The sequence below is a fragment of the Flavivirga eckloniae genome (genome assembly GCF_002886045.1).
In the GTDB taxonomy this organism is placed as follows: Bacteria; Bacteroidota; Bacteroidia; order Flavobacteriales; family Flavobacteriaceae; genus Flavivirga; species Flavivirga eckloniae.
The window spans coordinates 3,720,488-3,951,173 of record NZ_CP025791.1 but is presented as its reverse complement, the minus strand read 5'-3'; the positions used below and the strand labels follow the sequence as shown (position 1 = coordinate 3,951,173).

Here is a 230,686-nt window from a genome sequence, read left to right as displayed (position 1 = left end):
ACCCTTTAGACTTGTCTATATTATTTTTATATCCCGTTTGCAACGCTATCATCATTCCAAAAGTTGGAAATGCTTTGTTATCATAGTTTTCATATTGGTATTTGGCATCAACTCCCCAAAAATCGTTTTCGACTTCCATATTATCTCCAATAAACCGATCGTTAATAAAACGTCCTTCGGTTTCTTCAACTTCATAAGATTCGTACGATATTCCCACCTTAAAACTAGCTCCTAAACGACCTCGCCATATTAACGATGGTTCAAATTTTAATGTACTTAACTTAACACGGTTATAATCTAACCCTACATCAAAACCATCATTTTCATCGGCTTCCGGATTGGGGGTATTATTACCATATCCGAAGAAGTTAACAGCATAATTAGGGCTTGTAAATTGAGCTTGCAAACCTAAATTCATGGTGCCAACAACATTGGAAAATTCACCATTGTATCCTAAATCGAATCCATCTGTAGCGAAGTAATATGCTCCGGAAATAATATGTTTGTATGTAAAAGGGTTACGATCAAAACCAAAATTGGTTAAGGTATTGGAGAACCCTATTTTAAGACCATCGTCAGGATTAGAACCTATAATTGGAATTAATTGATTGCTACTGTTTTTTAGCTTTTTATAATCGTACACATTTGTTTCATAATCATCGGTAAGCTTCTTTCGTCCTTTGTTGGTAGTAAATGTACTTGCCTTCGATTTATAATCGTAAACAATTACCCGCTTACCATTTTTAATGGTATAGGTGTCATTATTTTGCCCACCTATTAATCTAATTTGTATGAGTTTATTTCCTTCGCCAGAAACCTCAAACACATCTTTATCGTCTAGTCCATAAATCCAGATTTCCTTAGTATTATCACAAGAGTATGTTCTTTCATGAAACACGTCGGACTTCTCATCATTTTTAATTCTATAAGCTGTAACTTTAGTATTCCCATTTGGCATTCGTTCTATTTGAAACCAATCGTCTTTATCTGTTCCTTTAACAACAGCAAACTTGTTTATATGGTTATAATACTTATCAGAAATTACCTGTAAATTAGTTCGCCTCCCGATAAGTTTACGTTTTATGTCTTTTATGGTTTCTTTACTAACTTCTGGCGGAAAATTTAAAAACGCGGCATCAATAACAGCATCTGTAAGGTTTTCTGTAATATACTTTACCTGTGCGTCCCAAACACTTTTACCAGATTGATTAATTAAAGTCATATCTAAAGGATAGGGCTCTAAATTGAACCATTTCGGACTTTTTAAATCTTCTTTATAACTCCTTAACAATCGTAAAGAAGGAATAATATTTGTTACAAAACTAAGCAAAGTACCATCTGCCATAATCGAAAACGCCTGATCACGGTCTCTTGGCATAGGGCGATATATATCCTTACCTTTTTCCTTAAATTTTGCCCAACGCCATTGGTCTTCGTGCCTGTCCCAATCGCCAATAAGCATATCGAACAAACGCGCTCTTATATAAGCTGGCTCATCTAGAATATGATCTTCGTCTTCCTTTAATTCTTTTAGCAAATCGTCTGTGCTAATAAGTTTGTTTGAAAATCCAAAACTTGCCTTATCACCATGACCCGAGCTTGCTCGTTCTTCAATCATATAAAGCTCATTTCCAAATTCGTCATTAAACTGTCCCAATCTATCCTGTTTAGGTACGTAATAAAGTACCGGATTGGTGTGATAAACATCTACTGCATCAGCTAGTGTTCCTATAGTAAATGGCGCGTAGGGGTGAGAACCGGTAAAAATATCCATCAACAATCCTTCAGTGTAAGAGTCATCGAATTGTCCTTCTATATATTGATCTTTAAATGCCACAGCTTGTATATATTGAATGGCATTTTTTCGAAGCGCCCGCATAACATATTCCCTTCCTTTAGCGTCTTCTAATCTTAAGGATTTTGATTGATGTCCACCTCCCTTTCTAACTGGTGTTAACCCTCCAAAAAGTGTATCGAGCCTTACCGTTGGCGCTTTAACTTTTGTTCTAAATGCATCACGATAACGCTTGCCCCATAACATTCTATATACACCGCCCTTGCTGGCTTCTTCTTCGGAATATATCGAAGCTATGGCTTCTTTTTCGGTAAATGCTTTATAACTATTATTTACTCTTGTTTTCTCACCTTCTAAAACCTGGGTTTGAAAGACAATGGTATTATCTTCGGCTGAATAAAAACGAACATACGATGATCCATCTTTAAACACATCAAGCCTAGCATAACCTTGTATTCCATAGGAAAACTGACCTTTCCCGGCATTGCGGGTTGCCGTTTCCTTAGAGCCCGATCCGCTGACAATTTGCGGTATGTTATCTTTTAAAATGTATTGCAGATTATGGTCGTGACCAGATACAAAAACGACTTTATCGTTCTCTTGAGATAGCGTGATAATACGCTTTCTAAACTCATTGTACGCTTTGTTTTGAGTATCTACAATCGTTACACCTCCTGTTTTGCGTATTACATTTTTTAGGGTTCCTAAAACCGGAATGGGTTTCATATGGCTACTAAAAGAATACTGACCACCATGAGGCCCATTGGTAAACATGGGATGATGTAAGGCCACAATAGTTGTTTTGCCCCGCGCTTTCTTTATTAGGCTTTCAAATTCATCAAAAAACTTAGTTCTAGTTTTTATTTCGCAATTATCATTTATGGTTGGGTGCTTGTCCCAATTGGTTAAATACCATTCCGAGTCAACAACAATCATAACAATATCGTCCGAAATATTTACCTTTTCAATAGGACAACCATTTTCCGGCAGAAAGGTATTCTTACCCAAAATGTTTTCAACGTATTTTTCTTGTCTTTTTAAGCCTTTTAGGCCATTACTATACCAATCGTGATTTCCCGGAATAAAAACGGCATTGCCCTTAAAGTCTTTTACGGCTTCTGTTTGAATGTTTAGCTGATGTTCTGCAAACGCTCTGCCTTCTTCATCCTTTTTAGGCAACCCTTTCGGATATATGTTATCCCCTAAAAAAAGTGCGGTACTGTTTTTTGATGCTTTATTTAATGTAGCTTTAAACGCCTGCAACGCTTTTGAAGAGGAATCTAATGGTGAATTACCGGCATCGCCTATTAAATAAAAGGAATGAGCTATCTCCTTTTCAGGAAAAGAGCTGCTTGTATTCGTGCTTTTATATTGTGGCTTGTAGGTAGCACAAGCACTAAATATAAGCATGTTAACTACAACAAAAATGGTTTTGTAATTTATATTCATACGAGGGTTTTACGAATGTTTAAAGATAGTGATTAATCATTTATAATGGTTGTATTAAAAACGACTTCACTTGCAATAGTCTTATGTACCGGGCATTTTGATGCTATTTCTTTTAAACGCTGTTTTTGTGTCTCATCTAAATTACCAACAAACTTCAATTTTTTGCTAATATGGTCTAAATAAGTTGGTTTTTCTATTTCCAAACCTAAATCGTCACTATGCTTTCTGGAATGCGTTACATATACAAACACTTCTTGCAAATCCCATTGTTTACGTTGTGCATACATTTTTAAGGTCATAGCAGTACAGGCTACCAATCCGGCATTAAGGTACTCGTAAGGTGAAGGCCCAAAATCGTCTCCCCCAATAGAAGCAGGCTCATCTGCAATCATAGTATGGTTTTTAGTTTGAATTGAGGTTGTAAAATTATCTTCAATCAAATTTAAATGCCCTACTAATTGCTCGCCTTTGGTTTCTAACATTTTATTCTCTTTGGGCTCAAAATAACGCTGAACCCAAGTTCCAATTACATTACCGGCATATTGACTATCTTTTGAATTGGACAATAAATGGTCTGCATTATCGAGCGTTACAAAACTTTTGGGGTGATGTGCATTATGATATAACTGCTCTGCATTTTTTATACCAACTACAGTATCTGTAGGTGCATGTAAAATTAATAATGGCTTACGTAATTGCTTTACAATGGTAGGTAAGTCTGTTTTATCGAAATCTTCAACAAAATCCTTATCAATTTTAAAAGGGCGACCTCCAATATTAACTTCTACCTCTCCTTTTTCTCTTACGTCTTCAATGCCATGAGAGAATAGATGTTTTACGTGGCTTACTGTAGCTGGTGCCCCAATAGTTGCAACGGCTTTGATATTTTCTAATTGGGATGCAGCCGAAAGCACTGCTGCCCCGCCAAGTGAATGACCGACTAATAGGGATGGTGCTTCGTAATTAGAATTCATATAATGACTCACCGCTATTAAATCGTCTACATTGGCAGAAAAATGACTCTCGGCAAACTCGCCCTCGCTTCTTCCTAAACCTGTAAAATCGAACCTAACAACGCCAAACCCATAATTGGTTAATGCCCTGCTAATATTTTTCACGGCACTTAGCGAACTTGTGCATGTAAAACAGTGCGCAAAAATGGCGTAATAATTTGGTTTTTGATTTGCTGGCAACTCCAAATACGCTTGAAGCTTCAAACCTTTATTATTTTGTATCTGTAATTTCGAACTTTTCATTTTTAAAATCTTTATACTGTAGTCGCTTCTACATGTCTTACTTTACTCGGATTAACCTGATGGGAAAACCTTTGTAACAGGAACCTTAGCTTAGGAGCTATAAATGTTTTGCAAAAAGGTTTATTAGGATCTTTTTGGTAATAATTTTGAATGGCTTCTCTTGAAGGTTTAAAGGATTGAAAAGGGTAAATCTTCGTGATTAATTTATTTTCAAAATCTTCCTGAAAGCCTTTAATGATATTTTCCGATTCCTCCATTTGTGATTCTGAAAATGTATAAACGGCAGACCTATATTTACTTCTCATAGAATGGTTGCTTGTACTTTTATGAGTATATAGGTGAACTTCTATAAGCGTTTTTAACGGCATGAGTTCTGAATTAAAATGGACTATAACCGCTTCGGAGAAATTGTTGTTTTCATTAATTGAAGCTACATAACCCTGCTCTACCTTATCAACACCTATTAATGATTGAAATACCGCTTCTGTACACCAATGACAACCACCTCCTAATACTATTTTATTAAGCTTATTGTTCATAATGATACTTATGACTATTTATTTTCGACAGATTTTCCTAGAAAATCAAGGGCTTACTTTAGTTTGTCCGCATGAAGCTTTCGTAGTTTTGCCAATTTTGGGGTAATTACAAAGTTGCAATAGCCTTGTTCCTTATTATTTCTGTAATAGTTTTGGTGATAGTCTTCTGCTTCGTAAAACTTATCTAAAGCAGTAATTTCGGTAACAATAGGGTTTTCATAATAAGGTGCCACTTCTTTTAAAACAACCTCTGCTATTTCTTTTTGTTTTTCGTTATGATAATAAATCACCGATCTGTATTGGGTGCCTTTATCTGCACCTTGTTGATTTAAAGTTGTGGGATCGTGAGTGGTCATGAAAATAATTAGGATATCTTCATAAGAAATGATATTGGCATCAAACGTAACCTGTACAACTTCTGCATGTCCTGTTAAACCAGAACAGATCTCTCTGTAGGTTGGATGCCCGGGAACATTTCCACCAGAATATCCTGAAACTACTTTTTCTACACCTTTTACCTCTAAGAATACTGCTTCTGTACACCAAAAACAACCGCCGCCAAATGTGGCTATTTGTATATTTTTATTTGTCATATTTTTTAATCCTTCTGTCTCCAATTCTTGGTGAAACGCTTCTGACTTTCAACTCTTTCCGAATTGAAAATTGCTTTCGTTTTGCTTTGCTTTGCTTCGACTACGCTCAGCAACCGTACTCTCAGCAACCGTACGCTTCATAACCGTACGCTTGGTAACCATACACTCAGCAATCATAGGCTCTGCAACCGTAGGCTATACAACCAAAAGACTTTTTTATTCTTTTTCTAATTGCATGGATTCCGAATTTATGCAATAACGCAATCCACTGGGTTCTGGTCCGTCGGGGAACACGTGCCCTAAATGCGCATCGCAAGTATTGCACATTACCTCAACGCGTACCATTCCATAAGAGGTATCTCTTTCGTACTTTATAGCGTTTTCTTTAATGGGCTGTGTAAAACTGGGCCAACCAGTTCCTGAACTAAATTTAATTGTAGAATCGAACAGAGGGGTATTACAGCACACGCAATTATATTTACCTGCATCGTGTGTAGTACAAAGTGCTCCACTATGGGCGCGTTCGGTGCCTTTCTTTCTGGTAATTCTAAATTGTTCCGGGGTTAATTGAGCGCTCCATTCTTTATCTGTTCTTTCAACTCGTCTATCTGGAGTAGGGTTTCCGTTTACAGAAAAATTGATGACTTCTTTCCAGGTTAGCATAATAATAGTTCCTTTCTTTTTTATCTCAATACTAGTCTTAATTGAATTCAATTCCTTACAGGTTATCACTCAACATCATTAAGTTAAGGATTAAGTCAATCTTAGCGTTTCAACTGCGCTTAGTATGACTGAACATAATAAATTATTTAACCTAATAACGTCGAGGTCTTATATTTAACAACACTGTAAAGCTGTATTGAAATATACGACAAATTATAGCGTTAACTGGACATTAATTAAAGTTTAGTATTTTTACTCAAAATCATTTCTTTTATGGAAAATCTAATTATTGATGCAGAGAAATATGTTATTCAATATTTAAACGAGAACCTTGATAACAAATTTGTTTACCATAATTTATCGCACACTCAAGATGTGGTAAAAAAGACCAATGAACTGATTGAGCATATTGACCTAAAAGAAACTGATAAGTTACATTTAATACTATGCGCCTGGTTTCATGATACAGGCTACGCCCAAAGTATTGAAAACCATGAAGCGGAAAGCGTAAAAATTGCAAGTGCTTTTTTAAAGGAACGTAACGTCCCAGAAGATGATATAAAACGTGTATGTGACTTGATTTTAGCAACCAAAATGGACTATGTGCCAAAAAATGAGTTGGAAAAAATAATCAGAGATGCCGATTGCGCCCACATTGGCGGTAAAAGATTTAGCGATCTTACGGAGCTACTTCGAAAGGAATGGGAACTTGTATGCGACAAGAAACTTAGTGAAGCAGAATGGTTGAACATGAACATTGACTTTTTGGCCAAGGAACACAGGTTTTATACGAATGAGGCTTCTGCTAAATGGGACAAAACTAAAAGCAAAAACCTCTCCCAATTATTAAAAGCTCAAAACAAATTAAAACAAGACACTACCAAACTGAAACATAAAAAAGAGGAATTAAGCTTTAAAAAGAATAAGGTAGCTCTACCAGAACGTGGTGTTGAAACTATGTTTAGGGTAACGCTTAAAAACCATATTACTTTAAGTAATATTGCCGATACGAAGGCTAATATTTTATTATCGGTTAATGCTATTATTGTGTCTTTAGTGCTTTCTAATTTGGTTTCTAAATTAGACAATGCTTCTAACCAATATTTAATTGTTCCCACCATTATTTTTGTATTGTTTACGGTTGTATCTATTATACTATCCATTTTAGCAACGCGCCCAAATGTAACTAGCGGTAAGTTTACTAAAGATGATGTAGCCAACAAAAAGGTGAACTTATTATTTTTTGGTAATTTCCATAAAATGAGCCTAAAAGATTTTGAATGGGCCATGGGTGAAATGATGCAGGATAAGGAATATCTTTATTCTTCTATGAAGAAAGACCTGTACTTTCTTGGATTGGTTTTAGATAAAAAATACAAAATACTTCGACTTACTTATAGTGTATTCATGCTAGGTATTATAGTGAGTGTTATTTCGTTTGCTATAGCTTTTCAATTTTACTCGGGAGCGACTTCTACGTTATAATAAAATTTAAAATACATTGATTGAAAATAAAGATTTTGAAAATCTAAACTATTCAGAAAGCCCTTTAGAGCGAGGAGAATATGAAGATTGCAGGTTTACAAATTGTGATTTTGTAAATGCCGATTTATCAAACATATCTTTTACAGACTGCCTGTTTACTGATTGTCATTTTAGTTTAACCAAAATAGATTATACGATACTTAACGATGTTTCTTTTTCTAATTGTAAATTATTAGGTGTTCATTTTAACAACTGTGACGATCTATTTTTATCTGTGTCTTTTGATAATTGTAACTTGGAGCTATCTGTATTTTATAATTTAACATTGAAAAAAACGCTTTTTAAGGATTGTAATTTAACAGGTGTAGATTTTAGCGAAACGAACTTAACAGGTTCGACATTTCAAAATTGTAATTTAAAAAATGCTCTTTTTCAAAATACGATACTGGAACGCGCTAACTTAAAGACAGCTTATAATATATCGTTAGATCCCGAAAACAATAGAATGAAACATGCTAAGTTTTCAAAAGAGAATGTTTCAGGGTTACTTGGCAAGTATCAGATTAATATATCGTGATTTAAGTGATTATATATCCCAATCGCAACTCATTTCGATTAATACTACAACAACTTACCAAGGCAGAAGGTTAGGCCCATAAATTAGTAGCAAAACTAACCCAATTATGGTAATAATAATTCGATAGACAATACTTAGAAGGTTAGATTTAATCCATTTATTAACCATAGCCTCGTTTTCATCTTGTGTTTCATGGCTTTCGTCCTTATACACTTTTCTTGAGGCTTTGATGCCTATTTTACTTGAGTAATTAAACATTAATTTAAAAATAGCTATTATGGTTGCCAACAACCCAAAATAAAACAAAAATGCTCCTAAAAATTCCATATTAATTATTTTTTATTCAAAAAAACTTGCTAATAAATCACGAAATGCGGTTGATATGATAAATCCAATACCTCCAGCTACCGCCCATATAATTTTAGCTTTAAGAGGTGCTTTTAAAAACACATCATTAGCCGCAATCCGTTTTGTTCTTAAATCTTTATTAGTGTATTCTGTACCAGGTACTATAACCATGGCTAAGCCAGCCAAAACGAAAACGGGACCTGATAATAAAAATCTTAAAGTTGCTCCTTGTGCATAACTTGAGTAACCAATAACAGTAAATGCCAAACCTATTGTAAAAAAAAATAGACCAAATGTTTTTGAGGCTTTCATAAGTAATTATTCTTTTCTATGATATATTAAAAAGCTTTGTAAAGAGCTCTTATTTTCTGTAAATGTATCATTAAAACAAAATAACGAGTTGTCAAAAAGTTACTATTTTTAATTAATTACGTGATTTCGATATATTGAAATTTGATAATCAAGAATTTAAAATTTTTAATAATGAAACTTTATCATTCCGAACGCTATGGAGTGTAAAATACATTTTACTTGAACGTATATAGCGTGGCTTATTGAGAAGGAGAAATCGCAAGCATAACGGGTAATTAGGTGATCTAAGTGATGAGATATCTCAATTGTGCCACATTTCGATATGACATTTAGGTATGATTTTGCACATCGGATTAAGATATTATATATCTTACAAATTGAAAATATATAGGAATCAAACAGACTTTTTAACATTCCAGTGGATTACTGCCTTACTGAAACAAGTTCAGTACAAGTCGCAGGAATGGCAAAGTTAAATAGGTCTAATCAAAATAAAACAGAAGAAAATTAAGCCTTGATCTCTTTCATTAAATCATCGTAGGTATAGAATGCTTTATCATCTTCATTTTTATGATATAGCACACTTACACGGATGGCTTTAAGTCCGGTAACAGCCTGTAAATCCTGAAGCTCTACTATTTCTATATCGGTATCTAAATAGTGTTTGGATTGTAAAAATCTAATATATCTTAAGTACTCCCGTTCGTCTTGTTTTTGAGAGTATACTATACTTATTTTTCCTTTTTGGGTAACACGCTCTGTTGTTCCCTTTATATAAGCTTTGTCTACTCGTTTTTTTACAATTTCGTAACGGGCATTGTACGTACCATCTACATCGAATTGCTTTTCATCCATTCTAAAGCTTATAGTTAATGGCTGATTAAACACCAATATCATTGAAGCCACATCCAGCGATACTGGAAACTTCGACTGCATTTGATAATAGGAGTTTTCCATTTCGCACATGACCTGTAATTGCCATAAACGTAAATTATACAAATAGATAAGATTAAAGCTATCTTCTTTTGTAATGGATTCTCCAACGTACATATTATGCTCGACACCATCTGTTTTATAACGTTCGAAATAATGCGGATACATGAGCTGAGCTTCTACTTGTTTTGTATCTAAAAGTGCCGCCATCTCCTTATTAATTAAGGCAATGGTATCATCATACTCCTTTCTATGTCGGTAAAGCATATTTACTTTATCATCAATACTTTCAAAATAAGCATCAATCTGCCCTTTTAACTCATCTACGGAATATAGATGTTTAAGAATAGGCTCTATGTCTTGCTTGAAAAACTCAGAGATTTGTTGCTCACTATCTACCTGAAAATTATTTTCTATGGCTTTTAAATAATTTCCCGTTTGATATATAAATTGCTCATAAATTGGCAACCCTTCAATCTCCAAAGCGTTTTTAAATATCTTTTTAATGGCTTTTAATTGAAGTGTTAAATCTTGTTGCGTTGCTAAGTTACGTGCCTCCGATGATCTTTTAATATCTATTTGCCCATAAAGCGGATACACATTCTCAAAAGCTACCTTTTTAAAAATAGCTTGTTCGCCATTCATTTCAGATTTGATATAATTCTTTGCTTCTTTTTCAAATCGCCAATGTACACTAGGATGAATTGAGGTACATTCTTTTTGAATAATCGCCTCTATTAAATTTTCCTCTTCACTTTTAGATCGCTCTACTGCCGATACTATAAACGGCATAACGTCTATAAGTTTATTGGCGTTTATACTATTAAGTACCTGTGGTTTATTAGATACTATTTCTAATATCCCCATTAATCCTTTTTCGTTTGCTATGGGCGCAAAAATGGCACTTTTTATACCTTGTTCGTGTAATGCTTTAATATGCGGTGCACATCCTTTAGATAGTTTATATGTTTTTTCTACATCGGACACCGAAAAGTATTTATTTTCATTTAACAACCTATCGTAAGACCAACCACATAAAGCACCTTTACAATCTGTACTCTCCTTATTATTTATTAAATAACTATCCATACCCACACCATAAACACGTTCGAATGTTTGCTCTTCTTCATTATAGATTGAAAAACCAACTTTTATATCATTTATCCCTAAAAGGGATCTGAAAACTTCATGAAACTCTTCCATAAAACTTTCATCATTCCGCTTATCTTCCCCAATGAGATTAGATTTTATATTGGAAATGGATTGATCGTCGGTAACATCAAAAATATTTGAGATAACGAATCCTTTGAATATATAACTATTTGGCGGAAACTTCTTCTTCCAAAGTTCTATGTTTTCAAAATTATCTAATAATTCGTCATAATCTTCCTTGGTGATTTTTTTGGCTTTTTTTGTTGGAACGATTTCACAAAAATCTGCATTGTACAGTATTTTGTAATATCGAAGAATTCCGTTAGCATCTGGTATTTCGTAATAAAACGGTCTTTTAAAATTTAAATTATAACCATAACAAAAGTTCAAAATAATGGTACATGCAATAATGTATGTATCATCCTTTGGCATGTTTTTTATTTGAATCTCAAAATCGTCGCCAGCTGTTTTTATAATACTTTTAAACCGCTCGGAGGAATTAAAAATTAAATTATGGAAAGGAACTGATGCTGTTTTTATTTCATTATTGGTTAAAACCGGGCTAAATGAATCTTCTAGAATAATAGCTATTTCTTTTTCCCTTTCTTTTAACATGGAAAAATCGCTAAATCCTTTTTCTAATTCAGGATATGCACGAGCAGTATCCAAGATACGTTTGGCTTTTGCTGCAACAAATTCATCATCACTTTTAGCCAAAGCTTCGTAATGCCTGAGCAGTATATTAAAACTCACGCTTAATTCTAAAGGCGATTCGATATTATCGTTAATATCCATATTATTAGTTCTATTAGAATACAAAGTTACGAATTATTGCTTTAGTCGATATAAACAAGACTTGATAACACTATAAATGTTACAAGTTTTTATGTTAAAATTTCACTGTTATTTTCGCCTGTTTAAATTGGTCTCAACTACTTCAATTTTTCATCTTTAGTTTTTATAAAAACACCTCTTTTTGTTTATTGAATTTTTAACTTATTAACATAATTAAACATGAATTGTTCGTAATTATTTAAGTAAAAAATTACAGACTTGGTAATTTTGTATATATTTAACTACAAGAAAACTGATAAAATTTAACATTATGTTTTCAAAAACGAATCTAATTTCAACAATTATCACCACCCTTTGGGGATTTCTTGGTGGCTGGTTACTTTGGGGAGTTATTGGCGACCCTTTATTAAAGAATCATGTGATTACTAATGGTCTTATGAAAGATATGCCAAACATGGCTGTATTAGCTATTGGCTGTTTAGTTTTAGGATTTGCATTTTCAGTTTTATATTCAAAATGGGCTCGAGGCACACATGGTGTTTCCCACGGTGCTCAGTTTGGTATCTGGGTTGGTATTTTAATAGGCTTAGGTAACGGACTTATAGACCAATCAACATCGAATCTTCTGGATTTATCCGGAACAATTATAAATGCCATCATTTACATTGTTCACTTTATAATTATGGGGATTTTGGCAAGTTTAACTTACAGAAAGTTTGCTTCGGAAGGATAAAAATTTTAATATGTGACTAATTCAAATGAAAGAGGCTACCTAAAAGTTTTTTTTTAGACAGCCTCTTTAACTTATTTAGATTTGAAAACCTTTTACTGATTTCCTTTCTTATAGTCTTCTAAAAATTTAGCTAAACCAATATCTGTTAATGGGTGTTTAAGCAACCCTTTAATTGATGATAATGGTCCCGTCATAACATCAGATCCAATTTTAGCACAATCTATTACGTGCATTGTATGACGAATCGATGCTGCTAGTATTTGAGTATCAAAACCGTAGTTATCGTAAATCTGTCTTATTTCGGCAATTAAATGTAAACCATCTGTAGAAATATCATCCAATCTTCCTAAAAATGGTGATACGTAAGTCGCTCCTGCTTTAGCTGCTAACAAAGCCTGTCCTGCAGAAAACACTAAGGTTACATTGGTTCTTATTCCCTTATCTGAAAAATATTTACAAGCCTTAATACCATCTGCAATTAGAGGTAATTTCACAACAATTTGTGGGTGCAAAGCGGCTAATTTTTCTCCTTCTTCTACCATACCTTCAAAATCGGTAGATATTACTTCAGCACTAACATCACCATCTACTAAATCACAGATTTTTTGATAATGTGCTAAAATATTTTCAGCACCAGTAATGCCTTCTTTTGCCATTAATGATGGGTTTGTTGTAACACCATCTAAAACTCCTAAAGCTTGTGCTTCTGCAATATCTTCTAGGTTAGCTGTATCTATAAAAAATTTCATTTGTTTTGTTTTTATTGTTTTCCGTTATACTTAAATCTTTGGCTTTCGTATTTTAATACTTAAACTTTAGCTACAGATGCTTCGTTTAAATATTCAATTACATTTTGGCATACTTTTTCTCCTGTAAAACCAAATTTATCATCTAAAACACCTGCTGGTGCTGAATAACCAAAATGATCTACGCCAAATACTTTACCATTTTCTCCTACAAGACCTTCTAAGTTTATTGGTAAACCGGCCGTTAAACCATATAACGGTTTGTTTTTTGGAATAACACTTTCTTGATATGATTTAGGTTGCAATCTAAATACACCTTCCGAAATTATTGAAGCTATATTTGCTTTAATATTTTCTTTTTCTTCAAGTAATTTTGCTGCCTCAATCAAGGTTGAAACTTCAGATCCGTTAGCTACTAAAACCACATCTGGATTCTCAACTTCTTTTACTAAATACCCGCCTTTTTCTGCTGCTAAGGCTTCTTGATATCTCGACGCTCCATTAGCTGGAACATCTTTAATACCTTGTCTAGACAGTATTAAACCAGATGGTGTATCTTTATTTTCTAAGGCCATTTTCCATGCTACAGCAGTTTCTGCTGAATCTGCCGGACGTAACGCCAAGAAACTATTCTTTCCTTTATGGTTTTTAAGCTTTTCTAATAATCTTATTTGTGCTTCTTGCTCGATTGGTTGGTGTGTAGGACCATCTTCTCCAACACGGAAAGCATCATGCGTCCAAACATATTTCACACCTAATTCTTGAATACCGCTTAAACGAATTGCTGGTTTCATATAATCTGAAAACACAAAGAATGTTGCTACTACAGGAATAATTCCTCCGTGTAGTGCGATACCATTTGCAATACATGCCATAGTTAACTCTGCAACACCGGCTTGTAAAAATGAACCACTAAAATCTCCTTTTTGTAAGGCTTGTGTTTTCTTTAAGAAACCATCTGTTTTATCACTATTAGATAAATCTGCAGACGATACGATCATGTTTTCTACATGCTCTGCTAAATACGCAAGTACATTAGAAGATGCAGCTCTGGTTGCTAATCCTGCTTTATGCTCGATAGATTCAAAATCTAATTCTGGCAATTCACCAGATAAGAAGTAGTCTAACTTGTCTGAAAGTTCTTTATTAGCTTGTTTCCAAGTTTCAATCTCTGCTTTCTTTTCAGCTGCTTTAGCTGTTTTTTCTTTTAATAACGTGTCGTAAAAAGCACTTACATCATCATACTTATCAAAAGGAGCCTCTGGATTTGCACCTAAGTTTATTAAGGTTTTTGTGTAATCTGCTCCGGTGTGTCCGATAGGTTGTCCGTGTAGTTCACAGTATCCTTCAAACATACTTCCGTCTGCTGCTACACAACCTTTACCCATAATAGTTTTACCTATTATTAGCGTTGGTTTTTCTGTTTCGTTATTAGCATCGGTTAATGCTTTTCTAATTTCATCGTGGTTATGGCCATCGATAGTAACAACTTTCCAACCCCATGCTTCATATTTCATGGCTGTATCTTCTGTAGTTACCTCATCTGTTGATGTGGATAACTGAATATCGTTAGAATCGAAGAACATTATAAAGTTACTTAATCCTAAATGACCTGCAATTCTACCTGCTCCTTGAGAGATTTCTTCTTGTATACCTCCATCTGAAATAAACCCATAGATTTTATGGTTCATCCAATCTCCAAATCTGGCTTCTAAAAATTTCGCCGCAATTGCTGCTCCTACTCCCATAGTGTGCCCTTGACCTAAAGGCCCTGAAGTATTTTCTATACCTCTGGCAACATCAACTTCTGGGTGCCCTGGCGTAATGGAACCCCATTGTCTGAAATTTTCAATATCTTTTTTCTCATAATTTCCTAAAAGGTAATACTGTGCATACATTAACGTAGATAAATGCCCAGCATCCATAAAAAAACGATCTCTAAACGGCCATGCCATATCTGACGGATCGTAATTGAAGAACTCAGAGTATAAAATATGCATAAAATCTGCGCCTCCCATAGGTCCTCCCGGATGGCCTGAATTTGCTTTTTCTACCATAGCTACAGCTAATGCTCTTATATTATCTGCCGCCTGCTGATCAATTTTCTTGTTCATTTTAAATTATGATTTATGTTTAATTCTATTTAGTAAATCTCCCGAATTAATTAAGAAAACATGTAGATTTTACATCTAAAAATTCCTTTTTAATACAGTAGAAAAATATATTTTGCAAATATATAATCTTTAACCTGTTAGGTCTTATTAAAATTGAATTATTTAATAACAACTATTAACATATTTGTTAAACGGATACTTTCTCTTAAATAATGACTATAAACTAACACATATAGGTAATAAAAAATGGCTTTATTGCTTTAGAAAATTTCACTTATTTCCTTTTTTATAAACCTCATCTGTTTACGTATATAAACTTTAAAAATTAGATATTAAAAGAAGTATACCACACACAAGACCTCATGTATTGCTTACTCTCCAAAATGATAGTGTTAATTCCGTTACTTGGAGTGTATTATCTAACTTAGTATTGGTAAGCAGCAACAATACTTCTGCTACAATAAGATTTGGATCTTCGCCAGGTTCAGGTTTTGTTCGGGCTTCATTCAATGGTATGGTTCTAACACAGAATGTTACATTCGGCCCTCCTCCTTTATCCATTACAGTTCAAGGTTCAGGACCATTTGGTCAACTCAATGTCAATGATAATGGGAGTACAGCTCCTTATAAATTTTATAAAAATGGACTTTACATTTTGAAGATAACCAGTGGAGAAATTAACGAAACACATCAAATTATAGTAAAATAAAAAACTATATCATTAAGACTATACTTGATTATTATTTAGGAGATTACTAAAGACATACTCAAAACAAAAAAGCTTCTTGTTTCCAAGAAGCTTTTCCTTTATTTAATACAAACAAGGAAAATCGAACTTATATCCTTATAGTACTAAAACATGAATTTGCTATTAATCTTATGCCTATAGTTTAATGATCTGCTCCAACATTCGAGCTATTGGGAACGACTATACCATCCCAGGTTTTTAAACCAGGATTAACTCCCGTTGCAACACCTAGTACAGGTGGTTTCCCTATAGCATTACTATTTGATGCTGATGTGTAACATTGTGAATCGTTTATGGTTACGTTAACTGTATTAAAACCAATTCCAATTGAAAAATGGTTATTTACATCATTGTATCGAGTAATTCGTTCAAATACACCATTTATTACTTGAGTCTCTTCTCCTGAATTGGTATTTGCTCCAACGATAATAACATCTCTCATATATACATCTTCACACCCTCGATGCATTCGTAGTCCATTTTTTGATGTATTATTGGAGTTAAAATAAGAATCAACTATTACAAGGTTTTTAATCGACTGAAACCGGTTGTTTTGAGCATCAGATTCTAAACGAACATTAGCAAGAATAAAGTTTTTACCTCTAAAGTCTGTTCCGTTTTTTCCTTGCACAAAAAGTGCCCAATCTCCATCATTGTTTCCGTTCTGCACTTCTAAAGTTGAATTGATAAGAGCCACTCGGTTCCATTCTGTAGCAGCCCCTGAGAAATTATTCAACTTCCCTCCATTTGTAATCGCATGTAGATTATCAATCAATATATCTCCGTGTTCACTATCCATAACAATTGGTCCAGTAGTTACTAAACCGCCTACCCAATGTATTCTAGTTCCTGTAAAACTCAAACGCCCTTTTATCTCTGCGGCATCTTCTAGAATAAATTCACAATCATTACAGGTAATATTAATATCATTATAAGTTCCAGCTAATACTTTAGCTGATATGCCATTAATGGATGCCGCGTTTTGAAACTCGGTATTATTAGTTACTTCTATTTGTTTCGTGATTTCGGGTTTGAGGGGCCATTCTATGTCGGCAACAATATCAGGAAGTGTCCCTAAATCATACGCTGAATTTCTCAAATTCTCTTGAGCTTCATTCTTATTTTTATCATTGTCATCATTACTACAGGCTGTCAAAATCAGACTAATTATTATAATTGCTATTAACCTTTTTTCATTCATAAATTTTTCTTTTAAATTTTATATACTAATCGTTTTTCAATTGTACTATAAAACCAAATATATTAAACTAATTTTATTTAGCAACTGGTTTCTATTTGAAACTAGATGAATTAACATAATTAGTATAAAAAAAATCGACAAATGGTAGTATGTTTATATTAAGATTGTTTCATACTATCTTAAAATAAAAATAAGAGGCTATCGAACACTTTAACAATAGCCTCTTTCTTTATATGAGTGACTAACTCAAGATCTATTTCCAAAAGGAAATAAAACTTTATTTTGTAGATATTATTATAGTAACAGGATCTCCCGAAAAACCATCAAAAAACTGAATGACCGTTAACGTTATAATACCAGTAGTTTCATCATAAGTACCTCCTCCTTCAACTTCCAATGTAGAAAAGCTCGAGCAATTCTCATAGGTTTGTCTTACAACGGTAACAGTACCGTTAGTGGCTCCATCAGAATCTGGTGTTAGCACAAGATCTAATGTTTGAACACCAGCTTCGCAGAAAAACAAAGAGACATCTAAATCAACATAATCAACCTCTACTGTACTGCTTATAGTTAACGCTCCACAACTCGTTACTGTTCCTGTAACATCAAAAGGATCCCCAGAAGGAAACTGATTGGTAGCTCCAGCATCATTTGAAAGGGTGCCATCCCAAACATAGGCATTTACACCACAAGCAAGATCTGTAGTATATCTAACTTCATTATCTGTAGAAGTACTTGCCTCATTAGCGGTTCCTACTGAATTAGCAACGGTGTTCGCAGCTAAAGTTGCTGTAACCTTATCTAACTCCGTCATACCTGTTACAGTAAAGCTCCATGCTATATTATCTGTAGATGTTGGACCGGTTGTAACGGTTCCTGTAGTACCACTTAATGTGATATCATCTGCGGTAAAAGTCGCAGCATCTATTGCCTCATTAAAAACCACTGTAAATTCTATTGAGTCTATATCTGTAGGATCTGCTTGGCTCGCTGCCTGATCTATTGTAACTTCAACTGTAAATATTAAGGTTGAATCGTATGTAATCATATTATCGGTAGAAGTACTTGCTTCGTTAATTGTACCATCTACAGTCGTAACTGTATCCTCATCTATAGTAGCGACTACAATATCATTATCTGTCATGCCGGTTACTATAAAGTTCCATGTGATGTTATCTGTTGACGTAGGCCCTGTAGTAATGGTTCCTGTAGTGCCACTTATGGTGATATCATCGACTGTGAAAGTTGCAGGATCAATAGCCTCACTAAAAACTACTGTAAATTCTGCTGAATCAATATTAGTAGGATCTCTTTGGTTAGTTGCCTGATCTATCGAAATGGCCACTTTTGAAAAAGTGACTGTTTTGTTAGTAAAAAAACTGGCTTTATTACTATCGCCTGCCATATTGGTAACGACACCTGCAGGTATAGATGCTGCTACAGCATCACCGTTTGTCATACCTGTAACGATAAAACTCCATGTGATGTTATCTGTTGATGATGGACCCGTGCTAACCGTTCCTGTAGTATTATTTAAGTTGATAACATCTGCTGTAAAAGTTGTAGGGTCGATAGCCTCACTAAAAACTACTGTGAATTCTGCTGAATCTACATCTGTTGGGTTTTCCTGGTTTGCTGCTGGACTTACAGAAACTGTTAAGACTTTTGGTGCGTTAGGAGCTCCGTCGTCATCATTTGTACAGGACCCCAGAAGCCCCAGCACAATGAGTATAATACATAAATATTTATTATTCATAATCATTTAAATTAGGTTAGATTTTTTTATAAGTGGTTTATTTATATCATTGACCTATGTGATCAAGTATTACTTCTTCGGCTTCAAAACTATTGCATAAGCATTAGCATTATTCAAAAGCTTTTTAGCAATTTTTTGTAGGTTTTTTATATTTGGATTTTCAGGGATGAGGCTATCAAAATTCAATTTTTAAGCAAAGTAACCTAAATGGCATACTGTAAAAGTTGTGGTTAATTGCTTATTACCATTCTATAGAAATTATTCCTACTTCTCTGTTTGTTTGATCAAGAGACTATTCTTAAGAATAGCCTCTTTCACTTCTGCTTATGTGACTAATTAAAATCCTTTTTAAAAAAAGGAAAACAAATTTTAATGTAAAGATGCCTTTCGAAACTAAAATCTAAAACGATTTTCTTTCTACATGGAAAGCACCTTAAAACTTATGATGGTATGTCGATTATTTAAAAGAAACTAAAGCGCTTCTTATTCAATAATAATTGTAAAAACATCTGGTACGATATCTGAGTAACCTTCGTTATCGACTTTAAGACTTATTAAATAACTACCTGGTGGAATGGTGTTATTTAAGGGTACTTGAATAACACCATTTCCTCTTACCGTTACTTCTTCCTTAAATTTCTCCAAATCGAAAGTAGTTTCTGATTTAACATCGTATATAGACATGAGGATTGGCGCTGTTCCCTGAATACCCTGAATTGGGAGCGTTACCCAAGGCACATCGTTATCAATTCTTTGTTGATCTGCATTTGCATAATTTATTACGATACCATTAGGGTCGTATAAAGCAAATTCTGTGGTTAAAAAACCTATTTTTTGATCTTCACATGCGGTTATTCCCAAAAAGAATAACGTTAATAATATGAATGTATATTTTTTCATTATTTATGATTTAAAGATGTTAGTTAAAACATGCAACGATAGAGCGGTTTTACTTCGATGCATGTTTCGTAATATTTTTTAAAGCCCTCCAAAAGTATAGGTATAGTTCAAGGAGTGGATCACACCGTTATCACATACAATATCTGGAGAAGCCACAGGTATTTTTTGATCTAAATCTCTTGAATGCAATCTCAGGTTTATAGCTCCAGATCTTGGAACACCACCAAAATCACCTTGTTCGGTGTATGCAAAAATGACATTTCCTCCTTCTGTAGTAAGCTCCACACCTCCATCCTGCTCTGGATCTAAAACCTGAATGGTTGGATTAATTCCGGGAATATCCTCTTTCATCAATCTTTCATTTATCACGTGCATTAAAATCATATCACGACAAACATCTACTGGAATTTCAGAAACATTGTTATAAAGAATTGGATTGAAAGATTCCCCACCCAACATCCACCTTCTAATGGAATGGCTAGTAGGACCAAAAAATGTGATATCTGCAAAGTTTGAATCACTTCCATTAAACATATTCTCTAAACCTCCTCTTATAATAATAGCTTGTGTTAACTCCCAGTTATATGGGTCTGAGGCGAAATACTCCATCATGTTACCATCAAAAGTACCATTAGAAATGCCCGTATCTATAAAATTATCTTCTGTTTCGCAAGAAACTATTGCAAAAACAAGACTTAGTATTATTAATATTTTTTTCATGTTTTATTTTTAAAGTAAGCCAGACCAAAATATATTTTGCGTCATTAATGGGTTATTATCGAAAGCCTTAAATGGTGTAAATAAGAATAGTGCGCCGTTCTCTACATCCTGCTGAGATAAAAGCGAAAAAGAGTCATCAATTAGCTCTGTTGCCCAATATCCGTTTCTAACCACATCTAAATACCTGTTGTTCTCCCATAGCAGTTCTTTTTCTCTTTCTTTAAACACCATATATTGTACGTTACCTTCAGAAGCAGTATATAAATCTGCTCCAGCTCTAGCTCTAATGGTATTTAAATCTTGTATAGCAGCACCATCGTTCCCCATTTTTGCATAACACTCAGCTCTTAATAGTATAATATCTGCGAGCCTGTAAAAAACAGCATCACTAACCAAGTAGTCGAAGGAAAGTCCAAAAGACTCCTCTGATATTTGTCCTTCTCTGAATTTATATGGATATGCATAACCTCCTGTTATACTTGGGTCTTTTGCTTTTTGTACTTCAAAATCATAAAAATAGGCAGCCTTTCTCTCATCTCCATTAGTGTACATAGCGTCAACAGTGCTATTATTTATTCTAAATTTATTGAATTTTATATCTCCTTCTCCTTCTATACCTACAGGAAAAGCTAAAAACCCATCAACAGTATGGTAGGTGTTAGAAAATCTGGTTTCATTGGGAATTAAGGCGGCTTCAAAAATACTTTCAGTTGTATTGCCTCCTTTTATTACAGATGTCACCACGTCTTCTGGACTTGCCGCAAGTGTAACATTTGGACTATCTATGATAGCTGTTGCACTTTGTATGGCCTTTTCGTAGAATTCTGGTTTATCTTCAAGGGACCCTTTCCATGCGTAGGCATGTGTTAAAACCGACAGAGCCGCTTCTTTACTTGGAAGATCTCTGGATTGTACTGAATCTCCGTTACCATCTTTTAAAGCATTTATGGTTGGTAATAATTGAACCGCTTTTTCTGCGTTTTCAATACAAAAATCAATCACTTCTTCAAAAGTTCCTTTTTTCTTGGGCCCTACATCTCCATCAAATTTAACAAGAGGTGCTTCTCCCCATAATTGTGATAATTTTAAATACCCATATGCCACATAAAAATTCCCTAATCCATTATAAAAGTCTTTCCGTTCCTCTGTAATATTAGCATCATCTGTATGCCTGAGTAGTACATGACCTCCTGCTATTATTCTATAAAGCTCTTCCCAGTGTGTAATAACCCTATAGTTTAATAAACTATTTGGTGAGATCCCTACTTCTTCCAACCCTAGAGATGAGGCATCATCAAAAAGAATTCCACGACTATACCATTTAGACTGGTTAGGGCTAAATGCATGAAATTTCATATCTAATCTAATACTATTCACGAACGTGTAAAGTTCTTCATCAGTATTAAAAAAATTCTCAAATGTTACTGAATTTTCGGGTGTTACATCAAGATAATCTGTACAAGATTGTGAGAAACACAAACATAAAATACTAACAATTATTAATTTTATATTTTTCATTTTTTATAGCTTTATTGTTAAACCTAAAGTGAGTTTTCTCGCTAATGGAAAAGTTTTTCCATTATCAATACCTGTAGTTATATTTACAGTTTCAGGATCTAAGCCAGAATAGTTGGTTATTGTAAATAAGTTTTCTCCACTAAAGAAAAACCGAACACTATCAAAAACCTTCTTTTTAAACAGCGTTTTTGGTAAGGTATATCCTAAGGTTAGTGTTTTTAATTTCACATAATGTACATGTTCAATAAGTCTATCCTGAATTGGTACAAAATTTGAATTGAAGGCCCCCGTACGATAGATCGGGTAATCTGGATTATCCCCTGGTTGTTGCCAAAAGGTATCATCTGCATTTATAAAAAGCGGGGCAGCTGTTTCGATTAATATGGATTCTGAAGCAGCAGTATTAACCATATCTCTACCAAAAGAAAATGAAAACAGCATATTTAGATCAAAATTCTTCCATCTTACTTCATTTATAAGACCTCCTGTTACATCCGGCAAAGTACTTCCTAAATATACTTGATCCCTATAGTCTATAATAAAGTCTCCATTTACATCTACAAACTTCACATCTCCTGGACGATGGTAACTATTCTGAGAAAAGTCATTACTTACCCTGTTTAATTCTCCATTGGAATTATAATATTCAACAACCTCATCATCAGTCTGTATAAATCCATCGGTTTTAAAGCCATAAATTGAATTAATCTCTCGCCCTAAAACAAAATACTTTTTTTCATTTAGATCAAGAATGTCCCTATCATTAAAACTATCGGCAAACCTATTATAATTTTTTGCCAGGTTTAAAGACACACGCCAAAAGTCCTGTTTATCCCTAAACACATCGTATTTAAATTCCAGTTCAAACCCATGATTAACTATGGCCGCTGCATTTATCCATTGCGACTGATAGGTAGAGTAATTCCCTGGGAGTTCCACTTTATATAATAGGTCTTTTGTATGTCTATTATAATAATCTGCAGTTACACTTAATCTATAGTTAAAGAAATTAAAGTCTACACCTATATCAAGTTGTCGGGTCTCTTCCCAAGACAAGTTCGGATTATAAAATCCTTCACCCCAGTTTGGGGCTATAGTTGCTTGCCCGTTATAAACTCCTCGGCTCTCTAAGACTCCATACGCCAAATAAGGACTACTAAATGTATTTCCTGATAGTCCGTAACTTGCTCTTAATTTTGCAAAATCTAAAGACTTAAATCCTTGCATGAATTTTTCTTCTGAAAAATTCCATCCTAATCCTACCGAAGGGAATGTGGCCCATCTTAAATTCCGTCCAAATACAGAACTACCATCCCTTCTCATTGTAGCAGTTAATAAATATTTTTTCTTATAATTATAATTTAATCTACCAAAAAGACTATGTAATTTACTCTCTAAAAAATCAGATCGATACGTTTTAAGTGGATCTATCCAAAATTCGCTTCTTTCAATTAAATTAGGCCACCCTTCTTTTCCTACATATTTTACTAAATCACTTGGTCCTCCTCTAGCTGATCCTCCAACATAATGCGATACATCTCTTTGAAAAGATACTCCTAATACAACACCAATATTATGATTATCATTAATACTTGTCTTATAATTTAACAGTGATTCATTTAAAAAAGTAATATTTCTTGAGATTTCACCTGCAGATTCCGATTCATTAAACAAACTCAAAGCTGCAGGTCGAAAGCTATTTCTATTATTCTGACTAAAATCTACAGATACTGTGTTGCTTATGTTTATATCCTTACTAAAGTCATATTGAAGTTGAAGGCTTGATCGTAACCTATAGGTAATATTCTTTTCTTCCTGAGATTTGAATCTCTGGACTGCATCTTCTGTTGCTTGATTATTAAAAGGTAAGAGTGTTGACAAATTATAGGGCTCATCTGGCACCAGTTCAATATCCCGTCCACTGGCTAATCCACCGCCTCTAACTCCTCTGCTCCTATCTGCTAATGATAAATAATTATTTAAATTAAGTGATAGTTTATCTACGGGTTGTACACGGAAATTACCTAACAGATTTGTTCGTTTAAATCCTGTTCCAACAACAATCCCTTCTTCGTCATAATACCCCAAACCTATACTATAACTCATATTTTCTCCACCGCCATAGGTTTGAATATTGGCATTTCTAATTTTTGCTTCTCTATATATTTTTTTGTAAAAGTTGGTAGAGTTATTATAAAACGCATTCAGACTGTCTTGTACTATAAACCCATCTTTTAATTCGTCGACAGAACCGTTGCCCCAAAAACCATCAAATGTACCCAATTCTCCCCAGGCTTCTTCATAAGACCCTGGGTATATCCAAGTTCCTAGTGCTGGATCAAAATAGGCGTTTCTTTGCGCTTTTCTTCCATTGATTTTAAAAATACGTTCTCCTCTTCCTCCATATACCGTTGGGTATTCTGGAAGTACTGAAAGGGTTTCTGAGTAGTTTACTGTAAAATTTCCTTTTTGATTTTTTCTTCCTTTTTTAGTTGTTACCAAAATAACACCATTAGCAGCCCTTGAGCCATAAAGGGACGTTGCTGATGCATCTTTTAATACGTCTATCGACTCAATAACTTCTGGGTTAAGGTCGGCAAGCCCATTGGTTCCTGTTACTGGAGATGTAAACGAACTCATTGGCACGCCATCAACAATCCATAATGGATTACTAAATCGTCTCCCTGCTTCTATACCTAATGAATTAAACCCTCTAATTACTATATTCGTTCCGCCGCCTCCTGGAGCTCCAGAAGAATTTGTAACACTCACCCCACTAAGCCTACCTTGCAATAAATTTGCAACACTTGAGCTTGGTATATCTTTTATATCTTCAGATTTTATGGTAGACACAGAGCCTGTCATCTCTCTTTTATTAGTTTCTCCATATGCCACTATAGTTACTTCATCTAGAGCACTAAGTTCTTCTTCCATTTTTACTGACAATGGTATGCCTTCTACATAATTAACTCTTTTAGTTTTATATCCTATGGATGAAAACACCAATATACCCGTCGCTTTTTCCGCTCTTATTTGGAACCTTCCATCGTAATTGGTTGTTGTTCCTCTGTTTGCTCCATCCAGTAAAACCGTTACTCCTGCTAGCGGGTCCCCTTTTGCGTCTGCTACAAAACCAGTAATAGTGATATTCTGATTGGCACTTTCTTCAATAAAAATAGTATTGGCATTTGTGAAACTAATTTTGAAATCTCCGTTAGAAAGACTTTGCTTAAGTAGTTTATTTACCTTAATGATTCCTTTTTTAAGTTCTACTTTTGGAAAGTCATTAAAAAGATCTGATTGGTAAATAAATTTATAATCGGTCTGATCACTAATTAGTTGAAATACCTCATCTACGGTAATAGTAATATCTGTATCTATATTTACTTTAGCATTTTGCGATACAATATTGTTTGGAGTCAAACCAAATACCGAAGTACATAACAAGAAAATAAAGGCCCTCATAATAATCCTTAGCAGCTTTCCCCGAAAGAAGAAAAGCGGGTTAGTTAATTTAATTTTCATAAATTTGTTTGTGTTAGTTAATTAGTTATTGTCTAGTTAATTAATCATTAAAAATGGAGGGGAGTGTTTACCTTGAGACGTTCATACTCCTGCTCCTTTTTTCTATTTAAGCGTAATTGTGTTTTTATCTATAACATAAGAATTTATAATTTTTGTGTTCTTAATTAGTATTAGTATCTCCTCTATATTTTGATTTTTTCCTAACTCACCCGTAAATTCAATATCTTGAAGTGATGAATTTGAAAAAACAACATTAACATCGTACCACCTTTCTAGCACTTTCATAATGTACTTTAAAGATTTTCTGCTGAAGACAAAATCTCCTTTTTTCCAGCTTATTTCATTTTTAACATTTATAGGATTGACCTGAATTCCTTTTGTATTAACATTAAGAACCAGCTGTTCGTTTGGGTTTAATTTTTGTTTTTTAACACCATTACTAAGTGCTATACTTCCTTCTATTAAGGTTGTATATATATGGTTTTCATCTTGATAAGCTTTTATATTAAATTCTGTACCTAAAACCTCCACTTCTTGATCTCCTGTAAAAACTTTAAATTTAGCCCCCTTATGATCGCTACTTGGAGATACTTCAAAATAGGCTTCACCGTAAACTAATTCTACTTCTCGCAGTTCGCCTTCTATAAAAAATTTAGGGTATTTTAGTTGGCTTTCAGAATTCAACCAAACCTTTGTTCCATCAGATAGTTTCACAAAAAACTGTCCACCCCTTGGAATTGTTAAATAGTTATAACTAATTTCTGGTTCAGTTTTGCTTATTGCGTTATACACTATTTCCTTATCATTACTACTTATATTATTCGTTTGATATTTTTGACCTTTCCCTAAAGGAACTTTAGATCCATCTTCTAACGTTAATACAGCTTTATCTGTTCCCACTTCAATATCATTATTAACAATAATCGGCTCATCAAATTGTTGTTGAATAGCCTTCTTATTTAGAAATATTGTTAACGTTGCCATCAATAAAACTGATGCAGCAACAGCATATTTCCAATAAAGCTTTATCGGCTTTTTCTCTTTTTGGGAAGCTTTTATAATAAGCGGACGTTCAAGTTGGGATACTACCTTATTCCAAGCATGGTTCTTATCTAAAGTTTCAACAAAACCAATTCGCCGAGTCTTTTTATAGAATTGCAAGAAATTTAAAAACTGCTGTTTGTTTTCAGGATCTTGGTCGATCCATTCCTTAAGTGTTTTAAACTGTTCTTCTGTAATTTCATTGGCCGTATAGGCAACGAAAAGTTTAAGTATACTAGTATTGATGGTGTCCATTTTTAACCTGGTTGTATACTACATATATCCCAAGATGATAAAAATGGGTGACAAAAATTTAATCTTTTTTTAAACTAGCAGTAATATTATAACAACATTCAAAGAATTACGAAGTTGTTTTAAGGCTCTGGAATAATGTGTTTTTACTGTATTTACAGAGATATTTAGTAGTTCTGCAACCTCTTTATATTTTAAATTTTCTAGCACAATGGCTTTAAATACTTCCTTGCTTTTTAAAGGCAATGTTTCAATTTCTCGATATAATTTCACCTTTTCTTGTTCGATCGAATCTATATCAATGGTATCTACTATCAATTCATTGATCTTATTTTCTAGGTCTTCGAATTTATATTGCGCATTTTTTTTTACCCTTTTAAGCGTATTGTTTTTTATTGCTTTAAATAAATATGGTCCTATGGTTCCATCTAATTTTTGATATAATTTTTCATCCCATAGTTTTACAAAAAAGTCCTGAACAATATCTTCTGCCAACTCAAAGGAATCACAATATTTTAGGGCATAGATACTTAATGGCATGTAATAGTGGTCAAACAATTGTTTATAACCAGTAGCCTCATTATGCTTAATTTTTTCAAGAATTTGCGAATCGCTTAACTTCATAACATATTCATACATCAAAGATCAATAGCATGTAATCTTTCATGTACTTAGAAAAAGTACCCCCATTTGCACTGAGTATCAATAATAATGACAATGTAAGCAATTTTTTATTATGCTTATTCTCGGCAAATTACAAAAAAATATGAGAACGTCTTATGGAATATCTTTCTGCATACAATTTCGATGTCATTTGCTAAAAAAGCCTCTCAATTTCTTGATAAGCTTCCAGTTTTTAGAGTGAAGTGATAAACTTATATTCCACACTTATTTTTATTTTTTTAATACTTTGAAACCTAGAACTCTAAACAATTTTGCAATTGTAAAAAATGTTTTCCGCAGTATTCCTAATTTGTTTCAATAAATTCCGGACAATCTAACTTTATTTCAGAATCTAAAAGTTCTTTCTCTAAAAGATTACAATAATGTTGTTCGCCATTGGCTTTATAAAATTTACAGCCAAAACACATTCTTTGCACCGTGAGAACCCCCGAACGATTTAATTGATAAATTAACCTGGTAATTGTTTTATAGAGAATGTTAAAATCTTCTTCGCTAATGTTGTTTAACTGTTCTTTGATGGGGTTTGCAAAGTTTTCGGTTTCATTTACAATTGCTCTTCCTTTAAGAGAGAGCATCAGTGTATAGCTTCGACTATCTTCAGAAGAAAAGTCTTTTATTAATAATTTTTTATTCACCAGTACCCTTATGGCATCACTAATGGTTGGCTTTGTTACATTAAACTCTTTTGCCAAATAACTAACATTGCATAATTCCTGTTTGTGATAAGTAATAAAATTAAGAATCTGTATTTGAATAGGGCTTAACTTTAGTTTTTTAGCTTGTTCCCATAGCAGTACTTTATAAACTTCTGAAAGTCTACTTAAACCAGCTGTTATTTTTGAACTTAAATCCTCCATCTAATTATCAATAATTTGGACAAAATTAGTGATCCTTACCAAACCTATCAACAAGATCTTTTAAATTGGTTTTTAAAACGTCGTATTTAACATGACCAAACTGATGAAACAGAATTTCGTAAGCATCATTAAAGACCAACATGGTTGGTGTACCTCTAAATTGATTTATGGTAAAGGTTAAAGCTATTTTTTCTAAAGCGTTTAAATAGCCCTTAACCCTTCTTAAAAGTGCGCTTTGCTCAAAATCCGGCCAAATGGCATAGTTTGGATTAAGTTGACAAATTTTTTCTGCGGTACTAGAAAGGTCAAACGATTCGCTAGCCATCTCATCCATGGCTAAGGGAAAATTTATTTTATTGGGGTACACATCAAAACCTTCTTTAGCCAATGCCTTTTTGGTTTCGCCAACCATTTGACCGCTACTAATCAATAGATTTGTATTTTCTTCGTTATTGTATTCAAAATCTTCAAAAGCTGTAGAAATTCCTAAAAACGACATATCCTGGTTAAATTCGCTGAATAGTTTATTTACTAATGGAATTCCATACAAAAAACAACCAGGGCAATTCACCTGAAAGACAAAGAGAAAGTTTAAAGCTCTTAAATTAAATTCTCCCTGAATCATACGATCAAAATGTAAGTGCAATTTTTTCAAAATATTATTTTTTATAAACCATTTAATCGAATTTCTGCTTATGTGGTATTGGTTTGGAATGATTAATTACAGTTTTCCATTTCTAAAATATAATATCCTTTATCACGAATTTCCTTCTCAATTTCTACAGAGACGGTTTCCATATGACAGAAATTACACTCGTTAGTTGTTAGTTCAAAATCTGGTATACCTTTTTGGTTTAAATAGGTTTTCCCATATTTATATACATTTTCTACAGATTCACCTTCTTCTACAAGAATATCAAAATGCATTCGGTTATTATCATCTTTAGGCACATAGGTATCGTAAACTGAGACTTTCATTATTATTTCTTTTTATAAATTACTTTACTTTTTTAAAACATGTAAGCAGCCTGAGAGAATGACTGCTTACATAAACTACACTTCTAACTATCCTTTTACATCTGCCATAGATGCACCAAAGTTGATGTGTAGCACATTTCCGTTTGGCGTTAAAAGTGCTGGAACAGATTCAACCCCTGCCTTTTCTGCCTCATTTATACGACCTCTTATTTCGCCAATGTTAACTATTTCTACATTGTCGTTACCAATTAAGTTTACTATATCGTGTTCTGCACTTACGCAAACCGGACATCCTGCGTGATAAAAAATTGATTTACTCATGGTTTTAACTAAATTTAAAGTTTAACATTTATTAATTTATTTTCATCTAACTAGAGATTTGATTACAAATATAGTTAGGATTCCTAACTAAATAAAATATTGTCCTATAATTTTTTTCTATATTTCTATAGTTTTTCTTAAAATTAGGATGAAAACTTGGGTGATATACTATTTACCCCAACCAGAAATATTGATTTTTAATACAATTAATGACTATTACCACTACTTACTTCAATATCAATTAAATTAAAAGCACCTTTTACTAATACTTGGTCAGATTTGGAAATATGATTACTCTTTATTTCGGTATATCCATTACTGGTTTTACCTACCTGTATTTCTACTTTTTCAAATACGTAACCCTCCTTCTGTTCTTTGAGCTTTAAAACAACGTATTTCCCGTTTACCTCAATAATACTTTCTTCTGGTAAGGCTATGGGCAAAGTTGCATTGGCATCTTCTGATCTTACCAGGATTTGAGCATTAACAAACATGCCCGTTAAGAAATGCCCCTTCGATTCATCTGCTAAATGGCCGTGTACTTTTATTGTTCTATTAGCATCAATAGACGTTCCTACTAAATAAACACTAGCATCAAAAACTTCGTTTGAAGATTCTGGAATACGAAATTGTATAGCTTGCCCCTTTCTAACTTTCATGATGTCCTTTTCAAAAACGACCAGATCTAAATGAATATGATCGTTGTTAACGATTTCGAGAATTTCGGTGGTTGGTGTAACATAAGTCCCTTTAACCACATTTACCTTAGTAATACTTCCTTTTATGGGAGCATACAAAGCAGCGGTTGTGGTAATATTTCCCTGGGCTACAAGCTTTGGAGATATATTGAGCATATGTAATTGCTTATCTAAAGCATGGTATACTGCTTTCGTTTTTTTATAATTGCTCTCTGCTTTTAAAAAGTTTTTTTTCGAAGTAATATTTTCGGCAACTAGGGTATTTTGCCGTTCATACTCTGCCTTGAGATATGTTAGTTCATTTTTTGCTTCAAGATACTTCTGTTGCAAAGTGACAAATTCCTGATTCTCTATGGTTAACAGAGCTTGTCCTTTACGCACCTTATCCCCTACAAGTAGCGAAACACTTTTAATGTATCCGCCCATTATAGCACTTACCACTGCACGGTTTTTGGGGGGTACATCTATTATCCCTGTAGTATTAATGACCTCTGGAAAGGCTTTTTTTACAGGTGAGCCCAGCTGCATTCCTGCTTGTATAAATTGGGCTTTGGCAATATGAACACCAATGTTTTTATGTTCCTCGCCATTAGGTTCTGTATTTTGTTTTTTGGTATTACTACAAGCATTTGCTAGTAATATGATGATTAAGAAATATATGTGTAATATGCGTTTCATAACGACTCTTTTTTAAAATGTTAGATAGTTAAGTTTAACAACCGTTTCATTATACTGCTGTAACTGGTTTAGGTATGCCACCTTGATTTCATAAGCATTTTCTAAACTTTGTATGTATTGAAAAAAATCTATTTCTCCATTTTTAAAACTATGGTCAGCTGTTTTAAGAATTTCTTCGGCAAGCAGATTACCTTCTGTTTCGTAATAATCTAGGGCGCCTTGCTGCTGTTTTAATTGCTCCATGAATTGAACATATCTAGTATGTAATATATGTTTTTGCTGATGAGTTTCTTCCGTAGCAACTTTACGAGCTATGTTCGCTGCTTTTATACGTGAAGCCTGCCCACTAAACAACAAAGGAATTTTAATACCTATTTGATATCCAAACAGATTACCATTGAGCTGGTTATTGGTTCCTTGAAAGTATTCTACATTTAAATCAGGAATTAATAGTTGTTTTTCGTATTGTGCTTCCCTTTGGCGCAAAACAACTCTATTTTCGAAATACCGGATACTGGGGTGCAATGTAATATCGAGTCTAGTAATGGGGATTTTATCTACAATGATTTTTGCAATAACCAAACTATCTTCTGCCTGTACCCAATGTTTCAATTCTGTATAAGTTACTTTAGATTTAGATATAGCTTGTTCATACTGTAAAGTAATTTGTCGCTTTTTTGATTGTGCCGTTATTTTTTCCAGATAATTGGTCTCCCCTAATTCAAACCTACGATTAGCGGCATAGGCAAACCGTTCATACAGACTATCTAAAGCTTGATACAATCTTTGTTTTTCTAAAGCAATTTGGTAATTATAAAATGCAATGGTTACGCCTTCCTTTACGACCGTCTCCTGAACTTGATATCTGCTTTGCGCCAGATTATATTTGGCCTGTTTTAGCTTTTTATTCGAAAAATAAACCGTCGGAAATTGAAAATCCTGACTTATTCCAAACACACGTAATGGTTCATTATTTAGTGCTAAATTATTTTGGTCGTAGTTGAAATATATCTGCGTTTTATCAAAACTAAATGCACTACCTATCAATGCATCCGATCGTTCTGCTTCTAACAAAATGACTTTCATACTCGCATTATTTTCAATAGCTAGCGATGTAAGCTCTTGCAGCGTTTTAGGACTTTGCTGCGCAAAAGCTCCCAAAGTCGTAAGCAACAATAATAGGGTCGTATTTCTTTTTCTGAATATTTTCCTTTTGCGAATTTTTCTCGTCCATTTATCATGAAACATCGCATACAATACAGGAAGTACAACCAAAGTAAGCAAGGTTGCTGTAATTAATCCGCCTATTACAACGGTAGCTAACGGTCTTTGCACCTCCGCTCCAGCATTGGTAGAAACTGCCATAGGTAAAAAACCTAGGGCCGCAGCCGATGCTGTTAATAATACTGCCCTAAGCCTGTCTTTCGCACCTTGCTCAATAAGAGATTCAATATTAGGATATCCTTTACTTTTTAATTCTTTAAAATGCTCTATAAGAACAATACCATTTAATACTGCTATTCCAAAAAGCGCTATAAAACCTACTCCTGCCGAAATGCTAAAAGGCATACCTCTTATTAACAAAAACAAGACGCCTCCCACGGCTGCTAATGGAATAGCTGAATAGACGAGTAATGCTTGCATTACCGATTTAAAGGCAAAATATAGTAACACAAAAATGAGGATAAGTACTATTGGCACTGCTATTTTTAATCGAGCTTTGGCACTCTGTAAGTTCTCAAACTGCCCACCGTAAGTAATTGAATATCCCACAGGAAGTTTTATATTATTCGTTATAACTTCCTCTACGTCATCTACCACCGATTGTAAATCTCGATTACGTACATTAATGCCTACCACAATGCGTCTTCGTGTATTGTCTCTGGATATTTTGGCCGCTCCTTTTTGATAGGTGATTTCTGCCACCTCACTTAAAGGCACTTTACCGCCATTAGGTAAATCGACATATAAATTCTTGAGGTTGGAAAGATCTTTTCGGTGTTCCTTGTTTAATCGTACCACCATATCAAACCGCTTTTCCCCTTCAAAAACACTTCCTACAGAACGACCTGAAAATCCCATGGACACCATCTCATTAAGCTCATGAATATTAAGACCGTAGCGGGCAACCTTAGCACGGTTATAGGTTACATTCATTTGCGGGAGACCTTCAACTTTTTCCACTGTAACATCGGCTGCTCCTTCAACGGGTCTTACAAGTTCTTTTATCTGCTCTCCCATTGCTGCCAATACCGATAAGTCTTCTCCAAAAACCTTGATAGCAATATCTGCTCTTACTCCCGTAATTAACTCGTTAAAACGCATTTCGATAGGCTGAGTAAATTCCACTTCCATTCCTGGAATAACCGCCAGTGCTTCTTTAAACTTATCGGCTAGTTCATCTTTTGTATCTGCCGACACCCATTCATTCTTTGGTTTTAATTGAATAATAACATCGCTTTCTTCCATCGACATAGGGTCTGTTGGAACCTCGGCTGCTCCTATTCGGGTAACTACCTGTTTCACTTCTGGAAAGTTTTTCAAAAGGATTTGTTCTATTTGTGTAGTTGTTTTTACAGTATTGCTTAAAGATGTCCCAGTTTTTAATACTGGTTGAATTACAAAATCTCCTTCATCTAGCGTGGGTACAAATTCGCCACCCATAGTTGTAAACAAGTATAGAGTAACAACTAGTAAACTAGCAGCGATTCCCAATACTAGTCGTTTACTCGATAACGCCCAATGGATAATGATGCTATATTTGCCGGTAAGCCATCTTATTAATTGTGCGGTTAAGTTATTTTTATTTTTTGAAGGTTTTAAAAACAATGCCGACACTACGGGAACATAAGTAAAACAAAACACCATAGCTCCAATTAATGCAAAACTAAATGTAAGTGCCATAGGCGTAAACATTTTACCTTCAACACCAGATAATGACAATACTGGTATAAATACAATAAGAATGATAAGTTGACCGAAAATAGCGGAATTCATCATCTTGGATGCGCCTTTAAAAGTAATGTCATCTTTCAAGTCTTGTCTTTCCGCTTTGGCAAAAGTCAATATTTCTTTTTGCTTAAGTGTTATCTGATATGCTATATACTCTACAATAATAACTGCTCCGTCTATGATGATACCAAAATCGATAGCTCCTAAACTCATTAAATTTGCATCAACCCCAAAAATGTACATCAGGGACAAAGCAAATAATAAACAAAGTGGGATAACCGATGCTACGACCAATCCTGAACGGACATTTCCCAATAAGAGAACAACAACAAAAATGACGATTAGACAACCTAAAACAAGGTTTTCTGTTACCGTAAATGTTGTTCTTCCAATAAGCTCGCTCCGATCTAAAAAGCCATTAATATAAACCCCTTCGGGTAAGGATTTTGAAATGGAGGCCACGCGCTCTTTTACTGCTTCGATAACTTCCTTGGAGTTGGCATCTTTAAGCATCATAACCTGTCCTAAAACCTTTTCTCCTTCACCATTTCCCGTAATAGCGCCAAAACGCATGGCACTGCCATAACCTACAGTTGCAATATCTTTAATATAAATAGGATTCCCGGCGACATTCTTTACTACTATGGTATTAATATCTTCAAGGGACTTCACCAGCCCCTCTCCTCTAATAAAATATGCTTGGTTAATTCTTTCTATATATCCGCCACCTGCTACACCATTGTTCAGTTCCAGAGCTTTAAAAACCTCTTGCGCTGTTATATTCATGGCATTCAGCTTTCCCGTATCAATAGCAATTTCGTATTCCTTTAAAAAACCGCCCCAGGTATTTACTTCAACTACGCCAGGAATCCCAGACAGTTGTCTTTTTACAATCCAATCTTGTATGGTACGTAAATCTGTAGCCGTATAGCGGTTTTTATATTCGGGCTTAACATCCAGCACATATTGGTAAATTTCTCCTAAACCTGTAGTAATTGGTCCCATTTCGGGAGTACCAAAACCTTCGGGGATTTTTTCTGAAGCCGATTTGATTTTTTCTGCAATGAGCTGCCTTGGTAAAAATGTTCCCATGTTATCTTCAAAAACAATGGTAACTACCGAAAGTCCGAATTTCGACACCGAACGTATCTCGACCACTCCAGGTAGGTTTGCCATTTCCAACTCTACGGGATAGGTAATAAACTGCTCCATATCTTGAGTAGAAAGATTTCTTGAAGTCGTAATTACCTGAACCTGATTATTAGTAACATCTGGCACGGCTCCAATAGATATTTGGGATAATGAATACAACCCAAAACCTATTATAATGGTTGTAAATAAAAGAACAATAAACTTATTCTTTAAACTGAAATTAATAATATTTGATAGCATAATTTAAATAACTAAATAGTTAAAATAACAGCAGATGCACTTATGCATTACTACAATTAGGCCATTAGCCTAACTTAAACTCAACTTTTAATAAATGAATTATGCTTGTTTGGGAGGTTGAAATACTCTAGAGTTATACAAAGATGTATAAGGCATTTGATAATAAAAATTATCAATCTTTACTTGATTTGCCTCTAAATGTAAATGTTCCAATTGGATGGGGTGTTGTTTGATAACAAATACCATCACAGAAGCTACATGCCCTTGATGCTGAAATGGAAGCTGCCTGTGATCTTCCTTTTCTTCTTGATTTTTTTTGCTATGCTCTTCTTTTTGATTTCCATAATGTTTCGATAAAAACACAAGAAAATTATCTCCATATTGTTTCTTATGAAAACATGCATGTTCCAATAGTTCATCTATCTGCACTATATCATTAAAATGCACATTAGAACTCTGAAAAACAAAGAGTAGCGAAACAACTATGGAAAACAGTTTATTCATAGTACTAAGTTACTAAAATTCGAATTACTAATAGTGGAATTTCAGTTGTTTTTCAGCATGTTACCTCACACCTAAACTTGACATATTACACACTAATAATCAGCATATTAACTATTTTAAATACTTCTACTACCTTTCGATCAATACCATTAAGCCATAGAGCCACATAGAACACAGATAAAATGCCTTTAAAATTAATATTTATAATGTCTTAGAACGAAATCTAATATTTACGTTTACCCTTTAATTTAATGACATCAATTAAAACGTATCGAAATAAAAAATGGGACCGCTATGCGATCCCAACACTTCCCCTTTAGTTTTTGTAATTAGATCAAACTGATTTTAAAATAAATACAATTTCACCTAAAGCGGCAAAATCATCTAAGAGGTGAGAGAAATCCTCAAGACGATTTCGGGTTTACTAAACAAAAAAACTATAATGAATATTGGGACAATTATTCTAACAACATTATTACTATTGACGGATTTCATCAATGTAATATTTGACAAATGGGCCCCTTTAGTTGCTAAAGGGAACCAATATATTGTTCCAAAAAACGGCGCAATATATTTTTTCGAACAGAAGCTGAAAATAATATTAGATGAATAACGAATGGTGGGCGACGAATATGTCTTTTTTATTGATTTATTATCAACAACTTAGATGTCTTTAAGTTTAATCTTTTAAACTGCTGATCTCTCCCAAGCATCATGAAACTTATAGAAACATCAAAAAAGTTTTATAGGAAAATTATGTGTAAACGTACTTAATTGGTGAGTGAATGATTTTAATGGGTAGAGCAACCTGCTATGCTACTACCATAATTGTTTTTTATATAACAAGAACATTATATTTAAATTATTTATTCTATAAAATCCTTCTTAGGTAATTCTTCATCCTTTAAATACAACTTTAGTTCCCGATTTTTATATCTAACCCATTGTTAATTAGTAATTAATTTAAATATCATGATATGAAAAAAACGCTACTATTTTTAACTCTAACACTCCTAATGACCTCGACCCAATTTAGCTATGGGCAAATCAAAACTGAATATTTCCCTGAAAAAAATGGCAAGAATAGGATTGCCAACATTCCTAAGAGATTTAAAGCTACCAAAAGCACTTTACTACCAAGTTTCAACCTAAAAAGAATGGTAGACGAGGATAGTGAAAGTGAGGGAGAAATAAAACCTTATCGCTTTGGTAAAGGTTTTGATGTAAATATCGATATAAAAGCACAGGATTGGGAAGAGGTTGATGATAAACGAATATGGGCAATGGCATTTGAATCGAAAGGTGCTAAATCCATAAATTTTGTATTCGACAAACTACATCTTATCGAAGGTGCTGAGCTATATATTTATAATGACACAGGAAGCGTCGTATATGGCCCTGTAACTCATTTGAATAACTTGACTCAAGGTGTTTTTTTAACCGACTTAATTCATGGAGAGCATGTTACTCTTTATATTCATGAACCCCAAAATAAAAAGGAAAGCTCTAATCTTAGAATAAAACGAGTTGTACATGGATACAGAGGGGTGGGAGAAATGCTAAACGGTAGTCCTGGTGCTTCTGAATCTTGTAACAATAATATTAATTGTTTTTCTGCTTGGGATTTACAATCAGATGCTGTTGGTTTGGTATTGTTGGCAAATGGCACTGAATGGTGCAGTGGTTCCTTAATAATGAGTGCTGATCAAAGTTTTCGCCCATACTTTTTAAGTGCATTTCATTGTATTGACACAAATTCTAATAGAGCTGTGAGTGCGGGTGAACGAAACGCTGCTGAAGATTGGATGTTTAAATTTCAATTTAAGTATACTACATGTAGTGGCACAACAGTTGCGAGTAGCTTTACTTATAACGATGCAACATTTAGGGCTGGGTGGTTTAACACCGACTTCTTATTAATGGAACTCGACCAATCTCCTATAGGGAATAACCAAATGTCTTTGGCAGGTTGGGACAGAGGTGCCGCTACACCAAATAGTGGAGCGGGAATTCATCATCCAGCTGGGGATGTAATGAAGATTTCAATTGAAAATAATGGTTTTCTAACATCCAGCTGGAACGGTGCTAATAATCATTGGCGTCTTAATTTTGATGATGGGGTTGTACAACATGGGTCATCTGGTTCTCCTATTTTTAATCAAGACCGAAGAATCGTTGGACAACTTCATGGAAACCAAAGTTACAATTCCGGACTAAGCTATTGCGCACAGTCCCGAGCTGAATATGGAAGGTTTAATGTTTCGTGGACTGGTGGTGGTACTAATGCAACCAGGTTAAGTAATTGGCTAGATCCTTGCGGAAGCGGAGCAACAACCACTAACACCTCTAGACCACCGAACATTACTGGCAGTTCAACTGTTTGCTCGAATACAAAATACACACTTAATAATTTACCCGCAGGCTCAACCATTTCATGGAGCTCTAGTAGTAAGATTAAACGAGTTTCATCCCAAGGATCCAACCCTTGTACATTCCGGAATACCGGTTCTGGCAGTGGTTGGATTACAGCAACAGTAACACCTCCCAATGGTTGCGGAAATACTTTTCAGGTAAGGCGAAATCTATCTGTAGGAGGAAAAGTAGATTTTACATGGAATGGAACTGGCCCTTATGGACAAGTAGATGTATCAATTACCAGTGGCAGCCCTCCATTTAAAATTTACAGGGCAAGCACATTATTATACTCAGGTTATCAAAGTTTTACTACAGTAAACTTTGGTTGTAATGGAGGTCCTATAAGAGTGGAAGCCAATACACCTTGTGGTGTTACTTCGTCAGGAACTGATATCGTTCCTCAGGGTTGTGCAAGTTTTAGAGGGCAACAGTTAATGATGGCCCACCCTAATCCATCAAACACCGCATTCAATATTTCCCCAAAAGATGTATTTAAGAAAGCAATATCTAATGAGCATATTGGGCCTGTAACTCTAGAACTTTATGATTTCAGTGGAAACTTATTATCTACCCAAAAGTTTGAGGAACTTAATGCGGATACTAAAATGAATGTTTCTAATTTGAAAAAAGGCTTGTATGTACTACGTATTAGGGCAAAGGAAATAGATGAAGTGCATCGAGTAATTGTGGAATAATAATTTAGTGGGCTTCTACCGAGGTATTAAATTCCAAAAATAAAATCCTGAATTTTACTACCTCGGAATATTAAGCTCTAAAAACATAATATACACCTTATGCGAAGCTAGAAACGAAAAAAGGTCTAAAAAGTAAGTTTGACTTTCTAGACCTTTTCTTTAAAATCTTTTAAACTGTTGATTTTTATTATTTCTGGAATTGTAAGCTTAACTTTTTCTCTCTTCCAAGTACCACGAAACTAATGGAAACAAAAAAGCCTCTCATTGCTGAGAAGCTTTTTCCTTGCTGTGCGGGCGGAGAGACTCGAACTCTCACACCTCGCGGCACTAGATCCTAAGTCTAGCGTGTCTACCAATTCCACCACGCCCGCAAAAGGACTGCAAATATAAATTAAGATTTTTAAATAGCAAACTCAATATAATTAAATTATAAAATAAATTATCACACTCCAATAATCGTATGGGTATTACCCCTCAAAAACATTCTTTTTTTCATATTTTTGAATGGAACTTTTACCATCAAAGTTCTAATGCTCTGAACGCAACTAAATGAATACCCTTACTAGTTATAGATTTAACAGAAGATACCGTGTTGAACGCTGTCTAAATATGTCAAATATGACCGTTTAAATAATTATTCCATTCATAAAACTATACAACTAATCTCATGAATAACATTCAATCATATATAAAGGAAAACAAGGATCGATTTTTAAATGAACTTATAGAACTACTTAAAGTTCCCTCTATAAGTGCCGATTCTGCTTACCGAAATGATGTTTTAAAAACAGCCGAAGCTATTAAAAACAGTTTAGAGAAAGCCGGTTGCGATGCTGTAGAAATCTGTAAAACAGATGGATACCCTATCGTATATGGCGAAAAAATTATAGATAAAAACCTTCCTACGGTATTGGTTTATGGTCATTACGATGTGCAACCACCAGACCCTATAAATCTTTGGGATTCACCACCTTTTGAGCCTGTAATTAAAAAAACTGCATTACACCCTGAGGGTGCTATTTTTGCTCGTGGTGCATGCGATGACAAGGGACAAATGTACATGCATGTAAAAGCTATGGAGTTTATGTCATCTACAAATCAACTACCATGCAATGTAAAGTTTATGATCGAAGGTGAAGAAGAAGTAGGTAGTGCTAACCTTGGTATATTTGTAAAAAACAATCGGGAAAAGCTAAAGAACGATGTTATTCTTATCTCAGATACCGGTATGATCGCTCAAGATGTACCGTCTATCACAACAGGATTACGTGGACTGAGTTATGTTGAAGTTGAAGTTACAGGACCTAATCGTGATTTACACTCTGGTTTATACGGAGGTGCTGTGGCTAATCCTATAAATGTTTTAACCAAAATGATCGCATCACTTCATGATGAAAACAATCATATTACCATACCTGGATTTTATGATAATGTTGAAGAATTGTCTGATGAAGAACGGGCAGAAATGGCTAAAGCGCCATTTAGTTTAGATCATTATAAAAAAGCATTAGACATAAACGACGTTTATGGCGAAACGGGATATACAACCAACGAACGTAATTCCATCCGCCCTACCCTTGATGTTAATGGTATTTGGGGAGGTTACACAGGTGAGGGTGCTAAAACAGTAATTGCAAGTAAAGCTTATGCAAAAATCTCTATGCGTTTGGTGCCACATCAGGACTGGGAAAACATAACGCAACTGTTTAAGGATCATTTTGAAAGCATAGCCCCTAAAGGTGTAACAGTAAAAGTAACCCCACACCATGGTGGACAAGGCTATGTAACTCCTATAAACAGTATAGGTTATAAGGCAGCCAGCAAAGCATATCAAGATACTTTTGGTAAAACACCTATTCCACAACGTAGTGGTGGTAGTATTCCTATTGTGGCCCTCTTTGAACAGGAACTAAAGAGTAAAACCATACTTATGGGCTTTGGTTTAGATAGTGATGCCATTCACTCACCAAACGAGCATTTTGGAATCTTTAATTATTTAAAGGGGATTGAAACGATTCCTTTGTTCTATAAATACTTTGTAGAATTATCTAAATAGTTTTTCGGGTTTCTTATTTTTGAAGCTTCAATATATAACACGCTTTAACCTGGCTCTTAAAAAAACAGACAAATTTAACGGGGTTAGGTTTGTTATATGACTTCCGAATACATCATGAAAAGCCAACATATAAAAAATGTTCTGGAACTTAGTTTTGCGACCCTGCTAATAAGTTCTTCTGCCGTTTTGGGAAAGTATATCGATATGCCTACCCCAGTTATAATTTGGTGGCGTTCTTCGCTCGCTTTGATTATATTATACCTATTCTGCAGAGTAAATAAAATCAGTTTAAAAATATACTCGACAAGAGATAAATCAACATTTTTTATAAGCGCTTTATTTCTAGCAGGTCATTGGGTGACTTATTTCTATTCAATAAAAATTTCAAATGTCTCAATTGGTGTCTTATCGTTATTTACGTTTCCTGCGTTAACATCTATACTCGAACCCTTGCTTACAAAAACAAAGTTCAATAAAGTCCATCTGCTTTTAGGCGCTTTGGTTTTAATTGGTATTTATATGCTGGTACCAGAGTTTAATATTGCAAAATCTGATGTAAAAGGTGTTATTTGGGGAGTCATATCCGCTTTATTATTTTCATTGCGAAACATTATTCTAAAAAGTAGTTCTCATAAATATAATGGCACCATGGTGATGGTATATCAGCTTTTTGTGGTTACCATTGTTTTATCTCCAGCTTTATATTTCTTAGGGGTTTCCGAAATCAAAACGCAATACCCGTATATTATAATGTTAGCTCTATTAGCAACAGCAATAGGCCATAGCTTATTTATAAAAAGTCTTAAACACTTTTCTGCTAGTACTGCAAGCATTATTCTTAGCACGCAACCACTTTATGCTATTATCCTAGCATTTATTTTCTTAAAAGAGATTCCAAATCGTAATGTTTTTATCGGGGGCACATTAATTATTTCTACGGTTATTATAGAAAGTATTCGGTCTAAAAAAACATAAACACCTCATCTTTTATATAGGATTATGTAACAAATAGGTGGGCTTTACGTTCTAATAGTCAATCAATCAAATCAGAACGAATTATGTTAAAGCAATTTTTTATTACCTGCTCGGGTTCCGATACCGACATTTTGGAACAATGTTCAAAAGGCGAGCAAAACAAATATGCAGGTATTGGCGCCACTGTTTTCTTTACTGCAGTTATGGCTTTTATAGCCGCTAGCTATGCCCTCTATACGGTTTTCGACAATGTATTTACAGCCATTGTTTTTGGCTTCATCTGGGGATTACTTATTTTTAATTTAGACAGATATATCGTCTCTACCATTAAAAAAACCGGGAATTTTACAGATGAACTTATACAGGCATCTCCCAGAATAATTCTAGCTATTATTATTGCGATTGTAATATCGAAGCCATTAGAATTAAAGATTTTTGAAAAAGAAATCAATCAGGTGTTACTCGAACAAAAGAATGCGCTAACGCTAGCTAATAAGAATCAAATTTCAGAGCAATTCACACCCTCTATTGAAGCGCTCCAAAATGAAATAGCTGGTTTACAAAACGATATAGATACCAAAGAAGCTGAAGTAAATGCTCTATACGACACTTATATTGCTGAGGCAGAAGGAACCGCTGGCACTAAATTATTAGGCAAAGGTCCTGTTTACAAAGAAAAACGAGACAAACATGATGCTTTACTCACTGAGTTACAACAATTAAAAATAGAAAACAAAGCTAAAATAACAGCTATAGAAACTCAAATTGCTTTACTTAAGGGTGATTATGAAACCCAAGTGGCAAGTTCGCAACCCATTATTAATAACTTTGATGGTTTAATGGCTCGCGTAAATGCATTAGGTGAATTGCCTTGGCTACCTTCCTTTTTTATTTTTCTATTGTTTTTAGCGATTGAAACCTCTCCTATAATCGCAAAACTACTAGCTCCAAAAAGTGCTTACGACTATAAATTAGAAGATCAGGAAACAGCCGTTAAAACCAATGTGCTTCAAAACAAAAATCAACGTGAAGCTTTGTTAAAAGCAGATCATGCTATTAACGACCGTATTTATAACGACATAGAGAGTGAAGACGAATTGTATACTTATAAGCGCAAAAAAACGAGAGAACTAATGCAGCTACAAGCTGATGCCTTTTTCAAGCATCAAAAAAACGCCTTCTAGATCTCTATGTTATGCGGCGTTTTCCGCCTTGAAATGATTATATAGGTCTTTACACCCTAAACCTATAATAGATAAATTTTTGTTCTTTTGGATGGCTTCATTATGAAGTGCTGCGAAAGCATTAACACCGTAACGGTCCATACTTTCTATATCTTGAATACTAATAGTTAGATTATTTACTCTTTCAAAAATGTTTTGAAACTCGTTTTGAAATACCTCTAAATTGTTTCTGTTTAAGATACCTTTAATCTTAAAAAAATTGTTGCAGCTAGAAATTTTTAAATCCATAGTTCTAATATTTTAAGTTACTCAATGATAGATATGAGGGATATTAATCGATTGATTTCGAAGTAAAAGTATAGAAACAAAAAGTTACTACCTTAATTATTCGATCAATCGATTTTAACTCTGGATAAAAAAAAATTCAATGTCAATTTCATCGACAAGTAACCATATTAATATCAATATTTCGTTATTTTTACCTTTCGTAACATACCTTAATGCATCAATAATGAAAAAGTTAATATTACTATTTTGCTTAGTTTCTATTTTTAACGGTTACTCTCAAACTTCTGAGGAAAGTGATAAAAAAGCTATTCTTAAAGTTTTAAAAAAACAACGCCTGGCTTGGTCCGATAATAATATTGACGAATTTATGGAGAGCTACTGGAAAAGTGATTCGCTTAAGTTTTATACCAGCAATGGCGTAACTCATGGTTGGGAAAACACATTAGAGCGGTACAAAAAAGCCTACCCTACAGAAGATCATACCGGAAAGCTAAATTTTAGAATAAATGCGGTTACCAAGATAGCTGAGGGTGCTTATTATGTTATGGGCGAATATCATTTAAAGCGTGAGGTTGGAAATGCTGATGGTATTTTTATGATTATCTTTAAAAAAATAGATGGCAAATGGAAGATTATTGCCGACACTTCGAGTTAATCCATGTCTATAATAGTTAGAAAAGCAACATTAAACGACTTACCTGTTTTACTGGAATTCGAACAGGGTGTTATTATTGCTGAACGTCCTTTTAATCCTACAATAAAAGACGGCGATATTAATTATTACAACATTGATGAGTTAATAACCCATGAAGATTCGGAAGTGTTTGTTGCAGAAATTAACGGTAACATTGTGGCTTCTGGATATGCAAAAATTAAAACAGACAGACATTATTTAAAACATACCCATCAAGGCTATCTGGGTTTTATGTATGTTTCTGAAGCACATAGAGGCAAACGCCTAAACAAAATGATTGTTGATGCTTTATTGAAATGGTGCAAAGCTCGACATGTTTTTGAAATAAGACTTGATGTTTACAACGACAATATCCCCGCTATTAAAGCTTACGAAAAAGCAGGGTTTAAAAAACACATGATTAATATGCGTTTGGATATTGAAAATATTGAACTGGAATAGTATAGGCTGTAAGACTTACAATTTCTTCACGTACTTAGTAATAATAACTATTTGTTGTGCGCCTACTTTACCTTCTATGTATTCGGCATTGTCACGATCTAAACGAATATTTCTAACAGCCGTACCTTGTTTAGCTACCATACTGGAGCCTTTTACTTTTAAATCTTTTACTAAAACTACGGCATCTCCGGTTTTTAAAACCACACCATTTACATCTCTATGAACAATCTTATTATCTGGATCTTCATGTTCTCCAGTGGCACGCGCCAGAGCTAAAGCATCATCATCTAAATACATCATGTCTAACAAATCTTTTGGCCAGCCTTCGTTTCGTAGTCTTTGTAGCATTCTCCAAGCCATAATTTGCACAGCTGCATGTTCACTCCACATACTATCGTTTAAACATCTCCAATGGTTTGCATCCATTTCTGCATGACCTTCTATTTGATCTGAACAGGTTTTACAAACCAACACATCGTTAGCTACATTTTCGTTTAACGACGGCGGGATGGTATACTGTTTTAATCCCTCTGTCGAGGTGCATAATTCGCAGGTATTGTTACTTCTTTCCTGTAATGTTTGTAATACGCTCATGCTTAACTTTAGTTTTTGCAATATTACGTTTTAATAAAAGGTTCTACAAGTTTAACATAGCAAACAAAAGAAGCTGCATGAATCGCATAGCAATTTACTTATCAGGTTGAAGTTTTCGAAATTTGTATTAATAAAGGGATTAATTATTTCGACAAAACTTAAAGTGATATCTATTTTACTTTTCAAGCAGCCTCTAAACTTTACTTATAAAACTGTATTATTCCGAACGCTATCAAAAACAAAATATATTTTGTCTGAAGATATGAAGCGTAGCTTTTGAAGCGGGAATCTCTCCTTTTTAGGGTGTCAAATTTTATTTGAGTACCTCGGCTACGGTTTATTTTAAGCGTAGTCGAAAAGCCAAAACAATCTTTATAAGCAATATATAAATCTATGAGATAATATAGCGTTTCACATTATTTAGAAAGATCGTGTATCCATGTATATAAATAATCTCCGTGAACACCAGTAAAATATTTACTCCATGCTTTACCTTTAGCTTTTTTAGCTTCTTCATCTGGAAATGCTTCTTTCAATAGTTCAGAATTTCTGTCGTACATTTTATCTAAATCTCCCATGGAATCAAGAAAAAATGCTTCCATGTATTCGGTTCTATCAGATCCCCATGCATGTACATGCGGATAATATGCTTTTATATGCTCATTTTTACTTATAACGGTATCAAACCATTCTTTTTTCAGAGCTTTAAACTCTTCTTTTGTACCATCCTCCGGAAATGAAAAATGATTTTTTCTAACGTAAGTTACCATATCCTTTGTAGGCTTTTCGGTCATTAACTTAACTCCAGGTACGGTTGCATAAATTTCGTCGGAGTGTTCGTTAGCATAATAGGCCATGCGCTTTTTCATAAAAGCCTTCCTTTCGGCTTCATCGGGCCATGCTTCTTTAATTAATTCGGTATTTCTATCCGCAAACTTACCCATGTCTTCCCATGAAGCAAATGTTTGCACATAAATCAATTCTGTATTGTCTGCTGTAAATAAATGCGTATAAACAGAAGCATTCATGATATATTCGTTTTTCATGATTACTTTTTCCAAGAACTCTTTCTCGATAGCCTTCCATGTTTTCATATCAAAATCTTCCATATCCATATTCCAATGCATGGTAGTTACGGCAATAAGTTCAGGACGCTTTGGAGCTTCTTCTTGGGCAAGGAGAGTAACAGGGCTTAGCAATAATAGCGCTGCTATAACAGTTGTAAAAATTTGGTTGGTTGTTTTCATAATCTGTTAAAATTTAAAGTTTATATAATTGAATTAGTCAATACAACTTTAAGATTATGGGACACTAAAAGATTTAGGACAACCTATTATGCGCTATTTATCAGTAAAAAAAAGAATGTAGTAAATATAAATGGAGATTGAGAGATTCTAAAGATACAATAAAAAAACGATGGTTTTACATTTTACCTTATTTTACATTGAGAGTAAACTGTCTCTCATTTTTTTAGTCATACCCTTTACAACCATATCGTACGAGTGGTCTATAAGATGACATATTAGTTTTGGTTGCAATTCACCTTCATGAACATATAAGGTATTCCAATGTTTTTTACTCATATGAAACCCTGGTCGAATGCTATTATATTCTGCTCTGAGCTCTTCGGAATATTCGGGATCTGCTTTTAAATTTACTGAGGCTTCTCCTGCTTCCCAACGCTTTAAGGAAGCTAGAGCAAACATTTTCCCAAGAACTTTGAAAACCAGTGTTTCTTCATCAAAAGGAAACTCTTCTGTGGTGCCTTTTTTGCTTAAACAATATTCTCTTAGTTGATCTATGTGCATGATTTTTATTTTTATATTCCAGTAGTCGAAGTACGAAAAAGGGGCCTATTGGCTGATGAATTGTAGTTACAATTAAAAAGATTCCTGCTTTATTTAAACATCCATCCTAAATTCAGTTCAGGAAGTTCAATACAAGTCGCAGGAATGACATATTATTTTATAATTCGTTCCATTACTATTTCCGGTTTGTTTAATTCCGTATATCCAAATTGCTTATATAGACCGTGCGCATCTGCTGTTTTAAGCATCCATGTTTTGCATGATAGTAATTGAGGTTCTTCATGTATCGCCTTAATTAGTTCTTTGGAATAGCCCTTACCTCTATATTCTGGTAAAATAAATACATCCATCAGGTAGGCAAACACCACATAATCGGTGGCTACTCTGGCAAAACCTATTTGCTTAGCTTCTTTATAAACGCCAAAACACAAGCAATTTTCTATAGAGGTTTTAACTGCTTGAATCGTTCTGCCTTTAGCCCAATATGTTTCGGTTAAAAACCTATGGATCGCTTCTATTTGAAGTTTGCTTTTATCGGTTGAAATCTCAATCATTATTGAATCTTTTTAATAGATTTTTCTTCTATTTTCAACGCCGAATAATCTAATTTCCAACCTATGGTTTCCACTATGGTTTCAATAAGTAAAATGGTTTCCAGAGCTTCTTTTTGGGCTATTTGAATAAGACCACTCTCCGGGATTTTGTCTTGAATGTGTTGTTTGGCTTCTTTATGTAGATCGGTTAAATCGGTTGCTTCAAATTTATTGAATAAGCCATCGGACTTATCGTAATAGTTTAAATTTGTTTCAATCGATAATACTTCTGGTTGCGGGAAATGTTGCAGTAAAATTTTCTTTTTATCGTTTTCGGCTACCAATTCAATCTTGGACAAATCGTACCCAACATGGGCTTTAGCATTTACAATAACCAAGGCTTTCTTTTTGCTTGATATTAGTTTTAAAAAACGCTCTTTAACATCCTCATAATGATAGATTTCGGCAAAATCGCCTTCTACCGTAATAAACTTACAAACTGTTTTAATTTTTTCTAAAAGTAAAGTTGACTGTGCCTTAACTAATTGTTTTTTCTTAAAAGACTTGAAGTAAGTTACTATACCCAAAGTAACCAAAACTCCAATTATAATTCCTAAAAATGCCTCCATATGTTATTTACCTATTTGTCCTAAATGTGTGTGCTTAAAACTATCGAAATATTTTAATCCGTAACCAAAAATTCTATCGAGGCTAGCATGAGAAAACAATACGATTCCTATTAGTTTTATAATATTGCTTTCGGTAATTACCCCAACAAAATAGATTCCAATGGCTATGGCTTTATGGTGAAAAAGGTTATACAAAAAGGCTCCTTTCTTGGGTCCCAACAAATAGCCTAACATACCAATATCTGGCATTAAAATGAGTACAATAAACCACCACCAACTATATTCTAATCCGGAGAAAAGATATATCCCGAAAATAAACATAAATAATTCTTCAACCTTTAGTGATGTTTTCATCGTTCTATTTTTTATCGTGTTAATTAGAGTACTTCCTTAACTAATTACTTTATACAAGATAGGCTTACTGGGCGATGCATCATTTTCGAAGGGTGCTATTTGAAGGTTTAAAAAGTACACCCCATCTTCAACCTTGTTTGGCACATAAATAAACTCTGTTATTGTTGCGTCCATACGTAACTTGCCCTTAGTATTCCAAAAGGCATTATGCGCCTTAAGTTCACATTCATCTCTTTCTTTATCTACACTAGGCAAATCAATTAATAAATGTTTTACGCCTTTTTCACGTAAATAAATTGCGGCATCTTCTAATAAGTATGTTGGATTTGTGTGCGAATACTGTGCTGTTAATTTTTCTCTGGTATTAGGAATGGTTCTTATAACTATGGCGTCTCTTTTTTTATTTCCAATAGCAGATTGTAATTGTTTTTTAGATATTACAAAATCACCATTAAGCATTTCGGGAGCTGCGGTTACTACTTCGGCCAAAAAGAAAAATTGCTTTAAATTCTGATTTATAGAGTGTACTTTTTCGGTAATGTGTCCCACGCATTCGGTGTGTGTACCATGGGCATGTGGGTTAAAAGCTATATTATTGAAGTTTACACATGCACCCTCTAAAACACTAATAACCTGACCATCGTCTTCTGCAGGTTTTATAACTGGCGCATCTACATACCACGCATTTACATTGTTTTTTGATCCCCTAAGCGGTATAGAAATATCTATTGGCTGGGATAAGTCTATTTGAAGTTTTTTTGATTTGTATTGAATTGTTGCTAACATGTATGCCGAATTTCTTTCAGCATCTTTTAATTAAGATACTTTTACCTCAAATATAAGTTTTTTAATTCTGGATTATACTATTTAATAATATCACATTTCCTTTTTTCCTTTAATGCTTTGGTAACTTTTCTCTTAGTTTTTGCACAACCTAGAACTAGTTAAGGATAAACAATTCTGATGCTATCCCATCTACTAAAAACTTGCCTTTTTGAGTGGTTTTTAGTGTCTCCATACGATCTTGATTCTCGTCAAAATCTTTCGAAAAGGTAAGCAAGCCTTCGTTTATAAATTTTTCTGTAGATGTTTTTAAATGGAGAAGATAATCGTTTCCAAAACTCTGTTCTATTTTATTTAAAGACACGCCCCAAATGGTTCGCAACCCCGTCATGATGTATTCGTTATACTGATCTTCCTTAGAAAGTGTTTCTAGTGTGCTAGGCAATTCGTTATTTTGAATTGCTTCTATATATTTTGAGTTGTTCGACACATTCCAGCTTCGTTGATTTCCGTTAAATGAATGTGCAGAAGGCCCTATGCCTAGATATGGTTTACCTTGCCAATAACTGGTATTGTGTTTAGAGAAATAATTAGGTTTTCCAAAATTTGAAATCTCATAATGCACATAGCCTTGTTCGTTAGTTTTATCTACTAAATGATTAAAATGCTCAAGAGCCAAAGCTTCATCAATTGGCGGATAATTTCCCTTTTTTATAAAAGCATCTAGTGCTGTTTTGGGTTCAACTGTAAGTGCATAGCTAGATATATGATTAACACCATAACCAAAAGCCATTTCAAGATTTTTATTCCATTTTTCCAAACTCATATTGGGAATCCCGTAAATGAGATCGATTGTAATGTTATCGAAATATTCCGTGGCTACTTTTAAGCATGTCTTGGCTTCTTCGGCATTATGTGCACGGTTCATGTTTTTTAAATCGTCTTCAAAAAAAGACTGAATGCCAATACTAAGTCGGTTTATTCCAGCAGCTCTGTATTTCTCAAAAATGTTATCGGTTAAATCGTCGGGATTCGCTTCTAAAGTGATTTCGGGATTATTAATTACCGAATAGTTTTTATAAACCGAATCTATTAATAACTGCAATTCGTTATCTGTTAATAAACTCGGGGTGCCTCCCCCAAAATAAATGGTTTCTATTTTATGATTTACCAATACTTCTTTTCTCAATTCCAATTCCTTTATTAAGGCGTGAACCAATGCATCCTTCTTCTTTAAAGACGTTGAGAAATGAAAGTCGCAATAAAAACATGCTTGTTTACAAAATGGTATGTGGATGTATATGCCTGACATTTTTTGGTATTCAGTGTTCAGTGTTCAGTGTTCAGTGTTCAGTGTTCAGTGTTCAGTGTTCAGTGTTCAGTGTTCAGTGTTCAGTAATAAAGGTATTTTTCTTGAGCTACGATTTAAATTTTATTATAAATCTTTATTAAAAACTTAGTAACCTCAAATGATTTATGTAAATACTGCAAACTGCCAATGCTTACTGGGAACTAAAACTAACCAAGCTTATCAGGATTCTGTTTTACAAAAGCACCCCACCCTGTGTAATTTTTGCCAACACTAACCTTGCCTGAGTTGTAAAAATGACAAACTGCTGCAGCTAAACCGTCTGTGGCATCCAAATTTTTAGGTAATGTTTTTAAACCTAAAAGACTTTGCAGCATTTTGGCTACCTGTTCTTTGCTTGCGCTTCCGTTGCCTGTTATGGCCATTTTAATCTTTTTAGGAAGATATTCCGTAATTGGTATCTCCCTACTTAAGCCCGCTGCCATAGCAACGCCCTGGGCTCTACCCAGTTTTAGCATACTTTGTACGTTTTTACCAAAAAAGGGAGCTTCAATAGCAATTTCGTCCGGATTATGTGTATCGATGAGTTCTATCGTGCGCTCGAAAATGAGTTTTAATTTTAAGTAATGATCGTTGTATTTTTTTAAATCAAGTTCATTTAGTTGTAAAAACTGCATGTTTTTACCAACGACTTTTATGAGTCCGAAACCCATAATGGTTGTACCGGGGTCAATACCTAAAATAATTCTTTCCTTAGTCATATTGATCGCAATAATAACAACCACTAAGTGATATTGAGGCTCCTATAGTTAGTGTTACAAGGTTTCCGTTAAAGGATCCGTACCCATCTGTTACGGGAGAAAAATCCTTTAAAAATCCATGAACATATGCAAGATCGGCATAGATGGACAGTTTATCGGAAATACCATGATGAAATTCTATTCCGGCCATCGCATTCATAAACGAGGTTTTATTTTGCGTAAAATTCCCCAAAGGGCTTACATTTGAATATCCTGGTCCTGCATGTACAAATACTCCCGTACGTTGCGATAGGTTAAACATTCTATTTGCATTATATACTAATTGCAAATTAACACGAGTGTAATTAAGCTTAAATTCTGATGCTTCACTTTTATTAGACATTCTATTAAACCCATAATCCAATTTTGCTCCTAGTGCCTGCCTGAACATATATTGAACTCCTACATTTACTGAGGGGAAATTAATTGTTTTTCCTTCAAAGCCTGTAACGAATCCATCCTCGGTCGGGCTGTTTAATCCTAAAGCAAATTGGGCTTTAAATGTACTGGTGTTTCCTTGAGAAGAGGAAACAAAACAAATAAATATTAAAGCAATTGCACAAAAAGCTTTTTTATATGTTTTTAAATTTGAGGTCATGATGTAAATAATTTAATTTGCACTCTTAACTTGGTATATGACTTATACGCTACCGTACAAAACTAAACAATTCTTTTTTGGGCTTATTAAATTAAGTATTGTAATCGGTGCTTTTTATTTTATTTACCGTAAGTTAATGCATAATCCAGAACTGGATTTTAATGCTTTTATTGGGTTTTTATCAAAAAAAGATGCTTTTTCGATTAAAAACATGCTTTTTCTACTTTTTTTGACATTTTTAAATTTGTTTTTTGAAATTATAAAATGGCAAAAGTTAGTCGATCCTATTAAAAAAATAAGTTTAAAAAATGCTTTCGAACAAAGTTTGGGTTCTTTAACCGCTTCGTTATTCACACCAAATAGAATTGGCGAATATGGCGCTAAAGCCATTTATTACACAGCTAATTACAGAAAACGTATCGTTCTGATTAATTTACTGGGAAATGTATCACAAATGTGTATCACAACTATTTTTGGATGTATTGGTTTTTGCTTCTTTATAGTGAAGCACCAAATTGATATTAATTATTATAAGCTGGCTCAATTTCTTTTAATCGCCCTACTTATTATTGGTTTAATAGGATTTGGTATGCAAAAAACAAAACTCACTGTTAAGGGATTTTCCATAAAAAAAATCAAACATTTTATTTTAGAATTTCCTAAAAAAAATATGGCACTGGCTTTACTTTTATCCTTGCTGCGCTATATGGTGTTTTCTTTTCAATTTTACTTTCTATTACAACTTTTCGGAATTGATATATCGTATCTTGAGGCCATGACTGTTATAACGTCCATGTACTTATTAGCATCAATAATACCGTCCATTTTCATATTCGATGTTGTTATTAAAGGTAGTGTTGCCATTTATTTATTTGGTATTGTAGGGATTAACGAGATTGCTGTTTTGAGTACCATCACTCTTATGTGGTTGTTGAATTTTGTTTTACCTAGCATTATTGGCAGCTACTTTGTAATTAATTTTAACTTGCCTAAAGCCGATAATTAATTATGGTTTTAATAAGCATAATCGTTACATTAAGTTACCTATTTTTAATTGGACGCTTTGCGTTTGGTTTTGATAACATTAAACCATTCGAATTAGAAGACCTGCCTCCAAAAACCAAATTTTCTGTTATTATTCCTTTTAGAAATGAAGCCGAAAATTTACCCCGTCTATTACAATCTATAGCTTTACTTGAGTATCCAAATCATTTATTCGAAATTATTTTTGTTGATGATGATTCTAATGACAATTCGGTTGATTTGATTTCGGGTTTTCTCACTAATGTTAAGCATGATATTCGGGTGATTAATAATAAAAGAACTTCTAATTCCCCTAAAAAAGAAGCTATAACTACTGCTGTTTCTCATTCGAAAAACAGCTGGGTCATAACTACGGATGCGGATTGTATTTTACCAAAATATTGGTTAGATAGTTTTGATGCATTTATCCAAAAAACGAATGTCAAATGCATTGCGGCTCCGGTTACCTATAATAATTCGGATGGTTTTTTAAATCGATTCCAGTCTCTGGATATTTTAAGCTTACAGGGCGCTACAGTTGGAGGTTTTAGCATAAAAAAACCGTTTCTCTGCAATGGAGCAAACTTTGGATATGAAAAAGCTTTGTTTCAAGAATTAAATGGTTTTGAAGGCAATACGGATGTTGCTAGCGGCGACGATATTTTTCTTCTCGAAAAGGTAGCAAAAGCCCACCCGGAAGAACTTCATTATTTAAAATGCGAAAAAGCTGTTGTAAAAACACAAGCACAATCGTCATGGAAAGGTTTAATATCTCAGCGTATTCGCTGGGCTGCCAAAACAAGCGCTTATAATAATTGGTTTGGAAAACTTACCGGACTTATTGTTTTACTTATGAATGCTTTGTTTATCTCTACAGTGTTGCTTTCCGTCTTAGACGTATTTAGTTTTAAAATCTTAGGTTACATCCTATTCATAAAGTTTAATATAGATTTCCTTTTAATCTATAAATCGGCTTCTTTTTTTAATGAGAAGTCTGTTTTAAAAAGTTTTCCTTTGGCATTTATTATGTATCCTTTTTTCAGTTGCTATGTAGCCTTTACTTCGCTTTTTAAAACCTATAAATGGAAAGACAGAACGTTTAAAAAGTAATTCCTAGTTTACACTAATAATTATTGGCAGCCTAAATTCTGTTATAACCTGCTGTCCACGTTTTATTGCAGGAAAGACTTTGGGTAGCGAGTCCAAACTTTCAGTTAACAAATCTTTAATATTAGGAATTTCTTTTATTATAAGATCATCTACCTTCGTCTCTAAAATGGTTACGGTACCTGTTTCTGATACTTGAAGTTTTAAATTTATGGTATCATTAATGTCTCGGGTTACAACAAGAACCTCGTTTTGTAGATATTTAAATATATGTCCCGTTAATGTGTTTGTAAAACATTGCTGTTTTTCTTGTTTGGTTGACAATGAGTCGCAGGCAGCAAATGTTGGATATTCATCAACATCGTTCCAATTAAAAGCTTTTAATTCTTCATTTAAAATAGCCTCAGAAGATGTTTTTTTCACATTAAAATACTCACAGGAAGTAAGTAATATTACTAATAGAAATACACAAATCTGTCTCATGGATTAAAACTGAAAACCGAAATGTACAATTTTTTTAGATTTTAATTGCCTTTTCCTCCTTCCTTCATGAATTTTTCTTGCTTTAACTCACTAATACGCTTATCTATATATTCTATATGAAAACCAGACGGGAATTTCTTTTTAAAGTTATTGTACATTACCAGTTTTGCATCTAAATCTGCGTAATATGCATCTTTAGTTATGAGCAAAAAGAAATGTGTCCCCACAATGTCGGGAGCTTCTTTTATTGCTTTTTTTAGCATTTTTATGGATTCTTCATATTTTTTTTGCCTGTTTAATATAGTCGCTAATTTTGAATATTCTGTATTTAACGGCAAGTCTGTTAATACCAGAAATTCCTTTATATACTTTTCCGCATTAATGAAATCGTTAAGTTCATCATAATACGTACCTATAACATACAAAGACGTTGCATCGTTGGGATTATATTTTAGAACCCGTTTTCGCTGTTCAATAGCCTTTCTTATTTCATAATTTTCATAATAGCACAGACTAAGCTTTTCGTGAATAAATTCGGAAGATTCACCAAGTTTAATCAATTCTTCGAACCAAACAGCAGCTTTTTTATAATCCTGTTGCCAATAATAGTTTTGTGCTTTTAAACTTATTAGTTTTATATTATTTGCGTAAGTCTTTAAGCCTTCATCAACATACTTACCTACTAATTGATACCTCCTCTTCTGCAGATAATATTTTGCTATTTTATAAATAGCTTTTTGGTGCATGGAGTCTAAATCGTATGCCGAATGAAAGCTTGTAATAGCGGTAGAATCCTTTAATCTTTCGAGAATCAATCCAAGTTCGTAATGGTAGTTGGGGTTTTTATGATCTATATAAATCAAATCATTAAAAACTTTAGAAGCCTTTTCTAGTTTTTTAGTTTTAGCCAATAACTTGGCATAATTATACTTTATTATGGCGTCGTTAGGTAATTCCAGCGTACCAGCGTCATAATGTTTTAAAGCCTCATCGTAATTCCCTATAGCAATATATGCTTTGGCTATTTTATTATAAACTTTGGATTGATTTTTATAAGCTTTGTAATGCTCTATTGCTTTAGAATAATTACCATTTGCGTACAAACTATCTGCCTTATCTAAAATCGAAGTTTGGGCTTCGGTTTTAAATAGTATCATTAGGATAACAATTAATTGAGAGAGATATTTTTGGGACATTTTAGTAGTATTTTAGACTATTCTCGAACTTGAAATATGATAGGTAATGAATAAAGCACTGTAGCTTTTTCTCCTTGATGCTCTCCTGGTATCATTTTTGGAAGCGTTTTAATTACACGAACAGATTCGTTTTCTAACACTGGATGTGGTGCTCGAACACGTACCACTCCTATATTTCCATCTTTATTGATTTTAAAAATAATGTTTATACGCTGTTTACCTATTAGGTTTAGACGACTTGCCAGTTTTGTGTTAAAATTTCTGTTTACATGTTTTGCTATACTATGAGTAAGACATTTCTTTTGTTCGCTCCTAGGTAAATTTTCGCAGCCCGGAAATACAGGTGCTTGACTTATAATTGCTAATGGGACGTCCGACTCATCTTTAAATGCTTCTTTACTATTTAACAAGTTCTTACTTTCTACAAAAATTTTATATGGCGACCCATTTCGTGTTTTCATTCTCCATGGAATATATTCTTCGGGTACTTTTTCGTTAATAGCATGAACACTATAAACTATTTCTTCTTTTTCAGAACCTAAACTTAACCAAATTACATAGTTAGGGTTTTCATCTATAAAGTTCTCTTGTTTTCTTTTGGCTTCAATAATTTCTTCTGTATCTAACTCATTTAACTTTACGCTATAGTTATACTGGCTTAAGTCTAAACTACTAGTTTGATCTGTTTCATTTTGGTATTCGCAAGAAGAATAAATTAACATCCCCAAGACTATTGGTATTAGAAATGCATACTTTATTAAATTGATTTGATTTGATTTTGATTTTTGTAACATGATGATTCGCTTCTTGATTAATGATTGTTTAAAAAATGGATTGATGAATGACATATTTTTTGTTTCGAAAACCTGCGATAATAAGTTCTCGTAGTATGCCTTTTTGTTATGGGTTTTTATTGCCTTTTTATCTGCTATAAACTCATGAAGTTGCATTATTCTATTTTGATACATATAAACTAATGGGTTAAACCAGAATAGAATTCGTTGTATTTCAAAAAACAATAAGTCTAGTGTGTGCTTTTGTTTTACATGAACCATTTCATGCTTTAAAATGGATTCTTTTTCTTCTTCATTTAGCTCTTCACCTAAAAAAATAAAATGAAAACACGAAAAAGCCATTTTACTATTTAGTATCTTAACAATAAGCAAATTACCCTGTTTCCATTTTGGGTTTTTAGAGACTATCCTTATCAATTTAAATATCTTGAACAGAAACAAAAGAATAGTTAATAACATACCTGTATATAAAACCAATTCCCAAGTCCATATGGATACTGTTTCTGACTGCAATGCATTTAATTGTAAAGCATCTGATCTTGTTGGTTGAATACCACCTATAATAACTTCTGGTAGGCTTATTATATATTCCTTAGGAAGGACCTCTTTAAAGTGTCTTATCTTAATAAAAGGAATAATTAATGACAATAGCGATGTAATCAGAAGATAAGCTCGATTCCAATCAAAGAATGTTTCTTTTTTTAAGAACCAATCATAAATGATTAAAAAGAATAACTGAAACACTATCGTATTTATAATATAATGTACCATAGCTATGCGCCTTTTTTGTTAATTTCCTTCAATACAGACTCCAAGTCTTTAATACTCATATCATTTTTCTTCATAAAAAAGGACACCATACTTTTAAAAGAACCTTGAAAATAATTATCAACTAATTTATTTATAGATTGATTGCTATAGTCTTGCTTTGCAACTAAAGGAAAATAAATATGTCCCTTACCTTCTTTTTCGTAACCTACAAAACCCTTACTTTCTAAAATCCTAACTATAGTAGATACCGTATTATATGCTGGTTTTGGTTCGGGAAACTGTTCCACTATAGCTTTAACATTAGCTTTTTTTAACTCCCAAAGTATTTGCATGATGTCTTCTTCTGCTTTTGTAAGTTGTTTCATTTTACAATATTTTATTAATAGGACTAAAACCTTGTTCAACTAAACATTTAGTTGAACAAATATAACTAAAAAATTAGTTTAAACTAATTTTTTAGTTTAATAATGTAACATTTACTTTCTTAATACGTCTTACAATCACAAAACTTAAGCACTTATATGGATATTGTTTTAATAATTATTGCTGGCTTATTTATGATTTTTGGGATTATTGGTAGTTTTTTACCAGTGTTACCTGGTCCACTTACCAGTTGGGTAGGACTGCTTATACTTTCTTATGCAGATCCGATATCGATGAACAGGTCATTTATAATTATTACGCTCGTGGTAGCTATACTCATTTGGGTTTTAGATTATATTGTCCCTGCCATTGGCACAAAACGATTTGGAGGCACCAAATATGGCATGATAGGTACCTCTTTAGGTCTAATTGTTGGACTTTTAAGTCCTATTCCTGGCGGTATTGTTATCGGTCCCTTTGTCGGAGCTTTAATAGGAGAACTTTTAAATAAAAGTGATTCTAAAACTGCTACAAAAGCTGCTTTTGGATCTTTTATTGGCTTTATTGCTTCTACATTTATAAAGTTTATTACTGCTATTATTTATCTTGGGTTTTTTATTGGATTTTTATTGGATATCTAAATACATCAAAATGAAAACAACTCTCTGTTCTTGGTATACTTGTTTTACTTTGGCTATGTTTCAACAAGATTTGACTTGAACTTTCTTATTCGTATGTCTTATAGATGGGCTGGAAAAAGAAAAGCAACATGACAAATAAATACAATTAGATGATTTAGATTCCTGCTTTCACAGGAATGTTAAAAGAAGAAACCCTATGGGTCTCTCACCTCCATAGGGTCTGTAAATTGCTATTATCAACAAAAAAAATTGAGGGATTAATTAATTTTTTTGAAGTGTTGACATTACAAATATAATTATTAGTCCTGTATTCGAACTGCGGGTTTCCCGCAGTTGACTTGTGGACAAAAGGTACTTTTCAAGTATATCAAGGGTTTTCGGAGTAAAAAAAATATTTTTTTTACAAAAAAATGACGGTTTTCATCAAACAAAGCCCTTTTTTCTGGCTTCATTTAGTAAAGTTTCGTCCTGTCCGTCGTTCACATCAAAGATATCTCTTAGGTGTTTTTTCCTTTTTTCAATGGCACTTAAAGAAATGTCTAAATGTGATGCTAGGTTTTTAGTTTTTACACCTTGAGATAACAGATGAAGTATTTTTCTGTTTTTATCATCGATAACAATATCGCTTGCAATTGTTTTTCTAATGTGACTATTTACCGTACCACTATAAAATGGCGGATTATTAAGTACAGCCTGGAATGCACTTGCAAGTTCGCTAGATGTTAAATCACTTTTAATTAAAAACCCTTCTGGGTTTATTGTTTTAATAATATTATGAATTCTAAAAGACTCATTAAACATGGTTAGCACAACTATTTTTGTCTTTGGTAAAATACGTCGTGCATATTCTGCCAAGTCTTCTCCTGAGCTCATAGAACCATCTGCAGATGGAGGTAAACTAATATCAACAAATAAAACATCGTAGGGTACTTCCCTTTGAATTGATTTATCCATATAGGAGATAGCTTCATCACAATTATTAGCTATATCAATTACTAGTTCTTGACTTTCCTTTTTGGTGAAAAGCAAAGTATTTTGATACCCCTCAATAATTATTGGGTGGTCATCAATCATTAATATTTTTATCTTCTCATTCATAAATTTTGTTTTAGGTAATTGGGGCCTCTATGGTTACTGTGGTTCCTACATCTTTTTCCGAGGTTATATTTATACTTCCATTTATTTCATTTATTCTGGATTTCATGTTTTTTAGTCCTATACCAGACTTTGCTTTATTAACATCAAACCCAGAACCGTTATCGTTCATTATCAGGCAAATTACATTATTTTTTAATTTAAAACTAATATTTACCAGCGTAGCTTGTGCATGCTTGTATATATTATGGAGCGATTCCTGAATGATTCTGTATATGTGGATTTTAGTTTTATTTGAAACTTCATCCCAATGAATTGTATCATCATGCCCTAATTTATATTCAAGTCCATAAGTTAAAGTTTGCGTTTCCAGAAATGTTTTTATGATATCGATAAACCCAGATCCCGAAACAAAATCGGTATTTAACTCATGCGATACTTTTCTAATATCCTGCTCAATTGTTTTAAGTTCGTCTATATATTGTCCTCTTGCTTTTATCGCATCAGAACTATTGCTTAAATTTAAACTATCAAGACTTAAACGTGTTCCGAACAATCTCCCTAAAACGCCATCGTGCAACTCTTCAGAAATGCGTTTTTTCTCCAACGTTCTTGCTTCTTCAATAATCTCATTTTGAGATAGCATCAGATTATAAATCTCTTCGTTTGCTTGCTGTTGTTTTTGAATAAATTTTAATTCTTTGTTTTTATTTCTTTGAGCAATTACCAAATACAATAGAAACGATGAAATAACTAATACTACCGAAACTATCAAAAGCCACATTCGTTCTCTGGCTATTTTTATATTTTCCTGTTCTATTTGCTTGGTTTCAAAACGAATTCTTGCAAATTTATTCCGTATAGCTCTTTCATTTTTTTGCAAACTGTCATTAAGCTTTATATATTCCTTTAAATATTTTGTAGCAACATCTCCTTCTTCAATCTCAGATATTAATAATAACGAACTTAGCAACTCGTCATTATGGTATTGACCAGCAATATCTTTTGCTTTATAGGCATAATATTTAGCAGAGTCTTTATTGTTTTTATCATTATAATACTCTGCTAAATGCTGGTTAATAATTATTGAATTATAGCCTCCAGGATTAACACTATCAGTTATCTTTAAAGCTTTAAAATACAAATCGGGAAGTTCCTCATAGTTTTTAGACAAATACAATGTATGCGCATAATTATTTAAAACTAAAGCATACATATCTGGACGCTCGTTTATTAAATTTTCATTTTCTAAAATTTGCGAATAATAATCCTGAGCTAATTTATATTCACCAGATTTCTTATAAGAAAGTGCTAAATTATTCTTTGAAATATCTATATTAATTCTATTATTCCCTTCTAATTTTCTCTTTAAAGATATGGCTAGCTTATAATAAGAAATTGATTCTTCATATTGTCCCAATTCACCAAAAACTAATCCTAAATTATTATATGTTGAAGATTTCAACCTCAAAACTCTATTAGTTTCAATTAAAGATTCTAAAAGCGTAATAACTTCAATAGAGCTAAGCTCACTTGCTGTTAAATCTTTTTCATTTTTTTGAATTACAGCAATACCATATAATGTTTCTGCTAACCTAAATTTATCATCAAGATTTCTATAAATTTTTTCTGCCTCTTGATAATGATAATAGGAACTATCTCCAATAAAACTTTTCCGATATAAACGCCCTATGTTATAATGGGCATTGGCATAAGCAATAGAATCTTTCACGTGTAAAGACGACATATCTTTCTTAATAGAATCTATCTTTTTAAGATAGACCTTTTTTTGTGAATAAGACGAAAATGTCAAAAATAAAATGAATATGTTTACAAAAATATATCTCAAAGAAAACCTATATAAATTAGCAGTTTCTTCAAATGTATTATATATTTTTTTGATTTATACAATAAAAAAGACCCTTTACATCTTTTTTCGTTAAGGGTCTTTAATATAATTAGGCATAAAGATAACTAATCATTATCTAGTCCACCTCCTGTAAATGGAACTGGAACACTAGTATTGTCTCCTGTATTTAATAAATCATCCTCGTTAAGGTCTTGCTCAGTACATGATACTAAAGTTGCGAAAAGTGCTGCTGCGAAAAGTGTAATTTTTAGGGCTTTCATAATATTTGATTTTAAGGTTATTAACTATTTTCTATTATTTTTTAAATAAAATTCTTGTTCAAGGCATTAAAAAAGAGCCTTAAATCGAGGGAAAAATGGATAATTAACTTAAAATCTATTGTGTGAAAAATAGCACAGCGATTTTTAATAAAATTTTGAGGGAAAAATAATATGGATTAATTTGTCTTCGAAGAACTTAGGGACTTTTGGGGCGCTCTTTAAGATGCAGTAAAGTTGGTTAAACTGCTATTCTTAGTGAAATATATTCGATGAAGTGTTTTGTTTCATCGTTGAAATGTAAAATTTTAGATTAAAAATGTTGATAAAATGTTTAAAACTATTTTAGCGTTGACTTAGATTTCACCAAACTAGTTTTTACAATTTTAGTTTTTACATCTTCGTTTAAATGCATCTTCTGTAATCTGTCAACAAGCATTTGGGCAGCATGTGCTCCTATTTCTTTTGCGTGTTGCCTTATTGTTGTTAATCTAGGCGTAGAATGGTTTGAGTCTGCCCTACTGGCAAACCCTATTACAGATATATCTTTAGGCACTTTAAAGCCTAAATTAACGGCAGTATTAATCGCGATGATACCAGAAGAGCTATCGGCAGCTATAATGGCATCTACTGTTTTGTTACTCTTTAAGAAAGCCTTTATCTTTTTTTGGTGATCGTCTTTCTTTTTAATTTTTAAAACTAAAGGCTCTTGATTGTTTAGTTCCTGGATCGCTTTGCTGTATCCGCGTTCTCTTAACTTACCAACACTCAAATCATTTATATTGCTAATAAAGGCTATATTCTTTCGATTTTCCCGAAGTAAGTCCTTAGTAGCGTTATAGGTTGCATCAAAATCATCTACGATTACTTTATCACACATAACATCATGTGCTACTCTATCGAACATTACAATGGGTAACCCTTGACTTATGGTCTTCTTAAAATGATCTATTTCATTTTTTATCTGTGTTTCTTCTGCAACCGATAATATAAAACCATCAACACTACCATTGGCAAGTAATTTTAAACTGCCCTTTTCTTTTTCTAAAGACTCGTTAGAAATGCAGGTAATAATATTATAGCCTAAATTGGTAGCCTCTCTCTCTATCCCGTAAAGCACTTTAGCCAAAAAGTGGTTAAGTATATTAGGAATTATAACTCCAATGGTTTTAGTTTTACTTTGTTTTAAACTTAAGGCTACTTTATTTGGTGTATAATTATATAATTCGGCAAGTTCTTTAACTCGTTTAATGGTTTCTTCTCCAATTTCTTCGCTATTATTTAACGCTTTAGAAACCGTAGAAATAGAAACGTTTAACTCTTTTGCTAGCTGTTTTAAAGTAACCATACTATTTACATATAAATTAAAAGTGCCGCAATTTACAAAATTACTCTTTGCAATTGGTCTAATTAAAAGGATTGGGGATTTTATAACAATATAATAAAATTACAGCACCAAACAGTATTTCGAAAGTAATATTTACAGGGAAAAGAAATAGAAAAAGATAACTACAAGACAAATAGCCACATACACATCTATACCAATTGTTTAACCGGCTTAATTACTGGTACAATTAGTAGAATACGATTACATAAAAAAGAAGATAAAACTAAAGGGCATTTTAGATTTATTCAATTAATTAAGTCTTGCCTAGGATTCTAAACATACTTGTTCCGCAAGTTGAACAACTTCCTTTCATAGCTTTCCTGCCATTCTTCATGGCAACTTCATTAGCATCTTTAATTGTTTTTTTCTCCTTACATTTTACACAGTATCCTTCCATAACTTCAGATTTAAATTTGGGGCGAATTGTTTACCTTATAAATGTAAGTTTTATTCTCGGCGAGAACAAATAAAAATCGTAAGGTTCTTATTACTAATTTCTACAGCACAAAAACCTATAACCCTGATTAACAGATTCTATGATCTTGAAAAGCTAAATCTTTTTATTAAAACTAATAGAAGTATACGCTGTACATAATAAAAAAACCATGCTAGTAGGGATTAGCATGGCTCTTCGTTAATGTATATAATTGAGTTTAGTTAGTTAGCTTGTTTTTTACTGTTGAATTTGTAGCAACATCAGCTGTTTCGTAAGCAATAGCATCATTATTTTCTATAACAGATTCCTTTACTTCTGTTGCTTCGATCGTATTAAGAGTAACAGCCTCTGTTTCTTGATGCGCAACGACCTCGATAGTAGCTTTCTCTTCAACATAAGCAGCAACAGTTTCTGAAGTTAAAGCAATACTCGGCGCAATAACCAATGCAACTACAGACATTAGTTTTAATAAGATATTTAAAGAAGGTCCTGAGGTATCTTTAAAAGGATCTCCAACCGTATCTCCTACTACTGCTGCTTTGTGAGCATCTGTTCCTTTTCTTCCTTGTTCTTCAATAGTTTTTTTAGCATTATCCCAAGCACCACCTGCATTAGATTGGAAAATTGCCATAAGCACACCACAAGTAGTAACTCCAGCAAGTAAACCTCCTAACATTTCTGCCCCTCCAATAAATCCAACAGCCACAGGAACTGCTATAGCAAGAAGTCCTGGCAATACCATCTCTTTTATAGAGGCTTGGGTTGAAATAGCCACACATTTATCGTATTCAGCAACTCCGTCTGCTTCATCAAATATTTTTCTATCTTCTTCTGAAGCTTTGCTCATATCGGAATCATACTTACGCATCACTTCCAAGGCTGCTTTTAATTGAGGAATATCTCTAAATTGACGACGTACTTCTTCTATCATCGCCATAGCTGCACGTCCAACGGCATTCATTGATAAAGCCGAAAATACAAAAGGCAACATACCTCCTACTAACAATCCTGCCATAATTTGTGGTTGTGATACATCAATAGCTGTCACATTAGCTGTTTTCATAAACGCTGCAAATAACGCCAATGCCGTTAGTGCCGCAGAAGCAATTGCAAATCCTTTTCCAATGGCCGCAGTTGTATTTCCAACGGCATCCAACTTATCTGTACGTTCGCGAACTTCGCTTGGTAACTCTGCCATTTCTGCAATACCACCTGCATTATCCGAAATTGGTCCGTAAGCATCTACTGCCAATTGAATTCCTGTGTTTGCCAGCATTCCAACAGCTGCAATAGCAATACCATATAAACCTGCATAATGGTGTGATACTAAAATGGCAGCAGCAATTAATAAAATTGGTATGGCTGTAGACATCATACCGATACCTAGACCAGCGATAATGTTCGTAGCCGCACCAGTTTCAGATTGTTTTACTATAGAATTAACAGGTTTTGTTCCTGTTCCAGTATAATACTCTGTTACTTTTCCAACTGCTAAACCAGCAACTAAACCAGCTATTACTGCTATAAATACTCCCATAGAACCGTGAGGTAACCCAGTAGTTCCAGACAGCATATTATCAATTATAAAATAAGACGCCACAACCATTAATCCCGCAGAGCCAAACTCTCCAATATTTAATGCTGTTTGTGGATTTCCGCCATCTTTTACTCTTACAAAAAACGTCCCTATTATAGACATAACTATACCAATAGCAGCTAATACTAATGGTAAAAGCACTGCTCCTAAACCATTAAAATCTGGCGTTATTATAAAGGCTCCTAATACCATGGTTCCTATAATAGACCCTACGTAAGATTCGAATAAATCGGCTCCCATACCAGCTACATCTCCTACATTATCCCCAACATTATCTGCAATGGTTGCTGGGTTTAAAGGATGGTCTTCTGGAATTCCCGCTTCAACCTTTCCTACTAAATCGGCTCCAACATCGGCTGCTTTTGTATAAATACCACCACCAACACGAGCGAATAATGCGATAGATGATGCTCCTAGTGAAAATCCGGATAATACGTTAAGCACCTCGTTAATACCCCAACCCATTTCACTATAAATCATGAATAGACTACTTAATCCTAAAACACCTAATCCTACAACACCAAGTCCCATAACAGCTCCACCAGCAAAAGCTACTTCTAAAGCTTTTCCTAAAGATGTTCTTGCCGCACTTGTAGTTCGTACATTTGCTTTTGTAGCAACTTTCATTCCTATAAATCCGGCTAAGGCAGAACAAATAGCTCCAACTATAAAGGATACGGCAACCATACCATTAGATCCTACTTCTGAGCTTCCTTTAAAATACAATAGAATTGCTACAGCAATTACAAATACTGACAAAATTTTGTATTCCGCTTTTAGAAAAGACATTGCCCCGTCTGAAATGTTTTTAGCAATTCTAATCATTTTTTCATCTCCTTGATCTTGTTTAGATACCCATGCACTTTTTATAAAAACATAAGCCAATGCTAAGATTCCAAACACTGGTAAAAACTTCACGATTAATTCCATATTAATTGGTTATTTTTATTTGTTATTCAGTTAATATTTTTAAACGGAGCTAAAAATAGGAAAATATAAGTGATAAAAAAAACCCCTATAAATTAAAGATAACACATTTAAAACCCTGTTTAAATATAATATCTTTAATACAATGACATATGTTAGCTTTTTCTTGTTTGTTTGGATAAAATTGTGTTTTATTATCTCAAATAAAAAAAGCCTGTCTGTAGTAACTACACTTCATTACAAAGGAAAAAACCTTCATTTACGCAAGATTTAATCAACACTTTTTAATGTAATATATGGGGTAACAATACCCTCTTCTGGTTAAAGAGTTTGGAAACAAAAAACCATCCTAAAGTTTAGGATGGTTCAAATATTTTTTGAAAAAACTTTCAATTAAATCGTGAATGTTCGTTTTTTCTTGTGATCGCTTTCGTCATAACGCTGTACACACTGACGGTAAATTTCTCTTGCTTCTTCAGCATTTCCCCATCCACCAACATCAACTTTTTTCTCTTCCAAATCTTTATATACTTGGAAAAAATGTTCGATTTCCTTCAACCTATGCGGGTTTAAATCTGCAATATCTCTATTATTGCTCCAAATAGGATCGGATACAGGTACACAAATAATCTTTTCATCTGGCCCTTTTTCATCAGTCATATGAAATACACCAATAGGTCTAACTTCCATAACCACCATTGGGTATGTTGGTTCTGTCCCCATTACTAATACGTCTAATGGATCTTGATCTAATGCTAAAGTCTCCGGAACAAACCCATAATCTCCCGGGTACATCATGGAAGAGAACAACATACGATCGAAACGAATTTTATTTAACGTAAAATCGTATTCATATTTATTTCTACTTCCTTTAGGTATTTCAATTAACACATCAAATGTTAAATCTTTTTTCTTAGTCATATTTAATAGATATTTTAGGGTCGCAAATGTACTGAACCCTTAGGCTTTAAGCAACAAAAAACAGGTTGTTTTTATGTTAATATTCCTATATTGCGCCTGACTAATTCAAAATAATTACACAAGTTACTATGAGACTTTTTATATTTTCAGCTTTAATAGCATTTTCCATGTTATCTATTAAAGCCCAAACACAACCCTGGCAGGGTAAATTTGAGCCTATCGATAATATGATTACCCCCCCGAATACTTACCGAACTGCTAGTGGAGCACCCGGACGAGATTATTGGCAACAACGTGCTAATTATAAAATAAAGGTAAAGTTAAACGAATCTAACAACACCATTACTGGAGAGGAAACCATTACTTATTATAATAACTCCCCAGACGATTTGAGCTATCTATGGATTCAGCTTGAACAAAACGTAAACAAAAAAGGAAACGAAGATTTTGGAGGCATAAACAATAATGTTAAAGATGGTATGACTACCAGGCAAATGCAGTTTCTTACTCGAGCTATCGATTTCCCTGCTGGTTATTCTATTAAACATGTAAAAGATTCCAACGGAAATAATATAAAAACCATGGTGAACAATACCATGATGAAGGTAAAACTTAACTCCCTGCTTAAATCGGGAGAATCTACCAGTATTTCGATTGCATGGTCTTATCCTGTTACAGACAGAAGTATGTATCTGTTATCTCGAGAAGGTTATGAATATTTCCCCGCAGACGACAATACAGTTTATCTTATGGCTCACTGGTTCCCTAGAATGGCTGTTTACAATGATACTGAAGGTTGGCAAAATCAGCAATTTCAAAAGCTAGGTGAGTTTGCTCTTGAATTCGGCGATTATGATGTTGAGATTACGGTGCCAGAAGACCATATTGTTGCTGCTACTGGATTGCTTCAGAATAGTGAATCGGTGTTAAGCAAAACACAGCGTAAGCGCTTAGACGCTGCTAAAAAGTCTTTTCACAAACCTGTTATGATTATAACAAAAGAAGAAGCAGAAGCCAACGAAAAGCAGAAATCGAAGAAGCAAAAAACCTGGAAATTTAAGGCAAGTAATGTGCGTGATTTTGCATTCGCTTCGTCTCGTAAATTTATGTGGGATGCTCAGGCTGTAAAATTACCCACCAATACGGTAATGGCTATGTCGCTATACCCAAAAGAAGGTCTACCTGTTTGGCAAGAGGAATCTACGAAAGCGATTATGCATGCCCTGGAAGTTTATTCTGAAGCCACTTTCGACTACCCCTATCCTGTAGCTATTTCTGTAAACACCTCTAATATAGGTATGGAGTTCCCCATGATTAGCTTCAATGGCGGACGACCCAAAAATGGCAAAATAAGCCCTGCTGCCAAACAAGGTATGATAGGCACCATTATTCATGAAGTTGGCCATAACTGGTTTCCTATGATCGTGAGTTCTGATGAGCGTAAATGGATGTGGATGGACGAAGGTTTAAACACTTTTTTACACCAAAGAACTGTAGCAGAACGCTACCCTGATTTTAACAGTGTAACTCCAAAAACAATCGTACCGTTTATGAGTGGCGACAAGAATATTTTGCGTCCCATCATGACCACCTCAGACAGTGAGCTTATGTCTCAATTTGGCGCTAATTTTTATTTAAAACCAACTGTTGGGCTACAAATGCTTCGAAATTCTATTATTGGAAAAGAATTATTTGATGAAGCATTTAAAGAATATGCCAATCGCTGGAAATACAAACACCCTAATCCTGCCGATTTATTCAGAACCCTGGAAGATGCTACGGCCACCGATTTAGATTGGTTTTTTAGGGGCTGGTTTTTTACTACCGATCATGTAGATATGGAATTGAGCCAAGTTAAATGGTTTAAGGTATATGAGAAAGACACTAATATTGAAGACCAAAACAAACAATCTAAAGTTAAAATTGAAGCATCCAGTAAAAATGTAGAAGCTCAAACTAAAGATTTTTCTGGTGGTCCGGAAACAATTACCATGAATACAACGCCAGATGCTGCTTATGGTCAGTTTTTATCAAGAATTAACGAACCGGAATTGCGCAAACAGCTTTCTGGTAAGAACATTTACGAAATCACTGTTAAAAATGTGGGCGGACTCGTAATGCCAGTTACAATTGAATGGGTATTTACAGATGGCTCAAAAGAAATTGACACTATTCCTGCCGAAGTGTGGCGTAGAAATGAATATGAAATCACAAAAACGTTTGTAAAAGAAAAAGAAGTAAAGGAAGTCAACTTAGATCCTAATTTTGATTATGCCGATACTGATATGACCAACAATTCGTTTCCTAAAACTGAGTCTCCATCTGAATTCGACACTTTTAAGAATCGCAAAGGAAAGAGTTAAATACACCGCAATATTCTGCGCATACCAAAAGGGTGAATTCTGAATTAAAATTCAAAGAATTCATCCTCTTTGTTTTAATCTACGTCAAATAAAAATTCTCCCCCATTACAAGAGCCTTTTAATTTCTATTCGCTTTGTAACCTATTTCTTTTCTTGGTTTTTCATGCTCTTTTTTCTCAAGAAGCTCATCTAAATAATTAAAGACTAATTCAATATTCTTGCTATGATTAGATAATTTCTTTTTAATTTCTTCTATTTCAAGTTTTAAACTTATGTTGTCAGTTATCATTTCACGCATTTTTGTAAATACTCTAATGATTCTAATATTTACTGCAATTGCTCTTGAACTATTCAAGACACTTGATAGCATTGCAACTCCTTGTTCCGTAAAAACCAATGGGGCATATCTATTCCCTCCCCAATTTGAGGTGCCAAATTGGCTCCTCAAGTTATCGAATTCTAGTTTTGTTAACTCGAACATAAAATCTTCAGGAAAGCGTTCTATGTTTCTGCGAACTTGTCTCTTGAGTTGTTTTGTTTCCACTTCATAAAGTTCAGCCAAATCGCTATCTAACATCACTTTTTGACCTCTTATATAATAGATTTTACTCATGACTACTTCATCTGGTACAATTAACTTTTCACTCATATTATTAAAAAGGGTTATTTAGACTACTGTTCTGTTAGTTTGCTATTTTTAGTTTTATATACGGCTTACAAAAGTAAGAAATATCCTATTTAAATATATTGATTATCTCAAACAACTTTTACTGTATTTATAAATACATAAAAAACCACATTCTATTTTTAGAATGTGGTTTCTACTTTTCTTATTTATCACAAGATGACGAGGCTTACATCATTTTAATCCATATCAAACCTAACACCTAACGAAATATTGTTCTGTTCGACAATCTGATCTTTAAAAATGGGAGACAAATCGTATTTTACATATAAGGCTACATCATCAAAAGCAATATAACCGCTTAACCCATATACTATATTACTGGTATTAAACCCACGTTTTTGTTTATCTTTTACGCTTTCGCCATTTAATTCGTATTTCAATTTTTGACGTGTTCCAATATTAAATCCGGCATAGCCTCCTACTCCTATTTTAAATTGATTTTGTGTGGAGTACCTAAAGTAGGTATCTCTATCGATCCTTTTCGAAGGACCAAACTCAAAGTGTAACGGAAACACCAAATTGGTAATGGATAGTTTTGATTTTTTCAGATTTTCTGGAAATTCCTCCAATACGGTTTGGTTTCCCTGCTTAACAAAATATCTGTTGTCATCGGGTTTCAATCCGTTTATTTGAAAAGAGTATCCATATTTAAAACGCAAAAAATTAGAGTTTTTAAACACGCGTAATTTCCACGCCCAGCCTATTTCAAAAAAGCGAGAGCCACCGAACTTATACGGGGAATCGTCAAGCTTTTCTCCCTCTATAATGGCATTGTTCAAACCAAAGGCCAATACAAAATCACTCGACATTCGCTTATCGTATTTTTTGGGTTTCTTTTTGCTATTAATTTTTATACCAGCAAAACTTACTTCATCACCACCTATGCTAATTCCTATTTTAGATGGATCTTCATCTTCATTTGTTCTATAACCTTCTTCGTTTCGTTCTAATAGGGCTATTTTATTCTTTATAATTATTATACGGTTTTCAATATTCAAGGCACGCTTTTTTGCCACTTCTTTTTTTAATATGTTGGCTTCTTCGTTCGAGAGCTCCCCGTTTTCTAAGCGTAAATTAATAGCCTCTACTTCTGCTTTTAAAAAATCGCGTTCTTCGGTTTTAATTCGTTCTTTAATTTCCAATAAAGTTTTAATTTTATCTTTATTGTTTACGTTCTGAATGGTGTCCTGCGCATTGATTAGTTGCGCACATACAAATAACGTAGCAAATATTAAATACTTAACAAGAGTTTGCATAACTGTTCGTTTTTTTAATGCTGAATTTACTTCAACATCTGTTGATTAATGATGATTTGATGATGTTTTTAATTGTAAGTCTTAAGATTTTCGCCTTGGCATAAATTAGTTAATCGTTACGATGGGCTACAGCTGTTTTTACCGTACTATAACTTGCTTTTAGGGCTTCAAAAACTTTGGTTCTAAAGGATTGATCTAAATCGGCCTCAACGTCTTGAAGCAACAAGTTTGCATCGACCACTCCTGTGCTGTCATTATATAATTTATTTAATCTTATTTCCTTTTGAGCTTCTAGCAATAAGACATCAATAGCCTCGTCTGTTATTGCATTATTATCTTTTAACTTTTGTATTTGGTTGGCCACTGCCTGAATCTTTTCTTCTTCAAAAGTTAAAGGTTCGAGCACTGTTTCTATCGGATTATCAGATATTTCTTTTAATACTTTTGTGGCGTTTTCTTGTGCTATGGTTGTTTGCTTTTTATCAAATTCCGTTTTAATCGCTACTGGGGGCTTTATTGTTTTTTTAACGACTTCCTTCCGATCTGTTTGGGCATGATCCAATGTGTTTTCAATATGGGTCGGTCTTTCAACAGCGATGGTATTATTTTTATCTTGCTCCACAACTTCAGGAATCACTACCGTTTTAGGCGTATCGTCCACTATAATTTCATTATTGAAAAACTGAGGAATAACTAATAAAATACCGACAATACTCGCCGCTAAACCTAACCATAAAATTGGTTTATTGTTTTTCTTTTTTCTTTTATTGTCCAAACGTTTAGAAAATTTATCCCAAGCATCATCCGATGGTTGCAACCTTCTTTTCTCAAGCTTTTTCTTTATGTTTTCTTCAAATTTAACTGGCTCCATAGCTTGTTGTTTTATTTAATTCTTTTATTTTTTCTTGAAGCAATTTTCGTGCTTTAAATAATTGCGATTTTGAGGTCCCTTCTGTTATGTTCAGCATTTCTGCTATTTCGTAATGCTTGTACCCTTCGATGGCATACATAACGAATACCATTCTATAACCTTCGGGAAGCAGATCTATAAGCTGCTGTATTTCCGCAACCTCCATATCAGTATTTATATCATCAGCATAATCCATACTATACTCAATATCTTCGATAGAAAAGGTCATCTGTTTTTTTTGCCTTAAAAACGAAATAGACTCCCTTATCATAATCCGCCGAATCCAACCTTCAAAACTGCCCGCATTTTTAAAGCTTTTTAAATTGGAAAACACTTTGAAAAACCCATTAAGCATGGCTTCCTCGGCTTGCTGTAAATCCTTTATATAATACCTGCAAACACTTAACATTTTAGGGGCGTGTAATTCAAATAATACATGCTGCGCCTCACGATTGTTTTTAATCGCTTTTTTTATAAGTGACGATTCATTTTTATGCAATTGTATTACTTTCAAGAATGATTTCATTTAGCCTTCTATTTTTAAAGACGCAAGTTTTATGCTAATAGTTGCCTAGCTGGGAAAATATTAATGCAATTTAAAAAGAAATAAGGGCTAAGCCATTAAAATTAAGACATTTGATTTTATGCTTTTTTTTAATCAGTAACACGTCACCTCTTAATTTCGACTACAAAAAACATAGATTTGGATACGTTAACATGTTTATTTCTTCCAACCTTTGTGAAAACAAAAATTCATAAAAATGGCAAAAAACAAAATAGCATTAGTAACTGGCGGAAGTCGAGGTCTGGGAAAAGACATCGTTCTTAATCTTGCAAAAAAAGGAATGGATATCATCTTTACATATCACTCCAATAAATCGGCAGCGGAACATGTGATAAAAGAGGTTGAACAAATTGGACAAAAAGCAAAGTCTTTTCAATTAGACACCAGAAACATTACATCCTTTGATGATTTCTTCGATCATGTTACTAAGTATTTAAAATCTGAAACGGGTAATGAAAATTTTGATTTTCTCATCAATAATGCCGGGACTGGATTTTATTCACCTATAGCAGAGACTACCGAAGTACAATTTGATGAGATGATAAATATTCATCTTAAAGGCGTTTATTTCTTCACACAAAAAGCACTTCCTTATCTCAATGATGGTGGTGGAATAATCAATATCTCATCAGGTTTAACTCGAGTTTCTTTTCCAAACATGTCTGCTTATGCTCTCGCAAAAGGAGCTGTAGAGGTTTTTACAAGATACTTAACCAAAGAGTTAGGACATCGTGGCATTAAAGCGAATACTATTGCTCCTGGGGCCGTTGCAACCGATTTTGGAGGAGGGGCCAATAGGGATGATGAACAGAAAAGAAAGATTGTATCTGGTATTACTGCATTGGGACGTATGGGTGAACCTGAAGACATTGGAGGCACTGTTGCGTTTTTATGTACGGAGGAAGCCCGTTGGATTAACGGACAACGCATTGAAATTTCCGGAGGCATGTTGGTGTAAATTGTGATACTGTTTTTTACCTTTTAGTTTTTTTAAATACTGTATATTGGCATAGTATAGCGGTTTATGAGAAAGATAAGAAAAATACAGACCATTAGCGATTTTCATAAAGTAAGGGGCTTACCTAGCCCCTTACACCCTTTAATTAGTTTGGTAGATTATGGCAAAACAACGATACCTTCGGAATACCTTGGTGAGCGTTGGTTGATGAACTTCTTTTCTATCGGACTTAAAAGAAATGTGGGAACACTTCGATATGGTCAGCAAGAATACGACTTTGACGAGGGACTAATGTCCTTCATTTCTCCTGGTCAAGTTTTAAGTATCGAAACTAATCCTAAACATAACTTAAAGCCTTCAGGGTGGATATTGCTTATTCACCCCGACTTTCTTTGGAGTACATCACTTGCCAAAACTATTAAACAGTACGATTTTTTTGATTATTCGATAAATGAAGCGCTTTTTATGTCTGAAAAAGAGGAAAACATTATCGAAGGGATATTATTAAATATCAAGCTTGAAATTGAGAACAATATCGACAATTTTAGTCAGAGCATTATCGTAGCACAAATAGAGTTATTACTTAGCTATGCTGAACGTTTTTACGAACGGCAATTTATTACCCGAAAGAAAGGTAATCATAAAATTTTAGTACAATTAGAAACTTTACTTACCGAATACTTCAACAATAAAGATTTAATAAACAAAGGACTGCCAACTGTACAACACATTGCTTACCAATTAAATGTATCGCCTACTTATTTAAGCAGTCTACTTAAATCTCTAACTGGACAAAATACCCAACAACTTATACATGAAAAATTGATAGAAAAAGCCAAGGAAAAGTTATCTACGACTCAACTTTCGGTAAGTGAAATTGCTTACGGATTGGGTTTTGAACATCCGCAATCGTTTAGCAAATTATTTAAGCTAAAAACTACGATGTCTCCTTTAGCATTCAGGAAATCATTTCAATAAAAACCAAACTATTTCTTCCTATCAATCACATAATTCACCATAAGTTCCAGTGAATTTTTATATTCCGATTTCGGATAGGTTTCAAGTATTTCCAGAGCTTCTTCTTGAAATGCCTTCATCTTTTTAATAGCGTAATCTAAACCTCCATTGTTTTTCACAAAGGCAATAACTTCCTTAACGCGTTTGGAATCTTTATTATGGTTTTTAATAGAATTGATGAGCCACTTTTTGTCTTTTTTCGAAGCCTGATTAAGAACATAGATTAAAGGCAACGTCATTTTTTGTTCCTTAATATCGATACCTGTTGGTTTCCCTATTTGGGTTTCGCCATAATCAAATAAATCATCCTTTATTTGAAATGCCATACCTATAAGTTCTCCAAACTTTCGCATAGATTCTACATGTTGCGAATCTGGTTTTACAGAGGCTGCTCCCAAACTACAACAAGCCGCTATTAATGTTGCTGTTTTTTGGCGTATAATTTCATAGTAAATAGCTTCTGTTATATCTAGTTTTCTAGCTTTTTCGATTTGAAGTAATTCGCCTTCACTCATTTCACGAACTGCAATAGAGATAATCTTGAGTAAATCGAAATCGTTATTATCTATACTTAAAAGCAATCCTTTGGATAGCAAATAATCACCAATTAAGACAGCTATTTTATTTTTCCAAAGGGCATTTACAGAGAAAAATCCACGCCTACGATTACTATCATCAACCACATCATCATGCACCAAAGTTGCTGTATGTATGAGTTCTATAACTGAAGCTCCCCTGTATGTTCGTTCGCTAACTTCGCCATGAGATACCATTTTAGAAACCAAAAACACAAACATAGGACGCATTTGTTTACCCTTTCGATTTACAATATAATGGGTAATCCTATTAAGCAATGCGACTTTGCTAGACATGGAAAGCTGGAACTTCTGCTCGAAAAGATCCATCTCGTAAGCAATAGGCTGCTTTATTTGTTCTACTATCTTCAATTATTAAGATTAAATCTGGGCGAAATTACTAATAAAGTTAAGATAATACTACTATAGACACTCTAAAGTTGTTTTTCTTAATGTATTACTATTAATCTTTCAAAAAAAACGCTTAATCGAAAAAATGATTGATTGAGAAAAATATTACATACTTTAAATATCTAACCAACAACCAATTACACATGAGGGACATTAATTTTTTATCAGTTTTACTATTTTTTACATCGTTTACTTTTGGTCAAATTCTTATCTCAGAGGATTTCGAAGGTGGACTTGCACTTCCTAGCGGATGGGTTAATAATGAAATAACATCAACAGGAAACATTTGGGATTTTGATACCGGAGGATTTGCTCCATATCTTGGTGATCTTAACACTACTTTTTATACCGAAGGTGGTTTTTCTGGAAATTACACTATTCTTAATAGTGATGCTTATGGTGGAGGTCCGGAAGAGACAGCATTGGAAAGCCCCGCATTCGACTGTACTGGTTTAACAAACATTAAACTAACTTTTAACCATCTTTTTGTTAGTGGCTATGGCGGAGAGGCTCATGTAGAAGTTTTTAACGGTACGTCTTGGATTGAAATTGTATCATACTCTGAAGCCAATGTTACTGCAAACACCTATATAGCCGGGCAAGTTATTCTAGATGTCACGACCGAATTACAAGACGTTACCAATGCTCAAGTTCGATTTAGATGGGTAGGGGATTTTTCATATTATTGGGGAATTGACAACATTGCTGTTCAACAGCCAACAATACCTGCTCCAAATCCAGTAACAACTCCAAACCCAAGCGATGGCGCTACTAATATTACCTTGGCATTAGATAACGATTATAATGGCGATTTGGTTATTGATGCTAATGATGCTGCCTATACCTTTACATGGGAAAATACCATAACAGGAGAACTTCCTAGCGGTTATGTCTTTTATTTGGGAACTTCGAACCCTCCAACGGCATTAGCCGATGTAAGCAATACAAGTTTTACTATTTTTGGGTTAGAGTACTCGACTACCTATTATTGGGCTGCTGTTGCGTACAATATAACAGGTGGAGCTACAGGAACATCTATTTGGTCTTTTACTACAGAAGCAGACCCTTTACTTTCTCTGGACGACAACACGTTAAAAACCACAAGGGTTTTCCCGAATCCTGTTAAGGATATTTTAAATATTGAAAGCACAGAAACTATTGATAACGTATTAATATCAAACCAATTGGGGCAACTAGTCATGGCTATTAAACCAGACAATATTACTAACAAATCTATTGACTTGTCCGCCCTCAATAAAGGCATCTATTTTGTTATGTTTAAATCTGAAGAAAAATCGACTACCTTCAAAGTAATAAAGAAATAAATGCTGCTCTAACGTATCAAAAAGGGCTTCCATTTTTGGGAGCTCTTTTTTAATTTTTATTTGCCAACTGTCCGCAAGCCGCATCAATATCTTTTCCTCTGCTACGGCGAACATTTACAACTATTCTATTTTTTTCGAGTGTATTGATGTAGTTGTCTAAAGCATCATTACTTGCCTGCTTAAATTCACCATCATCAATAGGGTTGTATTCAATTATGTTTACTTTACAGGGTACATATTTACAGAATTTCACAAAGGCATCAATATCTTTTTGTGTGTCGTTAATCCCTTTCCAAACCACATACTCGTAACTAATTTTACGTTTGGTTTTAACATACCAATATTCTAATGCTTCTTTTAAATCTGCTAAAGGAAAGGTTTCGTTAAAAGGCATAATGGACGTGCGAACTTCATCGATGGCAGAGTGCAAAGACACGGCTAAGTTGAACTTCACTTCATCATCTGCCATTTTTTTAATCATTTTTGGGATACCGGATGTTGAAACGGTAATTCGTTTTGCAGACATACCCAATCCTTCTGATGATGTAATCTTATCGATAGCCTTAATAACGTTATTATAATTCATAAGCGGTTCTCCCATACCCATAAATACAATGTTACTTAACGGACGATTATGATATAACCGACTTTCTTTATCGATAGCAACTACCTGATCGTAAATCTCGTCAGGGTTTAAGTTACGCATACGTTTTAACCTTGCAGTTGCACAAAACTTACAATCTAAGCTACAACCCACCTGACTAGATACACAAGCGGTAGTTCTTGTTGCCGTTGGTATTAAAACCGATTCTACTATTAATCCGTCATGTAAGCGTACAGCATTTTTTACTGTACCGTCCTTACTGCGCTGCATGGTATCTACCTCAATATGATTAATAACAAAATGGTCTTCTAGCATTTGACGTGTTTCTTTCGAAACATTCGTCATATCCTTAAAAGTATGCGCTGATTTTTGCCAAAGCCATTCATATACCTGATTACCACGAAATGCTTTATCACCTTGTTGTACAAAGAACGCTCTTAGATCGTCTTTGGTTAATGAGCGGATATCTTTTTTGCCTGTTGCCATAAGTATTGTAAAAATAGTGAAAGGTTTTACTATTTACAGTTTTTGACTTATCAATTGATTCTCAGAGGTGGAAGCCTCTGTTTATGTTATCTTATAAATTAGTATCTAAAAAAGGCCTTAAAAGTACTTCGTTTTTAATACTTTAAGACCTTTTGATATGTTTAATATGATCCTGAAACGCTCAGGATTAAAGAATTAACATGGCATCGCCATAACTGTAAAATTTGTATTTTTCTTTTACAGCTTCTTCGTATGCTTTCTTTATAAAATCGTGTCCTGCAAAGGCAGAAACCATCATTAATAATGTTGACTTAGGTGTATGGAAATTAGTAATCATACAGTTGGCGATACTAAAATCGTATGGCGGGAAGATGAATTTATTTGTCCATCCGTCAATTTCATTTAATCTACCATTAGATGATACAGAACTTTCTATGGCACGCATAGCGGTTGTACCTACGGCACAAACACGTCTTTTATTGTCTATACCCTTATTTACAATGTTTACTGCGGTTTCATTAATTTTCAACTCCTCGCTATCCATCTTGTGTTTAGATAAATCTTCAACCTCAACTGGGTTGAATGTTCCTAAACCAACATGTAAAGTCACCTCAGCAAAGTCAATACCTTTAATTTCCAATCTTTTCAATAAGTGCTTAGAAAAGTGAAGCCCAGCTGTTGGAGCAGCTACAGCACCTTCATTTTTTGCGTATATAGTTTGGTAACGCTCTTCGTCTTCTGGTTCTACATCTCTTTTTATATATTTTGGAAGAGGTGTTTCTCCAAGTTCTGTTAGTTTTCTTCTAAACTCAGAATACGATCCGTCATATAAAAAACGTAATGTACGCCCTCTCGATGTTGTATTATCTATAACTTCTGCTACCAGCGTATCATCGTCACCAAAGTACAATTTGTTACCAATTCTTATTTTACGAGCTGGATCTACCAAAACATCCCAAAGACGTTGTTCTTCATTTAGCTCTCTTAACAAAAATACTTCTATTCTTGCTCCTGTTTTTTCCTTATTACCATATAATCTTGCAGGGAAAACTTTGGTATTGTTAAGAATTAAAACATCATCTTCTTCAAAATAATCTATTAAATCTTTAAACATTCTGTGTTCAATGGTTTGTTCTTTTCTATTTAAAACCATTAAGCGAGATTCATCTCTGTTTTCTGCAGGGTGTTCTGCTAATAATTCATTAGGTAAATTGAAGCCAAAATGTGATAATTTCATTTGTAAGTCTTTATTAATTTTTAATGTGCTAAAAGCGCTTTCAATGGCTTAACTTCAGGTTAAAAAAAGCCTGTAGCATTTAAAAATACTTTTAGTAAGCCGTTATAAATTGTTTTTTGAAAGCTGCAAATATACAATCTCCAAATAGGGGTTGTCAAGTAAATGAGTGATTATTATTCAGTTATTTTAAATCCGATAGATTTTAAGTCATCCCAAAACGTTGGATACGATTTTGAAACCACCCCAGCATCTTCAATTATTATGGCGGTTTTGAGTGCTAAAGGTGCAAATGCCATGGCCATTCTATGATCGTGATACGTTTCGATTGACACCAACTCGTTAATGGTAGTAGATGCCGACAAATGCAACGATTTCTCAGTAATATCTACGCTACCACCCAACTTTTCTATTTCATTTTTTAAAGCGACCAACCTATCGGTTTCTTTAATTTTAAGTGTATGAAGTCCGGTTAAATCACATGGTATTCCTAAAGCGAAACATGTTACCGCAATGGTCTGCGCAATATCGGGTGCATTTTTTAAATCTAAGTTTAATGGCTCTAAATTAGAAGAAACTTTTTTTAAGGTAACGCTATTATCATTAAAAACGGCTCTTACACCAAAATGTTTATAAATGTCTACTAAAACAGAATCGCCTTGTAGTGAGTTCTCCTTGTACGAGGATAGTGTTATTTCTGTTCCAACCTCGCTAATAGCAGCTATACTAAAATAATAGGATGCTGATGACCAATCTGATTCTACAGTTAATGTTTTTGACTGCTCGCTATTGTTTTTTGGTTTTACAGTAATAATGTTTCCTTCAAATGAAGATGACACTCCAATTTCATCCAGCAAACTAAGAGTCATTTTTATATAGGGCACCGAGGTTATTTCACCTTCTAATGTTAGCTCTAATCCGTTTTCAAGCTTGGACGCTATAAGCAATAAGGCCGAAATGTACTGACTGCTTACATTTGCTTTTAATGATACTTTATGCTTGGTTAGTTTTTTCCCTTTTATTTTTATTGGAGGGAACCCTTCATTTTCAACATAGCTAATATCCGCTCCTAGTTCTTGAAGTGCTTTAACCAAAACTTCAATAGGACGTTCTTTCATACGCTTAGAACCTGTAAGCGTTACTTCTCTTCCTTCTTGAACAGAAAAATATGCCGTTAAAAAACGCATGGCTGTTCCTGCGTGATGAATATCGACTAAATCTGAACCGGTTGTTAGCGCATTAGTCATCAAATTACTATCATCTGAATTAGACACATTTTCGAGGCTAATTTCTGGGTACAGTGCTTTTAAAAGCAATAACCTATTGGATTCACTTTTAGATCCTGTAATTTGAATTGACGACTGTTTAGCTACTGAAGATTTTTGAAGTGTAATTTGCATGTTTTTAAGTTTCTTTATTAAAGAAGCTGCAAATTTACTTTAATTTTTCATTATTATGGTGTCTATCATGATCTCGTTTTGCTTTCTTATCCATTCTTTTATCGAATGCCTTTTGTAAATCGACACCTGTTTGGTTGGCCAAGCATAACACTACAAATAAAACATCTGCCAACTCTTCTCCAAGGTCTTTATTTTTATCGCTTTCCTTTTCGCTTTGTTCCCCGTAACGCCTCGCTATTATTCGAGCTACTTCACCAACTTCTTCAGTAAGTTGAGCCATGTTGGTAAGCTCGTTAAAATAGCGTACACCGTGTTCATTTATCCAATCATCAACTATTTTTTGTGCGTTTTTTATATCCATGCTATACTTTAGTTAATACGACTTGTTCGTTTTCTTTTTCGATAAATTTCTTAAAATACTCTTTTATGGTTTCATAATATAAAGCGGAAATAATAGGTTCGTTAATTTCTGTATCGACCAATAACCGCAAAGTTGATGCATTAACCGATGTTTTAAACTTAAATATCCCCAAATTATCTGGCAATGACATCGCTATTGGTTCTGGAACCGATTCTACTTTATATCCTTCAGGCAAATTTATTATAATTTGATATCTTGTAGTAGATGGATAACCAAAATCTATAGGGAATTCTCTTTTTTCTAATTTAAATGGGTTTTCGTCTGTCTTTAAAAAGAACATTGGAGAAAAGTATATTTTATCGCCAATAATATCTGCCTGACTTTCTTTTATAAATTTAAACGATTCCACTACTGGTTTAGACAAATCTAAATTGTTTACTACTTTAAATTCTGAAATTTCTAAACCACCATGTTTGTTTTCTAATTTCTCAATAAAGGCCTCTTCATCTGCGCCATTATATTTTTCTCTATACGATAAAGCCCCATGTTTTGTTTTTATAGATCTGCACCTGCCATCAATACTACCATCTTCATTTAATTTAACCATTAGGGAAATGGTGTTTTTTGATTTCTCCTTTGGGTACAAATCCACCAAAGCAGAACCACCTTTTTCTGCTATAACACGCCCTTGCCAATTTAATGTTTTATATGGCAATATATTGGGCGCACCATATTTATTAGTTGCGTCTAGCAAAATATACCCATCTCCCATCTTAACATAACTAATAACATAATTATATCCTTCTCTTGTTGGAAATAAAGGCACACCATTTTTCCTTGTACTTACCAAAACAGGATAGGCGTTTAAACCCGCATACTTTAACATAGAGGTTAGCATTAGGTTTATTTCTGCAACATTCCCTGTTTGATTTTTAAATGCTCTTCTAACACCATCGTTGGTATAGATTCCATGGTAACCATTCCATTTTACTTTCGACTTTACAAAATCGAAAATTAAACCCATACGCATCATTGGATCTGATACTGTTCCTATAATTGCATCGACCTCTTCTTCATAATACCCGGTCTTATCTAACTCTGTCCCAAAAGATGGATTTTCATAAATAGTCTTTGCTACGTCTTCCCAAGTTGTTGAAAAATACTTAATTGTAGATCGCGGAAGTTTTCTATAAGACAATTCATACTTAGCGGCTGCTCTATAATTATTTATACTATTTACATAAGGCTCATCGGCTAGAGCAGGTACATCTGTAAAACTATATGTAGATATATGCTTAGTAAACTCCAGATCTGATGAATGGAATGTTGTTCTTGTAACAGTGTTAATCCCACCGTCTCCAGATCTCGTCTTGCTTCTAAAAGTAATTTTGTCTCTTTTGGTTTCTGTTTTAGGAACCACGCTTAAATAACCTCTGGTACTTACCTTGAAATTATAATATTCGGGAGCTTCAAATATTGCCTCTAATTTTTTTACTGGAATGGCATACTGAAAATTGAAATCGTCTACGTAATAATAAAAGGGAGATTCTATGGTATACCTAAACTCTACCACACAACCTTCTTTTATATTAGGCATGGTAAACTTTGTTTCGTTTAGATATTTATTGTACTCCGATTTAAAAACACCGTCTTTAGTCAACTTGGTGTCTTCTATTTTCCCTTCCAATAAATTATAAGTATAGGCTTTTATATTCCCTACTATTAATTCTTCATTACCACCGCTCTTGTGTAATCTTACTTTTTTGGTAGCATAATCGAACCCGTCTTTGTTATATATTTTTAAGCGTTCTTGAATTTCTGTTATCAGCTTAAACCCTTCAGATTGATCGTACCTAAAATAGGTTTTTCTATACTTATATAAATATGTTGCACTTGCAGACGAATCTAACGGATTAAACTTTTCTTCCAGCTCTTCTTCAGAGACTTTTCCGAATTTGTAATTCTGCGCAAATGCTGTTAACGTAAAGCATAAACTAAATAAAACTAATGTGATTCTCATTTTTTTACTTTTTGATTAGGGCAACCTTAGCGTTGTCTTGTTTGTTAACTTCTTTATAAAAATTTCTGAATGCTTCATAATCTTCTTTGGGGAATTGACCATCTTTTACTATAAACTCTCGTTTGTAAATAAGTATATTTTCATCCTTAACAGTTACTTCTGCCTTATAGCTCCCAAACTTGTTTTCGATAGTTTTATTATTTGGTTTGGATTCTACTTTATAATCTTGAGGCAGTTTTATTTCAACTTCATCGATATCTGTAAAACCTCTCTTAATTTTAAGAGGGTGCTTTCTATTTCTATATCGATCTGGTATATCTGTATTTCTGTTTAAAGCATTAAGTGTAAGCAACATTCTATTTCCTATTTTTTTGGAATAATTGGTTGCCTGGAAACTTACATCCTCAACAAACTCGATCGCTTCTTTATTGTTTGTAATGTTCATACTATTAATTTTAATAGTATTGATGTATCCCCATCTTTTTTTGTAATGCTTATCAAGATCTCTTTCTGCTTTGGACTCTAACCAATACTTATCATCGTATTGTATTCCTTTTGAGCTTATATTCACATTAGCATTAATAGCGCCTTCATTCGAAATAGTGTAACTACCTGTTATCTGCTGAACACTTTCTTCTGTATTATACTTTTTTGTATGCTGTATTGTACCTCCTTCTGGTGTTATTACCAATACGTCCCTATCATCTGTAAAATGACCTATAAAACCAAAAGGCACTTTTTGGCTTGTACATTCCAACCATATATCTTCATTACTCTCCTGAGGAATATTAAGAATAACATGATTTCCTTGCATTGCAGCAAAATCCTTCTCTAAACTCCTCTGAGAACGCCCTGCATATACAACTGAATAATTAGATTTAATTCCCACAGCTTTTAAAAGTGACATAGTATAATTTGTTAAGGCTTTACAATCTCCATAGCCTAATTTATCAACCTCTGATGCATTAAAAGGTTTCCAACCGCCAATACCAACTTGAACACTTATATAGCGCGTTTTATCTTGTACATATTGATATATTTTCTTTGCTTTTGCAACATCATCTGGTTCATCCTTTACCAAATTCTGAATCATACTAACAGTACCTGCCGGCAAATCGTATGTATCTTTTATCAAATCGTGATACATCCATTTCCCAAAATCATTCCAATTTTCTACTTGCGTAGGTACTCCTTCTAATGTAAATTGTTCTGAAGCGACTAATACTTTAGGAGACATATTAACAGCTGCTGGACTATACGCTTCGGGCTTAACAGCTTCAATATTTTTAACTTCATAAGTCATTTTTCCAGCAAGCTCTTCCTTTACTAAATCTAAAGTTTCAAAGTTCTTCTCTTTAGTTCTAATGGTTATATTTTCTGGAAAATCAATAGTATAAGTGCTTTTCTCAACACTTAAAAAATATCCGTTAGCTGGTATAAAGGGTTGAATAAATGCCGTATTATTACTTATAACCTCACAGGTGAATTCTATTGTATAAGGATACTCAATTGGGGTATACTCTAAATATTTTTTTCTTGAATCTGAATATAGTGTAATACCATCAACAACGCTAACATCTTTAAAATCGTTTTTCCTTATTTTTTTAATTTCTTTACCATAATTATTAAAAACCAAAACCTCTAAGTTTTTTATCTTCAGATTATTATCGTAATACAAGTAAGCCCTAACATCTCTATCACCTTTTTTATTTAATACGGTAATAATTCTTTTTTCCTTAACATGCATTTCTCTCGACGACCTTAACGAAATATGGACATCGTTAGATCGAATCACTGCATTTGCTTTTTCTTTAAGGTTTGCTGGAATTGTATAGCTTGTATATAGGTTTTCTTGTGAGGTAACAGAGAGACTAATGAGCAAAATGAGAGCACTCATTATTTTTTTTACAATCATATGGTTATATAGCTTTTAGACTTTAAAGATATCTTTATTTGACCTGCTAACATATGAGAAAAATCAGTTTTTGTCGTAAAAAACACCCTTTAATCGATAAATTAAAAATCTTACAACTAATATAAAAAAAGATGGAATATAAACATATTTAAATTCACTAAACAATACTTTCACACCCCATTCTGTAAAAAATTCCTTTACACCTATTGGTGATACCTGAATACTTCTAAACGGGAAGAAAAAACGATCATTATTAAACGGAATAAAAAAACCAACACCCATACCTCCAGACGTCATGGCATCTAAAATACCATGTGAGAGCGTTGACAAAAAAATAACGCAAAACCAAATAAGTTTATGCTTTCTACCTAGGGTAATCATTAAAACAAAAGCCCATACCATTGAAAATAATATGGAATGTGTAAAACCACGATGCCCCAAAGGATGTGAATATGGAATACCCATTTTAAAGCCTACAACATCTAAATCTGGAAGTATTGTTGATAGTATTGCTAATGCTATTAGCCATTTTGAATTGTGCTCATCTATAATTTTGGCTAATGTAAAACCGACTACACTATGCCCAAATACAGATGCCATTATTCTTTGTTTTTAGAATCGATTATTATAGTTACCGGACCGTCGTTAAGCAATGCCACTTTCATATCGGCTCCAAATTGTCCGGTTTGTACTTTTTTACCCAAACCACTTTCCATTTGTTGTACAAAACTGTTATAAAGCGGCACTGCAATATCTGGTTTTGCTGCTTTAATATAACTTGGTCTGTTTCCTTTTTTTGTAGCGGCATGCAATGTAAATTGGCTTACCACTATAGCTTCGCCATTAACATCTAACAGGGATTTATTCATAACATTATTTTCGTCTCCAAAAATGCGAAGGTTTACAATTTTATTGGTTAGCCATTTAATATCTTCTGCTGTATCCTCATTAATTATACCTAAAAGAATTAAAAGCCCGCTCGAAATAGATGCCACGTTCTCTCCTTCGATAGTTACACTTGCTTCTGAAACTCTTTGAATAACTACTTTCATAAACGCTAAAAGGATTTTTTATTTATTAAAACAAAACACTGCCAACCAATTACTAAACACTGAACACTGAACACTGAACACTAATCACGAATTATCCCAATTATCAGTTCTATAATGTTCGTCTTCCCCTTCAATTATTTGCATATAACTTCTGTAACGCGAAAACGCTATTTCATCATTATCCAGTGCTTTTTTAACAGCGCATTTCGGCTCTTGCACGTGCAGACAATTATTAAACTTACAGTCTTGCTTTAATTTAAATATTTCGGGGAAATAGTCTCCTACTTCTTCCTTATCCATATCGACTACTCCAAAACCTTTTATACCCGGTGTATCAATAATTTTTGCTCCGAAACTTAAATCGAACATTTCTGCAAAGGTTGTGGTATGTTGTCCTTGCATATGTTGTGTAGAAATTTCTTTTGTCTTAATATTTAAAGTTGGTTCTATAGCATTTACCAGAGTTGATTTACCTACCCCAGAATGTCCCGAAAACATACTAACCTTATCGTGCATTAACGCCTTTACTTTCTCTATGTTTTTTCCTGTTTTAGCAGAAACACCTATGCATTCGTATCCTATTTTCCTGTATATATGCGCTAAATACTTTACTTCTAAAAGTGTTTCCTCGTCGTACACATCAATTTTGTTAAACAACAACACCGTTTTAATGGAATATGCGTTAGCTGTTACCAAAAACCGATCAATAAAACTGGTTAATGTAGGCGGGTTATTAATCGTAATCATTAAAAAAACCTGATCTAGATTAGCAGCTATGATATGTGTTTGTTTGGATAGGTTAACCGATTTTCTAACAATATAATTGGTTCTGTCGTGAATATTATTTATAATGCCGGTTTCTTGATTATTAGAGGTTTCAATCTCAAAATCTACAACATCACCTACCGCTATTGGGTTTGTACTCTTAATACCCTTTATACGGAATTTTCCTTTTATGCGGCATTCGTAAGTATGGCCTAAATCGGTTTTAACGGTATACCAACTTCCTGTAGATTTATAAACGAGTCCTGTCATATTTTTCAAAAATATAACTTAAAAATATTTTTTTTGGCATAAATGTTGTTTAAACGGTCATTATTAATCATAAAAATCTCCGACAGATGAAAAAATTACTACTAGTTTTTACCATTGCGTTATTTTCTTTTATCGACGCTAGCGCTCAAGTTGAGTACAAAGTTGTTACCAGTGTAGAATCTATTGTTCCCAATGGCCTTGGGCGTTCTAGAATTATTAGTGCTAATGAGAAAAAAGATTATAAAGAATATACCAGTACCCAAACTGCTGAAGATAATACTCGTAATAAATCTAAACGTGGAAATATTAGAGTTAAGGATTTTGACGAAACTAAATTATTAAACTTCTACAACATTGGAGGTATCCGTTTCCAGAATATCGCAGCAAACGATGCCGTAATATCCTCTAAAATAAACACTATGGTTGAAGAAGGTTGGGAGTTAGCTTTCATTACAAGCGCTGTAGAAAGCGATAGCGGGAAAGACGATGGTAAGGGTATTTTTATTACGCGTTATATTTTTAAGAGAAACAACAAGTAGTTTTTCATTTCTATAAAAACGAAAGAGAGTGTCTAAAAAGTGTCATTCTGAATGAAATGAAGAATCTTATTAATTCGTAATAGATATGATTTAACGAGATTCTTCGCTTGCTTCGACTACGCTCAGCACAAGCCGCTCTGAATGACACTTTTTAGACACTCTCTTTTTTATACACTAATCGATTATTATTTTAACCGTTAATTATCTTCTCTTGATGGTTAATAGATTCTTGGTGAATCGCTTTAAACATTCTTAAGATAAACTCTTCACTAAGTCCGTGCTCCTCTCCTTCTAAAACCATTTTTCCTAAAATCTCATTCCAACGTTTAGACTGTAATACAGCAACATTTTTTTTCTTTTTAAGCGCTCCAATTCCATCTGCGGCTATCATTCGTTTTCCTAATAAACTAATAATATCGTGGTCTACAATATCAATTTGAGCTCTTAAATTATTTAAGGCATTGTTGTATTCTGCTTCTGCGTCGGTCTCTTTTCTAATTTTAAGATCTTTCATGATTTGTATCAACTTAGAAGGTGTTACTTGCTGTGCAGCATCACTCCATGCGTTCTCAGGATCGTGATGTGTTTCAATCATTAATCCATCGTAATTTAAATCTAATGCCGTTTGCGATACATCAAAAATCATTTCGCGATTACCGGTAATATGAGACGGATCTAAAATTAAAGGGATATCTGGGAATTTATTTTGAAACTCAATAGCTAATTGCCATTCTGGTATGTTTCTATACTTGGTCTTTTGGTAAGATGAAAACCCTCTGTGTATAGCTCCTATGTTTTTAACTCCAGATTTATATATTCTTTCTATTCCTCCTAACCACAATGATAAATCTGGGTTAACAGGGTTTTTTATCAAAACAGGTTTATCTGTACCTTTTAAAGCATCTGCAATTTCTTGCATTATAAACGGACTCACAGTAGAACGTGCTCCAATCCATAACAGATCTACATCGTTCTCTAAAGCTAGTTTTACATGGGCAGCATTAGCTACTTCTGTACAAATTTTCATCCCGGTTTCTTCTTTTACTTTCTTAAGCCAGTTTAAACCCAATGCACCAACACCCTCAAACATTCCTGGTCTTGTTCTTGGTTTCCAAATACCTGCTCTAAAATAATTAGCGTCTGTGTCTTTTAACTCATGAGCTATCTTTAATACTTGCTCTTCTGTTTCGGCACTACAAGGTCCTGCAATAACCAAAGGATGATCTAAATTTAATGCATCCAACCAGTTTCTCATTTCTTTTTTATTCTCCATTTTTACTCAATATTTAGCCGTTTAAGCTATTCCGTTTAAAATTTGTTTTATATGATTCGTATTTTTCATTTCGTTATAAACTGCCTCAAAGTCATCTTTTTCCATAAGCTCCTTAAACAACTTCAGGTTATCGATATACTCTTCTAAAGTCTCGATAACATTTTCCTTATTTTGTTTAAAAATAGGCGTCCACATTTCCGGAGAACTCTTTGCTAAACGAACGGTAGAAGCAAATCCACTACCTGCCATATCAAAAATATCCCGTTCGTTTTTCTCTTTATCTATCACCGTTTTACCTAACATAAATGAGCTTATATGTGACAGGTGAGACATATAGGCTATATGTTTATCGTGTGCTTCTGGGTTCATGTAGCGCATACGCATACCTATATCAGCAAAAAGCTTTAGAGCCTTTTCCTGAAGCTTGAATGCTGTTTTTTCAACTTCGCAAACAATGTTTGTTTTTCCCTTAAACAAACCGCTCATGGCTGCACTAGGCCCCGAATGCTCTGTTCCAGCAATAGGGTGCATCGCTAAAAAATTTCTACGCTTAGGATGATCTTCAACAACCTTACATATATCCAATTTAGTAGAACCGGCATCTACAACCAATCCGGAATCATGAATCTTATCCAAAATGGTCGGCAACATTTTTACAGTAGCATCTACAGGAATAGATATAATGACTAAATCGGCTTTATCAATATCATCTAAAGTTGCTTTTTTGTCGATTAGATTAAGCGACAAAGCTTCATCAAGCGTTGTTTGCTTCCTACTAATACCATGAATAACCGTTTCCGGATTATTTTTTTTAATATCTATAGCAAGACTACCGCCAATTAAACCAACCCCTATAATGTATATATTTTTCATTCCTATCTGTCTCTTTTGAGGCTTCTTCCCATACTTCGACTACGCTCAGCACAAGCAGGGAAGAAATATCAATTATTATTTACACTTTTCTATATCACTGTTTATAACAAACAAAATACTTATTCAACTCGTTTTATAGCTTCTTCTAAAACTTCGGTTGGCGCACATAGAGAAAATCGGATATACCCTTCGCCTTTACTCCCAAAAATAGTTCCCGGTGTAATAAATACATGTTTATTTTTTAACACCTCATCTATGTATGTTTCAGCTTTAATCCCTTCTGGTAATTTAGCCCAAACAAAAAGCCCCGTTGCATTTTCATCGTAAGTACAGTTTAAAGCTTTTGCTAATCGCCAAACTAAATCGCGACGTCGTTTGTACACGCTATTTAATGTAACAAACCACATTTCTGAACATTTTAAAGCTTCAATAGCTCCTTTTTGAATCCCATAGAACATACCAGAATCCATGTTACTCTTCACCTTTAAAATATTGTTTATATGCTTGCTGTCTCCAACAACCATACCTACGCGCCAGCCAGCCATATTAAAGGTTTTACTTAGCGAGTTAAGCTCTAAACAAACATCTTTTGCTCCTGTAACGCTTAATATGCTTTTTGGAGCATCATTTAATATAAAGCTATACGGATTATCATTAACTATTAAAATATTATGACGTTTGGCAAATGCTACTAATTCTTCAAACAAATATGTATTTGGCGTTGCTCCAGTTGGCATATGCGGATAGTTTACCCACATTAGTTTTACCTTGCTCAAATCCAATTGCTCTAGAGCTTCAAAATCCGGCAACCAATTGTTAGCAGCATCCAGTTCGTAAAAAACAGGTTTTGCTCCTACTAATTTTGTAACAGATTGGTAAGTTGGGTATCCTGGATTTGGAATCAATACCTCATCTCCTTCATTTAAATAGGCCATTGAAATATGCATAATCCCTTCCTTACTTCCCATTAGAGGTAAAACCTCTGTTGAAGCACTTAAAGAAACCGAAAAATGCTCTTTATAAAATCCAACGATAGCATCTCTTAGCTCTGGCAAACCTTGATAACTCTGATATTTATGTGCATTAGGAGCCAGCAAACCTTCCTTTATAGCCTCTACAACCCTTTTTGGCGGCTGTAAATCCGGACTACCAATCCCTAAATTAATAATAGGTTTACCGCTATTTATAAGGAAACTTACTTCTCTTAATTTCTTTGAAAAGTAATATTCCTCTACCGTTTGCAATCTGTTTGCTGCTTCAATCATAATTTAGCATTTTTATATTCTCCCAACACTTTAAACCCTTCGCCCATAATATCTATTATAGATTTCGATTTTTTAAAATCTATATATTCGTCAAAAGTAATATCAACAAAAAAAGCATACTTCCAAGGCTCATCAATTATTGGTAGGGATTGAATTTTAGTTAGATTTAGCTTGCAATCGCTCATTACATTAAGAATAGCCGCGAGACTACCTCGCTTATGATCGCTTTCAAATTTAACCGACGCTTTGTTCATCTCATTTTCCGGAACTTCCGAATTTGTTCGCTTCACAATAACAAAACGTGTTTCGTTGTGCTTTATAGTTTGAATACTGGCTGCCAAAACATCTAACTCGAATATATCTGCAGCCATAACACTGGCAATAGCCCCTATTCCTTTAAGCTTTTTTTCCTGTATACGTTGTGCCACCTCTGCCGTATCTTTATCTTCCACCAATTTTATATGCGGATATTGCTTAAAAAACTCCTTACATTGTAGCAATGCCATGGGATGCGAATACACTTCTTTAATATCTTCTATCTTCTGCCCCGGCAAAGCCATTAAGTTATGCTGAATGTCCAGATAATGCTCGCCAACAATGTGCAAACCGTAAGTATCAATTAATGCGTAATTAGGAATAATCGACCCTACTATAGAGTTTTCCAAGGCCATAATGGCGGCATCGCATTCTTCCGTAATTAAAGAATCTACGACCTTATCGAAGGTTAAACACTCTATAACATCGACATTTTCGTCAAAAAATTGCTGAGACACAATATGATGAAAAGATCCTTTTACTCCCTGTATGGCTACCGTTTTAATCAAAATCTAGTTTTTTATATACCTTCAACCTTAATTGCATTTATTCAATTAAAAGTTGAACAAAAAAAAGTCCCGATTTTCATCGAGACTCATATTAAAATTTATTGTTATAAATTATACATACAACGTCTCGTTCCTTTTGCTATAAAAGAAATAAAACCAGTTGTTAAAAAATGTATAAAATACTGTCATTGTCATAGTAATTATGAGGCTAAAGTAAATAATATTTTAAGAAATCAAAATTGTGACTTAGTTTTTTTTCTGTTTTTTCAAAAGTTTTAAAGATTATACAACAAAACTTCTCTTGCGTTATATAATTATTATTTTTGAACAAATAATTTTAATTATGTCTATTGAAGTAATAGGAGTTTCAAAATATTATGGTGAACAGAAGGCTTTAAACGGTATATCTTTTAAAGTGAACAAGCCTGAAATTGTTGGGTTTTTAGGTCCTAATGGCGCCGGAAAATCCACTATGATGAAGATATTAACCACTTATATTAATCCTAGTGAAGGTGCCGCAAAAGTAAATGGATACGATATAAAGGAAAACACGCGGCTTGTTCAAAAGAGCGTTGGGTATTTACCCGAGCACAACCCCTTGTATTTAGACATGTTTGTTAAGGAGTATTTAAATTTTAATGCGAATATATATAAGGTTTCTAAACAGCGTATTAACGATGTTATAGAACTTACTGGCTTAACACCTGAAGTTCATAAAAAAATAGGTCAGCTTTCTAAAGGATATCGCCAACGTGTGGGGCTAGCTAATGCCTTGTTGCATGATCCTGATGTTTTGATATTAGACGAGCCGACCACAGGCTTAGATCCTAATCAATTGGTCGATATTAGAAACCTTATAAAAACGATTGGAGAAACTAAAACCGTGTTTCTTTCCACACATATCATGCAAGAAGTTGAAGCTATGTGCGATCGGGTTATCATTATTAATAAAGGCGAAATTGTTGCAGACAAAAAGCTAAGCGAACTACGCGACGAAAAGGAACAAACTGTTATCGTTGAATTTGACTATCGCGTTGAAGATGCTTTTTTATTAAAACTCCCCAAAGTAAAGAATGTAACAAACACTTACGATTTTGTTTACGAAATTACTTTTAAAACCTCAGAAGACATGCGATCTCATGTATTTGATTTCGCCCACGACAACCAATTAAAAATTTTACAACTAAATCAAAAAAATGCAAGTTTAGAATCTCTTTTTAGAGATTTAACATCGAAATAGCTTATTCTTTTTATATCAGATAAGTTTAAAATAAAAAGTATGATAAATATCATCCTTCTGATAATATGAACATACTAATTTTGTCAAAAACTATATAAACACAAGTATAAGTTATCGAGCTTAAGATTGAGCAACAAGCTATCTTATATTACAACGAAAAACACTATGAGTAAAGGAATTTATGTAGCAACCATTGAGCCTAACAGCGGTAAATCTGTTGTAGTTCTTGGCTTAATGCGTATGCTTTTAGGGAAAACGGCCAAGGTTGGATATTTTAGACCAATCATTGAAGACCTTGAAGTTGGAGAAAGAGACAATCACATTAATACCGTGATGTCGCATTTTGAATTAGACATTAACTACAAAAGAACATTTGCATATACAAGAAGTCAAGTACTCGACCTATACAACCAAGGAAAATCTGGTGAAGTTATAGATGAAATCATTAAGAAGTATAAAGATCTTGAAGAACGTTTTGATTTTATTTTGGTTGAAGGTACCGATTTCTCTCATGAAAACTCAAGCTTAGAACTGGATATAAATATCTTAATATCTAAAAACCTTGGGTTGCCAGTTATTATCGTTTCTCAAGGAGACAAAAAAGAACTTAAAGAGATTGTAGACAGTGTTCAATTAGCCCACGATACGTTTAAGCAAGACGTAGATGTGCTTTCAATAGTAACCAACAAAGCTAATCCAGAAAGCCTTTCTACACTTAAAGAGCAGCTAAAGGAACGTATAAATAACGGGACCGACATTACAGTTATCCCAAAAATTCCTAGCCTTGGCAGTCCTACGGTAAAAGAAATTTCGAAAGCTTTAGGTGGTGAAGTTCTTTTTGGGCAAGACATGCTAAACAACCTAACAGAGAATCCAAGTGTTGGGGCTATGCAATTACGTAATTATTTAACCCACCTTAAGGAAAACTCTTTGGTTATTACTCCTGGCGACAGAGCCGATATTATTTTAGGAGCTTTACAAGCCAATATTTCTAAAAACTACCCTAAAATTGCCGGAATTATTTTAACGGGAGGCCTTATTCCAGAAGAGCCAATTTTAAAACTTATCGAAGGGCTTTCGAGTATAGTTCCACTTATTAGTGTAAAAGGAGGCACCTACCATGTAACTAATAGTATAGGTAGTATTAAATCGAGAGTTTATGCTGAAAATACAGAAAAAATAGCAACGTCTATAGAAACTTTCGAGAAACACGTCGATACAGATAAACTTGCTGAACGACTTATTACATTTGAGTCTGATGTATTTACACCAAGAATGTTTCAGTACAATTTACTACAGCGCGCCTTAAACGATAAGAAGCACATTGTTTTACCAGAAGGTTATGATGAACGTATTTTACGTGCTTCTGCAAAATTAATTAATGCCAATGTTGTAGATTTAACGCTTTTGGGTGAAGAAGATAAAATTAAGGAACGTATTTTAAAATTAGACATTCCTTTAAACACCGATAGAATAAACATTATATCGCCAACAAAATCGCCTCATTTTGATGATTATGCTAAGACTTTTTACGAGCTTAGAAAACACAAAAATGTAAGCTTACAAATGGCTAAGGATACAATGGCTGATGTTTCTTATTTTGGCACCATGATGATTTACAAAGGTCATGCAGACGGTATGGTTTCTGGAGCGGCACACACCACCCAACATACGTTACGACCTGCATTACAGTTTATAAAAACCAAACCGGGAGTAAATATGGTATCATCTATTTTCTTTATGTGTTTGGAAGACAGAATTTCTGTATTTGGAGATTGTGCCATTAACCCGAAACCAAACGCGGAAGAATTAGCAGAAATAGCTGTTTCGTCTGCTCAAACCGCAAAAGAATTTGGCATAGAACCTAAAGTTGCTATGCTTTCTTATTCGTCTGGTGCTTCCGGAAAAGGAGCCGATGTTGAAAAGGTTAGAGAAGCTACCGACATTGTAAAAGCTCAAAATCCTGATTTAAAAATAGAAGGACCTATTCAATATGATGCTGCGGTAGATATGCGTATTGGAAAAAGTAAATTACCAGATTCTGAAGTAGCGGGACATGCTAGCATCTTAATTTTCCCAGACTTAAACACAGGTAACAACACCTATAAAGCTGTACAACGTGAAACCGGAGCATTAGCTATAGGACCAGTTTTACAAGGATTAAACAAACCAGTTAACGACCTTAGTAGAGGTTGTACTGCCGACGATATTTATAGCACAGTAATAATCACTGCTATTCAAGCTCAAAACCAATAAACATGCAAGTATTAGTTTTAAATTCGGGGAGTTCCTCTATAAAATTTCAATTGTTTTCAATGCCCGAAGAGCGCATTTTATGTTCTGGGATAATTGAGCGAATTGGTCATGATGATGCTATATTTAAATTCAAAACTGAAAATGACGCTATTGAATTTGAGAGTCCGATCTTAAATCATAAGGATGGATTACAATTATTATCTAAACAACTTTTAGATAATAATACGGGGATCATAAAATCGCCAGAAGATATTTCAATTGTAGGCCATAGAGTGGTTCATGGCGGTATCTATTTTAATGAAACTATAGAAATCACCAATACTGTAAAAGAGAAAATAAAAGAATTATCGTCGTTGGCTCCGTTACATAACCCTGCCAACCTTGAGGGTATTGAAGTCGCCGAAGATATTTTTTCGAATGCGAAGCAGGTAGCTGTTTTCGATACAGCTTTTCATCAATCCATACCCGAACGCGCTTATAAATATGCTATTCCAAACGATCTGTTAAAAGACCATCATATTCGTCTATACGGTTTTCATGGCACCAGCCATAAATATGTTTCGGAAAAAGCGATTGACTATTTAGGTAAAAAGAATTCTAAAATCATCACTGTTCATTTAGGAAACGGTTGCAGTATGACGGCTGTTAAAGATGGTAAGAGTATAGATCATTCCTTAGGGTTTTCTCCTGTAAGTGGTTTAATAATGGGAACGCGTTCTGGTGATATCGATCCTGCTATTATATTTTATTTGGCCAACAAATTAAATTTTAGCTTAGAAGAAATCAATACGCTTTTACAAAAAAAGAGTGGTATGCTAGGACTAACCGGGTTTAGCGATTTAAGGGATATTGAAGAACAGGCTACCAAAGGCAACAAAGCATGTCAGTTAGCTTTAGAAATGAACGTGTACCGTATTAAAAAATACATCGGTAGTTATGCTGCTATTTTAAACGGACTGGATGCCATCGTATTTACCGCTGGCATTGGGGAGAACTCGTCACTAATGAGAGAGCGTATTTCTAAAGATTTAGACTTTTTTGGTGTTGAGTTAGATGTTGAAAAAAACAATGTTAAGTCCAAAGAAATGCAAGTTATCAATACCGAGGATTCTAAAGTAAAAGTTTTAGTAATTCCAACTAACGAAGAATTGGAAATTGCTAAACAATCGGTTGCTTTATTCAAAGATTAATCGTCCTTTATACAACTCATCAACTTCTACTATTGCCGGACGGGTTACACAAATTACGTCACCTGGTCCGGAAATAGTTCCTTTTATTTCTTGTTGAGGATTTACAATCATATCGTTCGATCCCCTGTTCCATAATTGTACATTTTGAGCAATAAGATTACGCCCTTCAAACTGTGATGTTCCTGCTGCAAAGAGGAGGTTTAAATTTTCTGTTCTACCAGAAATAAAGCAATTAGACAGATTGTTAAAGACCAATCGAAATGTAGTATTATCTATTTGTAATCTAAAATTAGCACTTGTAAAAGAGTCTGGCTCCCCAAAATCTTCAGATAGAACCGTTAAATTCGGATAGGTTAAAACCCCATCAGAACTTATATCATATTGAGTAGAGGATCTTATTTCTGTAATATTTGGAGATGTTACGTATACTTTAGTCACACCATAATCCCGCACATAGTTACAGTTGTTATGGTCTGTTAAGGTTAATTTATCATCTATTACTGTAGCTGTAACATCATTTAACAGATTTTCGCCGGTTTCAATAATAACTTTTTGTTCGGTACCTTCCTTAATTATTAATTCTACACCCCGGTTTACTAAAATTTTAGTAAAGGCATCAACTACCACTTCTTGCTGAATGATCTGTCCTGTTTTTTGAAAACAATCACCTGCATTCTCACTATCGCAAGCTGTAATTATTAATACAAATATGTATATAATTCGTTTCATATTTTTTGTCAATCCTACTAAAGCAGGAATTTTATAACCTAACACCAACTCCAAATTCTAACGCCTCTGCTTTTGCACCATGAGACTTTAATGTTAATGCTCCAAACCATTTGTTACCAAAATAGCGTTTTAAACCTATTCTAAGATAAGTACGCCCTTCAAAATCGAAAGGGTAATACACATAATACCCCAACTGGGTAACAAGCGACATTTTATTAATAAATAATTCATGCCCAGCAAACACACCTACTCTTTTATAATCTTCGTTTCCTGTTAAATTATCTTCTGGAAAAGCAACCGACCTGTAATAAATATACTCCTTTAAAAACCTTGAAAAGAACACATCGGCTCCTACTTGTAATGCACTTTTTACATTAATGCGTTTATCTGCATATGCAGAAAAGATGTAAAAAGGAAAACGACCACTATCAACAATATCACTTTCATTAATACCACTCCTAAAAACAACATTATATTTTATAGGTTGCGTAAATGTTTCTTTGGCTCCATCTTGCAATGTGGTTATATATTCTGGTGCTTCTTCATCTAAATTATATGTAACACCCACATTTAAGGCTAAAGTATTTGTACTTGCATTAGGAGCTTTAAAATTCCCATTTGAGTAATGAATAAACGATAGTCCTGCCTGTATTCCAAACCTATCTATAATATGTTCCTTTTTATAATTAAGCATCAAGTAGGTACTACTCATTATTTTAGATCCATAGGCTATATTCCTAAAATTATCTTCCTTATCGTAAGGATTGGTCGTTAAGGCTAAACCTTGACCAATACGCATCATTAAATTACGGTTTAAAAAGTAGAAATTGTAATGTGAAAATAGCGCATAGTTATTTCCTAAAACGTCATTCTTTAGATTTTGGTAAACAAAAGACATTCCATAATCCGGATAATTATAACGTTGTTCCCAATCCTTAAATCCAAAGGTTTTTTTGTTCCAACTTAAAACAACGCCTTCCGGATGCCCCTTAATTAAATGTAAGATATCGTTATTATGTAGTGCAATGTTTCCCTTAAAATAATTGACATCCAAATAGGATGTATGCTTTTTTTCTTGAGAGAAAGAAAAGCTAAATACTGCACAAAAAATACAGATAAAAAGTAATCTCATTAGTAGGTTTTAAAGGGCAAATGTAAAGGAAATATTAAAATAACTTCGATGCAATTGCTTTAATATTATCACTTTTACCCATTGAATAGTAATGAAGTACCGGTACACCGGCCTTTTTAAGCTCTTCAGATTGTTTTATAGCCCACTCCACACCTACTTGTCTTACTTGCTTATTGTCTTTACACTTTTCAACTTCGTTAACTAAAGTTTCGGGTAAATCTATTTTAAATACTTGTGGTAATATTTGCAAATGACGCTTAACTGCCAACGGTTTTATTCCCGGAATAATAGGCACATTAATCCCTGCTTCTTTTGCCTTTTCTACAAACTCAAAGTACTTTTCATTATCAAAAAACATTTGTGTTACAACATAATCTGCTCCAGCATTAACCTTTTCTTTAAGACGCCTTAAATCGGCTTGTAAAGAAGGGGCTTCCATATGTTTTTCTGGGTAACCGGCTACACCAATACAAAAATCAGATTTATGGTCGGACTCAACAACATCGTGTAAATACTTCCCGCAATTTAAATTCTGAATCTGTGCCACCAAGTCTGTAGCATAGTGATTTCCTCCTTTAGATGGCTCAAAATACTTTTGATGGCTCATAGCATCTCCGCGCAAAGCCATAACATTATCGATACCTAAATAATGACAATCTACCAATAGGTATTCGGTTTCCTCTTTTGTAAAACCACCACATAAAACATGTGGTACTGTATCTACATTATACTTATGCTTTATAGCTGCACAAATCCCAACCGTACCAGGACGCATACGTGTAATTTTCCTATCTAAAAGCCCGTCTCCCTTATCTATGTATATATATTGTTCCCTAGATGTTGTTACATCAATAAATGGCGGATTAAACTCCATTAAAGGATCTATGTTATTATACAACTCCTGAATACTTCTACCTTTCTGTGGTGGAATAATCTCAAAGGAAAACAATGTTTTTCCTTTAGCTTTTTTAATATGGTTTGTAACTTTCATGTGGCCTCCCCAACCCCTCCCAAGTAGGGGCTTTTAATGGGTATATTAAATTTCTATTTCAATTCTTTTTCTTTTTTCCTCCCCTTCGGGCAGGCTAGGAGGGGCTTTTACTCCTCCATAATATTACCAGACAAACTTAATGATTCGTATTCATATTCGTTCATCAAAACCTTGACATCTTTCAACAGTTCTACGGAAGCTTCCACATCCTCTTTCCTAACCGACACACTTTCAATATTAAACCCTATAGGAATGTTTTTTTCATTACTATAATCTATAAGCTCTCTCGCAATATATTTACAAGTATCTATTGATTTGACAAGCATGTCTTTTGAATACTTAAATTCATTTTTTAACCATTTTGGAAAATCTATTCCTAACCATTCCATAAACTCCAAGGATTTTAATGATCCACATGGTGTTAACGTGAATATTATGGGTTGCAATTCCTTATTGTTTTCTATAGAATAATAGTGATAATCGGATAAGAAATTTTTGGTGTTATATGTATTGTAAATACATTGAGAAATGAAGAACTTACAGCCTTTATCTATTTTGCCGAAAATACGCAGATGCTCATCATTCAATTGATAATGTCGTTCTGGAATAGTTACCCCTCCCAACGGAATGGAATGTTTAGCATCACGATTTATTTTATAAGCATCATTTAGCGGAAGATTTAAAACCAACTCATCTGATGGTGTCCCAACAAAAACTGAATAATCTATCGTATTTGAGTTTTCATCAATCCAATTCTTGAACTCGTTTGCCGTATACTTTCCAACACTCTTATATATAATCTTTGGAATTTTTAATTCTCCAAGATAGTTATTGCTATAATCATCCGGTGTTAAAGTCTCATTAAAAGGAAATGGCCTTACTTGATTAGTCCTTGCAGACTCATCCTGAATATCATATAAAACCAAACCATCAATAGGCAAATGTTTTACACGTTCAATTAATTTATTTGCAATAAGCTGAATCTTACTTTTATCGATGTTTAACTTAGGTGGTGTTAACCCATAAAGTAGGATTCCTGATTTTTTATTGACAATTTTATCTCTTAACATTAAATTCTATTTACTAAAATCTTCCTAATAGTTTTACTCGCTAGCTAAATTTGGGTGCAACCATTTACGGGCAATATCTTTTTTAATGCCTTTTCTGGAGGCGTAATCGGTTATTTGGTCATCGGTAATCTTACCTAAACCAAAATATTTCGATTCTGGATTAGCAAAATAGTATCCCGAAACTGCTGCCGCTGGCCACATCGCCAAACTTTCTGTTAGGGAAACTCCTATAAGTTCTTCAACATCCAAAAGCTCCCAGATCGTTTCCTTTTCCAAATGATCTGGACATGCAGGATAGCCTGGTGCCGGACGAATACCCTTGTAAGCTTCCTTTATTAGTTCTTCATTACTTAACGACTCTTCTTGAACATAACCCCAGTGCTTGGCTCTTATTTGTTTATGCAAATATTCGGCGAAAGCTTCTGCAAATCGATCCGCAATAGCCTGTGCCATAATTGCATTATAATCATCTTCTTGTTGTTTATAATGATCTGCCAACTCCTGCGCTCCAAAAATACCCACACAAAAAGCACCCATATAATCTGTTTTACCAGAACTCTCTGGAGCTATAAAATCTGCCAATGCAATATTTGGAATACCTTCCCGCTTTTTTAATTGTTGTCGTAAGGTTCTGAATACAGCAATTTCCTTCCCTTTTTTCTTAATAGAAATATCGTCTTCGTTTATACTATTAGCTTCAAACAGACCAAAAACAGCTTTTGGTTTTAATAGCTGTTTTGCAACAATCTCTTTTATCATGGCTTGCGCATCATCATATAATCGACTAGCCTCTTCTCCTACAACATCATCTTTTAAAATATTCGGGTATTTTCCGTGGAGGTCCCAACTTCTAAAAAACGGGCTCCAATCAATGTACGGCAATAACTCTTTTAAACTTAACTGCTTTAATCTCTGAATGCCTAGTTCTTTAGGTTTTACAATCTCAGCAGACTCCCAATCAATTTTAAACTTTCGTTTTCTGGCTTCTTCTAAAGTGATATACGATTTCTCCTTACCTCGTTTTAAAAACTTGGTTCTAAATGCGTCGTAATCTTCCTTTAATTTGGCAACATAGGCGTTAGCTGTTTGCTTGTTTAACAAATCGCCAACAACGGTTACAGCACGCGACGCATCATTTACATGTACTACCGCATTTTTGTACTGTGTGTCTATTTTTACGGCTGTATGGGCTTTGGATGTTGTTGCGCCACCAATTAGCAATGGAATATTCATATTTTCGCGCTCCATCTCCTTGGCTAAATACACCATTTCGTCAAGTGAGGGCGTTATTAAGCCCGATAAACCAATGGCATCTACATTTTCTTTTTTGGCCGTTTCAATAATCTTTTCAGGAGGTACCATAACGCCTAAATCGACAATTTCATAATTGTTACACCCTAAAACAACGCTTACTATATTTTTACCAATATCATGTACATCGCCTTTTACAGTTGCCATGAGTACCTTACCAATAGCCTTCTGTTCTTCAGATTTATCGGCTTCTATATATGGGTTTAAATAGGCAACAGCTTTCTTCATAACTCGTGCCGATTTAACAACCTGTGGTAAGAACATTTTTCCTTCTCCAAACAAATCACCTACGACATTCATACCTATCATTAAATGTCCTTCTATAACATCAATAGGCTTTTCAGCTTCTTGTCTTGCCTGTTCAATATCTTCTAAAATGTATGCATCGATCCCTTTTACCAAAGCATGAGTAATACGTTGCTGAAGAGGATTCTCTCGCCATGATAAATCAACGGTCTTTTCGGCTTTAGTACCTTTAACGGTTTCGGCTAAATCCAATAAGCGTTCTGTGGCATCATCCCGTCTATCTAAAATAACATCTTCTACATGCTCTAATAAATCTTTAGGAATATCATCATAAACCTCCAACATCGTTGGGTTTACAATGCCCATATTCATACCCGCCTTTATGGCATAGTATAGGAATACCGAGTGCATGGCTTCTCGAACTATATTGTTTCCTCTAAAAGAAAACGACACATTACTCACCCCACCACTAACACTTGCATTTGGTAAATTTTCCCGCACCCAACGTGTAGCCTCAATAAAATCGATCGCATTTCTGCGGTGTTCATCCATCCCCGTTGCTACAGGGAATATATTTAAATCGAAAATGATATCTTCTGAAGGAAAGCCGACTTTGTTTACCAACACATCATATGAACGTTTTGATATTTCGATACGTCTTTCGTAGTTATCTGCTTGACCGACCTCATCGAAAGCCATAACAATAACGGCAGCACCATAGCGCTTAATCTGTGTTGCTTCCCAAATAAACTTTTCTTCACCTTCTTTTAGCGAAATGGAGTTTACCACAGATTTACCTTGTACGACCTGCAACCCTGCTTCTATAATTTCCCATTTAGAACTATCTATCATGATAGGTACTCGGCAAATATCCGGTTCGGCAGCGATTAGGTTTAAAAAACGAACCATCGATTCTTTACCATCAATAAGACCATCGTCCATATTGATATCGATTATTTGCGCACCTCCATCTACTTGGTGTCTAGCAATATCTAATGCTTCATCAAACTTCTCCTCCTTAATCAACCGTAAAAACTTACGAGAACCAGCAACATTGGTTCGTTCACCAACATTAATAAAATTGCTGTTTTCGTTCAAGACCAGAGGTTCTAGTCCTGATAACTTCATGTATTTTTTTTGATTGCTACTCATTACTTATAATGTTCTACTATTGAAAATGGTTCTTAATTGTGGTTGGTTGCTGGTTTTTTGTTGTTAGTTTTTTGTTGTTGGTTTTTGGTTGCTGGTTTTTTGTTGTTGGTTTTCATATTTTACTTTTGTAATACTTTATGAATCCATTAATCAACTTTTTGCAAATTTCTACTTGATTCAATATTGTTTTTAATAATTCATTGGAAATAAATTGCTGATCATTTGAAAGATACAATTGCGTTTCCAACTCATATAAAGATCCTCTGGAAATATATAAAAATCGAATTGTTTCTTTTGTTGATTGTCTTCCACAACCTTCAGCTATATTTGATGGAATTGAAACTGAACTTCTTCTAATTTGATTTGTAATACTATAAAGTTCTTCCTTAGGAAATTCGTTAGTCAATGTATACACCTGATTAACCAATTTCCTAGCTTCAATCCAAACATCTAATTCTATATATGATTTCAAAATATTTCCTTTTTAAACACCCAGCAGCAAAAAACTAACAACCAAAAACCAGCAACCAAAAACCAACAATCAACTAACAGCATCCACAACCATGTTACGAGGTTTATATTTAGCAGCGAGATCTACAATAACCTTTATATGCTCAGGGCTTGTACCGCAGCAACCTCCAATAATATTTATTAAATTCTTTTTCAAATACGCTTCTATTTGTTCTCCCATTTCTTCTGGTGTTTCATCGTATTCACCAAAAGCATTTGGCAAACCTGCATTGGGATGTGCCGAAATGGCGAAATCTGTTTTAGACGCTATCGCTTCTAAGTGCGGTTGCAATAAATTGGCTCCCAAGGCACAATTAAAACCAACCGACAATAATGGAATATGGGATACTGAAATTAAAAATGCTTCTGCTGTTTGACCGGAAAGTGTTCTCCCCGACGCATCGGTAATGGTACCACTAAGCATAATGGGTATATCGATAGCCCGCTCTTCCTTAACTTCTTCTATGGCAAACAAAGCTGCTTTTGCATTTAGGGTATCGAAAACGGTTTCTACCAACAACAAATCAACTCCACCATCAACTAATGCTTCCACTTGTTGCTTATAGGCTATACGTAACTCATCAAATGTAACGGCTCTATAACCAGGATCGTTAACATCTGGCGACATACTTGCTGTACGGTTTGTAGGACCAATAGATCCAGCTACGAAACGAGGTTTGTGTGGTTCTTTGGCAGTAAACTCGTCCGCTACTTCTTTAGCAATTTTTGCGGATTGGTAATTAAGCTCGTATACCAAATCTTCCATCTGATAATCTGCCATGGCAATTGTTGTACCAGAAAAAGTATTGGTTTCTATAATATCTGCCCCTACTTCAAAGTATTTAGCATGTATTTCCTTAATCGCTTTAGGCTGTGTAATAGACAGTAAATCGTTGTTACCTTGTAATGGTGTTGGATAGTCTTTAAAGCGCTCGCCTCTAAAATCCTCTTCGGTAAATTTATACGCCTGTAACATGGTACCCATAGCACCATCTAGCACTAGAATACGATCTTGTAAAGCTTCTTGTATCTTCGACATTTTCGATATTATTTATACGTCATCCTAAACTAACTTACTCACAGCATGCCTTACTCTTAAGGAATTCGTGAAACTTTACATTATTATTGATTATGATCAATAATAAAGCATTAAAGCTTCCTTCGACTGTGCTCAGGCAAAGTTTTAGTTTGACGAATGTTTAATTTTAAATATTCGTTTTATTTATATGTCATCAAGAAAAGTTAAGGAAACACTTTTCGTTATCTTTCTAATATTTTGATTTAATATTAGTAGAATGTAGCACCTTCTTTAAAGTTAAAGGGTTGCCAAGGCTTCACAGGGTCTATTCCCTCTGCCTTTCTTGATAACAATATTAATACGTTAATGAACTAATACTTCTAAACTTAATACTATACAACTATAAGCTTATTGGTATGGCGAACAAAAATACTAACAATATTTTTTTTATTCGCTTTTATTTTAAAAAAATTATTCTTTTACTCAAACAACGGAGATGACAAATACCTATCTCCTCTATCGCAAATAACAACTACGACAACACCCTCGTCGATAGATTCTGCTATTTTTAAAGCACAATGCACCGCTCCACCACTACTCATACCTGCAAAAATACCTTCTTCTAATGCTAAACGTTTCGTCATAGTTTTAGCTTCTTCCTCGGTAACTTCAACGACTTGATCTACTTTAGAGCGGTCGAAAAATTTAGGCACATAATCTGGTGACCATTTTCTAATACCTGGTATACTTGCCCCATCTGCAGGTTGCGCTCCTATTATTTTTATGTTTTCGTTTTTTTCTTTTAGAAAAGTAGATACGCCCATAACGGTTCCTGTGGTTCCCATTGCAGACACAAAGTGCGTAACATCACCTTCGGTATCTCTCCAAATTTCACGACCGGTAGTTTTATAATGCGCTTTCCAGTTGTTTTCGTTTTCAAATTGGTTTAACAACACATACCCTTTTTCATCTCTTAGCTTAAAGGCCAAATCTCGCGATCCTTCAATACCGTCTTCTTTCGGGGTTAAAATAACCTCAGCGCCATATGCTCGCATGGTTTTAACACGTTCTACCGTTGAATTCTCGGGCATAATCAACACCATATTCAATCCAAAGAACTGTGCTATAAATGCCAATGCTATTCCTGTGTTGCCACTGGTAGCTTCGACCAAATGTCCGCCTTTTTCAATATCGCCTCTTTTAACAGCTTCATTAATCATGTTAAAAGCTGCCCTATCCTTCACACTCCCCCCAGGGTTGTTTCCTTCCAATTTAAAAAACAAGCGAACGCCATTGCTTGAAAAAATATGACGCGCTTCTACTATAGGTGTGTTACCTATCCTGTCTGTTATACTACCGCCGTATGCCATTTTTCTTGGGTCTTATTTTGATTTCTGTTTGATAGGTTACTAATGAGTCTTTTGGCACCGATTGTGTAATCCATACATTGGCGCCGATAATACTATTGGCTCCAATAACAATATCCCCACCTAAAATAGTGGCATTTGCATATATGGTTACATTCTCTTCTATGGTCGGGTGTCTTTTTACCTGTGCTAAATCTTTGCTAACTTGAATACCTCCTAAAGTAACACCTTGATAAATTTTAACGTTACTTTTTATTATGGATGTTTCTCCTATTACGATACCTGTTCCGTGATCGATATAAAACGATTCATCGATGGTTGCGCCTGGATGAATATCTATACCCGTGATACCATGGATATATTCACTCATCATTCTAGGGAGAATTGGTACATTAAGTTTATAAAGCGCATGACTTAATCTATAAATAGATATAGCATGGAAGCCGGGGTAAGCTAAATATATTTCTTCTAAATTATAGGATGCCGGATCGTTATTCTCAAAAGCTAAAGCGTCCAAATCTAACTGCCTTCTAACCTCAGGAAGCTTTTGTTTGAACTGTTCCCACTTTTCTTCACCTTCTTCTAGCGATAACTTAGATAGTATTTCAAGAAACGTTGTTTCTAAATATTGTTTATGGACCTCTTGTTGTTTTTCATCAAACAACGCATAAAACAATCTTTTCGTGAATGTTTTAACCGTATCTTTTAAACAAACGTTATAACTTTTCATATATTAAATTTCTAATTATTTTCTGGATTAAACAACCCCCTTAACAATTATCATTTACATTTTAACACCCTAATCTCTATACTGTTATCTCTTTATTAATCTTAAGAATCTTGCCTATTGGCTATCCCAACAAATGGAATTCCATAACTTCAAGTCCGTGAGGTATAATACAACGCCTATTTTATAGCTTGTACAACCGCTTTTGGAGCTTCTTTACGAGTACCATCAAAACCATCAATACCACTAACCGTTGTGTATTTTAACACATGCTTTTTACCTGGATTGATAATTCTAAAGGCTGCCTGACACATTAATGTTGCTTCATGGAATCCGCATAGAATTAATTTTAATTTTTCAGGATAGGTATTTACATCACCTATGGCAAAAATACCAGGAATGTTAGTTTGATAGTTTAAAGTATTATCTACTTTTATAGCATTCTTTTCTATCTCTAATCCCCAATTTCCAATAGGACCTAATTTAGGCGACAAACCAAATAAAGGAATAAAGTGATCGGTTTCTATTCTTGTAGATTCTCCTTCCTTTTCAACTGTAACCGCTTCTAGCTTTCCTTCACCATGAAGTTCTTTAACCTCGGCTGGCGTGATTAAGTTTATTTTATTTAAAAGGGTTAACTCCCTAACTTTTTCTACAGAATCTAAAGCGCCTCTAAATTCGTTTCTTCTATGGATTAGAGTCACTTCTGAAGCAACATCGGCTAGAAAGATACTCCAATCGAGTGCAGAATCCCCACCTCCGGAAATCACCACTTTTTTATCTCTATAAAACTCAGGGTCTTTAATAATGTATTCTACACCTTTATCCTCAAGATCAGTAATCCCTTCAATAACTGGTTTTCTAGGTTCGAAAGACCCTAAACCACCTGCAATAGCAACAACTGGTGCTTGGTGTTGTGTCCCTTTATTTGTTGTTACAATAAACGATCCGTCTTCTTGTTTTTCTATAGTTTCGGCACGTTCTCCTAAAGTAAACCCTGGTTCGAACTGCTTGCCTTGCTCAAGTAAATTTTTAGTTAGATCGCCTGCTAATATTTCTGGAAACCCAGGAATATCATAAATAGGTTTTTTAGGATAAATCTCAGAACATTGTCCACCAGGTTGCGGCAATGCATCAATTAAGTGGCATTTAAGCTTTAACAAACCTGCTTCAAAAACTGTAAATAATCCAGTTGGTCCTGCACCTATTATAAGTATATCTGTCTTAATCATTTTTACGATTTTCTTTTTTCAATTAATCCTTTGGTGAATTCATTAAGCTTTTCTACTTTTTGTTCGAAATCACCTTTTATAGTTTTTCTATATTCATTTAAATTTTTAACCATATCGTCTATATTTTCCGGGATGACATCCTCAAAAAACTGACGCAATCTTTTGGCCGTTGTTGGCGACTTCCCATTAGTAGAAATCGCTATTTTTACATTACCTTTTGTTACTATACCTCCCATATAAAAATCGCAATAAGGCGGATTATCTGCTACATTAACTAAAATGTTTCTCTTTCTGCAATGCTTATAAACCTTCTCGTTTACTTGAGGCACATCAGTCGTAGCTATAACAATGTGCTTTCCTTTCAGGTAACTTTTTTTGTAAACATCTTCAACTAATGTAACATCTCCTTTTTTCGCTAGAGCTATAGTACCTGCCCTAAACATAGGCGCGACCATGGTAACATGGGCATCTGGGCTTGATTTCAATAGAAAAGTCAACTTTTCTTCTGCCACAAAACCACCGCCTACTATAAGTACCTGCAAACTTTTAGGTTTTAAAAAAATAGGATATAAGTTATTTCGAGCCCCCTCCGCCCCCAAAGGGGGAACTGGGCCTAAACTATTTATCTTACTATTTTCCCCCATAATATTACAGTTCTTGATTAACCTCCTTATGAATTGATGTTAGTACAGCACGTTCTTTAACAACATCTCCAATAACAATAATAGCAGGGTTTGTCAACTCTTTTTCTGCAACAATACTACAAATGGTTTCCATAGTACCAATACCAACTTTTTCGTCTGCTCTGGTTCCGTTTTGAATAATTGCAACAGGCATATCTTGTTTGTTTTCTTTTGAGAAAATACGAACAATCTCGCTGAGTTTCCCCATTCCCATTAAAATAACTATAGTTGCTGTTGATTTTGCAGCCAAAGCAACATCTGAAGATAATGCATGGTTTTTGGTCGTTCCTGTAATGACCCAAAAACTTTCTGAAACATTTCGTTTGGTCAAAGGCACACCTTGGTATGCTGGCACGGCTACAGCCGAACTTATTCCAGGTACAACAAAGGTTTCTAAACCAAACTGCCTAGCATAATCGATCTCTTCTGCGCCTCTTCCAAATATAAAAGGATCGCCACCTTTTAAGCGTACAACATGACCTGAGCTTTTTGCCTTACTAACAATTAGCTCATTGATTTGTTCTTGCTGAAAAGCATAACATCCTTTACGTTTACCCACAAAAATAAGCTCCGCATCGCTAGACGCGTATTTTAACAGCTCCTCGTTTATAAGGGCATCGTACAGAATAACATCTGCAGACTCAATAGATTTAACAGCTTTAAGTGTTATTAAATCTATATCGCCGGGACCAGCTCCTACAACCGTTAATTTTGGGGTTTTTAAATTCATACTAATTTTATATTGCTTTTTTTTGAAGATTACTTGTTTCTGTTTCTCTGTACGCTTTTACTTTTTCTAAAAACGCATTTGCATTATCAATATACTTTGACGCAAAATCTTCGGTTGGAGCAAATTTATTAATTTGATATATCAATTCTGAAAAAGATGTTCCTAATTCAATATTACCATTTGCAATAAACAATTCGTCAAACTGACTTATAATACCAGCATGGGTATTGGTCTTTTTGTTTTCTGCTAACAATAGTGCTTTAGCAGAATTAACTAAAGAACTATAAGCATGGTAAATGGCTCCGGAATATACTTTATCATTAAAAGACTTTCTCGCGTTTTCGATCTTTTCTTCGCTTTCTAAAAATAACGTTGCTATTAAATCGATAACAACACCAGCACATTCTCCAACACCAATCTCCTTAACATACTTCTCGTCAGTACCCCAATCTACAAAATAGTCTTGTGTTAAATTGGTAACATCCTGTAAATCGTTCAAGAAATCGTAAAAATATCTTTCGCCTTTTTCTTTATAATATGCTACAAATGGCTTTCCGTTTGCATTTGCCTCATAATCATTTAAAATTCTTCGTAATGCTTCAGGACCTCTTTTACTTGGTACTTTAACGACCTTATCTGCAAAGGCTCCATTCCCATCACCTAAATTACCACCACCTAACAACACTTGTAATGCTGGCGCTACTAATTTATCCGGAGTACGAACAGACATCCCTTGGAAACCAATATTTGCCATATTGTGCTGTCCGCAAGCATTCATACAACCACTAATTTTAATAACTAAATCTTCATTATTTAGGTACTGTGGATATTCAGCTTTAATAACACGTTCTAATTCTTCGGCGATCCCTGTACTACTTGCAATTCCTAAGTTACACGTATCGGTTCCCGGACATGCTGTAATATCTACTGCTTTATTATAACCCGCCTCTACGAATCCTAATTTTTCTAATTCGCTATAGAAAAATGGTACTAATGCTTCTTTTACAAAAGGAATAACTATGTTTTGACGCAGCGACAACCTTATCTCTCCAGCAGCGTATTTTTCAACCAAATCTGCTAATAATCTCGCTTTATCTGTATAAAAATCTCCTAAAAGTACTTTAATACCAATAGCCACATACCCCTCTTGTTTTTGAGGAATCAGGTTTGTAGATTTCCATGTTTCAAAAACTGCCTGGTCTTTAATTTCTACTTCTGGAATTGTAGTTACGTCAACTGGTTGAGATACTTCATATGAATCTGCATCAATTGGCACCGATTTTAAATCGATAGCATTTTGTTCGGTCTCAACTAATTCTTTAAAAGCTTCTAAACCTATATCCTTTATTAAGAATTTCATACGTGCTTTGGCACGGCTTTTACGCTCTCCATGACGATCAAAAATTCTTAAAACACCTTCCATTACTGGAATAATTTTATCTGTTTCAAGAAAATCGTATAGCACATCTGCATGACGAGGCTGAGACCCTAGTCCGCCACCTATCATCACTTTAAATCCGCGTACACCATTTTCAACCTTGGCAATAAAACCTAAATCGTGCATATACGATAAGCCTGTATCTTCGTCTGAAGCAGAGAAAGACACCTTAAACTTACGTCCCATTTCCTGACAAATAGGGTTTCTTAAAAAGAAACGAAATAAGGCATCGGCATAAGGCGACACATCAAATGGTTCATTTACATCGATTCCTGCAGTTTCTGATGCGGTTACATTTCTAACCGTGTTACCACATGCTTCTCTAAGGGTTACATCATCACGTTCTAACTCAGCCCAAAGTTCTGGGGTTCTGTTTAAATCTACATAGTGAATTTGAATATCCTGACGGGTGGTAATATGTAACCTACCACGAGAATACTCATCGGATACATCCGAAATTCTTCGTAATTGATTGCTCTTGACTTTTCCGTAAGGCAATTTAATACGAATCATTTGCACACCCTCCTGACGCTGGCCGTACACCCCACGCGCTAAACGCAGGCTTCTAAATTTTTCTTCATCAATTTTCCCATTGTGAAAAAGCTCAATTTTATTAGCTAATTCTATAATGTCATTTTCTACAATCGGGTTTTCTATTTCTGTTCTAAAACTTTGCATTTTTTTTAAGTTTTAATATTGAAAGTCTTTAAGCCGAAAAGTCCTTTGCTCCTAAATTTTTCGACCTAAACTTTTTTGCTTATTTATTGGATAAATCCTGCACCTACAGTACTGTTAGACTGTGAATCGATGATAATAAACGACCCGTTGGTACGGTGATTTTTAAACTTATCGTAAAATATAGGTTTGTTCAATCTGAAGCTTACCTGGGCTATATCATTCATACCCAAACCGCTTACATTCTCTTCTATTCCTGAATAGTCAGGATTAATTTTATGGTGAATCACATCAACCTTGGCCAATACTTTATTAATACCATGTTGTACTACGTATTTAGCTCCGGGCGTTAATTGCTTGGAATCCATCCAACATACATTAGCCGTAAACTGTTTTTCTATGGTTGGTAAATCATTTTCTTTAACAATCATATCACCACGGCTCACATTAATGTCATCTTCCAAAGTAATGGTTACAGAAGATCGTCTTGAAGCGGTTTCGTATTTTTCGTCGTAGAAATAAATATCTTTTATTTTCGATTTTGTTTGTGATGGTAATACCACAACATCATCGCCCACACTTAAATTCCCCCCATAAACTTTTCCGGCATATCCTCTAAAATCGTGGAAATCCTCTGTTTTAGGTCGAACAACATATTGTACCGGGAAACGAGGTGTACCTACATTAAAGATATCGGCCTTGTCTAACTTTTCTAAATGCTCCAATAACGCCTCTCCAGAATACCAAGGCATTTTTTCAGATTTATTTACAACATTGTCCCCTTTTAAGGCACTAACAGGAATAAAGGTGATCTTTTGATCTTGGTATTCACGTTTACTCATCAAGGATTCAAAATCGGCTTTAATCTTATTATAAACTTCTTCTGAATAATCTACCAAGTCCATTTTATTAATAGCAACTACAACATCCTTAATACGTAGTAAATTATTAATAAAGAAATGACGATTGGTTTGCTCGATAACCCCCTTTCTGGCATCGATTAGAATAATAGATGCTTGCGATGTTGAAGCCCCGGTTACCATGTTACGCGTGTATTCCACATGCCCCGGAGTATCTGCTATGATATAACTTTTCTTTGCGGTTGAAAAGTAAATATGAGCAACATCTATAGTGATTCCTTGCTCTCTTTCTGCCACCAAACCATCTGTAGCCAAAGAAAAATCCAAATAATCGTAACCTCTTTGTTTACTTGTTTTTTCAATAGCTTCTAACTTGTCTGTAGTTAATGATTTTGTATCATACAAAATGCGCCCTATCAAGGTGCTTTTCCCATCATCTACACTTCCTGCTGTTGCAATTTTTAATACTTCCATAATCAGCCCCTCCTAACCTCCCCTTTGGGGAGGAACTCTTACTCGGGTGAAGTAAGAATATTGTTGTTATTTTATTTTTTATTTAACACCAATAAGATTTTTAAAATCCTTTCTGGTAACATAATTCCTTTTATCCGCAAACTTGCAATTCCCCTTTTGGGGGCTAGAGGGCTTTTAGAAATACCCTTGTTGTTTACGTTTTTCCATCGCAGCTTCAGAACGTTTGTCGTCAATACGCGCACCACGTTCAGAAATCGTACTTTCTCTAATTTCCTGAACCACTGTTTGAATATCTACCGCATCAGATAGTACCGCAGCTGTACAGCTCATGTCTCCCACGGTTCTAAAACGAACAACGCGCTCCACAACTTCTTCATCTTCTTCTCGGTAAACAACTTCGTCATCGGCAGACCAAATAAGTCCATCACGTAAAAACGTAGCTCTGGTATGAGCAAAATAAATAGATGGAATTTCAATATTTTCTTTTTCGATATACGACCAAACATCTAATTCTGTCCAGTTTGATATAGGAAACACACGAACGTTTTGTCCTAATTCAATATTTCCGTTCAACATATCGAACAACTCCGGGCGTTGGTTTTTCTCATCCCATTGTCCAAAATCGTCACGTACAGAGAAAATACGTTCTTTAGCTCTTGCTTTTTCCTCATCACGACGTGCACCACCAATACAAGCATCAAACTTAAACTCTTCGATAGCATCTAAAAGCGTAGTCGTTTGTAATTGGTTTCTACTTGAGTATCTCCCTGTTTCCTCTTTTACTTTTCCTTGATCGATAGAATCCTGTACATTTCTTACTATAAGCTCTAAACCTAATTCTTTAACCAAACGATCTCTAAACTCTATAGTTTCTGGAAAATTATGCCCAGTATCAATGTGCATTAAAGGGAATGGTATTTTTGCAGGGTAAAATGCTTTTTGAGCTAACCTTACCAAAGTAATCGAATCCTTTCCTCCTGAGAATAGCAACACAGGTTTTTCAAATTGAGCTGCTACTTCTCTCATTATATAAATTGCTTCATTCTCAAGCGAATTTATATGTGACGTATTTTTGTTCATAATCTTTAGCCCTCTAGACCCCAAAAAGGGAACTCTTACCTGGGCGAAGTAAAAGTTTTTTGATTTTTCTTTATTCTTTATAACTATTTACTGCAACTGCATTCTGCTTGCTAGTTAGACATGCAATCCACATTCTCTATTCTCTAGCGCCTTAGTTGGGTCAAAATACTTAAACTCGTTAGGTAAATTATTCTCCTCCAAATAGCTATCTAAATCGGCATCAGACCAATAGTAAAATGGGCTTACTTTTAAAACACCATCTTTACTCAGACTAAAAATGCCTATACTATCTCTAAATGCAGTTTGTCCTTGACGTAAGTTTGTAAACCACACTTTTGGCTTGTGCTCTTCCATTGCACGTTTAAACGGCTCTAACTTAACTTGTTCTGTAAATAAAGCGTGCTCTGGTGCATCAACACTTGGAATTCCCATAGTTACATCGCGATGAGCTGCTGTTTGTTTTGGCACGTATAGCGATACGTTTAATTTTAAATCTTCTATAACCTGATTGGCGTGCCTGTATGTTTGCGGTGTATTATACCCAGTATCACACCATACTACAGCAATATTAGGTTTAACAGAATTTACGGCATGCAATATAGCCGCCTCGTATGGTCTAAAATTAGTTGTTACTACAGCTTTCTCATTAAGTTCTAAAGCCTTCTGAATGATTTCAGCTGGCTTAGCGCCTTTTAAAAGCGTATTTAATTCGTTTAATTGATCTTGTGTTATCATATCTTATATATTATCTACCCCATTTAATGGTGTTCCAAATACGCTCGTGAAAAAAGTACAACACCATTTTTGTTACTAACTCTATGCCTCCTATTGAAAATGCTAAGTCCAACTTTCCTGTTATTATCCATGAAATAACTATAGTATCTAAAGTTCCTATAGTTCTCCAGCTCAAAGATTTTACCACACTTCTAATAGGCTTTTCTGTGACTTTATCGGCCTTATATGTAGACTTTTCTTTTTCTTTTAATAACATTTGTCCAATCATTTTAATCAGTATTATATTAATCCTATCGATTTAATAGGAATTACAAAATTAATATTTTTTCTCATAAATCAAAGATTATTAACATCTTATTTGGAATAATGGATTTTTTTTAGGTTGATGAACCTAAATTCGAAGAAAAAAACGGGTTATTTTATGAAGTTTTCACCACAGTAGATCCAGACAGATCTGCTAAAGTATTATTTCGTAGTACTTTTAAAGTGTTATCGCGTACTTGTATCATTAGTTTATGAACGCTACACTCATGCTCATCCGGACAGTCGTCGCATTTCTCATAAAAGTTTAAACTCACACAAGGCACCATGGCAATGGGTCCTTCTAATACACGCATAACATCTGCCATTCTAATTTCTGATGGCTCTTTTATAAGATAATAGCCTCCATGTTTCCCTTTTTTTGAACCTAAGAAACCTGATTTTCTAAGGGTGAGCATAATACTCTCCAAAAATTTCTGTGGAATATTTTCACTTTTTGAAATCTCGCTTATCTGAACAGGGTTATCCCCTTCACTTTTGGCTATATAAGTTAGCGCTTTTAGGCCATATTTTGTCTTTTTGGATAGCATACTGCTAATATACTTAATTTTAAGTTTGTTACAAATGTTACACAGCGTCATTGGTTTTTCTTTTTAGGTATTGAAATTACTTGCTCTTTTAAATATTTATAAAACTCTTTTTGATTGTAGTTTCTTATAGCGACAATTAAAATGCAAGAAAAAAACAAATGTTAACCATTGAAAGTTAATATATAACCTCCAAAAAAACTAAGGTTTTCCCTTACTAATCCTAAGGTGAAACCTTAGCAATTTTTCAAATTTATCATCTAATTTTAGTGCAATTAAACTCTAATCTTTTTCCTCATGAAAAAACACTTCTCAATTTCTGTTCTATTGCTATTTTATAATAACGTATTTACTCACAAAGTTGCGTAATGGCAAATTGAAAAAATTAACAACTTTAAAAGAATTAATCAATAAAAAGTAAATCTATGAAGAAAATATTCATAATAATTTTTCTTGTAAGTCAGTTTTCAGTGGCTCAAAAAACTCCAGAAGTAAAATTTATGGCATCCCCTACAGTTGCGGGATTAGTTCAATATGCCGACACCCCAGTTGGACATTATACAGGTGTTCCTAATATAAGTATTCCTTTATATAGTATTGAGTCTGGTGGATATCATTTACCGATAAGTTTAAGTTATCATGCCTCGGGAATAAAAGTTAGTCAAGAAGCCAGCTGGGTTGGTTTAGGTTGGAGTTTAAATGCAGGAGGCGTTATATCTAGGCAAATACGTGGGCTTGACGATTTAAATACAAGTGCGGGTACTTCAGGATATTTCAGTATACCAGAAAAATATGGATCTCTTCAAAGTATGGAAGAAAATTTTTTAGAATGTAGTGTCCAAGGTGGAGGCGGTGGTACAACACCAACAGGTATCGTTTCTTGTCAAATAAAAACCGACGGAGAGCCAGATTTGTTTTATTATAATTTTGCAGGGTATTCAGGAAAATTTATTTTACAAGGAGATGTTAATGACTTTAATAAAGGTAAAGGGGTACTTCTCGATGAAGACAATAATCTTAAAATTGATTTTTCTCGGGGAGCAAACTTAAATTCACATCTATTTATTATTACTGACCCAAAAGGAATAAAATACGAATTTAGTGTCAATGAAACTTCTGAGGGCTTTTCTAGATCTCCAACAAGCTCATTTTCTTCCAGCGGGATTTCTACTGACTCTTGGCTTTTAAAAAAAATTACTTTAAATAATCAAGAAGAAATCAATTTTATTTACCAAACTGGTATGCCGACTGGAAGTACAAGTCCTACTTTTAAAAGTTCCACTCAAAATATTAGAATTTCTTCTGGTGTTACTCCATTACCAGCTTGCGAGCCAAATGTTTTGAGAGACATTGAAAGCTTAAGTTATACCTTTAATTGGTATAAATATGTTTTAAAAGAAGTTAATTGGAAAGGAGGTAAACTGGATTTTAAAATATCTCAAAAAATTGAAGGAGGCCCTAAACTTGATCAAATAGATATTTATAATCAATTTGAACAAGCCCCATTAAAAACGTACAAGTTTACCTATGATTATTTTAATAAAGAGACAGTTACTTCTCAAGCAAAAATAAACAGTAGGCTTAAATTAATGAGTGTAAAAGAATATAATAGTATAAATAGTAAACATATTCCCCCATATGAATTCACTTATTTTGAAGAAAAAAGTTTACCATATAAGGATTCTAATTATCATGATCATTGGGGCTATTTTAACCTAAATAGAACAGCTACTCGAATACCAAAAATGGATCTTAGTGTAATAAATCCAGACGAGTTTTATCATTTTTACAGTAAACTTCCTCGTTATAAATATATATCTTCAAATGAGCTTCCTGATACCGACTTTGTTTATGATATTTATGATTCGGAGCTTCCATATACTCAGACTCAACTAGAAAATCAGTCAGAGGCTAATTTAGAGATTATGCAGTTTATAGAGTATTTGGAGGATCGCAAAGAAGGATTAAACCTTTCTTTTGGTGGAGCAGATAGAGACCCGTCGTTAGAGTATGCTAAGACGGCTACTTTAAAATCAATTAAGTATCCTACTGGAGGTATCACTAATTACGAATATGAACTAAACACTTATTTACCTTCAAAACCTATGTTTATATATGACAATAGGTATATTGGAGTTGATAATTTCATACAGTATGGTCAGCCGGTTACAGGCTCAAACCCAAACAATGTTAATTTTGAAATAAATTCAAGTGTTAATTTATCAGAAATTTTTTACGACATTTCAAGAGAAACCTGGGATAAAACAAGCCTGGGTTATGCTTCATGGCAATTGTCATTAAATTTATATAAAATCGATCAATCTGGTGGTGAAAATTTAATCACCCGACTTTCTCATATTGATTTTCAAGCTGGAACCGTTTGGCAAGAGAATGAACTTTATAAAAGATTCAGCTATGATCTGAGTAATTTAGAAAAAGGCAGTTACAGAGTGCGTTGGGTCGTACCACAGGCTCTATTATCGGAACCTCTTATTGATATGCGGGGAAATGTTTATATAAGAGAAAATTCTAATAGAATTGAAACATCAGTTGCAGCAGGAGGGTTGCGAATAAAACGAATTATATCAAATAAAAATACGCGTGAGTTTGATTATAATTTAAACAATAGCGAATATTCTACTGGAAAATTGATGAGCAGACCTAATTATTTCAATTACTTCACGGCAGAATTGTTATGTACAAAGCCTCCCATAAGTTATGATCAGTTTAAAAATAATACCGCTTTATATTCTACCAGTTATACATACTTACAAAGGAAATCTAAATCATATTATTCAACAAGTGGGATGAATGGAAATATTGTTGGATATTCTAAGGTTATAGAAAAAGTTATATCTGCACAAGAAAAAAATATTGAAACTGAATATAATTTTTATAACAAGTCAGAAATTCAAATAGGATTCACCGTACCAAATGTTGGAACCTTTTTAAATGGAAAGCCAAAAAGCACTAAGTTTTTCTTAAACAATAAATTAATAGAGAAAAACAGCTACAACTATTCAGCCTCTTATAATCCTGATAAAATAATATTTGCAGTAAATTATGCGCCTTTATTAAGTTTTTCATACTCAAGTGCTATAAACAGATACTCCATAAATCTGGAAAGAGTTAGGTTGGAAAATGAATCCAATATTAAATATTATGAAAATGATTCGATAGTTTCAAGAACCGATTATGAATATGGCCCAATCTCAGAGTTTTCTCCAAATTATAAGATGTATCATTTACCTAGAAATTCAACAACAACCAGTAGCCATGATAAGATATTAAAAACAGCTTATTATTATCCTGAAGATATAGAGCAACTTTCAGGCGTATCTAATTATGAAAAACAAATAGCACAATCATTAATCGATAATTATCGTATTCATGAACCTATGCGTACAGAGAAGTATGTAAATAATTCTATAGTTTCAACAGTACATTTATCATATAAAAATGAAAATGGTTTAATAGTACCTCAGTTTTTCAAGACTTCATCAGGAAATACTTCCTTAGAAACTAAAGTAGAGTATTTAAAACACGATGATCAGGGTAACATATTAGAGGTTTTAAATCCCGAATCAAATATTCATACTTATTATATTTGGGGGTATAATAAAAATTATCCCGTAGCAAAAATTGATAACTTTTCTTCTGAACAAGCTTTAAATTTAGAAAGTTATATTAATACTATTATAGACAGAACTAATAATTTGTGGACTGAAAATAAAGAAAATAGTATTAATGATGCACTTTTAGATTTGCAAACACATTTACCAGAAAATTCATTTTTAACAGGATATACCTATAAACCTTTAGTAGGTATTTCATCTGTAATTAATCCAAACGGCAACAAAGTAACTTACCATTACGATAAATTTAATCGTTTGGAATTTATAACTGATCAAGATGGACATGTTTTATCAAAAAATGAATACCAATACAAAAATTAAATACTATGAAAAAGTTTATTAAAACAAAAGCGATTGTATCACTTTACTTTATGCTTTTTATAACTATTCAAGCAAAGTCTCAAGATATTTTTATTTCTGGTGAATATGAAGTTAATATTGGTATTGAGTATACTTATAATATTGAAACGAATATATTTTATAATTATACTTCTTGGTCTATGCTTCATGGAGGAACAATAACCCAATACCATTATGAGAATGGTATAGCAACTGGCGTTTCAGTTATTTGGGATGAAAGTATCAGAGTAAATCCTGGAAATTCTCCGCAATTATCTGTTGTGATAGTCGATTTGAATACTTCTATGGATTATTATGGAAATAAATCTGTTAGAGAAAAACAACCAATAGTATATCCTGAACCTTTAAGTGTAGATCAAAATTATGTAAAAACAACAACTTATAGAGTTCCTTTAAGTATAGATAGTACTTATAATACTACTAATAACTCAAAGAAAGAAAGTATAACTTATATAGATGAGTTTGGAAGACCTTTACAACAAATAGCATTAAAAGCTGGTGGAAATCAGCAAGACATTGTTACTCCTTATGAATATGATGAATTTGGGAGACAAACCAAAGAATACCTTCCTTATGCTGTCTCTAGTTCTAATAATGGAGCTGTGAGAGTAAAACCTATTGAAGAAATTTATAATTTTTACAATAAATCTAAGTTTGATAACACAAAAAATCCTTATTCAGAAAAAATATTAGAAAATTCTCCTTTATCTAGAATAACTGAACAAGCAGCCCCTGGAAAAGATTGGAAATATATAAAATCTTATTTTGGACAACCAAATATAACTCATACAATAAAATTTGAATACAACACAAATAAGCTTGATATTCAAGATTTATCTAAAGATAATGTTAAGCTTTATCAAGTAAATTTTGTTAATAATGATAAAAAGAACCCAACACTAGTTGATAATGATAGATTTTATGAAAAAAGTACTTTATATAAAACTACTACTAAAGATGAGAATTGGAATTTTATACAAGAATATATTAAAGATCATACTACAGAGGAATTTAAAAACAAACAAGGTCAGGTTATTTTAAAAAGGACATATAATCAAGACATTAAACATGATACTTATTATGTATACGACGATTTTGGGAATTTAACCTATGTAATACCTCCAAAAGTAAATACTACAGATGGAATAAGTGCCACAGAACTTAAAGAACTATGCTACCAGTATGTGTACGATAATCGTAATAGACTCGTAGAAAAACAACTACCGGGAAAAGAACGAGAATACATTATTTATAATAATGCAGACCAGCCAATCCTTACACAAGATGCCAACCAACGTAGCGCAGGCATGTGGCTTTTCACCAAATATGACGCCCTTGGCAGAGTAGCCTATACGGGAAAAGCAACCAGTACAAATACAACTTCAAGAGAAGCTATTCAGAACGAAGTTAATACTTTTACAGGTAGCTTGTGGGTTACCCAAGGTTCCACTGCAACAAATTATGGTGGTGTTAACATGTATTACAATAACGGGGCTTATCCTAATGGTACCGGATCATTAGTTACATTATCCGAAATACTTACGGTTAACTATTATGATTCTTATGTAGATCGACCTACAGGAGCTCCAACATCGATTGTGCTCATGGAATCTCCTACCAACGAAACTAATTTAACCTCTACGAAAGGGCTGGCTACTGTAAGTAAAGTTAAGGTACTCGATGTAACCGGAGCTAATGTATGGATTAACACACTTACTTATTATGATGCCAAATCCAGACCAGTATATGTATATAATGAGAACACCTATTTAGGTACCGTGGATATTGTTGAAAACAAACTTGATTTTGTTGGTAGGGTACTTAAAAGCAAAACAACGCACACTAAAAATAATGTTACCATAACTACCCTGGATAATTTTACTTACGATCATGTTGGACGTTTAAAAACACAAACACAATGTATAGGCGATGAAACTATGGGTTACGAGTGTCCGGGAGGTAATCCTACCGATTTAGACCTGAATTTATCGGGAACTATTAACACAGATCACGCCGCGGGTAACAGTATTACTATAACCAATGCAACTATTTTACCCAACACAAGGTTATGGATTAGTACTGAATCGCAAGAAGTAGTTGTTAGTAATACCTATGATGATTTAGGACAACTTGAAAGTAAAGGAGTAGGCGGAAAAGCGCTGAATAACAGATTACAAACTGTAGACTACGCTTACAATGTAAGGGGTTGGTTAAAACAAATTAACGATCCAAGCACCTTGGGTAACGATTTATTTGCATTTAAAATTGGGTATAACGAGGGGGCAAATGCGTTATACAATGGTAATATTAGCTCTACTCAATGGAAAACGGCCAATACAGATAACAGTTTAAAAACGTATAATTATCGATATGATGCCTTGAATAGAATTACTAACGCAACTGATAATTCCGAGCGTTATAATTTAAGTAGCATTTCATATGATAAAAATGGTAATATTACAAACCTGACCAGAACGGGGCATGTGGTTGATAATCCGGTTGCCACTAACAACGCTCATTTTGGAACTATGGATCAGTTAAGCTATACATATCAGGCTAATTCAAATAAGTTATTAAAAGTAACTGATGCCGCTGCTATAGATAAGTATGGATTTAAGGATGATGCCATTAATACAGCAGCTGATACCTCAGATGATTATACTTACGATCTTAATGGTAATATGTTAACGGATGCCAATAAAGGCATTTCAACGAATATTACCTATAACCACTTAAATTTACCAACTCAGGTTACTTTGGGAGGTGGAAATATTTCTTATATTTACGATGCAACCGGTACAAAATTAAAAAAAGTAGTGAGTACCGGAGCAACAACGGAGTATGCTGCTAATTTTGTATACGAAAGTGGTTCTTTGAAATTCTTTAATCACCCTGAGGGATATGTCGATGTGAATGGTAGCAGTTATAGTTATGTTTACCAATACAAAGATCATTTAGGGAATGTGCGCTTAAGTTATAAGGATAGTGACAATGATGGGGTTGCCGAAACCTCTGAAATACTGGAGGAGAACAATTACTATCCTTTTGGGTTGCGTCATAAGGGCTACAATAACAATCCTGTTACCAATCATCCATACAAATACAATGGAAAGGAACTTAATGAAGAATTAGGGCTGAACTGGTATGATTTTGGCGCACGTAATTATGATGCGAGTTTAGGAAGGTGGATGAACTTAGACCCATTAGCTGAGAAGTATTATGAATGGTCACCATATAATTATGTAAAGAATTCTCCGATAACATTAGTAGACCCTGACGGTCTTGATGTGATTTTATTTATCTGGTTGACATCAGAAGGTAATTTTGGACATTCAGGTGTAGCTGTTTCTAATTATAAAAAAGATGATGATGGTAATTATATTACCGATGAAGATGGAAATTATATAGAGGATGGAACATACACTTATTATGATTTATTTCCTAAGGATGGGATAACTGAAAAGAATGCTTTTGACCCACAATCTCCTGATTTTAATCTTGGAAATGAAATCCAAGGAAGTATAAGAACAGTTGAAGATTTGCAGGAATTAATTCAATCAGATGGAATGGATTCTCAAGCAGACGGAATTTTACTTACTGAAACTGATTTTAAAACAGATAAGGTAATAAAGGAAAGATTAGAAGATATTAAAAACAGTGAATATACTTTATATGACAGCGCAAACATGAATTGCTCCACTTTTTGTAGAGAAGCTTACGAAGGTATGATACAGGCAAAAGAACAATCTTCCCCGGGGTTAAATAATTTACCTTTTTTACCTAAAAAATTTGGAAAAGAATCTGATAGTTATGATGGTAAGAATTATACTTTTTCAACTCCTCATGCGTTATTTAGAAGTGTAAGAGCATTAAAGTCCACTTATGTGATCAAAGATCCTGGCAAGGCAGTTAATAAAGGTTTTAAAGAAGCTTTAGGAGCTGGAGGTTCTAAAAAAAGTAGAAAAAAGAATTAGCACATAGAAAATGATTATATGAGTTATAAAAAGGCAAAATACGTAATAATATTGATGGTTTGCATATGCTTACCATTAGGATGTAATCACAAAAAAAGCGATGCAGAAATATTAAAATTACCTAATAAACTCTATGTCATTACTGTTAAAAAAAAATCAGATACTATCACTATTTCTAATATTGAAGACATAGATAAAATAAACAAAATCATTAATAAAGGAGAAGTCTCTCTAGCTAAACTGAATATAAAATATTGGTTAGAATACTCTGATAATGAGTCTCAAGTGAGAATAGGTGTTAGTGGAGAAAGGTTTTTGTTTCATGGTAAAAACTATAAATCTTCTACTAATTTAGAACAATTAATAGATGATATTCTAGGTAATGCTCCAAATTAGGACATTTTGAAACCGAAATTTGCAACTTCGGGATATAATAAAAAGCAGAAACCACAGCAGCAATGTTGTGGTTTTTTACTTCGACAGGCTCAGCATAAATTATACGTAAGCTTCTTTGGTCTTGAAATCACGAATGAGCCCCTGCTAGCGCTAGTATTTACTAGTGCCGTCAAAATAATAAAAATAAAAAAACAGTTATAAAAAAGCTATGCCGTAAGACATAGCTTTTTGTATTTTAGAGCTATGAGTCGAAAATACAAGTTTCACAATAAAGCAGGTTTATATTTTGTTTCTTTTGCAACAGTAAATTGGATAGATGTATTTACAAGGCAGGTATACTTTAATGTATTAGCAGACAGTATAGGTTATTGTAGGGCAGAAAAAGGGATGGAGATATATGCCTATTGTTTTATGCCGAGTCAGCCTGTCCTGAGCGAAGTCGAAGGATGCATTTAATATTTAGGTCAAGTCATGAACAACCATCAGAACTATTGAGGGACTTTAAACGACATACTTCAAAAAAAGCAATAGAGGCCATAGAAAATAATCCACAGGAAAGCCGTAAAGAATGGCTCCTATGGATGTTTAAAAGAGCAGGTAAAAAGAATGCAACAACGAGCAAATACCAGTTTTGGCAGCATCATAATAAACCCATAGAGTTATGGAGCGAAAAAGTAATCAAGCAAAAGATAGACTATATTCATAACAATCCAGTGGAAAGTGGTTTTGTAACAAATTCTATAGATTGGAAATACTCAAGTGCTAGAAATTATCGGGATGACAGTACTGTTTTAGAAATAGATTTTGCTGGTTTTTTAGCATAGAAGTGCTAGAACCGAGAAAAATTTTACACAGCCATAAAACTTTAACTTTTATAATTTTATCGTATTTTTCAAAGCGATACGGCACTAGTAAATACTAGCGCTAGCAGGGGAAAAATATATATAAAAATGGAGGCACTAGAATTTATCAAACAGTTAGCCCACAAATGCAATCAGGTCTTGAAAAGGTTGAATAATCAAATTAATAATAGCACTCTATTTATTATGTTTCTTTTTTTGTCTTGGTCTTGTATCGGTCAAAATATATCAAGAGATAAATTGGCAATTGACGGAACTGTAAATAATCACTTGTTTTTTAAGAAAGGGAAGTATAATTTAAATAAGATTACAAAAGAAAAACTTGAATGCTTTTTAACACATATCACTAATAAAGATGTTAAGACCGAAAAAATAAATTTTATAGTGCATAGACATTCATCAAAAGAAAAGCGCACTAAAGTTTATTCAAAAGCTAAGGATGAAGTTTTAAAGTATTTATTTTCTAAAGACATCTCTTTATTAGATATAGAGCATAAGTCCTTTTATGGGAGAAAATCTAAAAGAAAAAATGAAAAAAACTGGTATTTTGAAATTCAACTATATTACAGGGTTAAGGATAAAAATGGAGAAATGGTTAATGCTATGTATGATTTTAATAAATGTAAAGAATTTAAACTTTATGAAGATTAATAATTTAGTGGATTAAATCACCCTCCGCTAGCGCTCGTTTGTGCCTTAAATCCGTAGGTTAAGGCTTTGTCGGGTGCCGTTATTGGTAAGCAAATAAACAAAAGCTATGCCGTAAGACATAGCTTTTTGTATTTTAGATGTATGAGTAGAAAATACAGTGGAGTTGGTTGGGTTAAGGAGTAACGATCTAAATTAGTTGGTGCTAATAATTAAAGAACTGACTGGTTTATTTTCATTACAATAAATAAATTTAACATTAAAATAATGTTTACTCCATTCTAGTGTTCGACTGCGACTTAAATCCACATACCTTTTTTATTAATGAAAAAATTTAGGTTTATTGAACAACATACTATATCTCAGCGGAGCAAAATATTAGAAATAATTGCGATTAAACCGAACTATAAATACTAGTACGGCACTCGTTACAAACAAGCGCTAGCTGAGGCTGGCACAAGATTTTCCGACCCAGATGGAGCTCCAGGTAGTAATAGTGTAAGGGTAATGAGAGGTAATTCTAATAGCCCAAATGCTTCTCAACGTGTAGATTATGTAAAGCATACGAAAAACGGTAAATCAGTTGATGTAAATGGGAATCCTGCTCCTGCAAATTCAGCAGCAGCTCATATACCCAAAAAAGATTTTAATATAAATAACTAATGACAAAAGAACAAATAAATTTTTGGAAGGAGAATATCCTTAATTCAATAAAAAGTTTAGCAGATTTAGAACTTCAAAGAATAACTTGGACAGGAAAACATCCAACCATTGTTTCTTCATTTTCAGAAACTATAAATACTCTATATGATGATTGTGAATTTAAACAATATATTGACTATATAGGTGAAAATAGAAAAGATGAGGAGGAAATATATTCTAAAATGTTGCGTATCGATATTTTGATTGAGGAATATTTAAAAGTAGATAAAAAAGATATCGAAGTTTTGAATGACCCAGAGTGGGAAAATATAACTCAAAAAGCTTTAGAAATAATAAGTTTGTGGATTGTACCCCGCTAGTGTGGGCTTGTAGTTCGTGAAAAGATAAGTAAAAACCCCCTGCTAGCGCTAGTATTTACTAGTGCTGTCATGGTATGCAAATAAACAAAAGCTATGATTTTATGTCATAGCTTTTTGTATTTTAGATGTATGAGTAGAAAATACAGTGGAGTTGGTTGGGTTAAGGAGTAACGATCTAAATTAGTTGGTGCTAATAATTAAAGAACTGACTGGTTTATTTTCACTACAATAAATAAATTTAACATTAAAATAATGTTTACTCCATTCTAGTGTTCGACTGCGACTTAAATCCACATACCTTTTTTATTAATGAAAAAATTTAGGTTTATTGAACAACATACTATATCTCAGCGGAGCAAAATATTAGAAATAATTGCGATTAAACCGAACTATAAATACTAGTACGGCACTCGTTACAAACAAGCGCTAGCTGAGGTATATAAAAAATCTACATGAAAAAATGAAAAAAAATAAAGTAGAGCTAGTTTTGATTATAATGAATACCATATATTTAATAGTAGACACCATAGACTATGTATTAAACAGGTTTGGGGTAGATGAAAGTTTGATAGCTGGCTATCATAGCGAAACTGATATTGAGAGTTTTTTTAAATGGGGAATTTGTTTGCTTTATATTTTTATTCTCTTTAAAGTTCTTAAAAAAGAAAGTAATAAACTATTATATTTTTCAATTGGAATTTCTGTTGTAATGATCATTTATTATTTTACATATGGTCCTTTTGTAATAATTACTTCTGGTAGTTTTGTACATCATTTAAATTTAATATATATAGTAGCCATTATTACTTTAATATATAGTATATATAAATTAAAAATAAGGACTGTGATGTATTAATAGAAAGTGTGACATATTGTAGAAATGAAAAAGGCATGAAACTATATGCCTATTACTTTATGCCGAGCCATACACATTTATTGTTTAGGTCAAGTGATGAACGCCTATGGAATTATTGCGGGATTTTAAAAAACATACAGCTAAAAAAGTAATTGAAGCAATAGAAACCCTTTTATGCACAGAAATTATTCAACTTATAAAACCAATAAATCGATTTTTAATAGTTGTTTCTTAGAATCACAACAAATTAAGGAAAAAACTCACTTTTAGCAATGGCTAAATAATAAAATTTATTAAAAGTCAAAGTATTACCTTAAAATTATAAGGTTTTTCCTTACTATTTTAATGCTAAATCCTCCACTCTTTCTCGCAAGAATACTATAGTTTTACATCTACTTTTTTAAGCTTAAAAAAGAAACTTACAAACACTTTTTCTGTTTTTAAACTATAACACCCTAAATTATGCAACCTAGTGATCATTCATATATTTCCTCTAGCAAGTTTTTAAAACTAGTGTTGGTAGCTCATGAACAAAACACCTATAACAAATAACCTTTACATTCTAAATTGAAAAGGTTTATTTATGCTTATAAAATCTCACTAGTACTCGACTGTGCTGGGCACAATAATAATTACAACTTAAGACATTCGTTACAAACCACCGATCACAATAATTAAGAAAAAATTGATGTGCATTATTGCGTAGACTCAAAACAAATTAAATCAAATGAATAATAAAGTTTATTGGTCGAATATAGAATATAAACATAAAGACAAAGGTCTTGCAGGAGGGTTTGTTTATGCCTTTTTAAAAGCAACTGATGTAAGGGAAGCTCTGATTAAATTATTAATTGAACTTAATAACCAATCTTTGAATACAGTTGAAGTTGAATTTATATCTCCATATAATGAAAAAATGGAATGGGATACTTTAGAACAAACAGAACATTTTTTGAGTTTATATCAAGAATCCAAAAAGTCTGACAATGTTATTTTTGATGACTTTTATGCATATGAAACACACTTACATGTAACTTAGAATAACTTAGATTCGTCGCAATCTGCTTTTATTACACTAACAACCAAGCTTCTTACATATCCTCAGGAGTGCAGTCGAGACCCATTAAAATTTAAGATTATTATGAAGCTACCAACTTTGCTATGCTAAGTTTTAATAAATATTAACATGAAATACAAAAGCCACATTTTATTACTAAAAATATGGCTTTATAAAGTTACAACTTAAACTTACTAAAAAACATATCTTTTAAAAGCTTCCATGGCTTCATAATCTGCCATACCTAGACGTCGGTATTTTAAAGCTGTTTCTTTATTGCGTTCTTCGGCTCTTACCCAGAATTCGCGTGAATCGTCTCCTTGAAACATTACACCATCTTTTTGAGATTGGTGAAAGAAAATTGCTTTTCTTTTTCTTAAAACTTGATCTGGACTCATAGGTATTGCCATGTCTATTTCATGGATGCCCCATTCGTGCCATGCGCCCCTGTAAAGCCATACCCAGCAATCTTGCATAAAGGGTAACTCTTTTATTTGTTCGATAGCTGCAAAAATACTATCCAACGCTACCTTATGAGTACCGTGAGGATCTGCAAGATCACCAGCGGCATATATTTGGTGCGGTTCAATGGAAGTCATTAATTCTTTTACAATATTTATATCTTCTTCACCAAGAGCATTCTTTTTAACACTCCCTGTTTCGTAAAACGGTAAATTTAAAAAATGAACCTTTTCATCGTCTATACCTATATATCTTGCTGCACCTAATGATTCTTTCTGACGAATAAACCCCTTTACTTTTAACAATTCTGACGTATTGAATTCCTCTTCCGGTTTAGCTTTAACCTGCTCAATAATTTTTTTGAAAATGGTATTCTCTGGGTTTATTTCCAAACCAACTTCTGCAAACTTAAGGGCTTCATGATTTGATACAGCAATGTTTCCAGAGGTTTGGAAAGCAACATGCACATCATGTCCTTGATCGACTAACCTATCAAAAGTACCTCCCATAGAAATAACATCATCGTCAGGATGTGGGCTAAAAATAATAACCCGTTTTTTCTCTGGAGTAGCCCTTTCTGGTCTATTGGAATCATCTGCATTCGGCTTACCACCTGGCCATCCTGTTATGGTATGCTGGAGGACATTAAACATTTTAATGTTTAAATCGTAAGCACTGCCTTCTTGAGCCAAAAGGCTTTCCATACCATTATCGTTATAGTCTTTATCGGTTAATTTTAATATAGATTTTGATGTTAATTCACATAACCAAACTGTGGCTCTACGTATTAAACTTTCTGTCCATTCGCAAGGACCAACTAGCCAAGGAGTATGGTATTGCGTAAGCTGTGAAGCTGCTCCTTCATCTAATATAAATGTGGTGTTTTTATGATCTTGAAGATATGTAGCCGGAACCTGAGATGAAATGTTCCCTTCAATAGTTTCTTTTACTACAGATGCTTTATTATCTCCCCAAGCTAATAATACGATTCTTTTCGCTTCTTTTACGGTTCCAATCCCCATGGTAATAGCTCGCTTAGGCACTTTTTCTAAGCCTAAGAAATCTGATGCAGCATCCGTTCGGGTTAGGTAATCGAGGGTTATTAAACGTGTACGGGAGTTGTTGTGGGAGCCTGGTTCATTAAATCCAATATGTCCGGTTCTACCTATACCTAACAGTTGAAAATCTAATCCGCCACAGGCTTGTATTTTATTTTCATAATCGATACAAAAGTCTAAAATCTCTTCGGGTTTTATATCGCCTCTAGGAATGTGGATATTTTCCGGTAGAATGTCAATATGGTCGAATAAATGATCATGCATAAAGAAATGATAGCTCTGTTCATTTTCTTTTTCCATTGGATAGTACTCATCCAAGTTAAAAGTAATAACATTTTTAAAGCTTAAGTCTTCTTCTTTATACAATCTAACTAATTCTTCATACACACGAATAGGTGACGAACCTGTAGCCAAGCCCAGTATACAGTTTTCTTTTTTAGATTGTTTATCCTTAATTAAATCTGCAATTTCCTGAGCAACAATTTTTGAAGCTAGATTTGAATTATCAAAAACGATATTGTGAATTTTCTCATAGCGTGTATTTTCAAATATACCGGCTTCTCTATAAGTTATATCTTCTAAATTTTTGAAATCAACTTTTGCTACCATAATAATTAATCAACTTTGAATTAGTTATAAAATTAATACTGAAAAATTTTCTTTAATAAGTATTTCGACAAATAACGTCTGTGCGCGAGTAAATGATCCTCGGTGGAAGCGCACGAGGCATTCAATTGAAAATATTCTTTATAAATTCCGAAGCAAGCTTCGAGGTATTAGACCTAAGATCCCGCCAGATACTGAAACAAGTTCAGCATAGGAAGCGGGATTAGTTCAACTTACTATTTTGAATGCTTTGCTTCGCAATTTTTCAAAATAGAGTTTCACTAATAAAAAAATAAAGGCAGGTAAAATACCTGCCTTTATAAACAAACTCAAATGAAACTATATAAACTAATTTACTAATTAATTCTTATTCCAAGTAGCTCCTCTTACTTCACCTGAATAGTTACCAGTTGCATCTGGTGCAACTTTAGCACTAACTCTATCTAATGGGAAGTACATCTCTAAATCAGCTTCATTTCCTACTAAGTCAGCTCCCATTTCTCCTGGGGTAAGCACTCTAGACCAGATTCTTACGTTTTTAACAGAACCATTCATTTTTAGCCATCCGTTACCTAGCCACATATCGCCCCATGGTGCGTTGCTACTAGTAACACCTGTAACTTGAGAAACAATTAAAACACCGTCAACATAAATACTTTGAGTTCCTGTAGAGGTATCTAAAGTACAAGCTATGTTTATCCAGTTTCCTGGTACTAGAATAGCAAAAGGAGTATCTATCCAATTCCAGTCACCGTTATTAGTGTAAAAACGCAGTTTTCCATAGTTCTCTGATCTTGCATTATCGTTTTCACCGAAATAACGTAATAAATAAGAACCATTGTTTAGGATCTCTCCACCTATATCTCCATTATTTCCAACTGTTAGGCTGTTTAATTTAACCGAAATTTCAATAGTGAAACTATTTCCTTCTGCATGCCATGAAGGCGCTACATTGTATCCTATAGCATCAGGATCGTCTAGGTCGATCATAATACCATCAGTATCCTGTACCTTATTGTTGTTTGCATAAGCTAAAGCATCAGCAATTCTCTCTACAGCGCCATCAACATCTCTTTGGTCTGCTTCATTATCAATAAGGTCTTGTGCAGCATCTGCTATACCCTGTAAGTATGTTGTGGTTCCTACTGGGAAATCTCCATCTTGAGTACCTTCTACAACTGTAGATATAAAATCTGTTAAACTGGTTATTGAAGCACTTAAATCTGCATAGTCCACTACTATAACTGGTGGCTCACCATTTGCTCTCCAATCGAAATCTCCCACAAATTTTGCAGTAGTATTACCAATCATATCTGTAGGGTTAGAACCAAGGTCTGTGTTAAAAGGGAAGTAAGATACTAAGTTACTTTCTGTTCCTTCAACACCATCTTTATACTGATTGATTTCTTCTGGGCTTAAGGTTTTATCCCATAGTCTGAAATCTTGAACCATAGCATTTAATACTCTATCATTCCATGGGAACGTATTACCTATAGTTAATGGGAACTCAGAATCTGAAGCAGCATATTCGTTGTCATTTGTTAAAACTTCAACACCATCAATATAAAGTGCATGGTTATTAATGTTATTTACAAAAGTAACGTGAATCCATTTCCCAGATTCAACTACACCAGGTGCAGTAGATGTTTGAGACCATCCGTTGTTATGACTTGATACATTAATATGAACTGCACCATCTCCAAAATAACGAATATTAAATCCACGGTCGTTAGCACCACCTAATCCCATTACATTTGCAAACATGTTATTACTATAACCTCTTTGTTGTAAGTTTACAATATAAAACTTTGCTTCAATTGTAAATGGATTTGCTGTTACTGCTTTAGCATTATCTGATAACTCTATATAAGTTCCAGGTTCTTGTTTTATCCAAGGTATGGCCACAGATACTGTACTAGCTAAAAATGTATCTATTCCTGCATTTAATTTAAGAATAGCATCATCTATATTTCCTTGGGAATTAGAATTATCTATACGCCAGTAAACCCAATTTACAATATCCTGTAAAGCTTCTTTTGACCCCGGTTGATAATCTCCTGCATTTATGCCTTCTACAGATGTTGTAATTAAATCCTCTGCTTCAGTAATTCTCGCTTGTAATTGAGCTATATCGAAAGACTGAGATACATTGTCGTCGTCGTTAGCACATGATACCGTAAAAAGTATCAACAGCAATGGCAATATGCCTACTATTACTTTATTTTTTATATCATTTATTTTCATAATAATTTTTTTTGATTAAAAGTTGCTACTCATTAAACCACCAGACTTAGTCTTAGTATCTGCAGTATCCCACCATAATCTTATATCCATTCTATCCGATTCTACTGTATTTCGAGATGATGGCATAAAAAAAGCATCAAATAAGTGTGCATTATCTGAATATCTTATACGCTTCACCCAAGTATCTGGTGCTACAGATGAATTACTACTTACACCATCTACTGGTAATGAGATATCTGGGTAATCTGTTCTTCTAAAATCTGCCCAAGCTTCAACCCCATTAGGGAAGTTAGCAATGTATTTTTGAGTGATTAATTGTCTTAACTGCGCTTCGTTAGAACCTGAAAGTGCAGATAAACCGTTAATATAATCTGTAGCATTGGCAGGATCTACTCCTACAAAGTCCATAGAAGCCTGTATACCTTCTAAGTATAATGAATTAGCATCGCCGGCTACCCAGCCTCTTAATGCTGCTTCTGCTCTTAAAAATAATACCTCAGAGTAGAACATGTATGGCAAGTAATGAGATACATCTGTACCGTTACCAACAAATCCAACGTAACCACCTTCTAAATTAATTGTTGCAAAATCGTTAGAATTTCCAGGAAGTACATCGTAACCATTTACAACTCCTTCTATTTCAGCATTTCCTACTAACGGAGAATCATCTTTGTAAGCAAACCATCTTCTTGCTCTAGGGTCTTCACCTAAAGTAGATTGATTATATAATAAATCTGTCAATGTTTTAGAAGCTCTAATGTTGTTCCAAGCAAATGCCATTTGATGTAAGTAATCGTACCAACCGCTAGACCATAATGGAATGTGAGCTACATCGGCATTGCTAGTCATAACACCATCAGCAACAGCAGCCGCGGCTTCGGTTTGAGCCTTTGTAGGATCTACATTGGCCAAACGCATAGCTAAACGTAAACGCATGGAGTTACCAAATCGTTTCCATTTATCTAAGTCTCCGCTATATAACAGGTCATAATTTGTACCATCTGGTTTCTTGTAAGCATATTGGTCTGTTGCTCCTGGATCAATATTATTTACAGCAGTTGTTAATCTATCGAATAAATCGTAATAGATTTCCTGTTCTGAGTTGTAAGCAACACTTTCTCCTAAACCTGCTCCAAAGTATGGCATATCACCATAAGTTTGTAACATTCGTGCCCATTCTGAGCAGATCCAAATCTCTAATTGAGCCATGGCATTTGCATGTAATGGATCCTCTCCGTACCAAGCTATTAACTGGTTTGCTTCAGGTAACGTTTGTGTATAAAACTCGTTCCATTGATTTCCAATCCAACCATCTACATATTCATATCTTGGTGATTCAAACCCAGAAACTGTATTCGCCCAATATTGTGAAAACAAATCAGGATATAAATTAATGTTACGCTGATAGTTTCGCAATGGGTTTTGCAATAACGGATTAAACATGATACCAGCTTCAACTTGTAAAACGGCATCTTTAGGCGTGTTAATATCTTCGAAATCGTCTGTACAACCAACTATAAAAGCTAATAGTACAATTCCTAAATATATAATTCTTTTTTTCATGTCTTTTAACTTTTAAAAATTAAGGTTAAGTGAAAATCCAACTGATCGCGTCACTGGCACAGGCGAAAAATCGAAAGCTTGTGCTCCAAATGATGTATTGTAAACTCCTGAATCTGGCACAGTACCTGGAGTATTTCTATATAAGTAGAATAAATTTCTACCAACTAAAGAAAACTTAGCTCTGTTAATAACACCGTTTCCTAATTTATCTAAAACTTTTCTAGGAATACTGTATCCTAAAGCCAATTCTGTAAGTTTCATGAAAGACGCATCGTAAATAGAACTTTCTGTAACTCCAGCAACTCTACTCCAGTATTGCTGTGGAGATACGATGGTAAGGTTAGGGCTTCCATCTGACAAGTTACCTGGCACAAAGAAAGGCTCTCTTCCTAAACTAGTCGTTCTTGCTGCTGTACCGCTTCCTGTTGCACCAGCCTCGGTTAATGAGTAAATATCTCCACCTTGTTGCATTCCTAAAAGTGCGTTTAACGATACATTCTTATAATTTAAATCTATACCAATAGATCCCGTAAAATCTGGTTGAATGTTACCAAGTTTTACCACATCTGCCGATCTTGTTGGTAAGCCATCAGCACCTATAACAAATTGCCCCTCTGCATCTCTTTCAAAAGCAAAACCATAAATATCTCCCATTTTTCGACCAACTTCTGCTCGAACTTGTTCTGGAATAGTGTTACTATTAAAGAAAAAGTATGGTAAATCTTCACCATCAAGTGATTTGTCAAATTCTTCAAGTACACCTTTGTTCTTTGCAAAATTAAGCGTTAATCCCATATTGAAATCCTCAGTCTTTACAGGAACTATATTTGCTATAATTTCAAGCCCTTTATTACTTATTAAACCTAGGTTAGTTAGGAAAAGATCGTAACCAGAACTCTGACCATTTGCAGTATTTACAATTTGGTTTTTAGTTCGTTCATTATAGTAAGTGATATCTATACCAAATCGGCTTTTAAATAACTTTAATTCTAAACCAACCTCTGAAGTTGTAGATATTTCAGGTTTAAGATTTGGATCCACTAAACCTTGAGGAACACCACTGGTTAACAAGTTAAAGTTCCATGTAGAAAAACTAAAAACAGGGTTCGCTAAGTAGGGCTGCGTATCTTTACCTACTTGTGCCCAAGATCCTCTAAGTTTAAGATAAGATATCCAGTCTGGCATCGTAGCCATTTCTGAAATAAGTGCACTTAAACCAACAGAAGGGTAGAAATATGAATTATTATCTATAGGCAATGCAGAAGACCAGTCGTTTCTTGCAGTTGCAGTTAAGAATAAATAATCATTATAAGATACATCTAAATAACCGTAAACAGATTGTATTTCTCTTTGAGAAAAACTCTCGTTAGTATTTAGAGTCGTACCTGCATTAAGGAAAAAGTCATTCGATGAAGCTAATTTACCAGAAGTACTTCTCAATAATTGAGACTCTCTGTGCATTTTATTACCACCAACACTTAAACCAAAATTGATTTTTTCGCTAAGATCTTTATTATAGCTAAGTAAAAACTCCATATTTTCCTCTGAATAGAACTTCTCAGAAGTGTTGAAGTTTGGTCTTTGATCACTAGCATTATCTGGATATCTGTAACCATCTAATGCTTCATATCTATAAGTATCTAATCCGTACTTTAACTTAAGTTTTAAATCGTCTGTAAATTTAAAAGTAGAAGCGAAATACCCAAAAAACCTGTTACGTGTATCGCTATTGAAGATCTGATCTTGAATAAAATACGGGTTTCTGTTGTTCGCATTTGGGTTTGCAGTTAAATCTGTACTTGACCCATATAAATACTCTGCACGCTCACCATTAACAATCACAAATCCAGGGCTTAAATCCTGTGTTCTTATATTGGCTGGCATTCTGTTGAAGAAAGAAACATAACTATAGTTCCCTACCTCTGGTCTTTGTTGCCCTTTATTTTTAATATAAGATATCTTTGTATCTACATTTAACCAAGAGTTAATATCGTAAGCCGCTTTAACATCAAAATTAAGCTTATCGATCTGGTTATTTTCAAAAACACCTTCTGTCTTATCTTTTGCAATAGACACTCTAAAGTTACCTTCTTCACTTGCTTTAGATAATGATAAAGCATGTCTCATGCTTATAGCCGTTCTTGTAAAATCGTCTAATTGATCAGATGCTGCTTCATATGGCAATTGCTCACCCGTCCAAGAAGGTCTTGACACACCATCAAAACGAGGTCCCCATGCAGCTCCCGAAGTCGGGTCGTAATTTCCATTAAGACCTTGCCCATATTCATTTTGAAGATCTAAGAAATAAGAAGCTTCAGAAAACACTGTAGAGCCTGTATAGCTTATACCAAGTCCTTCAGTTTTTTTACCACTTTTAGTTGTTATTAAAACAACACCGTTTGCTCCACGGCTACCATATAATGCGGCAGCTTGTCCACCTTTTAGAACAGACACTGTCTCAATATCGTCTGGGTTAATATCTAAAAGTCCGCCACCATTCGAAATACCTCCAAATAGATCATCTGGATCACTTGTGTCATCAGCAGAAAAAGGTACACCATCGATCACCCATAATATTTCATCATTTCCATTCAATGAACTGGTACCACGTAAATCTACTCTAGCGTTACCACCAATACCACCACTCGTAGTAATATTAACACCGGCCACCTTACCTTGTAAGGCCGTATTAATATTACCATTAGCTGCTGCTGTTACGGTTTCGGAAGAAACCTCCTGCATGGAATATCCAAGAGCTTTCTTTTCTCTTTTTATACCTAATGCGGTTACAACAATTTCATCTAAGGCCTGTACACTTTCTACCAGAGAAACATTAATGACTGTTTGAGCTCCAACGGTTACTTCTTGTGTTACAAAACCTATAGATGAGAAGACTAAAACAGCCGAGCCGTTTACACTAATAGAATAGCCTCCGTCAAAATCGGCAGAAGTCCCATTATTTGTCCCTTTTTCCAGAACATTTACACCTGGCAATGGAATCCCATTACCGTCTGTAACAGTTCCAGACACCCTAATACTTTGCGCTTGAATTACACTACTTGATAATAAAAACACAAAAGCTAAAAAATTTAGTAATTTTTTACACATAAGTTATTGTTTAAATTAGTTTAGTTAAAATTTGTTTACTTAAAAACAATGTTAAATGTTGTAATAATGTTATGCTTTTTGAAAAAATTTCGACCAATAACAGCGGTTAAAAGCTAAAGGACATTATAATTAGCGTTGCCAAAAACGCATAGGCATTAATTATCAGTAAGTTACTACACTTAGGTATGGGGTAAGTAATGGATTTACTCAATATAGATGTTTAAAAAATCTGTGTTGGTAAGTTTTTTATGAGAGATAAAAAACTTAGGATGACTTTGATTATCGGCTTTAACAGATCTTATGGTGTTTGAGTTTTTAGATTTAGCAACTTTTACAATTTCAATTTTATCATTTGTATAATATGCACTGTCCAAATGAATAGTAACCTTATCGAAAACGGGCGAAAATAAGGCATATTTGTCTTCTGCCGGAGATACTGGGTAAATCCCCATCATAGAAAAGACTGCCCAGGTACTCATGGTTCCGGTATCGTCATTTCCGGGTAAACCATCTGGGGTATTTTTAAAGTGTTTTTTTAATAGTTCGCTCACCTTTTCTCCTGTTTTATACTCTTGGCCTTTTACATAATTAAAAAGAAATGGATAGGAGATATCTGGTTCGTTGGCCATATCGAACTGGTTTTTATTAAAAACATCTTGTAATCTATTTGAAAAAGCTCTGTGACCTCCCATTAATTTCATTAACCCTTTAACATCGTGGGTAACCATAAAAGTGTATTGCCAAGCATTGCCTTCTATAAAACCTAAGTTTTTTACAAAGTTAGCCCCTGCTTCGGGATTATAAGGTGTAAGCCAACTACCATCGTCATTTTTAGGTCGCAACAGATTAAATTCCTTGCTAAAAAGTTTCCTATAAGAAATAGCTCTTTTTGAGAACATTTTGTAATCGCTTTTTTTGCCCAATTCTTTGGCTAATTGTGCTATTGCAAAGTCTGTAACATTATATTCTTGAGTTGTAGACACGGAACCGCTTTTGGTGGTTTTTGTTGTTAAATACCCTTTGTTTATATAATCTTGAATTCCCGGACGTAATGGATTATTATCTAATTGTGTTGCACTTTTTCTCATGGCTTTATAAGCCTTCTCAACATCAAAATCGCGAATCCCTTTTAAGTAGGTATCTGCTATAATAACCCCAGCAGGATCTCCAACCATGGTTGTGGTTTCTGTGGCGTTTAGTTCCCATTTGGGTAACCAACCAGACTCATCGTAAATTTGCAGCATACTTTTTACCATATCCGATTGTTGCTTGGGGTATACTAAACTCATTAATTGATGAAGGTTTCTGTAGGTATCCCAGAACGAAAATGTAGTGTATCGGGTTCCTTCTGTTTTCAGGGTTTCCCGGGTTTTCATTTTAGGGTACTCGCCATTGTAATCGTTTAATGTGTTTGGATGAATTAAGGAGTGGTATAAAGCTGTATAAAAAATACGCTTATCGTCGTCGGTACCACCTTCGACTTCTATTCGAGATAGATAGGTATTCCATGTCTCCTTCGATTCTGCTAGAATTTGATCGAACGTGCGGGTTGAAGTTTCTTTTTCCAAGTTTTCACGTGCATTTTCAATACTAACATACGAAACACCGATTTTCATTTCAACCACAGACGGCTTGTCAAAATCGTAACGCATATATGCCCCTATACTGTCTCCAATAATTTCTTTGGTATGGCCTTTTTTAATTCTGGCTTTTCCGTTTTTTAAAAACCACTGAGCTTCAACACCATTATATTTTCGTGGTTTTTTCCAAACTCCAAACTCGTCAGCAGGTTTTGAAAAACGGGCCACAAAGTAAACAGGGTATGCTTCGTCTGGTTTGTAGTAACAGAATGAACCAACAGAGCGTACGCCCTCAATTTCTGTAGGAGAAACAACTTTTACCATAGCGCCTTCTTCGTTTGTAAGACCTAAGCCCAGGTTTAAAAGAATGTTTGACTTTCCTGCCGGGAAGTGGTATTTGCTCACCCCAGTTCGGGTTGTTGCTGTTGCTTCAACTTTTATATGGTACTTATCTATTTTGTTGGAATAATAGCCAACGGTTGCTTTTTCTTCTGAATAAGTTGAACCATATTTTAAGTGATCGGTTTCCAATTCTCCTGTTGTAGGCATTGCTAAAATAACACCGAGTTCCGGACAACCCACACCACTTAAGTTTACATGACTGAAACCGGTTAAAAAGGTATTTTCCTGAATATAGGGTGTAGATAACCAACGACTATCTTTTTCTAAGGGCAAATTCTGAGGTCCGGCAACATTAAAAGGTGATACGTTTGCCATGCCTCGAACAGCTATTGGCCCCGGATTAGTTGTTCCAAAATTAGATGTGCCTATAAATGGATTTACATAATCTACTGGCTGGTTTTGCGCAGAAGTTTCTATATAAATGAATGCTAATAGTAAAAATAGCACTGTTCTTAATTCACTTTTCATAGTCTAATTTTTTGTCTTGATGGTTTTCCTAATTTGCCACTTTTAGAAATTGGTTGTACAACTAAATTGATATACTCATTTTCAACAGGAACGTCTTTGATATAATAATCTTTAGAAGCGGTTTTACCTAGCCATATTTTTTCGCCTTTATTGGTGATTTTATAAATGTTATGGTAAACGGCCTTGTTATTGGCTGGTTTTAAATGTACATACAACTCTGTTGTTTTGTTATTTGGAAACGCCTCTACCGAAAATTTAGATTTTGGTAATGATGGTTCTTTTCTGTTCCGCATTAGTATTTCCCCAATGAGTACATTACCTTTTCCTTGTGTTTCGAAACCAAGAGACACTATGGTTGTGTTTTTTTGACTCTTAATTGCAAAGGATGATGTTTTCCATGTTTTATTAATGTGTAAACCTACCTTTTTGGTTTTTCCATTAGATAGGAGTACGTAACAATAGGTTTTTACTTGACTATCCCCTTTTGCAACAATGCTGATGTTTACAGATGTGTTTAAATCAATTTTGGTTTTGTAAAGCGGAATGGTTGCTCCTGTTTTCGACTCCAGTTTTAAGCAGCTTCCTCCGTTATAACTTTCTTTAAAATAAAAACTGGGTTTTACCTGTGTGGTATCGGTTTGCCATTGCCATGTGGGCAGTATATCCTGAATGCTTAAATTATGCCATTCGTTTTTTGATATTGTTTGTCCTTTTTCATTGTAAAATCGACCTAAACCATAATTAAAATTGGTTATAAACGGCAGTTCTTTAACAATACCACTTGCTGGAAAGTAATTGGTAAAGCCTTTCCATGTCATGTCCCCATAAGGTGTTGTAAAAGTTTCGCCACCATTCCAAAATTTCTGCTCATTACTGTAAACCTCTTCAGGTTCTTTTGTCTTTGAAAGATCGAAAGTGGCGCTGGGCCAATATAATCCTATAGAAGTTGTATAGGGCTTTTCGTCTTTTAGCAAAGCATCCCATTTTGCATAGGATTTATAGCCTCTTTGTTGTACATCTATGCCTGCATATAAATCCCAGGGACTTCTTTTTAATTGAAGTGCTACATCGTGCGAGTCTTCCAATTGTGTTTCCTGATATTTAAAATCAATAAACATCAAATCCGCCATTTTTTTATTGTTCTTCTGAAAAAAGATCTGGTTGTGGTGGTTAAGTTCTCGCTGCCAGATGACACGTCCGTCGGTTATCATCGCATCGTACCAAACGAGTTCGATGGCCTCCCCGGATTTGTCTTGGTAATATTCAATAAAGCTAACCATTTTTTCGGCATAAGACTCGTCTAGACCCTTGGTCTCTTGATTGATAAACCAGCCGTCAAAATGATAATGCTTTGCAACTTCAATAAGTTTGTCCGCAACCGGAAAACTGCCATCTTCTTTTTGCTGTAAAAATGCCATGACCCATTCTTTTTTCCCACCATAAACAATAGGAGGAAAGAACACTGTGCCAATTGATTTTACACCATTTTTATGAGCAGCGTCTGTCCAGGTAGGTACTGGAGATAAAATAATCCCTTCTACTGCCGAACCTCCCCATTGTACAAAATAGTCTATGTATTGCCAAAATGGGAATGCGTATTGTTTTATAGTTGAAAACCCTTGCGACGGATGGTTAGACGTGCTGTGCGTAGGGATTAAAGAAATTATTTTAGGATCGTTCGATAACTCTTTTCGTATTTGGGTTGTACTATCGGTAAAGCGTTTTGCTAAAGGCGTGTAACTAATATTGAAAGCAGCATGCTTATCTGTTTCTGGAGACCATCTAAGTAAATCTTCTACATACCAATATGACGCATATGGTTGGTTTTGGGCAAACCCAATGGTGGTTACTAAATACAATAATGCTATTAATGTTTTCCTCATGTAACTATAATTTATAGCCAAATACTTAATGCAAAAGTTATTTTTTATAGGTTAAATAAGCAGATACTAACCAGTGGTTATATTGCTCTTTTTTATTTGCCGTTCCTGGAATTTTAACGAGTAGATTATGGTCTCCTTTTTCAATAGTTCCTAAATCAACTTTATAAGGGGTAACCATCGAACCAGGGCACCAATTAGATCTTGAAAAATCTGAGGAGGCTATACGTTCTTCAATTTCTTTAAATTCTTTTTTAAAACTTTCATTGTAAGTGTAGGCAGAATCTTTTTTTGTCCATACGCCCGATGATGGATTAAACCTTCTAAAAGAAGCACAATCGTCACGCCACGGAATTTTGTCGAGAACTAATTTTAAATCGAAAAATACTTCGTTCCTTATTTTAATAAACTCGTCGCCACCTCTATGGCCTCCATGACCTGTAGTTGTATAATGCAGTTGTGCATTTTTCAAATTTTTGTCTGTAATAAAATTTAAATCTACGGTTGATTGCGAAAACAAGTCTGGTATTTTCTGACCATTTACATAGTAAACCGTGTTTATTAATGGTATGACTTTTAACTTGGGGCGTGGTCTGCCAGAATATTCTAAAGCAACATCTACCTCATAACCTTCGCGAGTCCAGGTATCGATCCAAACACCAATATAAAACTCTCCTGTTACAATAGATTCCAACTCGGAAATATCTTTTTCCCACACCACTTCTTTTTCCCATTTTGGAATATAAACAGGTCTGTTGTATCTAATTTTTGGATGTTTTTTTTCATCGCTAAAATAGCCCACCCCAAAAGGTGATATAAATCGCATGAGTTCTATGGCTGGAGTATAATTTTCAGTTTTTAAAACACCCTGATACTCCTTGAGGATCGTCGATTGTTTAGGAAATTTTTCTTTTCCCAGAGCAACGTCAATAATATCGATTTGTTCTTTATTGGTTATTACAAAGCAAGAGCCGGATTTATCCCATCTATCACCATTGGACCTCAATGTTATTTTAATGGAAACATCCGTACCTTCTTCATAAACAGGTGTGGTTATTTTTTTGAAGACAACACGTCCGTTTTGGAGTCTCTTTACAGTAGTAGTGTCACCAGTTTTGCCTCCAAAATTTATCGATCGATTTTTAAAAACCTCAACTTTTAAGGGGTCTGTTTGTTGTCCGCTAACAGCTTCTACTATCAACAAAAAAGCGATACAGCAGATGTTTTTTACATAAAAAGATAGGTTCATAACTAATATTATTTATTTATTCATTACTTAATGAATAGGGAGCAGCCTTTTTCGAAATCCCCCAATTTGTGTTAGGCTGCCCTCCCATTTCTATATTCAAAATTCCACCCTCCTGAATAGTTTGAGAGTTAATCCAGGTTTGGTTAAATGTATTTCCATTTAGGCTTGCACTTTGAATATAATGATTATTTTTTTTATTCCCTTTTGCAGAAATTGTAAATGTATTTCCGTTTTGCAAATGTAAAGTAGCTTCATCAAAAAGCGGGCTTCCAATAACATATTGATTTGTTGCTGGTGCTACAGGGTAAAAACCTAAGGCACTAAAAACATACCAGGCAGATGTTTGTCCGTTGTCTTCGTCGCCACAATAACCGTCTGGAGCTGGCGTGTAAAGCTTGTTCATAATCTCTCGAACCTTAGTTTGTGTTTTCCATGGTTGTTTGGCATAATTATACAAGTACACCATATGTTGTATGGGCTGATTTCCGTGTGCATAATTCCCCATATTTACAATCTGCATTTCTCGAATTTCATGAATGGTAAATCCATAATACGAAGCATCAAAATCTGGAGGCATATTAAACACATTGTCCAAGGCATCTACAAACTTTTCGTCGCCACCCATTAAATCTATTAAGCCTTGTACATCATGAAAAACACTCCATGTATAATGCAGGCTGTTCCCTTCGGTGAAGGCATCGCCCCATTTTAGAGGATTAAAAGGCGATTGAAAACTACCGTCTTTATTTTTTCCGCGCATTAGGTTGTTTGAAGGGTCAAAAAGGTTCTTGTAATTTAATGACTTTTCGTAGTAAGTTTTGGCAATATCATCTTTACCAAGCGACTTAGCCATTTGCGCAATGGTAAAATCGGCATAGGCATATTCCAATGTTCTGGCCGCATTCTCATTAATACCTACATCGTAAGGCACGTAACCCAGTTCGTTGTAGTAGTCAACACCCGCACGACCTACACTATTTACTGGACGTCCTTCATTTACTGTTGCATTTTTTATCATGGCTTCCAGTAATAATTCTTTATCGAAATTAGTTACTCCCGATAAATGTGCATCTGCAATTATTGGTGCTGAATTAGAACCGATCATACAATCTCTATGTCCGGGACTTGCCCATTCGGGAAGCCACCCAGACTCTTTATACGTGTTGGCCAGCCCTTCCATTATTTGACTGTTTAGTTCGGGGTACATCATATTAAAAAATGGAAAAACGGCTCTAAACGTGTCCCAAAAACCGTTATCTGTAAACATATAGCCTGGCAATACTTCTCCATTATAAGGACTGTAATGCACGACCTCGTTATCGGCATTAAATTCATAGAACTTCCTTGGAAATAACAATACTCTATAAAGGCATGAATAGAACGTTTTTAGCTGTTCGTCATTTGAGGAAGTAATTTCAATTCTACCTAATTCTTTTTCCCAGACTTTAGTTGCTTCTGCTTTTACTTCATCAAAAGTTTTACTTCCTATTTCCCTGTCAAGGTTCAACTGTGCCTGCTCTGGACTAATAAAAGAAGACGCTACTTTTACATGTACTTGTTCTCCGCGTTTGGTTTTAAAACCAACGATGGCACCTACATGTTCTCCTTCGTTACTGGTACTATGCTCTACTAATTTCCAACCGTCTCCCCAAGTGTGGTTTAGTTCGAAATCCTTATCAAACTCTGCTACAAAATAATTGTGGAAATTATCTGGAACACCACCACTATTATTTCTACAGTATCCAATGATTTTTCGTTCTTCTGGGATAATTTTTACCATAGATCCCTTAAAGAATGCATCTAACATAATGTAAGCGTTATCGGTTTCTGGAAATGTAAATTGAAACTGTGCTGCACGTTCTGTTGGGGTTACTTCTGCAACAATATCGTAATCTGCCAAATACACACTATAATAGTCTGGACGAACGGTTTCGGCTTTATGCGAAAAGAAAGATTCTCGCTCGTCTTCTTTAAATTTTAAATCGCCGGTAACAGCCATAAGGGAAAATGCTGCATAATCATTTATCCACGGACTTGGTTGGTGGGTTTGTTTGATACCTCTTATTTTTTTATCATCGTATTTGTACGTCCAACCATCGCTCATCTTAGATGTCATTGGTGTCCAAAAATTCATTCCCCACGGTGTTGCGATTGCTGGATAAGTGTTTCCATTAGAAAGACTAAAATCTGAATCGGTCCCCATAAGGGGACTTACATAATCGATTAAATTAACATCGGTTAAAGTTTCTTCTTGTTTTTTAGCGCTCTCGGTACATGAAAGTATCAAAAAACATGCGGTAATAAATCCTATGCGTATTTTCATTAGTTTTTCCTTTTTATATTTTAAAATCTAATATGTTTTATTGTTCTACTGTAAACGTTTCTTTATTAATACCAACTCCTGTTATGGTTAATGATTTCCAGCTTTTTGGGAGTAAAGGTTTCTTTTGAATGATGCCTTCGTCTGTAATATGCAATCCCCCAAAACCAAACAACACGACTTGCAGCATACCTCCTGCTGCTGTTACAAAGTAAGGATTGTTGCTATTGGCAGATTCTGAAAGCGCACCAAAAGGCGCTCGTTTATTTGGCATATAACTGGCTTTAAACAATCTAAATGAATTCTCCGAATCACCTAAACGGGCATAGATAACAGCTAAAATAGATTGTGCCATGGCCGGCCCTTTTTTATCAAATTTTGGTTCGTAATAAGACAAATCTTTTCTTATCTGTTTTTCATCCTGAATGATGTTTAATGGGTAGGCTAACAGATTCACGTCTGCTTGCTTGATCATTTCGCCATTATATTGACTGTGCTCTTTGGTTAAACCATTTGGGAACTGATGAACTTTTATGTTATCTGCTATGTGTTCCCAGTTTTTGTCGGTTTCTATATTTAAGGCTTTCGCAGCTTGGGCAGCAAAACGTAAAGCTGTAATGGCAGCACCGTTTGTAAAAGCATTATCGGTTACATTGTGAGCATACTCGTTAGCTCCTATTACATTTTTAATGGTGTAACTTCCATCGGAATTAAGTGATGCTCTGCTCACCCAAAAATCGGCAACTTCTTTTAAAAGGGGATACCCTTTTTGTTTGAGCCATTTTTTGTTTTTTGTTATTTGGTAATAGTTCCAAAAAGCAATCCCTACATCTGCGGTAACATGATGCTCGAATGTTCCTGTTAAAGCCCAAGTTGGTGTTGCCTCTTCTCCTGTATCGTCACTTTCCCATGGGAACATGCAACCTTTGTAACCATAACTTAAGGCTTTGTTTTTTGCTGGTTCCAATCTATCGAATCTATAATTTAGCATAGATTCTGCTATTTGATGGTTTAATAAGAGTAAAGGTGGGTACATCCATAATTCTGCATCCCAAAATATATGGCCGCCATAACCTTTGGAAGATAATCCCATTGGTGCGATGCTTAAATTAGAATCTTCGAGACCAAAAGCATACAAATGATAAAGTGCCAAGCGAACATCTAATTGCGATTGTAGGTCGCCTTTTATAATAATGTCGCCTTCCCAAAGACGTTCCCACAACCTTTTGTGCTTGTTTAATAGATCGGTTTTGTTTGTTAACAGGTTAGAAATTACAAAGCGTTCGGATTCTGATGATGGATCTGAAAAATCTTGAGTAGTGCATGTAGCTGCTGTCCATGCAAACTCAAAAGTTTTTTGTTTTTCTATTTTTTGCTCAAAAAATATCTGACTGTTATGCTTTGAAGTATTTAAGTGTTTTAATTCCGGCTGTTTATCTTTTTTAACATGATGCCAAATAAATGTGCTTGATGTGGCTACTTTATGTTTTTCAAATTTACTATTTGCTACTGTTTTTAAAATAGGTATTGTAGTTTCTAAATCGCGATGTACGGAAAAAGTGCTTTCAGGATTAACATATTCTTGTGGTGTTTGTATGCCTCCGGTAACTTTTACTTGAATGGTTTTTTCAGCTTTTATGATAATATCGATATAACCTGTATATGGCATATTTCGAAGGGCATAGATATTGTAAAACACTGTGGCTTTATCTTTAAACTGAAAGGATGTGTGCAAAACGGCATCTTTCATGTTTAAGGTTTGCTCCCAACTGTTCATATTGGCTTCCGTTACTTTTTCTCCATCTATTTCCAATTGCAAATTCCCAAAGTTCATACCTTCTAGCATCCGACTTACTCCTGAGACAGATGCTTTGTCGTAAACATTATTTAATATAATATGTTTTATTCCAAAGGGCTGTGAGGTTGGTAAAATACCAATGCGTCCGTTGCTTAAAACTATTCCTGTGTAGTTATTCCTTTCCGTCGTGGATATGTTCCAAGCATCGTCTTGTGAAAACGATATTTCAAAACATAAAATGAGTAAAAAAGGAATTATTTTTTTCATTATTTAGGTATGGTTTTAAATCTAATGGCTTGCCCGCCACCGGGAGCTAATTTTAAAGTTAAGGTATCTTTGGAAGATACTTCTTTTTTCAAAATCTGGTGTTCGTATGGGTTTGTTTTCCAATCGCTTTGTTCGGTGTCTGCATATATTTCGGCTACATATGCTTTATTTGAATCTAAGAAATCAAGGTTAATTTCTAAATCACATCTGTTTTCGTCTGTTGCGGCACCTAAATACCAATCGTTGCTATTAATATCTTTTCGTGCTATGGCAAGATAGTCTCCTATTTTTGCTTGTAAAACTTTGGTGTCTTCCCAATCTACCGGTACATCTTTAATAAACTGAAAGGCAGGTTCATTTCTGTAATTATCAATATTATCGGAAGCCATTTGAAGCGGACTATACAAAACTACGTATAATGCGAGTTGTTTTGAGAGTGTTGTATTTATTCTACTATTACCTTTATCTAAACCATTCCATTTTACGCGTCCTTTGGCATTTTTGTACAGCAAGTCGAAAATACCAGGGGTATAATCTAACGGTCCTGCCAAAATTCTGGTAAAGGGGAGTGTAACGTGATGTTCTGGCGAGTTGCCTTCGCTCCAGGCATTCCATTCCATACCTCTTGCACCTTCTCTACTCATCATATTCGGGTATGTTCTTCTTATCCCTGTAGGTTTTATAGGTTCGTGGGCGTTTATTGTTAGCTTATATTTAGCAGCTGTTTCTACGACTTTACGGTAATGGTTTACCATAAATTGGCCGTGGTGTAATTGTCTGGAAGGGTTAATGGGACCGGCATATCCTGTTTTTACATCGTGAATGCCTAAAGATTTATACAGACCAAATGCCTTATCCATTTGTTGTTCATAATATAGGGCATCTCCTCCAGTTTCGTGATGACCAATTAGTTTTATCTTTTTATCTTTTGCATATTTGGAAAGTGCTTCAAGATCGAAATCTTCGTATGGGGTTACAAAATCGAAAGCTTTGGCTTTTCCCCAGTCTTCCCATCCAGTACTCCAACCTTCTGCTAAAACGGCATCTATATTGTTTTCAGCAGCAAAATCTATGTAAGCTTTCATTCGTTCTGTGGTGGCACCATGTCTGTCTCCTAAAGTCCATGTTTGTGTACCTAAATGCATCCCCCACCAAATACCAATATATTTTAAGGGTTTTATCCACGAAACGTCCTGCAGTTTGTTGGGCTCGTTTAGGTTAAGAATTAGGCAAGATTCTATTAGTCCTCCAGCAGTATTTGAAATTTGAATAGTTCGCCATGGCGTGTTCATGGGTGTTTTTGTTTTTACTTTCACACCATCTGGCCATGGGACTAAATCTGCTTGAAATTTAAGTTTTGAATCTTTATCTTTTCGTAAAGTCATTCCGGCGTAGTTGGTTAGATTAGCCTCGTGAATGCTTATAAAAATAGAATCTTTTAATGCCTCGAATGTTACGGGAGTATTTGCCGATTCTACTTCGTTTGCCGGTTTGTTTTGGTATGCCATTTCGTAAGAATCGAAGTTGGCAGGGGTGTACCAGGTTGAATAATTTTGCGCTAGATTAAACTCGGTAAGCTCATTGGTGATACTTAAACTATCAACAGATTCCTGTTCGGGAATGGTGTACGAAAATCCTAAGCCATCGTTATATACTTTAAAATTGATGTTCATATGCCTTTTAAGTCCATCAATTTCCTGTAATTTTATAATGCTGTGGTTATAGTGGTTATTGATTTCCTTTTTTTCTCCCCAAACCTGAGTCCAATTTTCATTTACTTCATTTTCAATAACACCAACTATTTTAAAGTTACTTGTTAGGTTTGCTTGATTTTTAAATTCCAAACCAAATATTGATGTATCTATAACTTGTTTGTTATTAAAATGAACATGATAGGTTGGTTTGGTGCTTTTTAGATTGAAATGGACTTTTAGTTTTCCATTTGGCGATGGTATTATTACCTGTTCCATGTTGTTTTCTGCACATGAAGTAACAAGCAAGCACCCTATTAATACATATAGACCAATTTTTACTTTATTGTATTTTATAATCTGCATTAATCAATTCGTTTTTAATGGTATTGGTTTGGATGGCGTAATTAAAACCAGGGCGTAAGCAATATGAACCATATTCTCCCTGTTTGTTTAAGGCTATAAAGCCCACTTGCAACCATTCTAAATCTGGTTGCCCTTTGTAAATCTTATAAATGCGTTCTACAACTTCTTTACATGCTTCGTAAGGTGATCTTCCGTGGCGCATTAGTTCGACTACCATAGCACTACCCGCTGTTTTAATCATAGCCTCTCCCATGCCTGTAGCCGCTGCGGCTCCAATTTCGTTATCTAAAAATAAACCGGCGCCAATAATTGGGGAGTCACCTACACGCCCGTGCATTTTCCATGACGCACCGCTTGTTGTACAGGCACCTGAGAGGTTATTGTTTTCATCTAATGCCAGCATACTTATGGTATCGTGGTTTTCGATATTAATCACAGGTTTGTAATCTGATGTTACCAACCAAGCTTCGTATGCTTTCTTTGTTTTTTCGGTAAGCAAATTTTCTTTTCCGAACCCTTGTTCTAGCGCAAATTTAAGTGCGCCTTCTCCCACCAACATAACATGAGGTGTTTCTTCCATAACTTTTCTTGCTACAGATATGGGATGTTTTATATGTTGTAAAAATGCTACGGAACCACAGTTGTTATGATGGTCCATAATGCAGGCATCTAAAGTTACTTTTCCTTCTCTATCGGGAAAACCTCCAAGACCTACTGTTTGCACATCGGGATTTGCTTCTGCTGTTCTAACACCTTTTTCTACGGCATCTAAAGCATTTCCGCCATTGCTTAAAATTTTCCAAGCTTCTTGATTGGCAGGTATGCCATGGTTCCATGTAGATATTACTACTGGTTTCACAACTTTCTTTTCAATCTTTTCTTTAGAATTGTCGCTTGCGCACCCACTAAAAAATGCGATTGAAATTAAAATCAAGTAAAGATGGCATATCTTCATTTTTAGTAAATCTTATTGGGTACTGGCAAACTTGCATTGTTAAAAAGCGCATCGTTTGGCAAATTGGTCATGATGAATTCCAAAACACCTCCGTTAACTATTTCTTTGTGGGTTATATAGATCCTGTTTAAAGGGGTTCCGTTTAGGGAAATACTTTTAACAAAGGTATTCTCTGCACTATGATTTGTAGCTATAACTTTAAATTCTTTATTGTTTGGCAACTTAACTATAGCTTCTTTAAACAATGGTACTCCAATATGGTAAATACCTTGAGCTGGATTTACGGGATAGAACCCTAATGAGCTGAATATGTACCATGAAGACATTTGTCCGCAATCTTCATTACCACAATGGCCGTTCGGCTCATTCTTATATTGATTTTCTAATATTTCGCGAATTAATTTTTGGGTTTTGGACGGCTTTTTTAAATAGTTGTATAAATAGGCCACATGATGACTAGGCTCGTTTCCGTGTGCATATTGGCCTATCATACCTGTACTGAATAAAGGCAATTTATCTGATGCTTCCGGGTAATAAGAAAACATGGAGTCTAATTTTTGTTTAAAGCGCTCTTCCCCTCCTGTTTTATGAATTAATCCGTCTATATTTTGTGGTACAAACCAGTAATACTGCCAAGCGTTACTTTCGCAAAAATAAGGCGTGTATTCTTTAGCTATAAAATTTGGCAAAAATGCGTTGTTTGCATCTTTTGGTTGAAACCACGAGGTTTTTTCGTTGTAGAGGTTTTTCCAGTTGTTGGATCGATCTAAAAAGTATTTATAATCGCCATCTTTTCCTAAATCTTTTGCAAACATAGCAATGCACCAATCGTCGTAGGCGTATTCCAATGTTTTTGAAACTGACCAGTTTTCATGATGTTCATCAACGGGAACGTAGCCTTTTTTTCTGTAAACATCAATTTGTCTGTCGTTAACCATGGCACTAGCTTTACATGCTTCGTAAGCTAGCTGTGCATCAAAATCGAAGCCTTTAAAATAAGCATCCACTATAACAGGAACGGCATGATAACCAATCATCATATTTGTTTCGCTACCCTGCATAGACCAAACTGGGAGTTCTCCTGTTTCTGTATAATGCGCTAAAAGTGATTTTACCATATCTGGAACTAGATTTGGATGTAATATGGTATATAAGGGATGGGCTGCTCTAAAGGTATCCCACAATGAAAAAGTGTCGTAGCGCTGGAATCCTTCGGCAATGGCAATGGTATCTGTTCCTTTTTTGTATTTTCCGTATTCGTCGTTAGCCGCTTTGTAAGTACCGCTCCAATCGCTCAATAGTGTTGGTGCTAACATAGATTGGTACATCATGGTGTAAAAGACACTTTTCTTATCCTTATCTGAGGATTGTATCTTAATCTTTTGGAACTCTTTTTCCCAAACCAGCATGGCTTTTTCTTTGTGGAAGTTAAAATCGAATCCTATGGTTTCGGTTTTTACGGCTTGTGCTGCTGCTTTACAGCTTGTCGTGGATAGCCCTGTTTTTATGATTATTTTATCACCATCCTCTGTGTTGTATTTAAGCACCATTTTGGTGTTGCCTTTTGTTGGATACACACTAACATCATCTCCCTTGTAGTATTTACACGAAGCAAATGGCTTAGAGAGCTGCATTTGAAAATACAGTTTTTGATTTCTCGCCCATCCTGTTGACATACGATACCCTTGAATAGTCGAGTCGTTTACTCTTTCAATGTAGGTACTGGTTGGTTTATCCCAGTTTAATGAGTAGCCCAAATCGATATGTATTTCGCTATTCTCGTCTTTTGGAAAGGTATAACGATGTATGCCTACTCTTTTTGTAGCGGTTAGTTCTGCTTTAATACCATAGTCTAATAAATCCACCGAATAATAGCCCGGTGAGGCTTCTTCTTGTTCATGGTTAAAAGACGAAAATGGCTTGAAATTATTTTCTTCTATTCTTTTTTTAAACCTGCTATTGATTGGCATGACCAATATGTCGTATAAATCGCCTGCTCCTGTTCCTGTTAAATGGGTATGCGAAAATCCTGTTATGATGGAATCCTGGTAATAATAGCCTGCGATTCTGTCCCATCCAGGAATACCAATATCTGGACTTAATTGTACCATACCAAAGGGAACGGTGGCGCCAGGGTAAGTATTTCCAGGACCATCTGTACCTATAAACGGATTCACATAATCTACCAACATACCATCGTTTGTAGATGGTTTTTTCGCTTCTTTATTACATGCTACGAATAGCATTAAAACTGCTATGTAAATGCAAAGGTTTTTCATAATCATTTATTTCTTAGAGGCTTTAATGGTTTTATAATGCGTTTCTTTTATATCGAAAAAAGCAACGCCGGCTGCTCCACTTTCTTTAACAGTTTCTATGGCATTTTTAACTTCTTCGGCGGACATTTCTGGAATGTATAATCCGGTATGCAATTGTGTTCGTTTGCCTTCTAAGTCCCTGATGCCTTGTTCTGATGCAAATTTCACCCAGTCTAACCCTTCATTGTAAAAGTTGTTGTATATCATAGGAAGTACGGCATCAATCTGCCATTTATCCCAACGTTGACGTACCATATGATCTGCCATTTCTGGATATGGAAAAACAGCCGCTGTTAATTTCTTGCCATGTTTATGGGCTATCTCGTAAGCACCATCTACAACAGCTTTAATTTCGTTTAGTCGAAACTGTTTCCATTCAATATCTATGGCAGGGACTTCGATTTCTTTTATGTTCTTTCCATATTTTTTTTGAAACTTCTCTACTGCTGCATCGGAATAATCGAAATCGAAATCTGGTAATTCTTCGTTTTGAACCAAGTTATATTTTGGCAATAAGCCAACTGGAAGGTAAACATCGGGGTATCTTATATAATCTAAATGTACGCTTGTAATGCCTTCTACTTTAGCCAAACCTTCTACCAAATTCCAGATATGTTGACGTGCTTCTGGGTGACTTGGTGATAGCCATTGGTAATAATCGACATAGGGACGGTCGTTAAAGCAAGATTTTCCGCTTCTGCTTACCATGTACCAATCTGGGTGCTGTAATGCTATGGAATCTCCTGGGCGGTTCATGGTGAACATCCAAGCATGGACTTCTAAACCTGCTTTAATTGCAAAAGGGGCAATTTTAGATAAACGGTCTGCATCTGCTCTGGTATCGATAAGCACGGCATCAATACCGTGTTTTGCAAATTTTTTAAAGTTTGCTATATGGATGCTATCTGGTACTGTGTGCCCAGCACCATACCATGTCCAATATTTAAACGGCTGCTTCGTATTTTCAACTTTTTTAGAAGCCGTTTCCTTTTGTGGATTTGTACATGATGTTGCTAAAACCAAGAGTAATAATAGTAAGTTTATACCTTGTCTCATCTGTCTGTCTTTATCTTTTTTATTGGTTATAACTTAGCTTTAACTGTGCTTATCTAGACTTTGCATCCATACCCTCACTTGTATGTGATTATGGATGATTACTTTATTTTCTTAATAAGAATTTTACCTTCTTGATTTAGGATGATTCTTTTCGTTGAAAAAGGACTATCTATCCAGATATTATATCCTGTTTCATGGTTTTGATACGTTGGGGTTAGCGAATGATTTAAAATTATTGTTGCCGTTTCAACAGCTTCGCCAGTTATTTTTTTAGCTTTTAAATCATTGTGTAATTTAAATAAAAACCATTTAATATATTCATCTTTTGGAATTTGAAACGCGTCTTGTTCCCCAGCTCTTTTATTCGAAAAATATACGTACCCCCATGTTTCGGGTTGATGCATCGCTATAACTCCTTGTGGCGACCAAACCCAGTTATATTCGCGTTTAAAAGTGCCATCTGCATTCTTTTTTCGTTGGTATGTTGTGTTTTCTAATTGAAAATCCCAATTGACTCTTGAAAAATTGACTCTCCAAAATCTTCCTTTGGGATTTGTGTTTTCATGATAAGAAGCTTTAAAAACGTTTAAGGGAATAGCTATTTCCAAAGTCCAACCTTTATCGGTATCGTTAGGGTTATTTAAAGTTCCATTAATTTGTACTGCCGATTGTAAGCCGTTTACATCCCAATCATTTAACACAACAGCGCCATCTCTATAAGGTTTTGTAAGGAATAAATCCCAAATGGTATTTAGTGCATTAATTTCAACTTCATAATAGTTATGAGCATCTCCATCTGGATCGATAAATATTTCAAAATCATTATTGTAGTAAACAATGGTGTCTCTTTGCTTTAGGTTTCCCCAAACATGGGGTTCTTCCATTTCTGCAAAAAAATACACATTGCTATTGTCCCAGAGCATTTTAAATCGGGTATTGTATGTTGGCTTTTTTACGCCTTCTATATCAATAAATAAATCTGAATATGGGGCTTTTTGCCAAGACTTTTCATTCCCTAAACCATCAACCGTAATCGTTTCTTCTGTATAATTTGCTATATACGTTTTGGGAGTATCAATCTTGCTTTGGGCTAAGATGGATACCGTAAAAAGTAAAAAAATGAGACTTATAAAGTCTCTATTTTTCTTGTAAATAAAACTGCTTATCAGATTTAAAGATTCCATGTTTATAGGCTATTCTTCTTTGTAAAATCTATAATCTCGCTTATTCTTCCAAATGCTATTGCAACTACCGTATCTGCCGCTCCGTAAAAAATAGTGACTTTATCTTCTTGTAAATCTTGCAACGAAGCACAAGGGAAAATAACATTTGGCACATCACCATTTTGTTCATATAATTCAGATGGTGTTAGCAAGTATGGTTGTGTTCTATATTTTACTATATGTGGGTTCTCTTCATCTAGAATGGCAGACCCCATAGCGTATCGAAATCCATTACAAGTATTAATTACACCGTGGTAAAACATGAGCCAACCTGCTTCTGTTAAAAAAGGCACAGAGCCTGCACCTATTTTGGTACATTGCCATGCGCTATCTTTAAAATCAGCCGGAGACATCATATGCCTGTGTTCTCCCCAGTATTTCATGTCTGGGCTATAGCTCATGTAAATATCACCAAAAGGCGTATGCCCGTTATCACTAGGGCGACTCATCATAGCGTATTTGCCATTTATTTTCTTAGGAAATAATACACCATTTCTATTAAATGGTAAAAAGGCGCTTTCGCACTGAAAAAACTCTATAAAATCGAAGGTGTAACCAATTCCAATAGTTGGACCATTATGTCCTTCGCACCAGGTAATCCAATAGCGATCTTCTATAAAAACAACTCTGGGATCGTATTTATAATCTCCTATAACTTGCCCTTCATCTGCAGCTTTAAAATCTATAGGGTTCTCGTTAATTTTCCAATTGATTCCATCTTCACTAAACCCAGCAAAGATGTTCATTTGCACAGCTTTGTTGTCGCAACGAAAAACACCAGCGAATCCTTCATTAAAAGGTACTACTGCACTATTGAAAATGCTGTTTGAGGATGGAATGGCATCTCTTTGAATTATAGGATTTTCTGTATATCTCCAGACTACATCATTACACGTTTGTGGTTTCTCTTGCCAGGGTATTTTCATTATTTTTTATTTCTTTTAAAGGCGTTTTAATATTTGTTTTTTCATGGTTTAATTTATCATACCATGTTTTCTTTAATATAGCGGTTGTTACTGCCATAATTCCTAAAACAATATACAAACTATTATACTCTCTTATAATTAAATACATGGGAGCTAAAACAAATGTCATTTGCCAAACAATTCCAACAGCACAATTAAACATATCGAGTTTAAAACCTTTATTTGGTTTAAAATCCGGGTCTTCTTTTAGTATTTCTTTATATACTGGTTTCCAAAAGCCCCAAGGTTTGGTCGTTTTATAGAAATGTTTAAGCACTTCCATATCTTCTGGCTTGTTAAGAAAAACACCTATAAGACACCCTATAAGGGAAATGAGCAAAATGTATGGGAATAAATAGATATCTATGGTTCCCGGAAAAATGTTTGGTACTATGGTCGCTGCAATTAAACCAGATAGCATACCCCAAAAATAGCCATAGGCATTGAATCGCCACCATATCCATTTTAATACGTTTGCCATAGCATAACCACCATATAAAGCTGATGTTATCCAGATGGTAAGCGAGGTAATTGATGATGCAAAAAAGCCACCTATTACACCTATTAAAACGAGCAATACGGAAGATAAATAACTGTATCTAATATATGTTTTATTGGAAGCATTTGGGTTAATATATTTTTTGTAGATATCATTAACGATATAGGCTGGGGCTGAGTTAACAAATGCAGCGAAGGTTCCCATAAATGCGGCGAGTAAGCCTGCAAGTAGTAAACCTTTAACGCCTATTGGTACAAATCGTTGTATCGCTTCTGGAAGTATGGTTTCAAAGTCGAATCCAGATCCCATAGCTTGTAGTTCTGGTCCCATATATACAAGACATAGCACTGCAAAGCCAGCAATCATTAAATATCTTGGAATGGACAGTACCACTATAGTTAGTGCACTCATTTTTGAAGCGTCTACGCTATTTTTAGTAGACAAGATTCTTTGCATATCGTAGCTAGGAACTGGTCCTGCCAAACTCGCAAAAATGCCTTTAAAAATCATCATCATGAATAGAAAACCGAATAATGAGAAACCATCTTCTTCTATTTTCTGATTGACACTATCTATATAACCAGTCCAGTCTATATTAAGATCCATACCGAAAAACAAATCTTTCCAGTTATCTGGTACGGCTGCTTCAACCTGAGTATAGGTTACTGTCTTGAATGCAATGTAGCCTATAACTAAACAGGAAACGGTCATGATTAAAAATTGTAGCACTTCTGTTGCTACCACACTGTACATACCACCTTTAAGCGTGTATAAAGTCGTAATACCGATGATAATTAATGCGTAAGCTTGTTCTGAAGACACTTGAAAAAGTCCAACGTCAAAAGATAAATCCCATGGAAAAAATATAACGACAAACTTGCCTATACCTTCAAAGAAATAGGCCATAAAGCCTAATGTGCTAATAATAGCAAATACGGTAACGATAATATGGGATAATCGGGCACTTAAACCTTTTCCGAAGCGATAGGTTATCCATTGTGCTCCTGTCATAACGTTAGATCGCCTTAACCAGGCAGCTAGAAAAACAAATAAAAACACTTGATTCCACACAGGCCACAACCATGGTATCCAGGCACTTTTTATACCATATACGAACATAATGGTAACGGCAAACATGGTTCCGGAAATATCGAACATTCCCGAGGCATTAGATAAACCTAAATAGTACCACGGAATTTCATTTCCTCCCAAAAAATATGAGTTTAAATTTTTCGACGCTTTTTTAGAAACATATAATCCAAATAAAACAGTTATTAATACATATCCTAAAATTATAGCAATATCAATCGTTGCGATATTCATTCACACTTTTTTAAAAACATTTAACATGTTTACTCACTATTATCGTCACTATAAACTACAAATAATCGCATGCGATATAAGCCGTTATTTATAAGCTGCATACGGTTTGTAAAAGAGAAAAACAAGAGATAATCGAGTAATTTTTCCTATATTTGTCCTACTTTTATTTGTTACCAATACACTTTTGAAAAATTATATTTCTACTTATTAGTTTTTAAGTGTATTATTAATTATGTTAAATATTTATAAATTTACTCGTGGAGCGAATAATTTTAGACCAACAACAACGGTAGAAAGCTAAACGCCAAAAAAACGAAATGGTGATATGTTTCAGAGAATCAAGGATGCTATTAAAATAGACGACAACAATAATTTTAGTATTACTATAAGGCATCATGTTATATTTTGGCTAGTTTATTTTCTGTTTACCACATTTAGATGGGGGAGTTATTTTGATGATTACGAGTACGCTTTTAAAACGACTTTGTTAGGTTTTGCTATTCATATGACATTATGTTATTTTAATATTTACTACCTAATGCCAAAGTTTATTTATACGCGTAAATATGTTACTTACGCTATTACCCTAATTGCATCTTTGTTTTTTGTGTTGATGTTAAAATTCAATTTAACATACTTTTTGGTTAGTAGTAATGTTTGGCCGGAAGGTCCGGAAGTAACAACTACATTAACCTTAAACTATGCTATTGAAATGATGTTGGGCGAGTTGTATGTTGTAACTTTTGTAACGGCTATAAAAGTAACGTTCGACTGGATTAGAGAGCATAAAAGGCTTGTAGATTTGGAAAAATTACAACTTGAAACGGAGTTACGATTATTAAGAACACAGGTTTCTCCGCATTTCTTTTTTAATACACTAAACAATATTTATTCCCTAACTATAGAGAAATCCAATAAGGCACCAAAAATTATCCTTAAATTATCGGAGTTAATGCGGTACCTTTTGTATGAAACAAAACAGAAAAGACAAAGCTTAACAAAAGAAATTATTTGCCTTCAAAATTATCTGGACTTAGAGAGTATACGGTATGGCGATCAATTAAAGATAAATGTAGATATTTCGGGAGAAATAGAGGATAAAGAAATTGCTCCAATGCTCTTGTTGTCTTTTGTTGAAAACTCTTTTAAACATGGTGCTAACAAAAGCATTGGCGAAGTAAATATTAATATAGACTTTAATGTTATTGGGGACTTCCTCCACTTTAGAATTTCAAACCCAATTGCAACCGAAAAGAACAATAATGCTATTAAAACAGAACAAGGGGGCATTGGTATTGGAAACGTAAAAAAAAGACTGGCATTAGGGTATGAAGAGGATGAATACCATCTTGACATTAATGATAATGGTAAAGAGTATGTAGTAAATCTTAAAATTAAAGTATGATGAGTTTGAAGTGTGTTATTGTAGATGATGAGCCATTGGCAATAAATGTTATTAAGAATTATATTGAGGAGACCAAAGGGCTGGAATTGCTGAACTCTTTTAATAATGCTGTAGAAAGTATTGATTATATTAGAAATAATACGGTAGACTTACTTTTTTTAGATATCAATATGCCTTTGTTGGATGGTTTAAATCTTTTGAAAAGTTTAGATAAAAAGCCGCTAACCATTATAACTACTGCCCACGAAGAATTCGCTGTAGAAAGTTACGAATTAGAAGTTTTGGATTATTTGGTTAAGCCCATTCCCTTTCATAGGTTTATCATGGCCATAAATAAAGCATTTAAAGCGTATAACCTAAATAAAGGTGTTGGTGCGGGGCATAATGATAAGGCTTTTATCTTTGTTAAGGTAGATAAAAAGAAAATGGCAAAGGTTTATCTTGATGAAATCTTATGCGTAGAAAGTTTAAAGGATTATATAAAAATAACAACGCATACAAACAGATACATCGTACATCAAACCTTGGGTAGTTTTACGAGTGAATTACCTTCTGATAGGTTTATAAGAATACACCGTTCTTATACCATTCCAATTGAAAAAGTAGAAACTGTTGAGGGCAACAGCCTTGAAATAGCTGGTATAAGATATACGATAGGTAGAAGCTATTTAAATGAAGTAAAAAGCATTATCCTAAAGAATAATGCTTCTAATGAATAAGTTTTGATCTATAAAAAATGTCATTCAGAGCGGCTTGTGCTGAGCGTAGCCGAAGCAAGCGAAGAATCTTTTAAAATTGTAATCTTTTAATTTACATTACGCTGAGATTCTTCGCTTCGCTCTGAATGACAAAAAACATATCACTTTCTAGTTCCGCTCCTAGCTAAAAAAATAGTTTTCAATTATTAATTGGCTACTGTTTTGCTAGCTTTTCTACCATATAACGCTATAAGCAAAAAGCATATTAACGGTAAAACAAAAGAGAAGTTAACTTCCGACACACCTAGTATGGTTGTATCGTTTACTTTTTCGCCTCCGATATCCATAATCATAGCTTGCCACTGTGGCATTAAGGCCCCACCTACAATAGCCATAACTAATCCTGCTGCGCCTATTTTAGATTCTTCTTCTCCTAAATCGTCTAATGCTATACCGTAAATTGTTGGGAACATTAAAGACATGAAAAATGAAATGGCTACAAGACAATATAAGCCAACAATACCTTCAATAAAAATAGTACCTAAAGTGCTTAAAAGAGCAAAAAGACAGAATAACATTAATAGCTTACCTGAATTAATATATCTCAGTAATGCCGTACCAATCCACCTACCAACTAAAAATATGATAAAAGCTACGAGCTGATAATTTGCCGCTGTTTCACTAGCCATGCCTATGCCTTCTGCATATTGATAGATGTAAGTCCAACACATAATCTGTGCACCAACGTATAATGCCTGCGATAAAACGCCATATACATAATTGCTGTTTTTAAACAATCCTGAAAATGTTTTTCCCAAACTAGGTATACCTCCCTCATCCTTAAAGTTTGGCATTTTCACTAAGGCAATCAATACCAAGAAGATTAAAATCACCAAACCTAAAGTTACATATGGATTACGGATAACCATTAAGTCTGAAGTCCTTATAAGTGCTTTTTTAGTAGCATCTAATACCGTAAAATTTTCAACATCATCAGACTGCAGGTTTTTCAATACAAAGTGTTGAGCCACTAACAAACCAGCTAATAGACCAACTGGGTTAAATGCTTGTGCTAAATTTAATCGTTGTGTTGCTGTTTTTTTAGAACCCATGGCCAATATATATGGGTTTGCTGCTGTTTCTAAAAATGCTAAACCAAATGTTAGGATGTATAATGCGACACAGAATACCCAGAACTCTTCATTGGTTGCTGCCGGGAAAAACAATAGTGCTCCTCCGGAGTATAAAACAAGACCTATTAGAATGGCTGTTTTATATGAATATTTTCTAATAAACAATGCTGCTGGTAAAGCCATACAAAAATAACCGCCATAAAATGCCATTTGCACCCATGAAGCTTGCGAATTGGTCAGCTCCAGTACCTTTTTAAAAGCAGTTACCATAGGGTCTGTAACAGCATTAGCAAATCCCCATAGTGCAAATAATGAGGTCACCAAAATAAACGGAATAATTACACTTTTGGGGACAATAACTTTTTCGTCGGTCATAATGTTATAATTTAATTAGTTCTTAGTTTTATATTTTTTAAAGGAGTTAACATCAAGTGCTTTTAAACGGTTTTCAAAGTGATTCAATCGCTTTAAAAAATCGTTATAATTTCTGTCTTTCGAACCCCATAATACATTGCTTAAAGCAACAGCTCTAGGAAAAAGCATATATTCAACATGTTTGAAATCGGGCATATATTCTGTCCAAACATTGCCTTGTCCACCTAGAACATGCTTGGCTTCTTCAGCAGTAAGCTCTTTAGAAATAGGCTCGAAATTAAATACTTTTTCTAAAGGTAAAAAACCGCCTATTGCTACAGGTTCTTCTTTTATATTTCCCGATTGATAATGGTCGAAATAAACATGCGTATTAGGCGTTAAAATAACATCGTGGTTTTGTTTAGCGGCTGCTATAGCTCCCGCATCACCACGCCACGACATAACTGTTGCATTAGGTGCTAGTCCGCCTTCTAATATTTCATCCCAACCTATTAACTGTTTTCCTTTACTGTTTAAATACGTTTCTATTCTTGTAATAAAATAGCTTTGCAATTCATGTTCGTCTTTTAATCCTGCTTCTTTTATTCTGGCTTGGCAATTATTACAATGTTTCCATCTCTCTTTTGGGGCTTCATCACCTCCAATATGTATGTATTTCCCGGGGAATAATTCTATAACTTCGTCTAAGATATCTTGTAAAAACAAAAAGGTACTTTCTTTACTGCAATAAATATCTTCGAAAACGCCCCATTTTGTTGCTGCCTCATACGATTCACCAATACAGCCAAACTCCGGATATGCACTTAGAGCTGCTAACGAATGGCCTGGCATTTCTATTTCCGGAATAATGGTTATAGCTCTATCTGATGCATATTTTACGATGTCTTTTATCTCTTCCTGAGTATAAAATCCGCCGTATTTTTTGCCATCAAATCGTTGCGGCTTATCATTGTAATGTCCTATTAAGGTTTCTTTTCTAAAGCCTCCTACACTTGTTAATTTGGGATATTTTTTAATCTCGATTCTCCAACCCTGATCTTCGGTTAAATGCCAATGAAAAGTATTGAATTTTAGCATGGCTAAATAATCAATATACGTTTTAACTTCATCGACATTAAAAAAATGCCTGGCAACATCTAAATGCATGCCTCTATAAGAAAAACGGGGCGCGTCTTTAATAAAAGCACCAGCTATTGCGACTTCTTTTTCTTTATAGCTACCGTTCTCAAAACTTTCTGGAAGTAACTGCCTTAAACTTTGATAGCCGTAAAAAGCCCCTTGCTCGGTTTTTGCCGAAATAGTTATACGATTGTCCGTAACGCTCAAAGTATAGCCTTCTGCGTTTTGGATATTACTATCGTGTTTAAATATAATGTTGGCAGCATCAATGTCCTCGGTTTCTTCGAGTGTTATGTTGCTGCCATTGGCTATATAATCCATTAAAAAGGTTGCAGCCTTTTTTAACGTACCACCTGTATAAATTTTTGTGTTAGAATTTAATAAAAAGTTGCCGCCTACAGCCTTCTGCTCTTGCGGATTAGGAAGCAAGTTGCCGGAAGCATATTCGAGTTTTTCCGATTTACAGTTTGTTCCAGTAATCATAAGCACTATTAGCAACTTTATTAAATTGGAATTCATTACTTTATTTATTTAGCCTTTCCACTGTAATGATATTGTTAGATTCTAAAGCATTGATCTCGTCTTGCGAGTATCCTATCTCTTGTAAGATTTCTGGACCGTGCTCACCTAACATAGGAGAAGGGCGGCTAATTTTTCCAGGTGTTTCACTCATTGTAAATGGAATGTTAGTCACTTTAACATTACCCGCTTTTGGATGCTCAATATCTACAAATGTCTTGTTATGGATAACTTGCGGATCTTGCTCAACGTCTTCTTGATTATTAACTTTTGAAACCCATAAATCTAAACCAAGCATAATCTCCAGCCATTCGTCTGTTGTTTTGGTTTTTGTTATAGCTTCAATTTTATAATAAATCTCATCACGTTTATCGTAAAGCGTTTGAGGGTCGTTGTATACCTCTAAGGATTCATCTCCTAAAGCTGTTACCATTTTATGCCAAGGGCTCATAGCTATTGTAATATAACCATCGCTAGTTTCGTAAGTACCAAAAGGTGCTCCGTTACCCGGGTGACCAATCCCTGAATTTGGACGCGTGAATGTTTGTCCTAAATTTTGAATGGTAAAGAAATCCTGCATTTGAAATGCTATTGCAGATGACAACAGGTTAGATTTTATTTCTTGACCTATTCCAGTTCTTTCACGATAAAACAAGGCAGCTAGAATAGCATATACCGAATTTAAAGCATTTACTTGATCGCATAGCGCTGTACCTAAAGCTACTGGACCGTCGGTGCTTTTTCCACTAGTCATAACAGCACCACTAACACTTTGCACTAACAGGTCTTGTCCTGGACGTGTTAAATAAGGCCCATCGTCTCCCCAACCAGAGGCAGAGCAATAAATTATTTTTGGGTTGATAGCCTTTAACGTTTCGTATCCGAAACCAAGGCGCTCCATAACTCCTGGTCTAAAATTCTCCATAACCACATCAGCTGTTTCAACCAATTTATAGAGAATCTTTTTGCCTTCTTCACTTTTTACATCAACCGAAATAGAGCGCTTGTTTCTATTCCATGCCATAAAACAAGGCGATTCGTCTTCTGCGACCCACTTGTTAAAAAAAGTCATGCCCCTGTAAATATCACCAGAGCCATGTCTTTCAACCTTTATAACGTCTGCTCCTAAATCGCCTAACATTTGTGTGGCGTAAGGGCCTTGTAATAATTGTGTAAAGTCTAAAACTTTTACACCTTCTAATGCTTGTTTCATTTGTACTTTTTTATTCTTCTACATAACGCGGCAATGTGCATAAACCGCCGTCTATTTTAATATCTTCTCCTGTAATAAATTTAGCTTCGTCCGATGCCAGAAACAGCGCTGTCATTGCCACTTCATTTGCTGTCCCCATACGATTCATAGGGCTCATGTTTCTACTTGCATTTAAAAACCCATCACCTTCGGTTTCTACCCTTTTTTGGTTTAATGGCGTCATAATTGCACCAGGGGAAATGGTGTTAAAACGAACACCCCTGTCTCCAAACTGACCTGCCAATTGGTTGGTCATTGAAAGTATAGCGCCTTTGGCTCCGGCATAAGCCGTCCAATTATCCCACGATCTAAATGCCTGGGTTGAGGACATATTTATAACACTACCCGAGTGTTGTTTTAACATAATCGGCAATACGGCTTTTATAGTACGGTAAACACTTTTAAGATTGGTGTTTATTACTTTATCCCAGTCTTCTTCGGGCATCTCCGTAATATTTCCTGAAATTGCAACAGCAGCATTATTGATTAAAACATCTATTTTGCCATATGTTTTTAGGGTTTGATTTATTAATTCGTTTACTTCTTTTGTATGCCCTACATCACATTTTTTGGCAATAGCTTTTCCGATGTTTTTCGAAATCGCATCAGCTTCCTGCTGACATTTTTCAAAGTTAATATCGCCCATAACTACGATTGCTCCTTCTTTGGCAAAAACTTTGCTTATTGCTAAACCAATACCATCTGCGGCTCCTGTTATTATGGCTATTTTATCTTGCAATCTTTTCATAAAATTATTTATTCATCCAATATTCTTCAATCTCTTCCAAAGATTTCCCTTTGGTTTCCGGTAAGTACTTTTTAGCAATATAATAGGTAGGTAAACAGAAAATTGCGAATAACCAGAATATCCCGTGTTCGCTTATTTCACTTCTTAACCATGGCACTAATTGTCCAACAACAGTGTTGGCAATCCATAAGGAAAGTACTGCTATAGACATGGCTCTTCCTCTAATTTCGGTAGGGTATAATTCTGAAAGCAACACCCATATAACTGGACCATAGGAAAAGGCAAAACCAGCAACGAAGGTTAAAATGAAAAGCATTTTTAATTCCATAGAAGCATTAAAATAGAACATTAAGCCTACGAGGAACAAAGAAATAATCAGGGTTGTTACGCCTATGTATAATAGTTTTTTTCTACCGATTTTATCGATAGTAAAAATGGCTATAAATGTGAATAAAACGTTTATTATGCCAATTAAAACCTGACCTTGGAATGCTAAATTGGAATCTGCCCCTCCAGATTGTAAAATACTATTACCATAGTACATGATGGCATTAATACCACTGGTTTGGGTTAAAACAGCCAAAATTGCTCCGGCTATGATAGCAATACGAATACCTCTATTCTTAAAATATTTTTTTGATTGATCTCCTTGTTCACTATGGGTTTGATTTTCTTTGGCACTTTCTATATTATACTTTTTAATAATAGCATCGGCTTCTTCTGTTCTGCCTTTAGATTGTAACCACCTTGGGCTTGCTGGAATGAATAGTAATAAAACAAAGAATAATAGGGCCGGTATGGTTTCAGCTCCCAACATACCACGCCATTGTTCCGAAACGAATATTTTGCTGATCAATCCTTCTGACAAACTGGAATTAAGTGAAAAATCCTGAATAAAGGCATTGGATAAAAACGCGATTAGTATTCCAACAGTAATGGCCAATTGGTATAACGAGGTTAGCATCCCTCGTTTGCTTTGAGGTGCTATTTCTGAAATATACATAGGTGATAGCATAGAAGCGACTCCTACACCTATACCGCCTATAAGACGTGATGTAACCAAATAGGTAAAATCACTTGCTACGGCACAGCCAACGGCAGATAAACTGAATAAAATGGCGCTCATGAGCAGCGCTTTTTTTCGTCCAAATTTATCACTCGCAAATCCGGCAACTATAACTCCAAAAACACACCCCACTAAACCGGAACTCACATACCAGCCTTGTAAGACATCATCCAAGGCGTACTGACTCTTAACCAAATCGGTGGTTCCAGAAATTACTGCGGTATCGAAACCAAATAAAAAGCCGCCTATTGAAGCAACTATAGCTAAAAAAATAATTTTTTTCATTCAAGTTTTATTTAAGTTAGTAAATGGGGGTGTGTGCTTAGTAATGTTAAAATCATTTCTCCAAAATAGGTATTGGCCCAAGAGAACCAATCCCTGTTATATTGCGTTGGATCATCCTTTTTGTAAGATTCATGGATAAATCCAGTTCCTGCATGATTCGCTTTTAATTGATTGATACAAAATAGAATTTCTTCATCGCTGGAACTTGTTAAAGCTCTGGAGATGGTTCCTAATGGCCAAATGTATCCTTTGCCCCAGTGGTAGCTTCCTAAGCCTTCGCCCGCTTTTCCCTTTTCGTAATAAGGATTCCATTCGCTTAATGTAAATTGCCTTGTTCTTTGGTATAACGGATCGTCTATATCACAAATGCCCATATATGGTAATGATAGTAATCCTGGTAAATTAGGATCTTCCATCATAATTCTACCACCATAACCATCAACTTCGAAAGCATAAATTTCTCCAAATTCCTTATGTTGAACAATTGCATCTTCTTTTATCGCTTTTTCTATCTGGTTAGACATTGCTATGCATTGCTCTGAAAACTCGGTATCATTAAAAAGAGATATAGCCATTTCCGATAGCTTTCTCAACTCCTGTACAGCCATTAAATTGTCTGGAACAAATAGCGGTAAAATATTGGCATCATCTTGTCGGAATGCCGCATGAATCATCCCATTTTTTTTGGTTGGATGACCAAATCCGTAATGGGGAACGGTATCTCGTATATGTTCTGTTACTCTTAAAAAGGAATATGGACCATCATTTTCTAAACGTTGCTGTTCTTTAAACGTTTGGTAAATTAGTTTCATTCCTTTTAGCCAATTGGCATTAAATGGCGAGGTATCTTTTGTCGTTTTCCAATATTCATATGATAGACGAATAACATGCGTCAGTGAATTTATTTCCCATTTACGCTCAAAAACCCCAGGCTTCATTTCGGTAATATCGTCTTTCCACTCACCATCATTTACTTTGGCCGCATCTAAATAAAAAGCATTGGCATACGGGTCTACCAAAACGCATTTTATTTGCCTGTTTATAAGACCAACGAGCATTTTCTTTAATTTTTCATCGTCGTTTGCATAAGGTAAATAAGGCCAAACTTGACATGTTGTATCCCGTAACCACATGGCTGGAATATCTCCTGTTATTATATGTGTGTCTGGTTGGTTATTTTCTTCGAAATAATGAACGGTAGTATCTAACGTATTAGGAAAACAATTTTCGAACATCCAGGCTAGCTCTTTGTCTTTTAGCTTAGATGTTGTTTCTTTTATAACTTCTTCGATTATTTGACTTGAAAACGTTCTGTCTTTTTTTGAAGGACGGTTACTAACAAACTCTTTTTGATTATAAAGACTGTGCGAAAACGCTAAAGAGTTAGATGCTAGAACGGCACCTGATGCTAGTGCCGATTTCTTTATAAAGTACCGTCTTGAATTCATAATTTAAACTTTAGAACACCATGATTTCATCTATAAACAGCCATACTTTTTGCCCAAATGCACCGTGCCATTCTGGAGCAACTCCGTAAGGATTTACTTTTACTCTCAAATATTTGTACTGTCCCTTTTTTACCGGCAGTGTATAGCGATTTACTTCTTTTGGAAATTTGTCTGCTTTTGGTAAGTTTAGTTTTCCAATAAGATTTAAACTTTGATTTGAATTCCCTCCATAAACCTCGATAGATTTAGTTGGGAAAATCCAAGAGCCAATATCGGTTAAAACACCTACCGATATATTTTCTACGATGTGATTTTGTCCTAAATCAATACCAACATCAAAGGTATCTTTTATGGCAGTCCATTTCCCATCTCCATAGCTACTAGAGCCAACAACCTCATCAAAAAGCAGCCTGCCATCTTCTTTACCATAGTTTGGTTCCGACCAATTGTTCATAGTTATTTTGGGGTATCCTTCTTTTAATAAAGGAAAGATACTTTTAAAAAGTGGTTTTTCGTATATTTTACTAATATTTAACCCTTGTTTTATAGCTGCAGCCTTTAAAATACAGTTCTCTTTTATTTCAAAGGGTTGTTTGTATTTATTAGATCGTAGTGTTGGCGTAGAACCATCTGTGGTATAATAAATATCTGCGTCGCTGTCGTTACTTTTTAATGTTGCTATATGTTTTTCTGAAAAGAAGAACGAGTTGTTTTCATCGTAAGGTGAGGCAGTTGCTTTTACAAGTATTTCAGGGCTTTTTGCAGAAATCGCTCCTATTGATGTACTCTCATCTAGGCTTCCCCAAACTTTATTAGGAGCTTCTCCCATAGTAAACTCCAATACACCACCATTCATAATATCGTCGTGACTTATAAATGTTTTATTATAGATTTCGCCGTTAAGCTTAACAGATTGTACATAAAAGTTAGCATCAGATAGATTATGGGCTTTAACAGTAAATGTATTGCCATTTTCTAAATTTACAGTAGCACTTTCATAATATGGGGCTCCCAGTTGGTAGTTGAGGCTCGCTGGTGCTACAGGATAAAATCCTAGTGTACTAAAAATGTACCATGCAGACATTTGCCCCAAATCTTCGTTGTTAATTAGTCCGTCTGGCTTATCTGAATACATCGTAGTTACGACTTCATTGACATACTTTTGACTTTTCCACGGTTGCCCAACAAAATTATATAGATAAGGCATTTGATGCCCTGGCTCGTCACCATGACCATATTTACCAATAAATCCTGAAATATCTACATGTTGTGCACCTCCTAGTGTTGAAGTGTCTGAGAAAACTTTATCTAACCAAGTAGCATATTTTTCTTTTCCACCATGCAATTGAATAACTCCTGCCATATCATGAGGTGTGTATGCTGAATAGGCCCATATGTTTCCAGAAACATAATTAGGTATTAAATCGTCCCAAGAGCTTAAATTTAATTTGTGCATTTCACCAGTACTGTAAACGGGATATAAGTAACCGTCTTCTGGATTAAACATGGCTCTATATCCTATGCTTCTTTTATGAAATTCTTCGGCTTCTTTAGTTTTTCCTAATTTTTTGGCAACTTCGGCTATAACGAAATCATGGTAATTATATTCTGTTGTTTTGGATACAGACGATCCTGTTTCGCCCGTTACGTACCCATAATTAATATAGTCTTCTAGTCCGCTAACATCGTATACAGCACTATGTTTTGACAAGTCTGATGCTGCCTTATACATAGATTTAAAAGCCTCCTCGTAATTAATACCATCAATATTTTTTAACACGGCATCGCCTATTACAGACGATGTTGTATAACCAATCATACAACCATTGTCGAACCCCAAGAGCTCCCAAACAGGCTGTCCTACACCTGCCTGGGAATCTCTAGAAATTAAGCTATTAATCATCTTTGAGGTTTCTTTTTGTTCTATAATAGTTAACAAAGGATGTAATGCTCTGTAAGTATCCCATGTTGAATAGTTACTATATTGTGTGCTATTAAATTTATATTGTTTGCCTTCTACGGCATAACGACCATCTACATCCGAAATAATATTAGGCGAAATAAACGCATGGTACATGGCCGTGTAAAACGTTCTCTTTTTAGCATCAGAGCTTGTTTCACTAATAGTTATTTTATTTAAAACCTTGTTCCAGGCTTCTGTTGTTTCTTTTAAAACATCATCGAAAGATTTTCCTTGAGCTTCGGTCTTGAAGTTCTTGTCAACACCATCATAATCTATTGGAGATAGTGTAACGGATACTTCTATTTGTTCGCCTTCTTCAACGTTAAAGGAAACATAGCCTTTGGCTTTAAGAGCGGTTAATTTTTGCTCTTCTATTTCTTTATCATTATCAGTTATTGTTGCTTTTTCGAAAGGCTTAGAGAATTTAGCGCTAAAATAAGCGTAACGATATTTGTCGCCACTACCAACGCTTTTATAACCTCTTATTTCGCTGTTGGAAACGACCTCGATAGATGTTTCTGCAGCACGCTCCATAACCCCATGTGTTGGGTCTATAACGATATCTGAAACACCAGACTTATTAAATGTGTATTTATGGAAACCCGTTCGGGGCGTAGCGGTTAATTCTACATTTATGCCATAGTCTTCTAATGTAACGGCATAGTACCCTGCTCTGGCACGTTCTGTTTTATGTGAAAAACGAGACCGGTAGCTATCATCTACCAATTCGTCTGATCCCGATTTGGTTGTTTTTTTACCCATGGTTGGCATGATTAAAATATCGCCTAACCCAGATAGTCCTGCTCCACTAATATGGTTGTGAGCAAACCCTTTGATTATGGAATCTGAATAATGATACCCAGAACACCAATCCCATGATTTAAAATCGTTTGACGGACTTAATTGAACCATTCCAAATGGGGTGGTAGCTCCTGGAAATGTATGACCATGGGCATCCGTCCCAATCATAGGGTCTACATAGTCAGTTAGGTCTACCAATACTTTCTTTTGACAGGAAAAAAGAACTAATAAAAAACTTAATAAAACAATACTTTTTTTCATAATTGATCTAACTTACTTACAATTTTACTAATAATGAAATTTTAGCAGTACTCCATTTTTGATACCAAAAGTATTTAAATTAGTATCAATATAATTCTATTAGTTCCTAATTCCTGAGCATTTATAATTAGAGTGGTATATATTTAATGCGTATTTCATTAATTAAGAGTCGTCGAAACGACTTACAAGGAATAAATGTATAATAATCTATATTAGAATATTAAAGTTATCGACCAACAACAACTTTGGAAAGACCAGTAAAAAAAACTACGTCTTATAGTTAAAACCTGACTTTATTTTTTATTTGTTGTATTACAGATACTCATTATAACCAGAACATCGTAAAACCTATTTCTGCTAGTAACTGTTAACTTTATTGAACACATTAAAAAAAAGCTTTATTACAAAATCTTTAAAATACCACGCAACTATTTTTAATATTTTGCATCTATAATATTAACCATGAAAATTTATTTAATATGAAAAAGACTTATGCCCTGATGAGTAGTTTGATTGTAATTACTCTATTATTTGTTAGTTGTAGTGATGATGATCCAAAATGCATTGAAGACTTAACCGGAGAATTGAGTAATAGTGAAACTGCTTTTGCTCACAAGTGGGATTTAGCGGAAATCGTTTCGGAAAAGGAAATAGACTTAACCGACGATAACGTGGACAACCCAAGTAAAAATTTATATGAGCAATACTCAGAATGTCAAAAAGATGCCTTCTTTAATTTTAAAAGTGACAGAAGCTATACCAGCGAACAAGGAACAACAGCATCAAATTGTAGTAATAAGAGAACATCAACTGGTACTTGGAAATTAGTAGATAACACTATTCTAACTCTTGTAGATTTCTGTAGCTCTCGAACGATTAGTATCGAACTTAATGAAGATAAAACGGCTTTCTTTACAGAGGAGGATTTCATTTTTACCGATGTAAAAGGAAATCGTATTACGAGTAAAATAAAGTTTACTTACAATAAAGTAGTTTCTAACTAATTCTTAGGAAACAACTTTACATAACAAACAAAAGAGGCTAATTAAAAAGCCTCTTTTGTGTTTCTAAGATACAGATAATTAGAAATAACAGGTTTTTTACTATTTTTTTACGTTTACCAATAGCTTCTTCAAACTTTTTCAAAGCATTCATTTATTAAAAACAAACAAGGTTTGTCTTGTATTTCCTAAAAAAATCACTTTCCGAATCAAATTGGTATTATCAACGTCTAACTTTTTAAAAGTATTTAACTTTTTAGTAATGTGCTACTTAGCTTCGAGCTGATTATAGGAGATCATTTTTATCGTTTATTTTGTATTTATTTTTTTACATTAATACGAAATATTTACTTAACTTTAGTCGAAGATTAATAAAGATAGATCATCAAAATTCGGTATTACTAATTTAAAAAATCTATCTTTTTTGCGCCCTAAATTATACCTAAACCGCCAACAAAATTCGGTTAATCAGGCTATGGACAAATTGTTATAGCCACTCTACTGGTTACGAGACAAAAATGAAATAGGTTTTAATTTTAAAAGGATGCTAAACAATCTTTAAGGATCATCCTCTCTTCTATGATCTCGATTGATTAGCAACTAACATGTACACTAACACTATACGAGCTTAATGCCATTTCTTAAAAGAAATAGGCAAGGAAAAGGTTAGTACATATGTGAATATGACCTACCGTTTAATTAAAAACTTAATACAAGCCAAAATGAAACGCAAAAATCTATTATTACCATTATTATTCGTCATTTCTTTTATGACACAAGCACAAGTAACCCAAAACAAAGCTTTTTATCAAGGAAAAATATCATCCATAGAGCATGTATCCCCCATGTTATCAAGACCTAACGACCTTGTCCCTCCAGACAATTCAGTTAGAGAGGCAAAAGATAAAAGATCATTAGGAAATTTAGTTGTATCTGGTAAAGACCCTCAAAAAGAAGATGATTATTTTATTAGAAATAGGCATAAAATGGAACAAAGTATGCAAAGAGCTCCTGCTAGCCTTGTTTTTGATACTTACTCATCAAATTCCAGCCCTACTGACCCTTCCCTGGCCATAGGTCCAAATCACGTCATGGTAGTTTTTAATACCGGGTTTATGATTTATGATAAATTAGGAAATGAATTATTAGGCGAAACAGCACCTAATCCAGCCATTTTTCCTTCAGGCGGATGCTGCGATCTTACGGTATCCTATGACAATGCAGCAGACAGATGGGTCCTTTCGTTCCTGGGAGCGGGTGCTCAAGTGGCTGTTTCTGATGGTCCCAACCCACTTACGGCAGGATGGTATGTATACAATATCGCTACCATTCAAGATTACCAAAAATTATCTATCTGGAGTGATGGCTATTATCTTACCGATAATACCACTAGCTCTAATAAACTTTGGGTATTAGAAAGAGATGTTATGCTAACAGGGGGTGCTGGAGCCCAAATTCTCGGATTTGACCTTCCCGGAATTGCAACCAGTGGTTTTTATAGCCCACAAGTGTTAAATGTTACCGATGGTAACTTACCTGCTCCCGGAGGTGCTACAATAGTATATTTACAAGATGATGCCTGGAACGGTGTATCTCAAGACCATATTAAAGTTTGGACTGCAAACATGGATTGGAGTACCCCAGGAAACTCTACAATTTCCAGCCCTCAGGAAATCACCACAACACCTTTTATTAGTGTTTTCGACAGTGGAAGTTTTTCCAATTTAACCCAACCCGGGGGTGGCATTCCAATTGATGCGCTGCAAGCAACCATTATGAACCAAGCCCAATTTAGAAAATTTCCAACTCATAATTCGGCGCTGTTTAATTTTGTAGTTGACACAGATGCCAGTATAGGCAAACTGGCAGGAATACGCTGGTACGAGTTTAGACAGAGTGGGGATAATCAGCCCTGGTCTTTATATCAAGAAGGCACGTATACCGCACCAGACGGAAAGCATGCCTGGAACGCAAGTTTGGCCATGGACGGGCAAGGGAATATAGGAATGGGCTATACATCAATGTCGGGGGCTTCAACTCCAACAGCGGTTAGGGTCAGTTCTTACTTTACCGGTAGATTGAGTACCGACCCATTAGGAACCATGACAAGTGCGGAACAGGTTATCGCAAATGGAACCGCAGATATTAGCGGTAATCGATATGGAGATTACAGTAAGATTGATGTAGATCCGTCTGATGATGCTTCGTTCTGGTTTATTAACGAGTATATTAATGTTACTAGAAAAGGTGTGGTTGGAAAATTCCAAATTGAAGCTGGCGTTCCTGACTCTGAAGCACCAACAGATCCAACGGATTTGGTTGCCAGTAATATAACAGGTAATGGTGCAACACTCAATTGGACGGCATCCACAGATAATATAGGCGTTACGCTTTATAACATCTCTGTAGATGGTGATCCTGTTGGTACTGCTTCTAGCAACACTTTTAACGTTACAGGACTTGCGCCATTAACCACACATACTGTTTCTGTAACTGCTCAGGATGCAGCGGGGAACGTTTCAGGAAGTGCCACTGTTTCATTTACTACAATTGAAGCGGAAATTATTTATTGTAATTCTACGAGTTCAAGTGTAAATGATGAGTATATCGGCGTCGTACAGGTACACTCTATATACAACCCTTCTGATGCACAATTTTATTCAGATTTCACTTCAATCTCTGCAGATTTATACGAAGGTTCATCATTTACCATAAACATTTACCCTACCTGGACAGGTACCGAATACCCTGAAGGTTATGCCGTTTGGATTGACTATAATAATAATGGAAGTTTTGATGATTCTGGTGAGCTAGTTTGGTCTAAAGCGCCTTCAACCGATATTACCAATAGCGGAACTTTTACCATCCCTGAAGGAACCTCTAAAACTTCTGTTAGAATGCGAGTTTCAATGAAGTATAACGGCATCCCAACATCCTGTGAATCTTTCATATGGGGTGAAGTTGAAGACTATACCATTAATCTTAAAAGTGGAAGTTCAGTAAAAACCAATGAAGATGCATTGAGGTCATTCACCGAAGCTACAAATAAAAACATCAACATGTATCCTATCCCGGCAAAATCAAGGTTAACCATTGATGTTTTAGAGCATGATCTTGATGAAATTACAATATTTGCATCCTCGGGAGCGATCGTTAAAAAGGTAGACCCGAGCAAGGGCTCTCATACTATCGATACGTCCCAATTGATGTCTGGCATGTATTTCGTAAGATTTGTTTCTAAAAGACTGGCAACAACCAAGCGATTTATCAAGCAATAATTATCTCTTAACTATTATAAAGGCTGTCTCTTAAGGCAGCCTTTTTTGTGATGTAATGGCATTAAAAATAGGTTTAAATACAAGGTTTTTCCATATAATTTCTTCGAATCGATTGCAAATCAATGTTTTGCAAGAAATTTTTTTAAATAAAAGATGAATTTTACAAAATATTTCCATAACTTTAATCTATAGATTATCAGAGATAGATCTTCAAAATTAGGAATTTCCAATTTTAAAAAATCTATCTTTTTTGCGCCCTAAATTATATCTAAACCGCAAACAAAACTCTGTTAACCAGGCTTATAATTAAATATTATAGCCGCTCTACTGGTTACGAGACAAAAATGAAATTGGTTTTAATTTTAAAGGGTACTAAACAATCTTTTTTAGGATCATCCTCTCTTCTATGATCTCGATTGATTAGCAACAAACATGTACACTAACACTATAAGAACTGAATGCCATTTCTTAAAAGAAATAGGTAAGGGAAGGTTAGTGCATATGTGAATATGACCTGCCATTTAATTAAAAACTTAAAACAAGCCAAAATGAAACGCAAAAATCTATTATTACCATTATTATTCGTCATTTCTTTTATGACACACGCTCAAGTAAATCAACACAAAGCTTTTTATCAAGGAAAAATATCATCTGTAGAGCATGTTTCTTCCATGTTATCAAGACCCAATGATCTGGTACCGCCTGACAATTCAGTCAGAGAAGCAAAAGATAAAAGATCGTTAGGAAATAAAGTTGTTTCAGGTAAAGACCCTCAAACAGAAGATGATTATTTTATTAGAAATAGGCACGAACAGGAACAAAGTATGCAAAGAGCTCCTGCCAGCCTTGTTTTTGACACTTATTCATCAAATTCCAGCCCAACCGACCCTTCACTGGCCATAGGTCCTAATCACGTCATGGTGGTTTTTAATACTGGGTTTATGATTTATGATAAATCTGGAAATCAATTGTTAGGCGAAACGTCTCCCAATCCAGCTATTTTTCCTTCGGGCGGTTGCTGCGATCTTACGGTATCCTATGATAATGCAGCAGACAGATGGGTCCTTTCCTTTCTGGGATCGGGAGCCCAGGTGGCCGTTTCAGATGGCCCCAACCCGCTTACTGCAGGATGGTATGTATACAATATCTCTACTATATCCGATTATCAAAAATTATCTGTATGGAGTGATGGCTATTATCTTACCGATAATACGGCTAGCTCTAATAAACTATGGATATTAGAAAGAGATGTTATGTTAACGGGAGGCTCTGGAGCCCAAATTCTCGGATTTAACCTACCGGGAATCGTAACCAGTGGTTTTTATAGCCCACAAGTATTAAATGTTACCGATGGTAACTTACCAGCTCCCGGAGGTGCTACAATAGTTTATTTACAAGATGATGCATGGAGCGGTGTATCTCAAGACCATATTAAAGTTTGGACTGCGAATGTAAATTGGAGCAGCCCCGGAAGTTCTACAGTTTCCAGCCCTCAGCAAATCAACACAACACCTTTTATTGGTGTTTTTGACAACGGAAGCTTTTCTAATTTAACCCAACCCGGAGGTGGCGTTCCAATTGATGCTTTGCAAGCAACTATTATGAACCAAGCCCAATTTAGAAAATTTGCGACTCATAATTCGGCGCTGTTTAATTTTGTGGTCGATACAGACGCTAGTTCTGGTAAGCTGGCAGGAATACGCTGGTACGAGTTTAGGCAGAGCGGGGATAATCAACCCTGGTCTTTGTATCAAGAAGGCACCTATACCGCGCCAAACGGAAAGCATGCCTGGAACGCGAGTCTGGCCATGGACGGGCAGGGCAATATAGGAATGGGCTATACCTCTATGTCTGGACCTTCAACTTCAGCTACAGTTAGAGTGAGTTCTTATTTTACTGGCAGATTGAGTTCGGACCCATTAGGAACCATGACAAGTACCGAACAAGTTATCGCAAATGGAACCGCAGATATTAGCGGTAATCGATATGGCGATTACAGTAAAATTGATGTAGATCCGTCTGATGATGCTTCATTCTGGTTTATTAATGAGTACATTAATGGAAGTAGAAAAGGTGTGGTTGGAAAATTTCAAATTCAAGCAGGCACAGCTGATACCGAAGCACCAACAAATCCAACTAATTTGGTTGCCAGTAACATAACTGGTAGTGGGGCAACACTCAATTGGACCGCATCTACAGATAATGTAGGCGTTACGCTTTATAATATTAGTATAGACGGTAATCCTGTTGGCAGTTCTGCAACAACTACTTTTAACGCTACAGGACTTTCCCCTTTAACCACCTATACTGCTGCTGTAACTGCTCAGGATGCTGCCGGGAATGTTTCGGGAAGTGCCTCTGTTTCGTTTACTACAACTGCCGCCAATGTTAATTATTGTAGCTCTGCGAGTACCAATGTAAACGACGAATATATTAGCAATGTTCAGTTAAATACAATCAATAACAATTCTAATGCGCAATTTTATTCAGATTTCACTTCAATCTCTACAGATCTAAATGAAGGTGCAACATATACGATAACAGTTACCCCTACATGGACAGGAATCACATATTCTGAAGGTTATGCCGTTTGGATTGACTATAATAATAATGGAAACTTTAATGATTCAGGTGAACTTGTTTGGTCTAAATCGCCTTCAACTGATACTCCTAATAGCGGAACTTTTACAGTTCCAAGTGGAACTTCTAAAACTTCGGTTAGAATGCGAGTTTCAATGAAGTATAACGACACCCCAACCTCTTGTGAAACTTTCACTTATGGTGAAGTGGAAGACTACACCATAAATCTTGGAACTGGAAGCTCTGTTAGATCAAATGAAAAGGCTTTACAAGCATTTACTGAAGCTACAAATAAAAACATCAACATGTACCCTATCCCAGCAAAATCAAGGTTAACCATTGATGTTTTAGAGCATGATCTTGATGAAATTACAATATTTGCATCTTCGGGAGCGATCGTTAAAAAGGTAGACCCAAGCAAGGGGTCTCATACTATCGATACATCCCAATTGATGTCTGGTATGTATTTCGTAAGATTTGTTTCTAAAAGGCTAGCAACAACCAAGCGATTTATCAAGCAATAATAATCCCTTAAACAATTATAAAGGCTGTCTATTGAGACAGCCTTTTTTGTTACGTAACTCGTTTGGAATAACATTATTTCTTAATTTAAAGGTGAATCTTGGATAAGAAAATTTATGTCGGTTTGATCCCGATTTTCTTCGGGATCGTATCGAAAATCTGTCTACCGACAGCTACGGTGAACCCACAAATATAGCTGCATATTAAATAATAGTTTTATAAAGATAGACACTAATTTCACGAATTATCACAAATGATTCTAAATATAAATTATTTACAAATAAGTAATTCGAGTTTACTTATTAATAAATTAGAGCACAGAAATATAATAGAATTAAATCGGGCCTGGATTGTAAAAACAGACTGAAAGTCGTCTGGTCGAGCGCAGTCGAGACCTTCTTAAAACCTCTAGACTGCGTTCCTTTAGACATGACGTCATTATTTCCGCTTGATAAAATTTTTGTCTCTAATCTCGAAGTAACATTAACTAAAGCCATCTTACTTATAATTTCCAAAGCCAAAAGCAATTAACCCAAAGCCTGTTTTAAATCTTCAATAATATCATCGATATGCTCTAAGCCGACCGATACTCTTACCAAACCATCGGTAATGTTTACTTCCAATCTGTCTTCTTCCAATAGTTTACTATGGGTTGTAGATGCTGGGTGTGTTACAATGGTTCGTGTATCACCTAAATTAGCCGACAATGAGCATAGTTTTATAGCATTTAAAAATTTGCGCCCTGCTTCAATGCCACCTTTAACTTCGAAAGCTACAATGTTACCTCCTAATTTCATCTGTTTTTTAGCCACTTCATATTGCGGGTGCGATTTTAAAAATGGATACCTTACCCAATTCACTTTTGGGTGGTCTTCTAAAAACTCTGCTACTTTTAGAGCATTTTCACAATGCTTTTCAACCCTTACAGGTAATGTTTCTAAACTTTTAGATAGGGTCCATGCATTAAATGGTGATAACGCTGGTCCTGTATTTCTGGCAAACAAGTAAATCTCTCGAATTAAATCGGCATTACCGACTGTAACACCTCCTAATACGCGACCTTGTCCATCCATAAGCTTGGTAGCACTATGCGTAACCAAGTGTGCGCCGTATTTTATAGGTTGTTGTAAATATGATGTAGCAAAACAGTTATCTATAATTAGAATTAAATTGTGTTTTTTTGCAATATCTCCTAACAACTCTAAATCAATTATATCGATTGCTGGGTTTGTTGGTGATTCTGCAAATAGAATTTTTGTTTTAGGCGTAATACAGCTTTCAATGGTCTCTGGTTTATTAATATCGAAATACGTCGTTTCAATCTGCCATTTCGGAAAATATTTAGTAAACAGGGTATGCGTAGATCCAAAAACAGATCGTGCCGACACAATATGGTCACCGCTTTCTAAAAGTGCCGCAAAAGTCGCGTAAATAGCCGCCATTCCTGTTGCAAATGCATAACCAGCTTCAGCTCCTTCCATTTTGCATACTTTATCTACAAACTCCGATGTATTTGGGTTAGTAAAACGACTGTATATGTTACGTTCCTTTTCTTCTGTAAAAGAGGCACGCATATCTTCGGCATCTTCAAACACAAAACTTGAGGTTAAATATAACGGACTTGTATGTTCTAAGAATTCGGTACGATTTAGTTGTGTACGTATAACTTCTGTTTCAAACTGTTTTTTCTCTTTGCTCATATTATTTTTTTTGAAGTCTTGCTTTGCGCTTGACTTTACTTATTAATAAACCCTATTTAACTATATTTATAAAAAGTTAAATCAGGCCATCATTTCGAGGAACGTTTCTAGCTTGCACTGAACGAGTCGAAGCGTTGTAATCTTTCAAACCTGGACTAAAATAACAGATAGCCACAGTCGTAGTTCCTTCGCAATGACTCACTATAGTAATTTAAAGTTCAATTCATAAGATTCCCGCCTTCGCGGGAATTTAATTTATATGTTTAGACAGCCTTAAAATATCACCAAAAACACCACGAGCCGTTACCTCTGCTCCTGCTCCTGCGCCTTGAATAACGATTGGTTGTTCGCCATAAGATTCTGTAAAAATCTCGAAAATAGCGTCTGATCCTTTTACATGACCTAACGTACTATCTTCTGGAATAGATACCAACTTTACTTCTAAATTTCCTTTGTCTTGTGATAAATCTCCAAATAAATCACCCACATATCTTAACACGTAACCTTCTTTCTGCACTTCTTTTATCTTCTGGAATTCTTCATCTAATACATCTAGCTGACTTAAAAATTCCTCAACAGAAATATTCTGATAGGCTTCTGGAATTAAATTCTGAACCTCAACATCTTCAAATTCATTCTGCAAGTCTAACTCTCTGGCCAATATCAATAACTTTCTGGCAACATCGTTTCCTGAAAAATCTTCTCTTGGGTCTGGCTCTGTAAAGCCTTTATCAATGGTTTCCTGAACGATAACACTAAATGGCTTGTCCTGAACTGAAAAATTATTAAATAAATAACTTAACGTTCCTGAAAATACCCCACGTATTCTGGTAATATTTTCTCCAGATTCGTGTAATAGTTTAATTGTATCAATTAACGGCAATCCAGCTCCAACTGTGGTTTCGTATAGGTATTGTTTGTTATGCTCCTCTAATTGCGAACGTAATTCTGTATAAAACCCATGTGAAATGGTATTTGCTATTTTGTTTGATGATACTAAATCGAAACCTGCTTCGACCAAAGGCACATAATTTGTGTGAAAATCTGAGCTTGAGGTATTATCTACTGCTATTAAATTTTCTAAATGATGAGTTTTGGCAAAAGTTATAATATCTTGAATTGAACTTTCCTGTGTTGTCGACTCTAATTGTTCTTGCCAATTATTTGCAACACCATCTTTATTTAAAAGAAGCTTTCTGGAATTGGCAATGACAAATACATTAAGGTTAATGCCTTTTCTTCTTTCAATTTCGTCTTTAGACTTTAAAATCTGATTAATCAAAGCACCTCCAACCAAGCCATGTCCAAAGATGGCAATATTTATCTTTTTCGAAATTCCGAAAATCTCACCATGAATCACGTTCATGGCTTTGTGTAATTGTTTCTTTTTAACCACCAAACTTACATTTCTACCTGTTACCGTATTGTTGAACAGCAAAGGTGTAATCTGGTTTTTAATCAAGGCGTTAAATGGTTTATGGAACGAACTTAATTCTATACCAATAATGGAGATTACGGATACGTCATCTACGATTTCAATCTTATTCACGTCCTGCGCGTAAAAATCGTTTTCAAATTCGCGCTCTAAAGCAATAACAGCTTGTGTGGCTTGATCTGCATTTATAATTAATCCAATACCGCGCTCTGATGAGCCTTGGGAAATGATACTCACACTAATATTATGAATACTTAAGGCTTTAAAAATTCTGGCATCTACCCCGATTTTACCTAACAACCCACGCCCTTCTAAATTTAATAGAGCTACATCGTCTAAAACCGATAGGGATGTAACCTCTTTAGAACTTGGCTTGGCGGTAATTAAAGTCCCTTCATCATCGGCATTAAACGTATTTAAAATACGAAGGTTTATGTTCTTTTCAACTAAAGGAATAATAGTTTTTGCATGTAAAACAGTGGTTCCGAAATTAGCTAATTCATTGGCTTCGCTAAACGACAATTCTCTTATTTTTTGTGCATCTGCAACTAAATCTGGATTAGCTGTATAAATACCATTTACATGCGTGTAGTTTTGCAGTTCTTCTGCATCTAAATAATTAGCCAGTAAAGCCGCCGTGTAGTTACTTCCGTTTCTACCTAAGGTCGTGGTTTCATTTTTAGCATTAGACGCTATAAATCCTGTAACAATGTTAACCGTTTCACCATTATGTTGTTTAAAATAACTTCTAACATTATCTTTAGTTAATTGTGAAATAGGCTGTGCATTACCAAAAGCATCGTCTGTTTTAATGAGTTGTCTTGAATCTGTTGCTTTTGCTTGAATACCGCGCTGGTTAAGCAATTCAGACACCATTTTAATAGATAATAATTCGCCTTGTGCCAAAATCTCATCTTTTGTTTTTTGACTGCAATCGCGTAATAAACTAACGCCTTCGAAAAGTTTGGCTAGGGTTGAAAACTGCTCGGAAAAATCTATGGTTTTTAATGGTTCTTTTTGATAGGTTTTAAAAGCTTCCAATTCGTCTTGAAAAGGTTTCCCTTTTAAGGCCTTACTTAAAATGACTTCTAAATCGTCTGTAGCATTTCCTCTTGCAGAAACCACAGCTGTAATTCTTTCGTCATTTTTAACTTTATTTTCAATAATGGAAAGGACTTTATTCAAGCCATCGCCATTGGCTAAAGATTTTCCTCCAAATTTTAATACTTTCATTCTTCTTTTTTTAGAATCCGGCACAAAAATGCCTTCAATAATTTTTTCTAATTGTTCATACTCCATTAAAAAAGCGTCATGTCCATGCACCGAATTTATTTCACTGTATGTTACATTTGGGTGTGTTAGAGCTAATTGTTTGTGGGTTTGTCTGTTCTCTTCTGCTGTAAAAAACAAATCGGAATCTACACCAACAATATGGATATTCGCATCGATGCGCTCCAAAACATTAAAATCGTCTGCTCTGTCTTTGGTAACATCAATCGTTTTTAATAGCTGATTCATCAACTTGTAAGCTGATAACTGAAAACGCTCTTGTAGTTTTTTACCATGATGCAACAACCAACTTTCTACATTAAAAATCTCTAAATCTTCATTTTTAGAACGGTGAAAACGCTCTTTAAAAGATTCCGGTGTACGATAACATAACATGGCATGCATTCTTGCATCGTGCACCGGGTTTCTTGAGTTTAAAAGAAATTGTTCTTGTATCTGGCAATTAGCAATTAACCAATCTGTCGATTTCCAATCGGTTGCCACAGGAATTAAATGCACTGTAATATCTGGCTTAATAACTGCCATTTCCCAGGCAATACCTCCACCTAAGGAACCTCCTATTATGGCAAACAGTTTATCAATATGTAATGCCTCAATGCCCTTTAAAAACAGTTTGGCAACATCTCTGGCAACAAAGTCTTTATAATTATCAATTACAAAGCCATCAAAACCGTTTCCGGGAATATTAAATGCCAAAATTGTATATATACCAGTATCTATTACTTTATCGGCACCAACCAAATCTTCCCACCAGCCATCATCGCCCGCAACATTACTATTACCTGTTAGAGCATGGTTTACTAAAACGATGGGCGCGGTACCCAACGTTTTGCCAAAAACCTGATAGCTTAGTTTAATATCTTTAACTAAAGCATTACTCTCGGTAGTATAGCTTGGAATTATAATATGTGACAATGCATTTTCCATTCGTAATCGTTACGTTAAGGCTTAAATTTCTCCAAAAGCAGTCTTTAAATCGGCTTTTAAATCTTCTATATCTTCAATACCAACAGATAATCTAATTAAATCTTGTGTAACACCTGCCGAGGCTTGTTCCTCTTCATTTAACTGCTGGTGTGTTGTACTTGCTGGATGGATGATTAATGATTTTGTATCTCCGATATTCGCTAACAATGAAAATATTTTAGTTTTATCGGCTACGGTTTTTGCGGCATCATATCCACCTTTTGCGCCAAAAGTCACGATACCACTTTGTCCTTTTGGTAAATATTTATCTGCTAAAGCTTTGTATTTACTACTCTCTAAACCTGGATAATTTACCCAAGCCACTTCGTCTTGTTGTTCTAACCATTTAGCAAGTTCTAAAGCATTTTCACTGTGTTGCTTTATTCTAACTGGCAACGTTTCTAAACCTTGAAGAATATTAAATGCATTTGTTGGACTTAAAGCTCCTCCAAAATCTCTTAATCCCTCTAAGATTAATTTGAACGTATAAGACGCTGCTCCTAAAGCTTCGTTATAAACTAAACCATGATATCCAGCTGAAGGTTCTGTAAACTCAGGAAACTTTCCGTTTGCCCAGTCGAAAGTACCACCATCAACAATGGCTCCACCTAAGGAAGTTCCTTGTCCGCCAATGTATTTGGTTAACGAATGAATAACAATATTGGCACCATGCTTTAATGGGTTTAACAATGCTGGTGTTGCTACTGTATTATCAACAATAAAAGGCACACCTGCTGCTTTAGAGTGTACTGCAATAGCTTCCAAGTCTAAAACATCCAGTTTTGGATTCCCCAAAGATTCTACAAAAAATGCTCTGGTGTTATCTTGTACCGCTTCCTTAAAATTATCTGGGTTAGAGGCATCTACAAAAGTGGTCGTTATACCTAATCTTGGCAAGGTTACACTTAGTAAGTTATAGGTTCCTCCATATAAACTGCTAGAAGCTACTATGTGATCTCCTGCTTTTAAGAGCGTTAATAATCCCGTTGAAATAGCTGCGGTTCCTGAAGCAAACACAACGGCTCCAATACCACCTTCTACGGCTGCCAAACGTTCTTGAAGAATTTGGTTTGTTGGGTTATTAAGTCTGGTATATATAAATCCTAGTTCTTTTAATGAAAATAGGTTTGCAGCATGATCTGAATCGTTAAAAACATACGATGTTGTTTGATAAATCGGTACTGCTCTTGTACCTCCGTTTGCTGAAACATCGTGTCCTGCGTGTAATGCGTTTGTTGCTAATTTTTGTGTGCTCATTTTTCTAATTTTTCGAATTAATAGATTAAGTCAACTATGCTACTCGTAGCATACTTATATAGAAAAATGTTATAAAGAAAATTTGAAATCGTCGGTAGTGATTTCGTTTAGTTATCTATCCGCTGAAACATGTTCAATGCAGGGTAGAATTTAGCACCTTCTTTACGGGTAAAGGGTTGCTAAGGCTTCATAGGGTCTAATCCCTCCGCCTTTCTTGATAACACTTCAATAAGTTAATTGAACTTCTGTATGCAAATATTCGTTCAGAAAAATTTAATATCCTAATTTTTTTCGAAAAATTTTCAAAAAAATTATTTTCCATCTTGTTTTTCAATAAACTTATCTCGTATAACCAGGTCTATTGGTTTATTTTCAATTTTAGATTCCAGCCACGAAATAATATCCAGATATAAAAAGGCACGGCTTTGGTATGGGTCGTCTTCATATTGTTTGAGTTTTTTATGAAGTTTAATAAACTCCCTTCTTACTTCATTTGGATAAATATCGCCCAGTCCTCTTAAAAATTTAATGAATTCTTTTTGTACCTCATACAAGTCTTCCATTTTAATTAAAAACTTATAAGTACTTCTTATTAAAACATCGAGGTTATAATCGAGACCGGCTTCGTAATGTGCCACGAGATTCAAAATTCTGGAAAAGCACAATAAATCTTCGCGCATTTGTAGCGACTTATTACTTATTATTTTTTCTAAATAGGTAATACACTTTTTATTCTCTCCTGCTCCAAAATACATACTGGCAATCTTATAATAAAATACCATAATATGGTGCTCATCGATACGATCTTTATAGTTTTTTAAACGCTCTAATATCTCATCAATTAAAGGAAGTCCTTCTTTGAAGCTCCCGTCCATAAATTGCAGGTTAAACTTGTTATTATAGATATATAAAAATGCTAATCCATCCACATTATCATCAACCGGAAACCATTTTTCTTTGGTGATGTCTTCTAGTTTATTGAGTGCTTCCTTAAACTTATCGTATTGTCTTAAGTAAAATAATGCTTCGAGCAAGTAGTGGTTTCCTTTTAAAAAGAATACCGGGTTTAAACTAATCATATCCTTATTTTTAAAAAATAAGTCTACCCATTTAAACGCATACTTATAGCACGCTAAAAAATCTGAAGTTAAAAAACTATACCACAGATATGCTTTATACAGCCACAGCTTCTCCCTAAAACCTAATTTGTTTATATCATATTTAGGCATTCTGGCGTTAAAGTAATTCGTAACTCTAACATTTTCTTTATCATTTTTTATATAACCTGTTTTTAAAAACAAGCCGTACAACTGAAGTGATAAATTAGACAGTTTGCTGGCTATTACATTTTGCTGACTCAATTCCTTGGCTTGTACAGATAACTCGTCTGCCCTGTTATTAAGACTTCTGGTAATATATTGGGACTCTATTATTTTTTCCAACTCTACAATTTCGTAAGCAATGTTTTTCTCTTCATTGGCTATGGCTAAGCCTTTTGCTTTGTCTAGAATTTTTAAACTTTGCTTATAAAGTCCTTTGTGATATAAAATGGTTGCAAAATCGAGTTGCTCACGAATTTGAATTCTAATATTTTGATGTGATGGGTTTAATCGTAAGCTAATTAAAATCTGCTTATATAAGTGTGCTTTTAAATTAGAAAGCTGTTGTTTTTTTACGATTCCTTTTTTAAGAATAACGGCTTCGTCGTAAACAGAAAGCTTATCGAGAATGTTAAAAAGTGTTAGGAATTTAGAATCTTCATTTACCCCTAAACGACCGACATACAGTTTAAACTGTCTCTTTTCAGATTTAGACAGCGACTTTATCAGCACAAACAAATTATCTTTTTGCTCTCTTGTCATAGTTACAAAAACAATACTAAGAATCTGATTGTCAGTAGATTAAAAAAACAATCAATAAGTTAAACATCGTAAAAACGAAAGCTTTAATTCTGCTTTTAAGAAACCAAAATATAAATTCGTAATACAATAAGAAAATATATTTTAATAAATGTCGAATAATAACGTCCAAATTTTTGATACAACGCTTCGAGATGGCGAGCAAGTTCCTGGCTGTAAGTTAAACACTGAGCAAAAATTAATTATTGCAGAACAGTTGGATAATTTAGGGGTAGATATTATTGAAGCTGGCTTTCCCGTATCGAGTCCTGGTGATTTTAAATCGGTTGATGCTATTTCTAAAATTGTAAAAAACGCAACAGTTTGTGGTTTAACCAGATCTGTTGAAAATGATATAAAAGTAGCTGCCGAAGCATTAAAGCATGCTAAAACACCAAGAATTCATACTGGTATTGGGACATCCGATTCTCATATAAAATTTAAATTTAAATCGACACAAGAAGATATTATTGAACGTGCTGTTAAAGCCGTGAGTTATGCAAAATCTTTTGTTGAGGACGTTGAGTTTTATGCAGAAGATGCTGGAAGAACGGATAATGAGTATTTAGCACGAGTCTGTGAAGCCGTTATTAAAGCGGGAGCAACAGTTTTAAACATTCCAGACACTACTGGTTATTGTTTACCACATGAGTATGGTGCGAAAATTAAATACTTAAAGGAAAACGTAAAGGGTATTGATAAAGCTATTTTATCTTGCCATTGCCATAACGATTTAGGCTTAGCAACTGCCAACTCAATTGAAGGTGTTATTAATGGTGCGAGACAAATTGAATGTACTATTAATGGTATTGGAGAGCGTGCCGGAAATACGGCATTAGAGGAAGTTGTTATGATTTTAAAACAACACCCATATTTAAACCTAGATACCAGAATACAAACCGAAATGCTTTACGGCATAAGTCAGTTGGTTTCAGATAGTATGGGTATTTATACACAGCCAAACAAAGCTATTGTTGGCGCTAATGCATTTGCGCATAGTTCTGGAATTCATCAGGATGGTGTTATTAAAAATCGTGAGACTTACGAGATTATAGACCCCAAGGATGTTGGTGTAACAGAGTCTGCTATTGTATTAACTGCAAGAAGCGGAAGGGCTGCTTTAGCATACAGAGCAAAAAATATTGGATATGAGTTAACCAAACTTCAGTTGGATGAAATTTATTTAAATTTCTTAAATTTTGCCGACAAGAAGAAAGAGGTTGATGATAATGATATCCATCAAATTATAGAAAACAGCAAAGTATATAAAGAAATTACTTCTGCTTAATTGAAAAAATTCCGAAAGGCTCTGCCTCGAGGTTTTTTGTTAATAATCGTAATTCCCTTTTGGTCACTTCGACTACGTTCAGTGACCAAAAGGGAACTAAATAATAAGAAATGAAATTAAATATTGCCGTTTTACCGGGCGATGGTATAGGTCCAGAAGTTACAGCTCAAGCCGTAAAGGCGTTGAAGGCTATTGCTGTGGAGTTTAACCATATATTTACTTTCGAAACCGGTTTGGTAGGTGCTGCTGCTATAGAGAAAACAGGAGATCCTTTACCGGAAGAAACTATACGTATTTGCGAAAACGCTGATGCTATTTTGTTTGGTGCTATTGGAGACACAAAATATGACAACGACCCCAATGCTGAAATACGACCGGAACAGGGTCTTTTAGGTATTCGTAAAGTATTGGATTTATATACTAATATAAGACCTGTTATTGCTTATGAAGATTTACTAAACAAATCCTCATTAAAGAAGAAACAGATTAAGGATACCAATATTCTTATTTATCGCGAACTTACCAGTGGTATTTATTTTGGCGAAAAAAAGATGGGTGATGATAAGGCTTCTGATATTTGTGAATACACCCGTTTTGAAATAGAACGTATTGCACATTTGGCTTTTAAAGCAGCACAATCGAGAAAGCACAAACTGGCTTTGGTTGATAAATCTAATGTTTTGGCAAGCTCTCGTTTATGGCGTAAAGTGGTTCAAGAGTTAGCGCCTCAATATCCTGATGTTAAGTTAGATTGTCTTTATATTGACAACGCTGCTATGGAACTTATTATTAACCCCAGACAGTTTGATGTTATTTTAACCGAAAACATGTTTGGAGATATCTTGTCTGAAGAGGCAAGCGTTATAGTAGGCTCTATAGGTTTATTGGCATCGGCATCAACCGGCGACAAGCATGCTATGTTCGAGCCTATACACGGTGCTTATACGAAGGCAGCCAATAAAGGCATTGCAAACCCTATTGCATCCATTTTATCTGCAGCCATGTTATTAGATCATTTTGAATTACATGAAGAAGCAGACTTAATTAGAGATGGTGTAGATAAATCTCTAAAGCTTCATATTACAACACCAGATTTAAATACAAAATACGAACATATTACGACCACTAAAGTTGGTGATTTTATTGAGGATTTTATAAATAATCCTGATGAAACCAATCTTAACTTTACTAACATACATCTAGGACAGTCCACAATCATTTAATTATTTGAGTTAGTCACCAAAATTAAAATTATTGGGATTCATGAAAAGCGCATTTTACGATGCGCTTTTTTAATTGATGCTATTTATTTAAAAGGGGGAACGTTTGAAAAAATAATAAGTCCGCATTTTTTCAAAAACGGACTTATAAACAAACTCAAACCAATACTCTTTAAAGGAGTTGGCAAATCTCAAATTATTTTAGTACTACTTTTTGATTTGTTGTTAACTTTCCATCTATAACAATAGTAAGAAGGTAGAATCCTTTGGGTAAATTACTAACATCAAGAGTTTGTACATTGTCTTTTAATCGATCAACTTTGAAGGTTTTCATTACCTGACCTGTAACGGATATAACATGTACATCTACTTCGGAATTTAAAATCTCACTTCCAAAACTCAAATTCAGAATACCAGTTGTTGGGTTAGGGTGAATACGTGTTGTTTTTTTCAAATAATCCTCACTCGATAACACTTTTACACAACCTGTTGCTTCTACTACTGTATTCCTAGGCGTATCAGGGCATAAATCATTTATATCCAGAACACCATCGCCATCCTGATCGCTCTCTGTTGGATCAGGCAAATCACTTACACGCGTTAAAGAAAGTCGGTTCCAAACCCATTCATTATTGGTTCCTCCTAGATCTGATAATTCTATATTCAACTCACCATCTGTTACTTTTATATTCGCATTTCTAACTTCGGTAAAAACAGAAGAATTACTGGTTACATTATTACCAGCAACTACACCTTCTATTATTACTTTCATATTGTCCCTAAGCTGGTTTTTATCTCCTAAATTCATCTTAACATCCCAAATTCCATTCTTTATTTTATGACTAAGCGTTCTGGGCTCTGTTGAATAAATAAAATCGCGATTTATGTTATTAATACCACCAGCACCTCTATCAAGTGTACTAACAGGTCCAGACCAATAAATATCCCCTTCTATAATAGGTGTAATAGCCGTCCAGTTATTTTCTAAAGGACCTCCCACAGCTCCGAGATCATAGTTATATTTTTGTTGGTGAATATTTACAAAATACTCTGGCGAGGCTGTACCTGGTTTTAACTCTATAGAAAGTCTATTCCAAACCCAGTTAGGATCTGCACCTCCTTCATCCGATATTTCAATATTTAATTCCCCATCCGTCATAACCACATCGGTAGCTCTAACATATGGATAGCTGCCTGGCGTATTTGATACATTTGAATCGACAATTTGACCTTCTACTTTTACCTGCATATTGTCGTGTGCTGTTGTATGGTCGCCCATATTCATGATTATTGTCCATGTTCCGTTTTTAAGTTTATGGTTGAAAACAATCGGACTACTGGAAGTAACAAAATCCTGGTTAATAGCATTTACCCCACTTATATCACCTCTATCTATGGCACTTACCATAGTAGACCAATAAATATCGCCATTGGTCTCTGGACTTATTCCAATCCATCCGGGTTCTACTGCAGAAGTAGGTGTCCCTAAGTCATAATGAAATACCTCGGCATTAGGATCTACATTATAAGCTCCAGCTACATCTATTGTAACCAATCCCCAGTTTGTCACTTGTTCATCACTCACATAATAATAAAACCAATCTTTTCCTGAAAATTGACTTGGTGGTTGATACAGTAATTTATTAGGATCACCTGGACTTCTTGTAATAGTAGCTCCAAAATTACTAGTTGTGTTAAAGGAATCTACAACAAGATTATCGGCATTGGCATCATGGTCATTTGCTAATACATTTATAACAAGGCCAGTACCCCCAGCCGTATTATCATAACTCACTAAATCTTTAAATCCGTAAGGAGGAATATTAGCTGCTGTATAGGGACCAATATCTGTTAAACCGCTGCTATTACGTTCTGCCAACATAGTTGTAACCTCATCACTAGAAGCTCTGGTATGTGATCCGCCCCACATGATACCTGTTTCGCTAGCACCAGGATCAAGTTCTTGGTTTCCATGGCCGTGGCTCAACCCCCAGGTATGCCCTATTTCATGTCTCGCAAAACCTCGCCATGTATCTTTATTGCCTCCATCTGCTAAAGAATACCTCCCAGCTTCAGAAACGGTTCCAACATATGCCCATCCACCGCCACCACCGGCACCCAGAATAAGCGTTGCTAAATTATGAGTAAGCCCATGGGGTCCTCCATTCCAATAATCCCTAAAATATGCCAATGTTTCTCTAGTAGCTAGTGTATTCCCTGTAGACTCGTATGGGCAATCTACAGCAGATGTTCTTATTACCACAGTTCCCAACGTATGCTCTACCATAACATCTCGAATCCAAAGTGTATTTATTTGTTGCATAAGCACATTAATATTAGTATTAATGGCTGTAACATCACTACTATATCTGTTAGTATAAGCATTGTAAGCCACATCGAAAGCTAGCTCTGCTTGTTTTACTGTTTCGCCAGCCAATACTTTTGAGGTTGTCGTTTTTGATGTTTTGTGATTTGTTTCATGCTCTTCTGAGCTATGATCAAGACCACAACCTCTAATAATGTCTTTAGATGATTTCTTTTGCACCACCATCGATTTAATAGCCGAAGTCTTACTTAAAACTGAATTTTCGGAGGTAATTTCAATGGTATTGTTATTTGGTGACAATATTTCTATATGTGTGGCTTCTTTGCTTACCGCAGCTCCAACAAGATGATCGGGAAGCTCTTCTATATAACCTTTATAGGTATTTACCGGTCCCGGATCTAAAGCTTTAAAACCACCACCTTCTACCTGAAGCAACACTTTATAATTCTTACTTCGATATGACTTTTTCTCAAGAATCAATGTGAATTGTTCCTCATTGATCGTTATAGGAAAACGTAAATTATCTGGTAATTTTTTTAAAAGATCAAGTTGCTTTGATGGAATTGCTATTTGTTCTGAGTAGTTGTCTCTCAAACTCTCAAGCGATGAGATGTTTTGAGAAAAAGCACTCGTAATAAACATAAAAATGCCTACTAAAAGAAGTAGCTTTTTTATGCGAAAAAAGTGTATCGTAGTGTTGTTCATAGAATGGATTAGTTTAAAATATTCGTACTCTATTAGTTTGTATCTCTAATTTCGTACTAATAGGAGGATTTTATCGGGTACAGATATTTCTTTCTAGTTAAATTTCTGTTCAACCTACTAATCAAGGAATTATAATTGATCGTTTAATCACACAGTTAATGTTATAGCTTATAACTTACTGATATGTAGCAGTAGTCAATTTCACCGAAAAAAAGAGGGCAGCTAATCTTAAAAAAGATAAGCACAACATTTTGCACAGTTTTTTTTATAGCAAATACCCAAAAACCCTCTTACTCATCAGGATTTATTTTGTTTTGGGCTGCTCCCAGAGAGGTTAACAAAACGAGCAACGCTAAAAACTTACATGTCATTGCATTAAGTTTAGTATAGGTACACGGATAATGATTAATAAAAAGATGCAATAAGCCAATTTTTACACTAATATTATGCCTCTTAGCCGAGCTAACATAATAACAATTGACAAAATTATAACTATAAGTAAATAACTGTTAACAACAGCGTAAACACCCTATAGGCCAGTACTAAAAAATGGCAGATATTATAACATAAAGATTAAACAAATATGGCTTTATGTCTCTTAAAATTCTTCTTCTATCAATTCCTTGTTAGCCATGGAACCTGCAAAAGATCCCGATGTTACTGCATTTGATACAGAGCGCATAAAACTTGTACTATCTCCGCAAACGAATAACCCTGGTACTTTTGTTCTTTGAAAAGAATCTACAGTAATATAACCGTGCTCTGTTAATTCACAGCCTAAACTAATGGGAATATCTGAGTTTTGAGTAAATGGAACTTTGGCATACATAGCCTTTACAGCACTTGTGCCTCCTTCCTTAAAAACAACATGTTTTAGTTGCCCATTTGTATGCACTAAACTATCAATTTCGGTTTCAACAATGGGTATGTTATGGGCTTGTAAACTTTCGGCCTGATCTTTCGTTAAAGTGGATTTTCCGTTGGTGAATAAAGTAAGATCCTTTGTCCAATTACTAATCATCTTAGAAAATTCAAAACCATATTCTCCATTTCCTAATATACCCGTTTTTTCATGCTTTACTTCGTACCCATGGCAATACGGGCAGTGAATAACTGAGATCCCCCAACATTCCGAAAGTCCTTTTATATTGGGTAACCTATCTTTTATTCCCGATGCAAAAATTAACTTTTTTGATGTAAATGTATCGTTTGATTCTGTTGTAATTTCAAAGCCGTCAATGGTCTTGAACCCTTGAACAGCAAGACCATCGTAAAACACAACGGTTTTATATTTTTCTACCTGTTGCCGGGCCTTATCTGAAATTGCTTTCGGCGTTTCTCCATCCTGAGTTAAAAAATTGTGGGAATGTGGTGTTTGTCTGTTACAAGGTTTACCGCCATCGATAACCAATACTTCTCTTAACGATCTCCCTAATGCCATAGCTGCTGAAAGACCAGAGTAACTACCTCCAACTATAATTACATCAAAATTGTTGTTTGCCATTTTATTATCTTTAAGTTTTTAAATTTGCAAAAGACTATTAAAAAGTTTTTACAAAAATACTAAAATTCAATTTATTGCAACAGCATCGCATTAATAAATTATGAAAAGAAGAAAAACTGCATCGCAAGAAGAAATTTTAAGCATCTTAAAAGATTCAAATTCTGCTTTAAATCATGAGATGTTACAAGGCAAATTAAGTTCGAAAATTGATCGGGCAACTATTTACCGTGTTCTAAACAGATTTAGTGAGGATGGACTGGTACATAAGATTATTGGTGATGATGGCAAGCAGTATTTTGCCCTTTGTTTAAATTGTGATAAAGAAAAAAAGCAACATACACATAACCATTTCCATTTTAAGTGCCTTACATGTGGAAAAGTAGAGTGCCTAAAAAATGAAATAGATGTTTCACTACCCAAAGGTTATACCTCTGAAACTTTTAATGGATTAATATCTGGTTATTGTAGTGAGTGTTCTTAGTTTTAGATTATCACTCGTAAATACTAATCAGACAATGGTCGAATAAAATCTTGTACTCGCTTCCAATAGTTTTTGTCATTCCAGAATCCATGAATTCCTTCATTATAAAAATAAGAATCAATAGTTTTTTTATCTGTTTTCATACCTTCTATTAGTATTTTTGCGAATTCTACAGGTACAAATGGATCATTTTTATCATGATGTAGTTGTACCATGGGTAATTGTTTAATGAAGTGGATTGGAGACATAGATATAAACTTTCTTCTGGCCTCCTTTTCTGTTATCTTTCCAATTAATAAATCATTAAAAAACAACAATTTAAACTGTTCTGAATATAATAAATATAACTTTTTCATATCTGTAGGCGTCGCAACTACAATCGCTCTTTTTATCCGCTTATCTCGTGCAGAGGCTAACAGTGCTACTGCTCCCCCTCTGCTTCCTCCATAAATTGCTATGCGGCTTGCATCTATCTGACTGAATGTTTTTATACTAACATTTAAAAATGATAGTGCATCGGTTGTTGCTCCATCAAATGCATCTCCAATGTCTCCTCCAGATTGATATTTTTTATCCCCAATTATCATTTGTTGCCCTCTAAATGATGGTATTACAACAATAAATTCCTTATCAAGTTCTTCTCCTAAGAAACTCGGAAACTGGGCTGCATTATGATTAAAATCTTGAGTGATATCAAATTGATTGTGCATACCATCTCCTCCAGTTGCAAAGACAATTACTGGCAACTTTTTGAGATGATCTCGATTTGGAATAATCACTGCTCCATAATGTGTGCTACCATTTACTTCATGAGATATTATGTATAGTATATTTGTATTTGAAAGTTGCATTGAGTCTTGAATAACAACATTTTTAGGAGATAGGTCTTGCTTTCTGAGATCAAAAAGGACTTCTTGTATTTCTTCGGAAGAAGGGTCGGTTAAAATTTTTTTTATCAGGTCTTCTTCTTTCTTGCTTTTTTCTATTTGCCCATTGCTAATAAAAGCGGAAAGTGTAAATAGAATTAATATTAGTTTCTTCATCATTTATTGTTTCGATTTAAATATATAGTCCAAAACAACAAAATGTATCATTTGAAAGCGTCCCAATATGAGGGATGGAACCTATTTTTTAATTCTTATTTGGAATAGTTTTCTGAAATTCTGTGGGTGTACTTCCTGTAACCTGTTTAAACACCCTATTAAATGTAGTCTTTGAGTTGAAACCAGAATCAAGCGCTATCCCTAATAAGGTAAGGTGATTACAAGTGGGGTCGTTCAATTTATTTTTTACTTCTTCAATTCTATAACGATTCACAAAGTCGTAAAAATTATTATTTAAGTGGTTATTCAAGATAAACGAAACTAGATTGGAGTCTGCTTTAAGATACCATGCAAACTCAGTAAGATTTAAATTTTCATTCAAGTATATCTTTTCTACAGTCATAAGTTGAGTTATTCTTTCAATATAATCTTGTATATTTTTTTCTGTGAGATTCGTGAAATTCTTATTCTTTGTTTTCCCTCTATTCTGATTTATAAAGATAAAATTTCCGCGTCCCAAACCTTCCAATCCTATCCAAAAGGTAAGGTATGTTAAAACAAGCATTAAAAAATAAAGTATCAGAACAATAATAAAATGTAGTAACTGAAATCTAAAAAATAATAAAAACACAGTAACAAAGGGCACCCAAACTATCCATAATAAACGATAATAAACAATTAATTTTCTTAACCATTTAAGCGTTATTTCTTTAAGGTTAGAGAAATTTTTCAACACCCAAATTTCGTGATTATTGATAACCTTAAGAGAGAGACGCAAATAGTAAAAAATAGAACCAGCCGTCCATATATAAAACAGTGGTGTTAAATAAAAATATAGTGGTGTATTGTAAAAGAGTTGATTGTTCCAAATACCATATGCTATCATGATTATTTGTACACCAACTTCGGCAATTAATGGAAAAAAGTGTTTAATGTGTATGCTTGAAATATTGAAACCTGTGTCGGTATAAGCTCTTGTATAAAAAAAGATTAGCGGACCTACAGCTGTTAGATACGAATAAGGCACCCAAAGTAAGAAAGGTGAGGAATTGTCAAGGTTAGTATCCAGAACCATTAAATAGGTTAGATGTAAATTGACAATAAATATTGTTATCGCTAAAAATCTGTTCGCTAAAAGTTTATCCCTTTTTCTAAAAAACAGAATTCCTGCTAGTATGAAATTTTGAATCAATCCAGAAATGATAAAAAAGTTTACCAAATTTAAATTGAAATATATTTCTTCTTTGACCAATTGGCGTAATCGTTATTAAGTTTGTACTAGAACATTCCATTTAATATTTTAGTTTCCATTCTGGATAAGGTATTAAACTAAGTTGTTTAAATGCTCTATACTACAATTCGTTTTCTGTTTCTTTTGAATTGATTAATTCAATTAATTTATTTAATGAAGCCTTGACTTTATCTGATTGACTTTTATTTAACATTAATTCGGCCTTCTTTTTCATTCCACTATAATTGGCATCTGGATAGAGTGTAATCAATTCAGAAAAGTATTTATCAATACCTCCGGCAAGTTTATTCTTTCCGTCTTCTGTAAATGCATCTTCGTTATTTATCTCATCCAGATAAATTATATAATTATTGATTATAGTTTTAACGTTAGAATTAATTATATTTTTAATGCTTAACGAATTTGGATCGTCAGCATTTTCAATTATCCGGTCATTTCCTAATTTAAAATATTTAAGTTGTAATCCTAAACCAAAATGCCAAACAGCCAACATTTCTTTATCGTATAAATACTTGTCTTTACGGTCGGTTGCTTGATAAATTTGAGTCATATCTTTCCAATGCTCAAAAAATTCGGTTGCAACACTATTTCGATGATTCAATCCTAATTCATTATCATCAAGAACAATCTTGTAATTCTGTTCATCTGTTAACTTTTCAACAATTATCCTCTGTTCGGGATTATCAAAAGTTGGTTTCTTTTCGTCGTCTTCATAACCAAACCTTAGTTCTAGTATCACTTCATCATAATCATTGGTATCCCAATACCTTTTATTAATAGGAAACTTATGCTTCTCTGTTTCACAGTTGGTCAATGTTAAGCATACTAAGGCAAAAAGGAAGGTCTTAATTTTCATTTTTAATTATAATTTTTGGGTTTTCAAATATCGCGAGTAAATTTAATAAACTATCAACTTCTTTCTCATATCTTTTTTGTTCACTTAAAACATAGCTGTGAAAAGTGTTGAAGTCATATTCTTTTTGGAATGACCTTTCTTCTTTTTTAATGTCCCTAATAATATCATTAATTTTATCTTTCTCAAAAGTATTTAAATTAGATATTTTCTCTCGTGCCTTGCGAGCGTACAACTCTGTTATTTTTATGTGATATTTTTCGTGATTTAAAAGCTCCTTACTGTTCGTATGCTTGTTGTAAACAAAAGAACGTGAGGGATGAAATAGAGATTGAACGGTTACTGAATTGTCTTCGATATCACTTTCAATTGTGGTTACAACGTATGCAAATCTGGTATTTCCATAAAGTGACTTTTTAAAAAATTCTAGCCCTCTAAAGTTCTCGAATGTAATTTGCTCATATTTATCGAAAGTAATTGGTTTTTCGTAGTTTAAATAATTCGTGTGACTTATAATTGCAAATACAGCTAAAAGTGGAATTAAAATAGCAAAAGTATACTTTGTGAATTTTAAAAGTTTTTTGAATGGTTTTCTATTTCCTCGCTTTCTTTCTTTAATAACAAAAATCAACTGATAGAATAAAGGAGAGAAATATAACAGTAAAATTAAAGTCGCTAATAAGTTTTCATTCATTCAAACAACTATTATTAATATAAAGCATTTAATAATTCCTTATTACTTCTGATGAAACGTATTAGATACAAACTCCAGTACCTCCGGAAGTGCTGTTCTCCAATACGTCCAGGTATGTCCCCCATCTCTAATTCTAAACTCATGATGCACCTTCTTTTTACGAAGTGCAATGTGTACCAGGCTATTTCCTTCATATAAAAAATCGTCATCACCACAATCGATATACCATTTTATAGATTCTATGTCTTTCTTAGTCATTGATTCTATAAGTGACAAAGCACTATAATTTGATAGATATTCCTGAGCTTCGGCGTCACTAGCTTTGTAATTATAATACCGTTTTGCCATATTTTTAACTTCTTCAATCGATTTTGGACCAACATAAGCACTTAACGGACATGCTGATGAAAATAATTCAGGATGACGCAATGCGTACATAAATGAGCCGCCGCCACCCATTGATAGACCTGCTACTGCTCTATATCTCTTTTCTTGCTTTATACGGTAATTGGTTTCCACATATGGCATGAGTTCCTTAAAAAAATAATCTTCGTAATCCCAATCCCCTCTAATGTCATTAAAATACCCGATACGATTCGTGTAAGCGTCTGGCATTACGATAATCATTGGTGTGGCTTTACCTTCCTTAATAGCCTTATCTGTTATATGGAGCACTTCTCCAAACTGAACCCAACCTGTTTGATCATCGCCAGCACCATGTAGCAAGTACAAAACCGGATAATCTCTTTGAGACGTTTCGTAATCTGGTGGTAAATAAATGGCAAAATTTCGGTCGCCCTTTAAAATTTTACTGGTATGTGATAGTTTATCAAATACTTTTCCTGTTTGCGCAAAACTTATTGAATATAGTATAACACACAGACTAAGAAATATGTATTGTTTTTTCATTTTAAAACCTATTTAATTTATGGACTTAATATAGGTTCTAATTTAATTAATATTTATGGTTAATTTAGTTTATTTAGGAAATTTATAACGTAACCATTTTATCTAGATTCACCATTTTATTTGTAAACCCAGACAGCAGCAAAATACGTCATAAACAAAAAAAGGAACCTAAAAACCATTTGAATGATTTTAGATTCCGATTTATATTATTTTAGAAATGATTACGGCAATTTATGATAGATTAAAACCATCCATTTCTATCACTCAGATTAATCAGTATTTATTATTGCCTAGCGGCTTGAACTTCTAAATTTTTAACTGCCAGATCATGAGGAGAACCGCACTTATCTCCATACTCTGAAAATACGGTATAACCCTTTTCACTAACGACACGGTAAGGTGTCCTTGATGGTACTAATACCCAATCACCTGCTTTATGAAGCATGCCATTTAGTTTAAATTCGCCTTCTATAACATAACGAAACACGGGCTCTTCGTGCATGTGAGTATCCACAAGAACATTAGGCTCTACCTTAGTGACAATAGCCATTTGGTAATGAGCAAAATCGATAGGAATAACTTGTTTAGATATTTTATTGGGGAATTGTTTTACTTTAGATTTTTCCTGCCAATTTTTCATTTGAGTACTACTAATGATTTTCTCGGCTTTTAGCGGATCTATTATTTCCTTAAGGTTTAAATAATCAAAACTTCCATCGCTTTCTACATTTTTGTTTTTCATGATTTTGTCATTTTAAATTAATAGTTATTAGTTTTAATATTTTACTTCGTATTGTTATACCAAATCTCTCACCAATAGGCAAATAACTGTTGTGATGAGCAATTACATAGTAGAACACAAAACAAATGTATAGGATTTTTACTACAACAAAAACAAAGGAATATAATTAGGGGAAAATTCCCCTATTGAGCAGGGGGCTTTTTTTTAAACTATAAATCAAATAGTTACATGTTTAAGTAAGAGTTTCTAATGTAAACGAAAAACGAGGAGCAACCTCATCAAAATGAGATTGCTCCTCGTTTATATTTTATCCTGCAAAAAACGACAGGATTTTAAGTAAATTTATTTAATCCGGAAATTTATCGCGTATCTTATCTAAGCATAAATTATGGATACTTCCCACATGTGTATGATGCTTAGAGGTATCCGGAACATAGGTTCCATCTTGTACTTGTCCACCTATTTTTTGGTAAGCTTCTCTAAAGCTTTGTCCTTCCACTACCAACGTGTTTATATTATCTACAGTAAACAAGTATTTATACAGGTCGCTGTTAATGTCGACATCTTTTACAATAATTTGCTGCATGGAGTAATTGAAAATATCCAGAATATCTTTTACTTCTTCAAAAGCGGCAATAATGTTTTCTTTTAACAGCTGAAAATCCCTGTGATAACCACTAGGTAAATTGTTAGTTATTAAAACCATTTCGCTTTGCAAGGCTTGTATTTTATTACACTTTCCTCTAATTAATTCAAATACATCCGGATTCTTTTTATGAGGCATAATACTACTTCCCGTGGTTAACTCATCTGGAAAGGAAATAAACCCGAAATTCTGACTCATATACAAACAGGCATCCATCGCAAAACGAGACATGGTATTACATAAACTCCCCAAACTTACTGCTATGGTTCGCTCACTTTTTCCACGACTCATTTGTGCTGCTACTACATTATATTTTAGAGTAGAAAAGTCCATTTCCTTGGTCGTTAATTCTCTATCTATAGGGAATGAACTTCCATAACCTGCAGCAGATCCCAACGGATTTTGATCTACGGTTTGAATAGCTGCGTTTAGCAGGTATACATCGTCTATCATCTGCTCGGCATAGGCTGAGAACCAAAGTCCGAATGATGATGGCATAGCGACTTGTAAATGGGTATATCCTGGTAGTACTTTGTCTTTGTGGGTTTCGGCTAGTTCCAAAAGCGTATCAAAAAAAGCTTTTGTTTTTTCTTTTACTATCCCCAGGTTCTCTTTATAATACAGGTGTAATGCCACTAAAACCTGATCGTTTCTGGAACGTGCTGTGTGGATCTTTTTACCGACTTCTCCTAAAGATTTAGTGAGTTCGAATTCTATTTTTGAATGTACATCTTCAAACTGAGGATCGATAACAAACGTTCCGTTTTTAATCTGATCTTCTAAGGTTTTTAATCCGCCAAGCAATTCAACTAATTCTTCAACAGTTATAATACCCACTTTTTGAAGCATTTTAGCATGTGCTTTAGATGCTATGACATCGTACTTTGCTATATGAATATCTATCTCTCTATCGTTTCCAACAGTAAATTGCTCTATTTTTTTATCTATTGATATTCCTTTGTCCCAGAGTTTCATGTTAAATTTCTGCGAAGGCAGAAATCTCTGCCTTCATTTTTAATTATTATTTTCTATAATTCTTTCAGTTATATTTGAGACCCTTCGACAGAACTCAGGGTGACAGTCCGTTTCAATGTGCTAAACGATTACACGATTCAACAATTCTATATAAATCTTAACCCCTTCCTCAATCTCATTCACATAAATAAACTCATCTGCCGAATGCGAACGTGTACTATCGCCTGGTCCTAATTTTAACGACGGACATGTTAATACGGCTTGATCTGATAGTGTTGGTGAGCCATAGGTCGTTCTACCAATAGCTATTCCAGCTTTAACTAAATCGTGATCTACAGGAATACATGACGAATTTAAACGTAAACTACGTGGCGTAATGCTTGTACATGGTGATTGCTCTTGTAATATTTCTGCAATCTCGGCATTACTATAAGCATCATTTACACGAACATCGATAACTAAATCTACATGTCCCGGAACTACATTGTGTTGTTTACCAGCATTGATTTGTGTAACGGTTAGCTTTACGTCTCCTAATGCTTCTGATCCTTTTTCGAATTTAAAATCTTTAAACCACTGTAATACATCAATGGTATTGTAAATAGCATTATTATCGTTAGGATGTGCTGCATGACTTGGCGTTCCTGAAATTACAGCATCAAAAACCACCAGACCCTTTTCAGCTACTGCCAAATTCATGAGTGTTGGTTCTCCAACTATAGCTACATCTACCCTTGGTATAACGGCCAACATACTATTTAATCCGTTTGGTCCACTGCTTTCTTCTTCTGCAGAAGCAACGAGAACCAGGTTATATTTTAAATCGTCTTGACTATAGAAATAAGTAAATGTGGCAATTAAAGCTACTAAACATCCTCCTGCATCATTACTCCCTAAACCATACAGTTTACCGTCCTCTACACTAGCTTTAAACGGATCTCTGGTGTAGGCACTGTTTGGCTTTACGGTATCGTGATGTGAATTTAGCAACAGTGTTGGCTTACTTTCATCAAAATACTTGTTTACTGCCCAAACATTGTTTTGCGTTCTTTTGTAATCAATATTATTGCGCTTAAACCAATCTTCTATATGCAAAGCAGTTTGATCTTCTTCTGAAGAAAACGACTGCGTTTCTATCAACTTTTTTAAAAGCGATATGGCATCGTTAGTTAAGTCCTGTTGCGTCATGTTATAAAGTTATGGTTGTAAAATTATCATTTTCCTGGGTTAACATAGATGTATTTCCCATATTAATTTTGCCTACGCCATTATTTAGGGCTTCAAAACAATTATGCAGTTTGGGTAGCATCCCATCGGCTATAATCCCTTTTTCCAATAGGTCTTTATATTTCTCTGAGTCGATGTGTTTTACAACCGAATTTTTATCATTAATATCTTCTAAAACACCGTTTAACTCAAAACAATAATAAATGGATGTTTCGTATAAATGGCTCATCCCTACTGCGACTTGCGACGCTATAGTGTCTGCATTCGTATTTAGTAATTGTCCCTTACCATCGTGCGTAATGGCACAAAAAACGGGTGTAAAATTAGCTTGAATTAGCTTATCGATAGATTCGTGTGCTACTTGTTTAACATCGCCAACAAAGCCAAAATCGATTTCTTTTACGGGTCTAATATCTGATGCAATGCTATTTATATCGGCTCCTGTTAAACCAATAGCATCGGTATTTAAGGCTTGTAATTTGGCAACTATATTTTTATTAACTAAACCGCCATAAACCATAGTGATTACTTCCAAGGTATCGGCATCGGTAATACGTCTGCCGTTTATCATTTTAGATGCTATACCTAATTTGGATGCCATTGATGTGGCACGCTTACCACCTCCGTGTACTAGGATTTTTTTCCCTTCTAAATTGGAAAACAGTTTTAAAAAGGCTGTTAAAGATGCTTCGTCTTCAATGATGTTGCCTCCTATTTTTACTATGGATAGTTTTTCCATTTTAATTTATTCTATTAATTTAGATTTCGACTTTAGCCTGTCTTAAACGGAGCCGAAATACTCAACCTGACATTTCAATTTTAGTTTATCTTGAGCGTAGTCGAAAGACTCAGTGTGACATACGTGACTCGATAATCTGTTATAAATTTTCCAATAATTTTTTAAGTACTAATTGAGCTGCATAGGTTCTGTTATTAGCCTGTTGAATAACCAACGAACTATCACTATCTAAAACAGCGTCTTCTACTACTACATTTCGTCTTACTGGTAAGCAGTGCATAAATTTAGCATCTCCTAATTTTTCTTTGGTAATCATCCAGTTAGGGTCTTCGCTTAAAATTTTCCCATAATCTGAATACGAACACCAGTTTTTGGTATATACAAAATCGGCATTTGCAAACGCTTCTTCCTGATTATAAATGATAGGTGTATTACCTGTAATCTCTGGATTTAAATCGTAACCTTCGGGATGGGTAATTACAAACTCAACATCCATTTTTTGCATGGCTTGTACAAAACTATTTGCCACGGCATGGGGCAAAGTTTTTACATGCGGTGCCCAACTTAGCACAACTTTTGGTTTTGCTACTTTAGCGTGTTCCGAAATGGTTAGCGCATCGGTTAACCCTTGTAAGGGATGTCCGGTAGCACTCTCCATATTTACTATAGGCACTGATGCGTATGTAACAAACGACTTTAAAACCTGCTCGCTTTCGTCTTTTGTTTTATCTGTTAAGGTTGGAAATGCTCTTACTGCAATAATATCACAATATTGCGACACTACAGCTGCGGCTTCCTTTATATGTTCTGCAGTATTACCATCCATAACGGTACCATCTCCAAATTCGATACCCCATGCATCCCCAGACACATTCATAACGATAGGATTCATGCCTAAATTCAATGCCGCCTTTTGTGTACTTAAGCGGGTACGCAAGCTTGAATTAAAGAACAATAACCCAATGGTTTTGTCTTTTCCTAAGGTTACATCTTGTAAAGGGGCTTGCTTTAAGGCTTTAGCATCTGCTATCCACGAATTTATGTCGTCTATATCGTGTATGGAGGTGTAATGTTTCATTGTTTAATAGTTGTTATTTCTTTTAGACTTGTCAGGTTTTAAAAACCTAACAGGTCTACTTTATTCTATTATTTTATTTTGGTAAACGGAATCTTATTTTCGAAAGCATTCGTTATAAAATTATCTTCTAATCCGTTTACAATCCATGTTTCTACGTTCGATTGTTTTGCTACTGAAATGGCATCTATTTTAGATTGCATGCCACCTGTACCATGAGTAGATTTAGAGTTTACGACCTGATTCTTTAATTGATTAAAGTCTTCAACTAGTTCTATGGTTTTTGGGGTTCCATTTTCTATGGATTCTTTGGTATAAATACCGTTTGTATTGGTTGCTATTATAAACAAGTCGGCATTTAAAAGCGAGGCCGTGAGCGCTCCTAATTTATCGTTATCTCCAAATTTAATTTCATCGGTTGCCACGGTATCATTTTCATTAATAATAGGTACATAACTATTGTTAACGAGTACGTTAATGGTATTTACAATATTGGTTTTACTCTCTTGTTTTTCAAAGTCTGAATACGATAATAAACATTGTGATGTTAACAATCCATATTCTCTAAAAATCTCCTGATATATTCTTATAAGATGGGGCTGACCTATAGATGCCAAGGCTTGCTTTACAAAAACATCTTTTTGCTTACTTTCCAGCTTTACAAACTGTTTTGCCACGGCAATAGCTCCAGAACTTACAATAATAAACTCACAGGTATCCTGTAATTTTGCTATCTGGTTTGCAATATCTTCAATCTTACCTCTAGAAATGTTATTAGTTTCTTTGGTAAGTGTATTAGACCCAATTTTTAGTAATATTCTTTTTTTCTTCATGGCTATCTTGTTTGTCCATTACCATGAACATACCATTTATTTGTTACCAAATGTTGCAAGCCTATAGGCCCTCTTTGGTGCAATTTATCTGTACTAATAGCTAGCTCGCCTCCTAATCCCAATTGACCACCATCTGTAAAACGGGAAGAAGCATTGTGATACACAGCGGCACTATCTACATTTTCCATAAATAGCTTAGCTTCTCCTTCATTGGTCGTGACAATAACTGATGAATGTCCACCAGAATATTTATTTATCATTGCTATAGCCTCTTCGGTAGAAGTAATCTCTCCCATAGCAATTTTATAATCTAAAAACTCTTCGAACCAGATATCGTCTGATGGAATTGGTTTTACCTCATCTAAAGCCGTTAAACCTTCATCTCCCAAAACCTCAACATCAAATTCCTTTAGTTTTGATATTAAATTCTTAACAAAGGCTTCTTTATTCGGCAAATCTTTATCGATTAATACTTTATCAATAGCATTACACGCCGATATTTTGGCTGTTTTTCCATTCACAATCAGATCTAATGCGATTTGCTGGTCTGCTTCTGGATGTACATACACAAAATTATTACCGCGACCACTAATTATTACCGGACATGTGGCATGTTGCTTTACAAAAGCGATTAGTCTTTCGCCACCACGAGGTACTATTAAATCGACATTCTGCGTTGGTTTTTCTAAAAAGGCTTGTGTTTCTGCTCTGTTAAATTGTAAATACTCTACCCAATCTGTAGAGGCTTCATTATCTTTTAAAGCCTGGTGCCACAAGGCAACAATTTTCAGGTTTGATTTTAGGGACTCTTTACCACCTTTAAGTAATATCTTATTACCTGATTTAAATGCAATACCCGCTGCTTCAACTGTAACATCTGGTCTGGATTCGTAAATAATTAACACTGTTCCAAACGATGCTGTTTTGTTATAAACTTGCATGCCGTTTTCATGCTTAAAACTAAAACGTTCTACACCCACAGGATCTTCTTGAGATGCTAAATGTGTTACTGCTACAATCATTTCGTCTACCTTGGCATCGTCCACTTTTAACCTGTCGTACATTGAAATATCGTCACCGTTATAAGCTTCTAAATCGGTTTTATTAATATCGATTATAGCCTGACGTTCTTGCTCTAAAAGCACAGCCATTTTAAGTAGTACGGCATTTCTTTTTTCTATGGATAATAGGGTATTCATCTTATTTGGTATTCAGTGTTCAGTATTCAGTTGTTCCAGTGTTCCAGTGATCAGTATTCAGTATTCAGTTTACAGTCTCTGTGTTCAGCCTAGCTATGTGTTGGCTACTTGTGTGATTTCTCCTTTTGGTCGAAATGACTCAATATTATTAATATTGTTTTGTCATGTCGATATGAGGCACGATTGAGACATCTCATAATATATAGTTTAAACTGTTTCTTGTATTTCTTCTAAAACCTTTTTAAGAGTTTCAAAAAATTGATCTACATGTTCTTTTTTAATGGTTAATGGTGGTAATATTCTTAACAGTTTTTTGTTAGCTGCGCCACCAGTAAAAATATGTTCATCATAAATGAGTTTCTTTCTTAGGTCTCCAACTTCAAAATCGAATTCCAGACCTAGCATTAAGCCTCTTCCTTTTATATTTTTTATCTGCGGAATTGTTTTCGCCTTTTCAACAAAATACTCCGAAATGATATTTGTGTTTTCTATCAGGTTTTCTTCTTCAATAGTATTTAAAACGGCTAAGCCTGCTGCGCATGCTAAATGGTTGCCTCCAAAAGTGGTTCCTAGCATGCCATATTTGGCTTCGATATCCGGGTGAATTAAAATCCCGCCTATTGGAAAACCATTCCCCATACCTTTTGCCATCGAAATAATATCTGGCGTAACATTATAATGCTGAAATGCAAAGAATTTACCCGAACGTCCATAACCACACTGAATTTCGTCTGCAATAAACATGGTATTATTGGCTTTACACAGTTTATCTACTTGTTCGAAAAATTCGACTGTTCCTTGATCTAAACCTCCAATACCTTGAATAAATTCTACAATAACAGCACAAACATCTCCTTTTTCCAACTCCGCCTTAACGCCTTCAACATCATTTAAGGGTAAAATTGTTACAGCTTGTTGTGCATTTATTGGTGCAATGATATTTTTATTATCGGTTGCTGCAACGGCTGCCGATGTTCTTCCATGAAACCCTTTGCTAAATGCAACAACGCGTTTTTTCCCTGTTTTAAAAGAGGCTAATTTTAACGCATTTTCATTAGCTTCTGCACCAGAGTTACATAAAAACAGTTCATAATCCTTACACCCTGAAAGTGCTTCAAGCTTATCTGCTAATTGTTTCTGTAACGGATTTTGAATAGCGTTTGAATAAAACCCTAAGGTATTAACCTGATTGGTAATAGCATCTACATAATTAGGATGGGCATGTCCGATAGAAATCACGGCATGGCCTCCGTAAAGATCTAAATACTCGGTTCCTTCGTCGTCATAAACGAGAATATCTTTCCCAGAAACGGGTGTTACATTATATAATGGATAAACGTCAAATAATGGCATTTTAATTCTTTTTTAGTTGGTTAATTTTTTCGAAAGAAGCTACTATACCTTGTATTAAAGCAGAGCTTAACCCTTGGTGTTCCATCGCATTTAATCCTTCGATAGTACAACCGCTTGGTGTGGTTACACGATCAATTTCTTGTTCCGGGTGTCTTCCGGATTCTATCAATAAACTGGCAGCACCGTAGCATGTTTGTGTAGCTAATTCGTGTGCTTGCTCGGCTTCAAAACCTAATTGAATGGCGCCTTGTGTTGTAGCACGAGCCAAACGCATCCAAAAGGCTATTCCACTGGCACATATAACGGTTGCAGCTTGCACCAGGTCTTCTGAAATTACCATCGTAGTCCCCAACTGATCAAATATTTTTTGTGCTAACCCTATCTTTTCCTGTCCTTTTTCGTTGGCACACAAACAGGTCATGGATTTACCAATTGAGATCGCAGTATTAGGCATGACCCGGATGATATTTTTATCGCTTCCAATAATACCTTCTATTCTTAGAATATCTACTCCGGCTGCTACAGAAATAATGACATGATTTTCTGTTATTTTCGGCGCAACACTAGTTAAAACAGCATCAATATGCTTAGGTTGAAGTGCGAAAATGACCATGTCGGATTCTTCAACAGCCAACACATTATCATCTGTTAGTGTTACATAATCTTCATTACTAAAAGCTTTAACAGCCGAGGTGTTTTTATCACTTAAATATAGTGATGTAAAAGACTTATTGTTAATGAGTCCTTTTGCTATTGAACTTCCTAAGTTTCCTGTTCCTATTATTGCTATTTTCATCGTTTTCTATGGGCCTCTCTTAACCTCTCCTAAGGGGGACAAGAAGCTATTATTTTATGTTATTATTTTTTATTCATTTAACCCTCTTCCTTTGGAGGGATTAGGGGAGCCCTTTAAAAATAAGTCCCCTTCAGCTTTAACCCTTCGGTTTCTTCTAGTCCGAACATTAAATTCATGTTTTGAATAGCTTGTCCAGACGCTCCTTTTAACAAGTTATCAATTATACTTGTAATCAACAACTTATTATTATGCTTATGTAAATGTATGATGCATTTATTCGTGTTTACCACCTGTTTTAAATGAATCGTTGCATCTGAAACAAACGTAAACTTGGCATCTTTATAAAAATCTTTGTAAATCGAGATGGCTTCTTCAACGGTGCCTTCAAAATCTGTATAAAGGGTTGCAAAAATGCCTCTTGAAAAATTCCCCCTGTTTGGCATAAACAAAATATCTGAAGAAAAATCGTTTTGCAACTGATTTACGGACTGATTTATTTCTCCTAAATGCTGATGCGTAAATGGCTTGTAATACGAAAAGTTATTATCTCGCCATGTGTAATGGGTTGTTGCCGATAACGATGTTCCTGCTCCTGTGGCTCCGGTTACAGCATTAATATGCACATCGTTATTTAATAAATCCTTGTCTGCTAATGGCAATAATGCTAATTGAATGGCTGTTGCAAAACATCCCGGATTAGCAATATAGTTAGCAGATTTAATGGCTTCTTTTTGTAATTCGGGTAAACCGTACACAAAGTTTTTACCGTCAAAAACCTTATCTTTTTCTAATCTGAAATCGTTTCCTAAATCGATAATCTTTGTGCTGTCCGAAAACGTATTGTTCTCTAAAAACTTCACCGAATTACCATGACCTAAACACAAAAACAATACATCGACATTTGGATTAACGGTGTCTGTAAATTTTAAATCTAAAGTCCCCACTAAATCCTGGTGGATATGACTAATTTTATTGCCAGCATTGGATGTACTGAATACAAAATTAATATTCGTTTTTGGATGCGATACTAATAATCTCACCAACTCTCCTGCTGTATAACCAGCACCTCCTATAATCCCAACTTCAATTTTTTCCATTTTTATACGATTTATTGTTGTGTTGTGCTTCTCAATAACTTACGAATTATTTACCTGTTGGTATATTTTATTTTGATTTCCAATAATTTTAATGAATCCTTTCGCTTCATCTGCGGTCCATCCTTTATTGACTTCTCCGTAACTACCAAACTTGGCATTCATTAAATCATGTTCTGATACTATACCATCTAATGAGAAATGATATGGTTTTAATGTCACGGTTACATCACCGCTTACTTGCTCTTGACTACTTTGTAAAAAGGCTTCGATATTTCGCATTACCGGATCTAAATACTGACCTTCATGTAAATGCATTCCGTAAAAACTTGATAGGTATTCTTTATGCTGAAGCTGCCATTTGGTAAGGGTATGCTTTTCTAATAAATGGTGCGCTTTTACGGTAATTAAAGCTGCTGCAGCTTCAAAACCTACACGCCCTTTTATACCAACAATAGTATCACCAACATGGATATCTCTTCCAATAGCATAAGTCGAAGCTATATTATTTAATAATTCAATATTAACTTCTGGTGTGTTTTCTTCACCATTCAATGCTACAAACTCTCCATTTTTAAAAGTAAGTGTTACTTTTTCTTCGCCTTCTTTTTCTAATTGAGATGGATAGGCTTCGCTTGGTAATGGTTTTTCAGACTCTAAGGTTTCAGACCCTCCAACACTGGTCCCCCAAAGTCCTTTGTTAATGGAGTATTGTGCTTTTTCCCAAGACATATCAATTCCGTTAGATTTTAAATAGTCTATCTCCTCTTGTCTGGTTAATTTTTGATCTCTAATTGGTGTGATGATTTCAATCTCTGGAGCCAAGGTTTGAAAAATCATGTCGAATCTTACTTGATCGTTTCCTGCGCCTGTACTTCCATGTGCAATATATTCTGCACCGATACTTTTTGCGTATTCTACAATCTCAATGGCTTGAATGATTCGTTCTGCGCTTACAGATAACGGGTAGGTATTGTTCTTTAAAACATTACCATAAATTAAATACTTTACTACTTTTTGGTAAAATGTAGCAACTGCATCAATATTCTTATAGGTAGTAACACCCATTTTATAAGCATTACTTTCAATATGATCGATTTCCCCTTGTGTAAATCCTCCGGTATTTACACTTACTGCATGCACTTCATATGTTTTAGATAAACTTACTGCGCAATACGATGTATCTAACCCGCCACTATATGCTATTACTAATTTTTTCATTACTTTACTTTTTTATCTTTTTTTAAAAACATGGTCTCCTTAATATGTTTCAATCTTTTAAAAACCTTTTCTTTTATTTTCTTTGATTCTTTTTTCTCGTTTGCTTTCGCATCATATAACATCCCGGTACACAAACACATTTTTCGTTTGGTTCGTGTTAAAACGTCATAGTTCTGACAGGTTTGACACCCATCCCAAAATGTTTGATCGTCTGTTAATTCTGAAAATGTAACGGGTTTATACCCTAAATCGCTATTCAACTTCATTACAGCCAAACCTGTTGTAATACTGAATACTTTTGCATTTGGAAATTTTGTTCTGGAATGTGCAAAAACCTTATGCTTTATCTTTTTCGCCAAGCCTTTGCCTCTGTAATTTGGATGTACTATTAACCCTGAATTGGCAACAAACTTTCCATGTCCCCAAAGTTCTATATAACAAAACCCTGCAAACACATCACCATCTAAGGCAATAACGGCGTTGCCATTTTCCATTTTTGTTGAAATATACTCTGGTGTTCGTTTGGCAATACCAGTACCCCTAACCTTTGCTGATTCTGCAATAGTTTCGCAAATAATCTCTGCGTATTTAGTATGTGATTTATTAGCGATTACAATCTCCATTATTGTATCTATTTTTTAATTTGAATTTTAACCTTTTTTGATTGCTGAACTGGACTCACCTAGTTCAAAAATAGAAGCGCACCCTTACGGGCGACGTGGAAAATTACGGCGCATAATGTATGTGTTAACTAAGAAATTAACTGAATTTTGAAATGCTATGAAATATATTTTGGACACTATGAAAAAAATTAAAATTACGTTTTGGTTTGTGGGCATGAAAGAATTAGATGCAGCGACGGCGACGTCGTGCGGGCAAACCGGGAACAGAGAAACGTATTTTATTTAAAATTTTCATAGGGCAAAGCTATAACTTTATTTTCATACCAACTGTAAAAACGAATAATTTTTTCATGAAAATTATTAATATCTCTATATTTTTGTCTTTTTATTCTAAATAATTCAATGATACTTAAATTATTTAAAAACTTGATGTCATGAAGACAAGAACAGAAATTGACTTACTAGGCGAATTAGAAATAGGAAACGAATTTTATTATGGCATTCATACTCAGAGAGCCATTAATAATTTTAAAATATCAAACTCAAAAATAAGTGATTTTCCCATTTTTGTAAAAGGTTTAATCCTCACAAAAAAAGCTTGTGCAGCTGCTAATAAAGAGATTGGAACCATCCCATCGGACAAAGCAGACATGATTCTTCAAGCTTGTGATGAGATATTAAACAATCTAGAAAAGTATACCCAATACTTCCCTTCGGATGTATTTCAAGGTGGAGCAGGTACGTCTGTAAATATGAACGCTAATGAAGTGATTGCAAATGTTGGTTTAGAACTAAATGGTTTTAAAAAAGGGAATTATGATATTTTAAACCCGAACGATCATGTAAATAAATCGCAATCAACTAATGATGCTTACCCAACTGCTTTTAGAGTTGCTGTTTATTACTATATGAACCATCTACTCGAAAAAATCAACATTCTCACAACGCATTTAGATAAAAAAGCTGCTGAATTTGAAAAAGTCCTTAAAATGGGACGCACACAATTACAAGATGCCGTACCAATGTCTTTGGGCGATGAATTCGCATCCTGGTCAACAAACCTGAAAGAAGAAACCAAAAATCTAAAACGCAATAGAGATTTAATTCTTGAAGTCAATTTGGGAGCAACAGCCATTGGAACAGGAATTAATGCGCCTAAAGGATATTCAGAACTATCCATTGGATATTTACAGCAATTTACGAAAGCTAGTTTTGTAAAAGCAGAAAACTTAATTGAAGCCACTTCCGATACGGGTGCTTATGTTATGATTTCGGGGGCTTTAAAGAGAAGTTCTGTTAAGCTGTCTAAAATTTGTAATGACTTACGATTATTATCTTCTGGTCCGCGCTGTGGCTTAAACGAAATTAATTTACCTGAAATGCAGGCTGGATCGTCTATTATGCCAGCAAAGGTAAACCCTGTAATTCCTGAAGTAGTAAATCAAGTTTGCTTTAAAATTATAGGGAACGATGTTACGATTTCTTTTGCTGCCGAAGCTGGTCAATTACAATTAAATGTAATGGAACCTGTTTTAGCGCAATGTCTATTCGAATCTGTAGAATTATTATCTAATGCTTGCGTAACACTGGCAGAAAAGTGTATTTCAGGTATTACTGCTAATGCAGAACACACTAAAGAAATGGTTTTAAATTCAGTTGGAATCATTACGTTTTTAAACCCTTATATCGGTCACCATATGGGGGATATTATTGGCAAGGAAGCAGTAGCTACAGGTAAAAACATTAGAGAATTAGTGTTAGAAAAAAAGTTACTCACCGAAGAAGAACTAGATAAAATCTTAAGTATCGAAAACATGATGAACCCTAAATACAAAGCAGCATTGCATAAGTAATTTGGCATATGCAAACTCATTTCTGCGAAGAAATAAGTACAAACAACAACTTATTATATATAAAGAAAGACCTTAATCCAACTCCCGAACCCAAATATTTCGATAACTCACACCGCTATTATCCCGATGATCCTGAAGCCTTAACGCTGCTTTACCATGTGGTTTATTTTTAGGCCAACCAATGTATTCCGTAGTGCCTTGAATTTCAAAATGATCCTGAATTAAAACGCCGTTATGCAATACCGTAATCGTTGCCGATTTTGTTTTATCTCCTTCCGAATTGAACTCCGGGGCATGATAAATAATATCGTAAGCATTCCATTCTCCAGTAGGCACAGAAGCCTTAGCTAAAGGAACAGATTGCTTGTAAATAGATCCTACCTGTCCGTTTACATACGTATCGTTATCATTATTATCTAAAACCTGTACTTCGTAGCGTTCTTGAAGAAAAACACCGCTATTGCTTCGGTTTTGTCCGCTAGCTCGTTTCTCTGGCGAAGATCGCCATTCAATATGCAATTGCACACTGCCAAACTCTTGTTTTGTTTTAATATCTCCAGATTTATCCTTAACCGTCATAGAACCATCATCTTTTAAAATCCATTGTACTGAACTACCATCATCAGCATGCACCCAATTATCAAAACCTTTACCATTAAATAATACAATGGCATCACTTGGCACACCATGTTGTCCGGTAGGGTTTACTACAGGTGGCACAGGCTCGTAAAACTCAGTAGCTTTAGGATCGGTTGGCTCTTTTTTAACTTCTTCTACTTTTGTTTTAATAGGTGTCTCGTCATTTTCATTCTTATTAGCGCATGCTAAAAGACAAATACCCGTTAAAGCAACTAAAACTGTTTTTTTAATATCCAAAATGTTTCTTTTTTAAGTTCATTAATAGACTTTGGCAACGTGCAATTTCATACCCGAATTATAAGCCGAGTATATTCTTTAATTGTGCTTCATCAACATCGTCACCTGCAAAATCATCAAAACTACGTTCAGCGGCTTCAATAATATGTTCTTGAATAAAAGGCGCGCCTTCTCTTGCTCCTTGTTCCGAAGATTTTACACAACATTCCCATTCCATAACAGCCCAAACATCACATTCGTATTTTGTTAGTTTTGAAAAAATCCCTTTAAAATCTACCTGACCATCTCCTAACGATCTAAAACGTCCAGCTCTATCTTTCCAATTGGCATACCCACCATAAACACCTTGTTTTCCCGTTGGATTAAATTCGGCATCTTTTACATGAAACGCTTTAATGCGCTCATGATAATAATCTATAAAGGTTAAATAATCTAACTGTTGAAGCACAAAATGACTCGGGTCATAAATTATATTAGCCCGCTTATGATTATTTGTTGCTTCTAAAAAACGTTCAAACGTAATTCCATCATGAAGATCTTCTCCCGGATGAAGTTCATAACATACATCTACGCCATGTTCATCAAAATGATTCAATATGGGAATCCAGCGATCTGCTAATTCTTTAAAGCCCATTTCTACCAATCCATTGGGGCGTTGCGGCCACGGATACATAGTATGCCACATTAACGCTCCGGAAAATGTTGCATGCGCTTTTAAGCCTAATCTTCCACTGGCAGTTCCCGATTTTTTAACAAAATCTATAGCCCATGCGGTTCTTGCTTTTGGGTTATTTCTAACATGTTCGGGTGCAAAACCATCAAACATGGTATCGTAAGCAGGGTTAACTGCTACCAACTGCCCTTGTAAGTGTGTGGACAATTCTGTTATTTCTAATCCATAAGATGCTACTTTTCCTTTTAGCTCATCGCAATATGTTTGACTTTCTGCTGCTTTTTCCACATCTATCAAACTAGGTTCCCAGGTTGGAATTTGAATACCCTTATACCCTAAATCTGCAGCCCATTTACACATACCATCCAGGCTGTTAAATGGTGCATTATCTCCAGCGAATTGTGCTAAAAACACTGCTGGTCCTTTTATTGTTTTCATAATATTACTCTTAAAAGCCCCTCCTAACCTCCCTGAAGGGAGGAACTGAGAACTTGTATTTTTTTATAATTTGTAAAACCAGTCAGGTTTTTGAAACCTGACTGGTTTGTAGATTTTTGTTTTTAAATTTTTGTCCAAGCTGCATTATTGGTATCACTTGCAACAGCTGCATAGATAAACTTCATCCCTCTAACCCCATCTTTAGCGGTTGGATAATCTGGAGTATTCATTGTTTCTCCGTTTAAAATAGCCATTAAATGCGTTGCGAAATTTTTATAAATAGTTGCAAAAGCCTCTAAATACCCTTCTGGATGACCTGCCGGGATTCTGGAAGTATTGAGTGCCTCTGGATATAACCCATTTCCGTTTGGAGTAAACACTTTAATCGGATCTTCTAACCAATGTGTTATCAATTCATTTGGATTTTCTTGATGCCACTCCAAACTCCCTTTTTCTCCATATACCCTAATGGCCAGATTATTTTCTTCTCCTAAAGCAATTTGAGAAATAGACATGGTGCCTTTAGCTCCATTTTCCAAACGAAGCAACAGGTTTCCATCATCATCTAAAACCCTACCTTCACCAAACCTACCCAGATCTGCTGCCAATTCATCGATTTTTAAACCAGTAATGTATTCTACTAAATTTTCAGCATGTGTACCAATATCGCCTAAAGCACCTCCTATTCCAGAACGCTTAGGATCCACACGCCAGGCAGCCTGTTTATTGTCTCCCTTTTCCTCTGGAGTAGATAACCACCCCTGCAAATATTGCACTTGCACCTTCCTAATGTTTCCTAAGTCACCATTAGCCACCATAGCTCTAGCCTGTTTAACCAATGGATGCCCGGTATAATTATGGGTTAGTGCAAATAATTTTCCACTTTTATTTACAATCTCTTCCAATGCTATGGCTTCGTCCAGAGTTAAGGTCATAGGTTTATCACAAACCACGTGGAACCCATTTTTCAAGGCGAACTTTGCCGGAGGGAAATGCATGTGATTGGGTGTTACAATAGCCACAAAGTCCATACGAACATCTTCTGGTAATTCCTTTTCCTTTAAAATCATTTCTTCGTAACTCCCATAGCACCGGCTTTCCGGAAGACCCAACGCCTTACCTGATGCTATCGATTTTTCTGCGCTGCTACTAAAAGCACCACATACTAAATCTATCATGCCGTCAATAGATGCGGCTTTTCTATGTACATCTCCAATGAATGATCCGGCGCCTCCACCGATCATTCCCATTCTTAATTTTCTTGTCATTCTTAATTATACTTCTGCTGTTTTATTTCTTTTTTTCATATAAATACTTAATCCTAAAAACGCTACAATTAAAATTGCTGGTAGAATAGACATCGTTCTTAACGCTTCTGTAATTCCACCTTCACCATCCATAAGCCTTCCCATAATAGGTAATACTATCGATACGGAGAACATACCGGCGCCTCCCATAATAGAGAGCCCTAAAGCACCCGTTTCTGGTAAATATTCTGCAACAAACCCTAACATGGTTGGCCAGAAGAAAGTAATACCTATGGCAAAAACGGCGGCTGCAACAAAAGTCATCCCTCCACTTGTTACTGTAAGCATCCACAAACCTATAAAGGTGAATATTGCTGAATACAACAACATCCCCGATGGTTTTAATTTATGAACAACTTTGCCAGCAAATAATCGACCCAATGCCATGATACCATTTATAAAAGCTAATACCAGCAATGGCTGTGCTACAGATTCTTTTAACAGCGATTCAATACGTTGGGTGGTTCCCAACTCTGAAGCTGCTGTAAGAAACATACAAGCAACCATAAAAAGAAACAAAGGGTTTAAAACACTGGCAAACATTTTTTTATTACTAACTCCTAATTGCACACGTTCGGTAACAGGAATTTTTTGACCTACAAATAAGAAGCCATAAATGAGCAATGGAATAAACAAGGTTCCTACCATAACTTGCCAACTTAAGTCCATAACATCCATTGTAAGCCATCCTAAAATAGCTCCAATAACAATACCTCCCGGAAACCAGACATGAAACCTGTTTAACATTTTGGTTTTTTCATCTGGATACATGGATGCCACTAAAGGATTTAAAGCAGCTTCAACAAACCCATTCCCTATACCCACAAATAATGTTGCGATAAATAAGGATGTCATGGAATCTGCCATAATCGTTAAAACGATACCCACAGCATGTGTAATAAATGCCATCCAGGTAATTTTTTTAATCCCTAGTAAATCAACTAAAGGACCTCCAATAATCATAGCTATGGTAAATCCGAAAAAGGCAGGCGCAAAGGCATATCCTATTTGTTCAAGGGTAAGACCAACACCTTCCGGGCCAAATACAGTCTCCAATCGTGCACGAATGGCAAAGGTCATTGCTGTTGTAATTAATGCAAGGCAACTGGCCAGAAAAAGCCTGTTTTTATTAACATTCTCCATTATATTTAGTTTAAATTAGTTTCTTCTTAAGAAAGTTGCTTTCCAATACGAACTAAAAGATCTCTGGTTAACTCAATACCCTTAGCTTCAGGCACAACTTTTCCTTCATATTCAATACCAACAAAACCCCTGTAACCAGAATCCTTTACCATTTGCATCATCTTTCGATAATCTATAATCTTATCTTCTCCTTTTTCATTAAAATCGTAAGACTTGGCACTTACTGCCTTAGCGTAGGGCAACAATTCTTTAATACCTTGATATCTATCGTATTCATCAACACAACTCCCGTCTTCATTTTTTGTTATACAGAAATTACCGAAATCTGGTAAGGTTCCGCAATTTTTATTAGCCACTTTAGAAAACACATCGACCATCCATTTTCCATTTGAAGAAAAACCGCCGTGATTTTCAACTAAAACATTAATGTTCGCCTCCTTGGCAAAATCAGAAAGTCTATTCAAAGAATCTACACTTACTTTGGCTGCTTCATTTTTATCCACGCCTCCTGCCAAATTAACCCGAATAGCATGACAGCCTAAAAACTGAGCGGCCTCAACCCATTTATAATGGTTTTCTATCGCTTTAAGTCTATGGGTTTCATCTGAATTTGCAAGCGAACCTTCACCATCGATCATAATTAAAACGTTTTGCTGCCCTTCTGAATCGGCTCTTAGGTTCATCTCCTTTAAAAAAGACATATCTTTAGCTTTATCTTTAAAAAAACTATTTACATATTCCAACCCTTCCAAACCAAAACTCCTGGACTTTGCTGCAAAATCTAAATGATTCATTTCATTCCCAAATAAAGCATTGTGCAATGACCATTGTGCCAGGGATAGTTTAAAAAATAAAGGATTCGAACTAGATGCTTCTTGATTAGACGGCGCTTCTTTTTTTTCAGACTTCTTACACGCATGCAACCCTAGCAATGATAGCGCAGCACCTCCGCAAGTCGTTTTTATAACAAAATCTCTTCGCTTCATAAAAGTATTTTAAATGGATATCCTCTTTTAAAGATAATTAGGTGAAAATATACATTTGAATTCAAAATACTGTGTATTTTTATTCAGTGAAAGATTTTAAACATTGGTAGTGTTTTACCAAACTAAACTAATGGCAGACCATTTAAAGTCATATTTTTCAATCTATATTCATTAGGAGAGCACTTTTCATGCTTTTTAAACACCGTCGCGAAGTATTGACTGGTAGTAAATCCGCACATATAAGCAACTTCAGAAACTGTTATATCTGGGTTAGTCCGAAGTATTTCCTTAGACATTTCTAAGCGCTTCATGGTTAAATAACGCATGGGCGTTAAATTAGTCAACCGCTTACAATGATGCGTAAATCGTGTTAACCCAACACCGGCAGACTGTGCCATTAATTCTATGGTCCAATTTTCAGAAAGTTTTTTTTCAAGCTCCTTTAAAAAGAACCTAACACTACGGGTACTATCGGTAAGAGATTCATTTAAAACGATATCGTCTGTGTTTAATATTTCAAGCAGCAGAATTAATAAATAATTTACGAGCAATCTTATTCTTGAAGCATTACTGCCATTAACATCTGTATTTACAGCATTATTGATTCGCAAAAAACAATCGCGAAAACGCTTATCTGTTTTTATTATAGATTTTTCGTTTTGTCTTAAAATAGTGGTAAGCCTGATTAAATCTGAAGGTGTTAAAGTAATCCAGTCCGGCCAAACCCAATCTTGATGTGGCCTACGCACGCCTAAATCTATAATCACCCAATAAAATTTCCCCATACCTATATGAGGGTTCCCCACTTTATGCGCCTCCCAGGGTCGTGTAATGGTTAAATGGTTTGGTGTAAGCAAAACCTCTTTGTTTTCCTGGGCATAGGGCATTGATCCGGATTCCAAAAAGTGAAACTCTATGCCCTCATTACGATGCCAGTCCAACCCCCAGTCCTGAGGCTCGTTAGCGTCCCAGTATCCAATACTATTAAGTCCCAATGTATTTTCATCTAATCTGTCTCCCGGATAAGTATGACGGGCAAGTGCTTTAAATTTTAATTTCCTACGTTCGTAAGCATCAATTAGAGGCAAACATGTATCGGCATGATAAACAATTCCATCTCCTTCATAAGGCTGTATTTTTTGTACACCTACTTTCATTGAAATAATTTAAACATTATTATCATGCAAATTAACTAATTTTCCAATAAATTAAAATTTAACTGAGATTTTATTAGTTTTTAACGTTTGGTATTAACAAATTAACAATGCCTGCTGTAAATTGATAAAGTTTTCCCTATTCTATTACATTTAAACACTAATGACAAAAGACACGATTCGAGAAGACTCAACAACCTACGACGCTATAGTAATTGGCACCGGTATAAGTGGTGGATGGGCCGCTAAAGAACTATGCGAAAACGGATTAAAAACGTTGGTTTTGGAAAGAGGCCGTATGGTAAAACATATTGAAGATTACCCGACCATGAACAAAGACCCCTGGGATTTTAAACACCGGGAAATGGGCAGTGATGAATCCAGGAAAAATCAAAAAGTCCAAAGCAGATTATGGAACGGAGCCCTTACAAGCCCTGTAAACAAACATTGGTTTGTAGACGATATAAAAAACCCTTACAATGAGGTAAAAGAATATTTATGGATACGCGGATATCATGTAGGTGGACGTTCGCTTATGTGGGGCAGACACAGCTACAGATGGAGTGATATGGACTTTGAGGCCAACAAAAAAGATGGTCATGGTGTCGATTGGCCCATTCGCTACAAAGACATAGCGCCATGGTATGATAAAGTGGAAGAATTTATTGGGGTTTCTGGTGAAAATTTAGGACTATCACAACTCCCGGATGGAAAACTCTCACCTCCTATGGAATTGAATTGTGTTGAAAAAGACCTTCAAAAAAACATAAGCGAGCAATTTGATGACGATCGGGTTTTAACTCCCGGACGTGTGGCTCATATTACCGGAGATAAGACGCACGAAGGACGATCTAACTGTCAATACAGAAACCGATGTATGCGTGGTTGCCCCTATGGCGGTTATTTTAGCAGTAACTCCTCAACCCTTCCAGCGGCAGAAAGAACAGGAAACATGACGCTTAGACCTAATTCTATTGCTCATGAAATTGTTTATGATGAAACAACAGGTCTAGCAAGTGGTGTAAAGCTTATTGATGCAGAAACCAAGGAAAAGCTTTTCTTTAAAGCATCTATTATATTTTGTTGCGCGTCAACATTAGGTACAACATCCATCCTGTTACAATCAAAATCTAAAAGATTCCCAAATGGATTAGGTAACGATAGTGGTGAACTTGGTCATAACCTTATGGATCACCATTATGGTGTAGGAGCATCTGCAGAAGTTGATGGGTTTGATGACAAATATTATAAAGGAAGAAAACCTAACGGGTTTTACATTCCCAGGTTTAGAAACCTAAACGATAAAACCAAACAAAAGAATTTTATTAGAGGTTATGGCTATCAGGGTGGCGCCAGTAGAACAAACTGGAAACGTGCCGTCTCAGAATTAAGCTTCGGAAACGAGTTAAAAGACGAACTTTTAAAACCTGGGCCATGGCGTGTAGGCATGTCTGGTTTTGGCGAATGTCTTCCTTATCATGAAAATAAAGTATCTTTAAATTACGATGTTTTAGATGAATGGGGTTTACCAACCCTAGATATGGATGCCGAAGTAAAAGAGAACGAACTTAAAATGCGCGAAGACATGAGGGATCAGGCTGTTGCTATATTAAAATCTGCCGGTTATAAAAATGTCGTTGGCCATTTAGGCAAAGCTGTTCAGGGAGCCTGTATTCATGAAATGGGTACTGCAAGGATGGGACACGACCCAAAAACCTCGGTCTTAAACAAACACAATCAAATGCATACAGTTCCTAATGTTTATGTTACAGATGGCGCTTGTATGACATCGTCTGCTTGCCAGAACCCTTCGCTTACCTATATGGCTATAACTGCCCGAGCGGCAAATCATGCTGCTAATGCATTAAAAAAAAATAAAACCAGTTAAAATTATGGACAGAAGATCTGCATTAAAAAATTTAACCATGGGACTAGGCTATTCTATAGCAGCTCCAACCATATTCAACGTCTTAAGTTCCTGCAATGCCGAAAAAGAAAGCTGGACACCATTATTTCTTTCCAAAGAAGAAAAACATATCGTAACCCATTTGGCAGATATTATTTTGCCTGCTTCAGACACTCCGGGAGCATTAGATGTTAATATTCCGCAGTTTTTAGATGTTATGTATCATGATATTGAAAAAAAAACCAAATCAGGATCTTTTTAAAGCAGGCGCTCAGGTTTTTATCAAAATGTTCGGTATGCCCGTTTTAGATGGAAAAAAAGAAGACTTCGAAAAATCGTTAACGTCCTATTTTAACTTATCGGAAAAAGAAACCGAAACTATATTAAAAACCCAAAGGCTACCTATTAAAAATATTGACGCTTCAAAATTAGAAAATTACAAACTGTATAAGTTTTTGCTATCGGTTAAACACTATACATTGTTTGGTTACTTTACCTCAGAAAAAGTAGGCAAAGAGGTTTTAGCTTACGATCCAATACCAGGACAATATCAAGCATGCATTTCTGTTGACGATACAACGAACGGTCGGGCTTGGTCTTTATAAATTAAAAAACGCTAATTAACTATGACGGATTCTTATGATGCTATTGTAATAGGCACCGGTATTTCCGGCGGATGGGCTGCCAAAGAGCTCTGCGAAAACGGATTAAAAACCCTGATACTGGAAAGAGGCCCTATGGTAAAACATATAGAGGACTATCCTACCATGTTTAAAGATCCCTGGGACTTTAAACTAAAAGGACAAGTGACTGCTAAAGAAAAAGCGGAACAGATTAAACAAAATAGAACCGGTTATACCTCCAGACCAGAACATAAACATTGGTTTGTAAACGATTTTAAACATCCCTATAATGAAAAAAAGCGATTTGACTGGATACGTGGATATCATGTTGGCGGACGTTCCATTACTTGGGGAAGGCAGAGCTACCGTCTTAGTGATTTAGATTTTGAAGCTAATAAAAAGGACGGGCATGGTGTTGACTGGCCTATTCGTTATAAAGATATATCACCCTGGTATGATTATGTAGAATCCTATATAGGTGTTAGTGGTGAAAAACTGGGACTCCCACAACTTCCGGATGGTATTTTCTCTCCTCCAATGGAACTTTATTGCGTGGAAGAACATTTAAAAAATAGTCTTGCAGAACATTTTGATGATAGATTGCTCACCATTGGAAGAACGGCTCACATAACAGGAACTAAAAACCATGAGGGGCGAGGTAATTGCCAATTTAGAAACAGATGCATGCGAGGCTGTCCGTATGGCGGTTATTTTAGCAGTCTATCTGCAACCTTACCAGCAGCCGAGCGATCTGGAAATTTAACAATTAGACCCAATTCTATTGTTCATGAAATTATATACGACGACACCCTAAAAAAAGCTACAGGTGTAAAAGTTATCGATGCTGAAACCAAGGAATCCCTTGTTTTTAATGCGAATATCATTTTTTGTTGTGCATCTTCCATGGCTTCAGCCTCTATACTATTACAATCTAAGTCCAAGAGATTCCCTAATGGATTAGGCAATGATTCGGGAGAGCTAGGTCACAATATTATGGATCATCATTTAGGCGCTGGAGCATCCGGAACATTTGATGGATTCCATGATAAATATTATAAAGGACGACGCCCGAATGGTATATATATTCCAAGATTCAGAAACCTTGGAGATGGCAAAACCCACAAAAAAGAGTTTTTAAGAGGCTATGGCTATCAGGGTGGTGGTAGTCGAACAGCCGTATTTGAGCACGTTGCAGAGTTAGGATATGGTGCAGAGTTTAAAGAAAAAATGTTAGAACCAGGAGCATGGCGTGTCGGTTTAGGCGGTTTTGGCGAATGCCTGCCTAATCATGATAACAAAATGACACTTGATTACAACAAGCTAGACGAATGGGGATTACCAACCATTACCTTTGATGCCGAATGGAAAGAGAATGAACTCAACATGCGTAAAGACATGATTCAACAAGCAGCCATCATGCTAGAAAAAGCGGGCTTTAAAGACATTAAAACATTTGATAATCTTGCAGCTCCCGGCATAGGCATTCATGAAATGGGAACAGCCAGAATGGGCAGAGATCCCAAAACATCTGTTTTAAACAAATACAATCAAATACACGCTGTACCAAACGTTTATGTAACAGACGGGGCATGCATGACCTCATCCGGATGTCAAAATCCGTCACTCACTTACATGGCCATAACGGCAAGAGCAGCCAACTATGCTGCAAAACAATATAAAAGCTTAAACTCATGAATAGAAGAGACGCTTTAAAAGGATTAGGACTTACATTAGGTTATTCCATAGCCACATCTAGTGTTATGAGCCTGCTTCAAAGTTGTAAAACTGAAGCAAAATTGTGGACTCCTAAATTTCTATCCATAGATGAAGGTATTGTTGTTAAAAACCTCATAGATATTATACTCCCCAAAACTAAAACTATCCCTGGGGCTTTAGACCTTAATATTCCCGAGTTTATTGATTTATTTATAAACACGTCTTACAACGAAAAAGAGCAAAAAAAATTCAAAAAAAGAATTGCTACCGTTATAAACGCCTTAAATATTCCAGAAGAAGGTGTATCGGCATTACAGCATAACGCTTACGACGCTTTGCTAGCCAAATACTTAAAAATCCCTAAACAACAACGGCTGATTTACGAAAAGGAAAAAGATAAAAGCAATACCGATGCCATTATCTACAAGACTCTTACCGACCTAAGAGACACCTCTGTTTGGGCTTTTAGAAATAGCGAACAAATTGGAGAACACGTTTTAGCATACGACCCTATTCCGGGAGTTCAAATAGGCTGTGCCCCTTTAGAAGAAACCACCAAGGGTAAATCCTGGTCTCTATAAACACTATAAGTAATGAAAAAATATTTGTATCTCGTCTGCCTCACATTTATACTATCTGCTGTTTCTTGTAAACAAAAATCAAATCAGGAAAAAATCGAAACTGCTAAAACCGTAGAACCTGTTGAGAAATGGACTCCTATATTTAACGGTAAAGACTTAAACGATTGGATCGTAAAAATTAAAGGGCACCCAGCTGGTGTTAATTATAAAAATACGTTTATTACTGAAGATGGTTGTATTAAAGTTAATTATGATGAATACAATGACACCTTTAACGCTTCCTTCGGGCATATTTATTACAACAAGCCGTTTTCCAACTACAAACTGCGCCTGCAATACCGTTTCACAGGAAAACAATTAAGTGATGGGCCATCTTGGGCTATAGCCAATAGCGGGGTTATGATTCATTGCGAAGACCCTAAAAAGATAGGCGTAGATCAAAATTTCCCAGTATCAGTAGAAGTACAGCTTTTAGGAGGACTAAGCAGCGAAGAGCGCCCAACAGGAAACTTATGTACTCCGGGAACTCATGTTGTTTTAGATAATAAAATTGCAACAGACCACTGCTTTGAATCCTCTTCAAAAACCTACCACGGCGATCAATGGGTTAAACTTGAAATTGAAGTTAGAAATGATTCTATTATTAAGCATTTTATTAATGGTGAAGAAGTTATTCAATATTGCAAACCACAATATGGCGGAGAGGTCGACTTTAACAAAGAACATTGGAAATCCTTTGAAGGCAAACCCTTAAAAGCTGGATACATATCCTTACAGAGTGAAAGTCACCCGGTTGAATTTAAGGATATAGAAATTTTAGAATTGTAAGCCCACAAAACATTATGCCAGTTTTAAAATAACGTGAGTTCGATTTAAAGGCAGTCTAATTTTAATGATAAATACACTAAAAATGTTACTTGTCACCTTGAGCGCAGTCGAAAGGTCATTAAAACCTATAATTTTAAATAGGTTTCGACTTTAGCCTGTCTTGAGCGGAGTCGAAAGGCTCAACCCGACACTTAAATTAAATCACTGGAATTCAGTATAATAATATTATGGTTACGTCGAACTCACCTTTAAAATAACATCCAGACATTAAAACGCCTACTCCTGGTAAAACCAATTTTATATTAGATTATGGAAAGACGTTCGTTTATAAAAAAAAGCACCATGGCTGCCTCTGCATTTGGATTAGGACTATCGGGTATCAATGCGATGCCAAAAGGAGCCTTCAACAGCACTTTGGCTTCTAAAAAATTTAAGATGCATTTTGCACCTCACTTGGGCATGTTTAAACATCATGCCGGTAATGATCCCATTGATCAGATTAATTTTATGGCAGATCAAGGGTTTACAGCGTTCGAAGATAATAACATGATGACTAGAGACGTGTCCCTACAAACAAAAATTGGAGAAACACTGGCAAAGCGCAATATGACTATGGGTGTTTTTGTCATTCAAAAAGGAGGCAACTTAAATAATACTCTGGCAGCTGGCAAACAGGAGTATATCGATATTTTTCTTGACGGATGTAAAAAAGCAGTCGATGTAGCCAAACGCGTTAATGCCAAATGGCTCACCGTTGTTCCGGGAGGGTTTCAAAGAAAACTTCCTATTGGTATTCAAGATGCTCATGTTATTGAAGCATTGCGTCGCGGTGCCAACATACTCGAACCCCACGGGCTAACCATGGTTTTAGAACCTCTATCGGATTCTCCGGATTTGTACTTACAACGATCAGACCAAACCTACATGATATGCAAAGCCGTTAATAGCCCGGCATGCAAAATTTTGTTCGATATCTATCATTTGCAAAAAACCGAAGGACACATTATTAGAAATATTGATCTTACCTGGGACGAAATAGCCTATTTTCAAATTGGTGATAATCCGGGTAGAAAAGAACCGACTACTGGGGAAATCAATTATAAAAACATCTTTAAACATATTCAAAACAAAGGCTTTACTGGTATATTAGGCATGGAACACGGAAACTCCGTTAAGGGTAAAGAAGGTGAACTAGCCGTTATTAAAGCCTACAGAGAAACATCTGATTTTTAATATCCCTGAAACGCGAAACATTCTAATAAGACCAAACTTTTCCAGCTATTTATTATAGTCTTTTACCAACATGTTTTCTTCAAAAAAATCAAAAAGAATGGTATTGGTTTTTATACCGTATTTTTTAGTCCAACGTTTCTCTACGGGATACTTCTCGCCGTTATACGTTGAAATTAGCATAAATATTTCTGGTAATCCGTCCTGATCATAATCTTTAATTTCAAATTGATTTGGCTGACTGCCATCGACTCCTCCTAGGTAACCGCCGTCCATCTCAAATGGATAGGTGATGGTTTTACTTAACGAACTTATATAAAGACTCATTTTATAGCAACAGTGCGCTCCTCCCGAAAAATCAAACAAAATCTTATCCATAATACCGTCCCCATCAAAATCTCTATGTTTTAAATAGCTTCTTTTTTCTTCATGCTTTGAATCTACAGTACTATTATCATCTATTTTCTCTTGACTAATACAAGGGAGACAAATTAATGATATTAATAACAGAATGGTTGTTTTATACTGTTCCATAATAGGCATTTATAGATTCGGAATATTAGTATTTGAACATATTTTAGTTTTCAGAATACGGTTTTGGAAGGATTTCATCGCCATTCCATTCCAACTCACGGCTTACCCGCTCTAATTCTGTCCAATTTGTATTTTCATCTAAATAGTTTTGAGTCTCTCGTTGGTAAACAATTTTACCTTCTATTCCCTTTTCATCTTTTGGAAATATTAACTTCTCTGAAGTCCAAAATAATCCTGCTTCTGAAACTTTAGATAAATCAAATACTTTTTTAAGTTTATTATCAAATTGAAATAGATAGATACCGCCGCCGTTAACACCACAAGCTTCAGCTAAATAGTTAATAAAAACAATGTTGTCAACCCCCGAAACACCTCTATTATTGTAAAGCTCTATAGAAAACATACTTGTAGCCAGTTGTACTGTGGTATCTACAATCTCGGATGTCGTTTCATTAAAATATCTAACAATGGTTGCATAGCTTTCTCCTTCTTTTTTGTAAGTGAAAAAGAATTGAGAATCGCCTCTTTCCCTTTTTTCTAATGAAATTAAACCACCTAACACATAACCAGTTTTATCGCCATACTTAATTTTATAAAAAGGTGATTCTAACCCATTATACATCATGGTTTCTTTTGTGTTGTAATCGATTTGAATTTTTGTTCCGATTTTTAATAACGCTATCACCTCGGAATCCGTATTAGGTTCTGTTCTAAATTTTACATTATCTCCAAAAAGGTAATAATATGCTCCTTCTTCCAGTCTTTCATAATCATACGGACTATTGTACTTTGTATCTTGACTAAAAACAAAGCTTGCTATTAAAAATAGAGGGTATAGTATTTTTTTCATAGGTTTCTAATATTGTTCGAAAAGGGTTAATAATAGTTGGTAAACTTCCAATTTATATACAATTAAAAAAGTTTAAATATGCTTTAAACGTTAGATCTTATCCGGGGTCTTCACTCCTATACTCCAGCTTTACAATCAGGTTACTATTATCGTAATGTAGTTTTAAGTAATCGGATTCGCCAGCACCTACAATAATAACAATATGCTCTTCCTGATTCTCGTAATTGGCAATCTCAAATCTATCCCAGTTTTTTACCTGGCTTTTTAAATTAAAATCCAGATCGAAACTCTTTGGTTCTTTTTTATCGCAAGCCCAACCATCTCCATCATTGTTTACTTGTAATTTTATTGGCTGATCTATTTGGGAACTGGATAAATTGTTGATTTGCCCATCTGTAGAACCATCACATCTGTTATCCTCATGGTACATTAATGTCCAATTATCTGCAAAAAAGGAACCTAAATCCGTTTTACTTTTTAAGCTTTTTATAAAACTTTCTTTTTGGGTTTGAAGGGTCGTCGTCTCTGAGGCTTCATTTGAAACTGTCTCTGTATTAGCAACAACTTTTTCTATCTGCGCGCTTTGTTTTTCTGTTACTGTTGGTGTGACTTGATTTTCGGATTGATTCTTACAGGAAACCATAGTAGTTACACACAATCCAAGACTAATAAGGGGTAATCTTAATCTTTTCATTTCGAATATGGGGTAGCTTAAGTATTTAAATTTTAAAATAATACCAAGTCAAATATAAATATTTTGCACTTACCATGTCCCCTATGCTACTAATAATGATTGGTTACCATGTAAATCTTAATAGCGTTAATGATTAAAATACTTGTCTTTAATACTATTTACATGATGTATTTCATGGCCAATAATAGACTTTAGAAAGTCTTCAAGAGTTACTTCATTTTGTCTGGCTTTGCCTTTTATTTTTAATTGGTTTTGGGATAGTGATTCAACAAAACTAACAGAAGCTTTCCTTACGTTTTCAAAATCTGTTACTAATTGTTTCCAGGTTAATTCTTCAAAACGACTATTCGCCACCAAAGCCTCCTGATCGTAGCCCCATAATTCCACCGATTCATTTCTGCTCAATAAAAATGCCCGAAACATCTTTATTCTTTCGTGGTCTGTAATATGCCCAAGCACCTGTTTAATACTCCATTTATCTGAAGCATATCGATAGGCAGCTTTTTCTTCATCAATTGATTTTAGAAACTTAAGGGTTGATGGTGATGAAAAAAGCGACCTACAGTCCACATCACCAACCAAGTTGAAATAGTATGAGAAACCATCTTGGGGTGTATACTTCATAATTCGTATGGGTGATTTTGTATGCGTGCTTTATACTTTTTCTCCTTTAACAAGAAGTGTTGATTGTATCGATTCGTTTTTAAGATGAATAAACTTCAATCTCCTATCATCATTCATAAAATTAGTTAAATCGTTCTCTGAATCAAACGATATGAAATGAATTTCATAGGGCAATTCCTTTTCTCCAGAAACAAACGATGTTTCATCTGGTCTTATCCGATAAATTATTCGTCCATTATATTTCTCCATTAATGGAATGGCATGGTCTTCAAACTCATGGAATATAGCTTCTTTTCCTTCTTTTACAAATATTAATTGGGTCATGTAAATCATATTGAACACTATAAATGGTGACTCTTTGTAAAAATAAAATTATACTTTAATTACATTATAGTAACTGTAATGTTAGTTCTAAATATTGTCTTTTGATTACGTAGTTTATGGAGCGCTTGATAATGAAGACCTGTCAGGTTTTTAAAACCTGACAGGTCTGTTCTGTAGGCCTAACAAAGAAGAAAATAAATTTATTAAGCCATAAAAGTTATGAATCTCTTCGACACACTATCTGTTAAAACTTTACGTCGAATTTTACATGTTCTATCAATTTATTCCACTATAAACTTCCCTTTCATCATAGAATAATGCCCAGGGAAACTACATAAAAAATCGTATGTTCCTACGGCAGGTGCATCAAACTCTATAGAAGTTGTTTGTCCGCCCCCAATTAAAGTGGTATGGGCTATAACATCTTTCTTCTTCTTTGGTATGTATTGATTGTCTT

General features: G+C 34.7%; 186 protein-coding genes, 1 tRNA gene, 1 pseudogene and 2 riboswitches (2 of these 190 cut by a window edge). Of the genes and pseudogenes, 45 read left to right on the top strand and 143 right to left on the bottom strand.

What is annotated here, in order from left to right:
- From C1H87_RS16345 to msrB, 5 genes are all read right to left on the bottom strand, one after another.
- Positions 1–3,244 carry the 5' portion of a metallophosphoesterase gene (locus C1H87_RS16345; protein WP_102756846.1) on the bottom strand. It extends 461 nt beyond the left edge of the window, so the window shows 3,244 of its 3,705 coding nt (coding positions 1–3,244); it begins with the start codon at positions 3,242–3,244; its stop codon lies off the left edge, out of view.
- Positions 3,245–3,276: 32 nt separating this feature from the next.
- Positions 3,277–4,500: a bifunctional alpha/beta hydrolase/OsmC family protein gene (locus C1H87_RS16340; protein WP_102756845.1), complete on the bottom strand. Its 1,224-nt coding sequence runs from the start codon at positions 4,498–4,500 to the stop codon at positions 3,277–3,279.
- 11 nt (positions 4,501–4,511) lie between these two features.
- Positions 4,512–5,039, bottom strand: a complete 528-nt coding sequence (locus tag C1H87_RS16335; protein ID WP_102756844.1) for a peptide-methionine (S)-S-oxide reductase — start codon at positions 5,037–5,039, stop codon at positions 4,512–4,514.
- Positions 5,040–5,092: 53 nt separating this feature from the next.
- Positions 5,093–5,632, bottom strand: coding sequence for a peptide-methionine (S)-S-oxide reductase MsrA (msrA, locus tag C1H87_RS16330; protein ID WP_102756843.1), 540 nt, complete (start codon positions 5,630–5,632; stop codon positions 5,093–5,095).
- Between the two features lie 216 nt (positions 5,633–5,848).
- Positions 5,849–6,295 carry a peptide-methionine (R)-S-oxide reductase MsrB gene (gene msrB, locus C1H87_RS16325; RefSeq protein WP_102756842.1) on the bottom strand — a complete coding sequence of 149 codons (447 nt, stop codon included), beginning with the start codon at positions 6,293–6,295 and terminating at the stop codon, positions 5,849–5,851.
- 273 nt (positions 6,296–6,568) lie between these two features.
- Here msrB and C1H87_RS16320 point away from each other — a divergent pair, with 273 nt between their 5' ends.
- Both C1H87_RS16320 and C1H87_RS16315 read left to right on the top strand, forming a co-directional pair.
- On the top strand, positions 6,569–7,780 hold the full coding sequence (locus C1H87_RS16320; protein ID WP_102756841.1) for a Pycsar system effector family protein: 1,212 nt from the start codon (positions 6,569–6,571) through the stop codon (positions 7,778–7,780).
- Positions 7,781–7,796: 16 nt separating this feature from the next.
- Positions 7,797–8,357 (top strand): pentapeptide repeat-containing protein, encoded by a 561-nt coding sequence (locus tag C1H87_RS16315; protein ID WP_102756840.1) that lies wholly within the window; start codon positions 7,797–7,799, stop codon positions 8,355–8,357.
- A gap of 54 nt (positions 8,358–8,411) precedes the next feature.
- On the opposite strand, the gene C1H87_RS16310 is transcribed toward C1H87_RS16315, so the two are convergent.
- The 3 genes from C1H87_RS16310 to C1H87_RS16300 form a co-directional block, all read right to left on the bottom strand.
- A complete protein-coding gene (locus C1H87_RS16310; RefSeq protein WP_102756839.1) occupies positions 8,412–8,684 on the bottom strand; it encodes a hypothetical protein in 273 nt (90 codons plus the stop codon).
- A gap of 12 nt (positions 8,685–8,696) precedes the next feature.
- Positions 8,697–9,017: a hypothetical protein gene (locus C1H87_RS16305; protein WP_102756838.1), complete on the bottom strand. Its 321-nt coding sequence runs from the start codon at positions 9,015–9,017 to the stop codon at positions 8,697–8,699.
- Between the two features lie 507 nt (positions 9,018–9,524).
- Complete coding sequence (locus C1H87_RS16300) at positions 9,525–11,897, bottom strand: GAF domain-containing protein (protein ID WP_102756837.1); 2,373 nt, start codon at positions 11,895–11,897, stop codon at positions 9,525–9,527.
- Between the two features lie 310 nt (positions 11,898–12,207).
- Between C1H87_RS16300 and C1H87_RS16295 the strand changes: the two genes are divergently transcribed.
- Entirely contained in the window at positions 12,208–12,630 is a 423-nt protein-coding gene (locus tag C1H87_RS16295) for a hypothetical protein (RefSeq protein WP_102756836.1), read from the top strand.
- A 92-nt stretch (positions 12,631–12,722) separates the two neighbouring features.
- On the opposite strand, the gene fsa is transcribed toward C1H87_RS16295, so the two are convergent.
- The 18 genes from fsa to C1H87_RS16205 all read right to left on the bottom strand — a co-directional run bounded on the left by fsa (position 12,723) and on the right by C1H87_RS16205 (position 36,215).
- Positions 12,723–13,379, bottom strand: a complete 657-nt coding sequence (fsa, locus tag C1H87_RS16290) for a fructose-6-phosphate aldolase (protein ID WP_102756835.1) — start codon at positions 13,377–13,379, stop codon at positions 12,723–12,725.
- Positions 13,380–13,438: 59 nt separating this feature from the next.
- Positions 13,439–15,490, bottom strand: coding sequence for a transketolase family protein (locus tag C1H87_RS16285; RefSeq protein ID WP_102756834.1), 2,052 nt, complete (start codon positions 15,488–15,490; stop codon positions 13,439–13,441).
- Positions 15,491–15,850: 360 nt separating this feature from the next.
- A complete protein-coding gene (locus tag C1H87_RS23355; RefSeq protein WP_158655256.1) occupies positions 15,851–16,051 on the bottom strand; it encodes a hypothetical protein in 201 nt (66 codons plus the stop codon).
- 329 nt (positions 16,052–16,380) lie between these two features.
- The gene (locus C1H87_RS16275) at positions 16,381–17,439 is read right to left on the bottom strand and encodes a hypothetical protein (protein WP_102756832.1); all 1,059 of its coding nucleotides are present in this window, start codon (positions 17,437–17,439) and stop codon (positions 16,381–16,383) included.
- 277 nt (positions 17,440–17,716) lie between these two features.
- Positions 17,717–19,195: a hypothetical protein gene (locus C1H87_RS16270; RefSeq protein ID WP_102756831.1), complete on the bottom strand. Its 1,479-nt coding sequence runs from the start codon at positions 19,193–19,195 to the stop codon at positions 17,717–17,719.
- Between the two features lie 483 nt (positions 19,196–19,678).
- Positions 19,679–20,095, bottom strand: coding sequence for a hypothetical protein (locus tag C1H87_RS16265; protein WP_102756830.1), 417 nt, complete (start codon positions 20,093–20,095; stop codon positions 19,679–19,681).
- 78 nt (positions 20,096–20,173) lie between these two features.
- Positions 20,174–20,815, bottom strand: a complete 642-nt coding sequence (locus C1H87_RS16260) for a fasciclin domain-containing protein (protein ID WP_102756829.1) — start codon at positions 20,813–20,815, stop codon at positions 20,174–20,176.
- A gap of 9 nt (positions 20,816–20,824) precedes the next feature.
- The gene (locus tag C1H87_RS16255) at positions 20,825–22,333 is read right to left on the bottom strand and encodes a RagB/SusD family nutrient uptake outer membrane protein (protein WP_102756828.1); all 1,509 of its coding nucleotides are present in this window, start codon (positions 22,331–22,333) and stop codon (positions 20,825–20,827) included.
- Positions 22,334–22,336: 3 nt separating this feature from the next.
- Entirely contained in the window at positions 22,337–25,858 is a 3,522-nt protein-coding gene (locus C1H87_RS16250; RefSeq protein ID WP_102756827.1) for a SusC/RagA family TonB-linked outer membrane protein, read from the bottom strand.
- Positions 25,859–25,960: 102 nt separating this feature from the next.
- The gene (locus C1H87_RS16245; protein WP_102756826.1) at positions 25,961–27,154 is read right to left on the bottom strand and encodes a FecR family protein; all 1,194 of its coding nucleotides are present in this window, start codon (positions 27,152–27,154) and stop codon (positions 25,961–25,963) included.
- A 69-nt stretch (positions 27,155–27,223) separates the two neighbouring features.
- Positions 27,224–27,775, bottom strand: coding sequence for an RNA polymerase sigma factor (locus C1H87_RS16240; protein ID WP_158655255.1), 552 nt, complete (start codon positions 27,773–27,775; stop codon positions 27,224–27,226).
- A 344-nt stretch (positions 27,776–28,119) separates the two neighbouring features.
- The gene (locus tag C1H87_RS16235; protein ID WP_102756824.1) at positions 28,120–28,692 is read right to left on the bottom strand and encodes a MarR family winged helix-turn-helix transcriptional regulator; all 573 of its coding nucleotides are present in this window, start codon (positions 28,690–28,692) and stop codon (positions 28,120–28,122) included.
- A gap of 25 nt (positions 28,693–28,717) precedes the next feature.
- On the bottom strand, positions 28,718–29,347 hold the full coding sequence (locus C1H87_RS16230; protein ID WP_102756823.1) for a hypothetical protein: 630 nt from the start codon (positions 29,345–29,347) through the stop codon (positions 28,718–28,720).
- A gap of 62 nt (positions 29,348–29,409) precedes the next feature.
- Positions 29,410–29,670 (bottom strand): DUF2024 family protein, encoded by a 261-nt coding sequence (locus tag C1H87_RS16225; protein WP_102756822.1) that lies wholly within the window; start codon positions 29,668–29,670, stop codon positions 29,410–29,412.
- An 87-nt stretch (positions 29,671–29,757) separates the two neighbouring features.
- Positions 29,758–29,991 carry a thioredoxin family protein gene (locus C1H87_RS16220; protein WP_102756821.1) on the bottom strand — a complete coding sequence of 78 codons (234 nt, stop codon included), beginning with the start codon at positions 29,989–29,991 and terminating at the stop codon, positions 29,758–29,760.
- Positions 29,992–30,197: 206 nt separating this feature from the next.
- The gene (locus C1H87_RS16215; RefSeq protein ID WP_102756820.1) at positions 30,198–31,367 is read right to left on the bottom strand and encodes an efflux RND transporter periplasmic adaptor subunit; all 1,170 of its coding nucleotides are present in this window, start codon (positions 31,365–31,367) and stop codon (positions 30,198–30,200) included.
- Positions 31,368–31,379: 12 nt separating this feature from the next.
- On the bottom strand, positions 31,380–35,711 hold the full coding sequence (locus C1H87_RS16210; RefSeq protein WP_102756819.1) for a CusA/CzcA family heavy metal efflux RND transporter: 4,332 nt from the start codon (positions 35,709–35,711) through the stop codon (positions 31,380–31,382).
- Positions 35,712–35,810: 99 nt separating this feature from the next.
- On the bottom strand, positions 35,811–36,215 hold the full coding sequence (locus C1H87_RS16205; RefSeq protein ID WP_102756818.1) for a hypothetical protein: 405 nt from the start codon (positions 36,213–36,215) through the stop codon (positions 35,811–35,813).
- 977 nt (positions 36,216–37,192) lie between these two features.
- Here C1H87_RS16205 and C1H87_RS16200 point away from each other — a divergent pair.
- Positions 37,193–39,325, top strand: coding sequence for a T9SS type A sorting domain-containing protein (locus C1H87_RS16200; protein WP_102756817.1), 2,133 nt, complete (start codon positions 37,193–37,195; stop codon positions 39,323–39,325).
- A gap of 289 nt (positions 39,326–39,614) precedes the next feature.
- On the opposite strand, the gene C1H87_RS16195 is transcribed toward C1H87_RS16200, so the two are convergent.
- Positions 39,615–39,696, bottom strand: a tRNA-Leu gene (locus tag C1H87_RS16195).
- A 296-nt stretch (positions 39,697–39,992) separates the two neighbouring features.
- On the opposite strand from C1H87_RS16195, the gene C1H87_RS16190 reads away from it, so the two are divergent.
- From C1H87_RS16190 to C1H87_RS16180, 3 genes are all read left to right on the top strand, one after another.
- On the top strand, positions 39,993–41,381 hold the full coding sequence (locus C1H87_RS16190) for a dipeptidase (protein WP_102756816.1): 1,389 nt from the start codon (positions 39,993–39,995) through the stop codon (positions 41,379–41,381).
- Between the two features lie 114 nt (positions 41,382–41,495).
- Positions 41,496–42,356 (top strand): DMT family transporter, encoded by an 861-nt coding sequence (locus C1H87_RS16185; RefSeq protein WP_102756815.1) that lies wholly within the window; start codon positions 41,496–41,498, stop codon positions 42,354–42,356.
- Positions 42,357–42,439: 83 nt separating this feature from the next.
- On the top strand, positions 42,440–43,540 hold the full coding sequence (locus tag C1H87_RS16180) for a DUF4407 domain-containing protein (RefSeq protein ID WP_102756814.1): 1,101 nt from the start codon (positions 42,440–42,442) through the stop codon (positions 43,538–43,540).
- 9 nt (positions 43,541–43,549) lie between these two features.
- On the opposite strand, the gene C1H87_RS16175 is transcribed toward C1H87_RS16180, so the two are convergent.
- Entirely contained in the window at positions 43,550–43,828 is a 279-nt protein-coding gene (locus tag C1H87_RS16175; RefSeq protein WP_102756813.1) for a hypothetical protein, read from the bottom strand.
- Positions 43,829–44,051: 223 nt separating this feature from the next.
- Here C1H87_RS16175 and C1H87_RS16170 point away from each other — a divergent pair, with 223 nt between their 5' ends.
- Together C1H87_RS16170 and C1H87_RS16165 are read left to right on the top strand one after the other, a co-directional pair.
- Complete coding sequence (locus tag C1H87_RS16170) at positions 44,052–44,483, top strand: YybH family protein (RefSeq protein ID WP_102756812.1); 432 nt, start codon at positions 44,052–44,054, stop codon at positions 44,481–44,483.
- Between the two features lie 3 nt (positions 44,484–44,486).
- Positions 44,487–44,963, top strand: coding sequence for a GNAT family N-acetyltransferase (locus C1H87_RS16165; RefSeq protein ID WP_102756811.1), 477 nt, complete (start codon positions 44,487–44,489; stop codon positions 44,961–44,963).
- Between the two features lie 15 nt (positions 44,964–44,978).
- Here C1H87_RS16165 and C1H87_RS16160 read toward each other — a convergent pair whose 3' ends face one another.
- The 10 genes from C1H87_RS16160 to C1H87_RS16115 form a co-directional block, all read right to left on the bottom strand.
- Positions 44,979–45,557 (bottom strand): PhnA domain-containing protein, encoded by a 579-nt coding sequence (locus C1H87_RS16160; protein ID WP_102756810.1) that lies wholly within the window; start codon positions 45,555–45,557, stop codon positions 44,979–44,981.
- Positions 45,558–45,973: 416 nt separating this feature from the next.
- On the bottom strand, positions 45,974–46,804 hold the full coding sequence (locus tag C1H87_RS16155; protein ID WP_102756809.1) for a hypothetical protein: 831 nt from the start codon (positions 46,802–46,804) through the stop codon (positions 45,974–45,976).
- 192 nt (positions 46,805–46,996) lie between these two features.
- On the bottom strand, positions 46,997–47,365 hold the full coding sequence (locus C1H87_RS16150; protein ID WP_102756808.1) for an MmcQ/YjbR family DNA-binding protein: 369 nt from the start codon (positions 47,363–47,365) through the stop codon (positions 46,997–46,999).
- A 152-nt stretch (positions 47,366–47,517) separates the two neighbouring features.
- Positions 47,518–47,919: a GNAT family N-acetyltransferase gene (locus C1H87_RS16145; protein WP_102756807.1), complete on the bottom strand. Its 402-nt coding sequence runs from the start codon at positions 47,917–47,919 to the stop codon at positions 47,518–47,520.
- Positions 47,919–48,527 carry a DUF4230 domain-containing protein gene (locus C1H87_RS16140; protein WP_102756806.1) on the bottom strand — a complete coding sequence of 203 codons (609 nt, stop codon included), beginning with the start codon at positions 48,525–48,527 and terminating at the stop codon, positions 47,919–47,921. Before C1H87_RS16140 ends, C1H87_RS16145 begins: the two co-directional genes overlap by 1 nt.
- Before the next feature lie 3 nt (positions 48,528–48,530).
- On the bottom strand, positions 48,531–48,881 hold the full coding sequence (locus tag C1H87_RS16135; RefSeq protein WP_102756805.1) for a DUF4260 domain-containing protein: 351 nt from the start codon (positions 48,879–48,881) through the stop codon (positions 48,531–48,533).
- A gap of 36 nt (positions 48,882–48,917) precedes the next feature.
- Positions 48,918–49,667 carry a cyclase family protein gene (locus tag C1H87_RS16130; RefSeq protein ID WP_102756804.1) on the bottom strand — a complete coding sequence of 250 codons (750 nt, stop codon included), beginning with the start codon at positions 49,665–49,667 and terminating at the stop codon, positions 48,918–48,920.
- A gap of 154 nt (positions 49,668–49,821) precedes the next feature.
- Entirely contained in the window at positions 49,822–50,976 is a 1,155-nt protein-coding gene (gene hemW / locus C1H87_RS16125) for a radical SAM family heme chaperone HemW (protein ID WP_102756803.1), read from the bottom strand.
- 206 nt (positions 50,977–51,182) lie between these two features.
- On the bottom strand, positions 51,183–51,734 hold the full coding sequence (gene ruvC / locus C1H87_RS16120; RefSeq protein WP_102756802.1) for a crossover junction endodeoxyribonuclease RuvC: 552 nt from the start codon (positions 51,732–51,734) through the stop codon (positions 51,183–51,185).
- Positions 51,727–52,371 carry an outer membrane beta-barrel protein gene (locus C1H87_RS16115; RefSeq protein WP_102756801.1) on the bottom strand — a complete coding sequence of 215 codons (645 nt, stop codon included), beginning with the start codon at positions 52,369–52,371 and terminating at the stop codon, positions 51,727–51,729. The genes ruvC and C1H87_RS16115 overlap by 8 nt, the downstream gene beginning before the upstream one ends.
- A 37-nt stretch (positions 52,372–52,408) precedes the next feature.
- On the opposite strand from C1H87_RS16115, the gene C1H87_RS16110 reads away from it, so the two are divergent.
- Together C1H87_RS16110 and C1H87_RS16105 are read left to right on the top strand one after the other, a co-directional pair.
- Positions 52,409–53,377 (top strand): lysylphosphatidylglycerol synthase domain-containing protein, encoded by a 969-nt coding sequence (locus C1H87_RS16110; RefSeq protein WP_102756800.1) that lies wholly within the window; start codon positions 52,409–52,411, stop codon positions 53,375–53,377.
- A 2-nt stretch (positions 53,378–53,379) separates the two neighbouring features.
- Positions 53,380–54,504, top strand: a complete 1,125-nt coding sequence (locus tag C1H87_RS16105) for a glycosyltransferase (RefSeq protein WP_102756799.1) — start codon at positions 53,380–53,382, stop codon at positions 54,502–54,504.
- Positions 54,505–54,507: 3 nt separating this feature from the next.
- Here the strand turns inward: C1H87_RS16105 and C1H87_RS16100 are convergent, their stop codons facing one another.
- The 4 genes from C1H87_RS16100 to C1H87_RS16085 form a co-directional block, all read right to left on the bottom strand.
- Positions 54,508–54,924, bottom strand: coding sequence for a hypothetical protein (locus C1H87_RS16100; protein WP_233783179.1), 417 nt, complete (start codon positions 54,922–54,924; stop codon positions 54,508–54,510).
- Between the two features lie 101 nt (positions 54,925–55,025).
- Positions 55,026–56,180, bottom strand: coding sequence for a tetratricopeptide repeat protein (locus C1H87_RS16095; RefSeq protein WP_233783176.1), 1,155 nt, complete (start codon positions 56,178–56,180; stop codon positions 55,026–55,028).
- A gap of 17 nt (positions 56,181–56,197) precedes the next feature.
- A complete protein-coding gene (locus C1H87_RS16090) occupies positions 56,198–57,745 on the bottom strand; it encodes a M56 family metallopeptidase (RefSeq protein WP_102756796.1) in 1,548 nt (515 codons plus the stop codon).
- A gap of 2 nt (positions 57,746–57,747) precedes the next feature.
- Positions 57,748–58,110, bottom strand: a complete 363-nt coding sequence (locus C1H87_RS16085) for a BlaI/MecI/CopY family transcriptional regulator (RefSeq protein ID WP_102756795.1) — start codon at positions 58,108–58,110, stop codon at positions 57,748–57,750.
- Between the two features lie 156 nt (positions 58,111–58,266).
- Here C1H87_RS16085 and C1H87_RS16080 point away from each other — a divergent pair, with 156 nt between their 5' ends.
- Complete coding sequence (locus C1H87_RS16080) at positions 58,267–58,749, top strand: DUF456 domain-containing protein (protein ID WP_102756794.1); 483 nt, start codon at positions 58,267–58,269, stop codon at positions 58,747–58,749.
- 423 nt (positions 58,750–59,172) lie between these two features.
- On the opposite strand, the gene C1H87_RS16075 is transcribed toward C1H87_RS16080, so the two are convergent.
- The 7 genes from C1H87_RS16075 to C1H87_RS16055 form a co-directional block, all read right to left on the bottom strand.
- Positions 59,173–59,847 (bottom strand): response regulator, encoded by a 675-nt coding sequence (locus tag C1H87_RS16075; protein ID WP_102756793.1) that lies wholly within the window; start codon positions 59,845–59,847, stop codon positions 59,173–59,175.
- A 10-nt stretch (positions 59,848–59,857) separates the two neighbouring features.
- Positions 59,858–61,591 carry a tetratricopeptide repeat-containing sensor histidine kinase gene (locus tag C1H87_RS16070; protein WP_158655254.1) on the bottom strand — a complete coding sequence of 578 codons (1,734 nt, stop codon included), beginning with the start codon at positions 61,589–61,591 and terminating at the stop codon, positions 59,858–59,860.
- A 227-nt stretch (positions 61,592–61,818) separates the two neighbouring features.
- On the bottom strand, positions 61,819–61,974 hold the full coding sequence (locus C1H87_RS23350) for a hypothetical protein (RefSeq protein WP_158655253.1): 156 nt from the start codon (positions 61,972–61,974) through the stop codon (positions 61,819–61,821).
- Positions 61,975–62,311: 337 nt separating this feature from the next.
- Positions 62,312–63,319, bottom strand: coding sequence for a LacI family DNA-binding transcriptional regulator (locus C1H87_RS16065; RefSeq protein WP_102756791.1), 1,008 nt, complete (start codon positions 63,317–63,319; stop codon positions 62,312–62,314).
- Positions 63,320–63,611: 292 nt separating this feature from the next.
- Positions 63,612–63,755, bottom strand: a complete 144-nt coding sequence (locus C1H87_RS23460) for a DUF5679 domain-containing protein (protein ID WP_199769298.1) — start codon at positions 63,753–63,755, stop codon at positions 63,612–63,614.
- A gap of 256 nt (positions 63,756–64,011) precedes the next feature.
- Complete coding sequence (locus tag C1H87_RS16060) at positions 64,012–66,321, bottom strand: sodium-translocating pyrophosphatase (RefSeq protein WP_233783174.1); 2,310 nt, start codon at positions 66,319–66,321, stop codon at positions 64,012–64,014.
- A gap of 390 nt (positions 66,322–66,711) precedes the next feature.
- Entirely contained in the window at positions 66,712–67,239 is a 528-nt protein-coding gene (locus C1H87_RS16055; RefSeq protein WP_102756790.1) for an inorganic diphosphatase, read from the bottom strand.
- Positions 67,240–67,367: 128 nt separating this feature from the next.
- On the opposite strand from C1H87_RS16055, the gene C1H87_RS16050 reads away from it, so the two are divergent.
- On the top strand, positions 67,368–69,602 hold the full coding sequence (locus tag C1H87_RS16050; RefSeq protein WP_102756789.1) for a M1 family metallopeptidase: 2,235 nt from the start codon (positions 67,368–67,370) through the stop codon (positions 69,600–69,602).
- Between the two features lie 118 nt (positions 69,603–69,720).
- On the opposite strand, the gene C1H87_RS16045 is transcribed toward C1H87_RS16050, so the two are convergent.
- The 4 genes from C1H87_RS16045 to C1H87_RS16030 form a co-directional block, all read right to left on the bottom strand.
- A complete protein-coding gene (locus C1H87_RS16045) occupies positions 69,721–70,251 on the bottom strand; it encodes an ORF6N domain-containing protein (RefSeq protein ID WP_102756788.1) in 531 nt (176 codons plus the stop codon).
- A gap of 215 nt (positions 70,252–70,466) precedes the next feature.
- Entirely contained in the window at positions 70,467–71,546 is a 1,080-nt protein-coding gene (locus C1H87_RS16040; protein WP_102756787.1) for a hypothetical protein, read from the bottom strand.
- A gap of 109 nt (positions 71,547–71,655) precedes the next feature.
- On the bottom strand, positions 71,656–72,417 hold the full coding sequence (locus tag C1H87_RS16035) for a hypothetical protein (protein WP_102756786.1): 762 nt from the start codon (positions 72,415–72,417) through the stop codon (positions 71,656–71,658).
- The gene (locus tag C1H87_RS16030; protein ID WP_233783172.1) at positions 72,404–72,982 is read right to left on the bottom strand and encodes an RNA polymerase sigma factor; all 579 of its coding nucleotides are present in this window, start codon (positions 72,980–72,982) and stop codon (positions 72,404–72,406) included. Before C1H87_RS16030 ends, C1H87_RS16035 begins: the two co-directional genes overlap by 14 nt.
- Positions 72,983–73,217: 235 nt before the next feature.
- Here C1H87_RS16030 and C1H87_RS16025 point away from each other — a divergent pair, with 235 nt between their 5' ends.
- Positions 73,218–73,979 carry an SDR family NAD(P)-dependent oxidoreductase gene (locus tag C1H87_RS16025; protein ID WP_102756785.1) on the top strand — a complete coding sequence of 254 codons (762 nt, stop codon included), beginning with the start codon at positions 73,218–73,220 and terminating at the stop codon, positions 73,977–73,979.
- 66 nt (positions 73,980–74,045) lie between these two features.
- The gene (locus C1H87_RS16020) at positions 74,046–74,957 is read left to right on the top strand and encodes a helix-turn-helix domain-containing protein (protein ID WP_102756784.1); all 912 of its coding nucleotides are present in this window, start codon (positions 74,046–74,048) and stop codon (positions 74,955–74,957) included.
- Positions 74,958–74,965: 8 nt separating this feature from the next.
- On the opposite strand, the gene C1H87_RS16015 is transcribed toward C1H87_RS16020, so the two are convergent.
- Entirely contained in the window at positions 74,966–75,943 is a 978-nt protein-coding gene (locus tag C1H87_RS16015) for a polyprenyl synthetase family protein (protein WP_102756783.1), read from the bottom strand.
- A 182-nt stretch (positions 75,944–76,125) separates the two neighbouring features.
- Between C1H87_RS16015 and C1H87_RS16010 the strand changes: the two genes are divergently transcribed.
- Positions 76,126–77,307: a T9SS type A sorting domain-containing protein gene (locus C1H87_RS16010; protein WP_102756782.1), complete on the top strand. Its 1,182-nt coding sequence runs from the start codon at positions 76,126–76,128 to the stop codon at positions 77,305–77,307.
- A 49-nt stretch (positions 77,308–77,356) separates the two neighbouring features.
- Here C1H87_RS16010 and rlmN read toward each other — a convergent pair whose 3' ends face one another.
- The 9 genes from rlmN to rsgA form a co-directional block, all read right to left on the bottom strand.
- A complete protein-coding gene (rlmN, locus tag C1H87_RS16005; protein ID WP_102756781.1) occupies positions 77,357–78,397 on the bottom strand; it encodes a 23S rRNA (adenine(2503)-C(2))-methyltransferase RlmN in 1,041 nt (346 codons plus the stop codon).
- Between the two features lie 187 nt (positions 78,398–78,584).
- The gene (queA, locus tag C1H87_RS16000; RefSeq protein WP_102756780.1) at positions 78,585–79,634 is read right to left on the bottom strand and encodes a tRNA preQ1(34) S-adenosylmethionine ribosyltransferase-isomerase QueA; all 1,050 of its coding nucleotides are present in this window, start codon (positions 79,632–79,634) and stop codon (positions 78,585–78,587) included.
- 173 nt (positions 79,635–79,807) lie between these two features.
- Positions 79,808–81,031: a 3-phosphoshikimate 1-carboxyvinyltransferase gene (locus tag C1H87_RS15995; protein ID WP_102756779.1), complete on the bottom strand. Its 1,224-nt coding sequence runs from the start codon at positions 81,029–81,031 to the stop codon at positions 79,808–79,810.
- A gap of 34 nt (positions 81,032–81,065) precedes the next feature.
- The gene (locus tag C1H87_RS15990) at positions 81,066–81,392 is read right to left on the bottom strand and encodes a nucleotide pyrophosphohydrolase (RefSeq protein WP_102756778.1); all 327 of its coding nucleotides are present in this window, start codon (positions 81,390–81,392) and stop codon (positions 81,066–81,068) included.
- 1 nt (position 81,393) lies between these two features.
- Positions 81,394–83,412, bottom strand: a complete 2,019-nt coding sequence (locus C1H87_RS15985) for a DUF3857 domain-containing protein (RefSeq protein ID WP_102756777.1) — start codon at positions 83,410–83,412, stop codon at positions 81,394–81,396.
- A 4-nt stretch (positions 83,413–83,416) separates the two neighbouring features.
- On the bottom strand, positions 83,417–85,327 hold the full coding sequence (locus tag C1H87_RS15980) for a DUF3857 domain-containing protein (RefSeq protein ID WP_102756776.1): 1,911 nt from the start codon (positions 85,325–85,327) through the stop codon (positions 83,417–83,419).
- A 63-nt stretch (positions 85,328–85,390) separates the two neighbouring features.
- Positions 85,391–85,927 carry a metal-dependent hydrolase gene (locus tag C1H87_RS15975; protein ID WP_102756775.1) on the bottom strand — a complete coding sequence of 179 codons (537 nt, stop codon included), beginning with the start codon at positions 85,925–85,927 and terminating at the stop codon, positions 85,391–85,393.
- The gene (dtd, locus tag C1H87_RS15970) at positions 85,927–86,379 is read right to left on the bottom strand and encodes a D-aminoacyl-tRNA deacylase (protein ID WP_102756774.1); all 453 of its coding nucleotides are present in this window, start codon (positions 86,377–86,379) and stop codon (positions 85,927–85,929) included. Before dtd ends, C1H87_RS15975 begins: the two co-directional genes overlap by 1 nt.
- An 84-nt stretch (positions 86,380–86,463) precedes the next feature.
- On the bottom strand, positions 86,464–87,414 hold the full coding sequence (gene rsgA, locus C1H87_RS15965) for a ribosome small subunit-dependent GTPase A (RefSeq protein ID WP_102756773.1): 951 nt from the start codon (positions 87,412–87,414) through the stop codon (positions 86,464–86,466).
- Between the two features lie 86 nt (positions 87,415–87,500).
- On the opposite strand from rsgA, the gene C1H87_RS15960 reads away from it, so the two are divergent.
- Entirely contained in the window at positions 87,501–87,953 is a 453-nt protein-coding gene (locus C1H87_RS15960; RefSeq protein WP_102756772.1) for a hypothetical protein, read from the top strand.
- A 190-nt stretch (positions 87,954–88,143) separates the two neighbouring features.
- On the opposite strand, the gene C1H87_RS15955 is transcribed toward C1H87_RS15960, so the two are convergent.
- From C1H87_RS15955 to C1H87_RS15940, 4 genes are all read right to left on the bottom strand, one after another.
- Entirely contained in the window at positions 88,144–89,226 is a 1,083-nt protein-coding gene (locus C1H87_RS15955; protein ID WP_102756771.1) for a bifunctional 3-deoxy-7-phosphoheptulonate synthase/chorismate mutase type II, read from the bottom strand.
- A 21-nt stretch (positions 89,227–89,247) separates the two neighbouring features.
- Complete coding sequence (locus C1H87_RS15950; RefSeq protein WP_102756770.1) at positions 89,248–90,099, bottom strand: prephenate dehydrogenase; 852 nt, start codon at positions 90,097–90,099, stop codon at positions 89,248–89,250.
- Positions 90,100–90,218: 119 nt separating this feature from the next.
- The gene (locus C1H87_RS15945; RefSeq protein WP_102756769.1) at positions 90,219–91,364 is read right to left on the bottom strand and encodes a pyridoxal phosphate-dependent aminotransferase; all 1,146 of its coding nucleotides are present in this window, start codon (positions 91,362–91,364) and stop codon (positions 90,219–90,221) included.
- A complete protein-coding gene (locus C1H87_RS15940) occupies positions 91,361–92,188 on the bottom strand; it encodes a prephenate dehydratase (RefSeq protein ID WP_102756768.1) in 828 nt (275 codons plus the stop codon). Before C1H87_RS15940 ends, C1H87_RS15945 begins: the two co-directional genes overlap by 4 nt.
- 343 nt (positions 92,189–92,531) lie before the next feature.
- On the opposite strand from C1H87_RS15940, the gene gldA reads away from it, so the two are divergent.
- The 3 genes from gldA (at position 92,532) to C1H87_RS15925 (ending at position 96,874) form a co-directional block, all read left to right on the top strand.
- A complete protein-coding gene (gene gldA, locus C1H87_RS15935) occupies positions 92,532–93,428 on the top strand; it encodes a gliding motility-associated ABC transporter ATP-binding subunit GldA (protein WP_102756767.1) in 897 nt (298 codons plus the stop codon).
- 165 nt (positions 93,429–93,593) lie between these two features.
- Entirely contained in the window at positions 93,594–95,684 is a 2,091-nt protein-coding gene (pta, locus tag C1H87_RS15930; RefSeq protein WP_102756766.1) for a phosphate acetyltransferase, read from the top strand.
- Positions 95,685–95,686: 2 nt separating this feature from the next.
- On the top strand, positions 95,687–96,874 hold the full coding sequence (locus tag C1H87_RS15925) for an acetate/propionate family kinase (protein ID WP_102756765.1): 1,188 nt from the start codon (positions 95,687–95,689) through the stop codon (positions 96,872–96,874).
- Here C1H87_RS15925 and C1H87_RS15920 read toward each other — a convergent pair.
- The 18 genes from C1H87_RS15920 to C1H87_RS15835 all read right to left on the bottom strand — a co-directional run bounded on the left by C1H87_RS15920 (position 96,860) and on the right by C1H87_RS15835 (position 115,885).
- A complete protein-coding gene (locus tag C1H87_RS15920; protein ID WP_102758297.1) occupies positions 96,860–97,603 on the bottom strand; it encodes a head GIN domain-containing protein in 744 nt (247 codons plus the stop codon). The two genes, C1H87_RS15925 and C1H87_RS15920, sit on opposite strands and share 15 nt — an antisense overlap.
- A gap of 31 nt (positions 97,604–97,634) precedes the next feature.
- Positions 97,635–98,735: an acyloxyacyl hydrolase gene (locus tag C1H87_RS15915; protein WP_102756764.1), complete on the bottom strand. Its 1,101-nt coding sequence runs from the start codon at positions 98,733–98,735 to the stop codon at positions 97,635–97,637.
- A 34-nt stretch (positions 98,736–98,769) separates the two neighbouring features.
- Positions 98,770–99,726, bottom strand: a complete 957-nt coding sequence (gene metF / locus C1H87_RS15910) for a methylenetetrahydrofolate reductase [NAD(P)H] (protein WP_102756763.1) — start codon at positions 99,724–99,726, stop codon at positions 98,770–98,772.
- 107 nt (positions 99,727–99,833) lie between these two features.
- Positions 99,834–100,796, bottom strand: coding sequence for a methylenetetrahydrofolate reductase (locus C1H87_RS15905; RefSeq protein WP_102756762.1), 963 nt, complete (start codon positions 100,794–100,796; stop codon positions 99,834–99,836).
- Positions 100,797–100,829: 33 nt separating this feature from the next.
- Complete coding sequence (metH, locus tag C1H87_RS15900; protein ID WP_102756761.1) at positions 100,830–103,505, bottom strand: methionine synthase; 2,676 nt, start codon at positions 103,503–103,505, stop codon at positions 100,830–100,832.
- Positions 103,506–103,617: 112 nt separating this feature from the next.
- Positions 103,618–103,977 carry a four helix bundle protein gene (locus C1H87_RS15895; protein ID WP_317048171.1) on the bottom strand — a complete coding sequence of 120 codons (360 nt, stop codon included), beginning with the start codon at positions 103,975–103,977 and terminating at the stop codon, positions 103,618–103,620.
- A 69-nt stretch (positions 103,978–104,046) separates the two neighbouring features.
- Positions 104,047–105,054 carry a homocysteine S-methyltransferase family protein gene (locus C1H87_RS15890; protein WP_102756759.1) on the bottom strand — a complete coding sequence of 336 codons (1,008 nt, stop codon included), beginning with the start codon at positions 105,052–105,054 and terminating at the stop codon, positions 104,047–104,049.
- Positions 105,055–105,272: 218 nt separating this feature from the next.
- Positions 105,273–105,386, bottom strand: a riboswitch (SAM riboswitch).
- A gap of 126 nt (positions 105,387–105,512) precedes the next feature.
- On the bottom strand, positions 105,513–106,403 hold the full coding sequence (cysM, locus tag C1H87_RS15885) for a cysteine synthase CysM (protein ID WP_102756758.1): 891 nt from the start codon (positions 106,401–106,403) through the stop codon (positions 105,513–105,515).
- On the bottom strand, positions 106,387–107,130 hold the full coding sequence (gene epsC, locus C1H87_RS15880; RefSeq protein WP_102756757.1) for a serine O-acetyltransferase EpsC: 744 nt from the start codon (positions 107,128–107,130) through the stop codon (positions 106,387–106,389). The genes cysM and epsC overlap by 17 nt, the downstream gene beginning before the upstream one ends.
- A 176-nt stretch (positions 107,131–107,306) precedes the next feature.
- On the bottom strand, positions 107,307–108,359 hold the full coding sequence (locus C1H87_RS15875) for an NAD(P)/FAD-dependent oxidoreductase (RefSeq protein WP_102756756.1): 1,053 nt from the start codon (positions 108,357–108,359) through the stop codon (positions 107,307–107,309).
- A 2-nt stretch (positions 108,360–108,361) separates the two neighbouring features.
- A complete protein-coding gene (locus C1H87_RS15870) occupies positions 108,362–109,003 on the bottom strand; it encodes a precorrin-2 dehydrogenase/sirohydrochlorin ferrochelatase family protein (RefSeq protein WP_102756755.1) in 642 nt (213 codons plus the stop codon).
- Between the two features lie 4 nt (positions 109,004–109,007).
- Complete coding sequence (gene cobA / locus C1H87_RS15865; RefSeq protein WP_102756754.1) at positions 109,008–109,772, bottom strand: uroporphyrinogen-III C-methyltransferase; 765 nt, start codon at positions 109,770–109,772, stop codon at positions 109,008–109,010.
- Positions 109,773–109,779: 7 nt separating this feature from the next.
- Positions 109,780–111,888 (bottom strand): HEPN domain-containing protein, encoded by a 2,109-nt coding sequence (locus tag C1H87_RS15860; RefSeq protein ID WP_102756753.1) that lies wholly within the window; start codon positions 111,886–111,888, stop codon positions 109,780–109,782.
- 83 nt (positions 111,889–111,971) lie between these two features.
- Positions 111,972–113,219, bottom strand: a complete 1,248-nt coding sequence (locus C1H87_RS15855) for a sulfate adenylyltransferase subunit 1 (protein ID WP_102756752.1) — start codon at positions 113,217–113,219, stop codon at positions 111,972–111,974.
- A gap of 174 nt (positions 113,220–113,393) precedes the next feature.
- Complete coding sequence (gene cysD, locus C1H87_RS15850) at positions 113,394–114,299, bottom strand: sulfate adenylyltransferase subunit CysD (RefSeq protein ID WP_102756751.1); 906 nt, start codon at positions 114,297–114,299, stop codon at positions 113,394–113,396.
- A 114-nt stretch (positions 114,300–114,413) separates the two neighbouring features.
- The gene (locus tag C1H87_RS15845; protein WP_102756750.1) at positions 114,414–115,034 is read right to left on the bottom strand and encodes a phosphoadenosine phosphosulfate reductase domain-containing protein; all 621 of its coding nucleotides are present in this window, start codon (positions 115,032–115,034) and stop codon (positions 114,414–114,416) included.
- Positions 115,035–115,044: 10 nt separating this feature from the next.
- The gene (locus C1H87_RS15840; protein WP_102758296.1) at positions 115,045–115,290 is read right to left on the bottom strand and encodes a DUF2061 domain-containing protein; all 246 of its coding nucleotides are present in this window, start codon (positions 115,288–115,290) and stop codon (positions 115,045–115,047) included.
- A gap of 163 nt (positions 115,291–115,453) precedes the next feature.
- Positions 115,454–115,885 carry an RrF2 family transcriptional regulator gene (locus tag C1H87_RS15835; protein ID WP_102756749.1) on the bottom strand — a complete coding sequence of 144 codons (432 nt, stop codon included), beginning with the start codon at positions 115,883–115,885 and terminating at the stop codon, positions 115,454–115,456.
- A 422-nt stretch (positions 115,886–116,307) separates the two neighbouring features.
- Here C1H87_RS15835 and C1H87_RS15830 point away from each other — a divergent pair, with 422 nt between their 5' ends.
- The 9 genes and pseudogenes from C1H87_RS15830 (at position 116,308) to C1H87_RS15795 (ending at position 128,672) form a co-directional block, all read left to right on the top strand.
- Positions 116,308–119,838, top strand: coding sequence for a hypothetical protein (locus tag C1H87_RS15830; RefSeq protein ID WP_102756748.1), 3,531 nt, complete (start codon positions 116,308–116,310; stop codon positions 119,836–119,838).
- A 5-nt stretch (positions 119,839–119,843) separates the two neighbouring features.
- On the top strand, positions 119,844–123,851 hold the full coding sequence (locus C1H87_RS15825; protein ID WP_102756747.1) for a DUF6443 domain-containing protein: 4,008 nt from the start codon (positions 119,844–119,846) through the stop codon (positions 123,849–123,851).
- A gap of 54 nt (positions 123,852–123,905) precedes the next feature.
- Positions 123,906–124,247: a hypothetical protein gene (locus tag C1H87_RS15820; protein WP_158655252.1), complete on the top strand. Its 342-nt coding sequence runs from the start codon at positions 123,906–123,908 to the stop codon at positions 124,245–124,247.
- Positions 124,248–124,490: 243 nt separating this feature from the next.
- Positions 124,491–125,071 (top strand): annotated as a pseudogene (locus C1H87_RS15815) (transposase).
- Between the two features lie 126 nt (positions 125,072–125,197).
- A complete protein-coding gene (locus C1H87_RS15810; protein WP_158655251.1) occupies positions 125,198–125,758 on the top strand; it encodes a hypothetical protein in 561 nt (186 codons plus the stop codon).
- Between the two features lie 504 nt (positions 125,759–126,262).
- Positions 126,263–126,418 carry a hypothetical protein gene (locus C1H87_RS23345; RefSeq protein ID WP_158655250.1) on the top strand — a complete coding sequence of 52 codons (156 nt, stop codon included), beginning with the start codon at positions 126,263–126,265 and terminating at the stop codon, positions 126,416–126,418.
- Positions 126,418–126,777, top strand: a complete 360-nt coding sequence (locus tag C1H87_RS15805; RefSeq protein WP_102756744.1) for a hypothetical protein — start codon at positions 126,418–126,420, stop codon at positions 126,775–126,777. Before C1H87_RS23345 ends, C1H87_RS15805 begins: the two co-directional genes overlap by 1 nt.
- Positions 126,778–127,237: 460 nt before the next feature.
- Positions 127,238–127,633, top strand: a complete 396-nt coding sequence (locus C1H87_RS15800) for a hypothetical protein (protein ID WP_158655249.1) — start codon at positions 127,238–127,240, stop codon at positions 127,631–127,633.
- A gap of 727 nt (positions 127,634–128,360) precedes the next feature.
- The gene (locus tag C1H87_RS15795; protein ID WP_102756742.1) at positions 128,361–128,672 is read left to right on the top strand and encodes a hypothetical protein; all 312 of its coding nucleotides are present in this window, start codon (positions 128,361–128,363) and stop codon (positions 128,670–128,672) included.
- Positions 128,673–128,884: 212 nt separating this feature from the next.
- Here C1H87_RS15795 and nagB read toward each other — a convergent pair whose 3' ends face one another.
- The 16 genes from nagB to C1H87_RS15715 form a co-directional block, all read right to left on the bottom strand.
- On the bottom strand, positions 128,885–130,819 hold the full coding sequence (gene nagB, locus C1H87_RS15790; RefSeq protein ID WP_102756741.1) for a glucosamine-6-phosphate deaminase: 1,935 nt from the start codon (positions 130,817–130,819) through the stop codon (positions 128,885–128,887).
- Between the two features lie 357 nt (positions 130,820–131,176).
- Positions 131,177–133,060 (bottom strand): LamG domain-containing protein, encoded by a 1,884-nt coding sequence (locus tag C1H87_RS15785; protein ID WP_102756740.1) that lies wholly within the window; start codon positions 133,058–133,060, stop codon positions 131,177–131,179.
- A 15-nt stretch (positions 133,061–133,075) separates the two neighbouring features.
- Complete coding sequence (locus tag C1H87_RS15780; RefSeq protein ID WP_102756739.1) at positions 133,076–134,623, bottom strand: SusD/RagB family nutrient-binding outer membrane lipoprotein; 1,548 nt, start codon at positions 134,621–134,623, stop codon at positions 133,076–133,078.
- Positions 134,624–134,635: 12 nt separating this feature from the next.
- Positions 134,636–137,731, bottom strand: coding sequence for a SusC/RagA family TonB-linked outer membrane protein (locus tag C1H87_RS15775; RefSeq protein ID WP_102756738.1), 3,096 nt, complete (start codon positions 137,729–137,731; stop codon positions 134,636–134,638).
- 203 nt (positions 137,732–137,934) lie between these two features.
- Positions 137,935–140,181: a GH92 family glycosyl hydrolase gene (locus tag C1H87_RS15770; protein WP_102756737.1), complete on the bottom strand. Its 2,247-nt coding sequence runs from the start codon at positions 140,179–140,181 to the stop codon at positions 137,935–137,937.
- The gene (locus tag C1H87_RS15765) at positions 140,178–142,064 is read right to left on the bottom strand and encodes an endo-beta-N-acetylglucosaminidase (protein WP_102756736.1); all 1,887 of its coding nucleotides are present in this window, start codon (positions 142,062–142,064) and stop codon (positions 140,178–140,180) included. The genes C1H87_RS15770 and C1H87_RS15765 overlap by 4 nt, the downstream gene beginning before the upstream one ends.
- A 37-nt stretch (positions 142,065–142,101) precedes the next feature.
- Positions 142,102–143,310, bottom strand: coding sequence for a PNGase F N-terminal domain-containing protein (locus tag C1H87_RS15760; RefSeq protein WP_102756735.1), 1,209 nt, complete (start codon positions 143,308–143,310; stop codon positions 142,102–142,104).
- A 16-nt stretch (positions 143,311–143,326) separates the two neighbouring features.
- A complete protein-coding gene (locus C1H87_RS15755) occupies positions 143,327–145,633 on the bottom strand; it encodes a GH92 family glycosyl hydrolase (protein WP_102756734.1) in 2,307 nt (768 codons plus the stop codon).
- A 37-nt stretch (positions 145,634–145,670) separates the two neighbouring features.
- The gene (locus C1H87_RS15750; protein WP_102756733.1) at positions 145,671–147,695 is read right to left on the bottom strand and encodes a glycosyl hydrolase family 95 catalytic domain-containing protein; all 2,025 of its coding nucleotides are present in this window, start codon (positions 147,693–147,695) and stop codon (positions 145,671–145,673) included.
- Positions 147,695–149,752: a glycoside hydrolase family 97 protein gene (locus C1H87_RS15745; RefSeq protein ID WP_102756732.1), complete on the bottom strand. Its 2,058-nt coding sequence runs from the start codon at positions 149,750–149,752 to the stop codon at positions 147,695–147,697. The genes C1H87_RS15750 and C1H87_RS15745 overlap by 1 nt, the downstream gene beginning before the upstream one ends.
- Positions 149,730–150,707, bottom strand: coding sequence for an isoaspartyl peptidase/L-asparaginase family protein (locus C1H87_RS15740; RefSeq protein ID WP_102756731.1), 978 nt, complete (start codon positions 150,705–150,707; stop codon positions 149,730–149,732). Before C1H87_RS15740 ends, C1H87_RS15745 begins: the two co-directional genes overlap by 23 nt.
- 2 nt (positions 150,708–150,709) lie before the next feature.
- Entirely contained in the window at positions 150,710–152,986 is a 2,277-nt protein-coding gene (locus C1H87_RS15735; protein WP_394337942.1) for a GH92 family glycosyl hydrolase, read from the bottom strand.
- A 6-nt stretch (positions 152,987–152,992) separates the two neighbouring features.
- The gene (locus tag C1H87_RS15730; RefSeq protein ID WP_102756729.1) at positions 152,993–154,081 is read right to left on the bottom strand and encodes a family 10 glycosylhydrolase; all 1,089 of its coding nucleotides are present in this window, start codon (positions 154,079–154,081) and stop codon (positions 152,993–152,995) included.
- Between the two features lie 98 nt (positions 154,082–154,179).
- Positions 154,180–155,265, bottom strand: coding sequence for a carbohydrate-binding family 9-like protein (locus C1H87_RS15725; RefSeq protein WP_102756728.1), 1,086 nt, complete (start codon positions 155,263–155,265; stop codon positions 154,180–154,182).
- A 2-nt stretch (positions 155,266–155,267) separates the two neighbouring features.
- Positions 155,268–156,230 (bottom strand): glycoside hydrolase family 130 protein, encoded by a 963-nt coding sequence (locus C1H87_RS15720; RefSeq protein ID WP_102756727.1) that lies wholly within the window; start codon positions 156,228–156,230, stop codon positions 155,268–155,270.
- Entirely contained in the window at positions 156,193–158,091 is a 1,899-nt protein-coding gene (locus tag C1H87_RS15715) for a sodium:solute symporter family protein (protein ID WP_102756726.1), read from the bottom strand. Before C1H87_RS15715 ends, C1H87_RS15720 begins: the two co-directional genes overlap by 38 nt.
- Positions 158,092–158,416: 325 nt before the next feature.
- On the opposite strand from C1H87_RS15715, the gene C1H87_RS15710 reads away from it, so the two are divergent.
- On the top strand, positions 158,417–159,496 hold the full coding sequence (locus C1H87_RS15710) for a sensor histidine kinase (RefSeq protein WP_102756725.1): 1,080 nt from the start codon (positions 158,417–158,419) through the stop codon (positions 159,494–159,496).
- Positions 159,496–160,215, top strand: a complete 720-nt coding sequence (locus tag C1H87_RS15705) for a LytR/AlgR family response regulator transcription factor (protein WP_102756724.1) — start codon at positions 159,496–159,498, stop codon at positions 160,213–160,215. Before C1H87_RS15710 ends, C1H87_RS15705 begins: the two co-directional genes overlap by 1 nt.
- A gap of 185 nt (positions 160,216–160,400) precedes the next feature.
- Here C1H87_RS15705 and fucP read toward each other — a convergent pair whose 3' ends face one another.
- The 7 genes from fucP to C1H87_RS15670 are packed head-to-tail and all read right to left on the bottom strand — an operon-like array spanning position 160,401 to position 171,164.
- Entirely contained in the window at positions 160,401–161,702 is a 1,302-nt protein-coding gene (gene fucP / locus C1H87_RS15700) for an L-fucose:H+ symporter permease (protein ID WP_102756723.1), read from the bottom strand.
- A gap of 15 nt (positions 161,703–161,717) precedes the next feature.
- The gene (locus tag C1H87_RS15695; protein WP_102756722.1) at positions 161,718–163,340 is read right to left on the bottom strand and encodes a beta-N-acetylhexosaminidase; all 1,623 of its coding nucleotides are present in this window, start codon (positions 163,338–163,340) and stop codon (positions 161,718–161,720) included.
- 4 nt (positions 163,341–163,344) lie between these two features.
- A complete protein-coding gene (locus tag C1H87_RS15690) occupies positions 163,345–164,553 on the bottom strand; it encodes a CaiB/BaiF CoA transferase family protein (RefSeq protein ID WP_102756721.1) in 1,209 nt (402 codons plus the stop codon).
- A gap of 10 nt (positions 164,554–164,563) precedes the next feature.
- Positions 164,564–165,340 carry an SDR family NAD(P)-dependent oxidoreductase gene (locus C1H87_RS15685; RefSeq protein ID WP_102756720.1) on the bottom strand — a complete coding sequence of 259 codons (777 nt, stop codon included), beginning with the start codon at positions 165,338–165,340 and terminating at the stop codon, positions 164,564–164,566.
- A 4-nt stretch (positions 165,341–165,344) separates the two neighbouring features.
- Positions 165,345–166,691, bottom strand: coding sequence for a sugar porter family MFS transporter (locus tag C1H87_RS15680; protein WP_102756719.1), 1,347 nt, complete (start codon positions 166,689–166,691; stop codon positions 165,345–165,347).
- Between the two features lie 11 nt (positions 166,692–166,702).
- Entirely contained in the window at positions 166,703–168,139 is a 1,437-nt protein-coding gene (locus C1H87_RS15675) for a glycoside hydrolase family 125 protein (RefSeq protein WP_102756718.1), read from the bottom strand.
- A 10-nt stretch (positions 168,140–168,149) separates the two neighbouring features.
- On the bottom strand, positions 168,150–171,164 hold the full coding sequence (locus C1H87_RS15670) for a GH92 family glycosyl hydrolase (protein ID WP_102756717.1): 3,015 nt from the start codon (positions 171,162–171,164) through the stop codon (positions 168,150–168,152).
- A gap of 479 nt (positions 171,165–171,643) precedes the next feature.
- On the opposite strand from C1H87_RS15670, the gene C1H87_RS15665 reads away from it, so the two are divergent.
- The 3 genes from C1H87_RS15665 (at position 171,644) to C1H87_RS15655 (ending at position 178,547) form a co-directional block, all read left to right on the top strand.
- On the top strand, positions 171,644–172,168 hold the full coding sequence (locus C1H87_RS15665) for a DUF5004 domain-containing protein (protein WP_102756716.1): 525 nt from the start codon (positions 171,644–171,646) through the stop codon (positions 172,166–172,168).
- Positions 172,169–172,887: 719 nt separating this feature from the next.
- Positions 172,888–175,443 (top strand): GEVED domain-containing protein, encoded by a 2,556-nt coding sequence (locus C1H87_RS15660; RefSeq protein ID WP_158655248.1) that lies wholly within the window; start codon positions 172,888–172,890, stop codon positions 175,441–175,443.
- A gap of 548 nt (positions 175,444–175,991) precedes the next feature.
- Positions 175,992–178,547 carry a T9SS type A sorting domain-containing protein gene (locus C1H87_RS15655; RefSeq protein WP_158655247.1) on the top strand — a complete coding sequence of 852 codons (2,556 nt, stop codon included), beginning with the start codon at positions 175,992–175,994 and terminating at the stop codon, positions 178,545–178,547.
- Between the two features lie 525 nt (positions 178,548–179,072).
- On the opposite strand, the gene C1H87_RS15650 is transcribed toward C1H87_RS15655, so the two are convergent.
- The 4 genes from C1H87_RS15650 to C1H87_RS15635 all read right to left on the bottom strand — a co-directional run bounded on the left by C1H87_RS15650 (position 179,073) and on the right by C1H87_RS15635 (position 187,055).
- Entirely contained in the window at positions 179,073–180,245 is a 1,173-nt protein-coding gene (locus C1H87_RS15650; RefSeq protein ID WP_102756713.1) for a trans-sulfuration enzyme family protein, read from the bottom strand.
- Positions 180,246–180,495: 250 nt separating this feature from the next.
- The gene (gene thrA / locus C1H87_RS15645; protein ID WP_102756712.1) at positions 180,496–183,897 is read right to left on the bottom strand and encodes a bifunctional aspartate kinase/homoserine dehydrogenase I; all 3,402 of its coding nucleotides are present in this window, start codon (positions 183,895–183,897) and stop codon (positions 180,496–180,498) included.
- Positions 183,898–183,918: 21 nt separating this feature from the next.
- Complete coding sequence (locus tag C1H87_RS15640; RefSeq protein ID WP_102756711.1) at positions 183,919–185,193, bottom strand: O-acetylhomoserine aminocarboxypropyltransferase/cysteine synthase family protein; 1,275 nt, start codon at positions 185,191–185,193, stop codon at positions 183,919–183,921.
- A 108-nt stretch (positions 185,194–185,301) separates the two neighbouring features.
- Positions 185,302–185,417: riboswitch (SAM riboswitch) on the bottom strand.
- A gap of 87 nt (positions 185,418–185,504) precedes the next feature.
- Positions 185,505–187,055 (bottom strand): hypothetical protein, encoded by a 1,551-nt coding sequence (locus C1H87_RS15635; protein ID WP_102756710.1) that lies wholly within the window; start codon positions 187,053–187,055, stop codon positions 185,505–185,507.
- Positions 187,056–187,203: 148 nt separating this feature from the next.
- On the opposite strand from C1H87_RS15635, the gene C1H87_RS15630 reads away from it, so the two are divergent.
- Complete coding sequence (locus C1H87_RS15630) at positions 187,204–188,379, top strand: 2-isopropylmalate synthase (RefSeq protein ID WP_102756709.1); 1,176 nt, start codon at positions 187,204–187,206, stop codon at positions 188,377–188,379.
- Positions 188,380–188,489: 110 nt separating this feature from the next.
- The gene (gene leuB, locus C1H87_RS15625; RefSeq protein ID WP_102756708.1) at positions 188,490–189,602 is read left to right on the top strand and encodes a 3-isopropylmalate dehydrogenase; all 1,113 of its coding nucleotides are present in this window, start codon (positions 188,490–188,492) and stop codon (positions 189,600–189,602) included.
- Between the two features lie 193 nt (positions 189,603–189,795).
- Here leuB and C1H87_RS15620 read toward each other — a convergent pair whose 3' ends face one another.
- Both C1H87_RS15620 and C1H87_RS15615 read right to left on the bottom strand, forming a co-directional pair.
- Positions 189,796–192,630 carry a T9SS type A sorting domain-containing protein gene (locus tag C1H87_RS15620; protein ID WP_102756707.1) on the bottom strand — a complete coding sequence of 945 codons (2,835 nt, stop codon included), beginning with the start codon at positions 192,628–192,630 and terminating at the stop codon, positions 189,796–189,798.
- Between the two features lie 598 nt (positions 192,631–193,228).
- The gene (locus C1H87_RS15615; RefSeq protein ID WP_102756706.1) at positions 193,229–194,134 is read right to left on the bottom strand and encodes an NAD(P)/FAD-dependent oxidoreductase; all 906 of its coding nucleotides are present in this window, start codon (positions 194,132–194,134) and stop codon (positions 193,229–193,231) included.
- A gap of 100 nt (positions 194,135–194,234) precedes the next feature.
- Between C1H87_RS15615 and C1H87_RS15610 the strand changes: the two genes are divergently transcribed.
- Complete coding sequence (locus tag C1H87_RS15610) at positions 194,235–194,615, top strand: Fur family transcriptional regulator (RefSeq protein ID WP_102756705.1); 381 nt, start codon at positions 194,235–194,237, stop codon at positions 194,613–194,615.
- A gap of 23 nt (positions 194,616–194,638) precedes the next feature.
- Here the strand turns inward: C1H87_RS15610 and C1H87_RS15605 are convergent, their stop codons facing one another.
- The 17 genes from C1H87_RS15605 to C1H87_RS15525 all read right to left on the bottom strand — a co-directional run bounded on the left by C1H87_RS15605 (position 194,639) and on the right by C1H87_RS15525 (position 211,889).
- A complete protein-coding gene (locus tag C1H87_RS15605) occupies positions 194,639–195,661 on the bottom strand; it encodes an alpha/beta hydrolase family protein (protein ID WP_102756704.1) in 1,023 nt (340 codons plus the stop codon).
- Positions 195,662–195,746: 85 nt separating this feature from the next.
- Complete coding sequence (locus tag C1H87_RS15600; RefSeq protein WP_102756703.1) at positions 195,747–196,733, bottom strand: AraC family transcriptional regulator; 987 nt, start codon at positions 196,731–196,733, stop codon at positions 195,747–195,749.
- A 277-nt stretch (positions 196,734–197,010) separates the two neighbouring features.
- Positions 197,011–197,766, bottom strand: a complete 756-nt coding sequence (locus C1H87_RS15595) for a hypothetical protein (protein WP_102756702.1) — start codon at positions 197,764–197,766, stop codon at positions 197,011–197,013.
- Positions 197,756–198,457, bottom strand: a complete 702-nt coding sequence (locus tag C1H87_RS15590; protein WP_102756701.1) for a hypothetical protein — start codon at positions 198,455–198,457, stop codon at positions 197,756–197,758. Before C1H87_RS15590 ends, C1H87_RS15595 begins: the two co-directional genes overlap by 11 nt.
- Before the next feature lie 42 nt (positions 198,458–198,499).
- Positions 198,500–199,366, bottom strand: a complete 867-nt coding sequence (locus C1H87_RS15585) for an alpha/beta hydrolase (protein ID WP_102756700.1) — start codon at positions 199,364–199,366, stop codon at positions 198,500–198,502.
- 283 nt (positions 199,367–199,649) lie between these two features.
- Complete coding sequence (locus C1H87_RS15580) at positions 199,650–200,108, bottom strand: cupin domain-containing protein (protein WP_102756699.1); 459 nt, start codon at positions 200,106–200,108, stop codon at positions 199,650–199,652.
- A gap of 346 nt (positions 200,109–200,454) precedes the next feature.
- Positions 200,455–201,729, bottom strand: coding sequence for an argininosuccinate lyase (gene argH, locus C1H87_RS15575; protein WP_102756698.1), 1,275 nt, complete (start codon positions 201,727–201,729; stop codon positions 200,455–200,457).
- Between the two features lie 120 nt (positions 201,730–201,849).
- Positions 201,850–202,917, bottom strand: coding sequence for a M20 family metallo-hydrolase (locus C1H87_RS15570; protein ID WP_102756697.1), 1,068 nt, complete (start codon positions 202,915–202,917; stop codon positions 201,850–201,852).
- Between the two features lies 1 nt (position 202,918).
- Positions 202,919–203,695, bottom strand: coding sequence for an acetylglutamate kinase (gene argB / locus C1H87_RS15565; RefSeq protein ID WP_102756696.1), 777 nt, complete (start codon positions 203,693–203,695; stop codon positions 202,919–202,921).
- A gap of 139 nt (positions 203,696–203,834) precedes the next feature.
- A complete protein-coding gene (locus tag C1H87_RS15560) occupies positions 203,835–204,773 on the bottom strand; it encodes an N-acetylornithine carbamoyltransferase (RefSeq protein WP_102756695.1) in 939 nt (312 codons plus the stop codon).
- A gap of 68 nt (positions 204,774–204,841) precedes the next feature.
- Entirely contained in the window at positions 204,842–205,603 is a 762-nt protein-coding gene (gene proB / locus C1H87_RS15555) for a glutamate 5-kinase (protein WP_102756694.1), read from the bottom strand.
- A 2-nt stretch (positions 205,604–205,605) separates the two neighbouring features.
- Entirely contained in the window at positions 205,606–206,802 is a 1,197-nt protein-coding gene (locus tag C1H87_RS15550) for a glutamate-5-semialdehyde dehydrogenase (protein ID WP_102756693.1), read from the bottom strand.
- A 207-nt stretch (positions 206,803–207,009) separates the two neighbouring features.
- The gene (locus C1H87_RS15545) at positions 207,010–208,155 is read right to left on the bottom strand and encodes an aspartate aminotransferase family protein (protein WP_102756692.1); all 1,146 of its coding nucleotides are present in this window, start codon (positions 208,153–208,155) and stop codon (positions 207,010–207,012) included.
- 1 nt (position 208,156) lies between these two features.
- A complete protein-coding gene (proC, locus tag C1H87_RS15540; protein WP_102756691.1) occupies positions 208,157–208,951 on the bottom strand; it encodes a pyrroline-5-carboxylate reductase in 795 nt (264 codons plus the stop codon).
- 113 nt (positions 208,952–209,064) lie between these two features.
- On the bottom strand, positions 209,065–210,048 hold the full coding sequence (argC, locus tag C1H87_RS15535) for an N-acetyl-gamma-glutamyl-phosphate reductase (RefSeq protein ID WP_102756690.1): 984 nt from the start codon (positions 210,046–210,048) through the stop codon (positions 209,065–209,067).
- Between the two features lie 39 nt (positions 210,049–210,087).
- On the bottom strand, positions 210,088–211,266 hold the full coding sequence (locus C1H87_RS15530; RefSeq protein WP_102756689.1) for an argininosuccinate synthase: 1,179 nt from the start codon (positions 211,264–211,266) through the stop codon (positions 210,088–210,090).
- Positions 211,266–211,889 (bottom strand): GNAT family N-acetyltransferase, encoded by a 624-nt coding sequence (locus C1H87_RS15525; RefSeq protein WP_102756688.1) that lies wholly within the window; start codon positions 211,887–211,889, stop codon positions 211,266–211,268. The genes C1H87_RS15530 and C1H87_RS15525 overlap by 1 nt, the downstream gene beginning before the upstream one ends.
- Positions 211,890–212,323: 434 nt before the next feature.
- On the opposite strand from C1H87_RS15525, the gene aspA reads away from it, so the two are divergent.
- Positions 212,324–213,742, top strand: coding sequence for an aspartate ammonia-lyase (aspA, locus tag C1H87_RS15520; RefSeq protein ID WP_102756687.1), 1,419 nt, complete (start codon positions 212,324–212,326; stop codon positions 213,740–213,742).
- A gap of 72 nt (positions 213,743–213,814) precedes the next feature.
- Here the strand turns inward: aspA and C1H87_RS15515 are convergent, their stop codons facing one another.
- From C1H87_RS15515 to C1H87_RS15490, 6 genes are all read right to left on the bottom strand, one after another.
- A complete protein-coding gene (locus C1H87_RS15515) occupies positions 213,815–214,612 on the bottom strand; it encodes a 3-keto-disaccharide hydrolase (protein ID WP_102758295.1) in 798 nt (265 codons plus the stop codon).
- Between the two features lie 64 nt (positions 214,613–214,676).
- A complete protein-coding gene (locus tag C1H87_RS15510; protein WP_102756686.1) occupies positions 214,677–215,729 on the bottom strand; it encodes a sugar phosphate isomerase/epimerase family protein in 1,053 nt (350 codons plus the stop codon).
- A 122-nt stretch (positions 215,730–215,851) separates the two neighbouring features.
- Complete coding sequence (locus C1H87_RS15505; RefSeq protein ID WP_233783168.1) at positions 215,852–216,997, bottom strand: Gfo/Idh/MocA family protein; 1,146 nt, start codon at positions 216,995–216,997, stop codon at positions 215,852–215,854.
- 6 nt (positions 216,998–217,003) lie between these two features.
- On the bottom strand, positions 217,004–218,179 hold the full coding sequence (locus tag C1H87_RS15500) for an MFS transporter (RefSeq protein ID WP_102756684.1): 1,176 nt from the start codon (positions 218,177–218,179) through the stop codon (positions 217,004–217,006).
- Positions 218,180–218,205: 26 nt separating this feature from the next.
- Positions 218,206–219,165, bottom strand: coding sequence for a sugar phosphate isomerase/epimerase family protein (locus C1H87_RS15495; RefSeq protein WP_102756683.1), 960 nt, complete (start codon positions 219,163–219,165; stop codon positions 218,206–218,208).
- Between the two features lie 122 nt (positions 219,166–219,287).
- Positions 219,288–220,322 (bottom strand): helix-turn-helix transcriptional regulator, encoded by a 1,035-nt coding sequence (locus C1H87_RS15490; RefSeq protein ID WP_102756682.1) that lies wholly within the window; start codon positions 220,320–220,322, stop codon positions 219,288–219,290.
- 160 nt (positions 220,323–220,482) lie between these two features.
- On the opposite strand from C1H87_RS15490, the gene C1H87_RS15485 reads away from it, so the two are divergent.
- The 7 genes from C1H87_RS15485 to C1H87_RS15455 all read left to right on the top strand — a co-directional run bounded on the left by C1H87_RS15485 (position 220,483) and on the right by C1H87_RS15455 (position 227,206).
- On the top strand, positions 220,483–222,207 hold the full coding sequence (locus C1H87_RS15485; RefSeq protein ID WP_102756681.1) for a GMC oxidoreductase: 1,725 nt from the start codon (positions 220,483–220,485) through the stop codon (positions 222,205–222,207).
- 4 nt (positions 222,208–222,211) lie between these two features.
- The gene (locus tag C1H87_RS23665) at positions 222,212–222,487 is read left to right on the top strand and encodes a gluconate 2-dehydrogenase subunit 3 family protein (protein WP_102756680.1); all 276 of its coding nucleotides are present in this window, start codon (positions 222,212–222,214) and stop codon (positions 222,485–222,487) included.
- The gene (locus C1H87_RS15475; protein ID WP_158655246.1) at positions 222,450–222,830 is read left to right on the top strand and encodes a gluconate 2-dehydrogenase subunit 3 family protein; all 381 of its coding nucleotides are present in this window, start codon (positions 222,450–222,452) and stop codon (positions 222,828–222,830) included. The genes C1H87_RS23665 and C1H87_RS15475 overlap by 38 nt, the downstream gene beginning before the upstream one ends.
- 21 nt (positions 222,831–222,851) lie before the next feature.
- Complete coding sequence (locus tag C1H87_RS15470) at positions 222,852–224,543, top strand: GMC oxidoreductase (RefSeq protein ID WP_102756678.1); 1,692 nt, start codon at positions 222,852–222,854, stop codon at positions 224,541–224,543.
- Positions 224,540–225,145 (top strand): gluconate 2-dehydrogenase subunit 3 family protein, encoded by a 606-nt coding sequence (locus C1H87_RS15465; protein ID WP_102756677.1) that lies wholly within the window; start codon positions 224,540–224,542, stop codon positions 225,143–225,145. The genes C1H87_RS15470 and C1H87_RS15465 overlap by 4 nt, the downstream gene beginning before the upstream one ends.
- Positions 225,146–225,157: 12 nt before the next feature.
- Positions 225,158–225,973, top strand: a complete 816-nt coding sequence (locus C1H87_RS15460; protein ID WP_102756676.1) for a 3-keto-disaccharide hydrolase — start codon at positions 225,158–225,160, stop codon at positions 225,971–225,973.
- Positions 225,974–226,282: 309 nt separating this feature from the next.
- On the top strand, positions 226,283–227,206 hold the full coding sequence (locus C1H87_RS15455) for a hydroxypyruvate isomerase family protein (RefSeq protein WP_102756675.1): 924 nt from the start codon (positions 226,283–226,285) through the stop codon (positions 227,204–227,206).
- A 45-nt stretch (positions 227,207–227,251) separates the two neighbouring features.
- On the opposite strand, the gene C1H87_RS15450 is transcribed toward C1H87_RS15455, so the two are convergent.
- The 6 genes from C1H87_RS15450 to azu form a co-directional block, all read right to left on the bottom strand.
- Positions 227,252–227,737 carry a hypothetical protein gene (locus tag C1H87_RS15450; protein WP_158655245.1) on the bottom strand — a complete coding sequence of 162 codons (486 nt, stop codon included), beginning with the start codon at positions 227,735–227,737 and terminating at the stop codon, positions 227,252–227,254.
- Between the two features lie 43 nt (positions 227,738–227,780).
- Complete coding sequence (locus C1H87_RS15445; protein ID WP_102756673.1) at positions 227,781–228,587, bottom strand: SH3 domain-containing protein; 807 nt, start codon at positions 228,585–228,587, stop codon at positions 227,781–227,783.
- 97 nt (positions 228,588–228,684) lie between these two features.
- Positions 228,685–229,281, bottom strand: coding sequence for a hypothetical protein (locus C1H87_RS15440; RefSeq protein ID WP_158655244.1), 597 nt, complete (start codon positions 229,279–229,281; stop codon positions 228,685–228,687).
- A 126-nt stretch (positions 229,282–229,407) separates the two neighbouring features.
- A complete protein-coding gene (locus C1H87_RS15435; protein WP_102756671.1) occupies positions 229,408–229,905 on the bottom strand; it encodes a DinB family protein in 498 nt (165 codons plus the stop codon).
- 30 nt (positions 229,906–229,935) lie between these two features.
- Positions 229,936–230,229, bottom strand: a complete 294-nt coding sequence (locus C1H87_RS15430) for a hypothetical protein (RefSeq protein WP_199769297.1) — start codon at positions 230,227–230,229, stop codon at positions 229,936–229,938.
- A gap of 281 nt (positions 230,230–230,510) precedes the next feature.
- Positions 230,511–230,686, bottom strand: the final stretch of a protein-coding gene (gene azu, locus C1H87_RS15425; protein WP_102756669.1) for an azurin. 337 nt of this gene lie beyond the right edge of the window; only the last 176 of its 513 coding nucleotides appear in the window; the start codon falls outside the window, past its right edge — the gene reads right to left on this strand; the stop codon is at positions 230,511–230,513.

Excerpts from the sequence above, each read along its gene's own strand:
- C1H87_RS16340 (WP_102756845.1), bottom strand. The coding sequence starts at position 4,500 with ATGAAAAGTTCGAAATTACAGATACAAAATAATAAAGGTTTGAAGCTT.
- C1H87_RS16335 (WP_102756844.1), bottom strand. The coding sequence starts at position 5,039 with ATGAACAATAAGCTTAATAAAATAGTATTAGGAGGTGGTTGTCATTGG.
- msrA (WP_102756843.1), bottom strand. The coding sequence starts at position 5,632 with ATGACAAATAAAAATATACAAATAGCCACATTTGGCGGCGGTTGTTTT.
- msrB (WP_102756842.1), bottom strand. The coding sequence starts at position 6,295 with ATGCTAACCTGGAAAGAAGTCATCAATTTTTCTGTAAACGGAAACCCT.
- C1H87_RS16320 (WP_102756841.1), top strand. The coding sequence starts at position 6,569 with ATGGAAAATCTAATTATTGATGCAGAGAAATATGTTATTCAATATTTA.
- C1H87_RS16310 (WP_102756839.1), bottom strand. The coding sequence starts at position 8,684 with ATGGAATTTTTAGGAGCATTTTTGTTTTATTTTGGGTTGTTGGCAACC.
- C1H87_RS16305 (WP_102756838.1), bottom strand. The coding sequence starts at position 9,017 with ATGAAAGCCTCAAAAACATTTGGTCTATTTTTTTTTACAATAGGTTTG.
- C1H87_RS16300 (WP_102756837.1), bottom strand. The coding sequence starts at position 11,897 with ATGGATATTAACGATAATATCGAATCGCCTTTAGAATTAAGCGTGAGT.
- C1H87_RS16295 (WP_102756836.1), top strand. The coding sequence starts at position 12,208 with ATGTTTTCAAAAACGAATCTAATTTCAACAATTATCACCACCCTTTGG.
- fsa (WP_102756835.1), bottom strand. The coding sequence starts at position 13,379 with ATGAAATTTTTTATAGATACAGCTAACCTAGAAGATATTGCAGAAGCA.
- C1H87_RS16285 (WP_102756834.1), bottom strand. The coding sequence starts at position 15,490 with ATGAACAAGAAAATTGATCAGCAGGCGGCAGATAATATAAGAGCATTA.
- C1H87_RS23355 (WP_158655256.1), bottom strand. The coding sequence starts at position 16,051 with ATGGATAAAGGAGGAGGGCCGAATGTAACATTCTGTGTTAGAACCATA.
- C1H87_RS16275 (WP_102756832.1), bottom strand. The coding sequence starts at position 17,439 with ATGAATGAAAAAAGGTTAATAGCAATTATAATAATTAGTCTGATTTTG.
- C1H87_RS16270 (WP_102756831.1), bottom strand. The coding sequence starts at position 19,195 with ATGAATAATAAATATTTATGTATTATACTCATTGTGCTGGGGCTTCTG.
- C1H87_RS16265 (WP_102756830.1), bottom strand. The coding sequence starts at position 20,095 with ATGAAAAAATATACATTCATATTATTAACGTTATTCTTTTTGGGAATA.
- C1H87_RS16260 (WP_102756829.1), bottom strand. The coding sequence starts at position 20,815 with ATGAAAAAAATATTAATAATACTAAGTCTTGTTTTTGCAATAGTTTCT.
- C1H87_RS16255 (WP_102756828.1), bottom strand. The coding sequence starts at position 22,333 with ATGAAAAATATAAAATTAATAATTGTTAGTATTTTATGTTTGTGTTTC.
- C1H87_RS16250 (WP_102756827.1), bottom strand. The coding sequence starts at position 25,858 with ATGAAAATTAAATTAACTAACCCGCTTTTCTTCTTTCGGGGAAAGCTG.
- C1H87_RS16245 (WP_102756826.1), bottom strand. The coding sequence starts at position 27,154 with ATGGACACCATCAATACTAGTATACTTAAACTTTTCGTTGCCTATACG.
- C1H87_RS16240 (WP_158655255.1), bottom strand. The coding sequence starts at position 27,775 with ATGAAGTTAAGCGATTCGCAAATTCTTGAAAAAATTAAGCATAATGAG.
- C1H87_RS16235 (WP_102756824.1), bottom strand. The coding sequence starts at position 28,692 with ATGGAGGATTTAAGTTCAAAAATAACAGCTGGTTTAAGTAGACTTTCA.
- C1H87_RS16225 (WP_102756822.1), bottom strand. The coding sequence starts at position 29,670 with ATGAAAGTCTCAGTTTACGATACCTATGTGCCTAAAGATGATAATAAC.
- C1H87_RS16220 (WP_102756821.1), bottom strand. The coding sequence starts at position 29,991 with ATGAGTAAATCAATTTTTTATCACGCAGGATGTCCGGTTTGCGTAAGT.
- C1H87_RS16215 (WP_102756820.1), bottom strand. The coding sequence starts at position 31,367 with ATGAAACGCATATTACACATATATTTCTTAATCATCATATTACTAGCA.
- C1H87_RS16210 (WP_102756819.1), bottom strand. The coding sequence starts at position 35,711 with ATGCTATCAAATATTATTAATTTCAGTTTAAAGAATAAGTTTATTGTT.
- C1H87_RS16205 (WP_102756818.1), bottom strand. The coding sequence starts at position 36,215 with ATGAATAAACTGTTTTCCATAGTTGTTTCGCTACTCTTTGTTTTTCAG.
- C1H87_RS16200 (WP_102756817.1), top strand. The coding sequence starts at position 37,193 with ATGAAAAAAACGCTACTATTTTTAACTCTAACACTCCTAATGACCTCG.
- C1H87_RS16190 (WP_102756816.1), top strand. The coding sequence starts at position 39,993 with ATGAATAACATTCAATCATATATAAAGGAAAACAAGGATCGATTTTTA.
- C1H87_RS16185 (WP_102756815.1), top strand. The coding sequence starts at position 41,496 with ATGAAAAGCCAACATATAAAAAATGTTCTGGAACTTAGTTTTGCGACC.
- C1H87_RS16180 (WP_102756814.1), top strand. The coding sequence starts at position 42,440 with ATGTTAAAGCAATTTTTTATTACCTGCTCGGGTTCCGATACCGACATT.
- C1H87_RS16175 (WP_102756813.1), bottom strand. The coding sequence starts at position 43,828 with ATGGATTTAAAAATTTCTAGCTGCAACAATTTTTTTAAGATTAAAGGT.
- C1H87_RS16170 (WP_102756812.1), top strand. The coding sequence starts at position 44,052 with ATGAAAAAGTTAATATTACTATTTTGCTTAGTTTCTATTTTTAACGGT.
- C1H87_RS16165 (WP_102756811.1), top strand. The coding sequence starts at position 44,487 with ATGTCTATAATAGTTAGAAAAGCAACATTAAACGACTTACCTGTTTTA.
- C1H87_RS16160 (WP_102756810.1), bottom strand. The coding sequence starts at position 45,557 with ATGAGCGTATTACAAACATTACAGGAAAGAAGTAACAATACCTGCGAA.
- C1H87_RS16155 (WP_102756809.1), bottom strand. The coding sequence starts at position 46,804 with ATGAAAACAACCAACCAAATTTTTACAACTGTTATAGCAGCGCTATTA.
- C1H87_RS16150 (WP_102756808.1), bottom strand. The coding sequence starts at position 47,365 with ATGCACATAGATCAACTAAGAGAATATTGTTTAAGCAAAAAAGGCACC.
- C1H87_RS16145 (WP_102756807.1), bottom strand. The coding sequence starts at position 47,919 with ATGATTGAGATTTCAACCGATAAAAGCAAACTTCAAATAGAAGCGATC.
- C1H87_RS16140 (WP_102756806.1), bottom strand. The coding sequence starts at position 48,527 with ATGGAGGCATTTTTAGGAATTATAATTGGAGTTTTGGTTACTTTGGGT.
- C1H87_RS16135 (WP_102756805.1), bottom strand. The coding sequence starts at position 48,881 with ATGAAAACATCACTAAAGGTTGAAGAATTATTTATGTTTATTTTCGGG.
- C1H87_RS16130 (WP_102756804.1), bottom strand. The coding sequence starts at position 49,667 with ATGTTAGCAACAATTCAATACAAATCAAAAAAACTTCAAATAGACTTA.
- hemW (WP_102756803.1), bottom strand. The coding sequence starts at position 50,976 with ATGTCAGGCATATACATCCACATACCATTTTGTAAACAAGCATGTTTT.
- ruvC (WP_102756802.1), bottom strand. The coding sequence starts at position 51,734 with ATGACTAAGGAAAGAATTATTTTAGGTATTGACCCCGGTACAACCATT.
- C1H87_RS16115 (WP_102756801.1), bottom strand. The coding sequence starts at position 52,371 with ATGACCTCAAATTTAAAAACATATAAAAAAGCTTTTTGTGCAATTGCT.
- C1H87_RS16110 (WP_102756800.1), top strand. The coding sequence starts at position 52,409 with ATGACTTATACGCTACCGTACAAAACTAAACAATTCTTTTTTGGGCTT.
- C1H87_RS16105 (WP_102756799.1), top strand. The coding sequence starts at position 53,380 with ATGGTTTTAATAAGCATAATCGTTACATTAAGTTACCTATTTTTAATT.
- C1H87_RS16095 (WP_233783176.1), bottom strand. The coding sequence starts at position 56,180 with ATGTCCCAAAAATATCTCTCTCAATTAATTGTTATCCTAATGATACTA.
- C1H87_RS16090 (WP_102756796.1), bottom strand. The coding sequence starts at position 57,745 with ATGGTACATTATATTATAAATACGATAGTGTTTCAGTTATTCTTTTTA.
- C1H87_RS16085 (WP_102756795.1), bottom strand. The coding sequence starts at position 58,110 with ATGAAACAACTTACAAAAGCAGAAGAAGACATCATGCAAATACTTTGG.
- C1H87_RS16080 (WP_102756794.1), top strand. The coding sequence starts at position 58,267 with ATGGATATTGTTTTAATAATTATTGCTGGCTTATTTATGATTTTTGGG.
- C1H87_RS16075 (WP_102756793.1), bottom strand. The coding sequence starts at position 59,847 with ATGAATGAGAAGATAAAAATATTAATGATTGATGACCACCCAATAATT.
- C1H87_RS16070 (WP_158655254.1), bottom strand. The coding sequence starts at position 61,591 with ATGTCGTCTTTACACGTGAAAGATTCTATTGCTTATGCCAATGCCCAT.
- C1H87_RS23350 (WP_158655253.1), bottom strand. The coding sequence starts at position 61,974 with ATGAAAGCCCTAAAAATTACACTTTTCGCAGCAGCACTTTTCGCAACT.
- C1H87_RS16065 (WP_102756791.1), bottom strand. The coding sequence starts at position 63,319 with ATGGTTACTTTAAAACAGCTAGCAAAAGAGTTAAACGTTTCTATTTCT.
- C1H87_RS23460 (WP_199769298.1), bottom strand. The coding sequence starts at position 63,755 with ATGGAAGGATACTGTGTAAAATGTAAGGAGAAAAAAACAATTAAAGAT.
- C1H87_RS16060 (WP_233783174.1), bottom strand. The coding sequence starts at position 66,321 with ATGGAATTAATCGTGAAGTTTTTACCAGTGTTTGGAATCTTAGCATTG.
- C1H87_RS16055 (WP_102756790.1), bottom strand. The coding sequence starts at position 67,239 with ATGACTAAGAAAAAAGATTTAACATTTGATGTGTTAATTGAAATACCT.
- C1H87_RS16050 (WP_102756789.1), top strand. The coding sequence starts at position 67,368 with ATGAGACTTTTTATATTTTCAGCTTTAATAGCATTTTCCATGTTATCT.
- C1H87_RS16045 (WP_102756788.1), bottom strand. The coding sequence starts at position 70,251 with ATGAGTGAAAAGTTAATTGTACCAGATGAAGTAGTCATGAGTAAAATC.
- C1H87_RS16040 (WP_102756787.1), bottom strand. The coding sequence starts at position 71,546 with ATGCAAACTCTTGTTAAGTATTTAATATTTGCTACGTTATTTGTATGT.
- C1H87_RS16035 (WP_102756786.1), bottom strand. The coding sequence starts at position 72,417 with ATGGAGCCAGTTAAATTTGAAGAAAACATAAAGAAAAAGCTTGAGAAA.
- C1H87_RS16030 (WP_233783172.1), bottom strand. The coding sequence starts at position 72,982 with ATGAAATCATTCTTGAAAGTAATACAATTGCATAAAAATGAATCGTCA.
- C1H87_RS16025 (WP_102756785.1), top strand. The coding sequence starts at position 73,218 with ATGGCAAAAAACAAAATAGCATTAGTAACTGGCGGAAGTCGAGGTCTG.
- C1H87_RS16020 (WP_102756784.1), top strand. The coding sequence starts at position 74,046 with ATGAGAAAGATAAGAAAAATACAGACCATTAGCGATTTTCATAAAGTA.
- C1H87_RS16010 (WP_102756782.1), top strand. The coding sequence starts at position 76,126 with ATGAGGGACATTAATTTTTTATCAGTTTTACTATTTTTTACATCGTTT.
- rlmN (WP_102756781.1), bottom strand. The coding sequence starts at position 78,397 with ATGGCAACAGGCAAAAAAGATATCCGCTCATTAACCAAAGACGATCTA.
- queA (WP_102756780.1), bottom strand. The coding sequence starts at position 79,634 with ATGAAATTATCACATTTTGGCTTCAATTTACCTAATGAATTATTAGCA.
- C1H87_RS15995 (WP_102756779.1), bottom strand. The coding sequence starts at position 81,031 with ATGCAAATTACACTTCAAAAATCTTCAGTAGCTAAACAGTCGTCAATT.
- C1H87_RS15990 (WP_102756778.1), bottom strand. The coding sequence starts at position 81,392 with ATGGATATAAAAAACGCACAAAAAATAGTTGATGATTGGATAAATGAA.
- C1H87_RS15985 (WP_102756777.1), bottom strand. The coding sequence starts at position 83,412 with ATGAGAATCACATTAGTTTTATTTAGTTTATGCTTTACGTTAACAGCA.
- C1H87_RS15980 (WP_102756776.1), bottom strand. The coding sequence starts at position 85,327 with ATGATTGTAAAAAAAATAATGAGTGCTCTCATTTTGCTCATTAGTCTC.
- C1H87_RS15975 (WP_102756775.1), bottom strand. The coding sequence starts at position 85,927 with ATGGCATCTGTATTTGGGCATAGTGTAGTCGGTTTTACATTAGCCAAA.
- dtd (WP_102756774.1), bottom strand. The coding sequence starts at position 86,379 with ATGAAAGTAGTTATTCAAAGAGTTTCAGAAGCAAGTGTAACTATCGAA.
- rsgA (WP_102756773.1), bottom strand. The coding sequence starts at position 87,414 with ATGACAGGACTCGTTTATAAATCTACAGGAAGTTGGTATACCGTTAAA.
- C1H87_RS15960 (WP_102756772.1), top strand. The coding sequence starts at position 87,501 with ATGAAAAAATTACTACTAGTTTTTACCATTGCGTTATTTTCTTTTATC.
- C1H87_RS15955 (WP_102756771.1), bottom strand. The coding sequence starts at position 89,226 with ATGGAGAATAAAAAAGAAATGAGAAACTGGTTGGATGCATTAAATTTA.
- C1H87_RS15950 (WP_102756770.1), bottom strand. The coding sequence starts at position 90,099 with ATGAAAAATATATACATTATAGGGGTTGGTTTAATTGGCGGTAGTCTT.
- C1H87_RS15945 (WP_102756769.1), bottom strand. The coding sequence starts at position 91,364 with ATGATTGAAGCAGCAAACAGATTGCAAACGGTAGAGGAATATTACTTT.
- gldA (WP_102756767.1), top strand. The coding sequence starts at position 92,532 with ATGTCTATTGAAGTAATAGGAGTTTCAAAATATTATGGTGAACAGAAG.
- pta (WP_102756766.1), top strand. The coding sequence starts at position 93,594 with ATGAGTAAAGGAATTTATGTAGCAACCATTGAGCCTAACAGCGGTAAA.
- C1H87_RS15925 (WP_102756765.1), top strand. The coding sequence starts at position 95,687 with ATGCAAGTATTAGTTTTAAATTCGGGGAGTTCCTCTATAAAATTTCAA.
- C1H87_RS15920 (WP_102758297.1), bottom strand. The coding sequence starts at position 97,603 with ATGAAACGAATTATATACATATTTGTATTAATAATTACAGCTTGCGAT.
- C1H87_RS15915 (WP_102756764.1), bottom strand. The coding sequence starts at position 98,735 with ATGAGATTACTTTTTATCTGTATTTTTTGTGCAGTATTTAGCTTTTCT.
- metF (WP_102756763.1), bottom strand. The coding sequence starts at position 99,726 with ATGAAAGTTACAAACCATATTAAAAAAGCTAAAGGAAAAACATTGTTT.
- C1H87_RS15905 (WP_102756762.1), bottom strand. The coding sequence starts at position 100,796 with ATGTTAAGAGATAAAATTGTCAATAAAAAATCAGGAATCCTACTTTAT.
- metH (WP_102756761.1), bottom strand. The coding sequence starts at position 103,505 with ATGAGTAGCAATCAAAAAAAATACATGAAGTTATCAGGACTAGAACCT.
- C1H87_RS15890 (WP_102756759.1), bottom strand. The coding sequence starts at position 105,054 with ATGTCGAAGATACAAGAAGCTTTACAAGATCGTATTCTAGTGCTAGAT.
- cysM (WP_102756758.1), bottom strand. The coding sequence starts at position 106,403 with ATGGCATACGGCGGTAGTATAACAGACAGGATAGGTAACACACCTATA.
- epsC (WP_102756757.1), bottom strand. The coding sequence starts at position 107,130 with ATGAAAAGTTATAACGTTTGTTTAAAAGATACGGTTAAAACATTCACG.
- C1H87_RS15875 (WP_102756756.1), bottom strand. The coding sequence starts at position 108,359 with ATGATTAAGACAGATATACTTATAATAGGTGCAGGACCAACTGGATTA.
- C1H87_RS15870 (WP_102756755.1), bottom strand. The coding sequence starts at position 109,003 with ATGGGGGAAAATAGTAAGATAAATAGTTTAGGCCCAGTTCCCCCTTTG.
- cobA (WP_102756754.1), bottom strand. The coding sequence starts at position 109,772 with ATGAATTTAAAAACCCCAAAATTAACGGTTGTAGGAGCTGGTCCCGGC.
- C1H87_RS15860 (WP_102756753.1), bottom strand. The coding sequence starts at position 111,888 with ATGCAAAGTTTTAGAACAGAAATAGAAAACCCGATTGTAGAAAATGAC.
- C1H87_RS15855 (WP_102756752.1), bottom strand. The coding sequence starts at position 113,219 with ATGGAAGTATTAAAAATTGCAACAGCAGGAAGTGTAGATGATGGGAAA.
- cysD (WP_102756751.1), bottom strand. The coding sequence starts at position 114,299 with ATGAACAAAAATACGTCACATATAAATTCGCTTGAGAATGAAGCAATT.
- C1H87_RS15845 (WP_102756750.1), bottom strand. The coding sequence starts at position 115,034 with ATGATAACACAAGATCAATTAAACGAATTAAATACGCTTTTAAAAGGC.
- C1H87_RS15840 (WP_102758296.1), bottom strand. The coding sequence starts at position 115,290 with ATGTTATTAAAAGAAAAAGAAAAGTCTACATATAAGGCCGATAAAGTC.
- C1H87_RS15835 (WP_102756749.1), bottom strand. The coding sequence starts at position 115,885 with ATGCTATCCAAAAAGACAAAATATGGCCTAAAAGCGCTAACTTATATA.
- C1H87_RS15830 (WP_102756748.1), top strand. The coding sequence starts at position 116,308 with ATGAAGAAAATATTCATAATAATTTTTCTTGTAAGTCAGTTTTCAGTG.
- C1H87_RS15825 (WP_102756747.1), top strand. The coding sequence starts at position 119,844 with ATGAAAAAGTTTATTAAAACAAAAGCGATTGTATCACTTTACTTTATG.
- C1H87_RS15820 (WP_158655252.1), top strand. The coding sequence starts at position 123,906 with ATGGTTTGCATATGCTTACCATTAGGATGTAATCACAAAAAAAGCGAT.
- C1H87_RS15810 (WP_158655251.1), top strand. The coding sequence starts at position 125,198 with ATGGAGGCACTAGAATTTATCAAACAGTTAGCCCACAAATGCAATCAG.
- C1H87_RS23345 (WP_158655250.1), top strand. The coding sequence starts at position 126,263 with ATGAGAGGTAATTCTAATAGCCCAAATGCTTCTCAACGTGTAGATTAT.
- C1H87_RS15805 (WP_102756744.1), top strand. The coding sequence starts at position 126,418 with ATGACAAAAGAACAAATAAATTTTTGGAAGGAGAATATCCTTAATTCA.
- C1H87_RS15800 (WP_158655249.1), top strand. The coding sequence starts at position 127,238 with ATGAAAAAAAATAAAGTAGAGCTAGTTTTGATTATAATGAATACCATA.
- C1H87_RS15795 (WP_102756742.1), top strand. The coding sequence starts at position 128,361 with ATGAATAATAAAGTTTATTGGTCGAATATAGAATATAAACATAAAGAC.
- nagB (WP_102756741.1), bottom strand. The coding sequence starts at position 130,819 with ATGGTAGCAAAAGTTGATTTCAAAAATTTAGAAGATATAACTTATAGA.
- C1H87_RS15785 (WP_102756740.1), bottom strand. The coding sequence starts at position 133,060 with ATGAAAATAAATGATATAAAAAATAAAGTAATAGTAGGCATATTGCCA.
- C1H87_RS15780 (WP_102756739.1), bottom strand. The coding sequence starts at position 134,623 with ATGAAAAAAAGAATTATATATTTAGGAATTGTACTATTAGCTTTTATA.
- C1H87_RS15775 (WP_102756738.1), bottom strand. The coding sequence starts at position 137,731 with ATGTGTAAAAAATTACTAAATTTTTTAGCTTTTGTGTTTTTATTATCA.
- C1H87_RS15770 (WP_102756737.1), bottom strand. The coding sequence starts at position 140,181 with ATGAAAAGTGAATTAAGAACAGTGCTATTTTTACTATTAGCATTCATT.
- C1H87_RS15765 (WP_102756736.1), bottom strand. The coding sequence starts at position 142,064 with ATGAGGAAAACATTAATAGCATTATTGTATTTAGTAACCACCATTGGG.
- C1H87_RS15760 (WP_102756735.1), bottom strand. The coding sequence starts at position 143,310 with ATGAACCTATCTTTTTATGTAAAAAACATCTGCTGTATCGCTTTTTTG.
- C1H87_RS15755 (WP_102756734.1), bottom strand. The coding sequence starts at position 145,633 with ATGAAAATACGCATAGGATTTATTACCGCATGTTTTTTGATACTTTCA.
- C1H87_RS15750 (WP_102756733.1), bottom strand. The coding sequence starts at position 147,695 with ATGAAAAAAATAATTCCTTTTTTACTCATTTTATGTTTTGAAATATCG.
- C1H87_RS15745 (WP_102756732.1), bottom strand. The coding sequence starts at position 149,752 with ATGCAGATTATAAAATACAATAAAGTAAAAATTGGTCTATATGTATTA.
- C1H87_RS15740 (WP_102756731.1), bottom strand. The coding sequence starts at position 150,707 with ATGAAGATATGCCATCTTTACTTGATTTTAATTTCAATCGCATTTTTT.
- C1H87_RS15735 (WP_394337942.1), bottom strand. The coding sequence starts at position 152,986 with ATGAAAAACCTTTGCATTTACATAGCAGTTTTAATGCTATTCGTAGCA.
- C1H87_RS15730 (WP_102756729.1), bottom strand. The coding sequence starts at position 154,081 with ATGAGACAAGGTATAAACTTACTATTATTACTCTTGGTTTTAGCAACA.
- C1H87_RS15725 (WP_102756728.1), bottom strand. The coding sequence starts at position 155,265 with ATGGAATCTTTAAATCTGATAAGCAGTTTTATTTACAAGAAAAATAGA.
- C1H87_RS15720 (WP_102756727.1), bottom strand. The coding sequence starts at position 156,230 with ATGAAAATACCCTGGCAAGAGAAACCACAAACGTGTAATGATGTAGTC.
- C1H87_RS15715 (WP_102756726.1), bottom strand. The coding sequence starts at position 158,091 with ATGAATATCGCAACGATTGATATTGCTATAATTTTAGGATATGTATTA.
- C1H87_RS15710 (WP_102756725.1), top strand. The coding sequence starts at position 158,417 with ATGTTTCAGAGAATCAAGGATGCTATTAAAATAGACGACAACAATAAT.
- C1H87_RS15705 (WP_102756724.1), top strand. The coding sequence starts at position 159,496 with ATGAGTTTGAAGTGTGTTATTGTAGATGATGAGCCATTGGCAATAAAT.
- fucP (WP_102756723.1), bottom strand. The coding sequence starts at position 161,702 with ATGACCGACGAAAAAGTTATTGTCCCCAAAAGTGTAATTATTCCGTTT.
- C1H87_RS15695 (WP_102756722.1), bottom strand. The coding sequence starts at position 163,340 with ATGAATTCCAATTTAATAAAGTTGCTAATAGTGCTTATGATTACTGGA.
- C1H87_RS15690 (WP_102756721.1), bottom strand. The coding sequence starts at position 164,553 with ATGAAACAAGCATTAGAAGGTGTAAAAGTTTTAGACTTTACACAATTA.
- C1H87_RS15685 (WP_102756720.1), bottom strand. The coding sequence starts at position 165,340 with ATGAAAAGATTGCAAGATAAAATAGCCATAATAACAGGAGCCGCAGAT.
- C1H87_RS15680 (WP_102756719.1), bottom strand. The coding sequence starts at position 166,691 with ATGAAAAAAATTATTTTTTTAGCTATAGTTGCTTCAATAGGCGGCTTT.
- C1H87_RS15675 (WP_102756718.1), bottom strand. The coding sequence starts at position 168,139 with ATGAATTCAAGACGGTACTTTATAAAGAAATCGGCACTAGCATCAGGT.
- C1H87_RS15670 (WP_102756717.1), bottom strand. The coding sequence starts at position 171,164 with ATGAAAAAAAGTATTGTTTTATTAAGTTTTTTATTAGTTCTTTTTTCC.
- C1H87_RS15665 (WP_102756716.1), top strand. The coding sequence starts at position 171,644 with ATGAAAAAGACTTATGCCCTGATGAGTAGTTTGATTGTAATTACTCTA.
- C1H87_RS15660 (WP_158655248.1), top strand. The coding sequence starts at position 172,888 with ATGAAACGCAAAAATCTATTATTACCATTATTATTCGTCATTTCTTTT.
- C1H87_RS15655 (WP_158655247.1), top strand. The coding sequence starts at position 175,992 with ATGAAACGCAAAAATCTATTATTACCATTATTATTCGTCATTTCTTTT.
- C1H87_RS15650 (WP_102756713.1), bottom strand. The coding sequence starts at position 180,245 with ATGAGCAAAGAGAAAAAACAGTTTGAAACAGAAGTTATACGTACACAA.
- thrA (WP_102756712.1), bottom strand. The coding sequence starts at position 183,897 with ATGGAAAATGCATTGTCACATATTATAATTCCAAGCTATACTACCGAG.
- C1H87_RS15640 (WP_102756711.1), bottom strand. The coding sequence starts at position 185,193 with ATGAGCACACAAAAATTAGCAACAAACGCATTACACGCAGGACACGAT.
- C1H87_RS15635 (WP_102756710.1), bottom strand. The coding sequence starts at position 187,055 with ATGACAAGAGAGCAAAAAGATAATTTGTTTGTGCTGATAAAGTCGCTG.
- C1H87_RS15630 (WP_102756709.1), top strand. The coding sequence starts at position 187,204 with ATGTCGAATAATAACGTCCAAATTTTTGATACAACGCTTCGAGATGGC.
- leuB (WP_102756708.1), top strand. The coding sequence starts at position 188,490 with ATGAAATTAAATATTGCCGTTTTACCGGGCGATGGTATAGGTCCAGAA.
- C1H87_RS15620 (WP_102756707.1), bottom strand. The coding sequence starts at position 192,630 with ATGAACAACACTACGATACACTTTTTTCGCATAAAAAAGCTACTTCTT.
- C1H87_RS15615 (WP_102756706.1), bottom strand. The coding sequence starts at position 194,134 with ATGGCAAACAACAATTTTGATGTAATTATAGTTGGAGGTAGTTACTCT.
- C1H87_RS15610 (WP_102756705.1), top strand. The coding sequence starts at position 194,235 with ATGAAAAGAAGAAAAACTGCATCGCAAGAAGAAATTTTAAGCATCTTA.
- C1H87_RS15605 (WP_102756704.1), bottom strand. The coding sequence starts at position 195,661 with ATGATGAAGAAACTAATATTAATTCTATTTACACTTTCCGCTTTTATT.
- C1H87_RS15600 (WP_102756703.1), bottom strand. The coding sequence starts at position 196,733 with ATGGTTCTGGATACTAACCTTGACAATTCCTCACCTTTCTTACTTTGG.
- C1H87_RS15595 (WP_102756702.1), bottom strand. The coding sequence starts at position 197,766 with ATGAAAATTAAGACCTTCCTTTTTGCCTTAGTATGCTTAACATTGACC.
- C1H87_RS15590 (WP_102756701.1), bottom strand. The coding sequence starts at position 198,457 with ATGAATGAAAACTTATTAGCGACTTTAATTTTACTGTTATATTTCTCT.
- C1H87_RS15585 (WP_102756700.1), bottom strand. The coding sequence starts at position 199,366 with ATGAAAAAACAATACATATTTCTTAGTCTGTGTGTTATACTATATTCA.
- C1H87_RS15580 (WP_102756699.1), bottom strand. The coding sequence starts at position 200,108 with ATGAAAAACAAAAATGTAGAAAGCGATGGAAGTTTTGATTATTTAAAC.
- argH (WP_102756698.1), bottom strand. The coding sequence starts at position 201,729 with ATGAAACTCTGGGACAAAGGAATATCAATAGATAAAAAAATAGAGCAA.
- C1H87_RS15570 (WP_102756697.1), bottom strand. The coding sequence starts at position 202,917 with ATGACGCAACAGGACTTAACTAACGATGCCATATCGCTTTTAAAAAAG.
- argB (WP_102756696.1), bottom strand. The coding sequence starts at position 203,695 with ATGGAAAAACTATCCATAGTAAAAATAGGAGGCAACATCATTGAAGAC.
- C1H87_RS15560 (WP_102756695.1), bottom strand. The coding sequence starts at position 204,773 with ATGAAACATTACACCTCCATACACGATATAGACGACATAAATTCGTGG.
- proB (WP_102756694.1), bottom strand. The coding sequence starts at position 205,603 with ATGAAGAAAAAAAGAATATTACTAAAAATTGGGTCTAATACACTTACC.
- C1H87_RS15550 (WP_102756693.1), bottom strand. The coding sequence starts at position 206,802 with ATGAATACCCTATTATCCATAGAAAAAAGAAATGCCGTACTACTTAAA.
- C1H87_RS15545 (WP_102756692.1), bottom strand. The coding sequence starts at position 208,155 with ATGCCATTATTTGACGTTTATCCATTATATAATGTAACACCCGTTTCT.
- proC (WP_102756691.1), bottom strand. The coding sequence starts at position 208,951 with ATGAAAATAGCAATAATAGGAACAGGAAACTTAGGAAGTTCAATAGCA.
- argC (WP_102756690.1), bottom strand. The coding sequence starts at position 210,048 with ATGGAAAAAATTGAAGTTGGGATTATAGGAGGTGCTGGTTATACAGCA.
- C1H87_RS15530 (WP_102756689.1), bottom strand. The coding sequence starts at position 211,266 with ATGAAAAAATTAGTAATAGCATATAGTGGCGGGTTAGATACATCGTAT.
- C1H87_RS15525 (WP_102756688.1), bottom strand. The coding sequence starts at position 211,889 with ATGGAGATTGTAATCGCTAATAAATCACATACTAAATACGCAGAGATT.
- aspA (WP_102756687.1), top strand. The coding sequence starts at position 212,324 with ATGAAGACAAGAACAGAAATTGACTTACTAGGCGAATTAGAAATAGGA.
- C1H87_RS15510 (WP_102756686.1), bottom strand. The coding sequence starts at position 215,729 with ATGAAAACAATAAAAGGACCAGCAGTGTTTTTAGCACAATTCGCTGGA.
- C1H87_RS15505 (WP_233783168.1), bottom strand. The coding sequence starts at position 216,997 with ATGACAAGAAAATTAAGAATGGGAATGATCGGTGGAGGCGCCGGATCA.
- C1H87_RS15500 (WP_102756684.1), bottom strand. The coding sequence starts at position 218,179 with ATGGAGAATGTTAATAAAAACAGGCTTTTTCTGGCCAGTTGCCTTGCA.
- C1H87_RS15495 (WP_102756683.1), bottom strand. The coding sequence starts at position 219,165 with ATGAAGCGAAGAGATTTTGTTATAAAAACGACTTGCGGAGGTGCTGCG.
- C1H87_RS15490 (WP_102756682.1), bottom strand. The coding sequence starts at position 220,322 with ATGAAAGTAGGTGTACAAAAAATACAGCCTTATGAAGGAGATGGAATT.
- C1H87_RS15485 (WP_102756681.1), top strand. The coding sequence starts at position 220,483 with ATGACAAAAGACACGATTCGAGAAGACTCAACAACCTACGACGCTATA.
- C1H87_RS23665 (WP_102756680.1), top strand. The coding sequence starts at position 222,212 with ATGGACAGAAGATCTGCATTAAAAAATTTAACCATGGGACTAGGCTAT.
- C1H87_RS15475 (WP_158655246.1), top strand. The coding sequence starts at position 222,450 with ATGATATTGAAAAAAAAACCAAATCAGGATCTTTTTAAAGCAGGCGCT.
- C1H87_RS15470 (WP_102756678.1), top strand. The coding sequence starts at position 222,852 with ATGACGGATTCTTATGATGCTATTGTAATAGGCACCGGTATTTCCGGC.
- C1H87_RS15465 (WP_102756677.1), top strand. The coding sequence starts at position 224,540 with ATGAATAGAAGAGACGCTTTAAAAGGATTAGGACTTACATTAGGTTAT.
- C1H87_RS15460 (WP_102756676.1), top strand. The coding sequence starts at position 225,158 with ATGAAAAAATATTTGTATCTCGTCTGCCTCACATTTATACTATCTGCT.
- C1H87_RS15455 (WP_102756675.1), top strand. The coding sequence starts at position 226,283 with ATGGAAAGACGTTCGTTTATAAAAAAAAGCACCATGGCTGCCTCTGCA.
- C1H87_RS15450 (WP_158655245.1), bottom strand. The coding sequence starts at position 227,737 with ATGGAACAGTATAAAACAACCATTCTGTTATTAATATCATTAATTTGT.
- C1H87_RS15445 (WP_102756673.1), bottom strand. The coding sequence starts at position 228,587 with ATGAAAAAAATACTATACCCTCTATTTTTAATAGCAAGCTTTGTTTTT.
- C1H87_RS15440 (WP_158655244.1), bottom strand. The coding sequence starts at position 229,281 with ATGAAAAGATTAAGATTACCCCTTATTAGTCTTGGATTGTGTGTAACT.
- C1H87_RS15435 (WP_102756671.1), bottom strand. The coding sequence starts at position 229,905 with ATGAAGTATACACCCCAAGATGGTTTCTCATACTATTTCAACTTGGTT.
- C1H87_RS15430 (WP_199769297.1), bottom strand. The coding sequence starts at position 230,229 with ATGACCCAATTAATATTTGTAAAAGAAGGAAAAGAAGCTATATTCCAT.